We start from the raw sequence: 230,686 nt of genomic DNA on the forward strand, positions 1-230,686 counted from the left end.
ATCCACTTATAGGTGGTCAGTGCCGCCAGCCCCATCGGGCCGCGGGCATGCAGTTTCTGGGTGCTGACCGCGACTTCCGCGCCCAGTCCGAACTGACCGCCGTCAGTGAAACGGGTGCTGGCGTTAACATAAACTGCTGATGAATCAATATTTGAGACGAAATAATCAGCCTGAGACATGGATTGTGTCAGAATCGATTCCGAGTGCTGAGTGCCGTAATGACGGATATGCTCAATCGCCCCGTCAATGTCCTTCACAATCACCACATTCAGATCAAGTGACAGCCATTCATCTGACAGCTGTGCTTCTGTTACTGCTTCCGTCTTCGCCGGGCCGTTTTTCAGCAGCGCCAGCGCGGCAGGATCCGCATGCAGGGTAACATTATCCGCCGCCATGTGATCACTCAGCAGCGGCAGGAATTCTGCAGCCACTTTTTCATGCACCAGCAGCGTTTCCACCGCATTACAGACACTCGGACGCTGCACTTTGGCATTGCGGATGACCGGCAGCGCTTTATGCAGATCCGCCGTCTCATCGATAAAAATATGACACACGCCGATACCGCCGGTGATCACCGGGATCGTGGACTGCTCACGACACAGACGATGCAGACCGGCACCGCCGCGCGGAATAAGAATATCCACATAGCGATCCATCTTCAGCAATTCATTGACCAGCGCACGATCCGGGGTATCAATCGCCTGGATCGCCGCCTGCGGCAGGCCACACTCACTGAGCGCCTGCTGAATAACACTGACCATCGCCACATTGGTATTGTGTGTCTCTTTGCCGCCGCGCAGGATCACCGCATTACCGGTTTTCAGGCACAGCGAGGCAACATCCACCGTCACATTCGGGCGTGCTTCATAAATCACACCGACCACACCGAGCGGCACACGGCGGCGCTCAAGGCGCAAACCACTTTCCAGCACACCGCCGTCGATCACTTCCCCGACAGGATCCGCCAGCTGACAGACCTTACGCACGTCCGCAGCAATACTTTCCAGGCGTGCCTGCGTCAGCAGCAGGCGATCAAGCATCGCCTCTGAGGTACCCTGCTCACGGGCTTTGGCAATATCAAGTTCATTGGCAGCAAGGATCGGCGCACTGTTCTGTTCCAGCAGATCGGCGATGCGGGTCAGAGCCTGATTTTTCTGTTTTCCGGAAAGCTGAGCCAGTGCCCAGGAGGCGGCTTTGGCCGCTTTACCCATTTGTTCTAACATATGCTGATATCCTTAACTGACAATCATATCGTCGCGGTGAACAGCCACTGCGCCGTATTCATAACCTAAAATCGTGCTGATTTCCTGTGACTGCCGTCCGGCAATCAGGCGCAGTGCATCGCTGTTATACCGGCAGACACCGTGTGCCAGATCCCGCCCGTTCAGCGCGCGGATGCGGACAACCTCACCACGGGAGAAATTGCCGTTCACAGTACGGATCCCGCTCGGCAACAGGGAACTGCCCTTATCTTTCAGCGCTTTCTCCGCACCGTCATCCACAATGATCTCGCCGGCAGGCGGTGCCCCGAAGATCCACTGCTTACGCGCTTCCATCGGCGCTTTTTTCCCGAAGAACCGGGTGCCGACCGGAATATCATCAATCACATCACAAATCACCCCGGCGCGATCGCCGGCAGCAATAATGACATCAATTCCCGCGCGTCCTGCGACCGTCGCGGCCTGGAGCTTGGTGGCCATTCCACCGGTGCCCAGCCCGGAGACACTGTCGCCTGCAACACTGCGCAGTTCATCGCTGATGTCATGCACTTCAGAAATCAGGGTGGCGTCCGGGTTGCTGCGCGGATCGGCAGTATACAGCCCTTCAATATCGGTCAGCAGCAGGAGCTTATCCGCCCCGCCGAGGATCGCTGCCAGCGCGGAGAGGTTATCGTTATCTCCGACTTTAATTTCTGCTGTGGCAACCGCATCATTTTCATTGATGACCGGCACAATGCCGTTATCCAGCAGTGCGGTCAGCGTGTCACGGGCATTCAGGAAACGCTCGCGATCTTCCATATCCGCGCGGGTCAGCAGCATCTGGCCGATATGGATACCGTAAATCGAGAACAGGCGCTCCCATAACTGGATCAGGCGGCTCTGACCAACGGCCGCCAGCAGCTGTTTGGACGCAATGGTGGCGGGGAGTTCCGGGTAACCGAGGTGTTCACGACCGGCGGCAATCGCCCCGGAAGTCACAATAATAATACGGTGCCCTTTTGCATACTGCTGCGCACACTGCCGGACCAGTTCAACAATCCTGGCCTGATTTAAATGTCGTGATCCGCCGGTCAGCACACTTGTGCCCAGTTTGACAACCAGCGTTTGGCTGCTATTCATTGCGTTCTACCATTCATTTTGCGGGATAAGAAAAGATGACCTGTTTTAACAGGTGATGCGCGCCATGCCAACAGGCACAACGCAAAACCGGACATTAATCCGGCTGCTTTCCGGGGGGCGGTGATACCGGTGACGGGGTCAGGGACAGATCCAGTTCCTGAAGAACGGCCTGTAAGCGGGGATAAAAATCAGTCAGGGTTTTGCTGACCGCATCACGGATCTCTTTGTCAGACAGGGATTTTTCCTGCCAGAGCCCTTTTTTATCAAATACCCCGGTATGGTATTCTGAGACAAACCCGGTTTCCTGCGGGATCAGTGTCAGCCACCAGCCAAAAAACTCACGTTTTTCCGGCGCGACCCCCGCATTCACACACACCGCCAGGCAGTCAAAAAAATAGTGCCCCTCCTGACACTGCGGCTCACGGATATACGGACCCAATGCAGTGAAACATCGCAGCAACCTGCCGCGTGTGTAATCTGAAACCAGTGCCATCATTAAGCCTCCTTTCAGCGAAGGCTTAGTTGTAGCAAACAGACAGGAATTATCAATGATTATTATGCTGTTCAGGATAAAATTCTGGTGAGCCAGCGGGTGGCCTCATCCAGCGATTTGTGGAAAGTGTCAAAAACCGGCGTATGGCCGAATTCCACCAGCTTACCGTCAGCGCTGGAGCGGACAATCAGCTCCGATTCACTTTTCGGGCTGAACACATCCTCTTTCCAGCACATGCTCAGCACCGGCAGTGAACAGCGGCGGCCGAGCAGTCCCTGATTTTTCAGAGATAAGCAACCGAGCCGGGTGCGGACAGTATCAAGGTCAGTACAGCGCGCCGCCGCACGGCTGGCCAGCACATCCATATACATGCCGGGAATTTTATCCTGCCGCTCCGGGCTGACAAACAGATCATGCACCACCGGCCCGAACAGCACGGCCCCCCGCAGCTGATGTGCGGACAGGTATGCCATACGCATCGCCACATTGGCACCGAAACGCAGCCCCATCACCGCCACACGGGTGTGGTCAATCCACGGCACATTGCGCAACTGATCCAGCACCTGCTGGTGCATCAGGCTGCTTTCCTGGCCTAAAGTCTGTTTTGAGGAATAACCGATTGACGGCATATCCAGCGTCAGCAGTGCAATGCCCTGCGGTGCCAGATAGTCACGGAAGTAGCGGCAGTAATCACTTTGCAGATTATCCAGACTGCCGCACATCATCACCACCGGAAACGCACTGCCTTTCCCCGGCGGGAGGTGCAGGAAAGCGCAGATGTTTCCGCCGCTCTCCATTTTGAATTCAATTTTTTTCAGTTCATATGCGGCAAACCGGGCGGAGTTTTCATACGCCTGATTTGCCAGAACGGTAGCCTGATCCGCCAGCTCATCCCCTTTTAAATGGGGATATCCCGCAATACTGTACAGATTTGCGGCAAGCAGCCAGGCTTCACAGGCTTTTTCGCCGGATTCAAATTCCAGCGCTTTGCGCTGCCACAACATCGCCTGCTGAGACCATTCATAAGCCCAGTTACCGCGGCGGTAGCCGATCACCGTATCCAGCAGTGCATCATCACTGCGGGGGGCATCAGATGCCGCTATCCGGCTGAGAACTTCTTCGGTTTCCAGCGGCGGGATCCCCCGCCAGGCCCACATTAAGCGGTTAATCATGCGATACCAGCCCGGATGTGTACATCCGCTCAGGACGCTGCCCCTGACTTCCTTCATCCCGGAACGGGTAAAGTTCACCAGTGCGGATGTCTCAGGGTGCTTGATTTTCGGCTTAAACAGTTTCTCTGACAGGTTCTGTTGTGTCATGGCATTCGCTTACTGATCGCAGATTGGTTTAACAAAACTGACGGTCATATCCCACGGCTGTTCGATCCAGGTATCCTGCGGGATATCAACCACATAATCGTCAACCAGCGGACGTCCGGCCGGTTTGGCAAAAATAGTGACGAAATGCGCTTTCGGATACATATCGCGGATCATCTGAGCAGTACCGCCGGTGTCCACCAGATCATCAACAATGATAAATCCTTCGCCGTCACCTTCGGCTTTTTTCAGGACTTTCATATCGCGCTGATGGTCATGATCATAGCTGGAAATGCAGACAGTATCCACATGACGGATACCCAGTTCACGAGCGAGTAAGGCACCCGGCACCAGACCACCGCGGCTTACGGCGATGATGCCTTTCCATTGTTCGGTTGGCATTAAACGCTGTGCCAGTTTACGGGCATGCATTTGCAACATATCCCACGTTACGACGTATTTTTCGCTCATATCAGATTGATCCCGGCTTGATGATTTACAGAAAAGAGTCTTTTTTGCGGAAAAAAGGTTGCGCGAGATTATAGTGACTTGAGCCGCCAAAGACCAGAGTATCTGACAAATTCATCATAATTCCCTGTTATGACACACGCACTTTGCGTAAGAATTTGCTATTCTCCGGACATCGGATATTCGCGACCGCTCATTTTAAACAGCGTTACCGGCCGCCTTCGGGTATCCTCCCCCTAATAATGAAAAATGCAGTAACAGGAGATCGAACGTGTCTGAACTATCACAATTATTTCCGCAGCCGCTGTGGGATATTTTTGCCAAAATCTGCTCTATTCCTCATCCGTCCTACCACGAAGAGCAACTGGCTGCACATATTATTGAATGGGCAAAAGAAAAGGAATTCCACGTTGAACGCGACAGCGTCGGTAATATCCTGATCCGCAAACCGGCCAGCAAAGGCCTGGAAAACCGCAAAGCGGTCGTTCTGCAGGCGCACCTGGATATGGTACCGCAGAAAAATAATGATACAGCACACGATTTCGAAAAAGATCCGATTCAGCCGTACATCGACGGCGACTGGGTAACCGCGAAAGGCACCACATTAGGTGCGGATAACGGCATCGGTATGGCCTCCGCGCTGGCAGTACTGGCTGACGATTCAGTCAAACACGGGCCGCTGGAAGTTCTGCTGACCATGACAGAAGAAGCCGGGATGGACGGCGCATTCGGTCTTCAGCCGGGCTGGTTACAGGCTGATATCCTGATCAACACCGACTCGGAAGAAGAAGGTGAAATTTACATGGGTTGTGCAGGCGGTATTGACGTCACCACAACACTTGCGCTGAGCCGTGAAGCCGTTCCGGCCGGTTACAGCACCTTCACCCTGACCCTCAAAGGTCTCAAAGGCGGCCACTCCGGCGGCGATATTCATCTGGGCCTCGGCAATGCCAACAAATTACTGGCCCGTTTCCTGGCCGGTCACGCCACAGAACTCGGCGCGCGTCTGGTTGATTTTCAGGGCGGCACACTGCGCAACGCGATTCCGCGCGAAGGCCACATCACTCTGGCAGTACCGGCAGATAAAGCCGCACAGCTGAAATCGCTGGCACAGACCTTTGAAGCGCTGCTCAGAGAAGAGCTTGCGCAGAAAGAGAAAAACCTGGTTGTCACCCTGGAAGCTGCAACCGCTGCTCAGGGCGCTCTGACCGCTGATGTGCAGTCCCGCTTTATCAATATGCTCAATGTGATGCCGAACGGCGTGATCCGCATGAGTGACGTGGTTCCGGGCGTGGTCGAAACCTCACTGAACGTGGGTGTGGTGAAAATGAGTGACGACCGTGTGCAGATTATCTGTCTGGTACGTTCCCTGATTGAATCCGGCAAATCTTCTGTGGTCAGCATGCTGACCTCGCTGGCGGCACTGTCCGGTGCGGATATTGTTGCCGAAGGCGGCTATCCGGGCTGGCAGCCGGATGCAGACTCTCCGGTCATGCATCTGGTCAGCGAAACCTATCAGCAGCTGTTTGACAAAACCCCGAACATCATGGTGATCCACGCCGGTCTTGAGTGCGGTTTATTCAAAAAACCGTATCCGGACATGGACATGGTCTCCATCGGGCCGACCATCACCGGAGCGCACTCCCCTGATGAACAAGTACATATCAAGAGTGTCGGGCAGTACTGGCAGTTACTGACCGCTATCTTAAAAGCGATCCCTGAAAAAGCGTAATCGCCTTATTCAGCTCAGCGGCGGGATAATTATCCCGCCGTTTTTATATGTGATTCAGAACCCGAGCAGCAACTGCCGCTCAAGCTGCGGATCCCGCAGTGTTACATGCAGCCCCACCAGCCGTACGCCGCGCCCTTCCCGGCGGCTCTCCCAGGCCAGTTCCGCCGTTTTCAGCAAATCCGCTTTATCCAGCACCTGATGGACATGTTCCTGTGTGGTCTGCTGAAAGTCCGCAAACTTCAGTTTAATGCCCTGACGGGCGATCCGCAGATCCGGTGACACCTTTGTCAGACGACGCTCCAGCTCCGGAAACAGCTCATCAATAATCGTCTGACACTCATCCCACGAGGCAATATCTTCCGCCAGTGTCCGCTCGACACCGACAGATTTCCGTTCCCTGTCCGGACAAACCGGCCGCTCATCGCTACCGTGACTGCGCTGCCAGATGATCTGCCCGAACTTTCCGAACTGTTTCAGCAGCGATATCTGATCATAATTCTGCACATCCCGGCAGGTCTCCAGACCGAGATCAGCCAGTCGCTTTGCTGTCACCTTTCCCACACCGGGAATTTTACGCAGTGGCAGTGACAACACAAAATCCGTCACCTGCTCCGGCGTGATAATGTACTGCCCGTCGGGTTTATTCAGATCAGACGCAATTTTGGCAAGGAATTTCACCGGTGCCACACCGGCAGATGCGGTCAGCCCCAGCTCGGTAAAAATGGTTTTGCGGATCTCTTCCGCCATCAGTGTGGCTGAACCCCGGCACTGCGGGCTGTCCGTCACATCAAGATAAGCTTCATCCAGTGACAGCGGCTCAATCAGTGAAGTATAACGGGCGAAAATCGCATGCAGGTGGCGGGAGGTGGTTTTATACAGCTCCATCCGCCCAGGGATCACTTTCAGATGCGGACACAGCAGCAGTGCTTTTGCCGTTGACATCGCGCTGTGCACCCCGAAGCGCCGCGCCGGATAATTGGCGGTCGCAATCACACCGCGCCGGTCGGAACTGCCGCCGATAGCCAGCGGGATATCGCGCAGACGGGGATCGTCACGCATTTCAATCGCCGCATAAAAGCAATCCATATCAATATGAATTATTTTACGCATCCGCCTCTCCTGCTCACCAACAATACTGTTTAAATATACAGTTAAAATCAATGCAATTCAAATCGGTTAATTTGCTTATTATTCACCAAATCAATCAGTGGGCTGAAATTTGCAGGTTTGTACTTTTTTTCTGTGATTACATCCGGTTGTCATGTTACTCCGCTACAACAGCGTGACATCACACCTGGTCTCATTCTTTCTGACGGACGGATTATGAAAAAAATACTATCAGCCCTTTTCCTGAGTGGCATTGTTATGACAACCCATGCAGCACCGCAGATTATTGCCCATCGCGCCGCCACGGCGGACGCCCCTGAAAATACCCTTTATGCCATCGATAAGGCGCTGAGTAACAAAGCCGATGCCATCTGGATCACCCTTCAGCTCTCAAAGGACAACCAGGTAGTGTTATACCGCCCGTCTGATCTGAAATCCCTGACCGACAAAACCGGTCCGGTTTCCGGTTACAGCGCCGCAGAACTGGCACAAACCGATGCAGCCCGGGATTATAATCAGAAAAATAAAACCCATATCAAGGCTTCTGTTCCGGCACTGGATGCCGTCCTGAGCCGTTACCCGGATACTTTTTTCTACCTCGATATCAAATCTCCGGACGCCTCACCGGCGGTTTTTGCACAACAGCTGGATTCAGTACTGACCCGTCATAACGCCAAAAACCGTGTCCGCGTCTATTCAACCGGTCAGGATTATCTGGCTGCCCTGCCGCCGTCAATCCCCGTTTTTGAAAGCCGTGATACCACCCGTAATGCACTGGCCGGCAGCCTGATCACACACACCTGTGACCTGGCAGATAATCCGCAGCCGCGCTGGTATGGCTTTGAACTGCACCGTAACGTGGATGTGGTTGAAACCTTCACATTGGGTGAAGCACGCTCTCCGGTTGTGCTGACCTGGGATAAAACCGCAATGGATTGTTTTCGTAAAAATAATCAAAACCATGTTGTTCTGTTCGGTATAAAAACACCCGCCGATTTACAACTGGCGACAGAATTGGGTGCAGATGGCGTGATGGTCGATTCGCTGCTCAATATGAAAATAAAATAATTAATCAAGGTATTATTACTTGGTAATTTTACCCGCCTGAAAAATAAGAGTGAGATTTAACAGATGATGAATATCACTCTTATTTAATACATTCTGTCTCTTCCTGCCATTTACTCTGTAATCCTTACATAATATTTTATAATCTCAGCAAACCTAATTAATTATAGTAATTTATTTATCAGGCCACTTTTGTTATAACTATAAGAAACATCCGGGAGGCTATGCGGTGATAAGTAACCTGTTCTTCGATTTAAATTCACCCCCAAAATCCCTCTTTGTTTTTACGGGATTATTTTTTCTGTTATTCAGTGTTTATTCTTATGCAGACTGCGATTTGTATTCAGATGAAACACGCAGCAGTAACTTTATTATTCTGGGTGCCGGTATGATCAACGGCCCGGTAAAATCCGTCATCACAACAGCACATTCCCCGGACAACAAAAACAGCAATATTATGATTAACGGGCAATATGACCTGACGCCGTGTGGTGAACTGAGTTACTTTTCGCTGGAAGTTACCGAGCACTACCCGGGGTTGCAAAACCGGATGTATTCCGAAGGAAAGAAGACGGAACAGGGATATACCTTATTATTCACGTCACAACTGCATGGCAGCGGAAAAGCACCCGTCACGCTGATTCATGCCCGAAGCCGCCTTTTCTATAATAATCAGAAGCAAATCGTCCGTGCCGAATCTGAAAGTAACAGTGGCGGCAATACCCAAAAATCGCATATGGAAACCGATTTTTTTTATGAAAACGGTTTAATCTCACATGCGGTATCCACAGGGGATTCCGCGGACACCGGTGGTGAAATCCGCTACGACTGGCGTCAGGATCGGCAGATAAATGCGATTATGTCCCAAAGTAACGGGCTTCCTCAGCTGAACTATGAATTTGCGTATAATGATGATGGTCAGGTTATCCGGCAGACACAGACACAACATACGCCGCTGGGCCGGGTAAAAGCTATTTATATCTGCCAGCAGACAGATACTTACGGGAATTGTGAAAAAGCACTCTGGCAGAGTATCTCTGAAGGGAATCAGGCCAATAATATTATTGTGATAAATACCACTATTGTGACATCAGACTATCGTTATTACTGATTCCGTATTGTTGTCCTGCCATTAATAAACAAAGGCGCTTTAAGGCGCCTTTGTTATATCTTCCGAATCTATACAATCCGGTTTTTATTCAGTTTCTCTTCGCGGGCAGCTTCACGTGCCATTCGTTTTTTCCGGGCATCACACGGTTCAGGACAGTCACAGACTTTCTCGACACCAATGCTGCTCAGCCCGCCGCAGCTTCCCTGAATGCTCTTGCGCTTAATAATATACCCGAGAGACATTCCCAGAAACGCGACCAGAAACAGGATAAAGGTTGCGATAAATACTTTTATCATCATATCAGCCACCTCCTTTTATTTTTGCTGCAAATAGGGCTTAAATGCCTCACTGTAGCGTTCTTCAAATCCCTTCTCTGTTTTGACAATCATAAAAACAGGGATATTTTGCGCATTCGCCACTTCAAGCCCGCGCTCCGGCCCGAGCACATTCAGTCCGGTAGAAAAGCCATCCGCACTCATGCAATTATCAGCAATCACCGTAATCGATACCAGATTATGGTTAATCGGACGTGCTGTTTTCGGATCAATGGTATGTGAATAACGGACATTATTCTCTTCAAAATAATTCCGGTAATCCCCGGATGTCGCCACAGAGGCATTCCCCGGCTCAATGATTTCCTGTGCAGACTGGCTCAACCCCTGTGACGACGGTTTTTCAATCGCAATACGCCACGGTTTGCCTTTGCCGTTAATGCCCTGTGTCCGGACTTCGCCGCCCACATCCACCATATAATTACGGATATTCTGTGATTCCAGGTATTCTGCCACCGCATCCACCCCGTAGCCTTTGGCAATCGAGGACAGATCCACATACAGTTCCGGCACTGTCTTAATCAGATTATTACCTTCAACCTTCAGTTTATCAATTCCGGTCCACTGACGGCGGGTTTCGATATCCTGCTCTGTCGGCACATGGGTCACGCGCCCTTCCGGACCAAATCCCCATAAATTGACCAGCGGGCCGACGGTGACATCCAGTGCGCCGTCTGTCAGCTGATTAATACGGATAGCCTCACGAACCACTTTTGCAGTCGCGGCAGAGACCGGAAACGGCGTATTCACCTCACGGCTCTGATTAAAACGGCTGAGTTCAGAATCCGGCCGGTAGGTGGACATCTGGTCATTGACCTCTTCCAGCACCACATCAATGCCTTTCTGCAGTGATTCCGCCGACGGGCCTTTCGGGTCAGCGACATATTTTATCGCGTAATAGGTGCCCATCGTTTTGCCGTTCAGGGTTACCTGCTGTGTTTCCGGAGTGTTATCACCGCACGCGCTCAGTAACAATGCCATCAGTGCCAGCGGCAGGAAAGCCCGTTTTATTTTTACCATATACAATCCAGTCTGATTTCAGATCATCTGCGCCCACAGGTGTGGGCGCAGTTTCGTTATGACAGGGGCGGAAATCAGCCGCCGAAGTCATCCAGCATAATGTTCTCGTCTTCCACACCCAGATCTTTGAGCATCTTGATCACGGCGGCGTTCATCATCGGCGGCCCGCACATGTAGAACTCACAATCTTCCGGTGCCGGGTGATTTTTCAGGTAATGCTCATAGAGAACATTATGAATAAACCCGGTGTATCCGTCCCAGTTATCTTCCGGCAGGGCATCAGACAACGCCACGTTCCAAGTGAAGTTTTCATTCTCAGCCTGAAGCTGGTCAAAATCTTCCTCATAGAACATTTCACGTTTTGAACGCGCACCATACCAGAAAGACATCTTACGTTTGGAGTGCAGACGCTTGAGCTGATCGAAGATATGCGAACGCATCGGCGCCATCCCCGCACCACCACCAATAAAGATCATTTCCGCGTCGGTATCTTTCGCGAAGAACTCCCCGAACGGCCCGGAAATTGTCACTTTATCACCCGGTTTCAGTGACCAGATGTAAGAGGACATAATCCCCGGAGGCGCATCCGGCACACGCGGAGGCGGTGTGGCGATACGCACGTTCAGCATGATAATGCCGTGCTCTTCCGGATAGTTCGCCATAGAGTAAGCACGCACTGTCGGCTCTTTCACATCAGACACATAGCGGAACAGGTTGAACTTGTCCCAGTCCTCGCGGTATTCCTGCGGCACATCAAACTCATCATAGCGGACCACATGCGGCGGACATTCAATCTGAATATAACCACCGGCACGGAACGGCACACTTTCGCCATCAGGAATTTTCAGTTTCAGCTCTTTAATGAAAGTCGCTTTGTTATCATTGGAGATAACTTCGCACTCCCATTTTTTCACCCCGAAGATCTCTTCCGGCAGCTCAATTTTCAGATCCTGCTTCACATTCACCTGGCACGCCAGACGGCAGCCTTCACGGGCTTCGCGTTTATTAATGTGAGACATTTCTGTCGGTAGAATATCACCGCCGCCTTCTTTGATCTTCACGCGGCACTGGCCGCAGGTTCCGCCGCCGCCGCAGGCCGAGGAGACAAAAATCCCCTGACCGGACAGCACATTCAGTAACTTGTCACCGGCCGGTGCGTCGAAGCTTTTCTCCGCATCGCCGTTGATTTCAATCTTAACGTCCCCTGTGTTCACCAGTTTTGATTTTGCAAACAAAATCAACGCGGTCAGCGCCAGAACAATCAGGGTAAACATTGCCACGCCTAAAATAACGATATCCATAATTGCGTTTCACCCTTATAACTGTACGCCGGAGAAGGACATAAAGCCCAGAGCCATCAGTCCGGTGGTCACGAATGTGATCCCCAGCCCTTTCAGGCCGGCCGGTACGTCAGAGTATTTCATCTTCTCGCGGATAGCGGCCATCAGCACGATCGCCAGCAGCCAGCCGATACCGGAAGCGAACCCGTAAACCACAGACTCCGTAAAGTTGTAGTCGCGCTGCGCCATAAAGGACACACCACCGAAAATCGCACAGTTTACGGTGATTAACGGCAGGAAGATCCCCAGCGCGTTATACAGTGCCGGGAAGTAGCGATCCAGAATCATCTCCAGAATCTGTACCAGCGCCGCAATGACCCCGATAAAGGTAATGAAATTCAGGAAGCTTAAATCCACACCTTCCATCAGTGCGCCGTCGCGCAGCAGCAGGTTGTACACCAGGTTGTTTGCCGGAACCGAAATCCCCAGCACCACGGTAACCGCCACGCCGAGACCAAACGCCGTTTTGACGTTTTTCGACACCGCCAGGAACGTACACATCCCGAGGAAGAAGGCCAGTGCCATGTTTTCAATAAACACAGCCCGCACAAAGAGACTGATATAATGTTCCATATCTTAATCCTCCTCGACTTGTGACGGTTTCAGGGTACGGATCCCCCAGATAAGCATCCCGATGATAAAGAATGCACTTGGTGCCAGCAGGAACAGTCCGTTCGGCAGATACCAGCCGCCGTTCTGTACCGTTTCCAGTACCGTCACGCCAAAGAGTTTGCCGGAGCCGATCAGTTCACGGAAGAAGCCCACCAGCAGCAGGATCACACCGTAACCCAGGCCGTTACCGATACCGTCCATAAAGCTTTCAAGCGGCGGCGCTTTCATGGCATACGCTTCCGCACGACCCATCACAATACAGTTGGTAATGATCAGACCGACGAACACGGAAAGCTGTTTGGAGATACCGTAGGCATAGGCCCGCAGGATCTGGTCAACAAGAATAACCAGCGAGGCGATAATTGCCATCTGAACGATAATCCGCACACTACCCGGGATAAAATTACGGATCATCGAGATAAACATGCTGGAGAATGCCGTCACCAGGGTTACCGCGATGGTCATAACCAGTGCAGTTTCCAGTTTGGTGGTCACCGCCAGCGCCGAACACACCCCCAGTACCTGGAGGGCAATCGGGTTGTTATCTAATAACGGTCCGAGAAGAACGCGTTTAATTTCTTTACTATCAGCCATGATTCAACGCTCCTTCGCGTACTGTTTTCAGGAACGGGCCAAAACCGTTGTCGCCCAGCCAGAAATCAAACATATGCTGGATGCCGTTTGAGGTCAGTGTCGCACCGGATAAACCATCAATGCCGTACGGGCTGTCAGTGGCGCCGCTGCGGACGATTTTGATAGCCGGCATACCTTCTTCATTAAACAGCTTTTTACCAATCCACTGTTTACGCCATTGCGGGTTATCCACCTCACCGCCCAGCCCCGGCGTTTCACCGTGCTGGTAGTAAGTGATCCCCTCGGAGGTGATACCGTCGACATCAATCGCGATAAAGGCATACATCACCGACCACAGACCGGAGCCGTAAACCGGCAGAACAATCTTGCTGGTTTCACCCTGCTCATTCTGTACCAGATAGATTTCCGCGCTGTTGGCACGGCGGCGGATTTTCGCCAGATCTTCTTCCGGTGACAGGGCAATACTGCTCTCATCACTGCGCAGTTCATCGTTGAGATCGTACTTGCCGGTGCTGTCGCTCATCTGACCGGTTTTTAAATCCACCATTTTTGCTCTGATGAATTTTTTATAGACAGCATCGATTTCGTCTGCCGGCATGGATGGCGTCAGTAACCCGGCCACATCCAGAATGTTACGCTGCTTATCCAGCATAATCTGGTTCTGCTGCGTGGACTTCAGCCCCACAGCAGAACCGGCCACGACTATTGAACACACAAGGCAAAGGACGAAGACAACGATAAACGTTCTTGCGACACTGTCCTTGTTTTTCGTTTTTTCATTAGCCACGTGCTTTTCTCCGTTTAATGTTTGCCTGAACCACCAGATAATCAAATAACGGGGCGAATAAGTTGGCGAACAGGATAGCCAGCATCATCCCTTCCGGATATGCCGGGTTTGCCACACGGATCAGGACACACATCACCCCGATCAGGATCCCGTAAGCCCATTTCCCTTTGTCGGTAAATGAGGCTGAAACCGGGTCCGTCGCCATGAAAATCATACCGAAGGCAAAACCGCCCAGGACCAGATGCCAGTACCACGGCATAGCAAACAGCGGGTTGGTGTCCGAACCAATCATATTAAAGACGGCGGACATTGCGATCATCCCGACCATCACACCGGCCACAATACGCAAAGACGCAATACGGGCAAACAGAATGACTGCACCACCGATCAGAATCATCAGCGTGGAGACTTCACCAATCGAGCCCGGCACGTTACCGATAAAGGCATCCATCCAGGAGATCGGCTGATTGGTCATGGTATTAACGAGCTGATGCTCGCCACCGACCGCCCACTGTGACAGCGGGGTTGCGCCGGAGAAGCCGTCAGCGGCAGTCCAGACGGTATCACCGGAAATCTGAGCCGGATAAGCAAAGAACAGGAAAGCACGGCCGGCCAGTGCCGGGTTCAGGAAGTTGCGTCCTGTACCACCGAAAATTTCCTTTGCGACCACCACACCGAAGGTGACAGCCAGCGCGGCCTGCCATAACGGCAGCGTCGGCGGAACAATCAGTGCCAGCAGAATGGAGGTGATAAAGAAACCTTCGTTGATTTCATGCCCGCGGATCATCGCAAACAGAACTTCCCAGAAGCCGCCGACGATAAAAATCACCCCGTAGATCGGCAGGAAATAGACGGCACCGAACAGCATTTTGCTGACCCAGCCCGCATCCTGAGTGAAGGACACCCCGATAAGCTCCGCCAGACGATAATGCCAGTCACCGGCAATCACCTGCTGAAGCTCCGCACCGCTGTACATATCCAGCAGTACCGGCATTGCCTGGTTACCGACGTTATACATCCCCCAGAACATGGCCGGGAAAACGGATAACCAGACCAGGATCATCAGACGTTTAAGGTCGATGGAGTCACGGACATGTGAACGCCCGCGGGTAACTGTCCCCGGGGTATAGAAGATGGTGGCGGCTGCTTCATACAGTGCATACCACCTCTGTAATTTGCCGCCCGGTTCAAAATGCGGCTCAATTTTTTCGAGAAATTTTTTCAGACCCATGATTATCCTTCCTGCTCAATCCTGGTCAGTACGTCACGCAGCACCGGGCCGTACTCATATTTACTCTGACAGACATAGGTACACAGCCCCAGATCTTCCTCATCCAGCTCCAGCGCACCCAGTGCCTGGGCACTGTCAGTATCACCCGCCAGCAGATCGCGCAGGAAATGTGTCGCCATAATGTCGAGCGGCATCACACGTTCATAACTGCCGATTGGCACCATAGAACGTTCGCCACCATTCATTGATGTGGTGAATGAGAACAGTTTTTTCTTAAAGAAATGACCCAGTGTGGTGCGGGTAACCGTGTATTTGTCTGTGCCCGGCATAATCCAGCCGAACAGCTCTTTCTCCCGGCCTTCTTCCAGAACAGAGACCTGATTGGTAAAACGGCCCAGATAGTGATGAGCATCATCACTGGCCACGCCCCACAGGACCGAACCGGAAATAATGCGGTTTTCACCGGCTTTCAGCTGCCCTTCGGTCAGTTCATACAGATCTGCGCCGAGGCGGGTTTTCAGCAGACGCGGATTTTCCACCTGCGGGCCACCGAGCGCCACAATACGGTCGGTATATAAAAAGCCGGTCGTGAACAGTTTACCGATGGCGATGACATCCTGGTAATTCAGAGACCAGACGGTTTTCGTTGCGCTGACCGGTTCCAGGAAGTGGATGTGCGTACCGGCAAGGCCTGCCGGATGCGGCCCGGTAAACTGCGTGTAACTAACACGATTGTTATCGGTAACTTTTGCGAAGTCATCTGTACCGTGACAAACATGAACCTTCCCTTCCGTCAGGCAGCTCAGTACCTGTAAGCCGTCATCAAATGACGCCTGTTCCTGACGGATAATCACCAGCGGATCAGCCGCCAGCGGATTGGTGTCCATAGCAGTGACAAAAATAGCAGCCGGCACAGAGCCTAATTTTGGGGTATGACTGAACGGACGTGTCCGCAGCGCGGTCCATAATCCGGAGGCCACCAGGTTTTTCTCTGCCTGTTCACGGGTCAGTGACGGCAGCTCCCGGCGGTCATAACTGTCAAATGTTAATTGCTCGTCTCCCTGTATCTCAATCACCACAGATTGTAATACACGACGCTCACCACGATTGATGGCTTTTACCACTCCGCAGGCGGGGCTGGTAAAAATCACACCGGGGTTCTTTTTGTCTTCAAAAAGAGCCTGTCCTTTCTTCACTGATTCACCTTCCTGAACCAGCATCGACGGACGCATCCCGATGTATTCCTCACCCAGCAATGCTGCGTGGCGGACTGAAGGGCCATCTTCTGTGACTTGAGCAGGTGCTCCTGCGATCGGCAGGTCGAGTCCTTTTTTAATTTTAATCATAAAATTTGCACAAGTTTTTGTTAAACCCACGTCATCACTGCCGCAGCAGCGTATGACAACTCAACAATAAAAACACTCCGGGCCGTTATTGTCGCCCCGGGCTGTTTTCTCTGATGTATGTCACGATTTTGCGTAAATCAGATCCGCATTATTTTACCACTTCACAACAATTCTGTCCGGCGAAACGAGTGACCTGGTTCAAGCAAATGGGATTATTGTGATCAGAAAAAGCCTAATAACTCGCCTTTACCGAGTAGTTAAGTCATCTTTACCGATTGCTGTTTATTTTTTAACCACAACAATATTTGTAACAACCGATTTTATTCTCACAGGAAACCATTCACAAATTATCTGCATCATGGCAATCTGTTGTTACTTTTTTCACCAACCTATTGCCACCCTGAATATTAAGAATGCGACATATCATTTTTATGATGATCGGCCTGCTGTTTTTTGCGGGACAATCATCAGCAAACACGGAAAAATCCGCGTCATTATGGCTCACAGCGCCGGTGAGTGATGTCCGGAACAGCCAGGTATTCATACAGATATTTAAAGAAGAAAAAGAGCTGGAGCTTTATAAGCGGGAAAATAACGGACGTTTTAAACTGGTAAAACGCTACCCGGTTTGTCAGTTTTCCGGCGGCCTCGGACCAAAGCAACTGACCGGTGATTTAAAAAGCCCGGAAGGATTTTACCGCATCAGTCTGTCACAGCTTAACCCGAACAGTCGGTTTTACCGAGCTATCAACCTTGGTTTTCCCAATGAATTCGACCGTGCGCACGGCTATACCGGGGATTATCTGATGGTTCACGGTGACTGCAAATCCGTCGGCTGCTACGCCATGACAGATGCTTATATTGATGAGATTTACCGCTATGTGGAAAGCGCCCTGCTGAGCGGACAGACAGATCTGAATATCGCGATTTACCCTTTCCGGATGACGCCTGAGAACCTGAACCGCCACCGGAACTCCGCACATCTGGCGTTCTGGCAGCAGTTGCAGCCTGCTTATCAGTATTTCGCTGAAAATCAGATACCGGCAGTCGTTGCGGTTGTTAACGGCCGTTATGTAACCGCTGCACATTCAGCTTTACCGGCACCGGCAGCGGATACCGGTTTGCTGACTCAGAACACGGACTCATCCCGTTCGCCGTAATAAAAGAGAACGGCTTCGCCGGGCCCGATTTTCTGCCACTGTTCATTGCCGGTCAGCGGTTGCGTGGCAATCACAGACACCACATCATCCGGCCGGGTATGCTGTGAGAAATCAATCTCCACATCACTGTCCACCAACCGCGCCTTACCAAAAGGTGCGCGGCGGGTGATCCAGTGCAGATTCGTTGAACAGTACGCCAGCACATAGCTGCCGTCTGACAGCAGCATATTAAAGACACCAAACTGCCGCAGCACATCCGCCAGCCGTTTAATTTCACGGAATACTGTCTGCAGATCCTGCGGCGGCTGTGGGTATTTTTCTTTCAGCTGATTCAGCAGCCAGCAGAATGCATGCTCGCTGTCAGTCTGGCCGACCGGGGTAAAAAAACCGGTCGGCAGATGCTCATAGCCGCTGAGCTGCCCGTTATGGGCATATGTCCAGTTCCGCCCCCACAGTTCGCGGGTAAAAGGGTGGGTATTTTCCAGTGATACCACCCCTCTGTTTGCCTGGCGGATATGGGCGATCACCGCTTCGGATTTGACAGGATAGTCACGGACAAAACGGGCAACGGGGGAGTTGCAGCAGGCACGGGCGTCTTTGAATGTCCGGCAGCCCATTCCTTCATAAAACGTAATTCCCCACCCGTCTTTATGCGGCCCGGTTTTGCCGCCGCGCGGGATCAGGCCACTGAGACTGAAATGAATATCAGTCGGGACATTCGCACTCATCCCCAGCAATTCACACATCGCCTTTCTCCCTTACCCGTTTTTGTGATGACTGAGGACTATTGTTACCCGCAATCTGATAGTTTCACAATCGCGAAAATATCATTCTTTTAGATGATTTAGTTATATGTAAGGTGATTTATGCTTATGGTGAATAAGACAGGCATTACGCCATAAAAAAGCACTCAACCGGCGGCAGAGTGCTTTTTCAGGATCCGGCTTATATCCGGTTATTTGGCCATTTCTTTTTCGATCAGCATGATCAGAATATGAATAACCTTAATATGGATTTCCTGAATGCGATCCGCATAACCAAAGTGCGGAACACGGATTTCAATATCCGCGCTGCCTGCCATCTTACCGCCGTCTTTGCCGGTCAGCGTGATCACTTTCATGCCTTTGGCGCGGGCTGCTTCAATGGCTTTAATAATGTTGCCTGAATTACCGGATGTGGAGATACCGAGTAACACATCCCCTTCACGGCCGACAGATTCCACAAAACGGGAGAAAACATATTCATAGCCAAAATCATTGCTGACGCAGGATAAGTGGCTGACATCTGAAATGGCAATCGCCGGATAGCCCGGACGGTTTTCACGGTAGCGCCCGGTCAGTTCTTCCGCAAAATGCATCGCATCGCAGTGTGAACCGCCGTTGCCGCATGACATCACTTTGCCGCCCGCTTTAAAAGAATCAGCCAGCATGACAGCAGCCCGGCGGATAGCATCGATATTATTCTCATCTTTCAAAAAGTTATCGAGGGTTGCCGCTGCTTCGGTCAGTTCACCGCGGATAAGTTCCTGGTACATAGAGATAGGCTCCTGAAAATGAATCGGATTTGTCTGTCCTGAGTGTAACGGATCTGCCGGGGTGAAAGAAGTCACAATCCGTGGTATCTGCAAATAAGACACATTGAGATTGCTGACAAAGAAGGATAAAACGTGGTTTTTCCTGGTTTATTTTTACAACCTCTGTCGGTCGTCGCCAACCCCTGCGGGTTTGTCAATGGCCGGATTTTATTTTGCTAATTTTGTGAGCTGAGTTGTAAATAAAATGTGAAATCATTGAAGTTATTCCGCCGTTGCGCTAAATCTGAACACAACAGGTCAGACCTCTGATGACATCATATTGTGCTGACACGAATATCCGCCTACGGAGGTTCATCATGTTACTAATCAGCATTATTCTGTTTATCGCCGTCACCGGGTTGCTCTCATTTCACCGGGTCAGCCTGAAGTACAGTGTAATGACACTGGTACTGTTCAGTATCGTCATGAATATCTTCCGTTTATGGCCGTTTACTGTCACCGTTTTACTGGTGCTGGTTACCCTGCCGTTTGTTATCACCCCCGTCCGTCAGGCATTGTTCAGCAGCCGTCTGATGCAGCTGTTCCGCAAAGTAATGCCGCCGATGTCACAGACAGAAAAAGAAGCAATCGATGCGGGTACCACCTGGTGGGAAGGTGATTTATTCCGCGGGCAGCCGGACTGGCAGAAACTGCACAGCTATCCTGCCCCGCAACTGACAGCAGAAGAACAGGCTTTCCTCGACGGCCCGGCAGAAGAAGCCTGCCGGATGGCCAATGATTTTGAAATTACCCACGAACTGGCGGATCTGCCGCCTGAATTATGGCAATTCCTGCGCGAGCATAAATTCTTCGCCATGATCATCCGCAAAGAATACGGCGGCCTGGCGTTCTCCGCCTATGCCCAGGCGCGGGTCCTGCAAAAACTCGCCGGGGTTTCCGGTATTCTGGCCATTACTGTCGGCGTGCCCAATTCGCTGGGGCCGGGCGAGCTGTTACAGCACTATGGTACTGATGAACAGAAAAAGCGCTGGCTGCCGGGACTGGCCTCCGGGGAAGAGATCCCCTGCTTTGCCCTGACCAGCCCGGAAGCCGGTTCAGATGCCGGTGCCATTCCGGATACCGGGATTATCTGCACCGGCGAATGGCAGGGTGAACAGGTTCTCGGCATGCGCCTGAACTGGAATAAACGCTATATCACCCTGGCACCGGTCGCCACCGTGCTGGGTCTCGCCTTTAAACTGTATGATCCGGATAAACTGCTCGGTGAAAAAACCTCGCTCGGGATCACCTGCGCACTCATCCCGGTAAATACCCCGGGGGTTGAAACCGGCACCCGTCATTTCCCGCTCAACGTCCCGTTCCAGAACGGCCCGACACGCGGTAAAGATGTCTTTGTGCCGCTGGATTATATTATCGGCGGCCCGGCAATGGCCGGACAGGGCTGGCGCATGCTGGTGGAGTGTCTGTCGGTCGGGCGTGGTATCACTCTGCCGTCCAATGCCACCGGCGGGCTGAAAAGTGCGGCCATGGCAATTGGCGCTTATTCCTACATCCGTCGTCAGTTCCGGATGCCGATCGGCAAAATGGAAGGGATTGAGGAGCCGCTGGCGCGGATTGCCGGAAATGCCTATCTGATGGATGCCGCCGCCACGCTGATCACCACCGGTATTATGCTGGGAGAAAAACCGGCGGTTCTGTCCGCGATTGTGAAATACCACTGTACCCACCGGGGACAGCGCGCCATTATTGATGCCATGGATATTGCGGGGGGTAAAGGTATCTGCCTCGGGCCGTCCAACTTCCTGGCCCGCAACTATCAGGGGGCGCCTATCGCGATTACTGTCGAAGGTGCCAATATTCTGACCCGCAGTATGATTATCTTCGGTCAGGGCGCTATCCGCTGTCACCCGTATGTACTGACTGAAATGGCCGCAGCGGCGGATAATCAGCTGAATGACTTCGATAACGCACTGTTTTCTCATGTCGGCCATATGTTAACCGCCGCCACCCGCAGTTTCTGGCTCGGATTATCTCGCGGGCATTTCAGCCCGTCACCGTTCCGGGATGCCACCCGCCGCTATTATCAGCATCTCAACCGGCTGAGCGCCAACCTGGCACTGTTATCTGATATCGCCATGGCGACACTCGGCGGCAGTTTAAAACGCCGTGAGCGGATTTCCGCCAGACTCGGCGATATACTCAGCCAGCTTTACCTGGCATCCGCCACCTTAAAACGCTTTGATGAAGATGGCCGTCCGCAGGCAGATTTACCGCTGGTGCACTGGGCAGTACAGGATTGCCTGTATGAAGCCGAAAAAGCCATGGATGAACTGCTGACCAACTTCCCTGACCGCAGAGTCGCCGCCCTGCTGCGCCTGACTGTCTTCCCGACGGGCCGCCATCACCGTCCGCCGTCAGACAAACTGGACAGCAAACTCGCCCGTCTGCTGCAGGAACCGTCAGAGACCCGCGACAGAATCGGACGCGGGCAATATCTGACACCTGAGCCCAACAACCCGCACGGGCTGCTCAATGCCGCCCTCAGTGATATTCTCGCCGCTGAGCCGCTGGTGGATCGCCTGAGCCGCATGGCTGAAAAACACATTGATTTCACCCGGCTGGATAAACTGGCAGATATTGCCCTGGAAGACGGAAAAGTCACACCGGAAGAGGCTGATATTCTGCGTAAAGCGGAAGCCAGCCGTCTGCGCTCGATTAATGTGGATGAGTTTGCACCGGAGATTATCGGCTTAAAATCACACGCTAATTCTCACCGTTACCGCAAAGGTGAAAATCCCGGCGCATAAATAACACGGCGGAGCAGTTCTCTGCTCCGCCATTACTGTGCTCTGTATTACCGTCCTGTGCTGCTGTTGCCGGTCATATTGGCATCCAGGCTGAGGATCTCCCGCATTTGTGCGTCTGTCAGATCGGTATCAAAGAACTGCTTAAAGAACTGACGGATATCCTGCTGTATTGCCGCATCATCTGCCGGTTTACGCTTAACCCGCGCTTCAATCCATTTCATCATCAGCGGCGTTTCTATCCCCGGTGCATCCCAGCGGTAAATACCGATAGGCGCTTTATAGACACGTTTATTCTTCACGGCTGAAATCGTTTCTGTCCCCTGCCAGCCGACCGTATTCCGGTACACATCTTCCGGCACGAATGAATCAAACTGGCTCAGAATAATAATTTCCGGATCCAGGTTAATCACCTGCTCTGCCGACACCGTGATCCAGTTTGGTTTAACCGGCATATCATCTGTCAGGTTAATACCCCCGGCCCGGTTGATCATCAGGCTGTTTACCGAGGTCTTTCCGGCCACCGTCAGGTTTTTATCTCTGACATACAAAATGCCCGGCTTTCCGTACGGCATCTCGCGAATGGTCACCGGGGTTGAGTCTCTTGTCACCGTGTTCACTGACTCAATCTGATGATCAAAAAAAGCCAGTAAATCTGCGGCCCGCTTTTCTTTGCCCAGAATATCGCCCAGCAGCCTGATCCCGTTTTTCACATCATCCAAATCACCGTATCTGATTGCCACTGCCGGGATGCCGAGTTTATCCAGTTTCTCTTTTTCTTCTTTCTGGTAATCCCAGATAATCACCAGATCCGGATTTAACCTGACCAGCTCTTCGCCGTTAATCGTGAAATCTTTATTCACAAAGGTGCTGTTTACCTTCTCAATACCGGGAGCCAGTGTTTTTAAAATACTGTTGCGGTAAGCCTCTTTTGCTGACGGATGCATCCCCGCAATTTTTGCATCTGAACCATCCACCACATAAATCATCGACATCCACGGAATAGGCACAACCGCAATCCGCTGTACCTTATCCGGAATAGTGACCCGGTTCCCGGCGAGATCGGTGATTTCTTTTGCCCCGGCACAATTGAAAAACAGCAGTAATACACCGGCACTGAAAATACGTTTTAAGGCTGATATTGCCATGTTATCTTCCTGTCATTGTATTTACTGTTATCAGCGAAATGCCCGGATATACGGACGGGGAATTAATTTACGATCATATTTCAGTAAATATTCCAGATACCAGTTAGGATTGCGTAATAACCCGCGGCCGACAGCAATTAAATCCGCATACTGATGTTCTAATATATCATCGGCCAGTTGGTGATCACGAATACCCCCGACAACAATAACCGGTTTTTCACAGCCTTTTTTTACCCCTTTGGTATCTTCCAGCTGATAAGCAACACCTTTGTTTGTTCCGTGCATCTGACTGCCGCCATTAGATATATGTACAATATCGATAAGCGGATTAATATTACGCAGAATTTTTTGTGTAAATGAAATACTGTCTTCTTCGCAGTAACGGGTGCCGATACGTAAAATAATCGCTTTATCTTCCGGCCAGGATTTTCGGATTGCGGTCAGTAATTCAGTCAGGAAAATAACCGGATCGGCATATTTATCGCTGCGCTGATTTGTCCGCCGGTCAATAAACTGAGAAATTAAAAACTCATGGGATGCCATAATTTCCAGGGCATCAAAACCAGCTTTATCTGCCCGTGCCGCCGCGCGCGTATAACAGTCAAATAATGCCGTAATATCTTCTGTTGTTAATGCATTAATATCCTGAATAATATTGCCGGATTCCAGCCGTGACTTGCTGCCTGCATGATTAAGCTGAATTGCCACTTTACTGCCTTCATTTTGCAGCATTGCCACAATCTGCGCCAGCATCGCAACATGCCCGTCCTCATATAAACCCAGGGCACCACTGCCCAGGCGGCCGTCAGCGGTAACCGCGCACTCTTCCATAATAATCAGCCCGACCTGGCCGACAGCAAAAGACATATAATGCGCCAGATGAAAGTAATCCGCGTAGCCGTCAGTGGCACGTTTTATTCTGACCGGCGGATAAACTAATTTATTTTTAAGTGTTAATTTCTCTGATACAAATGGCTGCATTAAATTCATAATACACACGTCCCCGGAAAAAGCTGACCGGCACTGTTATATAAAAACTGTACCGGTGATAAATAATAAAGTAACTGAAGAGATAATAGAGGTAACAGTGCGGGGACTCTATGACAGGCCATCTGTTTTATAACGTCTGTCACACTCTGCCGGGATACCGCCTCCGGATGCAGTTATTGCGTTAATAATCATCATTATATTGTTATCTTTATGTGATAAAAAATAACAATAATATACTCCTGGGGAGTATAAAAATAAAATCCCCGGGATGTTATTTCCGGGGATTTTAAATATCAGATAAAAACGATAACGGATAATATATTATTCCGTAATTTCCAGCGCCATCAGTTCATCAATGGTCTGACGACGGCGGATCAGTTTTGCCTTTCCGTCAGTAAATAAGATTTCCGGTAATAACGGACGGCTGTTGTAATTCGATGACATCGACGCACCGTATGCCCCGGTATCGTGAAAGACCAGAAAATCATTCACACCGGCTTCCGGTAATGCACGCGGCACCACCATTCCGCCTTCCAGCTGGGTAAACACATCCCCGGATTCACATAACGGCCCGGCCACAATCGTTTCCCGCACTGTGCTGTTTTGCAGCTCTCCCGCTGCCGGTAACACAGAAATATGGTGATAACTGCCGTACATGGCCGGACGCATCAGGTCATTAAAACCACTGTCCACCAGCACATAGTGACGGCTCCCCATACCTTTGACCGCCCGCACCTGTGCCAGCAGAATACCGGATTCCGCCACCAGATAACGACCCGGTTCAATTTCCAGGGTGATCTCACGGCCGAGATGGCGGGCAATACGTGCCCGGGCGGCATCCCAGAGTGAAAAATAATTATCGATATCAATAATTTCATCCCCTTCACGGTAAGGGGTCGATAATCCGCCGCCGGCAGAAATCGCGCTGATATCCAGATTATTAGTGATCACCAGTTCGGCCATGGCATCACAGACCGTAGCCAGGTGCTCATAATCCACACCGGAACCGATATGCATATGGATGCCGGTTAATGTCAGCTGATAATGGCTGATCTCCGCCAGTGCTTCACCGAGATCCGCAAACCAGATCCCGTGTTTGCTGTTCTCGCCACCGGTATTGGTTTTCTGGCTGTGGCCGTGACCAAACCCCGGATTAATGCGCAGCCACACCGGATGTCCCGGACGACGGGCACCAATCTGGCGCAGCATATCCACCGAGCCGGTATTCACCGCAATGCCGAGTTCCAGCACACGATCCAGCGTTTCTTCTGTGATCATATCGGCGGTAAAAACTATCTCATCCGGACGGTAACCGGCTTTCAGTGCCCGTTCAATTTCCCCGGCAGATACAGAATCCACTTTTACACCATGCTCATGCATCAGGCGCAGAATATGAATATTGGAATTGGCTTTCTGCGCAAAACGGATCACATCAAAGTGGTTCAGCCGTGCAATACGGCTGACAATCACCTCACTGTCATACAGCCACAGCGGGGTACCGTACTGCTGAGCCAGGCTGCGCAGGGCATCCGGGGTAAACGGGGCGCGGAGTGTTTTGGTTGCGATGGTCATGATGTTGTGCTCTTTTTGATCGTGATCTCATTTTTTTTCCATCGTGACAAAAATTCTGCGCGATTTAAAATATCTGATTTGCTAAGATCTATTCATTACTGATATGGACTTGATGAATAATGGAACACTACTCCTGGCGTCACATTGATATTTTCCACGCGGTTATGACAACAAAAAGTCTGACGGATGCCGCGCAACTGCTGCATACCTCACAGCCGACGGTCAGCCGGGAGCTTGCCCGTTTCGAAAAAATCCTCGGGTTCCGTGTTTTCGACCGCATCAAAGGCCGCCTGCACCCGACAGAACAGGGGCTGCGGTTATTTGAGGAAGTGGAGCGATCGTATTACGGGCTTGAGCGCATCAGCCGGGCAGCGGAGAGCATCCGCCAGTTTCAGCATGCCCAGCTGGCAATCACCTGTCTGCCCGCCTTTGCTCAGTCATTACTGCCCGCGGTCTGCCGCACATTTCATGCGCAGTATCCGGATGTGAATTTTGAAATCGCCCCGCAGGAATCACCGCTTCTTGAAGAGTGGCTCTCCGCCCAGCGTTATGACCTCGGGATCACCGAACATCAGCTGACACCACCCGGCACCCTGCAGGAAACCCTGCTCACGCTCAGTGAAGTCTGTGTGCTGCCGGAGTCGCATCCGCTGTGCAGCAAATCAGTACTGACCCCTGCTGATTTTGCGCAGCAGAATTTTATCAGTCTGTCCGTTGCGGACAGTTACCGGCAGAAAATCGATACATTGTTCAGTGAAAAGCAGATCCCGCGCCGGATGATCATGGAAACACACAGTGCGGCCTCGGTATGTGCCATGGTCAGGGAGGGGCTGGGGGTGTCTGTCGTTAACCCGCTGACTGCCATGGATTGCAGCGGAATTTGTGTCCGCCCGTTCAGTGAGGATATTCCGTTCACCGTGAGCCTGATCCGCCCGCTGCACAGGCCGCATTCTGTACTGACAGATATTTTTATCACCCATCTCCGCCAGCATATGCAGGCCGTTCTGCGGCAGTTAAAGCGGGTTACCGGTTAGTTTTTTCATCCAGCAGATACGGCAGCCAGTCCGGCGAATGCGCAAACCACTCCGCCAGAAAATCCAGCAGCAGGCGCAGCGGCCGCGCCATATGCTCGCGGCTGGTATAAATGCCATAAATGCCGAGCGCAGGCAGCCGGTATTCAGGAAACAGACGTACCAGTCGCCCGGTTTTCAGATGTTCATACACCGAACAGTAAGGCTGCAATGCAATACCTTCCCCGTTCAGCGTTGCTTCCAGCAGAAAAGTGGATTCATTGGCACTGAGCGCCCCGCTTACCGGGACAGAAATCACCTGTTCATCCCGTTCAAACAGCCACAGACTGCGGCCGTAAAAATTATAGGTCAGACAGGTCAGTTCACTGAGTGCTTCGGGTGACGGCGGGTACCCGTGTTTTTCCAGATAGGCCGGTGATGCACAGACCACAGAATCACAACGGGAAAGCGGCTTCGCGATCAGGTTTGGTTCGAGATTGTTGGTGATGCGGATCCCCAGATCAATGCGCTCCTCCACCAGGCTGATCGCCTTGTTTGTGACCTGCACATCGACAGCAACAGCCGGATAGCGGGCCCGGAACTGCACAAGCGCCTTTGACAGTGCCACCATCGCCAGTGACTGGGCACAGGTGACACGCACCAGGCCGCTGACCGCCTCATCTTCCGTCACCACCGGACGGGCAATCGCCGTTGCCAGTGACAGCAATTCCCGGCTTTGCGTCAGCACCGCTTCACCGGCGGAGGTCAGCGTCAGACTGCGGGTTGTCCGGTTCAGCAACCGCACACCGGCCCAGTTTTCCATTTCGGCCAGATAGCGCGTGACCATCGCGCGGGACATTCCCAGCATATCCGCAGCTTTGCTCATGCTGCGCTGTTCGGTAATGGCAATAAAAACCTGAGCGGCAGTGATCCTGTCCATTTTATTTGTCCGGTTTATGCAACAATGAAGACCGGATTATGGGGTTTTTCCGGCGGATTATGCAACTTATTATAGCGTCATCTTAACGATTCACCTGCAAAAAGGATAACACCATGACTTCTGCAATCCGTACCTCACTGGTATTCAGCGCCCTGATGGGGGCTTCTTTTGTTACTGCCGCCGCACCGCTGTCGCTGGAAGTGTATAACCCCGGCGAAAAAAGTATCTTCCCGGTTTCCTCGGAAATCATCAGCGGCAAAAATGAGGTGGTTCTGATTGATGCCCAGTTTCAGAAAGATGATGCTCAGGTACTGGCGGATAAAATTCGTGCGACCGGCAAAACGCTGACCACCATTTATATCAGCCATTCTGATCCGGATTTCTATTTCGGTCTGGATGAACTGAAAAAAGCCTTCCCGCAGGCTAAGATTGTCGCCACTCCGCAGACCGTCGCACTGATTAAAGAGAGCAAAGACGGCAAACTGGCTTACTGGGGACCGGTTCTGAAAGAGAATGCCCCGCAGAGTATCATTGTGCCGGAACCGTTAGAAGGCAACCGCATTATGCTGGAAGGGGAAAGTATTCTGATTGAGGGACTGAACAGCCCGGCGCCGGAGCGCAGTTATGTATGGGTGCCGTCACTGTCCGCAGTGATGGGCGGCGTGCTGGTTTCAGAGAATATCCATGTCTGGCTGGCGGATACGCAAACCCCGGAATCCCGTCAGTACTGGCAGCAGTCGCTGAAAAGTATGCAGGACAAACATCCGGCCACCGTGGTGCCCGGCCATTATGTCGGTAACAGCCATTTTTCACCGGCTGCCATTACCTTTACCGCAGATTATCTGACCCGTGCGGAAACCGCTCTGAAAGAGAGTAAGGACTCACAGCAGATGATCAGCACACTGAAAGCCGCTTACCCGGCCCTGGCGGATGAGTCAAGCCTCGAACTGAGTGCCAAAGTGCTCAAAGGCGAAATGCGCTGGCCGCAGTAATCTGATTTAAGGAAAACAGAATGTCAGTAAAAACGCTGCACTATATTTATGATCCGCTCTGCGGCTGGTGTTATGGTATCGCGCCGTTTATTCAGGCAGCACATAAGCAGGGCGTGACGATCGCCCTGCACGGCGGCGGAATGATCACCGGTTCACAGCGCCGCCCGGCAGATGACAGCATGCGGGAGATGATCCGCAACCACAATCAGCGCATCACTCAGCTGACCGGACAACCGTTTACCGATGCCTTTTACACCCTGCTGAAAAATCAGGAGTGGGTGATGGATTCCGTGCCGCCGATTGCCGCTATTCTCAGTGCACAGGCGCAGTCCGGTAAAGGCATTGACATGCTGGAAGCCTGCCAGAAAGCCTATTATCAGGACGGGCTGCCGCTTAACCGCGATACTTTGCGCAGACTGGCGGATAAACTTGGTATCAGTGATATTCAGTCTGATAATACTGAGCAGCATATTCATGAGAGCCGTCAGTTATTTGTGCATAACCCGACCGGCGGCTTCCCGACCCTGCTGCTGGAAGAGGACGGCGCATTTCAGCACATCCCGAACCAGGCTGTACTCGGTGCGGAATCACACTGGGAAAGGCTGATCCCGTTACTGAAAACGACTGCCTGATATCATTCCCATCACCATAATCATCCCCGCAATTAAATGCGGCCCGAAGGCAATAATGCGCGGGCCGCATCGCGGGTGATGATGACAGCGGTGACGTAAATATTGCAGCCCGGACACCACCAGCGCGGACACACAGGCCAGCATCAGCAACAGCGCGAGCTGTTCCGCCCCCACCCAGGCACCGGAGGCAGAAAACAGTTTGATATCCCCGCCGCCCAGGCCGCTTTTTTTCCGGCACCAGGCATAGCCTTCCGCCACACTCCAGAGCAGAAAAAAACCGCCGATCACCCCGTACAACGCGGAAGAGATCGTCACCAGCCGGACCTCATTCTGAAACAGCAATCCGGCCCACAGCACCGGAAACACCAGTTTATCCGGCAGATAAAATACCGAGTTATCAATATGAAACAGCATCACCAAGCACAAAAACAGCAGTGTCAGAAACAGGACATACACACCCTGCCCGTCTGACCAGAACACTATCAGCACGCCGGATAACAGGCAGTGCAGATACAGCCACCCGCCCGGTAACCGCTGCGGATACTGATAGTAATGGCGCAGAATATATTCCGTCCCGGCTTTCAGCGGCGGCGGCAAAAATACTCCCCAGATAATCATAATCAGCCAGTCCATGTTTCCCCCGCGCCTTTCTCTGTTGCGATATCCGCAGCCTGCCTGACCGTCCCGGGAAAGACACGTTTTTTTCCCTGATTACAGCCGAATTACATTTTTTTCGATCCATCACGCAATATTGACAGTTACCCCGGCATGTAATGATCCCGGCTGATGCTTGCAGTGAGGATCCCCCCTCTATTATCATGGGGCAATGTGTATCAACCGGCAGCGTGCCGGCAGAACGTAAAGGATATTTTCATGCGGATCCCGCGCATTTATCACCCCGCCACTTTAACCCCCGGCATGGTGACAGAACTGACAGATGACGGCACCAACCATGTTGCCCGTGTGCTCCGGATGAAAACCGGCTATTCCCTGATCCTGTTTAACGGCACCAACCGGATTTTTAATGCCGAAATTACGGATATCAGCAAAAAAAGTGTGTCCGTCCGTGTAACAGATGAGCAGGACGACAACCGCGAATCCCCGCTGTTCATCCATCTCGGACAAGTGATGTCACGCGGCGAAAAAATGGAATTCACCATTCAGAAATCCGTTGAACTGGGTGTTCAGATTATTACCCCCCTGATCTCTGAACGCTGTGGTGTTAAACTGGACGGTGAACGGCTGGACAAAAAACAGCAGCAGTGGCAGAAAATTGCCATCGCCGCCTGCGAGCAGTGCGGCCGCAACGTGATTCCGGAGATCCGCCCGGTGCAGAGTCTGGAAGCATGGTGTGCGGAAAATGATGATGCCCTGAAGATAAATTTACATCCGCGTGCATCACAAAGTATCAATACACTGCCCGCAGAAACCGCTAAAGTGCGATTGCTGATTGGCCCGGAAGGCGGGCTGTCGGCAGAGGAAATCGCGATGACCGCCGGTCATCAGTTTACCGACATATTATTAGGGCCGCGTGTATTACGCACAGAAACCACCGCGCTCACTGCAATCACCGCATTGCAGGTGCGTTTCGGCGATCTGGGTTAAGGAGAAAAAATGATCAAGCTCGGTATTGTGATGGATCCTATCGATTCCATCAAAATCAAAAAAGACACCAGTTTCGCGATGCTGCTCGAAGCACAGCGCCGTGGTTATGAAATCCATTATATGGAGATGAATGACCTTTATCTGCATCAGGGCGTTGCCCGTGCCCGTACCCGCACTCTGACGGTGAAAGAAGACCCGGCAGGCTGGTATCAGTTCGGCAGTGAGCAGGATATCGCGCTGGGTACACTGAATGTCATTCTGATGCGCAAAGATCCGCCGTTTGATACTGAATTCATTTACGCCACCTATATCCTGGAGCGTGCGGAAAGTGCCGGTTCCCTGATCGTCAACAAACCGCAGAGCCTGCGCGACTGTAACGAAAAACTGTTCACCGCCTGGTTTGCCGATCTGACCCCGGACACCCTGGTCACCCGCAGTGCACAGCGTCTGCGTGAGTTCCACAAAAAACACGGTGATGTGATTTTCAAACCGCTCGACGGCATGGGTGGTGCGTCTATTTTCCGTCTGAAACAGGATGACCCTAACGTCGGTGTGATTATCGAAACCCTGACAAATCACGGTCATACTTTCTGCATGGCGCAAAACTTCCTGCCTGCCATCAAAGACGGTGACAAACGTATCCTGGTGGTGGACGGCGAGCCGGTTCCTTACTGCCTGGCGCGCATTCCGGCCAAAGGCGAAACGCGCGGTAACCTCGCTGCCGGTGGTCACGGTGAAGTGCGTCCGCTGAGTGAGAGCGATTGGGCCATTGCCCGCAGCGTGGCACCGGTCCTCAAAGAAAAAGGTCTGATTTTTGTCGGCCTCGATGTAATCGGCGACCGCCTGACTGAAATCAACGTAACCAGCCCGACCTGTGCCCGCGAAATTGAAGCCGCACAACCGGATGTTTCTGTCACCGGCATGCTGATGGATGCCATTGAAAAACGTCTCGGCCGGTAACAGCCGGCGCTGTGTCTGTACATTCACACCCGCAGGCTGTTTTTTCCGGTCTGCGGGCAGACTGAAAAGAAGGTTATGAACTTACAACATCATATTCTCATTGCTATGCCCTCGCTGGATGATCCGTATTTTGCGCGTTCAGTTGTGTATCTGTGTGAACACAATGAAAACGGGGCGATGGGACTGGTGATCAACAAACCGATCGAACAGCTGTCTGTCGGTAAAATTCTGCAGAAGCTGAAAATCTCCCCGGACATCCGTGATGAAAATCAGTCGCTGGAAAAACCGGTTCTGGTCGGCGGTCCCGTTTCCGAAGAGAACGGCTTTGTTCTGCACTCCGGTGATAAAAAGTACGCTGCCAGTACCCGCCTGACCGATGACCTGTTTCTGACCACCTCAAAAGACGTGCTGGAAACGCTGGGAACCGCAGAGCAACCGGAGCACTACCTGATGACGCTCGGTTACTCAAGCTGGACGGCCGGTCAGCTGGAGCGGGAAATCATGGAAAACAGCTGGCTGGTGGCGGATGCCAGCGAGCGCCTGCTGTTCCGTACCCCGATGCCCGACCGCTGGCGCGAAGCTGCCGCCGGTATCGGCGTGAATATTTACACCATCGCACAACAGGCCGGACACGCATAATGAGCAGCAATACTGTGATTGCCTTTGATTTCGGCACCAAAAGCATTGGTGTGGCTGTCGGTCAGACCATCACCGGCACCGCCCGCCCGCTGGCGGCACTGAAAGCCCGTGAGGGAATTCCTGACTGGGAGCTGATCGCCGCTGTGTTCCGTGAATGGCAGCCGGATTATGTGGTTGTCGGCCTGCCGCTCAATATGGACGGCACGCCGCAGCTGGTCACTAATCAGGCGAAAAAATTCGCCAACCGCCTGCACGGGCGTTTCGGGATCCGCGCTGAACTCCATGACGAACGCCTCAGCACAGTGGAAGCCCGCGCCAATCTGTTTGCAGACGGTGGCTACCGCGCCCTCGGCAAAGACAAAGTGGATTCCGCCTCTGCCGTGATTATCCTTGAAAGCTGGTTCGAACAGCTTTACGGCTGATTATCCCGCACCCGGCGCGCGGTACTGTTTACCATACTGGTACCGCGCCCGCCTCCCCGGCTATCTCTCCTCTGCCGCGCCGCCATTGCAGGCACTGCTCCTCCGTCATCATCCCGGACTGTGAGCCTGACTGCTGGTGAGAGGCAATCTGATACGCTTTATTATCACGGATAAGGCTCGCCACCGCCGGGGTATTGATCAGCACATCAAACAGTGCACAGCGTCCGCCCCCCTGTTTAGCCACCAGATGCTGGCTCAGCACGGCCACCAGACTGCCTGCCATCTGGCTGCACACACGGTTTTTCTCCGCACCGCTGAACACATCCGTCAACCGCTCAATCGCCGCAATCGCGCCTCTGGTGTGGAGCGTACTCAGCACCAGATGCCCGGTTTCCGCCGCCGTCAGGGCAAGCCGGATAGCCGCCTCATCCCGCAATTCCCCCAGCATAATCACATCCGGATCCTGTCTCAGCGCGGCTGTCAGCCCCTGCTGATAATCCTCACAATCACGGCCAATTTCCCGCTGGCGGATCAGCGACTGCCTGCTGCGGTGACGGAACTCCACCGGGTCCTCGAGGGTAATCACATGCCGCCGGAAATGCTGATTGATATAACTGAGCAGCGCCGCCAGCGTGCTTGATTTTCCGCTGCCGGTCGCCCCGGTGACCAGAATCAGGCCGCTTTGCGTTTTTGACAGCAGCCCGGCAAACACCGGCGGTGCCAGGATATCCTCCAGAGAAGGAACTGCGGGGCTTATCAGCCGCAGTGCGGCGTTCAGCAATCCCCCCGCCATAAAAATATTCACCCGCAAAGGTTGATCGCGGATAAACAACGCAAGATCCGCCTGCCCTTTTGTCATCAATCTGTGGTAATTTGCCTGGTCGAGGATCGTCTTTACCCAGCCGCGCAGTGCGTCATCGGTTACCGCCGCACAGTGTGTCTGCGAAAAAAGCTCTCCATCCACCCGTAACACCGGCACCTGACCAACACAAAGGTGCAGATCGGATGCATTATGCTTTACACTAAGGGCGATTAAATTATCCATATTCATTAGGTTATCTCCCGGATCATCATGAAACCAATAAAAGACAATCTGACAGAAATCAGAGAACGTATAACCGCTGCGGCGCAAAAATGCGGCCGCGATCCACACACAGTGACCTTACTTGCCGTCAGTAAAACCAAACCTGTGAGCGCGCTCGAAGAAGCGATAGCTGCCGGACAAACCCGCTTTGGTGAAAACTACGTCCAGGAAGGCGTTGAAAAAATTCAGTATTTCTCTGCGAATCAAAATCTGGAATGGCACTTTATCGGCCCGCTGCAGTCTAATAAAAGCCGTCTGGTTGCGGAGCATTTTGACTGGTGTCATACCATCGACCGGCTGAAAATCGCCCAGCGCCTGAGTGACCAGCGTCCGGCAGATAAAGCACCGCTGAATGTACTTATCCAGATCAATATCAGTGATGAGAACAGTAAATCCGGTATCACCCTTGCGGAATTACCGGCGCTGGCGGAGCAGGTTGCCGTACTGCCGAATGTCTGTCTGCGCGGACTGATGGCAATACCTGCACCGGAAACGGATCCTGAGCGCCAGTCTGCGGTTTTCCGTCAGATGGAAACGGCTTTCCGTGAACTGCAGGGGAAATACCCGCAGGCGGATACGTTATCGATGGGCATGACCGACGATATGGATGCTGCAATTACCTGCGGTTCGACCATGGTACGCATCGGCACTGCAATTTTCGGTGCGCGTAACTATTCTGTATCCTGATCATTCGGTATCATGACCTTCCGGTACCTTAGTGCGTTATCACAAACCGGTTAATTTGTTTTCTGTTAAGGATTTCACCGATGCAAACACTGAATTTTGTTGTCACCACGCTCCTGCATGCCTATGCCACGATTTTACTGCTGCGTGTCTGGATGCAATGGGCGCGCGCGGACTTTTATAATCCGTTTGCCCAGTTTGTCGTGAAAGCCACACAGCCGGTTGTCCGTCCGCTGCGCCGTATTATTCCGGCTATCGGCCCGATTGATACGGCTTCTGTGCTGGTGGCCTATGTTGCCGTACTGCTGAAACTGCTCTTTCCGTGGTTTCTGGCCGGTTTTCAGGGACAACTCGGCGGGCTGATGCTGTTAGTCGCTTTCTTTAATCTTCTTTATCTTGCAGGTATGACGGTATTCTGGGTGATCCTCGCCCGCGCGCTGCTGAGCTGGTTCAGCCAGGGCCGCAACCCGGTGGATTATGTACTGATGCAGCTGACCGAGCCGCTGATGTCGCCGTTCCGCCGTATCATTCCGCCGATGGGCGGTATTGATTTCTCTGCAATGATTGTCATTTTTATTCTGTATGCACTGGGCTATCTCTATAACGATATTGTTCAGTGGATATTTATGTAATCAGGCGCTGATATGACCCGCAAAATTGTTTTAGCTACCGGCAATGCCGGAAAAGTCCGCGAAATGGCCTCACTGCTGGCGGATGCCGGTATGGATGTGGTGGCACAGACGGAACTGGGAGTCGGCTCCGTTGAGGAAACCGGCCTGACCTTTGTTGAAAATGCCATTATCAAAGCGCGTCACGCAGCAAAAGTAACCGGTTTACCGGCTATTGCGGATGACTCCGGGATTTCCGTCGATTACCTCGGCGGTGCGCCGGGGATCTACTCCGCCCGCTATGCCGGAACTGACGGCAACGACGGCGCCAATATCGTAAAACTGCTGGCCGCCCTTGACGGCGTACCTGTGGCGCAGCGTCAGGCGCACTTCAACTGTGTACTGGTGTATATGCGTCACGAAAATGACCCGACACCGATCATCTGCCACGGCCGCTGGGCCGGTGTGATTGCAGAGCAGGCGCAGGGCGAAGGCGGTTTCGGTTATGATCCTGTCTTCTGGCTGCCTGAACTGAATAAAACTGCCGCGCAGCTGCGTCCGGAAGAGAAACAGGCTATGTCTCACCGCGGCAAAGCGCTGGCACTACTGTCGGAAGCCCTGCGTAATGGGTAAGCTTCCCCCGCTCAGTCTGTATATTCATATCCCGTGGTGTGTTCAGAAGTGCCCTTACTGTGATTTCAACTCTCACGCGCTGAAAGGTGAAGTGCCGCATGATGATTATGTGGCACATCTGCTGGCGGATCTGGATGCCGATCTGCCGCTGGTTGCCGGTCGCGAAATCAGCACTATCTTTATCGGCGGCGGCACCCCCAGCCTGCTGAGTGCGGAAGCGATGCAGACACTGATGGACGGCGTACGTGCCCGTATTCCTGTCGCAGCAGATGCGGAAGTGACCATGGAAGCCAATCCGGGCACTGTGGAAGCCGATCGTTTCAGCGGCTACCAGAAAGCCGGTATCAACCGCATTTCCATTGGAGTGCAGAGCTTCGGTGATGACAAACTGATCCGCCTCGGGCGTATTCACGATGCCGGAGAAGCCAAACGGGCTGCCCGGCTCGCGGCGACACTCGGACTGCGCAGTTTTAACCTCGACCTGATGCACGGGCTGCCGGAGCAGCATCTCGGCGAAGCGCTCAGTGACCTGCGCCAGGCGATTGAACTCGCCCCGCCGCATCTTTCCTGGTATCAGCTGACGATTGAACCGAACACCAGTTTCGGCTCCCGCCCGCCGGTGCTGCCGGATGACGACCTGCTGTGGGATATTTTCTCACAGGGCCATCAGTTACTGACACAGGCCGGTTATGTGCAGTATGAAACCTCCGCGTATGCAAAACCGGGATTTCAGTGTCAGCATAACCTCAACTACTGGCGTTTCGGGGATTACCTCGGGATCGGCTGTGGTGCGCACGGCAAAATTTCGTTTGCTGACGGACGCATTCTGCGGACAGTCAAAACCAAACATCCGCGCGGTTATATGGAAGGGCGCTATCTTGATCAGCAAAATGAGGTGGCAACGGAAGACCGGCCGTTTGAGTTCTTTATGAACCGGTTCCGCCTGCTGGAAGCGATGCCGCGCCGGGATTTCACCGATTATACCGGACTGCCGGAATCCGTGGTTCGTCCGCAGATTGAAGCGGCACTGAATGCCGGTGAGATTTCTGAAACCGCAACCCACTGGCAGATAACCGAACACGGCAAGTTATTCCTCAATACGTTGCTGGAACGGTTTTTATAAAACAAAAACCCGGCCGCTTTCACGTCCGGATGAGATTGCTGACAAAGCAGGATAAAACGTGGTTTTTCCTGCTTTGTGTTATCAGCCGAAAATCAATAAATTGATTTTCCTGGTTTATTTTTACAACCCCTGGCGGTCGTCGCCAACCCCTGCGGGTTTGTCAACGGCCTGACCCGGCCGTTTTCACGTCCGGGTTTTTATTATTTATCTGAATCAGCGGATTACAGCGCGCTTTCCACGGCCTGCACCTGACGGTTCAGACTGTCCAGCCCGCCGCCGGAGAGATACCAGAGATCCGGCTGTAACACGATAATCTTGTCATTTTTAAAGGCATTGGTCTTTTTCACACCATCGGTTTCAAAAGCCGCTTTATCCCACTGCCCTGCACCAATCGCCGCGCTGCGGTCAATCACCAGAATCACATCCGGATTCAGCTCTGCCACCATTTCCGGAGTCACCAGCGGGCGTTTATCTTTCTCTGCTTTCGGGTCAACCGGAATATCAACAGCAGCCGCTTTCACCACCTGATAGACAACCGGCTGTTTATTCGGGAATAATTTACCGTCATTATGCAGCATCACCAGCACTTTCTTACCGGATTTGGCGGCTTTTTCCTGAGCCTGAGCAACGGTTTTATTCAGTGCGGCCAGTTCTTCTGCGGTTTTCTTCTCAATATCATAAAGCTGACCGATCAGAGTAATATTCGCCTCTGCCGCAGCCAGATAATCATCACCGCCGGTACCGAGGTTCACTGTCGGCGCGATTTTGTTCAGTTCATCAAATGATTTGCCCTGACGGCCGGTGATCACAATCAGATCCGGCTTCAGTTCTGCAATTTTTGCCAGGTCCGGCGTTTTCATTCCGCCTGCATCAGCGACTTTGCTGTCCACCTGACCTTTCAGATATGACGGCAGATTGCCCAGCGGCAGCGCGACAACATTGTCAGCCAGTCCCAGCTTATTCATGGTGTCGTACACACCAAAGTCAAACAGCACCACGCGGGATGGCTTTTGTGCCACTTTCGCAGAGCCCGACTGATGTTCGATGGTCAGCAGCGGGCTTTTATCCGCCACGGCGGCAATATGATTCGGGGTATATTTCGGCGCGGAGTCAGCCAGCGCAGAAGCGGAGGCAAAGCCTAAAAACGGAATTAACACTAACGGAATGATCTTTTTCATGTTCCTGCCTGATTAAATGCGTTTAACGTCGCAGTTCATTCTAGGCAGAAGCCGAAACATGTCAATCAAATAAGAATCATTATCATAACAATTACCATTTATTTGAACCTGATCGGTTAAAAAAGCAGTTACCGGCACAGAATGTACCGGTAACCTTATATTACTTAAGGGAATTTATCAGCTGAATACGCTGTTGTTCCAGGGTAGTGACTTTGCCGCACACCTGTTTGCTGAACTGTTTAAAATCATCTTCCTGTTCACGCACGGCCTGCTGTAAGGATTTCTGTAACCCGTCCAGCCCGCTCAGTGCCGCACCGGCGGCGCTTTTGTCACCGGTCAGCCCGGCAAGCAGCTGTTTGCGGCCGATTTCATTGATAGCATCCTGAAGCATACCGCCGAGGCGCTGCTGGATCTGCGCCCGTCCGTCCTGCTCCACCTGCTTAATCGCCTGATGATGGAAGGCATAACCATCCGGACGGGTTTCAATGATCCGATCAACCTGTTTATTCAGATCCGCTTCCAGGGTTGTCAGATGGCCGCGCAGTTTGCTGTCCTGCCCCATCTCTTTGATCAGCACTTTATCCACAGCCTGACGGGATTTACCGATCCGGTTTACCGCCTGCTGTTTTATCCACGGCACATCCTGACGCACACCTGACTGGTAGCGTTTTGCATCCGCACTCTGTGCGGCGCTGAGTGTCAGGGATTTGCCGTCGCGGGTGATCTGCCCGTCAGGGGTGATCTTCATTTCCCCGCTTTTCCCGATCACCTGCACATAGGCCGGTGTGATAACCAAATCATCCTGCGGGGTGACACTGCACTGATACCCTTCCGCCGATGCCAGTGACGCGGCACCCAGACTCAGAACGGCAATCCATTTACGTAACATAAACACTCCTGATTCTCAGACAGCGGACGCTGAACCCGGCGGGTTCAGAAAATAGAGCGCCCGATTTTTGCGGATAACATTTCTAAGGCAGCGCAACCGGCCAAAGAGTTCCCTGAATCATCCAGTTCCGGAGACCAGACCACCACAGAAAACTCACCCGGCACCACACAGACGATCCCGCCGCCGACCCCGGATTTACCGGGCATGCCTATCCGGTAAGCAAATTCCCCGGAACCGTCATACATCCCGCAGGTCAGCATCAGGGCATTTATCTGCCGTGACTGCAACGGCGTGATCACAGGCTCCTGACCGCCCAGCGGCACACCGCCGTTGGCCAGATAAGCAAAACAGGTTGCCAGTTCAGCACAGTTCATTGAGAGTGCGCAATAGTGAAAATAGTTCTCCAGCACAGTCAGTACATTATTCTCAAAATTGCCGAAGGATTTCATCAGGAAAGCAATAGCCGCATTGCGGCTGCCGTGCTCCAGTTCAGAACGTGCCACCTGCAAATCATAAGTGATATCCTGACTGCCGGTCAGTTTGCGGACAAACTCCAGCATCCGCTGACGCGGCGCACTGAGGCGGGACTGCAGCATATCCGCGATAATAATCGCCCCGGCATTTATAAAGGGATTGCGCGGAATACCCTTTTCCATCTCCAGCAGCACCAGTGAGTTAAACGGCAGACCGGACGGCTCTTTGCCGACCCGCGACCAGATCTCCGATTCCTTATAACGCGTCATCGCAAGTGTCAGACTCAGCACTTTGGAAATGGACTGCACCGAAAAGCGCTGATACGCATCACCGGCGGCAAAAATCTCCCCGTCCACGGTACACACCGCGATCCCCAGCCAGTCAGGTGAGACTTCCGCCAGCGCCGGAATATAATCCGCCACTTTACCGGAGCCAATCAGCGGCCGGACACGGTGTAAGATATCGTCCAGCAGTTCATTACTAAAGTGTGTGGTCAAGGTTGTTACTCCAAAACACGGCACGCCACAACTCCGGAGGCCGGAGAGAGATAAGGGCACCTTTTCAGGTGCCCTTATTAATAATTAGCGTGGTAAGAAATTTATCTCAGTCCCACCAGATATCGAACAGTTCAGACATCTGAATGTTCTGCATCCCTTTGGCTTTCAGCCAGTCACCCACCAGCTTACGGTGCTCATCGGTACATTCACCGATTTTCTGTAAACAGACCATGGCTTCCCAGCTCAGGTAACCGCTGGCATCCAGCGCCAGGCCGTTCGGCTCGATCACTTCCTCAACCAGCTGGTCAACGGTGCGGTCGATAGTGTCGACATCAGTGCCTTCCGGGAAGTCCCATTTGAAGGAAAAACCGAGTTCGCGGAACTCATCGATACGCATTTTTTTCCGTAAACGACGACTACGTTGTGTTGCCATTATTTCATCCTCTCAAACATCAGATCCCAGACGCCATGGCCTAAGCGATGGCCGCGTTTTTCAAACTTCGTGACCGGCCGGGTTTCCGGGCGCGGTACATAATCCTGTGTTGCTGACAGATTGCGGTAACCCGGTGCCTGAGTCATGACCTCAAGCATGTGCTCCGCATACGGCTGCCAGTCTGTCGCCATATGGAAGATACCGCCCTGCGTCAGTTTTGTCCGCACTTTTTCCGCAAACGGCAGCTGAACAATGCGCCGTTTATTGTGACGGGCCTTATGCCACGGATCAGGGAAGAACAGCTGCACCATATGCAGGCTGTTATCCGGGATCATTTTATCCAGCACTTCGATGGCATCATGGCACATCACCCGCAGGTTCGTCACCCCGGCTTCCTGCGCATCCGCCAGACAGGCACCGACACCCGGAGCATGCACTTCAATCCCCAGATAGTTTTTATCCGGATTCTGTTTCGCCATCTCCACCAGAGAGGCGCCCATGCCGAAACCGATCTCCAGTGTGACCGGTGCATCACGCCCGAACAGTGCGGTAAAATCCAGCAGTTCCGGGGTAAAATCCACCCCTGCTGACGGCCACAGGTCTGTCAGGGCATCTTCCTGACGTTTGGTCAGCCGTCCCTGACGGCGCACAAAACTGCGGACACGGCGCAGGGCTCTGCCGTCTTCATTAAATTCCGGCGAAATTACATTGTTGATCATAAGGTTTGCTGTCAGTATCCCGGCAAAAATAAATCATAATGTGTCCGGCACAACGGGCTGCGCTGCGCTGACACACGCAAAGTGCGGCAAGTTTAGCAAGAGACAACCGACTTCGCACCGGTTAATCATCCTCTTTCGCACAATTTCAGGCAAAAGTTGGTTTACAGTCGCAAAACAGTGTGCTGGAATTCCCGTCAATTAAAACTATTCAATTATTATTTTATTCTCATGGAAGCACAGCAATTTTCGCAATCGGTTCTGACGTGGTATCACCGCTACGGCAGAAAAAACCTGCCCTGGCAGCAGGAGAAAACGCCTTACCATGTCTGGCTCTCTGAAGTGATGTTACAGCAGACCCAGGTGGCAACGGTTATTCCTTATTTTAACCGTTTTATTGAACGGTTTCCGGCGGTCACAGACCTGGCTGCCGCCCCACTTGATGAAGTGCTGCATTTATGGACCGGGCTCGGCTATTACGCCCGTGCCCGCAATCTGCATAAAGCCGCGCAGACTATCGCTTCTGAATTCGGCGGACAGTTCCCGGTCACGTTTGAGGATGTGGTTGCCCTGCCCGGTGTCGGGCGCTCAACCGCAGGCGCGATTCTGTCCCTCTCTCAGAATCAGCATTTCCCGATTCTGGACGGCAATGTCAAACGGGTGCTGGCGCGCTGTTACGCCGTCAGCGGCTGGCCCGGTAAAAAAGAGGTGGAAAACCGTCTCTGGGCGATCGCCGAAGATGTGACCCCGGCTGACGGTGTGCAGTATTTTAATCAGGCGATGATGGATCTGGGCGCGATGGTCTGCACACGCAGCAAACCCAAGTGCGAGCTGTGCCCGCTGCAGTCCGGCTGCATTGGGTATGCAGAGCACAACCCGGCGGCGTATCCCGGCAAAAAACCGAAACAATCAATTCCGGAAAAAACAGCTTACTTTCTTATCATTCAGCATGATAATGAGATCTGGCTGGAAAAGCGCCCGGCAAAAGGGATTTGGGGCGGATTATACAGTTTTCCGCAGTTTGCAACGGAAGACGCCATGCACGACTGGCTGGCACAGCGCCGTATCAGCCACTCACCGTTGCAGCAGCTGATTGCCTTCCGCCACACATTCAGCCATTTTCACCTGGATATTGTGCCCGTTGCCGCAAACGTCACCGATCGCACAGCAGTCCATGACGACAGCGACGGGATTTGGTATAACAGCCAAAATCCGCCGGCGATCGGCCTGGCCGCCCCGGTGGAAACCTTGCTTAAGCAGATCGGGTAAAGAACCCCATTTTTGAGGATGTTACATGAGCAGAACAATTTTTTGCACTTTTCTTCAGCGTGAGGCTGACGGCCAGGATTTTCAGCTCTATCCGGGCGAATTAGGTAAACGTATTTTTAATGAGATTTCCAAAGAAGCCTGGCAGCAGTGGATGTCCAAACAGACCATGCTGATCAACGAGAAAAAACTCAGCACCATGAACCCGGATGATCGCAAACTGCTGGAACAGGAGATGGTCAAATTCCTGTTTGAAGGCCACGATATCCACATTGAAGGCTATACACCGCCTGAAAAATAACCCTGTCATCAGAGCCCTTTCCCGGCTCTGATGTTGTATCTGAACCCGGATCACACCGTATTTATACCCATGAAAAAACTTGCTGCACTGATCATTATTGCGCCGCTGCTGGCTTCCTGTACCGGTTCACAGGAACAGACGGATTACCGTCCTGAATATGTTAAGGATACCAACGGATTTGATATTCTGATGGGTCAGTTTGCCCATAACATTGAAAATATCTGGGGTATAAAAGAAGTTCTGATCGCCGGTCCGAAAGATTATGTCAAATACACCGATCAGTACTACACCCGTTCCCATATCAACTTTGATGCCGGTACCGTCACTATTGAGACGCTGGCGGGGGTTGAGCCGGAAGCGCATCTGCGTCAGGCGATTATCAATACCCTGCTGATGGGAGAGGATCCGGGCTCGGTTGACCTCTATTCTGATGCCAACGATGTCACCATCAGTAAAGAGCCGTTCCTGTTCGGCCAGGTGCTGGATCATACCGGACAGCCGATCCGCTGGGAGTGGCGCGCCACCAAATTCGCGGATTATCTGGTGACCAACCGTTTACAGCGCCGCCAGTCCGGCTCACAGATGATCACCTATATCACCCTGAAACTGGTGCCGAACCATCTGGATCAGCGTGCTCACAAATACCTGCCGCTGGTTCGTCAGGCATCCGCCAAATACGGGGTGGAAGAGTCTCTGATCCTTGCGATTATGCAGACGGAATCCAGCTTTAACCCGTATGCGGTCAGCCGCTCTGATGCGCTGGGACTGATGCAGATTATGCCGAACACCGCCGGACGTGATGTGTTTAAATCACAGGGCCGCTCCGGTGTACCGGGCCGCAGCTATCTGTTTGACCCGGCAAGCAACATCGATACCGGTACCGCATATCTGGCGATTCTGCAGAATACCTATCTCGGTGAGATCAGCAACCCGACATCACGGCGCTATGCGGTGATCACTGCCTACAACGGCGGTGCGGGCAGTGTGCTGCGTGTCTTCCACAGTGATAAGAAACAGGCCGCCCGCATTATCAGCGGTATGGAGCCGGGTAAAGTGTATGAAACCCTGACGACAAAACACCCGTCCGGAGAATCCCGCAATTACCTGCGCAAAGTAAACGACCTGCAAAAAGGTTACCGCCGTTAAACTTTCCGGCGGGCAGCATCCGCAGTTGTCCGCCGGTAATTTTACGTGTTATGCCGTAAAAACAGACGTTATTGATTAAAACTTCAGTAAATTGCAGAAAAAACCGGCACTTGATTAAATTTGAAGGAAATAAGATTGACGCCCCGAACGGAATCGGGTTTAATACGCCTCGTTGCCCGGATAGCTCAGTCGGTAGAGCAGGGGATTGAAAATCCCCGTGTCCTTGGTTCGATTCCGAGTCCGGGCACCACTAATTCATGTCAACGGATCTCTACGGAGGTCCGTTTTCGTTTATAAAGCCCGCCAGATATCTACTTCTCCGTAGTTCTTCATTCAACCCAACTCAACCAAATTCTACCCGCATCAAGTCACTTGCGCGGGTACAAATGAGGGTATAGCCTGATTCGACAGGAATTTGTACCCTCTCGTCTTCCGGAGACCCCTTTTATGGCACTTACTGACGCTAAGATTCGGGCTGCAAAACCGCAAGAAAAACCCTATAAACTTGCTGATTCCGGCAACATATTTTTACTTGTTCATCCCAACGGCTCACGTTACTGGCGACTCCGTTACCGCTTTCAGGGAAAAGAAAAAACATCGGCTCTGGGAATTTATCCTGAATTATCCCTTTCTGACGCACGTGATAAAAGAGACAGCGCACGTAAGCAGATTGCTGAGGGTATCGACCCTTGTGAACAGAAACGGATAAAGAAAGTGTAAGTATCCCGGAAAACGAACCATTAACTTTAACAGATATGTCGATTTCAGCTTTTCATTCACACTAGGCTGTCAGGTTGGATTGTATTCTATCGACGAAACCTGTCAGCTTAAGTCTGAGCTGATACAGTCATGCTACGATCTAATGTGTCTGGCAGATGTACATAAAATGATAGGTGCAGCAGTATTCTGCGCTATTTAATGAGTCCTATCCGGAATACGGAAAGAAACCCGGAGCGGTATATTCAACTATGTCGGAATGTTTTATAACAGTAAGCGTTAGCATAGCTTGCGTGTTCTTATATCACCAACGCAATATAAACATCAATATTATCAATTAGTAACCAGTATTTTTATCGCTCACATTAATTCAAAATTAAATTAAGACTGACCTTCAGGTAAGGAAAAAACATAGAGTTTAAAAAGATAACTTGATCATCTTCACATTTTATAAAACCTCAATTTGAAGTTTTACTCCATTTTATGTTTTATGTTGGAATTATATTTTAAATTGAAATCTCACTTATAACCACCACAAGAGTGAATGCATATGAAAATAATAAATAAAATACCTTATCTCTTTTTCACCATAATACTGTCTTCACCAATATTCTCATCGACCAGCTTTGCTGATAAACTCCCTGACCTTCCTGTGGCATTAAAAAATGGAACCGGAGTAATTAGCCAAAACATTATTTACATAGGTTTAGGTAGTACAGGAAACTCATGGTATAAACTTGATCTTAATGAAAATAAAAAATGGGAAAAAATAGCTGATTTCCCGGGTACGCCAAGAGACCAGGCTATAGCAATTAATTTAAATAATGATATTTATATATTTGGCGGAGCGGGAAAAGAAAATATTGAGAGTGAAACAATAAGCTCATTAACAGATGTTTATCGTTATTCACCAAGTGAAGACAAATGGAGAAAAATAAACACCAGCTCACCTTATGGCTTGGTTGGTCATGCAGGAGTTAGTATCAGCACCAATAAAGCCATCATTCTCGGAGGAGTAAACAAGCAAATATTTGATAAATATTTCATTGATTTAAATAATACTAAAAACAATTCACCCATGAAAAATAAAGTTATTAATGATTACTTTAACAAACCTATAGAAAGCTATTTTTTTAATAGAGTAATACTAACTTATAATGCAGATAATAATCAATGGAATTCATTAGGTACTATTCCTTTTAATGGAACTGCGGGTTCTTCATTAGTAAAAGATAACAATACAATAACCTTGATTAATGGCGAATTAAAACCCGGGTTACGTACCAGTGAAATACAAACGGCTCTATTAGAAAATAATCAACTACAGTGGAATACTACTGTACAGAAACTTCCTCCACCATCACCTGAGCAGCAGCAAGATGGCTTAGCTGGTGCATTTGCAGGTTATAGCGCTCATACTTTACTTGTTGCTGGTGGTACTAACTTTCCGGGCTCTCAGGCTAAGTATTCACAGAAACATTATTTTGCACATCAGGATTTAGATAAAAAATGGCACAAAGAAATTTATGGGTTGATTGATGATCAATGGAAAGTAATTGGTGAACTGCCGATCCCTCTTGGTTATGGAATCACTATTGAGCATGATAATTCACTATATTTAATCGGTGGTGAAACTACAAAAGGTGAGGCAGTTAATTCTGTAATCACTTTAACAATAAAAGATAAAGATCTAATTATTAACTAAACCAATCCCATATATAAATTATAATAATCAACCAAGAACTCTATATTAAATTTATGGCATCCTATCCACTCAGGTAAAAATTATGCTTAATAATAAAATATTGCTGGCATGTTGTACTTTTTTTATATCACTTCAATTAAATGCGACTACACTAGACTTTTGTCATGAATATTCAGATTCATCGAGAATAAATAAAGACCGCATTGCGTTTATTCATTCATTTTCAAATGGCATAGGTTTTTATATTGATGCCAGTATAAAATCAGGTGGTGTTGATGGTGAAAAAGATAAAGTATTTAGTGATGTTGTTAATAATGCCATCGAAATGGGGCTGAGTTACAATCATAAGATAAATAATAATATAACGTTACAACCAGGCTTAATATTCGAAACAGTTACGGACACATCAATTTACAAACCTTATTTAAAGGCACAATATAATTTTGATAATGGTTTATATATTGCTGGTCGTTATCGTTTTGATTATGCCAGAAAAACAAAACAAGGTGTTGACGACGAGAAAACAAATCGCTTTGATACTTTTATTGGTTATAAATATAGTAAATACAAAGTTGAATATGACTATACACAAATGTATAGCGATGCTATAAAATATGATAATAAGAAACGTAATTATGAACATAATGTCTTTTTTTCTTACCAATTGAATGACACATTTACTCCTTATATTGAAGTTGGAAATGTTGCAGTGAGACCGACCAGTGACGCCCGTCAAACCCGGTATCGCTTAGGATTACAATTCCACTTTTAAGTCCTCTATAACATAATACCAAACCTTGTAGTGAATAATCACCCCATTATTCACTACATTATTTTATATGTTTATCAACCAATTAAATGCAACACTCTATTATTTGATCTCCTTCACAAATTACACCTTTCTCAATTGAGAAATTACACTCCATAAAATAGTATCAAATGGAGTTACATTTCAAAAAAGAATGGTGAATTCAAAATGGCATTAATTGAAAAAATGACTAAGGATATTCAACAAAAAGGAGGGCTGATCGTTTCTTGTCAGCCTGTCGATAATAGCCCTATGGATAAGCCAGAAATTGTGGCAGCAATGGCCCGGGCTGCTGTAAATGCAGGTGCCGTAGCAGTACGAATTGAGGGGATAGATAATTTAAAAGCAACCCGCCCCCTTATTGATGTACCAATTATCGGTATTGTCAAACGTGATTTACCGGATAGTCCGGTCAGGATCACGCCTTGGTTAAGTGATGCAGAAGCATTAGCGACAGAAGGTGCCGATATTATCGCTTTTGATGGTACGGATCGTGTACGTCCAGTTCCAATTAATGAGTTACTGGCTTGCATACACCACCTTAATAAATTAGCGATGGCAGATTGCTCCACATTTAATGAGGGAATGCATTGCCGGAAATTAGGAGCAGAATTTATTGGTTCAACAATGTCGGGCTACACAGGTGGCGAAATACCGAAATTACCTGATTTACAATTAGTCACTGCATTGGCTGAAAATGGGTGTCGTGTAATAGCCGAAGGCCGTTATAACACCCCAATAATTGCAGCAAGAGCCATACAAGCCGGAGCCTGGGCTGTCACTGTTGGTTCCGCATTAACCCGACTTGAACATGTTTGTGGTTGGTTTACTCATGCGCTCAAGTTACAGCAGGAGTTAGTTAAATGAATATATTAGCAATTGATATTGGAGGAACAAAGATTTCGGCTGCATTAATCAGCCGGGATAATCAACTTACACAGCATACTCAAATTACAACCCCTGCAAGTGCATCACCAACTCAGCTCTATGAAGCGCTGGCCGCGATAACAACACCACTAAAAGCACATGCAGATGGTGTCGCCGTAGCCTCTACAGGGATCATCTGTGATGGTGTATTAACGGCATTAAACCCCGATAATCTGGGGGGATTAAAAAATTTCCCGTTGAAAAAAATACTCTCTGCATTAACGGATCTGCCTTGCTGGTTACTCAATGATGCTCAGGCTGCTGCATGGGCTGAATATGATTACCGCCATGAAAATATCTCTGATATGGCATTTGTTACAGTATCGACAGGTGTTGGTGGCGGCTTGATTCAGCAAGGACAATTACAGGCAGGAAAACGAGGTATTGCAGGCCATCTTGGCCATACCATTGCTGATCCTCATGGCCCTCTTTGCGGCTGTGGTCGTTATGGATGTGTCGAAGCTATCGCTTCCGGCCGTGCCATTGCTTCACAAGCTGTAAATGAACTTGCAGGGAAAGATGCGAAAGCTATTTTTGCTGCCTATCACCAGGGAAGCCTTCAGGCGAAGACAATAATTGAAAACTCAGCAAATACTATAGCTAATTTAGTTGCTGATATTAAAGCAACAATAGATGCCGACTGTGTTGTTCTTGGTGGAAGTATCGGGTTAGCAAACGGATATATTGAGCTCGTTCAAACAGCTATCAGACAACAACCGGAGGCATTACAGGTGCCTATTTTAGCAGCTCACTATCATCATGATGCCGGACTTTGGGGTGCGGCTCTCTGGGCCAGAGTAAACTAAAAAACTGTCGTACTTCTTACCTTTTACCTTACATATGGCAGGACTAAAAAAATGCAACTACATGATTTTGGTTTCGTTAATTATGCAGTGCTGTTTGGTTATTTAGCAGCAATGCTACTCGTTGGTGTTTATTTCTCTAAACGCCAGAAAACAGCAGATGATTATTTTCGTGCCGGGGGACGGGTTCCCGGTTGGGCTGCCGGCGTTTCTGTCTTTGCAACTACATTAAGCTCAATTACCTTTATGTCTATTCCGGCGAAAGCTTATACCTCTGATTGGACTTTTATTATTGGCCAATATTTAGCGATCGCCATTTTGCCATTAGTATTTTATTTCTACATCCCTTTCTTTAGAAAATTAAAAATCACCTCTGCTTATGAATATTTAGAAGCCCGTTTTGATATACGAAGTCGTTTATTCGCCAGCCTGTCATTTATGTTATTTCATATTGGTCGAATTGCAATTATCACTTATTTGACCGTACTCGCATTACGTCCTTTCATAGGGATAGATCCGATTATATTAGTTGTACTGATTAGCCTGTTATGTATTATTTATACATGGATGGGAGGGATTGAAGGTGTTATTTGGACTGATGTCATTCAGGGATTATTACTTTCAGGTGGTGCTGTTTTAATCTTTATCATGATCTGTTTTAAAGTTGATGGAGGAATTAGTGAGATTTTTACCACAACAGCACAAGCTGATAAATTTTTCCCAGAAGCACAGTTACGCTGGAACTGGACTGACAGTACTATTCCTGTATTAATGATTGGTTTTTTATTTGCCAATATTCAACAATTTACTGCAAGCCAAGATGTTGTCCAGCGCTACATTGTGACTGATTCTATCGAACAGACTAAACGTACTTTAATCACAAATGCTAAATTAGTTGCTGTTATTCCTGTTTTCTTTTTTGCCATTGGTTCAGCCCTGTTTGTGTATTACAAACAAAATCCAGGTTTGTTACCTGAAGGTTTTAATACCGGAGGTATCTTACCCTTATTTATTGTTACAGAAATGCCAGTGGGTATTTCCGGGCTAATCATTGCAGCTATCTTTGCCGCTGCTCAATCGAGCATTTCCAGTAGCTTAAACAGTATTTCAAGTTGCTTTAATTCTGATATCTATATTCGCTTAAGTAAAGTTGAACGACGTTCAGAACAAAAAATGAAAGTCGCCAGATTAGTTATAATTATTGCTGGAGTATTCAGTAGCTTAGCAACAATTTGGTTGGTTTTATCTGACGAATCTGAAATATGGGATGCTTTTAACAGCTTAATCGGTTTAATGGGTGGTCCTATGACCGGACTATTTATGTTAGGTATTTTTGTTAAACGTGCTAATGCAGGTAGTGCGGTCGCAGGCATTATAGTAAGTATCATTGCTGTATTAGCAGCCCGTTATGGCAGTGACCTTAACTTTTTCTTCTATGGTGTAATTGGTGCTATGTCAGTAGTTATTGTTGGTACAATTACTGCGCCATTTTTCTCCGCAGCAAAACAAATTTCATTGGATGATAGTGAAATATCCGGGAACTAACAGGAGGTATCTATGTTATTTGGTCATATATCTGACGTGGCAATAATGCCTGAAATGAATTTGGTATTACGTAATATAATTGAAAAGGCACTCGCACTCGATCCATTATCTTTAGAACCCGGAAGCTATCCTATTGATGATAATGATGTATTTATGAACGTAATGTCATTTGAAACACAATCCCGGGAACAAAAATGTGCAGAATTACATCATCGCTACATTGATATACAAATATTACTATCCGGTGAAGAAGTTATAGATTATGGCGTTCGTCATTCAGCTAAAAATGCCACTGTTTATCATAAAGATGATGACTATCAACTCACTGATACTATTGAAAATAGTCAAACATTATCTTTAACCCCCTCTATGTTTGCTGTTTTTATGCCTTACGAGCCCCATAGACCCGGAATAGCTTCAGAACAAGGAAATAGTATCCTAAAAAAAGCCGTGATTAAGGTAAACCCTGCCCTGCTGGAAAATTAATTTTTGCCGATTAAGTTAAACGCTTTATTCTAAAATATCAGAAATTTTCACTTTGATATCAATGGAATAAAGCGTTTTTCCATTATCACATAATTATCAGAGCAAGGCTTTTTTTTAACCCGCCAGAATTGGTACTCTTGTTAGCAGAATTCCACTCCCTTTGAACTTCAGCAAACAAGGATAATTTTCATGACAAAACAGTCAGTTACCAGACTGAAGCCAGGTAAAATACTCGACACACTGGGGGCAGTGAAAAATAGCCTGACGCGAGTATCACAGCGTATTGCTGAATATATCCTGTTTCATCCTGTTGAAGTCACTCAGCTTTCCATCGCACAACTTTCCCGGGCGACTAAAGCTGGCGAAGCAACTGTAGTACGTTTTTGCCGCACTCTGGGCTATAAGGGCTTTCAGGACTTTAAAATGGATTTAGCCATTGAAATGGCGACATCGGATAGTGAAGAATCACCAATCCTTGATGCTGAAGTTAACCATCAGGATGATATCCATACTATAGGTTTAAAATTACAAGCAACCATCAATAATGTGTTATCAGAAACATTAAATTTACTTGATATGACGCAAGTTAAAGGCGCTGTAAATGCGTTGCTATCATCGAATTATGTTTTTATCTGCGGCGTGGGTTCCTCGGGGATCACAGCAGAGGATCTAAAAAATAAACTGATGCGTATTGGATATCGGGTGGATGCTGTTACCAATAACCATTTTATGTATATGCAGGCTTCCTTATTGAAACCGGGTGATATCGCGATCGGTATCAGCCATTCCGGAAATTCACCGGAAACAGTTCATGCACTGAAACTTGCAAAAGAAGCAGGGGCTACCACAATTGTGCTAACGCATAATTTAGGTTCACACATTATGGAATATGCCAATTATTATCTGATTAATGGTAATCGCCAGGGGAAATTACAAGGTGATTCTATTGGTACAAAAACAGCACAACTGTTTGTTTTAGATTTACTATATACCCTACTTGTCCAGGCTCAGCCTGAAATGGTCAAAGAGCAAAAACTGCGTACACTAAATGCATTGAAAAGTACCAATTCAGCATGAGTTTATAATTAGTGTTATGTGGTCTTGAATAAAACCAGCTAAAGATCACACTTTCATTTTTCTCTTTCTTTAACGCTAATTTCATTATTGCGTTCTGAACGATTGAGTCTTAATATAGAGTCAAACTCCATTAAATAATCAATAAAGAAACATGGCTCCAAAAGGAATAATAATGAAAAAACTCTCTGGGTTAATCGCTGCACCTCATACACCTTTTGCTGCCGATGGCAGTGTTAATTATCCTGTCATTGATAAAATTGCAGAACATCTTATTGCAACTGGTGTTACAGGTGCTTACGTATTAGGAACAACAGGAGAAGGTATCCATTGTTCTGTCGAAGAACGCAAAAAAGTCGCTGAATACTGGGCTGCTGCCAGTCAGGGACAATTAGATATAATTGTTCATACAGGTGCTCTCAGTATTGCAGACACTATAGAGCTATCCCGTCATGCTGAAACATTAGATATTCAAGCTACATCAGTGATTGGCCCTTGTTTCTTTAAACCGGGCAATGTAGATGACTTAGTTGAATATTGTCGTTTAGCAGCGATGAACTCGCCTTCTAAAGGCTTTTATTACTACCACTCTACTATGTCGGGACTAAACATTGACATGGAAAAATTTTTACAAGCGGCAGGAAAAACAATTCCGAATTTATCCGGAATGAAATTTAATTCTCCTGATATGTACGAATTTCAACGTTGCTTACGTGTTGATGGCGGTAAATACGACATTCCATTTGGTGTAGATGAATTTATACCGGCAGGGTTAGCGTGTGGGGCGTTAAGCGCTGTAGGAAGCACCTATAACTATGCTGCTCCTTTATATCTTGAAATAATTGATAAATTTAACAATGGTGATTACAAGGGGATCACTGCGTGTATGGATAAAGTAATTGCAATTATTCGTGTGCTGGTAGAATACGGTGGTGTTGCTGCAGGTAAAGTTGCAATGCAATTACATGGCATTGATGTTGGTGACCCCCGCCGTCCACTACGCCCATTAACTGCAGCACAAAAAACGGATGCACTGGCAAAATTTAAAGCAGCTGGTTTCCTATAATTAACCTTACTCTTGTTCAGTATTAACAATACAAGCTTACTTTTTTACATCTCCCCCATTTTATGATGACAGTGGCTTTCGAAGTGAAAGCCACCTTTTATTTCTTAAAATATTCTCCGGTCAGTCATCCGATTAAGCTGAATAACATCATGTATAAAACAAAAAAGAATATATTGTCACCTGTATAAGAAATTTGCTTTTATTACAGATAATTATATTTTACTACACTTTATTTTTTATTTTTAGCAGTGAATAATGCAACCGTACCCTGAATATTAACTGAAACATCTTCAAACAAAGACGAAAGCATAGTTTCAAGTGAATCCGCAGAGTCATAAACGTTGCTAAAAATCCCTTTTTTGTTATAGACTGACATTAGCTTACTTCCAAAACGGTTATGCTTAACCCCCTCTCCAAGAATAGTCGCGCCATATAAAATCCCATCATCTTTAAGTGTTTCAGTGATATTTATTATCGCTTGTTTCTTATCACTCATTTTCCCCGGCAAACAATGTAATAAATAAAATATGGATACTGAATCAAATCCCCCCCTCAACTCATCAGTAAATCTATTGAAGATATCATGACATAAACAAGAATTTAATTTTTCATCAGAAATATATTTTTTAGCACATTCCAAACTATGAACATTAAGATCGGAAAGCGTTATTTTATTAATTTTATCTGCGGATTTCTTTAAATAAAAACCAGTTCCAACACCAATATCCATATGGTTGTTACCAAGATGAAATTTAAAGTGAGGAATTAAAAATTTATCAGTATTACAATGCCATGCATAGTTATTAGATATCTTTAGCACCCACCAGTCATATAGAGACAAAGAGAGAGGTGTATATACTTTAGAACCATCGTTTGTGTTCAATGACATAAAATCCCCAGAATGGAAAACATATATATTATTTTTTTATTATTTGTTTTAATAGTCGAAAATAATGAGTAATAAATCAGGTTATCATATGTTATAAGTGCATGATAATATACCTGATATTATTCAGAATTATTTATATCACATACCATCCCTGGTATGCTTCATCCGTAATAATCATAAATCACATGTTTTTCTAAAAATTTCTCAGAAACCATTTATACAGATACTGAATAAAAACCACGAGGTCACGAAATACAAAATAACCAAACGCAATTATAACGATTAAAATTAACACCATTCACACAAGTAAATTAACAAGTTATATTTTCATTATCTTTTTATTTCTTTCGAAGTATTTTCATTGAGCTAATACTGTGTGGAAAATCATCTGCATTTCCCTTTCCTGAAGAGCGGGTATAATAGTCACCCTGAAAGTTTTTTTCTTTGAAAAACCGCACTGTCCATCCATCCGGAATATCAAACGACATGATCTTGTTATCAAAATTATATGTACTAAAATCATCAATACTTTCATTGACCAGCAAATGCTGACCTGTTTGATCAAATCCATTAAATAATACAATAGCAGAGAGCCCCTGGTGACGACTATCTCCATTACTCAGTATCACCGTTGCTGTAGTACACATGGCATCTTTTGGCGTACAAAAAATACTATTACTACCCTCTTTATTTTGACAAGACTGACTGGCGTTGAATTGTGCTTGTGTTTTTTTCACATCAACACCGGCATACATCTTGTTAAATGGGGTTAATACACATACATATACACTTTCTTTAAACTCCCGATTATCAGGGTAAGAGTACACAGGGGAATTCACCGTCACGTGAATATTATCAGCTATAGCAACCAAAGGTAGTCCTATCAATAAAAACAAACCTATAACTCGTTTTTTCATATTAAATTCCAAATCTATTTTTACCACTGCGGATCAAAAGGGTCTGTATCCGGGCTATACGGAATCAGATGTCTTCCCCATATGCTTTGCAGCTTTCAATTGAAAATCTTCCCTAAAAGACTATCCTGTAAAGATAAATAGCACATATGCCCCGTTGCGGCAAACCAGAACAACACAGGGAAAAGAACGGTCAGATGGTACAAAAAATAAAATCGTAGTATCAACTTCCCGTGCACTATTTATCTCATTTTTTATTTTAAGTATTTCTGATTTTGGTTTTCTCATCATTCTGAATTAATCTGCCATTTTTCAGGTAGTTAATTTTGTCAGCCATCAATTGTGCTTCATCTTCGCTGTGAGTCACTAACAGTGCTGTTTGCCCGGCTTCCCGTAAAATATCTCTCACTTCCAGCCCTAAACGTTTACGGCTATCCGGATCTAAGCTCGACAAAGGCTCATCTAACAACAATACTGCCGGCTGTGTCGCCAATGCACGTGCTAAAGCAATACGTTGCTGTTGCCCACCAGACATTTCATGTGGATAACGCCCGGCAAGTTCTTTTAATTCTACTAAATCCAGCAGTGTTTGAACTCGTGTTTGCTGATATCCTTTCGGTTGTTTTCTCAGACCGAAAGCAATATTTTGCGCTGCGGTTAAATGGGGGAACAGCGCGTAATCCTGAAATACCATTCCCACATTGCGTTGTTCCGGCGGAAGATGAAGGCCCTCTCCTGCAACACAGCGGCCACCAACATGGATGGTTCCCTGCTCTGTACGTTCAAACCCTGCAATAGCACGTAGTGCAGTGCTTTTTCCGCAGCCGGAAGTACCGAGAAGACAGCCGATCTCCCCTGCATTAATGTGCAAAGAAAAGCCTTTCAGAACATGATTACGTTGATGTTTACTCCCGTAAGAGACATGCACATTATCAAGAACTAACGTTGTGTCTGACACCTGATGACGACTCCCTTCTGATTATCGTTGTTTTGGCCCGGATGAAGATAATTGACTACGTGCTAATAGTATTACCGGGAGCGTTCCGGCCAATACAATCAGTAATGCTGCAACAGCCCCCTCCTCATAGGTACCTCTCGCCGCTTCTGCATACAAAGATGTTGCTAATGTTTCAAAGTTAACCGGACGAAGTAATAAAGTAGCCGGTAACTCTTTCATCACATCAGCAAAAACCAGCAAAGCACCTGTCACTAATGCCGGACGCAATAACGGTAAATGTACGCGGAAAAAGGTTCCCGACTCACTTTCACCAAGTAATCTTGAGGCCTGTTCCATGCCCGGCGGAATACGGGTTAACCCGGCATCAATCGCCCCGACTGAAATCGCCATAAAGCGGATAGAACAACAGATAACTAATAAAACCCCCGAAGAGAGCAGCGGTAAACCGCGATAATTGAACAATTCGGCCAGTATATTATCCAACGACATACCCGGTGTTAATAACCCGATGGCCAATACCGTTCCCGGCACCGCATAGCCCAATGAGGCAACTTTCATCAATGTACGTCTGGCCTCCGGAGCCCCCCCCCGAAATCGCACTTGATCTCGCATACCACGCCACAATCAGGCTGACAAAAGTCACCACAAGGGTAACTCCTGCCGCTAATAATAATGAGTTTTGTAATGATTGCAGGAGGCTGGCAGAAATTTCCATACTATCACTAAAACGCCTGATACTTTCCCAACCCAGAAATAGTGCAGGGGCAACAAAGCCCAGTAAAACAGGCAGAGAAGTCAATAAAGTCGCCAGGCATGCGTGAATTCCCGTTAATCGTGCCGGTAAAATCCCCCGCATTTGCCGGCCGGAATTATAACGCTGATTCTTGCGCCCATAATATTCCAGGGCCAGCAACAGAATAATTACCGTCAACATGGAGCACGCAATTTGCGCTGCTGCCGCCAAATCAGAACGCGTCACCCACGTGGTATACACTGTGACTGTCAGAGTATTCACGCCAAGGAATTCGGATGCGCCAATATCATTCAGTGTTTCCAGTAATGCTAAGCTTGTTCCTACCACCAGTGCGGGACGTGCCATTGGCAGCGCCACCCGGAAAAATGAGCCGGTTGAACTTAAACCAAGTGTGCGGGCTGCTTCCAGTAAATGCGCCGGCTGGCTCATAAACATCGCCCGCATGGTGAGATAAACATACGGATATAACACCAGACCCAATAACAAAATCGCGCCGGTCATGGAGCGAAGATCCGGAAGCCTGAACTCACGGGGGTTGCTATAGCCCAACAGGCTGCGAATGACTTCCTGAACCGGCCCGATGGGATGCAGTAAATCAAGCCAGGCAAATGCCACTATGTAGGTTGGCATGGCGAGGGGAAGCAGCAATGCCCAACTAAATAGCCGCTTTCCCGGGAAATCGAATGCAGTGACTAACCAGGCGCAACCCGCACCAATAAGCATGACCAGTACGCCGACACCAAGTAATAAAATCAGGGTATTGAGTATCGCATCAGGCAACACATACTTCAGTAAATGTTCCCAATGACTGACACCTGAGCTTACCGCGAGCCATAACAGGAATAACAAAGGGGTCATTACACCAAGCGTAATGACCACCACAGTAAGACTTAAAGGCGAAAAACCGAAACGCGGCGCTCCTGCGGCGCCACGTAAATCAGATAAGCCTGTTTTATTGATCGAATCCAACTTTATCTACCAACTGGCTGGCTTGTTTACGGTGTTTAACGATTTCAGCCAGTGGAATGTTATCAACATTGATTTCACCAATCGCACTGTTGATCGTCGCATCCAAAGGAACCCCTTTACGGATTGGATATTCGTAGTTAGCTTGCGCATACAGCTGCTGAGCAGGAACTGAAACTAAATACTCCATCAATTTCACAGCTTGTTCTTTATGTGGCGCATTGCGGGCAACTGCAGCACCAGTGATATTGACGTGCGTTCCGCCACTGGTAAAGGTTGGCTGAACGACTTTAATGGCATCCCCCCACTGACGGGCATCAGTGCCTTCTTTCGCATTTTTCATATGACCAACATAGTAGGAGTTCGCTAAGCCAACATCACAGATACCACCGAGGATGTCACGGGCAACATCACGATCGCCACCAGCAGCTTTACGGGCTAAGTTATTTTTCACGCCACGTAACCACGCTTCTGTTTTCGCTTCACCATCATGAGCAATCATTGCGGCTACTAATGCTGTGTTATAGGGGTGTTGTCCCGCACGAATACAGATTTTGCCTTTCCATTGCGGGTCTGCCAGGTTTTCATACGTGATGCTGTTTAATGGTATGGATTTTTCTGCATACAACACACGTGCACGCATTGACAAACCAAACCATTGGTTGTCTTTATCACGTAAAGAAGCCGGAATAACTTCTGTTAATACTTCGGATTGAACAGGTTGAGTTACACCTGCTTCAACTAAATCGATGAGGTTACCTGCATCAACTGTCATTAATAAGTCAGCCGGAGAGTTTTTACCTTCGGCTTTTACTCGTTCTAACATACCATCTTTGATATAGACAGTATTTACATCAATGGCAGTTTCTTTCGTAAAGGCATCGAGAAGAGGCTGAATTAAGCCCGGTTCACGTGTGGTATATAAAGTGAGGGAATCTTTTGCCATCGCTGGTAATGCACAGGTAACCATAAGCGATGATGCCAACGTAATCAAACGAGTCTTATTACATAAAAAAAACATTTTTTTTCAACATGTTGCGATCTTCTCCATAGTGAAGTGATGCTTAATATAATCTATTGAATATCTTGCAGGCTGTAAAAAAGTATATATGATAATAAGTCTCGTTTGCAAATTAGTTTCATTAAAAAATAGTAAAGTTAAGTTATAACTAAAATGAATGCATTCTAAGGTAATCGAAGATCTCTGTTCGGGCCAAACTCCGGCCTTATAAATACGCTTTCTGATGCGCTCTTTTTTCAGTAAAACGATTAGATCAAAGCGTTATCGCGGCAGTTGCCACTCCGGCTGATACTCTGTACCAGGTTGTTGGCCCGGCAGAAGCGCAGCCAGTGCCAGTTTGCGTGAGAGGGTAGGTTCCATAGCCCCCCTCACCCAGGCTGAATTATCTGCTGTGGTGGGGTGTCAGCTCAGAACATAACGGTCAATGTATAAAAAGGGGCATATTGTGGGTCCTGACAAAAAGATATCCTCAACACTACTCCGCCGCAACGAATATTATAGAAATAACGTAGCACTTGTAATGTGCACCATAAAACACCTTACTTCATTCAATATCCGAACCGGAATATTTTTCATTGCCTCTGAAAGTAATTTATTAAAATAGATACAGCCTGATAAACCATCCCGTATTTTTCACCTGTCACTGTTATTCCCTTACTATTCTCAAATTGTTACACATTACCGCCTTATTACAACACAGGTGAGTAGAGACATACGCGTCTGAGTGGTATTTTTCTTATTAACGAGCTGTATATCCGAATTAATTCCGGTAGACGGTATTTACCGGCTGTTTCATTATTTTATCACCTGTTAAAAAATAATATTCCGTTTTATTTCCGGACGATTTTCTTACAGCTCACAGCACCACATTCAATCTGATAAATAATTTTAATTCGCTTTTTAAAGCAAGGATTTGGATATGACATTTAATAATTCAGTGCTGATTGCACTGTTTTCCGCTTCTTTCAGCGCTTATGCCACGGAACCACCACCACCTTATCAGTCAGAAGTTGAAGTTCCTGATATTAATACCATTCTCAGCAGTGCCACTGATGGCTGGCCGACCGCAAAAGATAAGTGGGATAATAAATATCAGTCAATTATCACCGGTAACCAATATATTAATGGTCAGACATTAACCAGAACCTGGTTCCCGGAACAATTTCTTTATGTTGAGAATAATTCTTACAGCCTGAATAACACCATTGATTCCTTCCAGACCACATTCCGGAGCGGTAGTGTCGCTATCGGAAATATAGTCAAAGGCGGAATTACCAATCCGTCCGATCCTTCCAAAGTCTATCGCGGATTTATGTCGATGATGGAAGACTCCGTAGCGTATAACACTATTGTTGAAGATAACGGCAGCCTCAGCCTGGGGAATGACGCCAAAGCGTATAACACCACAGTGAATACCGGCGGCAGAATGGTTGTCGGTACACGGGGCTATGCACAGGCAATTTTGATCGACGGCGGTTATCTGGAGCAATCCGTTACCAGCACCTCAAATACCAAAGATGTGATTGTCGTGAATGGCGGACAGCATATTATCTACGGCGGTACGGCAACCAACAGCCATATCGGCAGCGGCAGCTATCAGATGAGCAGCGGCAACACGATAGATACCGTGCTGTATGACGGTGCAGTTCAGCAGATTTATGCCGGGAAAGATGGTGTGACTGACCGCAATACCATCGTTAACCACGGTGCATTACAGTTTGTGACCCACGGTAATACAGAAGATACCCGTGTTTACGGTACCCAGATTATTACCGGTGTTGACGGGGAATGGGAAAACGGCGAGTGGACATCCGACGATTCTTTCCGGATTGATGATCAGACAGCCAAAAATGCCACCATTTATGCCGGCGGTGTGCAGCGTATTCAGACTGGCGAAGCCATTGATACCCAGGTTTACGGACAGCAGATTGTCAGCGGCAAAAAAGGCGGCTGGAGCGGCGGACAATGGGTTGAGCAGGATGCCTGGATTGGCAAAGATCAGGTTGCCACCGGCTCAGTGATCCACCAGGGCGGTGAACAGATTGTTGAATACTATGCCGATGCGGTTGGTACGCTGGTTAACGGCGGTACACAGCTGGTCAAGGAGTTTGGTCATATTCAGGATACTACCGTTGAGAACGGAGGTTCATCCTTTATCGCTTACGGTGCCTACTCCACCGGTGACCTGAATGTTAATGACGGTTCAGTAACGATGGAAGGCGGTAGTCTTCACAGCTGGACCGGAGCTCTGGACGGCAAAGGCGCTTATGTTACCCGTCTTAATCTGGCCGGTGACAATGCGTTTATGTATCTGAAGCATAATGACACCACCAGCGAATCCGAAGCAACGATTGAAACACTGGCTAACAACGGTACCGTGGTATTCGGCAGCAGCGACGGCACTGACGCCGGTAAATACAGCCGGTTACAGATTTCAGATCTGACCGGTTCCGGCACCTTTGTGATGAACACCAATATTAACGGTGGTACCGGTGATTTCCTGAATATCAGCAACAGTATCAGCGGTGAGTTTAATGTCAGAGTAATGGATTCCGGTCAGGAGCTGAAAAGCCGCGGCGGTGTGAATCCTCATCATCTGATCTTTGCCAACGGCAGTGACAGCAACAGCTTTGTACTGGTGAACGGCAGTGTTGACCTGGGTGCTTATAAATATTACCTGGTACAGGGTGATGAGCAGGACAGCGATAACTGGTATTTATCACCGAAAGCAACCGATCCGGCACCAAATCCGGATCCGGAGCCGGGCCCTGATCCGAAGCCTGAAATCTCCGAAAGCGGGAAAAACGCTATCGCGATGGCCAACGTGACGCCAACTATCTGGAACAGCGAATTATCCACACTGAGAACCCGGCTGGGCGATCTTCGTGATAACCAGACGGCACAGGATGGTGTGTGGGGCAAATATATCGGCAGCCGTAACCGCATCTCAACCGGCAATGTCGGTTACACCCAGGATATGAACGGGCTGATGCTGGGCGGCGACCACGCGATTGCGCTGGAAAACGGCCGCCTTCTGGTCGGGGGAATGTTCTCCTATACCCATTCAGAACTGGATGCCCGCACCAGTGACGGCAAGGTGGACAGCTTAGGTCTTGGTGTCTACACCACCTGGATGCATAACAGCGGTTACTATGTGGATGGCGTGCTGAAAGCCAACCATTTCAGAACCAAAAACAGCGCACAGTTTAATGACGGCAAAACCACCGCCAAAGATAACACCAACGGCATCGGTTTCTCTGTGGAAGGCGGTAAACACATCACCGCAGGCAGTTACTTTATCGAGCCTTATGTACTGGGATCTTACTTCCGCGGCGAAAAAACAGCCTACCGTTTTAGCAGTGACATGAAAGTGAAAGCGGATGCTGCAGAATCTGTTAAAGGTGAAATCGGTACCACCTTCGGTAAGACGTTTGTCACTGAAAGCGGTGGTCTGATTAAACCTTATGCTCGCCTGGCGGTCAGCCACGAGTTCAAAAAGAACAATGATGTGGTGATTAATGACACTGAATCATTCAGCAATGATATGTCCGGAACCGTCGGTAAATACGGCGTGGGTCTGACAGCGCAGATGAATAATCAGTGGTCCGCCTATGCAGAGTTCAACTATGCCAAAGGCAGCCATGTGGAAACCCCTTACAGCGGCAACCTGGGTATCCGTTACAGTTTCTGATAATTCATACAGTACAGAATGACAAAACCGGCCCTTAAGGCCGGTTTTTTTATGCTGTTACCTTATACCACCGCTTTTTCTGCAGCTTTTTCAGTCCGGTGGTCATAACGGAAAGTGAACTGGAAAATAATCGCCAGCACCACAGTATAAGAAGCGAATATCAGCCAGATTGACTGCCAGTCTTTCACGCCGTCCACCGTGAACATATCCACAACCTTACCGCTGACAATCGCACCGGCATAGGCTCCCACACCGTTAACCATCATCATGAACAGTCCCTGCGCACTGGCGCGGATTTTGGAACTGACGGTTTTTTCAATGAAAATCGAGCCGGAGACATTGAAGAAATCAAATGCACAGCCATAAACAATCATCGACAGCACGAGGAAGAAGAAACCGATTGATACCGGCTCACCAAAGGCAAACAAACCAAAACGCAGTGTCCAGGCAATCATACTGATCAGCATCACGGTTTTGATGCCGTAGCGTTTAAGGAAATACGGGATCGCGAGGATAAACACCACTTCAGCCATCTGTGAGACAGAAAGCAGCACAGACGGATACTGCACCACCAGCGTGTCTTTATATTCCGCGATACGGCCGAAATCATGCAGAAACGGGTTACCGAATGTATTGGTGATTTGCAGCACTGCGCCGAGCAGCATGGCAAACAGGAAAAACACCGCCATGACCGGCTGTTTAAACAGCACAAAGGCATCCAGGCCGTAACGCTGTGCCCAGGTGGTCGTACCGGTCTGTTTTACCACCGGAATTGCCGGCAGTGTCAGTGAATACAGTGCGAGCAGCAATGATGCGCCGGCGGCAATATAAAGCTGCATATTGCTCAGCTCGAATTTCATCAGACTGACCGCCCACATCGCCGCGATAAAACCGACAGTACCGAACACCCGGACAGACGGGAAATGCGTAACCGGATCGAGGTTATATTTTTGCAGGCTTGCGTAACTGACGGAGTTTGACAGGGCAATGGTCGGCATAAAGGCCATCGCATTCAGCAGCATCACCCAGAATAGTACATTCACATCGGTGACAGTTGCGGCATAAAAGAGTGCACCGGCGCAGATCAGGTGACACAGGCCGTAAAGCCGGTTCGCCGGAATGAATTTATCGGCAATAATCCCGACCAGGCCCGGCATAATCACCGCCGCCAGCCCTTTGGTGCTGTAGATCCAGCCCACATCAGCCCCGGTAAATTTGAGGGTTGCCATCATATACGAGCCGAGGGTGATTAACCACGCGCCCCAGATGAAATACTGGAGGAACAGCATCGCTTTCAGTCTGACTTTTATATCCATGGGTATCTCCGCTGAGATAAAGAAAAAAAAGGCCGCCGACGTCCCATGATGTCAGGGCGGCCTCTGAACGACGGTTTTCTTAATGTTATACTGAGAAAAAGAAAACCACACTTAGCTGATGATTATCTGATTAAAAACGGGAAATAATACCGGTAACCAGCTTCAGGAAAGTGCTTTTCACCCGCTCAGCGGTTTCAATCACTTCGTCGTGGCTCAGCGGCTGGTCGAGAATACCGCACGCCATATTCGTCAGGCAGGAAATCCCCAGGGTTTCAATCCCGGCGTGGCGCGCCACCAGTGCTTCCGGAACGGTGGACATCCCCACCGCATCCGCGCCCAGTGTGCGGATCATCCGGATTTCCGCCGGTGTTTCATAAACCGGACCGGTCCACCAGGCGTAGACACCTTCGCGCATGGTCACACCCTGCTCTGCGGCTACCGCTTTGGCGATACCGCGCAGATTTTTGCTGTACACTTCACTGACATCCAGAAAGCGCACACCGAGATCCGGATTATTCGGCCCGATCAGCGGATTATTTGCCGTCAGATTGAGGTGGTCCGTGATCAGCATCAGGTCGCCCGGGGCAAAACCGGTATTTACTGCACCACAGGCATTGGTGATGATCAGCTTTTCGATACCCAGCGCTTTCATCAGACGCACCGGGAAGGTAACCTGATCCAGCGACACGCCTTCGTAATAGTGGAAACGGCCTTTCATCGCCACCACGGTTTTGCCGCCCAGCGTGCCGATAACCAGCTCATTGGCATGGCCGACAGCGGAAGAGCTGGCGAAATGCGGAATATCGTTGTACGGAATGCGGACAGCATTCTCCAGGGTATCGGCAAACGGTCCCAGGCCGGAGCCTAAAATGATACCGATAGTCGGTTTAACAGTGATCTGCGCTTCGACGAACGCTTTGCTTTCTGCGATATCAGCGGTGAGATGCATTATTTATCTCCTGAATTTATCCGGGATGTAACAATTGATGAAATGTATGCCGCGATTGTAGATCAGATGTAAACACGGAAACAGGATCTTCTTCTCAATATGAGAAAAAGGATCCGGATACAATGATGAATAACAGACAGTGCCCCGTGATAAAAGGAGATTCGGGCTTATGACGTTATCCGGCATACTCAGTGAATTCCGGTCATCCAAAAACTCCAAAACCCGGAAACTGAAAACCCTCTGGCAGCTGATTCTGAATGACGGGCCTATCCGAGCGGAAACGCTGTCAGAAAAAGCCAACATGAATGGCGCCACCTGTGCGCGGCTGCTGGATGAGCTGAGCAGGCTGGGCCTTATCAGCGCGGCAGAACTGGGGCAATCCACCGGCGGGCGCAAACCGATTCTCTACAGTGTCAATCCGGACAGAGGGCGGCTCGCCGGGATTGAAATCAGCAATATCTATTCCACGATTGTGCTGCAAAACCTGAAGCTGGATGTGCTGGCGACCTGCAAAATCAAAGCTGCCGGACAGGAAACGCCGCAGGTGCTGCTGGAGCGTCTGCTCACCCGGCTGTTATCACTGCTGGAGGAACATCACCTCAGTACGGATGATCTGCTCGGTATCGGCATTGCGGCGGATTACACCCTGCCTCCCGGCAGTGACCGCCGCGCCATGAATGATTATCTGATCCCGTTACTGCGTGAGATGGCGGAAAGCCGTACCGGATGTCAGGTGACTATCGGCAGCGGGGTGAATTTTGCCGCACTGGCAGAATACCGGCTGCGCCACAAAGAGAGCCGCCGCCTGTTTTTCACCACCTGTGACGCGGAGATCCGCAGCAGTACCATTCTCAGCGAGCCTGTCCGCTTTATGCCGCCGGGCTCGGAAAATGCGTTCGGGCATATGACGCTCGATCTCCACGGCCGCACCTGTGAATGCGGCTCGTTTGGTTGTCTTAATCAGTACAGTTCGCTGGAAGCTATCCGCAAAACCGTGATTCAGCATCTGCGGCGCGGCAAACCCTCCGTCATCACCTCGCTGGTCAGTGATGAGCAGGAAATTGATTACCATGTGATTTTTAAAGCCCTTGAGCTGGCTGATCCAATCTGTACCGATGCACTCGAAGAGGCTGCTTATTATTACGGTCTGGCAATCGCCAATACCATTCTCTCCTTCCAGCCGGATGTGGTGGTCTGCGGCGGGACGCTGACCCCGAAACACACTTTCTTCGCCACTGTGCAGAAAACCGTGGCGCAAAAACTGGCCGGATTCCCGCAGATTAACACCCGGATAGTGCCTGCGTTTGATTCCTATGAAGTGGTTTCTCAGGGAGCCGGCGCGATGGTGCTGGAGAGCCTGCTCAGTGATACGCCCTGATAATCCTCTGCCGGGGTTTTCCTGAACAGGTATCCGCATAATAACCTGCGCAGTGTCGCCCTCACTGCGCTATCTTTCCCTGAATCCGCCGTCAGCGTTATATACAGGATTGCCAAGCCGCCGGATGTCCGTATACTGCCGGTATTTTCATCAGAAAATAATAAAAACACCTGTTGTCTTTTAAAGGAAAAACTATGTTTAAAAAAATCGCCCTCGCCCTGATGCTGCTGGCCGGCAGTATGATGCTGACCGCCTGCGGCAGTGATTCCCCGCAGGATGTTGTTAAACAGTTCTACAGTGCTGTTGAGAAAAAAGATGCGGATAAAGCTTATGATCTGCTCGCCATCCCGGAAAAAGATAAACAGAAAAATGAGATGGAAATCAAAGGCAAAGTACAGATGATTGTCGGTGATATGGCGCGCCGCATTGAAGGCAACGGCGGCGTGGAAAGCACAGAAGTGAAATCCGTCGATATTGATGAAAGCAAAAAACGCGCAACCGTCATCCTGACAGTCAATTTCAAAGACGGCAAACAGAAAGATGAGCGTTTCATGCTGACAAAAGATGAAGGCGACTGGAAAATCATCCTGCGCTGATGAGACATACACTCTGCGCCGGGTTTCTGCTCCCGGCGCTGCTGACAGCCGCACTGCCGCTGCAGGCAGCAGTACCGCCGCCCGGCATTCAGAGCGGTGACCTGGTTTTCCGTGACGGCGGCGAAGCCATCAGTGATATTGTCAGAAGTATCGATAACAGCGGTTTCAGCCATGTCGGTATTGTTGATATCACACCGGAAGGGACTTATGTTATCCACGCCACCCCGCAGGAGCACCCGGACGGTATCAGCGGCGTGAACCGCGATCCCCTTGATTTCTTTATTGAACACGCCAAAGACGGACAGGTTGCCTGGTATGCCGTACAGGCAGACAGCGAAAATCACCGCCGCGCCCGAGATAATGCCCTTGCGCAGCTCGGCACGCCTTTCAGCATCAACCCGCAGGACGGGCTGTACTGCACACAACTGGCAGCAGATACCTGGCAGTCGGCCGGGGTCACGATCATCACCGGCAAAACCCGTCTGAGTTTACCGCTGGCGGAAGAACCGTTAATCTTACCGGAAAATATTACCCGCTCGCCGCAACTGCGCCGTATTCCGTAATACCGGCCTCTTCGCGGCGGCAACTGCAATACAGGGAACAACATGGAGTTAATTTTTCTGGGCACCGGTGCCGGTGTTCCGTCAAACAACCGCAACGTCAGCAGCCTGGTGCTGGATCTCAAATCATTACAGCGCGGCCTGTGGATGTTTGACTGCGGCGAAGGCACTCAGCATCAGATCCTGAAAAGTCCGGTCAAAATCCCGAAACTGGAAAAAATCTTTATCACCCACCTGCACGGCGACCATATTTTCGGCCTGCCCGGCCTGTTATGCAGCCGCTCCATGGGCGGATGTGAGGACCCACTTACTCTCTTTGGCCCGCAGGGGCTGGCGCAGTTTGTTGAAACTGCACTGACACTCAGCGGCTCGTATCTGACCTTCCCGCTGGAGATCATTGAGATAGATGAGGAAGGGGTGATTTACGATGACGGACAACTGAAAGTCAGCGCTTACTCACTCGAGCATCCGGTGATCAGCTACGGTTACCGGATTGAAGAACATGACAAACCCGGCGCACTGGATGCACAGCGTCTGAAAGCCGAAGGCGTGACCGGCGGCCCGTGGATGCAGACCCTGAAACAGGGCGGCGAAGTGACACTGGATGATGGCCGGGTGATTTGCGGGGCGGATTATCTCGGCGAACCGCAGCGCGGACGTCATCTGGTGATTTTCGGAGATACCGCGCCGTGTGAAAATGCGCTGAAACTGGCACAGAATGCAGATGTGATTGTGCTGGAAGCCACACTTGACGGCACTATGACAGAAAAAGCCAACAGCCGCGGACACTCCTCCACCGTGCAGACCGCCACTCTGGCGCGTGATGCCGGGGTTGGTACGCTGATCGCCACCCATTTCAGCGGGCGCTACAGCGAAGAAGATTGTGAGCGTTTACTTCGCGGGTGTCAGGCGATTTTCCCGGCCACAGTGTTTGCCTTTGACCACATGGTGTACCCGCTTTAACCTGTCTGTCTCCGGCGTGATTATCACTGTTACACAGATTTTGATATAGTGAATGCTGTTTATTATTTCATTCACTGCCGGAGGTTTTACCATGCTGCCCGCCCACGAGTACGCTAATGATCTGATTTTATTTGCGCTGATTGTGGATTGCGGCTCATTCAGTAAAGCGGCGGAAATGGCCGGTGTCACCGGCTCTGTGCTCAGCAAGCGGGTAGGACGGCTGGAAAAAGCCCTCGGTGCCCGTCTTCTCTACCGCACCAGCCGCAGCCTGTCTGTCACGGAAAACGGCCGCGTACTGTATCAGCATGCCAAATCCCTTACCGGCCAGGTTCACAGCGCATTACAGGCAGTCAGTGCCAACAGTGATGAGCTGACCGGCCTTATCCGTATGTCAGTACCCACTATCTCCGGAGAGCTGGTTCTCAGCGACAGCGTTGCGGAATTCTGTGAAAAATACCCGAATGTGAAAGTGGAAATGCATCTGGAGAACCGGTTTGTTGACCTGGTGAATGAACGGATTGACCTAGCTATCCGCACCGGGATGATGAGTGACTCCAGCCTGATAGCCCGTCCGCTGATTGATTCTCACTGGGTGATCCTCGCCTCCCCCCGCTATCTGGAAAAATACCCCGCGCCGCAGAATCCGGAAGATTTACTGACACACAACTGCCTCACCTACACCTATCAGCAAAGCGGTACCTCAAACTGGCTGATGCGCCGCCCGGATACCGGTGAAATCTATGAATTGCAGGTAAGCGGTAATATCGCTTTCAATAATGCCCGCGCCATCCGCAAAGCACTGCTCAGCGGCCACGGTATCGCCATGGTGCCGCGCTGTATGGTGCATGAGGATCTGGAGGCCGGGTTGCTGACGGAAGTTCTGCCGGGTTACAGCGGCAAAAAACTCGGCGTGTATGCCGTATATCCGTACACCCGCCATCTGCCGGTCAAAATCCGCCTGCTGATCGATCATATTCAGGCGTCATATCAGGCAATCAGTCCTTATTTCGGCTGACAGATTCAGGATTGTTATCTATCTGTGATATTGATTAGTCGATTTTTGGAATTTCTCTATTGACCATTGTGGCCTAATTAATGTGACCCTGTCCTTTTATCATACAAATTAACCCATTAATTTACTGATAAATAACATTTTTTTATTTCCCTTTTTTCACCTGATTTTCTGTGTTTTTCGTCATTTCCCGTCCGCATTCAATTGTTAAAAAAATGCAGCATAGATAATTCTTTTTGGTTGTGATTAAAATAATTACGTAATGAAAATTTAACGAATCCTGCATGCAACATTAATTTTTAAAACAATAATAATGTCAGAGGGCTTTATGGCTATTTTTTTCAGTCTTGCACCGATCGTGATGTTAATCTGGATGATGACAAAACGCCGCAGTATCCCTTCTTACGTCGCATTACCCTTCACGGCCGCCGTGGTGTTCTGTATCCAGCTGTTCTGGTTTAAAACGGATCTCACACTACTGAGTGCCAATATTGTCACCGCCTTTATTTCTGTGCTGACACCGATCACCATCATTGCCGGGGCAATTATGCTCAATAAGCTGATGCAGGTGAGCGGCGCGGAAAACGTGGTGCGCAGCTGGCTGGAAAATATCAGCCCCAATCCGGTGGCACAGCTGATGATTATCGGCTGGGCATTCGCCTTTACCATTGAGGGCGCAAGCGGGTTCGGAACGCCTGCCGCTATCGCCGCACCGATCCTGGTCGGTCTCGGTTTCCCGGCCATGCGGGTTGCCCTGCTGACGCTGGTGATGAACTCCGTGCCGGTTTCGTTCGGCGCCGTCGGTACACCGACCTGGTTTGGTTTTGCCAACCTCGGGCTGAGTGAGGAGAGTGTTTATCAGATAAGCCACTACTCCGCGCTGATCCACTTTGTGGCTGCATTTGTGATCCCGATGCTGGCACTGCGTTTTATTGTCAGCTGGCAGGAGATCCGCCGTAATATCGTGTTTATTCTGATCAGCGTGCTCGCCTGTACCGTGCCGTATCTGCTGCTGGCTCAGGTCAACTATGAGTTCCCGGCGCTGCTCGGCGGGGCGATCGGCCTCGGGATTTCTGTCGTGACCGCCCGTGCCGGTATCGGCCTGACCCGTACTGAACAAAAAACAGAGAAAAAAGTGATCCCGTTCGGGCAGGTTATCAAAGCGATGACCCCGACCCTGCTGCTGATCGGCATTCTGATTGTCACCCGTATCCACCAGCTCGGCCTGAAAGGACTGCTCAACAGCACTAACGTGATTTGGGAAGGTACCCTGGGTTTCCTCGGCCATATCACACTGAGTGATGCACTGATTGTCCGCCTGAGCAACGTATTCGGCACCCCGGCGGCGGCAGATTATAAAACGCTGTATGTCCCGGCGCTGATCCCGTTCTTCCTCGTGGTGTTTATCGGTATTTTCCTGTTCCGCCTGAAACGGACTCAGGTAAAAACCATGTTTGTGCAGACCGCACAGCAGACCAACAAGCCGTTTATTGCCCTGTTCGGTGCACTGATTATGGTAAACCTGATGATGCAGGGCGGCGAAAATGCGCCGGTTTACATTATCGGCCGCTCACTGGCGGGAGCCACCGGTGAGAGCTGGATCTATTTCGCCTCTTATCTCGGCGCACTCGGCTCGTTCTTCTCCGGCTCCAATACCGTGTCCAACCTGACCTTCGGCGGGATCCAGCAATCCATTGCCCAGACCACCGGCCTGAATGTCAATTTAACCCTCGCGCTCCAGTCTGTCGGCGGTGCCATGGGGAACATGGTGTGTCTGAATAATATTATCGCTGTCTGCACCATCCTCGGCATTACCAACGCCGAAGGATCCATTATCAAAAAGACAGTGGTTCCGATGTTTATCTACGGCGTGATTGCCGCCGTGATGGCACTGATACTGACCCTGTAACCGGGCACAGTGCTGAGTTTGTTACATACATATACAGGTACTTAAGATGATTATTTCCGCTTCAACAGACTACCGGGCGGCTGCCGAATCCAGACTGCCACCCTTCCTGTTTCACTATATTGACGGCGGGGCGTATGCCGAGCATACCCTGAAGCGCAATACGGCGGATCTGGCGGATATCGCCCTGCGTCAGCGGGTGCTGCGCGATATGTCGTCTCTCAGTCTGGAAACTGAACTGTTCGGGGAAAAACTGGCGATGCCGGTTGCCCTGGCGCCGGTCGGGCTGACCGGGATGTACGCACGGCGCGGTGAAGTGCAGGCGGCGAAAGCGGCAGCCAATAAAGGCGTTCCGTTTACCCTGTCCACGGTATCCGTGTGTCCGATTGAGGAAGTCGCCCCGGCGATTGAGCGCCCGATGTGGTTCCAGCTCTATGTACTGCGCGATCGCGGTTTTATGAAAAATGCCCTCGAGCGCGCCAAAGCCGCCGGTGTCAAAACCCTGGTCTTTACCGTCGATATGCCGGTGCCGGGAGCGCGTTACCGTGATGCCCATTCCGGGATGAGCGGCCCGAATGCCGCCATGCGCCGTGTGTTACAGGCGATGGTTCACCCGCGCTGGGCGCTGGATGTCGGCGTGCTGGGCAAACCGCATGATCTGGGTAATATCTCGGTCTATCGCGGCGCGCCGACCAAACTGGAAGATTATATCGGCTGGCTGGGGGCAAACTTCGATCCGTCCATTTCCTGGAAAGACCTGGAATGGATCCGCGAGTTCTGGGAAGGTCCGATGATTATCAAAGGGATCCTGGATCCGGAAGATGCGAAAGATGCAGTGCGTTTCGGTGCGGATGGCATTGTGGTCTCCAATCACGGCGGCCGCCAGCTCGACGGTGTGCTCTCCACAGCTCGCGCTCTGCCTGCTATTGCCGATGCGGTGAAATCGGATATCACTATTCTGAGTGATTCCGGGATCCGCAACGGCCTTGATGTGGTGCGGATGCTGGCACTGGGAGCAGATTCTGTCCTGCTCGGCCGTGCTTTTGTCTATGCCCTCGCGGCGCAGGGACAGGCGGGTGTCGAAAATCTGCTGGATCTGATTGATAAAGAGATGCGCGTGGCAATGACGCTGACCGGCGCAAAAACCATCCGCGATATCACCCGCGACTCGCTGGTTAACCTGCCCGGCTGATCCATTTTTTATCTTTATTCTGAAGCCACTCCCCGGAGTGGCTTTTTTGTTTTATGTGGTTTTTCTGTGTTATTGGTACGATTAATTATGATCAAACTCACACAAAACAACATAAAGCAAAATAATTAGCTAATAATTAAACAGCATTAAATAAGACAAAATAACAACAACGCCAGTCAATAACACTGTAAAAATCATATCTACACACTATTTTACCCGAACCGAATCAATTCAGTGATTATTTCATAAACAATACGCCCTATTTTGATGTGTTGATTTACGTTGTTATACCAAGCAATATCAACAAAAAACAACAATAAGTCGTTACTTACCCTGAACCCCCTGAGGTCCGATTATGAAAAAAATTGTCATACTGGGCAGTAGTGGCGGGAACCTGTACAACCTCGGTGGTGCAGATCCTGAAAAACTTCTGAGCGAAATCTACACACAATGTCAGTCCGCCGGTATTTCTGTTGCTGCGGTGCAGTTTATTGCAGCACAGGCGTCGATGGATGTTGCCAAACCCTCTACCGCCGCCGCGGTCTACACCCTGACAGAAGCAGATGCCGTGCCTGCGGTGACGTTCTCCGGCACCCTCGCAGAAGTTAATGACGCCGTGCGCGGCAGTGATGAACAGATTGCCCGGCTGATAGAACAGGGCGATATCGACGGCATCATTATTATGAGCGGTGATCCCCACAACGCCAACCGCCTGGCTCTTCAGGCTGCGGCGGAAAAGAAAGTGCCGATCGCCGGTACCGGCGGCACCTCGATGGCCCATATCGCCGCCGCCGGTGCCAATGTGATTGCCACCTCGGGTACCACCGGCACCACCAGCAGAACCCGGGCTATCTCGTTTATCTCCTCCCTGTGCAAACACTGGGGTATTAAATTCCGTCCGGTACTGGGCAGTGCAGGCAGCACCGGCGGGCCGTCCGATAAGAGTCTGCTTAAGCGGATGAATATCCGCGGCATTATGATCCCGGCTCTGCCCGGCTTTATTGCCATGGCGATTGTACTGGCGCTGAGCCACATCCCGGGGCTGGAAAGCCTGGATGCGATCTTCCAGCTGCTGCTCAAAGGGCTGCCGGTAATTGTGGCGGTAATTGCTGCCAAACAGGTTTCCGAACTGGATGAGGTTTCGATTGTTTCCGGGGTTGTCGCCGGGGTGCTCTCGGTCGAGGGTGGTCTGATCGGCGGGATTGCAGGCGGGATCATGGCAGGTATTTTTGTCCGTTACCTGTTTGCCCTGTGCATCAGCTGGAAGTTCCCGATGACCACCGTCAACATCGTGGCGGGCGGGATTTCCGGTCTGGCCGCCGGTCTTATCATGTTCTATTTCCTCAGTCCGCTGGCGCTGCTGGCCGGTAACCACATCAAACTGGCGCTGGAAAGCACCCTCGCCTTCAGCCCGGTTCTGGCAGGCCTGCTGGCCGGTCTGGTTATCTGGCCTGCGATCCTCGGTGGTGTGTATCACGCGGTGATCCTGCCGCTGGTACTGCTCGAGATGGAAAAAACCGGTGTCAGCTTCCTCGGCGCGGTGGATATGGTCGGGCTGGTGATGGTTGCCGCCGGTATTAACCTGGCAAACGTCATTGCCCCGCGTGAACGCAGTGAGGCGGCGGTCGCCGCCCCGGGACTGCTTATCAATCTGGGATTCGGCACCTTTGTGGAATCGGCGTATCCCTTCATGTTTGCCAACAAAATCGTGTTCGGCGGTGCCATTCTCTCCGCCGGGATCGGCGGCATGATGCTCGGCATGTTTAATGTCAAAGGGGTGGCGTATGTCCCGGCGTTTGCCTCTCCGTTCTTATCCAGTAACGCACTTTACATGGCGCTGACCATGACCGTGATTCTGGTTTTAACCTGCGCCATAACTGTCATCGCCAACCGTTTCAGTGCCGTGACAACCGTGAAAGCCGCAGGCTGATGCAAAGACGACACAGCAAAGAATAAGTGTGAAAAATATCACACGCCAACACCAGGGCTTTATAAAAACGGCACCTCCGGGTGCCGTCATACAAAAACACAAAAAAAGTAATAAGAGGTTGATATGTTTATAGGTGATATGAATAAAAAAACGTGAACAGGCCATGGCGAAAGTCAGAAATGCTATTGCGCTGCACAACGGGCAGACTCTGCTCAGCACAGGTATCACCGGTGATGACGCGCGACTGGCGAAAGCAGTGTGTGATGCCGGGGTCAAAATGCTGGAGCCGAACCATCCGGCGCTGGCGCTGGCACGCGGACACAGGGGCGTGAATAACATGCACGCTGCCGAACAGATCCGCCATGAGATCTCCACCGCGCAGATGGCGGAAGCCGTCAACGGTATCCGCAATGTGATCCCGGATGATGTCTTTATTACGGTCGGGATCGCCGGCGGATTCACCGAAACCATCCCGGTGCCGGTGACAGAAGAGGATATTTTACAGATCGCCCGTGCCGGAGCTGACGGCCTGCACACCCATAAATCCACTTTTGAGGATCTGGCAGATATTGTCAGTCTTGCGCACCGCTTCGGCCTGACCGTGGATGCCTACATCGGCCACCCGGACGATCTGCATACCTTTGGTATCCCGGCGGAAACCCCGGAAGAAGTCGCGGAAGTGGCGAAGAAAATGGAAGCCATCGGCGTGGATATGATCGGCCTGATGACCGGTATGAGCTACGAGGGCGTGGCTGCCGGTGAAATTCCGGAACAGATTAAAGCCCGGCTGAAAGCGCTGGTCGGCGCAGTCAGTGTCCCGACGCTGGCGGAAGGCGGTATTAACGTCGCCAATGCCAAAGCGTTTAAAGAAACCGGGGTGAATATTTTAGTGGTCGGCACCGCAATTGATAACGTGGTGTGTCAGGCGGCTGCACAGGTTACTCAATCCTTTATTCATCACAACTGACTGAATTTCCAATGCGGGGGCACCGCTCCCGCTGAGGCTCTTTATGACCACACTGGCTATCGATCTCGACGGCACGCTTTTACATCCGGATAACCGTATTTCAGAGGGCAACCGCCGGGCACTGCTGGCGCTGCCGCCGGAAACGGATATTGTGATCTGCTCTGCCCGCCCGCTGCGGGCAATTTTGTCTCTGACGGACAGCGCCGGGCTGCTTCCGGTGATCCGCGCTATCGGCGCCTGTAACGGTGCGGTGATTTATGACTGCCGTACACAATCCGTTCTGAGCCGGGCAACCCTGTCTCCGGTAATGTTATCCGCACTGCAAAACCTGCTCACCACCGGCTGGCATGCTTTCGGTGAGGATGCTCTGCTCTGTCCGCCGGGGGAAATATCAGAATACACCATTCATGAAGCTGAATTATTCGGCCTGCCAATACAAACGCTCGCGGCAGACGATATTTTCAGCCGGACAGATATCATTAAAATCACCCTGTGCGGAGAAGCAGAAGCCCTGCGGCAACGGGCTGAAATCCTTCGTCCGCTGTTACCGGCAAAGGTCAGCGCATTCTTTACCGACCAGCACTATTTTGAACTGGTTCCGGCATCCGTGAGCAAAGGCAGTACCCTGCAAATACTGGCGGAGCGCGGTATTCTGCGGCCGGGAACCATCATGGCCATCGGGGATCAGGAAAACGATCTCTCTTTATTTGCCGCATCGGATCTGCGCGTGGCAATGGGCAATGCCGTACCGGCACTGAAGCAGGCCGCCGGGTATATTACGGCTGACTGCCGGGAGGATGGCGTTGCTGCCGCACTTCATCATTACAGAGCGGCATTCCGCAACGACACATAATGCGCTAATATTGTTCATGTTTACGAGTGTGATGAGAACGGTCATGAATCCGATAAAAAGAAAGGAATACATCCTCGATCTGCTGAATCAGCAGGGGGAAGTCAGTGTGCAGGATCTTGCTGATACACTGAATGTCACCTCTGAGACGATCCGCCGTGATCTCTCCATTCTGGAGAAAGAAGGCGAGATCATCAAAATTCACGGCGGGGCGATGAAGAAAAAGAGTGTCAGCGAAGGCAGCTTTGAACAGCGGCTGGAACTGAACCGCGAGGAAAAAATGACCCTCGCGCGCTATGCTGCCGGGCTGATTTCCGAGCACGACACACTGTATATCGATTCCTGTTCGACAACGCTGCTGTTTTCCGCGCAGTTACCGGCAATTGCATTTACCGTTTTCACCAATTCTGCCCTTATTGCGGATAAAATTGCCTCACAAAACCCGCTGGCAAAAGTGTATGTGCTGGGTGGTGAATACAACCATGAATTCCGGGCCAATCTCGGTGCGAAAACCCTGCATGAAATTGATCATATTTATGCGGACTTCGCCTTTGTCGGCGCAGGCGGTGTGCGTGATGAAGGTATTCTGGTCAAAAGCGTTGAAGAAGGCATGATTGCGCGGAAAATGCTGGAAAAAAGTAAGCAGAAAATTATTCTGGCCGACTCCAGCAAATTCGGCCAGCAGGGGATTTTAAAGATCGCGGAGATTGCCGTTATCGATAAAATTATCTGTGACGATAAATGGCAGAAAGCACACGAATTCCGTGAAAAATATCCGGAAAAAGTCGTTATCGTGCCATAAGGGAAAAAACCTTACAGCTGTGACGGCTCGCTGTGATGGCCGGTCATCCGCCCGTCCTTCATCACCACATTGAGGCTGCCGTTATAAAATTCCGCCAGGAAAACGCTCTCAGGGTCGTCAATTCCCTGCTGTTTCAGGCGCTCTGCCAGCCACGCCTCATCATGACCAATCTGCTCCAGCTCATGTTTGCGCGGCACGCCGTCTTTCATCACAATAACTGACGGCATCTGTGACTGGTCACAAATCACCGTCAGCTGGCCGTCCGGCTCTATCTGCGCATAATACACATCGCGGTATGAATAGATCCCCTGTGCATGCATGCGGGAGGTGATATTCAGAATATCGATCTTATTGCGCTTCTCATGAATGCTATCCATGATAAATACCCCGTTTTTAATAATGGGGATCGGGTTACCGATAGTCACCGCGCGCAGTACACTGATATGTTTGCTGACCCAATTGATTATGCTGATAAAACTCACCCCCATCAGCAGAATAATAATATATTGCGTCAGCGGAATAGTATCACTGTAAATAACACCGCCGATAATGCCGCCCAGTACAAAGTTTCCAATAAAATCAACCGGTGTCATTTGTGATAATTGGGTTTTCCCGGAGATATTCATGTGCGTTAACACAATAACAAAGCCGATGATAAATTTAACGATAACCAGCAGATAATATGTCATGGTATTTCCTTACACTGACAAACAACGCTAACCAACTGAAATAAAACATGTTACTATGTTGCGCTTATAAGACTGCATTCTGTATTGATATTACCGGATATTTTTATGCAGCGGGATATTATTTTATGCCGTTACTGATAAATCCCCCTCAGCACTATACAACCGGCGCTTCATTTTCTATGCTGAAAGGGATAACCCTGACAGAAAATTATATCTGTCAGCAGACTGCCTGATTTTATTATATAATCAATAATCGCGGACACGATGTTATCCGGTTATTTTACTCAGTATTGCTGAAGAGGAGTTAATCATGAAAAAAGCATTATTAAGTTCACTCATCCTTGCGGGGGTATTTGCACTGGCCACCGGGTGTGACGACAGCAGCAAAACGGATCCCGCCGCACAGAAAGCACAGGAAGGTGCCGCGCAGATTAAGGAAGCCGCAGAGCAGAAAGCGGATGAAATAAAGCAGGATGCCAAAGAGGCAGCGGATAAAACAGAGCAGAAAGCCGCTGAACTGAAACAGAATGCAACTGAAGCCGCCGGTGATGCCAAAGAAAAAGCCGGCGCGGTGATGGCTGACGCCAAAGAGAAAGCTGCCGAAATCCGTGACAGTGCCGATGCCAAAGCGGATGAACTGAAAAAAGAGGCTGATGCCCTGCTGGCTGATGCCAAAGATAAAGGTGAAGATGCCAAAAAAGCCGCGGAAGAAAAAGCCGCAGAGCTGAAACAGAAAGCGGATGAAGCCAAAGCCGCCGCTGATAAAAAAATTGATGAGCTGAAACAGGATGTCAGCGGAAAACCCGCAGATGCTCAGTAAACCTGAACAGGTAATATCCCGTATCAATCCGTAAAACAGCCGTCAGCCGGAAACAATGACTGTTTCCGGCTTTTTTATTGTGTTATTTCAGGCAATTTGTCAATTACCGCAAATAAAATTCACAGATAAAAATATCTCTTTTTCCCTCAAAAATACCCCATGACTTGCCGCAGAGTGACATTTTTGGCACTATAATCCTCTTTTTTTCACCAACCGGGGGAATAAAATCTAATATCACCGCTTTTTTTTCCGCAGGTTTAGCCTGTATTTATCTCCGTTTTTTCTGATCTCCCGCTGATACTATTTTGCCGGGGTTTCTATTTACCGCTGCGCAGCCGCGTACCGTTTTCAGAAGGAAAATCTGACGCTTTGATGCAGTTCTCCCCTTTTTACTGCCGGCGTTATCTGCAACTGATAAAAGGAATAATTCATGAGTCATCAGGACACTGAACAATCCGCAAAAAAAATGAAGATTAACCCGCCGGTTTTTTATATTTCGGCCCTGGTTATTCTTCTGATTGTCGGCTTTGCCGCCCTGTTTCCCCAGACGGCGGACATACACCTCAAAGCCCTTCAGACCAGCCTGTTTAAAAATGCCAGCTGGTTCTATATCCTCGCCGTCGCCCTGATTTTACTGAGCGTCACCTTTATGGGGTTGTCCCGTTTCGGTGATATTAAACTCGGCCCTGATCACGCCCGTCCGGCATACAGTTATATTTCCTGGTTCGCCATGCTGTTCTCCGCAGGGATGGGGATCGGGCTGATGTTCTTCGGCGTCGCCGAGCCGGTGATGCATTATCTTTCCCCGCCTGTCGGCACACCGGAAACGGTTGAAGCGGCAAAAGAGGCCATGCGCCTGACCTTCTTCCACTGGGGGTTACACGCCTGGGCTATTTACGCGGTTGTGGCGCTGATCCTTGCGTTTTTCAGCTACCGCCACGGCCTGCCGCTGACACTGCGTTCCGCACTCTACCCGATTATCGGTGACCGTATTTACGGCGCAGCCGGTCACGCGGTGGATATTTTCGCTGTGGTCGGTACGGTATTCGGGGTCGCGACCTCCCTCGGCTTCGGCGTGTTACAGGTGAATGCCGGGCTGAATCATCTGTTCGGCCTGCCGCAGACAGAAACTGTTCAGGTGGTGCTGATTGTGGTGATCACCTCACTGGCCACGCTGTCGGTTGTGTCCGGTCTGGATAAAGGCATCCGTTTTCTGTCAGAGCTGAACCTCGGCCTGGCGGTTCTGCTGCTGATTATGGTCGGTGTATTAGGCCCGACCGTGCTGCTGCTGAAATCCTTTGTTGAGAACACCGGCGGCTATCTTTCTGAAATCGTCAGTAATACCTTTAATCTCTTTGCCTATGAGCCGAAGTCAGACGACTGGCTGGGCGGCTGGACCCTGCTTTACTGGGGCTGGTGGCTGTCGTGGTCGCCGTTTGTCGGGATGTTTATCGCGCGGATTTCACGCGGGCGCACCATCCGTGAATTTGTTTTCGGCGTGTTGTTTGTCCCGGCGGGCTTTACCCTGCTGTGGATGACCTTCTTCGGTAATACCGCCATTGATCTGATCAAAAATCAGGGTGCAACCGCCCTCGCCGCGGTGGTGAAAGAGGATGTGTCACTGGCACTGTTCCAGTTCCTCGAGTATTTCCCGTTCTCCACGGTGCTCTCTTTCTTTGCCATGCTGATGGTGATTGTCTTCTTCGTCACTTCCGCTGACTCCGGCGCGATGGTGGTGGATACCCTGGCCTCCGGCGGGGATACCCACACGCCGGTCTGGCAGCGGATCTTCTGGGCCGGACTGATGGGCGTGGTGGCGATCACTCTGCTGCTGGCCGGGGGATTATCCGCCCTGCAGACCGTAACTATCGCCAGCGCCCTGCCGTTTGCGGTTGTGCTGCTGTTCTCGATTTACGGACTGATCAAAGCCCTGCGGATTGATGTGCATAAACGCGACAGTCAGCAACTGGCGACCATTGCACCGACCGCCAGCCGCAACCCGATCCCGTGGCAGCGCCGTCTGCGTAATATCGGCTATTTCCCGAAACGTTCGCTGGTCAAACGCTTTATTGATGAAGTGGTGTCAGAGGCGATGGACATGGTGTCTCAGGAGCTGGAAAAACAGAGCACACCGAGCCATATCGACCGCAGCCGCGACGACCGGATCACCTTTGAGGTCGATCTGGGGGATGATATGAACTTTATCTATGAAACCCGGCTGCGCTATTACAATCAGCCGTCCTTTGCCCTTTCCGGTATGACCGACGAGGAAAAAGATGAGGAACACCGCTATTACCGCGCGGAAATCCATCTGAAAGAGGGCGGACAGGATTATGACATTATGGGCTGGAACAAGGAGCAGATTATTCATGACATCCTTGACCAGTACGAAAAACATATTCACTTCCTGCATCTGCTCGGCAAGAAGTAAGCCTGTCACTGTAAAAATGCCGCTCATCTGAGCGGCCTTTTTTTATTCTTCTTCGTTGTCGCGCTGCGGCAGTGCAACCAGCTCATCCAGCAGTGCATAGAGCTGGCGTACCTTCTCCGGTGTGAACTGTAATTCCAGCGCCTGATAGCCGGTCTCCACTTCCGCCTGCACACGGTGATACAGTGCCATGCCTTCGTCAGTCAGGGAGAGGTAGAGTTTGCGCTGATCACTGAGGGGCTTGAGGCGGTGGATAATGCCCGCTTTTTCCATCCGCGTCAGAATACCGGTCAGGCTGGGACGCAGAATACAGCTTTTCTGTGCCAGAAGATGAAAATCGAGCGACGGGGTCTTAGCCAGTATGCGAATGATCCGCCACTGCTGCTCCGTCAGTTGGTGTGCTTTCAGGGTCGGGCGAAAGTAGCCGAGGACCACTTCACGGGCCTGCAAAAGGGCGATAAGTAATGATTCATGCATAATGGGTAATTTCTCCGCGATGTACTCACATCATAAACATCGACGTTATCAAAAAAAGGCGCAATTTTATCGGGAAAATGCGCAATCAGACATCCTCTGTTAGAATAAAAAGCATATCAGTCACGAAGACCCAAAGGACTCTCCTTTTATTAACGCCATATTAACAATAAATCAATGGTCTTCTGCTGATATCTCAGTGCCCTCATCACTTTTTTGAGAAAACGCAACGGAGCTCTCTATGTTCACCTCATCGTTAACCAATCCTTCCTTTTCCCTGCTGCGCACCGGCGGCTATATCAATGGTCAGTGGACCGATGCACAGGATAAGGCCACGTTTGATGTGACCAACCCGGCCACCGGCGGACTGATCACCCGCGTCAGCGACCTCGGCGCACACGAAACCCGGCTTGCCATTGCCGCCGCTGAAAATGCCCTGCCGGGCTGGCGCGCCCTGACCGCCAAAGCCCGTGCGCAGATCCTGCGCCGCTGGTTTTTTCTTGTCATGGAGAATCAGGAGGAACTGGCACAACTCCTGAGCCTGGAGCAGGGCAAACCGCTGGCAGAATCACGCGGGGAAATAGCCTACGGTGCCAGCTTTATTGAATGGTTTGCCGAAGAAGGCAAGCGCGTGTACGGCGAAACCATTCCGGCCACACAGAGCGGACAGCGGATCGCCACCATACGCCAGCCGATCGGGGTGGTCGGTGCTATTACACCGTGGAACTTCCCGAATGCAATGATCACCCGCAAAGCCGCTCCGGCACTGGCGGCAGGCTGTACCATGGTGCTGAAACCGGCAGCGGAAACCCCGCTTTCCGCTCTGGCGCTGGCAGCACTCGCGGAACAGGCCGGTATTCCGGCCGGAGTGCTCAATGTTGTCACCGGGCTTGATGCGGCGGCTATCGGCGGCGAACTGACCACCAGCCCGGTCGTGCGCAAAATCTCCTTTACCGGCTCCACCCGTGTCGGCAAGCTGTTGATGGCGCAGAGTGCGGAGACGGTTAAAAAGCTCTCTCTCGAACTGGGCGGTAACGCGCCGTTTATTGTGTTTGATGATGCCGATCTCGATGCGGCGGTTGCCGGTGCCATGGCCGCCAAATTCCGTAACAGCGGGCAAACCTGTGTCTGCGCCAACCGTCTCTATGTGCAGGAAGGCGTGTATGATGCCTTTGCCGCGAAACTGGCGAAGGCTGTCAGTGCCCTGCATGTTGCGCCGTACACCGACGAAAAAGCACAACAGGGGCCGCTGATTAATGAGGCCGCTATCCGCAAAGTCAGTGAGCATATCGCCGATGCGGTCAGCAAAGGTGCGACTGTTGTCAGCGGCGGGAAACCGGCAGCACAGGGCGGATTATTTTTTGAGCCGACAGTCCTGACCGGTGTGACTTCAGACATGCTGGTGACCCGTGAGGAGACGTTTGGCCCGCTGGCACCGCTGGTGCGTTTCCGCGATGAGGAAGAAGCCATCCGCGCGGCAAATAACAGTGAGTTCGGTCTTGCCGCTTATTTCTATTCCCGCGATATCGGCCGGGTCTACCGCGTGGCTGAAGCCCTGGAAGCCGGAATGGTCGGTATTAATGAAGGGATTATTTCCACGGAAGTGGCACCGTTCGGCGGTATCAAGCAATCCGGCCTCGGCCGTGAAGGCTCCCGCCACGGTATTGATGACTATCTGGAAATCAAATACCTCTGCTTCGGCGGGATCCGTTAATCCCCGCTGACCACCGCCTGCGGCTGTCCTTCCGGCAGCCGCATTTTCTGACTCTCCCTTGTATTTTTCCCCGGCTATCATTAGACTGCGTATCATTCGCAAATAAGCAACAATTGCGTCACATTTTTTATCCCACCGGGAGTTGGTATGTCTTTGGATAATTCACAGCGTCTGTTGTTCCGCGACGCAATGGCGACACTCTCCGCTGCCGTCAATATCGTCACCACCGACGGCGACGCCGGGCGCGGCGGGCTGACCGCCACTGCGGTCTGCTCTGTCACGGATACGCCGCCGACCCTGCTGGTATGCATCAACCGCAGCAGTGCGCTCAGTGAGGTGTTCAGAGCCAACGGACGTTTGTGTGTCAATGTGCTCACCCATGAACATCAGGCACTGGCGTGTGATTTTGCCGGGATGACCGGCCTGAGTATGGACGCGCGTTTTGCCGGTGATCACTGGCAGCCGGGAGCGCTGGGACAACCTTGTCTGCACGGCTCGCTGGCCTGTCTGGAAGGCGTGGTGACGCAGGTGCAGGAAATCGGCACACACAATATCTTTATGGCAGAAATCCGCAATATTGATGTCCGCGACGAAGGTCACGGCCTGATTTACTTCCGCCGCGATTTCCGCACTGTCGAAACCGCTGATATCCCCGCTGCTGCTGTTGCCTGACCCTCTTTCATTATTGTCATAATATTCGTTAACACATCATGTGTTAACGAATCATTATTCATCAGAAAAATACCTGTTACAGTTTGTCATATTTGATTCCGCCGCCCTCCTGACAACAGAATAAATAACCGCCAATCTGCTCAATTCACCATCAACAAAACCATTGCAGACTAATTATTGATGTCAATCTAATGAATTTTATTTCAATTATGATATTAATTATTGCAGTAAGTGTGATCTGTCTTTGAGATGCTCAGGCGGCAATATATTAGTCTGAGCCCTTTGGCAAATACCCTGACAAATACGCAAACACTCAACCTTACGCAAGAGTTTATCTTTTAGCTTTGCCTCCGCGATGCCGGGAAGGCTTTTGCGTGATGAATAATTATTAATAAGAGGCATTAAACCATGAGTAAACCCGCGCAGGTTGGTTTGTTTAACCAACCCAAGCCATTCTTCATGATTTTTATCGTGGAGCTGTGGGAACGCTTCGGCTATTACGGTGTGCAAGGCATCCTGGCCGTCTACTTTGTTCAGAAACTGGGATTCAGTCAGGAACAGGCATTCATCACCTTCGGGGCATTCGCCGCGCTGGTATACGGTCTGATCTCCATCGGTGGTTACGTCGGTGACCACGTCCTCGGGACCAAACGGACCATCATCTTAGGGGCCATCGTGATGGCTGTCGGTTATTTTATGACCGGCCTGTCTATCATGCACCCGGATCTGATTTTCTACGCACTGGGTACCATTGCTGTCGGTAACGGCTTATTCAAAGCCAACCCGGCCAGTCTGCTGGCAAAATGCTATCCGCCGAAAGACCCGCGTCTGGACGGGGCATTCACCCTGTTCTATATGTCGATCAACATCGGCTCTCTGATTTCCCTGTCACTGGCACCGGTTATCGCGGACAAATACAGCTATACCGTTACTTATAACATCTGTGGTATCGGCCTGCTGATCGCCCTGGCGGTCTTCCTGTTCTGTCAGAAAATGGTGCGTAATATCGGTTCCGAGCCGGATCACAAACCAATAAAATTCGGCAGCCTGCTGGTCGTCATCGCCGGTAGTGTGGCAACTGTTTTCCTGTGTGCATGGTTACTGCACAACGTCATTATTGCCAACTATGTGTTACTCGGCGTCACCGCTGTGGTTATCTTCTTCTTCTTCCGCGAAGCTTTCAAACTGAAAGGTGTTGAGCGGAACAAGATGTATGTGGCGTTTGTTCTGATGCTGGAAGCGGTTATCTTCTATGTGCTGTATGCCCAGATGCCGACTTCACTGAACTTCTTCGCTATCTATAACGTACATCACACCATTATGGGTATTGATGTGCATCCGGTCAGCTTCCAGGCACTGAACCCGTTCTGGATCATCGTACTGAGCCCGGTTCTGGCTTACTTCTACAGCAAGATGGGCGCACGCGGCAAAGACTTCTCCATGCCGGGTAAATTCACCATCGGTATGTTCTGCTGCTCCGCCGGTTTCCTGACAGCCGCTGCTTCCGGTATGTGGTTTGCCGATGCGTCCGGTCTGACATCTCCGTGGTTTATCGTTCTGGTTTACTTCTTCCAGGCAGTTGGTGAGCTGATGATCAGTGCGCTGGGTCTGGCGATGGTGGCTGCGTTCGTTCCGCAGTACCTGATGGGCTTTATTCTCGGGATGTGGTTCCTGACCCAGGCAATGGCAACACTGCTGGGCGGCTACGTGGCGACCTTTACCGCACCACCGGAAGGCGTGACTGATCCGCTTCAGACTCTCGGTATCTACACCGATGTGTTTGGTAAAATCGGTATCGCAACGGCAGTTGCCGGCCTGATTATGTGGGCTATCGTACCGAAACTGAACAAAATCATGAAAGAAGAAAAAACAGCCTGATTGTGTTAACCGGTGCGGCGGCACCGGTTTTCCGTCTCGTTTGCGTAATGACACGCTGTTCTGCATAACCCGGGCTATCCGGGTTTTTTATTATCTCCCCGTCCTGCTTTTCTGCCCGGTTTCACATTTTCCCGCACGCCATTTCTCAAATATTGCTATCCCTGCTATACGTTAATTAACTATTAATTAACAAATAGTCAATCAATCCCTCATACAAAACCCTGCACGATCAACGGAGATAATAATGATAACCCCATGGCGAACACCTGTTCTTCTGCTCTCTCTGCTGCTTTCCCCGCAATTGTATGCCGCTTCCGAACCCGCCGCTGAAGCCCGCAACGGGATGGTGGTCTCTTCCCAGCATCTGGCGTCACAGGCCGGGGCTGATATTCTGAAAGCCGGCGGTAACGCGGTGGATGCTGCAGTGGCTGTCGGCTACGCTCAGGCGGTGGTGAATCCCTGCTGCGGTAATATCGGCGGCGGCGGCTTTATGACCCTGCATCTGGCAGACGGAAAAAATATTTTCATCAATTTCCGCGAAACAGCCCCGGCGTCCGCTTCTGCGGATATGTATCTCGATAAAGACGGCAATCTGATCAAAGATGCCAGCCTGTACGGCTATCTCGCCGCCGGGGTGCCGGGTACGGTAAAAGGGCTTGATTATGCCCTGGAAAAATACGGTACCATGAAACGGGAGCAGGTGATGGCTCCGGCGATCAAACTGGCCCGTGACGGTTTTATCCTGACCCGCGCAGATACCGATGTGCTGGACACCACCACCGCCCGCTTTAAGCAGGATCCGGAAGCAGCGCGGATTTTCCTTAAACCTGACGGCTCCGCATTCCAGCCCGGCGACCGGCTGATTCAGACCGATCTGGCCAATACCCTGGAGCGCATCGCCAAAGAAGGCCCTCCCGCCTTTTATGAAGGGGAAACCCCGCAAATCGTGGAAAAAGCCTCTCAGGCAGGCGGCGGTAAGCTGACAGCCAAAGATTTTGCGGATTACACTATTTCTGAGGTTGCGCCGGTCACCTGTACCTATCGCGGCTATGAATTTATATCTGCCCCGCCGCCGAGCTCCGGTGGTGTGACTATCTGCCAGACCCTGAATATTCTGGAAGGTTATGATCTGAAAGCAATGGGCTTTAACTCGGCGGATTATATCCATACTCTGACAGAGGCGATGCGCCATTCTTATATGGATCGCAACACCTTCCTCGGTGACCCGGCGTTTGTGAAAAACCCGACCGAAAAACTGACCAGCAAAGCCTATGCAGAAGAGCTGCGCAAAGAAATCATTCCGGGTAAAGCCACACCTTCCGCTCAGGTGCAGCCGGGTACAGGCCCGCATGAAAAACCGGAAACCACACACTATTCCGTGGTGGATAACAAAGGCAATGCGGTTTCCACCACCTATACCATCAACGGCCGTTTCGGTGCGGTGGTGATCCCGCCGGGCACCGGTTTCTTCCTCAATGATGAAATGGATGATTTCACCACCAAAATCGGCGAGAAGAATATGTATGGCCTGGTTCAGGGCGAGCGCAACGCGATTGCCCCGGGCAAACGTCCGCTTTCTTCCATGAGCCCGACCATTGTCACCAAAGACGGTAAGATTTTCCTGGTGCTCGGTTCGCCGGGCGGCTCACGGATCATCTCTATCACCTTACAAACCGCACTGAATATTATCGATCACGGTATGGCACCGCAGGAGGCCGTGAATGCACCGCGTATCCACCATCAGTGGCTGCCGGATGAGGTGTATTACGAGCAGCGCGGTGTGTCAAAAGACTCACTGAATCTGCTGGATAAAATGGGTTATAAGATGGTTGAGCAGACACCGTGGGGTGCCGCCGAGCTGATTATGGTGGGGTTACCGGGTGCCGCCGGAGTCAGTGCGGACTCTTCCGGCAATGATGCCGCCGTGTCCGGTAAGGTGCGGGAAGGCTATTTATACGGTGCCAACGATGTGCGCCGTCCGGCCGGGGAGGCAGCAGGAGTCGAGTAATCTCCCGGCCGGATTTGTAACGCAGTATGCCCTGTCCGTCACGGACAGGGCATTTTTTACGGCAACCAGCTGATATCAATAATTAAATATTAACACCGTGCTGAGACGCTAATGCAGACAGACCACCGGCGAAGCCCTGGCCGACTGCTTTGAATTTCCACTCTGTACCGTGACGGTACAACTCACCGAAGACCATCGCGGTTTCTGTTGATGCATCTTCAGACAGGTCGAAACGGGCAATTTCACTGCCGTTATCATTGTTACAGATACGGATGAAGCTGTTGCTGACCATACCGAAGTTCTGTTTACGTGCTTCCGCATCATAAATCGTGACGGAGAAGACCAGTTTTTTCACATCTGCCGGAAGGGTGTTCAGGCTGATTTTAACCTGCTCATCATCACCGTCGCCTTCACCGGTGCGGTTGTCGCCCTGGTGCTCCACCGCGCCGCACGGGCTGGTTTTGTTATTAAAGAAGATGAAATGGCTGTCGGATAATACTTTTCCGTCGTCACCCACCATAAATACAGATGCGTCGAGGTCAAAATCCTGACCATCAGTCACACGCGCATCCCAGCCCAGACCAACCATCGCCACGCTCATTGACGGGGCTTCTTTGGTCAGGGAGACGTTACCACCTTTTGTAAGAGAAACTGCCATTTTCGGACTCCTGCTGCGGATTATAAAGAGGGCTGGTTATCAGCCCGCTGAAAAAAAATACTCAGGACGCGTTGATACCGTACTGTGCACAGACTGATGACAGACCACCGGCATAACCCTGGCCGACGGCACGGAATTTCCACTCGGCTCCGTGACGATAGAGTTCACCGAACAGCATCGCGGTTTCAGTGGAGGCATCCTCAGTCAGGTCATAACGGGCGATTTCGGTATTGGTATCATCATTGACCAGGCGGATAAATGCGCCGGATACCTGGCCGAAACTCTGACGGCGGGTCTGCGCGTCATGGATAGTGACCACGAAGACGATTTTGTCGATCTCCGCCGGAATCATATCCAGTTTGATGATCAGAGATTCATCATCACCATCGCCCTGGCCGGTGCGGTTGTCGCCGGTATGGGTGACTGAACCGTCAGATGAACGCAGGTTGTTATAGAAAATAAAGTCTGCATCGCCACGCACTTTACCGGCGGCGGTCAGCAGAAAGGCAGAGGCATCAAGGTCGAAATCCTGACCATCTGTGGAACGAACATCCCAGCCTAAGCCAATCAGGACGTTTTTCATTGAAGGGGCTGTTTTGCTCAGCGACACGTTACCACCTTTAGAAAGAGAAACGCTCATTTCACTTACTCCTTAGTTAAATCAGTGACGGGTGGCGGATAATTACTTATCCGCACTTTCCGTTTTTTCCGGGAAAACAAAGCTGGCGATAATACCCAGTGCCAGGACCCCGAGCACCACGAACAGGCTGCTGGTGGCCGAAATATGTAATCCGTGACCCCAGAGGCTGTCTGTCGCATTCAGACCCAGTTTCACCGCGATAAAGAACAGTAACGCAATAACCGCTTTTTCCAGGTGAACCAGATACTGCTTCAGTGCTTCCAGGACAAAGTACAGGGTACGCAGGCCGAGGATCGCGAACATCATGGCGCTGTAAACAATCAGTGGCTCACGGCTCACCGCGATAATCGCCGGTACGGAGTCAAACGCAAACATCACATCGGACAGTTCCACCACGGCCACACACAGCATCAGCGGTGTGGCATACAGAGCGGCTTTTTTACCGCGTCCGATAGTGACGTCCTTGTTCTCCGGTTTTGCCAGCTCGGCATCCACTTCTTTCTGGGTCAGCAGGAAGGCGTGTCCGCTCAGTTTCGGCCAGATCGGGAACAGTTTTTTCACCATCCGGTAAGCAATGTGCTGCGAGTAATCTTCAATCTCTTCCTTCTCTTCGCGGTTACGCAGCATCATGACAGCGGTCCAGGCGACGATCAGGGCGAAAATCACTTCCACATACGGCCCCAGGCTCAGCAGACCGGTACCTATCGCCACGAAAATCCCGCGGAAAACGATAGCCCCGATAATGCCCCAGTACAGCACCCGGTGGCGGAAACGATCCGGAACCGAGAACCAGGAGAAAATCGCCATCATCACAAACAGGTTGTCGACCGACAGCACTTTCTCAAGCGCATAGCCGGTGACGAACAGGCTCGCAACTTCCGAACCGTGGTGGATATAGAGAAACCCGGCAAAACCCATTGCCACAGCCACCCAGAAAACAGACCAGATTGCCGCATTTTTCAGTGAAACCGGCTTATCGCCCCGGTGCATAAACAAATCAATAAAAATCGCACCGATTGCGAGGATGACGAAAACGGTGACTGTTTCCATCGGAAAACCGATATGTGTTGATTCCATAATTAACCCTTAGGTATAAAAATCAGAGACCGAACTCTGCCGGGTCAAACCCCAGAGCAGCGGCGATCTCTTTTACTGCTTTCTGCTCATCCTGATCGAAGTTACCGTCACTCTTCGCGACTGCAATCCCGACACGCACCGCTAACTGCGCTGCTTCCGGCTGATCCTTCAGCGCCAGGATATATTTCATGGTTTCACCTTTGCCGATTTCCATGTCGAAATCGAAACTGGTGACCAATTTGTTGAAAAATGTAATGACTTCTTCGGTTTCAAATACTTTCAGTTCTTCAGAGGATTTCAGAAAACCGATCATTTTCTGTTTTTCTTCCGCACTGACCCCGTCACTGGAAACCGCAATGCGGGCACAGACAGCGATTGTACCTTCCATAAACTTACGGTTTCTGAAACGGCTGACCTGTTTTGTCAGCTCTTCGCGGCCTGAATTAAACGCACTTTTGACCCGGTTAAGTATACTCATTGCTGTATCCTCACTTAAATTATTTCGAGCCGGCTTTCCAGCGGAAACCCCACCCGAATGCTTCATCCATATCGCTTTGATTTTTAAAGAAACGGTTAAGACGTTCGACTTTTATCGCCCCGTTTTCATTGACCAGGCGGGCAATCGCGCACATGGTGCGGCGGTCGTCCCCTTCTGTCAGCCGGGTTTCCACCGGCGGCTGTTCCGGTACAAAGACCGTCACCACGCCATCTGTTTTGTCCCAGCTCGGTACGCCCTGATAAATAAAGGCGTAGATGAGAATTTGGCGGATGTGTTTCCACTCGCCGCCGTTGATATGCAGCCACTCACCTTCTGAAACCGCGCCGGTACGATCATCGCCCTGCAGCTGAATAAAGGGTTCACGCCGGTAATCACCAAATGCATTACCCAGCGCCTGAATCACCGATTTCTGACCATTCTGTAACTCAACGAATGCGCCCAGATCCAGGTCAATCCCCTTGTTGCCGCCACCGAACACATTGCTGAGGAAGCCCCCGGAGTTGCTGCTCTGAGTGTCCCGGTGCCAGTTCAGATTAATGCGGATTTCACCGAAGTTATCCCGCTTGCTCAGACTGATTGACGGCTTTTCTTTGCTCAGCGATATCTTGCTTAAACTGATTTTACTTTCTGCCGGTTTTGGTGCAGGCGCTGCTGCCGGTGCGGACTCTGCCGCCACATCCACCCCGAAGTGCTCCGCCAGCGGTTTCAGTCCGCCGTTGAAGCCCTGGGCAACAAAGCGGAATTTCCACTCATTATTACGGCGGTACAGTTCACCGAGGATCAGTGCCGCTTCCTGACGACCGGCGGTGTCCACAATGCCGCTGAGCAGTTTTTCATGATCCGCCTCAACCTGAACTTCCAGGCTGCGCAGACCGGCAACAGTCTGCCCGCCGTCACAGGTGACCACAAACGCAACTTTCTGCACATCCTGACGCAGACGGCTGACATCCGCCGTAAAGACGGTATTGTTGCCGTTCTGCTGCCAGCTGATGGTGTTGTCATCATTCTGCGGCTGGCCGTAGAAGACCATGTCCGGATCGCCCTGCACTTTGCCGTCAGCATACAGACGGAACGCAGAGGCATCCGCCGCCGCACCGGACAGCACCGTAATCCGCAGTGTTTTCAGCGGTACGGGCGCATTCGCCCCGGGCGTCATGTTCATCAGCGCACCACCGTACTGACTATGTCGGAAGACATGTCGTCAATCGTGCGGCCGCGGCATGCAGCACCGTGGGCGGTAAAGTTCCACTCACCGCCGCTGCGGCACAGAGAGGCGATCACGATACCGGTGTGTGAGCCCTGTTCATTCAGCTGATAACGCACCAGCTCTTTACCGCTCTGATCCAGCACACGGCAGAAAGCATTTTCCACATCGTTAAATGTCTGACCACGGAAGCTGTTCACCGTAAAGGCCAGATATTCGGTATTCTGCGGCAGACGGTTCAGATCCACACGGATCACTTCATCATCGCCGTCACCCTCACCGGTCAGGTTATCCCCTTCGTGGATCACGGATTTACAGTCTGATTTCAGTTTGCGGAACCAGATGGTGTCGAGAATACGGCCGTTTTTATCCAGCAGAATGCAGCTGGCATCCAGATCAATGGAGTCGTTACCGCCGCCGAACAGCGAACCGAGAAAACCTTTCTTTTTCTGAACAGGATCCCAGCCGAGACCGAAATGCAGCTGATTTAATGCGGCAGATGCCTTGCTGAGAGATACCGTCTGATTCTTCGTCAATGAAACCATATTTTCATTCCTTAAACGGGAGATAAAACCCGGCAACAGGTGCTGGTGATAATGAATTTTAAAAAATCATATCATGACGGAGTTCTTTGGCAAGATATATTTAAAATTAAATTAATAATGCAGATTAAACATATAGTTAATATAGAAATAATGACATTCACAGTTATAACCAATGTCAGGTTTCGTCAGCGGATTGTCAATTTAAACATAATCATAATATGATTGACATGTAAATTAATCCTAAATAAACTCGATCTCAATCTATCGGATAAAACAGAACAGGAATAAACAATAATGGCGCATGCGATCTGGCTGACGGAAGGGCTCTCTTCCCAGCGTGATTTGATCCGGAATATCAGGCTGTTCGCGCAGACATTACAGGTTGATCTCACGATTTATGCCTCTCACCGGCAGCCCCGCCATGAGATCCTGTCAGAGGCGGATTTTTCCCTGACTGAACCGGCTGATGAAAATGAGCGGCTGGCGTTTATCCTGTCTGTTACGGAGAAATACGGTATTCAGGTAATCCACGCCGGGCGGAATATCCCGTGGTTTGAAACGCACAGAAACACTATCACGGCTTCCGGCCCCCGGCTGATAACCGGTGTCGCCTCTCTGTCTGATTACGCCGTGGCGGATGATAAAGTCCGCTTTGCTGCTGAGATGGCATCACACGGCCTGCCGGTTGTGCCTTCTGTGCAGATTACCTCTGCGGCGCAATTGCGTGATGCACTCGCTCATTCCCCGTTTCCGGGGCTGCCGCTGTGTATTAAACCGGTTCAGGGTATTTACGGTTCCGGTTTCTGGCAGTTTGATGACAACGCACAGCCGATGGCCATGTTCACAAACCCTGAACGGCGGATCACCACACCGCAGCAGTATTTGTCCGCCCTTGAAAGCGCTGACAAATGCCCCGCGCAGGTACTGATGCCTTATTTGCCCGGCCCGGAGTATTCCGTGGATATTCTGGCGGATAACGGTGAGGTGCTGGCTGCTGTTGCACGGCGCAAAGAAGGCTCCCTGCAATACCTTGAACATGACGGTGCTGCATTTGAGCTGGCCTGCGCCTGTGCGCGGGTGATGAAAGCCGACGGACTGGTGAATGTGCAGACCCGCCATGACCATCACGGGCAGCCGCTGCTGCTGGAAATCAATATGCGGCCGTCCGGTGGTATCGGTTATACCGCGCTGAGCAGGGTGAATCTGCCGGGCCTGTTTGCCCTGTACAGTACCGGGCTGCTCAGTGCGGATGAGGTCAGAGAATATAACCGCACTGCATTCCGTCCGGCAATTGTCCGCCCGCTGACCGAAGCCGTCAGCTACCCGTCTTCCCTGAACAATGCAATACACTGAGGTCACTATGCCCGGTTTTTCCCGTCCCGGTCACCACCGGTTCACCCTGACCACCGGCACGCTGGAAGTCCGCAGCGACGCCAGCCCGGAAACCCTGAACGCCCTGTTCGGGATTGCGGAGCGGCGTAACCCGAAACGGGCATTTCTGTTTGTCAGCAAAGTGCTGGGCCGTCATATCCCGGTCGAGCCGGAAATCATGCGCGGTGTTTACCGCCGCCTCAGTGAGCAGTTTCCGCAGGATCTGCCGCAGCCGCTGCTGGTTATCGGTATGGCGGAAACCGCTGTCGGTCTGGGAGCCGGCGTATACAGCGAAATCCGCCGTCAGTACCCGGAATCCCTGTATCTCTCTTCCACCCGCCATCCGGCGGACGGTGAACTGCTGTGTGAATTTAAAGAAAATCACAGCCACGCCACGGATCATCTGCTCTATTTCCCGGCCGATCCGCAGCTGAAAACCCGGCTGCAACAGGCAAAAACCCTGGTGCTGGCAGATGATGAAGCGACCACCGGCAATACGTTTACCAATTTGCTGACTGCATTGCATGAAAGCGGTCAGCTGCCTGATTTACAACAGGTTGTGACTGTCACACTGACGGACTGGCGTGAGGATCCGGCCACTGTTCAGCACGGGCTGCCGTTGCGGCATGTCTCTCTGATCAGCGGCAGCTGGCGCTGGGAAGCTGATCCGGATGCGGCCCTGCCGGAGATGCCGGATGTGAATGTCAGCGCTGCGGGAGCCGTGCCAATCCGCCGTCCGCTGACGCGGGTACGGCTCGGCCTGCATGATCCGCACACCGGTTTTGGCAGTACGGTGACGACCGCACCCGGTGAGCGGCTCCTGGTGCTCGGCTCCGGGGAGTTTGTCTGGCAGCCGTTCCTGCTGGCCGAACGGCTGGCAGAGGCCGGAGCGGATGTAAAATTCAGCGCCCTGACCCGCTCCCCGATAGCCCCGGGCGGTGCCATTGAATCCGTTATTTCCTTCACGGATAACTACGGGCTGGGGATCCCCAATTATCTCTACAATGTGGCACATCAGTCATTTGACCGCATTCTGCTGTGCACAGAAACGGATCCGGCGGCGTTTGATCCGCAGTTATTACAGGCGCTGGCCCGCTGTGCGCCGCTGACGGAGGTGATTTATGACGACTAAACCGGTGATCCTGAGCGACCTGGATGACACCCTGTTCCAGACAAAACGCAAAATGACACAGGAGCAGGCACTTACGCCGTTTCGCGCCGGTGCGGTTGACCGCACATTACAACCGCGCAGTTTTATGACGGAAGAACAGGCCATGCTGACAGACTGGCTGCTGGCGCATGCCGATCTCATTCCGGTTACGGCACGCGGTACGGAGGAACTCCGCCGCGTCACTATCCCGTTCCGCTCTTATGCGATAACCACGCACGGCGCGGTGATCCTGCGACCGGACGGTTCGCCGGAACCCGGCTGGCAGTCTGAAATGCTGACTGCCCTCGGCCCTTACTGTGAACGGCTGTTGTCACTTCAGCAGTTTTGTACTGAGCGGATGACAGAGCGCGGTATTGATGCATGGGCGCGCATTAATTATGAATACGATGATGTGCCGGTCTATCTGGTGATGAAACACACTGACAGTACCCGCACAGCGGAACTCTATGCCGTTGCCGCAGAGATTGAACAACAGTTTCCGGCAGACGGATTTTACATCCACCGCAACGGCAACAATATCGCCTGGCTGCCGGATCCGGTAGAAAAAGGCCATGCTGTTACGTACCTGCTGACGTTATTACGGGCAGAGCGCGGCACCTTTCCGGTTATCGGCCTCGGCGACAGCCTGAGTGATTACCGCTTTATGAAACACTGTACCTGGTTCGGGATGCCGTCCCGCAGTCAGTTTGCGGAGGCAGTCGCCGCCCGGATTTTCAGTGAGGTATCCGATGTATAATTTCCTGCCGTTCTCAGGCAGTTATCTGCCGGATGATGTGCAGTTTCTGCTTCGGCCGGTCACCATTGATATGACCCCGGTGGAACTGAAAGAGCAGCTTATTCAGTCCGGACAGAAACACTATTCCGATATGCTCAGCCAGGAGCCCGCTCCCACAGACTGGCATCTTGATCTGTTTAACCGCGCACTGAAAAAAGGTGCACCGCGTCTGGCGCGGGATGTGAGCGCCCTCGCCCGTACACTGGGTGACTATTTTGCAGATCAGCCGGTTGTGCTGGTCAGCCTGGTCCGCGCCGGTGTGCCGTTAGGGGTGATGCTGCATCAGGCGCTGCGTGATGCGGGAAAAATCTCACACCATTACGGCATCAGTATTATCCGCGATCGCGGTATTGATACGGCGGCGCTGGAGTGGATCGAACACCATCACGGCACCGCCGGTATTGTGTTTGTTGACGGCTGGACAGGTAAAGGCGCCATCACCGGTGAACTGATCCGCTCCCTGAAAGACAGACCCGGCTACCCGGCCGATCCGCGCCTGGTGGTGCTGGCCGATCCTGCCGGATGCGCCTGGCTTTCCGCTGCTGATGATGACTGGCTGATCCCCTCCGGGATTATGGGGGCGCCGGTTTCCGGGCTGATCTCCCGCTCTGTCTGGTCAGATACCGGTCCGCACGGCTGTGTGCATTGTGAGCATTTACAACCTTATGAGTGCAGCCGGACACTCACCGATACTGTTGCCGCGCTGCGCCGTCAGGAAACCGCGGCTCCGGCTGCGGCCTTCCCGGAGCCGGACACCAAAACAGCACTGCGGAAAAAAAGCCGTGCGGTGATCACTGCACTGGCTGAACGCTGTGGTGTCAACGATCTGAACAGAATCAAACCCGGTATTGCCGAAGCCACCCGTGCTGTCCTGCGCCGGGTGCCGGATCACGTCTTTGTGCGCGACTGCACAGAGCCGGATGTGGAATTGCTGCTTTATCTCGCCCGTCAGAAAGGGATCACTATCACGGAAGCCGGCGATGCCCTCGGGCAGTACCGCGCCGTCACTATTATCAGGAAGGTATCACCATGACCCGACGTCTCTCCCCGTGGAATTTAGGGGCTTCACTCTATATGCCCGCCACCCGCACCGATATCACGGATGCGATTATCAGTAATAAAATCAGCGGACTGCGTTCACTGATTATTTGTCTGGAAGATGCGGTCAGTGAGGCGGATATCCCGCAGGCACTGGAGAATTTACAGGGCATCCTGGCCGCGCTGACAGCGGAAAAACAGCGTGCCGGAAACCAGAACTGGCCGCTGGTGTTTATCCGTCCGCGTCACCCGGAAATGGGATTGTGGCTGCGCGAGCACTGCGATCTCAGTGCCGTTGACGGGCTGGTGCTGCCTAAGTTCACACAGAAAACGCTGCCGGTCTGGTGGCTGGTGGTGAAAAACACCCCGCTGTGTATGATGCCGACCCTGGAAACAGAAGAAGTCTGTGATGTGGTGCAGATGCGGGAACTGGCGCAGGTACTTAAATCCCATCCCTGCCATGACAAAATCATCGCACTGCGTATCGGCGGCAATGATCTGATGAATGTGATTTCCCTGCGCCGCCCGCGTCATCTCACCCTGTATGACGGCCCGATGGGTTATGTGATTAAAATGCTGGTCTCTGTTTTCGCCCCGCACGATTTCGCCATGACCGCACCGGTCTGCGAGCATATTGATGATCACGATGTCATGACACGGGAACTGGCGCTGGATATCGCTCACGGACTGGTGGGTAAAACTGCTATCCACCCGAATCAGGTGGCAGTGATTGAGCAGGCGCTGCGGGTCTCCGCTGATGAGCACGCGGATGCACTGCGGATCCTCAACTCCACACAGGCGGTATTCAAGTCACTGGGAGCTATGTGCGAACCGGCGACACACCGGCGCTGGGCATCTGCCATTCTGGCCCGTGCACGGGTGTACGGGATCGCACAGCGGAAAACAGACGGACAGCCGTTTAAAACACAAAACGGGTGAAACTGAGGACAGAAATATCATCAGACTGAATATCCTGCACTATTATATCTGAATGCCTTGATATATCCTGATCAGCTGATTAAATAGAACTGTTATGCGGAACAGCCGTTTCCGGCATAACTGCGGCTTTGTCTCTTTGTTTTTATACAGGTGTCCCCAGACTATGCAATTAAGCACACGACAGGTTCGTTTATTCACCCTGGCAACCCTGCTCGGTACCGGAAAACCGGTTCCGTCAGATGAAATCCTGGCGACACTCCGCTGCTCAGAGGCAACTCTGACCCGTACTTTCAAAGAGTTACGTGATACCTGGTCAGCGGAAATCCGCTACCGCAAAGCCTCACATACCTATGAAATGACTGACTCCGGCACACTGGATCGCAAAACACTGAAAAAGATGAACGAAGAGCTGGAAAACCATAACGGTCAGAAATCGGTGTATTACAGCGGGAAAGTGTCACTGGATAAAGAGAAGAAGAAGGCGGTTTCGCTGTCACTGACCGGCACAACCGTCCGGAAAATAGCGCATTTATCTATGCTCTCCGGCAAAACCCGCAGTGACGCGGTAGAGATGCTGGTCAATCTTCATATCGATGAGTTAATTGAATCGATAATCCGGCGGAATGAAAGCCAGCAGAAAAAATAATCCGTAAAAAAAATCGCCCGGCAATACCGGGCGATTTTATTATTCACGCAACAAATTACAGAACGTTAACGCAGTTCAGTTCTTTGAATGCTTTTTCCAGACGTTCGATCATTGTCTGCTGACCGGCACGTAACCATGCACGCGGGTCATAGTATTTTTTGTTCGGCTTGTCTTCGCCTTCCGGGTTGCCCAGCTGGCCCTGCAGATAACCTTCATTTTTCTGGTAGTAGTGCAGGATACCTTCCCAGGTCGCCCACTGAGTATCGGTATCGATATTCATTTTCACCACACCGTAACCCACTGCTTCTTTGATTTCTTCCGCAGTAGAGCCGGAACCGCCGTGGAAAACGAAATCCAGGCTGTTGTGCGGCAGGTTATATTTCTCAGAGACGTAGTCCTGAGAGTTACGCAGAATTTTTGGTGTTAACTGCACGTTACCCGGCTTGTATACACCGTGTACGTTACCGAATGACGCCGCGATAGTGAAACGCGGGCTGATGGCATTCAGTTTTTCATAGGCATACGCCACATCTTCCGGCTGGGTGTACAGCGCGGAGTTATCGAGGTGGGAGTTATCCACGCCGTCTTCCTCACCGCCGGTGCAGCCCAGTTCGATTTCCAGGGTCATACCGATTTTCGCCATACGGGTCAGGTACTTGCTGCAAATCTCAATGTTTTCTTCCAGTGACTCTTCTGACAGATCGATCATGTGAGAAGAGAACAGTGGTTTACCGGTTGCGGCAAAATGTTTTTCACCGGCATCCAGCAGGCCGTCTAACCACGGCAGTAATTTCTTCGCACAGTGGTCAGTATGCAGAATGACCGGCACGCCGTAATATTCTGCCATCTGATGCACATGATGCGCACCGGAAATAGCACCCAGAACAGCGGACTGCTGGCCTTCGCCTTTGAAACCTTTACCGGCGATAAATGCGGCACCGCCGTTTGAGAACTGAACAATAACAGGCGCACGGACTTTGGCCGCTGCTTCCAATACGGCGTTGATCGAGTCTGTCCCGACGCAGTTTACCGCTGGCAGTGCAAAATTATTCTCTTTGGCTACCGCAAAGATTTTCTGAACATCATCGCCAGTGACGACACCGGGTTTTACAAAATCAAAAACTTTAGACATGTCAAATTTCCTGTATTGGTCTTTCGGAAGTTGTCACGGGCAGCTCGCACCGCCCGTTGTTGTCATCTGATTATGACTGTTACTGTTTTGCACGTTCTTCGAGCATGACAACGGCTGGCAGTTTTTTGCCTTCGACGAATTCCAGGAATGCGCCGCCGCCGGTAGAGATGTAAGAGATTTTGTCAGCAATGCCGAATAAATCGATAGCAGCCAGGGTATCACCGCCGCCTGCGATAGAGAATGCGTCGCTGTCAGCAATGGCGTTAGCCACGATTTCAGTCCCTTTACGGAAGTTCGGGAACTCAAATACGCCGACCGGGCCATTCCACAGAATGGTTTTGGCATTTTTCAGGATTTCAGCCAGGTGCAGTGCGGATTCATCACCGATATCCAGTACCTGCTCGTCATCTTTGATGTCATTGGCTGATTTCAGCACCGCTTCTGCGGTTTCTGAGAACTCAGTCGCCACACGGACATCAACCGGTACCGGGATATCACAGCTGCTGAGTAATTTTTTCGCTTCCGGAATCAGGTCATCTTCATACAGTGAACGGCCGACATTGTGCCCTTCCGCTGCGATAAAGGTGTTGGCGATACCACCGCCGACGATGATCTGATCCGCGATTTTGGACAGAGAATCCAGTACGGTCAGTTTGGTGGAGACTTTAGAACCGCCGACAATCGCCACCATCGGGCGCGCCGGATTATCCAGCGCTTTGCCGAGTGCATCCAGTTCCGCCCATAACAGCGGACCCGCACAGGCAACAGGGGCAAATTTTGCCACGCCGTGAGTCGATGCCTGGGCGCGGTGTGCAGTCCCGAATGCATCCATCACGAAAATATCACACAGTGATGCATACTGTTTTGACAGGGTTTCGTCGTCTTTTTTCTCGCCTTTGTTAAAGCGGACGTTTTCCAGCACCACCAGCTCACCGGCGTTCAGTTCCAGACCATTGAGGTAATCTTTTTCCAGGCGCACCGGGCAGCTCAGTTTATCTGCCAGATAATCAACAACCGGTTTCAGTGAAAACTCTTCGTTGTATTCCCCTTCAACCGGACGGCCGAGGTGAGAGGTCACCATGACTTTGGCACCCTGTTTCAGTGCGGCTTCGATTGTCGGGAGCGAGGCACGGATACGTGCATCAGAGGTAACTTTGCCATCTTTGACAGGAACGTTCAGGTCAGCACGGATAAAAATACGTTTACCCGCCAGATCCAGATCGGTCATCTTAATTACGGACATGGTGAATCCTCTTGTTGATTCTCTTATCAGTTAAATTGTGTTCAATTTTCTGCCGGGGCACGCCGTCCCTCAGTGAAAACCAGCCTCAGCCATTGCCAGAGTGGTATCCAGCATACGGTTCGCAAAGCCCCATTCGTTATCGCACCAGACCAGCATTTTTATCAGATGCTGTCCGCTGACGCGGGTCTGGGTGCCGTCAACGATAGCACTGTGCGGATCATGGTTAAAATCCGCCGAGACTAACGGTAACTCTGTGTAGTCCACTATACCACGAAATGCCCCCGTCGCTGCGTTTTGCAGAAGGCGGTTTACATCCTGCGTGGTGACATTACTTTTTACGGTGACGCTCAAATCAATCGCCGTCACATTAATTGTAGGCACCCGGACTGAAATCGCCTCAAAATGATCTTCAAATTTCGGGAAAATCCGCCGGATCCCCGCAGCCAGTTTGGTATCCACCGGAATGATGGAGTGCCCGGCCGCCCGCGTGCGCCGCAAATCACTGTGATATGCATCAATCACCGGCTGGTCATTCATCGCCGCGTGAATGGTGGTCACTGTACCGGACTCGATGCCGAATCCCTCATCCAGTAATTTTATCACCGGAATGATGCAGTTGGTGGTACAGGACGCATTCGATACAATTTTATCCTGCGCCGTCAGTGTGTCATGGTTAACGCCGTAGACAATGGTGGCATCCAGGTCGTTACCGCCGGGATGGGAAAACAGCACTTTTTTCGCGCCGCCGGCGATATGTGCCAGCCCGTCATCACGGGAGCCGTACACGCCGCTGCAGTCCAGCACCACATCCACACCGAGTTCCGCCCAGGGCAGCTGGTGAATATCCGCTTCATGCAGGATGCGGATAGTGTCATCACCGACTTTCAGCACATTTTTTTCTTTCAGTTGTACCGGTTTAAAAAAGCGTCCGTGGCTTGTGTCATATTGAAGTAAGTGTGCAATACCTTCGGAATCCGCCAGCTCATTAATAGCAACAACGGTAATCTGCGTGTTACGCCCGGTTTCATACAACGCCCGCAGCACACTCCGCCCGATTCGCCCAAACCCGTTGATTGCAATTTTTATTGTCATAGTATCCTCAGAAATAGCCAAATTATCAGCGGACTAAGAATAACGGACTCACGGGTTTTTGTACGGGGTATTTATCATAGAAACCGCAATCTTTTTTATCCTCTGCGGTACATTCAGCACACCCCCAAAACTGAAACGGTTCAGCTCAATAAAGACAGGTTATGCTAAATGAAAAAAAGATCGCAAGACAGTCAGAGAAGCAGATATAAAAAAAGCGCATTCGGTCAAAAAAACCGGAATGCGCTTTCAGAATCTGTATCAGCAGATTATTTCAGCAGAGCTTTTGCCTGAGAAACCACGTTTTCAACAGTGAAACCAAATTCACTGAACAGCTGACCGGCTGGTGCAGATTCACCGAATGAATGCATGCCGACGATGGCACCCTGCATACCGGTGTATTTGAACCAGTAATCCGCAATACCCGCTTCAACAGCAACACGCGCGGTCACGGCTGACGGCAGAACAGATTCACGGTAAGCAGCATCCTGTTTGTCGAATGCATCGGTGGACGGCATGGAAACCACACGCGCTTTACGGCCTTCGGCTGTCAGCTGCTCGTATGCTTTCACGGCCAGTTCCACTTCAGAACCGGTGGCAATCAGGATCACTTCCGGCTGACCTGCGCAATCTTTCAGGATATACGCCCCTTTTTCGATATCTGCCAGCTGCTGCGCGGTACGCGGCTGCTGTGCCAGATTCTGACGGGAGAAGATCAGGGATGTCGGGCCGTTTTTACGCTCAATCGCGTATTTCCAGGCTACCGCAGATTCCACCTGGTCACACGGACGCCATGTGCTCATGTTTGGTGTCACGCGCAGGCTGGCGATTTGCTCAACCGGCTGGTGAGTCGGGCCGTCTTCACCCAGACCGATAGAGTCGTGAGTGTAAACGAAGATGCTGCGGATCTTCATCAGTGCCGCCATACGCACCGCGTTACGGGCATATTCAACGAACATCAGGAAGGTCGCGCCGTAAGGAATGAAACCGCCGTGCAGGGCGATACCGTTCATGATGGCAGACATGCCGAACTCGCGCACGCCGTAGTGAATGTAGTTACCCGCTTTGTCTTCATTGATTGGCGCTGAGCCGGACCACATGGTCAGGTTACTCGGTGCCAGGTCAGCGGAACCGCCCATAAATTCAGGCAGTACTTTACCGAACGCTTCCAGTGCATTTTGTGATGCTTTACGGCTGGCAATGCTGGCCGGGTTGTCCTGGAGGTTCTGAATGAAGGCATTTGCATCCGCTTCCCACTGCGCAGGCAGCTCACCGTTTACACGGCGGCGGTATTCACGGGCCAGTTCAGGGAAGGCTTTTTCGTAGTGAGCGAATTTCACATCCCACTCAGACTCAGCAGCGGCACCGGTTTTCTTCGCATCCCACTCAGTATAGATTTCCTGCGGGATTTCGAACGGCGCATACGGCCAGTTCAGTGCTTCGCGGGTAGCGGCGATTTCCGCATCACCTAACGGAGAACCGTGTGCATCCGCAGTACCGGCTTTCTTCGGTGAACCGAAACCGATAACGGTTTTGCACATCAGCAGGGATGGTTTGTCAGTAACCGCTTTGGCTTCTTCAACGGCTGCTTTGATCTGGTCAGGGTTGTGACCGTCAATGCCGCGCACGACGTGCCAGCCGTAAGCTTCAAAGCGTTTGGCGGTATCGTCAGTGAACCAGCCCTGAACATTACCGTCGATAGAAATGCCGTTGTCATCATAGAAGGCAACCAGTTTACCCAGTTTCAGGGTACCGGCCAGAGAACAGGCCTCGTGGGAGATCCCTTCCATCATACAGCCGTCGCCCATAAAGACGTAGGTGTGATGATCAACAATATCGTGCCCCGGACGGTTGAACTGCGCCGCCAGTGTCTGTTCCGCAACAGCAAAACCGACTGCGTTTGCGATACCCTGGCCTAACGGGCCGGTGGTGGTTTCCACACCCGGTGTGTAGCCGTATTCAGGGTGACCCGGGGTTTTGGAATGCAGCTGACGGAAGGCTTTTAAGTCATCCACCGATACATCATAGCCGGTGAGGTGCAGCAGGCTGTAAATCAGCATTGAGCCGTGGCCGTTTGACAGCACAAAGCGGTCACGATCACTCCAGTGCGGATTGGCCGGGTTGTGCTTCAGATAGTCGCGCCACAGTACTTCCGCGATATCAGCCATGCCCATTGGTGCGCCGGGGTGTCCGGAATTTGCCTTTTGCACCGCGTCCATGCTCAGGAAACGAATCGCATTAGCAAGAGTTTTACGAGAGGTCATTGTCTACTCCAGGTTCGGATAAAAAGCAGATACAGGCTATTTTCGCAGTGCCGCGCACGGATGGCAATCCTTATCACCGGTCAGAGGCAAAGGGTCGGGGCTGAAAAGGCAACAATGAGACGTCAGGCGAGGCGTGTCTGAGGACAGAAACAATACTTCGCACAGGCGGCATTTTCGCTGACTAAATCGTTTTAGCACCAGGTATTGCGCAACAGCGGAAGTGACCTATTAAACCCGATTACCACAATGAATAGCAAGCGGAAATACCGCATTCTGTGCGCTTATCCGGCGGATGGCGGGAGTTTCCTGCCGGCAGCAGAAAAATTCCGCTTACCGGCAGACGAAGATATTACGGTTTCGCTTTTTTACCGACGACACTGTCAAAATTGAATAAAAGATTCAGCACGATAGCCAGAACAAAGGTCACTATCACGCCCTGGGAAAGAATAATCCGCAGCATTTCCGGCAGCTGAGAAAGGGCTTCCCCCTGACCGTTAAACATCAGCCCGACACTGACTGAAATCCCGACCACCATCATATTGCCCATTTTGGTCATATCGACAGATTTTGTCAGTGTGTCTATCCCCGCCACCGTAATAAAGGCAAAAATCACCAGGGTCGCACCACCGAAAACCGAAGCGGGGATCATGGTCGCAATTGCGGAGAATTTGGGAATAATGCTGAGGATAATCAGGATCACGCCGCTGCACGCGGTTACATAACGGCTGCGCACACCGGAAATAATAATCACCCCCGCATTGTTAATAAAAGAGGTCAGCGGCGTACAGTTAAACAGCCCGGAAATGGTCACCGCCACCCCTTCCCCGCGCATCGGAGAGTTCAGGGCATTACCTTCCATAGAGCGGTTACACAGGCGGCCGACAGTGGAGAAAGTACCGACAGAATCCAGAGTGGCCATAAAGGTACCGAGGAACATCAGAATAATGGCGGTCAGATCAAACTGAATGCCGTAATGGGCGGGACGAACAAACGAAAACCACCCGGCACTGCTCACAGGGCCGAAATTGACCATATCCATCACCACCGCGACCAAAGTGGCCACGATCAGGCCGATCAGAATCGACATTTCCCGCAACGCGCCTTTACCGAAGCGGTTTAACAGCACAATTACCGCGATAGTCAGCACACCGAGAAAAATACCGGCCGGGTCGCCGTAGGAGGCATCCCCCGGATAGCCGACAATGCCGGAAAACGAAACCGGCAGCAGGGAAACACCGAGCATTATAAGATAACAGCCGATGACTATCGGTTTGAATAAGAAAGCGATTTTTCCGTACAGCGGCGCGAGGAAGAACAGCAGCACCCCGGAGACCAGGGTTCCGCCGAAGACATAAGGCAGCGATTCAAGCCCCCCGCCGAACCGCGAGGCGATAATAAAAACCGGCGGCATCGCCACAAACGAGGTGCCGAGGATCAGCGGCAGACTGACGCCGACGTATTTGGTGATACTCAGTGACTGGATAAGTGTCCCCACGCCGGAGACAAAAATCGCGGCGGCAATCAGCAGTGTGGTATCTTCCTGCGACAGTTTCAGAACCTGGGAAATCACTATCGGCACAGCAATAGTGCCGGTAAACATGGCAAAAATATGCTGAACAGCATACGGAAACAGTTTCCGCATCGGCATCATTTCATTGACTTCATCACTCCCGGTGTTTGTTTTCATAAATACAACCTCTGGATTGGTTTTATTGTTTTTACCGGCACAGCGGCGACGGCCGCGCAACCGGTTACGGAAAACAAACAGCAAGATATGTGCCAGCACCTGAACATTATTTATTCACATAAAGTATGAGTGTGGTCACAACGCATTATCAAAATGATAAGAGAGGTAATACCGGGGGATGATAATGATACAGAGCGATTGTGCAGCGTAAAAACAGAAAAGCCCTGACATTACTGTCAGGGCTTCTGTAATCTGGCGGAACGGACGGGACTCGAACCCGCGACCCCCTGCGTGACAGGCAGGTATTCTAACCAACTGAACTACCGCTCCGTGTGTTCCTTTTCGGGAACGGTGCGGATAATACGATGCCGGTTCCCGTTCGTCAATACCTGATTTGTGTAAATCCATGCAATTGCACAGTTTTTCACCTGAATATACTGTTTTATACGGGGCACCGCACACGACACACGATTTCCCGCAACGCGCTCATCCGGTTTCAGGGCGCGGTTTGTTTTTCCAGATCAAGCAGATAAATCATGGCCTCATCCCGGCTCTCCCCGCACATTTCCCGCGAGGGCTGTAACCCGGCACAGACTGATGGACGCAGCGGTGAGCCGAAAATCAGGCACAAATTCTGCTCAGATAACTGCACGCAGCGCGTGTTGGCGGGTTTACCGTCCGGCATTCCCGGGATCGGGGATGAGATGGACGGCGCGGTGCAGCAGGCTCCGCAGTCACTGCGGCAGGCAGTCAGCTCCGCCAGATGCACGGGTTCGCCCCTTTTTTCTCCGCCAGATCCAGACGCGCCTCGTGCGCGGCAATTTCCTCATCCGTGGCATATACCACCCGCAGACCGCTCTGCGGGCGGGTAACGCGCTGAATAGTCTGAACGTTCTCTTCGCCGCTGCTCTCATTATCCGCTGAAAAAGCCAGTGATGTCTGGCCGCCGGTCATTGCCAGATAAACATCCGACAGAATCTCGGCATCGAGTAACGCGCCGTGCAGCAGACGTTTTGAGTTATCTATCTGATAGCGGTCACATAAGGCATCGAGGTTATTACGCTTGCCGGGGAACAGCTGTCTGGCGAGCGTTAAGCTGTCAGTGATGGTACAGAATTCCGCGGTCGGCGGGATCCCCCGGTTCAGCTTGCGGAATTCATAATCCATAAAGCCGATATCGAAGGGCGCGTTATGAATAACCAGTTCTGCGCCACGGATAAATTCAATAAATTCATCCGCAATGTCAGCAAAAACCGGTTTGTCCATCAGGAATTCATCACTGATCCCGTGCACACCAAAGGCTTCCGGGTCCACCAGCCGGTCAGGCCGGATATAGAGATGGAAGTTACGGCCGGTCAGGCGCCGGTTGATCACTTCAACCGCACCGATCTCAATAATATTGTGCCCCTCGTAGTGGGCACCCAGTTTGTTCATACCGGTGGTTTCGGTATCGAGAACAATTTGTCGTGTAATATCAGTGCTCATAATGGCGTTTTGTGTCAGACTCAGGTAATTGCCAATCAATCAGAGGAAGAGTCTACCAGAGATGAGTGACAAGGTAGAAATTTTCACCGACGGCTCCTGCCTCGGAAATCCGGGCCCCGGCGGCTACGGCGCGCTGCTGCGTTATAAAGGCCATGAGAAAGCACTCAGTGAGGGCTTTTTTCTTACCACCAATAACCGGATGGAGCTGCTGGCCGCTATTGTGGCGCTGGAAACCCTGAAACGTCCGTGTAATATCGTGCTGACCACCGACAGCCAATATGTCCGTCAGGGCATCACGCAGTGGATCCATAACTGGAAGCGGCGCGGCTGGCGCAAAGCGGATAAATCTCCGGTGGTGAATGTCGATTTGTGGCAGCGCCTGGATTCCGCCATCACCCGCCATCAGATTGACTGGCAGTGGGTGAAAGGCCACGCAGGGCACCCGGAAAACGAGCGCTGTGATGAACTCGCCCGTGCAGCGGCAGAATCTCCGTCACAGGACGATACCGGTTATCAGCCGGCAGCGGAATAATCCTCAGCGCCGTTTCAGACAGCGCGGCGGCGTCTGCTGGCGTGTCGCGCCCACCACATTGTTCAGTTTCGGCCGCAGCAGGCGCAGCTTCTGCGGTGTGAACGTCAGCGGCACCGTGCGTTTACGGGCCACAATCACCCCCAGACAGCCGAAAATCCGCGCATGCCGGTTGCCGAAACTTGCCGGATCACACCAGGGGATCGGCGTGGTCAGCCGGTGATACATAATTTCGTAATTGAGCAGGCTGAGCCAGTCGAGCATACGGAACTGTGAAAACATCCGGCTGCACTGCGGCTCCCGGTTCAGACGCCACGGGATCAGTTTACGCGCCCCCAGCAGGCTCAGCGGGTTAAATCCGCTGATAATCAGCCAGCCGTCCTCAATCAGGACACGGTCAGCCTCCCGCAGCAACCGGTGCGGATCACTGCTGTAGCCCAGATTATGTGCCAGCACACAGACATCCGCGGATTTGTCCAGAAACGGCAATTGCGCCGCCTCCCCGAATACCTGTAAGGTGTTACCCTGCGGTGCCACATTCACCTGATGCGGGATCATGCAGCTGCTGCTGTCAATTTCACAGCTCAGCGCGCCGATCTTAATCAGATGAAAACCAAACATTTTCGGCCACCAGGGCGCCAGCTGTGCTTCCAGCGATTGCCGGAAGCGGCGTCCGCAGGGAATATCGCACCACGAGTCCGGCATCGTCAGAGTTTTTGTCGCTCGTGCAGAAAACATGGCTTTATCCTTGGTTCACACTCAGAAAGGTGAGGTATCTATGGAGCTTATCAGAATTTCCGCGTTATCAGATAACTACATTTGGCTATTACGGGATAATGCGCACACCTGTGTCATCGTTGATCCCGGCGTCAGTGAGCCGGTACTGAATACACTGCGGGAGCGGGGACTGACCCCTTCAGCCATCCTGCTGACACACCACCATGCGGATCACACCGGCGGCACGGCGGAGATTGTGTCACATTATCCCGGCCTGCCGGTTTACGGTCCCGCCGAAACCCTGCCGAAAGGCGCAAATCACTGCGTGCAGGATAATGACACGATTACCTGCGGCGGGCTGACATTTCAGGTCATGGCAGTGCCGGGGCATACACTCGGTCATGTGGCTTATTATTGCGAACCTTATCTGTTTTGCGGCGATACGCTCTTCTCCGGTGGCTGCGGCCGTATTTTTGAGGGCACACCGGCACAGATGTTCCGTTCGGTCAGCCGCCTTGCAGCGCTGCCGGATGAGACGCTGGTCTGCTGTGCGCATGAATATACACAGTCTAACCTCGCCTTTGCGCACGCTGTCTGGCCGGAAAACAACGATATTCAGGCATATCAGCAATATATTTCTGAATTACGTCAGAATCATGAAGCTACACTGCCCGTCACACTGAAAACAGAAAGGAAAATTAATGTTTTTCTTAACTGTGATAATATTGATCTGCAACATAATTTATCAGTAAGTAAACATACGGCGACGGCTGAGGAAACTTTTACGTCTTTACGCGCAAAAAAAGATCAATTTTAGCCGTAATCGTTGTCAGGGCGGAATAACACCAGTATGATTGCAAAACCTACAGACTGAAGAATAATAATGCTGATTCCGCCAACATGAAAATCAAAGCTACACTCCTTGCCGCCGCAATTTTGCTGGCGGGGTGTCAGACTGCGCCGCAGAAAACTGCACAGGACCCTCATTATCCTTCCGGTAACGGTTTTTTACTGACTGCCCGGCAGATGAACGCAGCAAAGGCATCCTCCGTCAGTCCCGAAGATGATATCTGGGGTTATATCCGCGATGAAATGAAAATGAACATCCCGGACAATGACCGCATACGCGCCGAAGAACTTTCTTACCTCGCCAAAAAGAGCTATCTCCACGATGTGACACTGCGCGCAGAACCTTACATGTACTGGATCATCGGTAAAATCGATGAACGTAACATGCCGATGGAACTGGTTCTGCTGCCCATAGTGGAGAGTGCTTTTAATCCGCATGCCACCTCACCGGCCCAGGCTGCCGGGTTATGGCAGATTATCCCGAGTACCGGCAAAGCAAGCGGGCTGAACCAGAACCAGTGGGTTGATGACCGCCGTGATGTGGCTGCCTCCACCACTGCCGCGCTGGATTTACTGGAGCGCCTGAATAATATGTTCGGCGGAGACTGGGCACTGACCCTGGCCGCGTATAACAGCGGCGAAGGCCGCGTGCTGCGCGCGATGGAAGCCAATGCTGCCGCCGGAAAACCAACAGATTACTGGTCATTATCCCTGCCAAAAGAGACCATGGATTATGTGCCGCGTATTTTTGCCCTGAGCAATGTTATCCGCAACAGTGACCGTAACGGTGTGAATTTACCGGTACCGGATGCAGAGCGCGCCCTGGCACGGGTGAATATCGGTCAGCAGATTTCCCTGGATGTCGCGGCACAACTGCTGGATATGCCGGTTTCCAGACTGAAAGATTACAACCCGAGCCTGAAACGCGGTGTAACCTCACCGGCCGGTCCTCACTATCTGATGCTGCCGAAAACCAAAGTCGACCAGCTGATGAGCGCATTATCTGATGACGCGGTACTTAATGATATCCGCACAGCGGTCGCGAGAAACAATCAGCGTACTGAACAGCTGAGTTCACCGGCAGGCCGTGCGCAGGCCGCGAAGTACAAAGTGAAAAGTGGCGATTCATTCTACGCCATTGCCAACCGCCATAAGATGACCGTCGCTGAACTGAAAAAGCTGAACGGACTGAAAAGCGCTGCGGTTCTGAAACCGGGACAAACGTTGCAGGTGAAAGGCAGCCCGGTGGTGAAACCATCTAAAGCCGCCACCAAAAATGCTATGCGTCTGGCGAAGTATAAAGTGCGTCAGGGTGATTCTTACTACAGTATTGCGCAGCGCCATGGTGTGACACTGAAAGAGCTGATGTCCTGGAACAGTAAAGTCAAAATGAAGGACTTGCATCCGGGTATTGAGCTAACGGTTTATGTTGCCAATAAACGCGGCTGATAATCACTGAATCACCACGCTTTATCTGAAGCCCTGCATGACGCAGGGCTTTTTCATATCCGGTGATACCTGAATGTCTTTCCGGCTGCTCTTCTTCTTTCCCGCACTTCTGCGATATCAGTACATCCGCACCGATATTCTTTGTTGCCGGTATAAAAAAACCCGCTGATAAATCAGCAGGTTTTCTGTGTTGAACTTTGCTTTCGTGTTTATTATCAGCTGTGCTGTTATACCCAGAACAACCAGGCAAAGGCTGAGATAACAATGATACAGGCGATATTCAGCACACCACCGACCCGCACCATCTCAGACTGTTTGATAAACCCGGTCCCGAACACTATCGCATTCGGCGGCGTCGCCACCGGCAGCATAAAGGCACAGGATGCACCGATACCGATAATCATGGTCAGTGCCATCACCGGCATTCCCAGACCATCTGCCACACCGGCAAAGATAGGTACCAGCAGTGCAGCACTCGCGGTGTTACTGGTGAACTCCGTCAGCACAATAATAAAGGTGGTGACAGCGATAATAATCACCAGCCAGCTGCTGTTACCAAAGGAGGTTTTCATCCAGTCCGCCATCACTTCACTGGCACCGGAATCTTTCAGGATCATACTCAGTGTCAGACCGCCGCCGAACAAGAACAGAACGCCCCACTCGGTGTTGTTCTGAATCTGTGACCAGCTGGCCACCCCGGTAATACCAATCAGCGCAGCGGCACTCAGGGCGATAATAGTATCGAAATCTTTGATTTTACCCAGCAGATCACTCAGCGGTGCACTGCCGATCCAGCAGATAACGGTCAGACCGAAAATCGCCAGTGTCAGCAGACGTTTTGGTGTCCACTGAACCTGCTCCACTTCAATTTCAAAGCGGGCACCGAGCTTCGGACGTAACATCAGGTACATAATACCGAACATAATCGGCATCAGGATCAGCACCATCGGAATGCCGTATTTCATCCAGGTGAAGAAGTCCATTCCCAGCTGGTTTGCGGCAATAATGTTCGGCGGGCTGCCGACCATCGTTCCCAGGCCGCCGATACTGGCGCTGTAGGCCACGCCCAGCAGCATAAATACGAACGTGTTACGGTCGTGACGGATATCGAGGTTCCCCAGAATACCCAGCACCAGCGGTAACATCATCGCGGCGGTAGCGGTGTTACTGATCCACATGGACAGCGCGCCGGTCACACTGAACAGCAGAATCACTGCCGCCCATAAACGACCGCGGGCAATCAGCAGCAGGCGGTTAGCAATCAGGCGATCCAGCCCCTGAATATGCAGCGCCGTCGCCAGTGCAAAACCGCCGAAGAACAGGAAAATGGTCGGACTGGCAAAAGACTGTAATGCCTTACCTGCGCCCAGTAATCCGAGAAATACAGCCAGAATCGGGATCAGTAACGCGGTCAGCGTGACATGAATCGCCTCAGTCAGCCATAAAACAGCGACGAACACCATCAGCGCCAGCCCGGCATTCTCTTTGTCGCTGTAGGGCAGATATTTCAGCAGCAGTATCAGCAGCACAATGTCCAGAGCCAGTATGATGAGTCCCTTTGTATTAAAAGAACCCAGCCCGGTGGATTGGGTGAGCGTTTCTGAAGCGTCCATGATAATTCCCTCAGTAGGATGAAAAAGTATTCACGAAACCGATTGCTGTCATAGTTTAATAACCGGCATTTTTGCGTGAATGCTAAAAATGTTAAACAATTTATCTTCATGTGAAATATAAAAAGTATTAATAACAAAATACATCACAAATCGTCCGTTTTGCGATCTGAGGCAACAGAATAAGTAAAAAAACTTGTCATAGCATGGTAAACAACCAGTTTTAGTCATTGAGGGAACGGATAAAAAGCGGGGAAATATTCGTAAGATAAGATAACGCGGACATAAAAAAAGGTGTGTCCGCCGGACACACCTTTTTTAACATTTACAGTAACAATTACTGACCTTTGATCTCTTTGCGGCCGTGGAACGGAGCACGTTCGCCCAGCGCTTCTTCGATACGGATCAGCTGGTTGTACTTGGCAACACGATCAGAACGGCTCATAGAACCGGTTTTGATCTGGCCTGCTGCGGTACCGACAGCCAGGTCGGCAATTGTGGCATCTTCGGTTTCACCGGAACGGTGAGAGATAACGGCAGTGTAACCGGCGTCTTTTGCCATTTTGATAGCAGCCAGTGTTTCGGTCAGTGAACCGATCTGGTTGAATTTAATCAGAATGGAGTTAACGATACCTTTTTCGATACCTTCTTTCAGGATCTTGGTATTGGTCACGAACAGGTCATCACCGACCAGCTGGATTTTATCGCCCATGACTTTAGTCTGATACGCGAAACCATCCCAGTCAGATTCATCCAGACCATCTTCGATAGAGACGATCGGATACTCTTTGGTCAGCTCTTCCAGGTAGTGAGTGAATTCCTGAGAGGTAAAGGTACGGCCTTCGCCTTTCAGTTCATACATACCGGTTTCTTTGTTGTAGAACTCAGATGCTGCACAGTCCATCGCCAGGGTAACGTCTTTGCCTAACTCGTAGCCTGCTGCTTTAACGGCTTCTTTGATGTCAGCCAGCGCTTCTGCGTTAGAACCCAGGTTTGGTGCATAACCACCTTCATCACCCACAGCGGTGTTCATGCCTTTAGCTTTCAGCACTTTTGCCAGGTGATGGAAGATTTCAGAACCCATGCGGACAGCTTCTTTCAGAGAAGGCGCGCCGACAGGCTGGATCATGAATTCCTGGATGTCCACGTTGTTATCAGCGTGCTCACCACCGTTCAGGATGTTCATCATCGGCAGCGGCATAGAGTATTTGCCCGGAGTGCCGTTCAGTTCTGCGATGTGTGCGTACAGAGGTAAACCTTTTGATGCGGCAGCAGCTTTGGCGTTTGCCAGAGACACAGCCAGAATCGCGTTTGCACCGAAGTTGGATTTGTTTTCAGTGCCATCCAGGTCGATCATGATCTGGTCAACTTTTGCCTGATCTTTGGCATCCTGACCCAGCAGCGCCTGTGCGATCGGACCATTTACCGCGCCGACTGCCTTCAGAACACCTTTACCCAGGAAACGTGATTTATCACCGTCACGCAGTTCCAGCGCTTCACGGGAACCGGTAGATGCGCCTGACGGAGCAGCCGCCATACCCACAAAACCGCCTTCCAGGTGTACTTCAGCTTCTACAGTAGGGTTACCGCGGGAGTCGATGATTTCACGGCCGATCACTTTAACGATTTTGGACATTAGGTTTTCCTCAGTACAAGTTAAATTTTCAGATAAGTAACCGGCACTTACAGCCGGTCACTCACCTCACATCTTATTTTAGCAGACCTTTCTGGTTATCAGAGGCTGCCTTGACAAAACCTGCAAACAGCGGATGACCATCACGCGGGGTAGAGGTGAACTCCGGATGGAACTGACAGGCCACAAACCACGGATGGTTCGGGTTCTCGATGATTTCCACCAGTTTGTTGTCCACTGAGCGGCCCGCAACCAGCAGACCCGCATCTTCAAGACGCTTCAGTAACATGTTGTTCACTTCATAACGATGACGGTGACGTTCAGTAATCGCATCTTTGCCGTACAACCGGCGAACCAGGGAATTGTTCGTCAGGTGGCATAACTGACCGCCGACACGCATTGTACCGCCGAGATCACTCTCTTCGCTGCGGACTTCAATATTGCCGTCTTCGTCGCGCCATTCGGTGATAAGCGCAACGACCGGGTACTTACAATCAGCATCAAATTCCGTGGAGTTCGCGTCATCCATACCGGCCAGGTTACGGGCAAAGTCAATCAGTGCCACCTGCATTCCCAGGCAAATTCCCAGATACGGAATGTTGTTCTCGCGGGCATAGCGGGCAGTCATAATCTTACCTTCCACACCACGGGAACCAAAACCGCCCGGCACCAGAATCGCATCCAGACCCTGTAACAGTTCTGTACCGCGGGTTTCCACATCCTGAGAATCAATCAGTTTGATGTTCACAGTGACGCGGTTTTTCAGGCCGCCGTGTTTCAGTGCTTCGATAACGGATTTATAGGCATCCGGCAGTTCAACATATTTGCCGACCATCCCGATGGTGACTTCACCTGACGGATTGGCTTCCTCATAAATCACCTGCTCCCATTCGGAGAGATCTGCCTCAGGAGCATTAATGCTGAATCGTTTACAGATATAATCATCTAATCCCTGGGATTTCAAGAGGCCGGGGATTTTATAAATGGAATCTACGTCTTTCAGACTGATCACTGCTTTTTCAGGAACGTTACAGAAAAGCGCGATTTTGGCGCGTTCGTTAGCAGGAATCACTCTATCTGAACGGCAAATCAGCACATCCGGCTGAATACCGATGGATAATAATTCTTTCACTGAGTGCTGAGTCGGCTTGGTTTTTACTTCACCGGCAGCCGCCAGATACGGAACCAAAGTCAAATGCAGATATAAGGTGTGTTCACGGCCGACTTCCGCCGCCATCTGACGGATAGCTTCCAGGAACGGCAGTGATTCGATATCACCGACAGTCCCGCCGACTTCCACCAGCACCACGTCATGACCTTCACCGCCACGGATGATACGATCTTTGATTTCGTTGGTGATGTGCGGGATAACCTGAATGGTGGCACCGAGATAGTCGCCGCGGCGCTCTTTGCGCAGAACTTCAGAGTAAACACGTCCGGTGGTGAAGTTATTGCGGCGGGTCATTTTGGTGCGGATGAAGCGCTCGTAGTGACCTAAGTCGAGATCAGTTTCAGCGCCGTCGTTGGTGACGAAAACTTCCCCGTGTTGGGTCGGGCTCATGGTTCCCGGATCGACGTTGATGTACGGATCCAGTTTCATCATGGTGACATTGAGTCCACGGGCTTCGAGTATAGCCGCTAAAGAGGCTGCGGCAATGCCTTTACCCAGAGAGGATACGACCCCGCCGGTCACAAAAATATAATTAGTTTTCATGCTGAACCTGAAAGTTTAGGTGTAATAGATGATGGATATAACAGGACGGGAAAATAGTATACCCTAACCTTATTTTGGCGACAAATAATCTCGTCACCTCTTTTCGGTTATCCGTCGCTCCCGGGGCGGTAAAAACCGCCTTTTTACACTAACTAATCAACGTCTTACATTTTATAAAAAACTTTTCATTCTCCGGTAAAATCATTAGCTGAAAGCATTAAGCTTACCCCTCACGGGATTTAACATCCTGCCAACTTTTCTCCATTTCATCAAGTGTTGCTGATTCCATGGTCAGTCCGCGGGCGGCAATATCGCTCTCCACCTGACGAAAACGGTTCTCAAACTTACGGCAGGCTTTTTGTAACACCATTTCCGGTTTATGTCCCAGATGACGGGAAAAATTCACCACTGCGAACAGCAAATCACCCAGCTCTTCAGCCACGCGCTCATCATTCACCTGCGGCTGATTCACTTCCTCCATCACCTCATCCAGTTCCTCATACACCTTGCCGAGCACCGGCGGAAGTGTGTCCCAGTCAAATCCGGCAGACGCACAGCGTTTCTGGATTTTATAGGCCCGCATCAGGGCAGGCAGTGTTGCCGGGATATCATCCAGCAGGGAATACTGTGATTTTTCAGCGCGTTCGGCACTTTTTCGCTGCTCCCAGCCGGAAATGGCCGCTTCCGCGCCGATCCCCTGCTCACGGGCAAAAATATGCGGGTGGCGGCGGGTCAGTTTGTCACTGACGGCGGCGGCGATATCCTCAAAATCAAAACGCCCTTCTTCTTTCGTCATCTGCGCGTAAAACACCACCTGGAATAATAAGTCACCTAACTCACCTTTCAGATCGTCAAAATCCGCCCGCTCAATAGCGTCCAGAACCTCATAGGTCTCTTCCAGGGTGTAAGGGGCGATAGTGGCATAGGTTTGCGCTTTGTCCCACGGACAGCCGTTTTCCGGGTCGCGTAACTGCGACATGATCGCCAGCAGGCGCTCAACTGATACAGACATGTGATTAATTCCTGAATATGATTTCCGGGAGTGATAAAAAAAGCAGACCGGAGTCTGCTTTTCAGTGTAACCGATTTCCGGCCGTTTTACTGAGTGTGACGTTTTGCCTCAATCACATCCGGCAGCTGGTTCAGTTTTGCCAGCACACGGCTGAGGGTCTGGATATTGTAGATTTCCATATCCATATCGATGGTGGCAATCTGCTGTTTTACATCACTGTGGCTGCGCACCCCGAGAACATTCACTTTCTCGTTGGCCAGAATGGTGGTGATATCGCGCAGCAGGCCGCTGCGGTCATTTGCCACCACCCGCACCACCAGGGAATAGCCGCTGGAGTAACTCGCACTCCAGACCGCTTCCACCAGACGTTCCGGTGCCTGCTCCTGCAATTCCGCCAGCTGTTCGCAATCCGCGCGGTGGATAGAAATTCCCCGGCCTTTGGTGATAAAGCCGACGATATCATCCCCGGGAATCGGCTGGCAGCAGCGGGCGATGTGATGCATCAGGTTACCGACGCCCTCAACCACAATACGGCCGCTGCTCTGGTGAGCCGGTGCCGGTTTGGCCGGCGGGGCTTTTTCCAGGGTTTTCAGCGCTTCACGATCGGCTTCTTCCGCAGTCGGCTTGTTCAGTTTGCTTTGCAGGTAGTTCGACAGCTGGTTAATGCGGATATCACCCACACCAATACCGGCCAGAACTTCATCCAGCGAGTGAACGTTATAACGGGCGATCAGCAGTTTTTCCGCCTCTTTCAGGCTGATATCCTGCGCGGCCAGTTCGTTGTCCAGCATCTGCCGGCCGGCGATAATATTTTTATCGCGATCCTGCTTGCGGAACCAGTTATGGATCTTGGCGCGGCCCCGGCTGGTGGTGACATACCCCAGGTTCGGGTTCAGCCAGTCACGGCTCGGGTTCGGCTGTTTCTGGGTGATCACTTCAATCTGATCGCCCATCTGCAACTGATAACTGAACGGCACAATACGGCCGCCGATTTTCGCGCCGATGCAGCGGTGCCCCACATCGCTGTGGATATGGTAGGCGAAATCGAGCGGCGTGGAGCCTGCCGGTAAATCCACCACATCCCCTTTCGGGGTAAAAACGTAAACGCGGTCATCAAATACCTGACTGCGCACTTCATCCAGCATTTCGCCGGAATCGGCCATCTCTTCCTGCCACGCGATCAGTTTACGCAGCCAGGCGATACGGTTCTCGTAACTGCCGGTTTTGCCGCCGCCTGCGGTACCTTCTTTGTATTTCCAGTGCGCGGCAACGCCGAGTTCCGCATCCTCATGCATCTGCCGGGTGCGGATCTGAATCTCCAGGGTTTTACCCGCCGGCCCCAGTACCACGGTATGAATCGACTGATAGCCGTTCGGTTTCGGGTTCGCCACATAGTCATCGAACTCATCCGGCAGATGACGGAAATGGGTATGAACAATCCCCAGCGCGGCGTAGCAGTCCTGAAGACGCTCCACCACAATCCGCACGGCACGGACATCAAACAGCTCATCAAAGGAGAGCGATTTTTTCTGCATCTTGCGCCAGATACTGTAGATATGCTTCGGCCGTCCGTAGATCTCGGCCTGAATGCCCTCTTCTTTCATGTCGTTGCGCAGGGTCGTGACAAAGTTATCAATATACTCTTCGCGGTCAAGACGGCGCTCATGCAGCAGGCTGGCAATGCGTTTGTAATCATCCGGGTGCAGATAACGGAAGCAGTAATCCTCCAGCTCCCATTTAAGCTGCCCGATCCCGAGGCGGTTCGCCAGCGGGGCATAAATATTGAAACACTCTTTGGCGGCCAGAACGCGCTCATCCTCACCGGCATCTTTCACTTCGCGCAGATGGGCTATCCGCTCTGCCAGTTTGATAACCACGCAGCGGAAATCTTCCACCATGGAGAGCAGCATACGGCGGATGTTATCCACCTGCACCGAACTGGTTTCGTCGTTATGTGTGGCTTTCAGCTGACGAATAGCATCCATATCCATCACACCTTTGACCAGCAGCCAGATAGCGGAACCAAAGGCTTCGCTTATCTCTTCCTCTCCGAGGATCTCCGCTTCGGCCAGCGGAAAAAGCAACGCTGCGCGCAGACTGTCAAGATCCATACTGAGGGTGGATAAAATCTCCACCATCTCAATACCGCGCCCGAGCAACAGCGCCGCATCCTGATGTCCATCAACCTTCTGATGACAGTAATGCCAGACCTCTTCCAGTTTTTCACCCGTCACCGGGTTATGCAGCCCGAGGCTGTTAATCCAGTGTGCCGGGTCAAACTCACCGGCCGGTGTTAAATGCGCACTTCTTACCGCGACCATACATTCTCCCTACTGACTGACCGGTGGTGTCTTTGTGAAAAGCACCATCGACTCCAAATGGCCGGTTTGCGGAAACATATCCAGCATACGGACAGCATTCCGGTGATACCCGGCACCATGCAGAACCTGACTATCCCTTGCAAGTGTTGTGGGATTACAGGAAACATAAACGATGCGCTCAGGGGAAAGCGCAACAATATGCGGCATAATCTCAGCCGCCCCGGCACGCGCCGGATCCAGTAATACTTTGTTAAACCCGGAAGCCGCCCACGGCTCCCCGGTAATATCCTGCGACAAATCCGCGTGATAAAATGCGGCATTCGCCAGATTATTGAGACGGGCATTCTCCCGTGCCGTGCGGACCAGCGCATCCACGCCTTCCACCCCGACAACCTCACCGGCGCGTTCCGCCACCGGCAGCGTAAAATTACCCATCCCGCAGAAGAGATCTAACACGCGATCGTGTTTTGTCAGCTCCAACCAGTTCAGCGCCTGTGCCACCATCAGCTCATTCAGGGCACCGTTCACCTGGATAAAATCCTGCGGACTGAACTGTAATTTTAACCCGGCTACCGCGTAATGCGGAGGATACGGCGCACAAACTGCCACAGGCGGTGCACCGGCACTGCCCTGCAGATAAAGCGCGGTATTGTGTTCAGCACAAAACGCCGTCAGTGCGGACAAATCCGCATCACTGAGCGGTGCCAGATGACGCAGTACCAGCAGCGGTCCGCTTTCGGTATCTGCCAGTTCCGCGTGACCGAGTTCCGGTGCGGCGGCCAGAGACGACAGACAGCGCTGTAAGGGTACCAGTAATGCCTCCAGACGCGGAACCAGCACCGGACACTGTGTGACAGCAACCGTTGATTTGCTCTGCGCCTGACGGAATCCCATGGTCAGCTGTTTTGTTTTCGGGGAATACACCAGCGCCAGCCGCGCCCGGCGGCGGTAGCCGTACTCTTCCCCGCTCAGAACAGGGATCTCCCCGCACGCCTCACCTGTTTCGCGGGTCAGCAGATACGCGAGATACGCCGCTTTGGTTTCCCGCTGCATGGCAACCGGAATATGCTGCTGCTGGCAGCCGCCGCACTGTCCGTAATGACGGCAGGCTGGTTTGCGGCGCGCCGGGTTATCAGACAGGCGTTTCACCACACTGCCTTTGGCATAGTGGCGCTTTTCTTCCGTCAGCCTGACCTGTGCGGACTCACCCGGCATCAGATCCGGGATAAAAACAGTTTTTCCCTGAAGGCGGGCAATGCCCTGCCCGAGGGCATCGAGAGAGTCAGCGGTGACTGTGACAGTCCGGGACTGCCGCGGGGTCTGACGGGGCTGAGAATAAAATTGCGCCATAATGATAAAAAAACGTTGTCTGTGAGGCCGGTGATTTTCCCATAAAGCAGCGTATTGACCAACGGATTCTTCGGATACACTGCAAATAACACGTCATGGACCGGTAAAAAATGCATGGCGCTGATTATACCATACTGCCGGATAGTGCCTCAGCACTATTTGTTAAAAGGATAAATGATATTTATCGTTACACATCAGTGCTGCCGGTTTCATTATTTATAATGCCTGATACCGCACCACCCGCTGAATAATACGCAATATCAGCCACTGATAAATAATAAATTTACATGAACTTACCGGTGCTGATTTTTTTGGCACAAAAAAAACCGTTATTTAAAAAATAACGGTTTATTGTTACCGGCAATAAAAATGTATCCTGATATGACAGAGTTATGCATCCTGCTCCGGCCACAATCCGCCGAAATGCATTAACTCCCCGCTGACCAGGAAACGGGTGATCATTTCATCCGCCGGGGTCATTCTGTTTGCCAGACGTTCACTGAGTAACTGCAGCCGCGCCGCTTCATTCAGCAGGCCATGCTGCTCCAGCGCGCGCCGGGCGGCGATAAGCAGTGTCTCAACCACCGTGGAAACAGTCAGGTCGGCAAACGGCTCGCGGGCAATCGCATTAAAGCGGGCGTCCGGCTGCACGCTGTAATTAAAGGAAATGGTGTCATCCAGCACCAGCCCGAGGATCCACGCACAGAATGCGCCCATCAGCGCCGGGTCCGGAACCGCATCGAACGCTTTGAATTCAATCCGACCGTGCTCACCCTCGTTACGTGCCGGATAAATAAAGTCATGCGGATACACCGCCGAGTTGGTCAGGAACCCTTTACAGGTCGGACGGTGACAACTGCGCAGTGCGGTACGGCGGGATAAACCGCCCCATAACTGCCCGTTTTCCAGCGGACCGTTCAGCGAAAGCGCCACCAGGTACGGTGCAAAGAACGTCAGTTTTTCAACCGCGTGCACAACACGGGCGTCACTCATTTCCGGCACGGAAATATTGATATCCGGCCCGCAGGTCTGCATTACCAGATCCGCGTGGCGGAAAGCAGCGTGCTCCTCACGGAACGCTTTTTCCCATGCATTCAGCGGCGGATTAAACTGATAGCGCGGCGAAACCGGATGATAAGCACTGATTGCCAGCCCCAGCCCGCACGCTTTCAGACGTTCACTCAGCTGCGCTTCAATAATCTGCAGGGAATCCAGTGCCGCTGTCACCGACTTTGCCGGTGGCGTGCGGATTTCTATCCCTTTGATAACCTGGGCAATGAGTTTGCCTTCCGGTGAAAACCGCTCATCGCCCTCAACATACCAGTAACCGGCTTTAATCCCCGCATCACCCTTATGCAGCGAGGCATCATCCATCCCCGGGCGGTTATTCAGTGCAGGCGCCAGCTCTGACAGGGTAATATTGTCAAAGGATTTAATACCGGCGGCACTTTTATTCCGGTACTGTGTCAGCCAATATTCAAATTCAATCCCGACCCGATACTCTTTTTGCATACGTGATGTAATCCCGGTTAATACTTTTGGTGCGACGGTATAGCCCCTGAAACGAATTCAGGCTGCGACAATATGATGAACAGATCCGCCGCCGAATACAGTGAATCTATTTCAGCAACACCTGCGGATTAATCGTAGCAACAATTCCGGTAATATTGAACCGGAATTGTCATGTCATTTGTGCGAAAGTGCTGTCATTAATCAGCAGCTTACTGACAAACGGAGAAACGCCGGAATTCTTCATAAGCGTAATGGTCGGTCATACCGCTGATATAATCCTGAATCAGCCTGGCGCGGTAATAAAATTCCAGGATGGTCTGCTCTTCCTGCGGTTTATCTGCCAGTGCGGCAACAGCTTCCCCGTAAGCCGCCCGCTGCTTGCGTGACAGCTTATGTAACAGCCGCGTTTCGATAAAATAGTGTTTGTGAAAGTTTTCACGGACCAGATCGGCGAAATCCGCCTGCGGCATCATTAACAGCGGCCGGTAAAAATCCAGCAGGCCGTTGATGATCCGGAATCCCTGTAATTCCAGCTCTTCCACTTCGTGATGGGTAAACACATATTTAAACGCGACCCGTTTCAGGGTTTTCAGCAGACGGTGCTCTTCACTTTTATCTTCCAGCAGCGCCTGATTGTAAGTACCCGCAAACACGGCGGGCAGATTATCGATAAAGCGCTGCGCGGTATACGGCACCAGTTTATTGGTGATATAGACCCGCAGATACATAAAAAACTGATCCTGCGGGCTGCGGTGCTGACTGCGGGTAAGCGACTGATACGCCTGCTCAACGGTATCGCGGAACAGCGCGGAATCCGCAGAGCCTTCCAGCGCCTGCCACTCCTGGCGCAGATAGGTCACCAGGGTATCCGGGGTCAGAATACCTTTCTCCACCGCATCATCCAGGTCAGCAATGCAATACGAGATATCATCCGCCGCTTCCATAATATAACTAAGCGGAAAACGGCAGAACTCACCGAGCTGTAATTCATCACGCAGCCGCTGAATCAGGGTATTTTCAGACCAGTAATAGCCCGGTTTTTTGGTGAGATAATCGAACTCCTCCGGCACCGGCTCTAACTGCCAGGCAGGACGGGTATATTTCAGCACACTGCCTATCTGGGCAAATGTCAGATTCAGTTTCAGCAGATGGTGTGCCATCCGCATTCCCTGGGCATTGCCCTCAAACAGGCACAAATCACGACGCAACTGACGGCGCAGATGATCCGATTGCGGTGAGCCGGTCAGGCGCAGTGCGGCAATCTGACAGTTATCCTCATCTCCGGTCTGCGGCTCGCCGAGCAGATTACTGAACCATTTCTGAATCGCCGCCTCCCCGAAATGCCCGAACGGCGGGTTGCCGATGTCATGCATCAGACACGCCATTTCAACCACACTTTCAAAGGCATCCGTACGCTCATCCAGGCCGTATTCTTCCAGTTTTTGTGATTGTTTCAGCTGACTGAGGATCGTTTTGGCGATATAGCGCCCGACCTGCTGCACTTCCAGGGAGTGTGTGAGACGGCTGCGGACAGCGGAATTCTGCTCCAGCGGAAACACCTGAGTTTTCTGTTGCAGACGACGGACAGCGGCAGAATTGATAATACGGCCGCGATCACTTTCAAATGCCTGATTCACCAGAAACTCTTGTGCAGATTCCTCCGCAGAAGCACCAAACTGGCGGTGAAAATTCAGCTTCTTTTTAAAATCAATAACCGGCACGTCGCCTCCGTCTTCTTATCCGCACGGGAAAAGACACCACCCGCCGGGATTCGGTGATAAACTGTTGCTAATCCGTTAATATGCAGTTCAATTTCTATTCAGGGAGTATGACATAATGAAAGTCGGTATCATAGGTGCGATGGAGCAGGAAGTAACCCTGCTGCGTGATCAGATTACCAACATGCAGACCCTCCGCCACGGCGGCTGCGAAATCTATACCGGTCAGATTAACGGTGTTGATGTTGCATTGCTCAAATCCGGTATCGGCAAAGTCGCCGCAGCGATCGGTACCACTCTGCTGCTGGAGCTGTGCAAACCGGACGTGGTGATTAATACCGGTTCTGCCGGTGGCCTCGCCCCGCATCTGAATGTCGGCGATATTGTTGTCTCCTCGGAAGTCCGTTATCACGATGCTGATGTTACTGCCTTCGGTTATGAACCGGGCCAGATGGCACAATGCCCGCCGGCCTTTATTGCTGATGCCGGTCTTATCGCACTGACTGAAAAATGCATTCAGACCCTCGGACTGAACGCCGTGCGCGGCCTGATTTGCAGCGGTGATGCCTTTATCAACGGCGCAGAGCCGCTGGCGCGTATCCGTACCACCTTCCCGTCAGTAATAGCCGTGGAAATGGAATGTGCGGCTGTCGGCCATGTGTGCCATCAGTATCAGGTACCGTTTGTGGTGGTCCGCGCTATCTCTGACGTGGCGGATAAAGCCTCGCACCTCAGCTTTGATGAGTTTCTGCCGCTGGCAGCAAAGCAATCATCTCTGATGGTGGCGGAAATCCTCGCCAATATTGATTCACTGAAATGATAAAATCGTCATTGCGCCTCGCCGGACTACTGCTTCTGCTGGCAGCCTGCGGGGCTCAGGCCGCGGCACAGCGGGTGATCGCACTCTCCCCGTCACTGGCGGAGATGGCGTATGCCGCCGGTCTGGGGGAGAACCTGGTCGGTGTCAGCGCCAATGCGGATTACCCGCCGGAAGCGAAAAACATCGGGCAGGTGTCCAGTTGGCAGGGACTGAACCTTGAGCGCATTATTGCCCTGAAACCGGATCTGATCATGGCCTGGCGCGGCGGCAACCCGCAGCGCCCGCTGAGCCAGCTGGAGCATCTCGGGATCAAAGTCGAGTATTTCGATCCGCGCAATCTTGATGAAATTGCGGATGATCTGGATCGCCTCGCGCCTTACAGCCCGCAACCGGCACTGGCGGAAAAAGCGGCTGCCGATATGCGCAGCGGGATTGACGCCCTGAAAACCCGCTACAGCGATAAACCGGAGAAACTGATTTTTCTCCAGTTTGGTCAGAACCCGATTTTCACCGCGTCCGGCACCACCCTGCAAAGTGAAGTGGTGACCCTGTGCCGGGGTAAAAACGTGTTTGCCGACAGCCCGGTGCCCTGGCCGCAGGTCAACCGTGAGCAGGTACTGACCCGCAGACCGGACATGATCCTTATCTCCGGGGATAACCGCGAAGTGGAGAATGTAAAGCGCTTCTGGTCTCCGCAGCTTGATGTGCCGGTGATTACGATTAATGCCGACTGGTTCCAGCGCGGCACGCCCCGGCTGTTAAAAGCTGCGGAAGAATTATGTGAGAAAATAAATAACACCTGATATGAATATATCATGTTAATAATATGCCGCTTATTATGTGGCATATTCTTTTTTTTATTTTTCTGTATTTAATTCAGCTTTATTTTTCCTGTTATTATTACTTATTTCCCCGCGACTATTATTATTCCGTAAACCCGAGAAGATTCCGATACCCGTCAGCGCCGGAGCAGGCGACAATGTTACAGACTGAATAAAGAAACGGACTGTAACGATGATTAAATACCTCAAAGGTGATTTACTGAGATCTGATGCTCAGGCGCTGGTAAATGCCGTTAATTGTCAGGGCGTTATGGGAAAAGGAATTGCCTATCAGTTCAGACTGGATTATCCGGTAAATGCGCGCGCCTATGAAGCTTTATGCAAAGAAAATAGGTGCCGGCCAGTTATCAGTGACTGATGAACACGGCCATAAAATTATTAATTTCCCGACCCGGAATAAATGGGATTCACCTTCCGGTTATGAATTTATCGAAAGTGGTCTGCGTGAACTGAAAGCTCTGATTAAAAAACAGGGGCTGAAATCCGTGGCAATTCCGGCACTCGGCTGCGGCAGCGGCGGACTGGAGTGGCGTCAGGTGGATAATCTGATCCAGACGCACCTCGGTGAATTAAGTGATACAGAAATAATGATCTATCCGCCGGTCAAATATATTGATGACAGCATCAGCCCGCATCATGTGCTGGTCTGGTGGATTGATAACTGTCTGCTGATCCCGTCACGCTACAATCTTTATATTGCCATTTATATTCTGCAACGCCTGAACGACATGAATCTGTTTAATTTCAGCGGCACCATCAGTACCCTCTATTCCGATGATGTCGATCGCTATGTTAATGATCTGCGCGACCGGATTGCTCATTACGGTATTGATTTTAATACCGTGATCGACGTGCAGATTAAACTGAACCGCGAACACCCGGAAAACCCGCTGCCGGTCTTTGATCACTATCTCAACCGGGTTATGGGATCGCTCAATCCGCTGACCTACAGTGACCAGTCGCTGCTGCCGGCGATGATGATTGACGGATTACTGCAGGGTAAGGCGATCAAAGAGATCACCACCATTCTGCGTGAGCGCTATCAGGCGCGGGATATTGATTTTGTGCTGTTCCGGGCGAAAAACGGCGGCCTGCTGAAAGACAATATCTTAGGGGATGTGATTCTGACCCGCTGATAAAAAATCCGGACGCTCTCACGTCCGGATTTTCTGTTTCATACTGCGTGTTATGCGCCGAGTGAGAAGAACACCACACGACCAACCGCTTCACCGGCAAATACACAGATGGCCGCCAGAGCCATCATCAGTGTACCGTTAGTGACCTGTTCGTTTTTCTGACACAGCAGACGACCGGCAAAGAACATCCCCAGCCCGATCAGCACCACGCGGATGATATTCAGGTTCAGCAGCCCTTCCGGCATGGTACGCGGTGTCATCCCGGCGTAAATCGGCTCACCGATATTACCGAGCAGTGACAATGCGCCCAGCAGCATCAGAAGCAGTCCGGCCACACCGGCAGCGAGGGAAATCTTCACCACACGCTGAATCAGCACATCCTCACGGGCAAAGCCCAGCGCTGTCACCAGCAGCAGACCTGCGATCATCCCGCCGGTCAGCAGCACTGTGCCGAAGAATCCGGCATAGGTAAACAGCCCGCCCCACAGGTTAAACAGGGTATTCGCATACAGTGCGGACATCGCATACATATATACCAGCCCCGCCGCCGCACTTAACAGCAGCAGGAAACCGTTCACCTTCTGTTTTAACAGCAGCAACGCGACACTGAAGAACAGCAGCGCCATATAAATGGCGGTCGCCCAGACTTCACGGCTCATCCACGAGGTCGAGACGTGCAGCATGGTGTAAAACATATGGAACGGATTCCCCATATGGAACAGGGAGCCGAGTAACCCGACACAGCCCAGCAGGAAAGAAGCAACCAGCGGAACACGCACCCATTTCATCCCGGTGCGGGCATCCGTGCAGCCGAACAGACGGAAATAACAAAGCAGCGTGATCACCAGGCAGCCGACCGAAGCCTGCATAAATAAGGTGAATATAACAAGAGGCAGTTCATGCATGATAATTCTCCTTATCCTTTGGTGCCGACAACCAGGTTCGGCCGGGTAATGGATGAGCTCGGCAGACCGCCGATATCGGCATTGGTGCCGTATTTTTTGCGCAGTTCGCTGATAAGGCCGAACTCAATGGCGCGCATCGGACAAGAATCCACACACATCGGATTACCGCCCTGCTCCCGCAGATCCAGACAGGTATCACACTTGGTCATCATACCGATCGCCGGATCAAACTGCGGTGCTTCATACGGACAGGCCCAGGTACAGTAACGGCAGCCCACACACTTATCATGATCCACCAGCACCACTCCGTCTTCTTCCCGCTTATGCATCGCGGTTGTCGGGCAATGACTGACGCACTGCGGATCGTCACAATGGTTACAGGCAATGGAGAGATGCCAGCGGCGCGGGCGCGGATATTCCCCGGCCTCGATATCATACACACGGCGGAAATTACGCCCGACTTCGAGATCGTTCTTATCCTTGCACGCCACAACACAGGTTTTGCACCCGATGCAGGCGGCGACATTTATATAAAATCCAACTTGGTTATCCATGTCTGTGCCCCTTATCCGATAATCCGCTGCGGCAGACGCGCATCGTCAGTTAATTGCTCACCGTGCCATTTTTCGATGTTACACAGCATCGTGTTCCACCCGGAGGTACCCAGTCCGGTCGGTACCTGAATGGTCAGGGTGTTATCCGCCCCGGCCATATCAATCCCGGTGGTTTCATCCACATTGGTCCAACTGCCGTGCGGCAGTGCAACCACACCCGGTTTCATCGTCTGGGTCACCAGCGCCGGACGCAGAATTTTACCCTGCGGGCTGGTCACCAGAACGGTTTCGCCCTGTTTAATATCCAGACGTTTCGCATCAGAGGTATTAATGTAGATCGGGCTCGGCCACTGTTCGCGCAGCCACGGCACGTTATCCAGGGTACTGTGTGAACGGCGCAGATAGTGCGGGTTATAAACCTGGAACGGATAATCCCCTTTCTCTTTTTTGCTGAAATCTTTAAAGCTGGCTTCATAGCCGCTCGCTGACGGGATGTATTCGGCGATCGGCGGTAATTCTGTCCAGCCGCACTCTTTCGCTTTCTCCACCAGGGTTTCGCAGTAGATTTCAAACTTACCGCTTGGCGTCGGACGCGGATTCGCCGCCGGATCGCGGATAAAGTCCTCATACGCGATATAGCCGTAATTATCATCCGGCGTGCGCTCCACCTGATACTTCCCTTTGGTCAGGAATTCATTCAGCGTGATGCGCCCTTCCTGCGGCGTACCGGTCACCTGCCACTCATCAATATCCGCCTGAGTGATGGTAAACAGCGGCGCTTTGGTGACACCATCCTCAGTAATGATGGTTGCACCGTTGAGTTTATTGAAGAACTGCTGTTTTTCGGAGATCGGGAAGATCTCATCCACATTGACACCCAGACGTTTACCCAGCTCTTTGGCGATCCACTGGTCGCTTTTCGCTTCATACAGCGGCTGAGTCACATTCACCGCAGCAATGATGACTTCACGGTTACTCGGGTTAAGAATGGTTCCCTCGCGCTCCCATTCGGTTGTCACCGGCAGGATCACATCGGAATATTTCGCGCAGGTATGCGGGACATACGCTGCGGTCGCGATAAATTCCACGCCGCTGCGGTAAGCCTCGATTCCCTGCATAATGTTGGCGCGGGTCTGTAAGGTGGCGTTAAACGGGTGGAAAATCATCTGAATATTGGCATCCACATCCCCCACGCCACGCTGACGGAATTTTTTCTCCAGCAGGGCACGGTTCAGTTCGTTGTGGTTGATTTTCAGAGTGACCGGGTTTTTCACTGCCGGTAAGCCATTCGCACCGGCCATCACCAGACGGGTACCATTGTTCCCGGCGGCATAGTGACAACACGCGCCGGTCATGCGGCCCGGACGGCCCATATGCCCGGTCATAAATCCGAGTGTTGAGAATGCCTGAACCCATCCCTCCCCGTTATGAATACGTGCCGGTGCCCAGCCGGTTAACAGCGCCACACGCTGTGTGCCGCCGATCTGACGCGCCAGCGAGCGGATCTCCGATGCAGAAATACCGCAGATGTCCGCCGCCCATTTCGGCGTGGTTGGCTTGCCGGTGTAGGTGCCGAGCAGATAATCCTTAAAGTTTTTCTTCGGATCCGCCCCTGCCGGCATATTGCTCTCATCAAAACCGACAGTGCAGCGTCGCAGGAATTCCCAGTCGATCAGCGGATTCTCCGGGCTGTCCATCTCCAGCAGTGCATGCATAATCCCCAGCGCCAGCGCGTGGTCTGTACCCGGGTTGATCGGATACCAGTCCGCATCCATCAGCTCTGCGGTGGCGGTATAACTCGGGTCAATACTGATAAAACGTGCCCCGGCTTTTTTCGCCTGATAATAGTTATAAGTCGGGCTGCCCGGGCTGGACCACGCCGGGTTTGCGCCCCACATCACAATCAGTTGTGAGTTGCGCATATCAAAACGGTCATTGGTGCCGAAGGTGTAGAACCCTTCCAGGAGGCCCAGATGGGCCGGGGTTTCAAACCATGCGCCCCAGGAGGTGGTGCCCCAGTCACCGGTAAAGCCCCCGGCGGCGGAGAACACACTCTGGAAATCCGTACCGTTACCGCCGGTAACCCAGAGGGATTCATTGCCGTATTGTCCGGTGATGCGTTTGGTTTCGGAGGCCACAATATCCAGTGCCTCATCCCAGCTGATACGCACCCACTGGTCACGTCCGCGCAGGGTTTTGTCCCCGCCGCCCGGCGCCCAGTTTTTGCGTTTCATCGGGTATTTCAGGCGGTCGGCCCCGAACACCTGTTTACGCTGGGAACGCCCGCGCAGACACCCGCGCTGCTGCGGGAAGTCAGGGGAATCCGCCACCACATCATCAGTTTTTTGTCTGACCACCACACCATCGGCCACCAATGCTTTGTTAACACAGCGCCCGCCGCAGTTATGCCAGCAGGCGACAGGTTTCCACTGCCCTTTGGCGGCAGGTGCCGCCGCCGGGGTGGTCTGTGCCGGTGCCGGGGTGGCCGCGTGAAGTTGTCTGCTTAACGGCAGTGCCGCCATGGCGGATGCCGCCGACGTCCATTTCAGAAATGAACGGCGGGTTACGCCGGTTTTCTGTCTGTCTGACATTGCTCTTACCTCATCATCAGGTTTTTAAATTATTATTGTAAGTTTATTAATTCATTGATTTTCTTATAATCACTCCGGACAAAGACTTCCAGAAGTGTGCTGAGCTGACGATAAAACGCGGTCTCCGCGTGATTATTCAGTTCACGGCAAAACGGCGTGATAAACGCCAGCAGATGTGCCTGCATAAAGTCAGAGGAAACGGCCAGCGGCGCAGTAATGCGCTCACACATCGCCTGTTCCCGGTCGAGCTCCTGTGACGCCTGTTCACTCAGTTTCCAGAGGAAATCAAGCTCATAGCCGATATGATCCGCCGCCTCATACTCCTTTTCCGGCAGATGAAAACCGTTCTGCTGATAAAAGGTTTTCACATTCAGGGTACTTTCCTGAAACAGCAGTTTGTCGCGGGAGACATAAACTGACTCCCACGGCGGTGCAGGCGGCGATTCCGGCCCGATAAACAGGCGTGTGAAATCCCAGTGCAGCGCCTCAAAATCGGCGGCACCGCGTTTAAGCATGCGGGTATTCAGATCATCCTGCATGGCATCGAGCGCACTCTGCATGGCGGGCAGTGCGTCATCTGCCGGAAACAGTGACAGCCCCTCATCACGCAGATAAACCAGCAGTTCCGCTGTCGGTTCGTCCGTCAGCAGACGGCGCAGGACGTCATAAGCAAACTGACGCGCATACAGATAATCCGGATCCCGGTTATCACTGTTCACACATACCTCCGTGGATATCGTCGGGCGAAAATTCAGCGGGTGTGGTGAATTCCACCCGCACTTCTTTAATCAGGGGATTGCCCTGTTCATCGGCTTCCGCAATGTGGGATGTCAGCAGAACAGGCAGTTCAGGGATGTCTGTCAGGCGCATAATCGATTCAGGACTGAATTGTAAAAAACCGTGCAGGAGATCCTCACGGAACGGGACACCCGCCTTACGCAATGCTGCCGCGACGGCAGCACAGTCCTCACCGAACACCTTGGCGCTTTTGAAAAAGTAATCACGGGAAGAAAACAGGTAATACGGCTCCGCGCTGATAAATGCATTACTCTGATACACCTGGCCGGTGTGTTTGTTCTCCAGCGAGCAGTAATGCACACCAACGGAAAGCTGATTTCCGAGGGCAAATTTCAGCACCCGCAGACAGGCCAGTTCACTGTCTGCCACCGCCAGACCGCCTGCGTACCAGTAGTTGTAATAGACTTCATAAGGGGGATTTTTCAGGGCAAAGCCCCGTTCCTGATAGGCAGGGCTGTTGGTCAGCGGGAAACAGAATTCCAGCAGATTGATGCCGTCCACGCCGATAGCATCCAGCTTCAGCAGCAGGTCATACATCTGCTCCTCGCTACCCGGGATCACCGGCATTTCCACCATCACATCCGGGAAAATCTCCCGTGCCAGCGCTATCCGGCTGAGAACCTTTTCAATTTTCTCCGGCGGATCATCAATTTTGATACTGAAACGCACCTCTTTCAGACCGGCTTTCGCCAGTGCCAGCGCAGTATTGCGATCCAGCGGATCACCGGCGGTGTACAGCCGGGTATGAACGCCGGGCAGTTTCGCCTGCACTGTTTCAAAAAAGCGGATACTCTCCTGACGAAACAACAACGGCTCGCCGCCGGTCAGGGCAATATGGGTGAGCGGATACCCTTCTGCGGCAATCGCATTCACCTCACCAATGGCATCCCGCATCTCATTCTGAAAACCGTCGTAATTTTCCTGATTCGGATTGAAGCAGAAATAGCAGTCACGGTGACATTTCAGGGATAAAAACGTGGTGTAACTGCCCTCGCCGGTGCGGCACTGCACACAGGCGGATGACAGCCAGCGGCTGTGGATGCTTTTACCGTTGTTGGCAAAAACCGCACCCAGTGCTTTCACCTCAAGGCGCAGCGCGTCCGTTTCGGCCTGACGCCGGTACGGCGATTCAAAAGACAATCCGTACTGTGCGATGGCCTGCTGTGTCTGTTTTTCAATATCGGCATAACGCCGGACATACCGCTGCAACGCCGCATTATGCTGTAAAACCGGGGTCTGTTCTGTCAGCGGGTAAATCATAGAAGATTCCTTAACGTACGCTGCCGGAAACTCTCCGGCGGGTATCACTGGCTGAGATAAAATAGTCCGGTATATTCCTGCATTTATTTCTCATATTTCAGGTGTGACCGATGTGAACAGGTAATATTTTTACATGTTCAGTGTAAATGAGTGAAATACCGGCATATTGAGCGGGATCAAGATGAAATCAACTTGCCGCTATATATATAAATATGCAGCGATAATATAATCAGACAATGATGAATATAATGGAGCTGACCGAATAAATAAAAATCATTACAAATCAAAGAAATAAACCAACCTCAGCACTATGTTAAAATGCCGTAAATGCGATTGATATTTAATAAATAATTAAATTAAAAACTATATGACAATAAAAAATCTGGATTAAAAATATTAAATAATATATTTTTGTTTCATTTTATTAACTCATCAGTTTATCTGACAAATAATATTAGTATTACACCGTTATATAATATAGTCCGCCGTATTTATATGCTCCTGTTTCAGCCGGAGATCCTGGTTTTTGCAGTGCAGCGGAATAAAATCATCCTGAATGACCGATTTTCTCTATCTGAGGCCGGATATACACAATTATCCTCTTTTATTGTATGTGATACAGGTTGCAGAAAATAACCCTTCTTTCTTTAATGATACTTATCGGCATAAAAACAAAACGGGCGCAAAAGCGCCCGTTTTTTGTCTGCGGATAAATCAGATACTGAAAGAAGAACCACAGCCACAGGTTGTTTTGGCATTCGGGTTGGTGACGATAAACCGCGAGCCTTCCAGCCCTTCGGTATAATCCACACAACCGCCGACCAGATATTGCAGGCTCATCGGATCAACCACCAGCGCCACGCCTTCTTTTTCGATGGTCATGTCGCCGTCATTGATGGCATCATCAAACGTGAAGCCATACTGGAAACCGCTGCAACCGCCGCCGGTGATATACACACGCAGACGCAGGTTCGGATTTTCTTCATCCGCAATTAAGATTTTTACTTTTTTAGCTGCCGCATCAGTAAATTGCAGGGGCATTGCTGAATCATCGCTCATTTATTACTCCAGACTGGCCGCGACCAGTAAACACACGCAGAAGCTGACCGCTTCCGGACACTACTGCTGATTATCCACCACCTCCGGCAATCGTTCAAGTTTCGCCACACAGAAAGCACAGTGTCCACACTATTAATAAGGATATAGTTATCATGAGGATAATGCGATAAGTTGGATTCACCGCCGCTCTCCTTTACAATAGCCGCAATTTCCCGCTCACCGACTGACAGGAGTCCTGCATGAGCCGTTCTGAAAATCTCTATACTGAAGCACAACATTTTATCCCGGGTGGTGTGAACTCACCGGTTCGTGCCTTTAACGGTGTCGGCGGTACGCCGCTGTTTATCGAGCGCGCCAACGGGGCCTATATTTATGATGTCGACGGCAAAGCCTATATCGACTATGTCGGCTCCTGGGGACCGATGGTGCTGGGGCATAATCACCCGGCCATCCGCACCGCCGTCATCAAAGCGGTGGAAAAAGGGCTGAGTTTCGGCGCACCGACTGCCGACGAAGTGGAAATGGCGAAATTTGTCACCGAACTGGTGCCGTCCATGGATATGGTGCGTATGGTGAACTCCGGTACCGAAGCCACCATGAGTGCCATTCGTCTGGCACGCGGCTATACCGCCCGCGATAAAATCATCAAATTTGAAGGCTGCTATCACGGACACGCAGACTGCCTGCTGGTCAAAGCCGGTTCCGGCGCACTGACCATCGGCCAGCCGAATTCACCGGGTGTGCCGGCAGATTTTGCCAGACACACACTGACCTGCACCTACAATGACCTGAGCTCTGTCCGTGAGGCGTTTGAAAAACATCCGCACGATATCGCCTGTATCATTGTCGAGCCGGTCGCCGGGAATATGAACTGTATACCGCCGTCAGCGGATTTCCTGCCGGGCCTGCGCGCTCTGTGTGATGAGTTCGGTGCGCTGCTGATTATCGATGAAGTGATGACCGGCTTCCGTGTCGCTCTCGGCGGTGCTCAGGCACATTATGATGTTGAGCCGGACCTGACCTGCCTGGGTAAAATTATCGGTGGCGGAATGCCGGTAGGTGCCTTCGGCGGCCGTAGTGAAATCATGGAAAAACTCGCTCCGACCGGCCCGGTTTATCAGGCAGGAACGCTGTCCGGTAACCCGATCGCGATGGCGGCGGGTCTTGCCTGCTTACATGAAATCGCCCAGCCGGGTGTGCATCAGCGCCTGACCGAACTGACGGATATGCTGGCAGACGGTCTGTGCGAAAAAGCCCGTGAAGCGGGTATTCCGTTTGTAGTTAACCATGTCGGCGGGATGTTCGGCCTGTTCTTTACCGATGCCCCGGCGGTCACCTGCTATCAGGATGTGATGAACTGCGACGTTGAGCGCTTTAAGAAATTCTTCCACCTGATGCTGCAACAGGGTATTTACCTGGCGCCATCCGCCTTTGAGGCCGGATTTATGTCTGTCGCGCACAGCGACGAAGATATCCGCAAAACCATTGATGCGGCCGCTTACGCTTTCTCTGAGCTGTAATGCCCGCATAACCAGTCACGCCCGGCATCGGTCCGGGCGTTTTTGTTTATGACGGCCTCAGAATTCCCGCTGCTCTGTCAGCCAGCCGTTAAAGTGCACCGAGCACTCATCTTTGTCAGCCAGTCCGGAGGCGATAAAGATATTCTTCTTATTATCTTTATTCACATACGTGATCCGCAAAACCAGGTTATACGGCGGATTAACAGAAAACAGTTTTTTATAGGATTCCGGTGAGCTTTTGGATTTATCTGTCAGGGAATCATAGGTTTCCTGCGCAAGCTGAGAAATCAGCAATTCCCCGGCCGGTGGATGCAGAAAGAAATACGTAATACAACAGATAAAAAAATACGCCTCCGGAGAAAGAGGCGTATAAGATACGGGCAATGTAATCAAACCTTATAACTGTGAATATTATGCTTTTATAAATGATTGCACGGTGGTCAGCGCCAGCCGGGTCAGCGCGGAATAAAACGGACTGTGTCCGTGTGTATCCAGACGCTGCGCATAACGCGGCAGCCAGTTCATCAGATGCTGACTGAGCAGTGTGTTAACCGCCGCGCTCCGCATTTCAGATGCCAGTACCGCCGCCTGGAATAAAATCAGCCCGATATGATCAGCCGGTTCCGGATACGGCGTCTTCAGTTTCAGCCGCTCCTGTTTTAAGAATGCGCTCAGTGCAAGGGTCGAATCCCCCTGCAGTAATCCCTCCGCATCCAGATACACTGAGCCCCAGGGCGGAGCCGGTAACGCTCCCGGCCCGGCAAACAGAGACTGCCATGCGGATTTCAGTACCTCTGTGCCCTCCGCAGCCGTGCGGCTCAGCTGTGAACACAGTGTATTGTCCACCTCACACGGCCACTGCTGTGCAAATCCCGGCAGGGTAAACAGGCGCATAGCGGCCCGGTTGCTGTCATCATCCGGCGGGAACAGATAGCAGATCCCCAGTACGTTAAACGCGGCCGCATAGTGAGCTGTTTTACTCATTACATCCCCCGTCAGATATGAATGTAATAGAACACATAACGCAGCATAAACTCTGCCGCGATGGTCAGCAGACAGCCGCTGATAAACCCGGCGCAGACCGGTAAACCGCTGCGTGCTTTTTTCTGTGCCCGCACCAGAGAGATACCGCAGAGTGCCACACCAATCACCGCCGCACCCCAGACACCAATCCGCAGCCCGGCAATACTGTCATACGCTTCAATGGGTGACAGCGGGAATGTGATTGATTTGTGTGTCAGCTGTGTACGGGTCAAGTAATGCGCATAAAACGGCTGATACAGCAGGCGCCCGATCAGACTTACCGCCATCACTCCCCACAGCAGCCACAGCTGTGATAATGATAATGTGTCTGCGGGCAGTGTAATCCCGGCCCGGTGTCCGGCTTTCCGGATCACCATCACCACCGGCACAAACAGGACGGCACCGAGTGTCAGTGTTGTGCCGTAAAACATCAGATAGGTGTTGATGTCATTCCAGGTCAGAATCGAGGTGTAACGGTAAATCGATGCCATACAAAAAATATCAGCCAGCCCGACAGCCATGGCGCCACCGTATAACAGAAAAGAGAATTTTCCTGTCTTCCACAGCCAGAGAAAACTGACACCGAGCGCACCGACAAACGCGGCCGTTACCACCACTTCACGGCTGAGCCAGGCACTGAACACATTATTAACGGCATTCGGCGCATTAAGCGGCACGCCGAGGTGGGTAATTGATGCGACCGAGCCAGCCCCCGCAATGGTGCAGATAATAAAAATCGTCAGCATCATAAAGCGTTTGAAACTGTCCGCCGGGAGGCAGCGGCTGAGATGCACGGCAAACACCCCGCTCATAACGCACAGCCCCGCCGCCGCATTCATCATGTAAGTGAAAATTAAAAGTGACCACTCATTCATTTTTCTTTTCTCTCACTGTTCATGTCATCAAAATTTGCGCCCTGATGCGGATTGATCACCAGATTCGGATGCGTGATTGACGGATCCGGCAAACCTGTCACGTAATCGAGTGAGCCGTATTTCGCCCGCAGTTCCTCAATTGGTCCGAACTGAATCGCCCCGAGGGGACAGGTGCTGACACATACCGGCTGCTCACCTTTCTGCTGAAGATCAATACAGAAATCGCATTTCGACATCTGTTTCGTTTCCGGATTCATCTGCGGTGCGCCGTACGGACACGACCACGCACAGGCACCGCAGCCGACACATTTATCGGTATTGACCATCACAATGCCGTCCCCTTCGCGCTTATGCATTGCGGTTGTCGGGCAGTTGCGCACGCAGATCGGATCTTTGCAGTGGTTACAGGAGATGGAGAGTGTGCAGGCGAACACGTTATTAATCAGCGCACCGTTTTTATTGCGGCTGTAGCCGCCGCCGGTCATTTCATACACGCGACGGAAACGGCGGCCGACATCAAGATTATTTTTGTCCTTGCACGCCACCTGACACGCCTTGCAGCCGGAGCAGCGGGCGGAATCAATATAGAAACCTAACTGTTTGTCACTGACTGCCGGATAAACAATGAATTTACTCATGCTTTTTCCACCTCAACTAATAGTGTCTGGTGCGCGTTGCCGTGGGCGAGCGCGGTACTGCGTGACGAGGTGAGCACGTTGGCACATCCACCCTGATCAATGCCGTTGCTGTCCGGCTGCCACCAGGCGCCGGCCTGTAATGCCACCACGCCCGGCATAATGCGCGGTGTGATTTTCACCGGGATCATGGTGATACCGCGATCGTTATGCACTTTCACTTTCTCACCGTCACTGACGCCGCGATCAGCCGCATCCGCCGGGTTGATCCACAACTCCTGGCGCTGCACTTCCTGTAACCACGGGTTGGCAAACTGCGTGGAGTTCGCGCGGTTGCGCCCTTTCCAGGTGATCAGCTGTAACGGATATTTCGCGGTCAGACTGTCTTCCGGTCCTTCTGTTGCCGGAACATAGTGAGACAGCGCCGGGATCTCCGGATTGTGCATGTCATACAGGCGTTTGGAGAAAATCTCGATTTTGCCGGACGGGGTCGGGAACGGGTTGTTTTCCGGATCCTGAATATTCTGCTCAAACGCGACATTCTGCGTATGCGGACGATGCGTTAATAAATGGCGGCGTTTGACCAGCAGCTCATCAAAGGTTGGAATGTTATCTTCCGGGCGCTTCTGTGCCGCGTCATTGACGAGAAACTCTATCCAGTCGCGATCTGTTTCATGGCCTTCGGTGAAAGCATCACGGACACCCAGTTTCTCTGCCACTTCGCACAGCCAGTCATAATCAGTACGGCGTTCAAACTCCGGCTCAATGGCTTTTTCAGACAGGATCAGATAATCGCCGTAACTCCAGGTGCCGCCGATATTCCAGCGTTCCAGAAAACTGGTTTCCGGCAGCAGCAGGTCAGCATATTTCGCACTCGGAGTGAGATAGAGGTCACTGCAGACGATAAATTCGACTTTCGATTCATCCTCCAGCACGCTTGCGGCATGAAGAATATCGGTGTTCTGGTTGGTCATGTAGTTACCCGCCATCGAGAAAATCATTTTGATTTCGGTGTCGAGTTTGTCTGCATTTTTCAGTCCGTTATCCGGCGTCACCAGGTTTTTGTCTTCGCACGCCTGCACCTGGTTGGTGATGTTGATTTTGGCTTTGACCGGGTTATCAAACAGCACCGGTCCGGCGATGGTTTTACGCAATTCCGGATTCAGCGCCATGCCGTAACCCGCTGCCCAGCCGCCACGCACACCGACATTACCGGTAATCGTTGCCAGCAGCGTGGCCCCGCGCGCACTGCGCTCACCGCAGATATGACGCTGCGGCCCCCAGCCCTGCATCAGCACCGCCGGTTTGGTTGTGGCATATTCACGCGCCAGCTGACGGATAGTGTCCGCCGGGACTTTGGTGATTTTCTCTGCCCATTCCGGGGTTTTGGCCATGCCGTCTTTGCGGCCGGTCAGATACGCCACCAGCGATTCATTATCCGCCACGCTTTCCGGCATCTGATCTTCACTGAAACCCAGGGTGTATTTATCAATAAATGCCTGATCGTGCAGATTTTCTGTCACGATGACATACATCATCGCATCCATCATCGCGTTGTCGGTGGTCGGCAGCAGCGGGATCCACTGATCCGCCAGCGAAGAGGCGGTATCGGAATAGCGCGGATCAACGACAATAAATTTGGTGCCGTTTTTTTTCATCTTCTGGAAATAGTGGTTACTGTGCCCGAAAATCGTTTCGTTCGGATTATGTCCCCACAGGATCACCAGCGGCGTATTTTCCAGGGTATCGAGTGTGCTGCCGCTGGCCGCCGTACCGTAGGTATAGGGCGTGGCCGCCATGGTGTTGCCGTTACTGACGGAATGATAGTTTTCCAGAAAGCCGCCGGTCAGGTTAAACAGGCGGCGCAGCATATTCGCGCCGGAAAAAATCCCGCCGGTCACGCCGGTACTCAGGCTGACAAAGCGCGACGCCGGGCCGTATTTGTCACTGATGCGCTGCCATTCGGCGGCAATCAGGCTGGTGGCTTCTTCCCAGCTGATGCGTTCAAAACGTCCCTCACCGCGCTTACCGACCCGCTTCATCGGATATTTCAGGCGATCAGGATGATAAATAAATTTCCGGTAGCCGCGTCCGCGCACACAGGCCCGCATGATCGGCATCTCTTCATTCAGTTCCGCATCCGGCCGGGTTGTGATGCGGATAGCTTTTCCGTCTTTGATATGAGCGCGGATATCACATTTCCCGCCGCAGTCAAAACTACTGCAGGTCGGTACAATGCGCACGCCGTCATCCGTCTGATGAACCGGAATATGTGCCGGATCGGCCGGCGCTGATGCAATACTTTCGGATGCCAGAAACGGCACTGCAGATAATACAGAACTGACCTGTATAAAGCGGCGGCGGCTTATTTCGCCGGGAGCGCCGGATTTTTCATTATCGTGGCCGGATTGATGACTCATAATGGATTTACCCCGGGTGAGAAACAAAGTGCGGTATTTAAAACATCAGGAAATAATAAATATTATTTAATTTTAAATGACCGGAAATAACTTCACGCCACCGGTAATCGCTTAATAACCGGAAATAATTAAAATCTGTATAAACAGAATGGCGGCAGCAAAATAGTAATGGATTAATATATTGCCGCCATGCGCAAATCAGACAACGACATTTGAATTCCGGCCTGTTTCCGGTTACTGTTAACTGAACGTTTTATGTTTGTTACCGTAATAATACAGATGTGGCATCCGCGTCTGTTATTGTCACAAAAGCCCTGTTTTGCGGTGGCGGGATCTGATATAACACCCGCCGGTTTTTACTTTCAGTCAGATACGGAGCACAGCACTCATGAGAAATATTCCGTTAAAAAGCGTGGATAATATCGCGCGGGATGTCATTGCGCTCGGCACCGATTATCTGCCCGATACCCTGCTGGAATACCACGCTCACCGCCGGGCACAGTTTTTATATCCGGCCACCGGGCTGATTGAAGTCAGTACCGCAGACGGCGAGTGGGTGATCCCGCCGTCCTGTGGTGTGTGGATCCCGGAACAGGTCGCTCATGAAACCCGGATGCTGAATGTCAGCACGCGCAGTCTGTATATCGAACCGGCAGCAAAGCCGCGTCACGCCGTCAGTTGTGAAGTTGTGAGTGTCTCCCCGCTGCTGCGCCAGCTGCTGCTGGAGGCGGTGGATAGCCCGGCGGAATATGATATTCAGGGGCGTGACGGTGTGCTTATGCAGCTGATCCTCTGCGAGCTGGCGCGTATGCCCCCGCTGCCGTTTTTCGCGCCGATCCCGCGTGATGAGAAGCTCGGTCGTCTGTGCCGTGAGTTTATGCGCAAACCGGTTATCACCTCACAACCGGGGGAATGGGCGGAACAGCTGCACAAAAGCGAGCGCTCTTTCAGCCGTTTTTTCCGCACCCAGACCGGGATGTCATTTTCAGAATGGCGGCAGCAGGCGTGTCTTCTGAACTCGCTGTCTCATATTCTGTCCGGAAAATCGATTACCGAAGTGGCGTATGAGCTGGGTTACAACAGTGCGGGGGCATTCTCAATTATGTTTAAAAAACAGATGGGGCAATCCCCTTCCCATTTTAAAAATGATGATTCGGATATCCGCCATTTTTAAATTGTTTTTTAACAAATATAATCTTATTATGTGCCGCCGGTGAAATTTGACTTATTTTTCTTTTTTCTCCGGACGCTTATTTTTTTAATTGATCTGAATCAATATTCTTAATTTTCTCTACCACTTTGTGATTATTTACAAAACACTAAAAACCCCAATTGATAATTATTAAACATCAAAGTTCACTTTCATTGATTTCAGGCAATATAAATTCAACCTTTGCTGATATTCTCCTCACGATTTTTTACAAATAAATAAAAAAGAGGATGCGATGAATTTCAGCCGCAGACAGTTCTTTAAGGTTTGTGCCGGCGGTCTCGCCGGAACAACTGCCGCCGCTTTAGGCTTTATGCCGTCAGTAGCAATGTCTAATGTCCGGGAATACAAATTACTCCGTTCAAAAGAGACCCGTAACACCTGTACCTATTGCTCCGTCGGATGCGGATTACTGATTTACAGCATGGGTGATGGTGCCATGAATGCCAAATCAGCGATTTTCCACGTCGAGGGCGACCCTGATCACCCGGTCAACCGCGGGGCGTTATGCCCGAAAGGTGCCGGTCTGCTTGATTATATTCACAGTGAAAGCCGTCTGCGTTATCCGCAGTACCGCGCGCCGGGCTCGGATAAATGGCAGCGCATCAGCTGGGATGACGCTTTTGAGCGTATCGCCCGTCTGATGAAAGCCGACCGTGATGCCAACTTCATTGAGAAAAACAGCGAAGGCACCACGGTAAACCGCTGGCTGACCACCGGGATGCTCTGCGCCTCTGCCGCCAGCAACGAAACCGGGATGTTAACCCAGAAATTTACCCGTTCCCTCGGGATGCTGGCAGTCGATAACCAGGCGCGTGTCTGACACGGACCAACGGTAGCAAGTCTTGCTCCGACATTTGGTCGCGGTGCCATGACCAACCACTGGGTTGATATCAAAAACGCCAACGTCGTTGTGGTGATGGGCGGGAATGCTGCGGAAGCACATCCTGTCGGTTTCCGCTGGGCGATGGAAGCGAAAAACAACAATGATGCCACACTGATCGTTATCGATCCGCGCTTTACGCGGACCGCTTCCGTGGCGGATCACTACATCCCTATCCGTTCCGGGACCGACATTACGTTCCTTTCCGGCGTGATCCTGTACCTGATGGAAAACGGAAAATTCCACGACGAGTACGTGCGCCATTACACCAATGCACCGTTACTGGTGCGTGAGGATTACACATTCAAAGACGGTTTATTCAGCGGCTACGATGCTGAAAAACGCCGTTACGACAAAACCACCTGGAATTACCAGTTCGGTGAAGATGGCTATGCGCTGCGTGACGACACCCTGCAGAACCCGCAGTGTGTGTGGAATAAGCTGAAAGAACACGTCAGCCGTTATACGCCGGAGATGGTGGAAAAAATCTGCGGCACGCCACAGGCGGATTTCCTCAAAGTCTGTGAGATTCTGGCCTCCACCAGCCCGGCCAACCGTGCGGCAACCTTCCTGTATGCCCTCGGCTGGACGCAGCATACCGTCGGCGCGCAGAACATCCGTACCATGGCAATGATCCAGCTGCTGCTCGGTAACATGGGTGTGGCAGGCGGCGGCGTGAACGCCCTGCGCGGTCACTCCAACATTCAGGGTCTGACAGACCTGGGCCTGCTCTCCACCAGTCTGCCGGGTTATCTGACCCTGCCGTCTGAGAAACAGACTGATATCGACAGCTATCTGAAAGCCAATACGCCGAAAGCCACGCTGCCGGGCCAGGTCAACTACTGGAGCAACTATCCGAAGTTCTTCGTCAGCCTGATGAAATCCTTCTACGGCGATGAAGCAACCAAAGAGAACCAGTGGGGCTATGACTGGCTGCCGAAATGGGATCAGGCTTATGACGTGCTGAAGTATTTCGACATGATGAACAAAGGCGAAATCAACGGTTATATCTGTCAGGGCTTTAACCCAGTCGCGTCCTTCCCGGACAAAAACAAAGTGGTCAGTTGCCTGAGCAAACTGAAATACCTGGTAACCGTTGATCCGCTGAGCACTGAAACCGCAAGTTTCTGGCAGAACCACGGTGATATGAATGATGTGGATCCGGCATCCATTCAGACCGAAGTGTTCCGTCTGCCGTCCACCTGTTTCGCGGAAGAAGACGGCTCGATTGCCAACTCCGGCCGCTGGTTACAGTGGCACTGGAAAGCAGCGGATGCCCCGGGGGAAGCCCGTACCGATGGTCAGATCCTTGCCGGTATTCTGTGGAAAATGCGCGAACTGTATCAGCAGGAAGGCGGTCAGGGTGTTGACCAGCTGATGAAAATGTCCTGGGATTACAAGCAGCCGTTCAATCCGGAATCCGATGAAGTCGCCAAAGAGAACAACGGCGTGGCCCTTGAAGATCTGTATGACGCCAACGGCAATTTACAGGCCAAAAAAGGCGAGCTGCTCAGCTCCTTTGCGCTGCTGCGTGATGACGGTTCAACTGCGTCCTCCTGCTGGATCTACACCGGCTGCTGGACGGAACAGGGCAACCAGATGGCGAAACGGGATAACAGTGACCCGTCCGGCATCGGTAACACCCTCGGCTGGGCATGGGCATGGCCGCTGAACCGCCGTGTTATTTATAACCGCGCCTCAGCCGATCCGCAGGGTAAACCGTGGGATAAAAACCGCGTGCTTATCGAGTGGAACGGCAAGAAGTGGGTCGGTAACGATATCCCTGACTTCAACGCCTCTGCGCCGGAAGCCGGTACCGGGCCGTTTATCATGCAGCCGGAAGGTTTAGGCCGTCTGTTTGCCATCGATAAAATGGCGGAAGGACCGTTCCCGGAACACTATGAGCCGTTTGAAACGCCGATTGGTACTAACCCGCTGCATCCGGAGGTGATATCCAACCCGGCCGCCCGTATCTTTGAGGACGACAAAAACCGTCTGGGCAGTCACACGGAATTCCCGTATGTGGGCACAACCTATCGCCTGACCGAGCATTTCCATACCTGGACCAAACATGCGCGGCTCAATGCTATCGCACAACCGGAACAGTTTGTGGAAATCAGTGAAACCCTGGGCGCAGCCAAAGGGATACGCAGCGGCGATAAAGTAAAAGTCAGCAGTAAACGCGGCTTTATCCGCGCGGTTGCGGTAGTGACACCGCGCCTTCAGACACTGATGGTGGACGGTAAACCGGTCGAAACGGTCGGGCTCCCGATCCACTGGGGTTTTGAAGGTGCTGCCCAAAAAGGCTTTATCACCAACACACTGACGCCGGGAGTCGGTGACGCCAACTCGCAAACGCCTGAATTCAAAGCGTTCTTAGTCAACATCGAGAAGGCGTAAGGAGGAATTATGTCCATGCAATCTCAAGACATTATCAAACGTTCTGCGACCAACAGCATAACGCCGCCTCCTCAGGCCCGTGACGACAAGTTTGAAGTCGCCAAGCTGATCGATGTGTCCACCTGTATCGGCTGTAAAGCCTGTCAGGTCGCCTGTTCCGAATGGAATGACATCCGTGATGAGGTCGGGTTCTGTACCGGGGTTTATGATAACCCGACTGATCTCAGCGCCAAATCCTGGACTGTCATGCGGTTCAGCGAGACCAAAGAGAACGGCAAACTGGAGTGGCTGATCCGCAAGGACGGCTGCATGCACTGTTCGGATCCGGGCTGCCTGAAAGCCTGTCCGTCTGCCGGTGCGATTATTCAGTATGCCAACGGTATCGTTGATTTCCAGTCAGAACACTGCATCGGCTGCGGCTACTGTATTGCGGGTTGCCCGTTCAATATTCCGCGTCTGAATCCGAAAGATAACCGGGTGTACAAATGCACACTCTGTGTTGACCGGGTCAGCGTGGGCCAGGAGCCTGCCTGTGTGAAAACCTGTCCGACCGGTGCTATCCATTTCGGCACCAAAAAAGACATGCTGGAAGTGGCGGACGAGCGCGTACAGAAGCTGAAAAAACGCGGCTTTGCCAATGCCGGAGTCTACAATCCGGACGGTGTCGGCGGCACACACGTGATGTATGTGCTGCAGCACGCGGATAATCCGGAGCTCTATCACGGGCTGCCGAAAGATCCGCAGATTGATACACCGATTGATCTCTGGAAAGGGGTACTGAAACCGCTGTCAGCTATCGGGTTCATCGCTACCTTTGCCGGACTGGTATTCCACTATGTGGGGATCGGCCCGAACAAAGAGACGGACGATGAGGAAGAGGAGGAAACTCACCATGAGTAAGAAAAGCAAAATGATCGTCCGCACGAAGTTTATTGATCGTGCCTGTCACTGGACAGTGGTGATCTGCTTTTTCCTGGTCTCCTTATCCGGTATTGCGCTGTTCTTCCCGACACTGCAATGGCTGACGGAAACTTTCGGGACGCCGGCAATGGGGCGTATTCTGCACCCGTTCTTTGGTGTGCTGATTTTCGTCGTGCTGATGTTTATGTTTTTCCGCTTCGTTAAGCACAACATCCCGGACAGAGAAGATCTGCCTTGGATTAAAAACATTATCGAAGTGCTGAAAGGCAATGAGCATCATGTGGCGCGTGTCGGTAAATACAACGCCGGACAGAAAATGATGTTCTGGAGCATTATGAGCATGATCTTCGTCCTGCTTGCCACCGGGATCATCATCTGGCGTCCGTACTTTGCACACTACTTCCCGATGTGGATGATCCGCTGGAGTCTGCTGATCCACGCAACGGCGGCTATCGTCCTGATCCACGCCATCCTGATCCATATGTATATGGCCTTCTGGGTGAAAGGATCCATCAAAGGCATGGTGGAAGGTAAAGTCAGCCGCCGCTGGGCGAAGAAACATCACCCGCGCTGGTATGAAGAAGTGGAAGCCGAAGAAGCTGCTGAGGAAACGAAGCAGAAGAAGTAATTTTCTCCGGCTTTTAACTGTGAACTGCGCCGCAAACGTTCAATGCAACGAATGCGGCGCAGTTTTTTTATGGTTTAATTTTTGTCCGGGATGGTGACGGGGTTTGCTGGTTGAGAATAATTATTGGTCTGGTGAAGTCTGTACCAGCGTTAAGGAGATGCTATGGGTATTGAATTTCACATAACGAGAGCTGAATTTTGGGCAGAAAATGAGGATGCGCAAATAACCGCTGATGAATGGCTTAACTACATTAATAACGATAATGAATTAAGAAGATGCATCATCAATGGTGATTACCACGCCTTGTGGTCAGGTCACCCGTTGTACGACGATTCATGGCTTGACTGGAGCGAAGGTAATATTTATACCAAATGGCCAGATACATACCTGTACAGAAAGATGTTGCAGATTGCAAAGCACCTTAATGCCTGGGTGATGGATGATGAAGGTACGATTTACAGTGACGAATCACAGTGGGAGTATGATCCGTCAACTTATGCTTAACGCCTGCTATGAGCGAGGAGCGGAAGTTGGTTTGCCGGAAGATACTTAAAAGTAAATGGTCCGGTTAAGCTGACTGTTTACAACTGAGCTGTATAGAATTTTTCAATCCGCATTGATTTCACTGAAAAAATTTTTATATTTCCCTTCACTACTTTTATCTAGGATAATAAGATTCTCAATAGATCGCGTGATCGATGTATAGATAATCTCAGGAGTATCCTTGTCATCCATAATATAAAACACGGTTTTAGACTCCAGACCTTTAAAACTATGTATTGTGGATAGTTTGATTAATCCACTATTCGGATAAAAATGATTTTTTTTTGTCCTTCTTACCCGCTCAATATCAGACTTAATACCAGTATGTTGCTTAATAAAATCTCGCAGTTCATCTTTTGTGAGCAATTTTAATTTATTGATATCGTAACACTCCTTTCTTTCCGGTAGGAGTTCAATTAGTTCTTCATATGTTTCAAACATACAGGTAGTATTTTCAAATTTATTCAACCTTTCATTCAATCGACGAACAAGAAAAATATTAGACGATAGAATAACAATATCATTTGGATTGAAATTATAATTTTTGATGTAACTTTGAATTTTTTCAAAGCATTTATTTTCCCAGTCGGATGGAAAGAAATGATATTTTATAATATCAAAATTCATTCCTGGCTGGATATTTTGTTGTTCAAATAAATCTATATCTGCATGTTTTTCGACCAGATACTTCAATTGATATTCTTTAAAAATTCGATTCAAAGACGAGTCACTGCTTGTACGATAGGAACGATTTAATTTCTTCCACTCACCAAATCCCTGTGCGATAACGGCAGCTCTTTTGCTATTTCTTTCATAAATATTTTGTGATTCGTCACCAAACAGAATCATTTCACCCTCGTGATTGAGGAAATTGTCACGAATAATTTTAACCCATTCATTTTCAAAGTCCTGAATTTCATCAATCAAAATTGTCCGATACTTATTAACAGAAAAACCACTGAATAAATCACGGTTAAATAATTTATCAAATCCGTATTTTTCAATTAATTCACTGACATCTTGCTCTGTCTCAATCAATTGAGACATGAAAAACTGATGATAATTTGTCACTGCGAAATGTTGATCATCTCGATAACCAAGAGCATCGCTGATTCGGTCTTTAATGAGGTTTTTTAGTGTAATATTGAAAGTCAGAATCAATACAATATCATCATGTCGATGAAATGCATTTACCGCTCGATTTGCAATGATAGTAGTTTTTCCACAGCCTGCTACACCTTTAATTTTTTCTTTTCCAGACACGCTTACCGCCAACTTACTTTGGCGCTTATCTAAGAAGATTTTTTTTCCCTGTTTTAAAATATGGTCGCTTGGCATCAAGCGTCTTTTAAAATCGTCATACACACGATCGTCAAACAGGACATGTGGCTTAAAGCTTTTAATTTTATTAACGAGTTCTTTTATTCGATCTGCGCTGTAAGCCATGGACTTATCTCTAGCTAACTTTCTTTTTAGCTGCGAGATTTTTTCTGCTTGTTGATTGTATTTTTCTATAGGAATTTCTTTATTCCTGTATTGCGCATCAATATACCTAGATCGCTCCATCAATTCACTCTGGGCGTGAGAATATAACAAATCTATATTGGCTTTTTTACCTTTGTGTAAGTAAACAAACGGCTGGACAATGTTAAAAAAAATTGCGATTTTTTAGATAAGACAGACCTAATACTGGTAAATGTAGATTATATAAATTTGACTTGTACCTGAAAGCTTGTGATTGAGGTGATGAAATCTTCGACACCCCTTTTTCAGAACTAACTTGCCATTTATTAAAAGCATCGACACTATAATTAACTAGGTTATAGTCCTTCACTTCAACAATAAAAATTGCCGTGTGTTTTTTAAGAATGATAAAATCAGGGCGATCCCCATCAATAAATGGATTAAAGAAAATTTCGTAGCTATCATCCAAGTTCTCCGTAAGGTGGTTTAACAAGTGAAGTTCACCAGGAGTGGGAGCAACCTTTAAACGGAGTATGTTTTCCAAAGTTGGATGAAGGATAGACACGCTAACACTCCCCTTATAGTGAATAGTGAATTGAATAACCATCTATAATTTACTACGTGCTCTATAAGAAACAAGTATGGCATAACAGATTTTTAAATTTACACAAATAACAATATTAGCTACTTCCGCTCCTGGCACAAAGCAGTCCATCAGATTAGATTCACGTCACAATTGTATCAAACCGAATTTGAACTAATACAACCGACAGAAGCAATTGCAGTGGTGCAGACTGGCTTTATTCTGATTCATCCGTTTCGTGAAGGATTAACTATTCACTATCAGACATTATCAGCATCTGTTGTGTTTTCTTACTGTTTTTCATCGTCCGACACTATGGGTCACTTTATGGTCGACCAGTATTATTTCTTTTCAAATTCAGGTGATTCCGTACGTTCATCCGACAGCTCATTAAGCCATACATCTTCTTCAGAATCGCCGTACAGCGTGATCCCCGAAATATCGACTTCCTTTTCCAGGCGGTGCAAATCATAGTTTGCCTGTAAGCGCAGCCAGAATGCCGGGTTACTGCCTAATGCTGCTGCTATCCGGATAGCCAGGGCAGGTGTCAGAGCTGTTTTCCCCGACAAGAACCGGGAAACCGTTGCCGGTGTTACCCCGATATTTGCGGCAAACTGACGGACTCCCACCCCCAGATCAGCCAGTATATTGGCTACGATTTTACCAGGATGTGAAACAATAGCTTGTTTCATCAGTGATAATTCCCAAATTTAAACGCGTCTGTTGCATAAAACAAAACCCGCCTTGCGGCGGGTTACGATTACTGTTCAAACATCTCTTTCAGCCAGCCGGGGGCTTCTTCTCCCTGCTGCTGAGCCGGGGCCTGCTGGCCGCACAGTGCCTGTGCGTCCGTTGTCCAGACCGGTAATGTCCGGGTGACACCCACGCCGTTGCAGACAAAATTGCCATCCGCATTGACCGACATCTCTGCGATATCTTCCGGCGGTGTGAGGTTCAGTGCCAGCGGCGGCTGATTGTCCAGATAACGGCCATAGAGCACCAGGGCACCGGAGCCGCCGTACAGGCCGGACGGGCTGTTATCATCCAGTCCCATCCAGGAGACGGTGACTTCTTTGCCGTCGATTCCGACAAACCAGCTGTCGCGCATCAGGTTGGTGGTCCCGGTCTTCCCGGCCAGATGGTATTTACCGAATTTAGATCCCAGACGACGGGCCGCGGTACCGCGTTCCACCACCTGCTGCATGCCGTACAGCGTCATATAGGCCGCCTGCGGGGCAACAGCGCGCTGTGCCTGCGGGAAGCTCTGATAAATCACCGTGCCGTCTTCCGCAATCACCGAGCGCAGTGCGGACAGTGTCGCGCGGTTACCGCCGCTGCCGATGGTCTGGAACAGCTGAGAGACCTGCAATGGTGTCAGGTTTACCGCACCGAGCAGCATCGCCGGGACTTTCTGGATATTTTTCGCCGGCGCACCGAGACGGACAAAGGTATCCGCCACCGCATCCAGACCAACCGCCATACCGAGGTTAACCGTCGGTACGTTGATAGAGCGCGCCAGCGCATCCACCAGCATCACACGGCCGCTGAAGGTTTTGCTGTCGTTACGTGGTGACCAGGTACCGCCGCCGCCCGGAACATTAATGGTCAGCGGCTGGTCGTCCAGCCAGGTGTTCAGACGATAAGTGTCCGGAATACCAAGCGCGGTGAGATAAGTCATCGGTTTTGCCAGCGAGCCGATAGAGCGTTCCGCTGCCATAGCGCGGTTAAACCCGGCAAACTGTGGCTGGGAGCCGCCGACCATCGCGCGGACTTCGCCGCTGATGCGGTCAACCACCACCATCGCCCCTTCCAGCTCCGGTTTTTTACGCTCTGCACGGATGGCTTTCACGCCTTCCTCAACGGCATTTTCAGCCGCATCCTGGGAAACCGGATCCAGTGTGGTGAAGATTTTCACGCCAGACAGATCATCCACTTTATCGCCGAGCTTCTCGCGCAGTTCCTGACGGACCAGCTGCATAAATGCAGGCTGCGGCGTGATCACACCACTTTTCTCTTTCACACCCAGCGGACGTGCGCTCAGGACATCATACATTTCCTGGTCGATCACCCCGCCCTGAGTTTGCAGAAGTTTCAGCACCACGTTACGGCGCTCAAGGGCATTTTGCGGGTTACGCCACGGGTTGTAGACCGATGCCCCTTTCACCATTCCCACCAGCAGTGCTATCTGGTCAAGACTGAGTTCATTCACCGGACGGCCGAAGTAATAGAGGCTCGCCAGCGGGAAGCCGCGGATTTGCTCATCCCCGCTCTGCCCCAGATACACTTCGTTGAGATACAGTTCCAGAATGCGGTCTTTATCGTAGCGGTAATCCATAATGAGCGCCATATAGGCTTCATTGGCTTTACGCACCAGTGTCCGTTCATTGGATAAGAACAGGTTTTTCACCAGCTGCTGTGTCAGGGTACTGCCGCCCTGAACCGCACGTCCCGCCGTCAGGTTTGCCAGAAGAGCACGCCCGATGGAGGTGATGCTGATACCGTCATGCTCATAGAAATTGCGGTCCTCGGTCACCAGCAGGGCTTTGACCAGCTCATCCGGGAAGCCGCTGCGGGCCAGGAACAGGCGCTGCTCACCATTTGCGGATTGCAGCATAGTGATCAGTTTCGGATCGAGGCGGAAGAAACCGAATTCACGGCCGTTATCCACGTTTTCAATTTTTTCCAGTCCGCTGCTGCCGAAAGTCAGCCGGGCGTTAATCTGCCCTTCTTTACTGTCCGGGAAATCAAACGGGCGGCGCAGCATCTGAATAGTATTACCGGTCACGGAAAATTCACCGGCTCGGGTGATTTTGGTAACTTTGCGGTACTGCATACCTTCAAGCAGTTTCACCATCTCATTCAGGCTGTAATCCATGCCCGGTTCGAGGTTTACGGTACGTCCGTAGACCGCAGCAGGCAGATCCCAGACTTTACCGTCTAGGCGGTCACTGATTTTTCCGGCCAGATAAACGCCGTAAATCCCCAGCAGGATAGCCATCACAATGCCGAGTTTGACCAGGAACCAGAACCAGCGCCAGCGCCGTTTGGGCGGCTTGTTTTTGCGCCCTTTTTTACTCATGCGCGGACTTTCCTCTTCATCGTCATAATCATCATCATCCGGCTCGTCATCACCGAATTCATCATCGTATTCAATATCATCGTCATAATCCTCATCCCGGCGGCGACGGCGGTCTGAGCGCCCTCTTTTTTTACCGGCAGAAGCCTTGCTGCCCCTGCGGCCGGTGGGTTCACGATCAAAATCAGACATGGTCTCTCCCGTCAGTCTGTCTGCCGCACAATCATGTGCCGGGCGGGACAGGCGGTTATTTCATCAGTTGCTATTGTCGCCGATTCCGGCAACAGACACAGTAAAAATCCGTTAAACAAAGACTATCTTTGCATTTACATAAACTTTTTTACACGCTTTGTCGGCTGTGCATTTGCCGGATCGTCCGGCCAGAAATGTTTGGGATAGCGCCCTTTCATCTCTTTCTGCACCTCCCGGTAGCTCCCGCCCCAGAAGGCTTTCAGGTCGGCGGTCACCTGTATCGGGCGGTGTGCGGGCGATAACAGGCTGACCGTCACCGGCAGCCGTCCCTGCGCCACCACCGGCGTTTCACGCACACCATACATCTCCTGAATGCGGACTGCCATCACCGGCGGTTTACCCGCCGCATATTCTACAGGGATCCGGGTGCCGGTGGGTACTTCAAAATGACGCGGGAATTGTGCATCAAGCCATTGCTGCTGCGACCAGTCCATCCGCTGACGCAGCGCGCCGTATAAATCCAGCTTTGCCAGCTGCTGCTGATTGCGCACACCGGTCAGATACGGCGACAGCCAGGATCCCAGCCCGGCAAGCAGTGTATCATTATCCGCCGCCGGCAGCGGCTGTTCCGGAAACAGATCATTTGCCAGCTGCTGGCGGATAAGTAACTGCTCACAGGCTTCATTGAATGGCAGAACAGAGAGACCCTGTTCGCGGATCCAACTGAGCAGCGCATCGCGGACAACCTCATCAGACGGTGCCGCCAGCGGTTTCCGCTCAATAATCAGCTGCCCGCAGGTGACCGCCTGCCACGCCTGCCAGCTGCCTTTGTTTTCATCACGGGTCAGGCGGTTTTCTGTTTTCAGCAGGTGCGGTGCTATTTCTGTCAGTTGTGATAACTCAAACGGCACCGCTTTCAGGATCCGTGCATTGGCCTGCTGATCATTTTGCAGGATCAGCGGGGCGATAAGTCCGGGCTCATTACCCAGCGGACTACTTTCATCCGTAACCGCGCCGGTGCCGTTTGCCAGCAGAAACGCACCGGAGCGCCCGCGATTACCGGCGATTCTGTCCGGAAAGCCCTGTAATAAGGTGCGGCACAGCCAGCCGCTGTCCGGATCATGAGACGGTTTTCTGACCGGCAGACCGGCGGCCTGCAACAGCTGGTGCGCCCGCTTATCCCACCGGGCGGACGGATGTGTCAGATCATGCAGCAGATTGCCGTTACCCTCACGGGAAGGCTCTTCCAGCGCGGCAATCAACCGGGCGGCATAGTATATCTGTGCCGGTTCTTTATTAAGGGTATAAAGCCACAACGCAGAGAGGCGCGGCTCTGTCCCGGAGGCGGCCATTGCCTCACCTTTGGCGGTCAGTCCGCCGTCAGGCAAAAGACAACCCATTTCTGTCAGTAGTTTTTTCGCCACCTGTACCGCCACGGCAGGCGGGGTATCAAGCCAGGCAAGCTGTGAGACCTCTCGGCAGCCCCACTGCGCCAGGTTCAGCACCAGCCCGGCGAGATCACTGTGACAGATTTCAGGCTCACTGTGAGCCGCAGCGCGTTCGGCTTCCGCCTGTCCGCACAAATGCAGACAGATCCCCGGCGCCAGACGTCCGGCGCGACCGGCACGCTGTGTCATCGATGAGCGGCTGATGCGGCTGCGCACCAGGCGGGTCAGTCCGCTGCGCGGATCAAACTGCGCGGTTTTCTCCAGACAGCTGTCCACCACCAGAGTCACGCCTTCAATCGTCAGGCTGGTTTCGGCAATATTGGTCGCCAGCACGATTTTGCGCATACCGGGTGGCGGCGGTTCAATCGCCTGCTGCTGTTCTTTCAGGGAAAGTGCGCCGTACAGCGGGCAGATAAGGGTATCCGCATCCGTTTTACCGGTCAGTTGTTCCTGTAACCGGCAGATTTCCGCCTGTCCCGGCAGAAACACCAGCACAGAGCCTTCCTCCTGCTGATACAGCTGTAACACCGCCCGGGTTACCTCACTGATAAAAGGCTGATGCGCACTGAGCGGCTGATACCGCCTCTCCACCGGGAAAGCGCGCCCCTCCGCCGTGATCACCTCCGCCTGCGGCAGCAGGGACAGTAGTTGTTCATTATCTAAGGTCGCGGACATCACCAGCAGACGCAAATCATCACGCAGTGAGGACTGGACATCCAGCAACAGCGCAAGGGCGAGATCGGCCTGTAAATTCCGTTCGTGGAATTCATCCAGAATAATGATGCTTACTTCGGATAATTCCGGATCCTGCTGTAACATTCTGACCAGAATTCCCTCTGTAACAACCTCAAACCGGGTAGCTGCACTGACCCGGGTTTCACCGCGCATCCGGTAACCCACGGTTTCCCCCGGACGCTCCCCGAGCTGCGATGCCAGCCGGTGCGCCACGCTGCGGGCCGCGATACGGCGGGGCTCCAGCATGATAATCCGTCCGGTGACAGAAGCGTCTTTCAGCATCAGCAACGGCAGAATAGTGGATTTCCCGCTGCCGGTCGGAGCCTGTAACAACACCTGCGGAGCACTTTTCAGTGCCGTACTGAGTGCCGGATAAATGTTACAAACGGGGGAATATGTCACAAAAACCTCATCATTATCTGCTTAACTTTCGACGCACAACATTGTAGCATTGCCGCCCCCTGAAAAGTGCAGTCACATTGACAGGAGTTACGATGGAATTTCATCCCCCGTTACAGGCGGGCACACTGGTGCAGCGTTACAAACGTTTTCTGGCGGATATTATCACGCAGGACGGGCGCACCATCACCATTCATTGTGCCAATACCGGCGCGATGACAGGCTGTGCCACGCCGGGTGATACCGTCTGGTATTCCGAATCCGCCAATGCAAAGCGCAAGTATCCGCACAGCTGGGAACTGACGCAGACACAGGCCGGACATCTGATTTGTGTGAATACGATGCAGGCGAACCGGGTGGTAGCTGAGGCGATTGCGCAGAACCGGATCCCGGAACTTGCCGGGTACCAGACGCTGGCACAGGAAGTAAGATACGGCAGTGAAAACAGCCGGGTTGATTTTTTACTGACGGATCCGCAGAAAAAGCCCTGCTATGTTGAGGTGAAATCCGTCACGCTGCTGGAAAACGGACACGGTTATTTTCCCGACACCGTAACTTTACGTGGACAAAAACACTTACGTGAGTTACAAGCAATTGCTGAAGCGGGAAATCGTGCTGTTCTGTTTTTTGCTGTACTGCATTCAGGGATTGAGGCCGTATCGGACGCAGCGCACATTGATAAAAAATATTCATCACTTTTGCAGCAGGCATCACAGTCCGGAACTGAAGTAATTTGTTACAGAATGCGGATGACACCGGATGGCATCACTGCCGGAGAAAAGATACCCTTTGTATTCATGGGGTGAATATCAATTTTTTTAATAATAAATAGGATGTTTTGTGAGTTGCGGGGTGAATAAACACGCTGTTCTTCACACCTTACAAAACTAATGAAAGCAAGGGTTGCATTATCCATAATCATCTGCTATCTATAGCGGCCTATTTTTCCCCTCTAAGGGATATTGTCAGACATGCGTGTGTAGGAGAAGCATTATGCAAGAAGGGCAAAAACGTAAAACCTCGTCCCTGAGCATTCTTGCCATTGCCGGCGTGGAGCCGTATCACGAGAAGGCAGGCGAAGAATACATGAACGAAGCCCAGTTGGCCCATTTCAAGCTGATACTTGAAGCATGGCGCAACCAACTCAGGGATGAAGTAAACCGCACTGTCACGCACATGCAGGATGAAGCAGCTAACTTCCCGGACCCGGTTGACCGTGCCGCTCAGGAAGAAGAATTCAGCCTGGAACTGCGCAACCGTGACCGCGAACGCAAACTGATCAAAAAGATCGAAAAAACCCTCAAAAAGGTTGAGGACGACGATTTTGGTTTTTGTGAGTCCTGCGGGGTTGAAATCGGTATCCGCCGTTTAGAGGCGCGTCCGACCGCAGATTTATGTATCGACTGTAAGACGCTGGCTGAAATCCGCGAAAAGCAGATGGCGGGCTGACAGATTCACCACAGACGGCGCTTTGACAGCGCCGTCCGTTTTTATGCCACTACAGATGACGGAATATTCTGCCGGCTCAGCGCCCGGTTATACCGGCCGCTTCGCACCCTCACCTTCCGGTGCGCTTCATTTCGGCTCTCTGGTGACCGCACTGGGGAGTTATCTTCAGGCCCGTCACCTCGGCGGACGCTGGCTTCTCCGTATTGATGATATCGACCCGCCCCGTGAAGTACCGGGTGCTGCGGATGCCATTCTGCGTATTCTTGACCATTACGGCCTGCACTGGGACGGCGATGTGCTGTATCAGTCGCGCCGCCATGATGCTTACCGTGACGTGATTGAACAGCTGAAAGCCACCGGGCTGTGCTATTACTGCACCTGCACACGGCATGATGTACATGACAGCGGCGGCCATTACCCCGGCACCTGCCGTCAGCGCGGCCTGCCGCCGGATAACGCCGCGCTGCGGCTTATCAGGACGCATCCGGTGTACCATTTTACCGATGGCCTGCGGGGCGATGTGTTTACGGATAACGCCACAGCAGAGGAAGATATCATTATCTTCCGCAAAGATAAGCTCTTTGCCTATAACCTGGTGGTGGTGCTCGATGATGATTATCAGGGTGTGACAGAGGTGGTCAGAGGCGCGGATTTACTGTATCCCACCTCACATCAGCTCTCATTATACCGCCAGCTCAGGCTGCCGGAGCCGCATTATCTGCATTTGCCGTTGATGCTGGGCCCGGCGGCGCGTAAACTCTCCAAGCAAAATCATGCCACCCCGGTGCCGCTCAGTGATCCGCGCCCGCTGTTATGGCAGGCGTTGCAGGTACTCCGGCAGCCGCTGCCGGAAACGGATCCGCTGTCGCTTTCCCTGACTGAACTGCTGGCATACAGTGTGCGGAACTGGGATATTGCTGCCGTACCGCGTGATGATGTGGTGACGGACAGGGAATAATTCCGCAATATCCGGGCTAAAGCATTCTCAAAAAACCAAGTGTACGATATTATTAGTCGCTTATTTTTTAGTTCATTTAATTGTTATACAGAGGTGTACCATTTTAAACCGAGTCGCAAAGTTCTGTCGCAGTCTGATTTCCCGCGAGAATAAGGCAGATTGCACAGAGGCTGCCAGTGAAAGGCCGGCCCCGAATGCTGACCATACGCCGCAGAATCCGTCACCCCGTGAGGCTTCCCCCGCGCGTCCTGCCGCTAAACGCAAAAAACCGGCAAAAAATATGGATAACAGCGGGACAGTCAGCGCAACGGTAATTCCCCGCAACAGTCATTCTATTTCCCGTCAGGACATCAGCGAGAATGCGCTGAAGGTTCTGTACCGCCTGAATAAATCAGGTTTTGACGCCTATCTGGTCGGCGGCGGTGTCCGTGATCTGCTGCTGGAGCGCAAACCCAAAGATTTCGATATCGCGACCAATGCCACGCCGGACGAAGTGAGAAAACTGTTCCGCAACTGCCGTCTGGTCGGCCGCCGTTTCCGTCTGGCTCACATTATGTTCGGCCCGGATATTATCGAAGTCGCGACCTTCCGTGGTCCGCATGACAATAACGAACCAGCTGATGACGGCAAAGCCCGCTCTCAGCAGGGCAAAAACGGCATGCTGCTGCGCGATAATATTTTCGGCACCATTGAAGAAGATGCCGTCCGCCGCGATTTCACCATTAACAGCCTTTATTACAGCGTGGCTGATTTTACCGTCCGTGATTATGTCGGCGGACTGGCAGATTTACAGCAGCGCATTATCCGTCTGATCGGCGATCCGGAAACCCGTTACCGGGAAGACCCGGTGCGTATGCTGCGCGCCATCCGTTTTGCCGCCAAACTGGATATGACCATCGAACCGGAGACCGCCGCGCCTATCCGCACGCTGAGCACACTGCTGCGTGATATCCCGCCTGCGCGTCTTTTCGAGGAAGTACTCAAGTTATTACAGGCCGGTGACGGACACCGTACGTTTGAATTATTACGTGAATACGATCTGCTGGATATGCTGTTCCCGCTGGTTGCCGGGCCGCTGAAAGAGAACCCGGACACCCCGCTGTCCCGTATCGTGGATCAGGTACTGAAAAATACTGACTACCGTATTCATAATGATCAGCGCGTCAATCCGGCCTTCCTGTTTGCCGTGATGCTGTGGTATCCGCTGTGCGAACATGCAGAAAAACTGGCTCAGGAGAGCGGGCTGGCCTATTACGAAGCCTTCGCGATTGCCATTAATGACATCCTGGATGAACAGTGCCGCGCGATTGCTATTCCGAAACGCCTGACCACCACTATGCGTGATATCTGGCAGTTACAGTTACGTCTGCCGCGCCGTCAGGGCAAACGCGCGATCCGTCTGATGGAAAATCAGAAATTCCGCGCCGCCTTTGACCTGCTCGAACTGCGTGCGAATGTGGAAGGCCGTCATGAGTTACAGGAACTGGCTCACTGGTGGGCAGATTTCCAGCAGGCGAATGCCCCGCAGCAGCGCTCTATGGTGACTGAACTGGGCAGTGATCCGGTCAAACGCCGTCCGCGCCCGCGCCGCCGCCATCCGCGTGCCCGTCAGGGTAACGGAAACAGTGAATCATGATTCCGGTCTATATTGCGATCGGCAGTAATCTTGCCGATCCGCTTGACCAGGTCAACCGGGCGATTGCCGCGCTGAGTGCTGTCCCGCAAAGCCGCCTGGTGCGCCACTCCGCTTTTTACCGCACCGCGCCGATGGGCCCCGCCGGACAGCCTGATTATCTTAATGCGGCTGTTTTGCTGGAAACTGACCTGACACCGCACCAGCTGCTCGATGCCACCCAGGCTATCGAACTGGCTCACGGCCGTGTCCGTAAGGATGAGCGCTGGGGTCCCCGCACATTAGACTTAGATATCATGCTGTTTGGTGATATGGTCATCAGTGATGCGCGGCTGACCGTGCCGCATTACGGCCTGAAAGTGCGTGAATTTATGCTGTACCCGCTCGCCGAAATCGCCCCCGGGCTGATTCTGCCGGACGGCGAGTCACTTGCGGCGGTTGTTGCCCGCACCCCGGAAAACGGGCTTGGCCTCTGGTCATCATCAGAGCCGGTACGCTGAACTTTCTGCTCAACAGACAGACAAGGAGACACTGATGCGGATTATTGAAACTGCGCTGATCCTGCGCAAAGAGATTGCCCGTCTGCGGACTGACGGCAAACGTGTTGCGTTTATCCCGACAATGGGAAACCTGCATGACGGCCACCTGGCACTGATAAAAGAAGCCCGTAACCAGGCGGATATTGTCGTGGTGTCTGTCTTTGTGAATCCGCTCCAGTTCCCCCGCGAAGATGATTTGCAGCGCTACCCGCGCACTCTCCAGGCAGACTGCGAAAAACTGAGCAAAGCGCAGGTGGATCTGGTGTATGCCCCGGCGGTCAGTGATGTCTATCCGCACGGGTTGGCTCACCAGACTCAGGTGGTTGTACCGCCGCTGCTCAGTCAGTGTGATGAGCCGCATCAGCGCACCCGTCTGCGCGGTATCGCCACCGTGATGTGCAAGCTGTTCAATCTGGTACAACCGGATATCGTTTTCTTCGGTACCAACGACCATCCGCGTTTCCTGACTATCCGCCGTCTGATCCGTGACCTGAATTATGATATCGCACTGGCCACCATTCCGACCGTCCGGGAAAAAACCGGGCTGGCACTCAGCTCCTGCAATACCCTGCTGAATAAAGAGGAAAAAGAGGCGGCACCGCATCTGTATCAGGTTATGCAGACCCTCGCGGATATGATCCGTGAACGCCCGAGTGCCATTGCCGAAAGTCTGGATAATGCCCGTGATGATTTAAGCCGTGCCGGATTCCGCGATATCAGCCTGGAAATCTGTGATGCCGATGACCTGGAAGCTGTGCGCGTCAACAGCGAGAAGGCCGTGATTCTGGCCTCCGCCTGGCTGGGAAATATCCGCCTGATCGACTGCCTGCATGTTAACATGCCGAACCCGGCGGTCAGTGAGACGGTCTCTCCGTCACTGTAAAATAGTCCTCAATCTGCCTGAAAAGCCCGGTTTCCGGCGCGCTGCTGTAATGACGCAGCCGGAACCAGGCCAGAAGCCCGTCATAGCGGGCTTTTATCAGCTCCTGCTCCGCCTGATAATACTGTTCCCGGGCATGTGCCACCTCCGGCTGACTGTTCTGCCCCGCCGCATACCCTTTTTCCGCCGCCGTTACCTGTAACCGCGCAGCCGCTGCGGCCTGCTCCAGCGCCGCCAGCTGTATGCCGCTGTGGCGGAACACCTGATACTGACGTGCCAGGTCACGCCGGAGTGTCTGTATCAGTGCATCCTGTTCATACTGCGCCTGCTGAATCTGAGCAGATACCTTACGCATCCCCGCCAGATCTTTTCCGCCGCTGAACAGCGGAACGGAAATGTGAATCCCGGCACTGAGATTACGGTAGCGCTGACCGACAGTATCATTGCTGTCCGATTGGGTATCCGACCAGGCGGTAAAGAGCTGTGCTGATGGCATAAATGCCCCGCGCTGTACCTCTGCCGCCGCTTTTGCCAGCGCGGTTTCCTGCTGTGCCGCTTTGATTTCCGGATGCACCGCCAGCATCTGCTGTTCCTGATCCGCATAGTCGCCGTCATTCAGGTACGGCAGCCGGAAATCCCCCGCTTTCAGTGCCGGAAGATCCTGCATCCGCAACTGCGCCAGGCCGGTAAGATCAGACAATATCAGCAACGCATTCAGACTTTCCGCTTCTGTTTCCGCGATCTGCGCCTGACGCTGCCGCAGACGGGCACGGGCGGATTCAACCTCTGTCACAGTGCCCTCCCCGAGCTGCAAAAGGCGCTGTGCAGCCCCCAGCTGAGCAGTATTCAGTGCCAGCCGGAGCCGGTCTGTTTTCTGTAGTTCCAGAGCACAGGCTAGGTTCAGATACGCAGAGACCAGCCGGTTGATAAGCTCTGCCTGTTGTATCTGCAAGCGGCTCTCTGCGGCAGTACCGCGTATCTGTGCTGCCCGGTACTGATGGTATGCTGTGTAATCAAACAGCGGCTGTGTCACCACCAGGTTGAGGGAATGGCTGCTGTAATGCCGCTGAGAGGTCACCGGTGCCCGCTGTGTCAGCCGGTTATACGACGTGTTCTGATAACTCAGCCCGACGGACGGCAGCAGGTGCGATTTCCCGGCGGCAACCTCCGCCTGTTCCGCCTCATAAGCCTTTCCCGCAGCACGGAATGGCAGATCATTGTTCAGCGCGGACTGACCGAGTTCAGATAATGTCACCGCCTGCACACCGGCGGACAACAGACACAGCAGTGCCGCAAAAAGGCGTTTTGCAGAATGCATACAGATCACTCCTCGGTCAGTGCGAAAAAGAGCCGGTCAGTCACAGGCTTAAACAGATAACTGAGCAGAGACCGTTCACCGGTACGGATAAAAATCTCAGCAGGCATACCGGGTTTGATCACCTGAGCCGCCGCCATTTCCGGCACCACGATCTGGATCTGATAGTAAGGTTCCCCGTTTGCCGGATTTATCAGACGATCGGCGGAGATCATTGTCAGTTCGCCGCGCAGTTTTGGGGTCAGGTTCTGATTGAAGGCGGTAAACAGCAGATCCGCAGACTGACCGGGGGCGACTTTATCTATCCACTGCGGTGATAATTTGCCTTCAATAATCAGCGTCTGCTGTTCCGGCACCACCGACATCAGTTTTTCCCCGGCTTGCACCACACCGCCTGCGGTAAACACGGACACATCCATAACAGTGCCGGTCACCGGCGCGGTGATAACATGCTGTTCCAGCCGATCGTTTTCGATAATCTGTTGTTTTTTCAGCTCACTGCGCTGAACTGACAGGCGCGATAACTCCTCGCGGATCCCGCTGTGAAAAGCTGCCCGCCGCTGTGTGATCTGCTCTGTCTGCGCGGCTTTTTCTTCCTCTGCACGGCTTATCTGTAACCGGGTGTCATCCGCCTGATTGCGCAGTGCCGCACTTTCCCGGCGAATTTCCTGATAGCGATGGCGCGGCAGATACCCCTCATCCGCCAGCGATTTAAGATTTGCCGCCTGTGCCGTCAGGCTGTCCGCCTGTTGCGCAGTGCTGCGGGCAATCTCCCGCAGAGTGATAAGCCGCTGCGTCAGGCCGTCGACCGTGACCCGGCGGGCCTGAATCTCACTCTCCAGTTCAAGCCGCCGGTCTGTAAGCAGTGCATTCTGCGCCTGTAACTGTGCCCGGCCATACACGGGCGGCGCATAAAAGACATCATCCGCCGCCGGGGTAAATGCCGCTTCACCACGCAGCTCTGCCTCCAGCCGCCGCTGTATCAGCAGTGTGCTGTCGAGCTGCTCTGCCAGCGATACTGCCTGAGCCTGAGACTGCACCGGACGCAGCCGTACCAGCACCTGATCTTTTTCCGCCCGCTGGCCGTTTTGCACATAAATCTCAGAAATCACGCCATCCGCCGGAGACTGCACCTGCTTGATATTACCGGCAATCACAACCGTTCCTGATGCGGCAACGCCCTGATCAAGCGGTGCAAATCCCGCCCACAACAAAAAACCGGCAAGGCCCAGGACAACCCCATATTTCCCCGCGCGCTGATACCCGCCGGTATCGGTTTTTACCCCCGGCGCCGCAGACAACCATTTAGTGATCATTATTTTTACCCGCCTGATTATTAAGTGTTTCAATGACCTTCTCCGCCGGGCCAAAAAGCTGCATCCGTCCGCCTGTAAGCAGCAACAGCTTGTCCGTCACGGACAGCAGCGGTTTATGGTGAGTAATAAGCACAATGGTTTTTCCCTGTTTTTTCAGCGTATCCATGGCAGCTAACAGCGCACTGAGCCCGGCATCATCCAGCGCGGCATTGGGTTCATCCAGAATGATCAGTGCCGGTGAGCCGTACAGTGCCCGCGCCAGGGCGATCCGCTGCCGCTGACCGCCGGAAAGGCCGGTACCGTCTGCCCCGGTCAGGGTTTCATAGCCCTGCGGCAGTTGCAGGATCAATTCATGTACCTGTGCCAGTTGCGCCGCACGGATGATATTTTCCGGATCAGCATCAGGATCGAAACGGGCGATATTATCGGCGATTGTGCCGGGAAAAAGTGCAATTTCCTGGGGAAGATAACCGATATATTTGCCGGACACCGCTTTGTCCTGCTGACAGAGATCGGCCCTGTCCAGCCGGACAGCCCCGCGTGTTGCAGGCCATAACCCGGCGAGCAGTTTTGCCAGTGCCGATTTTCCGGCACCTGACGGACCGATGATCCCCAGCACCTCCCCCGGTACAAGGCTGAAATGCAAATTGTGCAGCTGCGGTGTGTCAGCGCCGGGATAACCCGCCTGCATCACGGAGACGGACAAATTACCCTGCGGAACCGGCAGTGCCAGCTTCTGCGGTGGTTGCGGGTGAGCCGCCAGCAACGCAGTAATCCGCTGATACGCCAGCCTGCTCTCTTTGGCACTTTTCCATACGCCTGTGACCTGTTCGACCGGTGACAGCGCGCGTCCCAGCAGAATCGACCCGGCAATCATCATGCCCGGCGAGATGGTATTATCCAGCGCCAGCCAGCCGCCCAGCCCCAGCATCAGGGATTGCAGGATCAGGCGGATGGTTTTGGTGATTGTCATGATTTTTGCTGAATAATCACTGGCCTGTGTCTGTTTCTTCAGGCTGTCGCAGTGCCGGTTCAGCCAGCGCTGACGCAAATACTGCTGCATTCCCATCGCCTCTGCGGGTTCAGTATGGGCAAAATGGCTGCCCTGCATGCCCTGTGCGGCGGCGGAAGAGCGGTTTGCAGCGGTCAGCGGCGGCCCGGAAAGCCGTTCATTGAGCAGCGCAAGCGCGATCAGCACGACGGCACCGCCACAGGCAAACAATCCCAGCCACGGATTAAACAGGGCGATCACCAGCAGATAAAGCGGGAACCAGGGCAGATCGAGAAAAGCAAAAATACCGTTGCCGGTGATAAAACGGCGCAGGATCATCAGATCGGTCTGTGCCTGTAACGGCAGATGCCCCGGCGTACGGTGCAGTTTTGCCTGAAACGCCGCGTCATAAACACGGGTATTCAGCGCCAGATCAAACTGGTTACTCATGCGGATCACCAGCATATTGCGCAAATAATCGAGGCCGCCGGTCAGTGCCAGTAATCCGGCCATTATCAGCGTCAGCATCAGCAGCGTCATTTCATTGCCGGAGGGCAGAACGCGGTCGTACACCTGCAGCATATACACAGACGGCACCAGCATCAGCAGATTAATCAGTCCGCTGAATAATGCCAGTGAGGTAAACAGGGACTTGCGGGCGGCAATAAATGCCGTAATGTCATTTCTGGTTTTCCCGGAAAGCATATACAGGGACTCCGCCCGGCATGTCTGCCGGGATTGATAATATTGTTCACCAGGTAAAAAAGAGAGGTAATTACTCTTTCAGAAGACAGGCGCCATTTTCATGCCAGATTTCCGCGCGGTAACGGCCGGGGGCTTCGGCGGAAAAGAAATAACGTGTGGTGCCGTCTGCAGTAAGAAACGCAATGCCGTCCGGCGCCGGACGCCAGGCCGTTATCTGCGGCTGTGCCGTGAAATGCAGCTGAAACCCGTCTGTTGTGCTGTCGGGAACCGCCGTGAGTCCGACCGGCAGCGTCTGCCCGTCCTCCGTAAACTGCCAGGGCCCCTGAAGCGCTTCTGCAGCGGGAATTTTCTGGCTGATTGCCGCGCTCTGCCCAGATAGCAACAACGAAAACAATAATGGCCGGGATATTTGCATAGTGAATTCCTGAATACTGCGGACGCCGCACCGGCCGCGCCCGCCTGCTGTGTTAAACGATAAAGTCAGTGTGAACGTTCACCTGGCCGGTGATATCCACTCTGAAATCATAGTTGTAAGGATCTCCGCTGATATTAATCAGCAACTCTGTCAGGTTCAGCCCTTCATTGTACCGGAGCTCGGCCGCACCGGCCGCACCGGTAAATTCATCGGTGAAATAAATGAATTTTTCCCCGGCGCTGTTCTGATTCAGTCCCTGTAAATCAATACTGTCCAGGCCGGTTGAAAAATCCCGGATATGATCCGGATGGTCATACAGGGAATCCGTCACCGCCGAGAACACGAAAATATCGTTCCCGGTACCGCCCCACAACTGATCCTGCCCGGCACCACCGTACAGCACATCATCCCCGGCATTGCCTTTCAGAATATTGTCCGCATCATTGCCGATGATCACATCATTTCCGCACCCGCCGAAGGCATTTTCAATCACCACACCGTGTGCAATTGACACATTTCCGCTCAGGCCGCCGACATCCGAGAAATCCCCTTCGCGCAGGGAAATTTTCTGATCCTGCTTATAACGGGAGAAATTCAGGGTGTCATTGCCACCGCCGTCCCAGACGGTGAAAATAAGCTTGTCTGTGATACTCTTTGCGGTGTAATAATCGTGCCCGGTATTGGAACCAAACCCATAAACAGTGTCATCAGTGCGGATGTTATAATTTGCACCGTACAGTTTCTGAATCGCCGTAATGTCATCCAGCAGCGGCGCGGAAGCGTAGTAGCCTTTGTGGTCTGCACCGGTGATTTTCTCACTCCAGTAACTCATCACGCTGTACTGACGGGTATCTTCGGCATAATCCGCATCTTTATAGGAAGGACGCCCCTGACCGGCGTTATAGTTGCCCGGATGATTTAACCCGAGGGTATGACCGATTTCATGGGTAAATGTCAGGCGGCCATAGTTTCCGGTCACCGGTGTCACATTCAGCGCCCCGGGTTCTGAGCTGTACCAGGACTGGCCGGAGACATCAAAACCCCGCGAATCAGTCACCACATCACCCGAATAATCTTTGGTGTGCGGCAGCCAGGCATAGGCCTGAGTGTATTTATCATTGATATAACCAAAGGTGATATTGGTATAGATTTCCCCCCGGCCGGCATCCACTTCCTTAAAGGTAATATTTGCCACATCAGCCCATGACTGCAGTGATAAACGGGCCTGATCTTTCTGATAGTCATTAAAACCCTTCAGGCCGGTGTTTCCTGCGCCGTTATAATACATTCCCTCCCATGTCGGGAATGAATAGGTTACTTCCGCGGGCTGCCCGAGCACACCCGCGCCATTCCAGCCGGTATTGGCTCTGACAATCTGACTGCCCGCATCAAAGGCATCATATGAAATTTTATTATTAATCCAGCGTCCGTTACCCCGTCCCGGGCTGCTTAACACATCATCGATAAACGACCATCCGTCTTCCCTGTCGTATGTAGCGATACCCATAAAAATATCTCCGAATGTAATAATGAAACAGAATGAAATTTATCCTTAAACATCAGTACACAGCCGGTTTTTACCAGCCCATACACGATAAACACATTAATTTAATTAATCTATGCAGCAGGAGATAAACGCATACTAATTCTGTGATTTAACTTTGGCAGTGGCGGGAACGGGAGAAGGTCTGTATTAATCGGAGATAAACCGAGGAAAAATAATTACATAGCGCAGGAAAATAATCAGGACAGATACAAAAAGCCCGGCAACCATGTGCCGGGCGGATGATCAGAAAGCAGGGTCAGGTTCTCAGACCGCGCCCTTTCTCAATCAGGCGCCAGGTGAGCAGATAAAACACCGCAATAAACAAGCTCAGTACCCCGAGGGTGGTGGTCAGAGAGACATCACTGATACCGAGGAAACCATAACGGAAGCCGCTGATCATATAGACAATCGGGTTCAGTTTGGACACCGCCTGCCAGAACGCCGGTAACAGCGTCAGGGAGTAAAACACCCCGCCCAGGTAGGTCAGCGGCGTCAGGACGAACGTCGGGATAATGCTGATATCATCAAAGCTTTTCGCAAACAGCGCATTAAGCAGCCCCGCCAGCGAGAACAGAATGGAAGTCATCAGCAGCGTGGCAATGATCATAAACCAGGAGTGGATCTGTAACGGCACAAAGAACAGAGATACTAATGTGACCAGGATCCCGACCAGCACACCGCGCGCCACACCACCGCCGACAAACCCGGCGATAATGACGTGGGTCGGCACCGGCGCCACCAGCAGTTCCTCAATACTTTTCTGGAATTTTGCCCCGAAAAAAGAAGAGGATACGTTGGCATAGGAGTTCGTAATCACTGACATCATAATCAGGCCGGGCACGATAAACTGCATGTAACCGACACCGCCCATTTCACCGATCCGGTTACCGATAAGATTACCGAAAATAATAAAATAGAGTGACATGGTGATCACCGGCGGGATCAGCGTCTGGATCCAAATCCGCATAAAACGGGTGATTTCTTTGCGCCAGATTGTTTTCAGCGCCACCCAGTACAGCGACATCATTTTGCAGCCTCCAAATCATGATTCACCAGATGCACAAATAATTCCTCCAGCCGGTTCGCTTTGTTGCGCATGCTTAACACATCAATGCCCTGCGCATTCAGCTGGGCAAAAACGCCGTTCAGCCCCTGTTCACGGCGGACATCCACCTCCAGCGTTGAGGTATCAGTCAGCCGGAACGTGTAGCCCTCAAGCTGCGGCAGCGGGTTTTTTGAGCCCAGATCGAGGATAAAGGTTTCCGATTCCAGCTTACCGAGCAGCGCTTTCATACTGGTGTTTTCCACCAGTTCGCCGTGCTGGATAATCCCGATATTGCGGCACAGCATTTCCGCTTCCTCGAGATAGTGCGTGGTGAGAATGATCGTGGTGCCCTGTGCATTCAGGGTCTTGAGGAACCCCCACATGGAGCGGCGCAGTTCGATATCCACCCCGGCGGTCGGTTCGTCGAGGATCAGCAGTTTCGGCTGATGCATCAGTGCGCGGGCAATCATCAGGCGGCGCTTCATCCCGCCGGACAGACGCATCGCGCGCTCATCACGTTTCTCCCACAAATCCAGCTGCGTTAAGTAGGTTTTCGCCCGCTCCTGCGCCAGTTTGTGCGGCACCCCGTAATAGCCCGCCTGCTGTAAGACAATCTGCAGTACGGTCTCAAACGGGTTGAAGTTAAACTCCTGCGGTACCAGGCCGAGCTGACGTTTGGCCAGAACCAGATCGGTATCGATGTCATAACCGAACACGGAGACTTTGCCGCCGGTTTTATTCACCAGTGAACTGATGATCCCGATGGTGGTGGATTTTCCCGCGCCGTTCGGACCCAGCAGGGCGTAGAAATCGCCGGCACTGACTTTCAGGTCAATTCCCCGTAAAGCCTGCACGCCTCCCGCATACTGCTTGGTTAATTGTGATATTTCCAGTGCATAGGTCATAACAGAAAAATACCTTTTTAATTTAGAAATTTGGGTGCAATATAAACCGAAATAATACCTGCGAACCGGAATCGGTTCTTGACAATTTGTCTTCTTTGCTGAAATTATTTAATAACAATTTATTAAAATTTAAATTTTTTATACAAAAGATTCTAGCTAAAGGATCTGCAACAGGCTATCCGTCATGATGAAAAAAATCGAAGAACTGTTTGCCAATAACAAACAGTGGTCCGAATCTGTAAACGAAAAAGATCCGGAATTTTTCAAAGAGTTAGCACAGGCTCAAAAGCCGCGTTTTCTCTGGATCGGCTGCTCCGACAGCCGTGTTCCCGCCGAAAAACTGATCGAAGCAGCACCGGGCGATCTGTTTGTTCACCGTAATGTGGCAAACCTTGTCATCCATACCGACCTGAACTGCCTGTCCGTCATCCAGTATGCCGTGGATGTGCTCCAGGTTGAACATATTATCGTCTGCGGTCACTACAACTGCGGCGGTATTCAGGCCGCAATTGAGGGCACCGAGCTGGGGCTTATCAACAACTGGTTACTGCATATCCGTGATATCTGGTATCAGCACAGCTCCCTGCTGGGCGAACTCGCACCACAGGACCGCATCAACCGTCTGTGTGAACTGAACGTGGTGGAACAGGTGTATAACCTGGGGCACTCCACCATTATGCAGGCAGCGTGGAAACGCGGCCAGCGTGTGATGATCCACGGCTGGATCTACGGGATTAACAACGGCCTGCTGCATGATCTGGATATCAGCTCTGACAGCCGCGAAAAAATGGAACTGGCTTACCGCCAGGCCGTGGCCAAACTTTCAAATATGCCGTCGTCCTGATCACCGTAAAAGCAAACGGCACCTTCGGGTGCCGTTTTTATATTCACAACCGGACACATTACTCTTCCAGCAGTGTCACATGGCCGATATACGGCAGGTGGCGGTAGCTCTGGGCGTAGTCGATGCCGTAGCCGACCACAAATTTGTCTTCGATTGCGTAACCGACCCAGTCAACCGGCACATCCACCTCACGGCGGGACGGTTTATCCAGCAGGGTGCAGATAGCCACGGAGTTCGGGCCGCGCAGAGACAGAATGTCGCGCACACGGTGCAGTGTATTTCCGGAATCAATGATATCTTCCACGATCAGCACGTCTTTGCCGCGGATATCTTCGTCCAGGTCTTTGACAATTTTCACATCACGGGTGGACGAGGTGCCGCTGCCGTAACTGGATACCGTCATAAAATCGACTTCATGCGGAACATCAATTTTACGGCACAGATCGGCCATAAAAATAAAAGATCCTTTCAGTAACCCGACTAAGACCAGCTCTTTGTTGCTGTGACGATAGTGTGCGGAAATTTCGCTGCCGAGATCGGCAACGCGCTGCTGAATCTCAGCTTCGGAGATCATTGTATCTAAGGTGTGTTTCTTCATGATTTTTTTGTCGTCAACGGTACGCTGTTTCAGTGGTTCGGCATTAAACCCGGTTTAATACCGGTCAGAAAGCGCGTTAGTTTAGCATACCACGGACAGATAAACAGTATCCGCGCCATGACTGACGCGGATTGTCGCCGGTTAATTTTATATTCAGGCCGTGACAGTAAAGCCGGTCATCATACCGGTATCTTCATGTTCCAGCAGGTGACAGTGCGCCATAAACGGATGCGCATTGGTGGCCGGATGGTCGAATTTCACCAGCACTTCGCTGACATTGCCTTCGATCCGCACCATATCTTTCCAGCCCTGCCGGTGGGCCGCAGGTGTGCGTCCGCCCTCGCTGAGAATACGGAAACGGGTACCGTGAATATGGAACGGGTGCAGCATCATGTCGCCGACACCGGAGATAATCCAGCGCTCCGCCTGCCCCTGTTTCACATCAAAGGCACTTTCGGTCATGGAGAACGGGATGCCGTTGATGCTGTTGGCATTCATCAGATCAACCTCACCGGAGCCGCAGTGGCCGCCGCGCATACCGCGCCCCATACCATTATTATTCATTCCGCCCATGTGTCCGCCGCTCATATGGCCGCCCATGCCGCCGTGCATGCCCATCCCGGCCATCGCCTGCGGGCCGTATTTGTCGGTCAGCATCATCATGCCCTGCATGTCGAGGCGCATATCCATCATCAGACGGAACTCACGCACCGGCAGATGGGAGGTGTCGATCAGGGCAGGCATGGCGGCCAGCACATCCGGCAGCTTACCACGCGCGGCATCGAGAGTCGGGCGGATGGACAGCACCGGCAGCGGGCCGTCAAACGGTGCCAGGGTCATCCCCATCTGACGAACCGGCAAGGTGACAATATCAAAGAATTTTCCGTCCGATGTATCCACCAGCACTTCAAACCGTTCCCCCGGCAGCATCGGCAGCTCCTGCACTTTTACCGGTTCGGCCAGCAGGCCGCCGTCACTGCCGACCACATACAGCGGACGCCCGTCACCGGCTGCCATCTGCAGACTGCGGGCGTTACAGCCGTTGAGCAGCCGCAGACGCAACCAGCCGCGCGGGGCCATATGCTGCGGGTAAACCGCACCGTTGGTGAGCATAGTGTCACCAAACCAGCCGACCGCCGCTGACATCACATCCAGCTGATAATCAATTTCGCCGTCTGCAGTCAGACGCTTATCCTGCAATACCACCGGGATATCATCAATGCCCCACTCACCCGGCAAGCCGGTTGAAGCGGTATTGTCATCCTCAATCAGCACCAGCCCGGCCAGTCCCATCGCGACCTGATGGCCGGTTTTGCCGTGGGTGTGCGGGTGGAACCAGCAGGTGGCTTCCGGCTGATCCGGCGTGAAACTGACCGTGCGGGTGCCGCCCGGGGCGATAATGGCCTGCGGCCCGCCATCCTGCTCTCCGCTGATCTCCAGACCGTGCCAGTGAACCGTGGTCGCTTCCGGCAGTTTATTGACGATATCCACCGTCACCGGTTTACCGCGCCGCAGTTTCAGTGCCGGGCCCAGTAAATCACCGTTATATCCCCAGGTTTGGGTGGTTTTGCCGGGAATAAACGCCATTTTCCCCTGCTGAATATTCAGGGTGATTTTTTGGGCATTATCCGCTGTTAACAGGGGCGGAATACCGAGAGCCGGGCGTTCCTGTGCCGCAAAAGCAAACCGGCTCCATGCCGGCAGCATCGTGGCAGCACCTAGGAATGCGCTATATTTCAAAAAATCGCGTCGTTGCATGATATGCTTCCTTTATCATCAGTGGTGATATGCTATGACAAAATGATTGGGTTCTGTTATAGCGCAGGCTAAACCCTGCCCTAAGGGCAAAGTCAATGTATTCCCTTCTCCGGAATAAGGGCTTTACACCACTTTAGTCAGCGGATGACATTCGCGACAAAACTATTAAAATCTTCACATAAACTGACAGGCGCCACCGGTAAACTACTTACTATGAAAATATTCATTCACGCTTTATTCAGCTGTGCCCTGCTGCTTTCCCTGCCCGCGAAAGCGCTGACGCCGTCACAGGCTGAAGACCTCGCCGGACTGACTGCGGTTTTTATTTATCTGAAAAATGATTGCGGCTACGGGGATTTACCGAATGCCCGTATCGAAAAAGCGATCTTACTGTTTGCCAAAAGTAACCGCTGGGATATGAGCAATTATGATACCCGGCAGATGGCGGAAATGAATAAAGATAACTATTTCGACATCAAACATATAAAGCTGCCGGAAAACTACAAATGCACCGCACTGGCCCGTGATTCACTGCCGTTGCTTGCCTATGTGAAATAATTTACCTGCAACCGAATCGGTTAAGCGGTAAAAAAACAGCCGGGGAGCGGATTTCTGTATGAATATCCTCGATTATCACCCGCTATATTGATATAACCTCTGTCAATAATTGATCCCTTTCTGCTGATAATACGCTGTCCGGACATGATAAAAATAGCGCTCATCGATGACCATGTAGTTGTGCGATCCGGTTTCGCCCAGCTCCTGACACTGGAGCCGGATATTACCATCGCCGGACAATATGCCAGTGCGGCGGAAGCCTGGCCCGCACTGACCCGTCCGGATATTGATGTGGTGATCATGGATATTTCCATGCCGGATGAAAACGGATTACAGCTGCTCGCCCGCCTGCGGGAGCGCAAAACCGCCTTCCGAACCATCATTCTCAGTATTTATGATACCCCGGCCTTTGTGCAGAGTGCGCTGGACGCCGGTGCCAGTGCGTATCTCACCAAACGCTGCGGCCCGGAAGAGCTGGTTCAGGCGGTGCGTTCCGTGCATCAGGGTGGCTGCTATCTGTGTGCGGATGCCATGCGCGCGCTGCGTCAGTCACCACCGGAAAACCGGGCGCTGGAAGAGCTGACCCCGCGTGAACGTGAGGTGTTTGATCTGCTGGTGGCCGGGATGAGTGTGAGGGCGATTGCGGATAAACTCGAACTCAGCCATAAAACTGTGCATGTCCACCGCGCCAATGTGCTGGGCAAACTGCAGTGCGACAGCACGATCGATCTGGTTCATTTTGCCCTGGCGCACCACCTTATCGCGGGACAATAGGCCATGAGGCGCGGCGCTCGTCTGCTGTTACAGTCGGTATTTCTGCTGTTTACCTATTCCCTGACCTGGATTGGTCTGTGGATCATCGGTTTTTACCTCAGTCAGAACAGTGTGCTGTCAGCGTTTTTTCTGCCGGAAGGATTGCGGCTGGCGCTGATGATCCTGCTGTGGCGGCGCTTCTGGCCGACCCTGCTGCTGGCGGAGCTGCTGCTGAATATCTGGCTGGCACAGGAACAATTGCTGTCACAGCCGGTGATCCTGCTGTCGCCGCTGCTGAGTCTTATCACCGCCTTTATTATCCAGACCACCTGGTGGCGCTACACCCTTTACTGGCAGCGCCTGTTACTGCTGATCGCCGGTGTCGGTATCAACAGCCTGCTGCATACCCTGGTGTTCAGCCTGCTGACGCCGCTGAGTGTGACCCAGATTTTCCTCACCACGCTGACCGGCGGTATTCTGCTGACACCGTTTGTCTATCTGATCTATGAATATCTCCATGAACAGCATTTCCGCCTGATCCTGGATTACGGCACGCCGGATCCGCAGCTGCGCACGTCGCTGCTGATGTGGTGTTTTCTGTTCTGCCTGGCCGGGCTCAGCGCCCAGCTCTTTTTTACCCCGGAAATTGAACGCCTGCTGGTGCTGCTGGTATTTATCCCCAATGTCTTTATGGCCTACCGCTACGGCTGGCAGGGCGGCGTACTCTCTGCCCTGCTCGGCAGTCTGATTATCACCTTTGCCCGCCAGTTTAACGGCGCATTTGCCGATTTACAGGAATTGCAGATGTTTATGAGCACCCAGGCGCTGATTGGTATCGGCCTCGGGATTGCCATCAGCCGTCAGCAGCAACTGTCACGTAATTTACAGCGCTACCGCGAACGGCTGGAGCAGGAGTTACAGGCGCGGCGGGATCTGATGCAGCAGTTGGTGCATACGGAAGAGGATGTCAAAAAAGCGATTGCCCGCGAGCTGCATGATGAAATCGGCCAGAACATCACGGCAATTCAGATCCAGTCGATGCTGGTCAGAAAAACCGCGCCGGATCCGCAAAGCAGCCGTGCGGCAGCACAAATCAATGAACTGGCACAGAAAATTCATCAGTCCACCCGCCAGCTTTTACGGGAACTGCGTCCGCCGGTGCTGAGTGAAATGTCTCTTGAAAATGCACTGCGCCATCTGATTACGGAATTTGCGTTCGGGGAAAACGGCATTCAGTGCGAGTTTCATTATGAACTGAAACAGCCGCCGGAAAATGAAACTGTGCTGTTCACGCTTTACCGGCTTGTACAGGAATTGTTAAATAATATCAGTAAGCATGCCGGAGCCACCCACATCCTCATCATACTGAGACAGCAACGTGACACGATACAGCTCCATGTCTCTGATAACGGTATCGGTATCCCGGAGAGCAAACGCCGCGGCGGCTTTGGTCTGCGCGGTATTGAGGAACGGGTCAGGGCACTCGGCGGCGACTGGACACTGACCACCACCGGCGGGACCCGGATTATTGTTAACCTGCCCACATTTTCTGATGAAAATCACGAAAACTAAGACTTATTCCTAGTCATCTACTACCTTCTCTCATCCTTTTTATTGACAGATTGATTACATTTGCAGCCTGAACGGGACATAACGTAATGGCCGGAAAACAGACCAAAACCATGGATAAAACCTATCGATTCTGGCGCAATAAACTGATGTTATCGATGATAATCGGTTACGCCACGTTTTATCTGACCCGCAAGAGCTTTAACTTTGTGATGCCGGTGATGCAGACAGAACTGCATCTCGATAAAAGCGATATCGGCCTGATAGCGACCGCATTTTACCTGAGTTACGGCATCTCAAAATTTGTATCGGGGATTTTCCACGATATCACCGGTTACCGCTGGTTTATGGGCGCCGGGCTGTTTATGACCGGCGTGCTGAATATTGTCTTTGCCTGGTGCCTGTCATTTCCTGCCCTGCTGATTGTCTGGACACTGAACGGGTTTTTCCAGGGCTGGGGCTGGCCGCCGTGCGCGCGCATCCTGACACACTGGTATTCGCGCAATGAACGCGGCTTCTGGTGGGGATTGTGGAATATCTCCATCAGCCTCGGCGGCATTACCCTGCCGCTGCTGACCGCCTGGCTGGCAACCCGTTACAGCTGGCAGACCGCCCTGATAGTGCCGGGCATTATCGGGATGGTGACCGGCCTGTGGCTGTGCAGCCGGTTACACGGCACGCCACAGGAGGAAGGATTACCGACTGTCGGACAATGGCGGCATGACCCGTCAGAACTGCGTCAGGAGCAGTTATCCCCGCCGCTGCCGATGCGGGTGATCCTGAAAGAGACAATTTTATGTAACCGGATGATCTGGTTACTCGGTTTCTCCTACATTCTCGTTTATCTCATCCGGATGGCGATCAATGACTGGGGAAACCTGTGGTTATCCGAAACACACGGCAGCAATCTGCTCAGTGCCAATGCCACATTGTCACTGTTTGAACTGGGCGGTTTGCTGGGTGCGGTCTGTGCGGGCTGGGGGTCGGATATTTTATTCCGTGGTCAGCGCGCCCCGATGATTCTGCTGTTTTCCCTCGGCCTGTTTATTGCTGTCAGCGCCCTGTGGTTAATACCGATTCATCACTACGGACTGCTGGCGGCGTGTTTCTTCAGTACCGGCTTTTTTGTATTCGGGCCGCAAATGTTAATCGGACTGGCGGCGACAGAATATTGCCATAAAAAAGCCGCCGGTACGGTAACGGGTTACCTTGGTCTTTACGCCTACTTAGGGGCGGCAATGGCCGGGTGGCCGCTCGCGCAGGTCATGGCACATTACGGCTGGCAGGGCATGTTTACCCTGCTGACCAGTGCCGCGGCACTGACGGGATTACTGCTGATGCCGCTGCTGATAGCTAATGTCAGCAAGCGGGAACATCTGGCAGGCTCTGTTTCACTCTCCGATGACAGAACCCTATAATAAGGAATGAACTGATAATGAAACTCAAGACCCTCTCTGCTCTCGCTGCCGCCGGTTTATCACTGGCTGCTGTTACCACATCCGCTAATGCCGCCGGTCGTCTGGTGGTTTACTGCAGCGCGACCAACGCCATGTGTGAAGCTGAAACACAGGCTTTCGCCAAAAAATACGATGTGAAAACCACATTTGTCCGTAACGGTTCCGGCAGCACCCTGGCCAAGATCGAAGCGGAAAAACGTAACCCGCAGGCTGACGTCTGGTACGGCGGTACATTAGATCCGCATTCACAGGCGGGTGAGATGGATCTGCTGGAGGCGTACAAATCCCCGAATTTAGATCAGATCATGCCGCAGTTCCGTGATCCGGCCAAACGCAAAGGCAACTACTCTTCTGCGGTTTATGTCGGCATCTTAGGTTTCGGTGTGAACAAAGATCGTCTGAAAGAGAAAGGCCTGCCAATCCCGACCTGCTGGAAAGATCTGACCAAGCCGGAATACAAAGGTGAAATCCAGATTGCTGACCCGCAGAGCTCCGGTACGGCTTACACTGCGCTGGCGACATTTGACCAGCTGTGGGGCACCGATCAGGCATTCGATTACCTGAAAAAACTCAACAGCAATATCTCCCAGTACACCAAATCCGGTATTGCCCCTGCGCGTAACGCCGCCCGTGGTGAATCCGCTATCGGTATCGGCTTCCTGCACGACTATTCCCTGGAAGTGGAAAACGGTGCACCGCTGGAGTTAATTTCCCCGTGTGAAGGAACCGGTTATGAAATCGGTGGTATCAGTATCCTGAAAAATGCCCGTAACATGGACAACGCCAAACTGTTCGTGGATTTCGTGCTGTCCAAAGAAGCCCAGGAAATCAGCTGGAAAGAGGGTAAATCTTACCAGATCCTGACCAATACCACGGCTGAATCCTCACCAATGTCACTGAAACTCTCTGATCTGAAACTGATCAACTACGATATGGATAAATACGGTGATGCTGAAACCCGTAAGAATCTGATCAACAAGTGGGTCACCGAAGTCAAAATGAGTAAGTAATGTTGTCTGCCGCGCGGTGTTCTGCCGCGCGGTCTTGTTTTTATTATAATAATTATATTGTCTTGTCTCATTCTCCTGAATGAAGACGGGCAAGGGAGATTCTTTAATGTCTGAAACCCTGACTCTGCCTTCAAAACAGGGACGGGATTCCATCTTCTTATGGCTGCTGATCGCGTGGCTGGGCTTTGCCCTGCTGCCGTCCTGGAGCCTGGATTATGGTTTAACCGACTCCACATCAGATGAAATTCTTGCCGCTTACGGCTGGCACGGGCTGAATGTCAGCTGGCTCTGGTATCTGCTGCCGTCAGTACTGTTTTTCCGCTCACTGACACCGGCTTCCCGCGACCAGCGCGGACGTCACTATACCGATATTGCGATCGCCGTTCTGACGGCAGTGGTGGCGGTTGTCAGCGCCGTATGGGAAGGGAAAGGTCTCGGCTATTCCGCCATTGTGCTGTTTATCTCGCTCGGCATGATTATGACCCTCGCCCTCAAACGCCTGGAGTGGCTGGGCGGCGACCAGTTTGTTATCGGCTCACTGATTGCGGTGGTCGGGCTGATTGCGCTGTTTATTGTATTCCCGAGTATCGCGATTTTTATCCCGATGTTCACCGACAATAACGGGGATTTCGCGCCGTTCGCATTTGTATCGATTCTCACACAGTCCCATATTGTGCAGGTCATCTGGAACTCCGTGATACTCTCACTGGCAGTCGGTGCGGGCTGTACCTTCTTCGGTCTGATTCTGGCGATTTATACCAGCCGTATCGCAAAACGTTCGGCAATTATCGGCCGTGTGTTCTCCATCCTGCCGATTGTCACCCCGCCGTTTATTGTCGGCCTGGGTGTCACCCTGATGATGGGACGTTCCGGTTATGTGACCGAATTCCTCGCCACGTATGCGGGGCTGGAAAACACCAACTGGCTGTACGGCTTTACCGGGATCTGGCTGGCCCAGGTGCTCGCCTTTACGCCGATGTCCTTTATGATCCTCGACGGTGCCATCAAAACCATTCACCCGTCGCTGGAAGAAGCGTCTTACACCCTGCGCGCCAACCGTTTCCAGACGTTCTTCAACGTCTTTATGCCGCTGCTGAAACCGGCGCTGGCTAACGCCTTCCTGATTGTGATTGTACAGTCACTGGCAGACTTCAGTAACCCGCTGGTCCTCGGCGGTAACTTTGACGTGCTTGCCACCCAGATTTACTTCTATATCACCGGCTCCCAGCTCGATTATCAGGCGGCCAGTACCCTCGGCGCCTCCCTGCTGGTCTTCTCGCTGCTGGTCTTCTGTGTGCAGTATATGTGGATCGGCAAACGTTCTTATGTCACGGTGTCCGGTAAATCTTACCGCGGTGATGTACAGCCGCTGCCTGCCGCGCTGGTTGCGTTTGTCACCACCTTCCTCACCATCTGGGTTGTCTTCAACCTGGTACTGTACGGCAGCATCTTCTACGGCAGCTTTACCGTGAACTGGGGCGTGGATTACACCTTAACCCTGGATAACTTTATCAAGCTGTTCGGTCAGGGCATGAATGACGGCGCATGGCCTTCACTGCTCGATACCCTGCTCTACGCCGGGATTGCCGCACCAATCACCGCCGTGCTCGGCCTGCTGATCGCCTACATTGTGGTGCGCCAGGAATTCCGCGGCAAAAAGACCATCGAATTTACCACGATGCTCTGCTTCGCGGTGCCGGGAACCGTGGCGGGTGTGTCTTACATCCTCGCCTTTAACGATTCTCCGTTCTATTTAACCGGGACGGCGGCAATCGTGATTATCTCCATGACGATGCGAAATGTGCCGGTCGGGATCCGCGCCGGTATCGCCGGTCTGGGGCAAATCGACAAATCCCTGGACGAGGCGTCACTCAGCCTGCGTGCCGGTTCGATGCGGACAATCTTCCACATCCTGCTGCCGCTGCTGCGTCCGGCAATTCTGTCGGCACTGATTTACAGCTTTGTCCGCGCCATCACCACGGTCAGTGCCATTGTGTTCCTCGTGACACCAGACACCCGTGTGGCAACCGCCTATATTCTGAACCGCGTGGAAGACGGCGAGTACGGCGTGGCCATTGCCTATGGCTCAATCCTGATCGTCGTGATGCTGGCGATTATTTTCCTGTTCGACTTTTTGATTGGCGAAGCCCGTGTTTCACGTTCCAAAGCCAAAAATGCACAGTAATCATGGAGTAACCGACATGACACAACAAAGTTTTGTTGAATTAAAAAATGTGACTAAACGCTTTGGCACCAACACGGTCATCGACGATTTAAGTCTTTCTATTCCGGCGGGCAGCATGGTCACCCTGCTCGGCCCGTCCGGCTGCGGAAAAACCACCGTGCTGCGTCTGGTGGCGGGGCTGGAAAAACCGACCGAAGGTAAGATGTTCATTGACGGCGAAGATGTCACAGACCGTTCCATCCAGCAGCGTGATATCTGTATGGTGTTCCAGTCTTACGCGCTGTTCCCGCATATGTCCCTCGGCGATAACGTCGGTTACGGGCTGAAAATGCTGGGCCGCCCGAAAGCGGAAGTGAAAGAGCGGGTGGAGGAAGCACTGGAGCTGGTGGATCTGGCCGGATTCGCGGATCGCTTTGTCGATCAGATCTCCGGTGGTCAGCAGCAGCGTGTTGCACTGGCCCGTGCCCTGATCCTCAAACCGAAAGTGCTGTTATTTGATGAGCCACTGAGTAACCTCGATGCCAACCTGCGCCGCAGCATGCGGGAAAAAATCCGTGAATTGCAGCAGCAGTTTAATATCACCTCTCTGTATGTGACCCACGACCAGAGCGAGGCCTTTGCGGTCTCGGATATGGTACTGGTGATGAACAAAGGGAAAATTATGCAGCTGGGATCGCCGCAGGAGCTGTATCGTCAGCCTGCCTCGAAGTTTATGGCGAGCTTTATGGGTGATGCCAATATCTTCCCGGCGACACTGACCGGTGATGCCGTTGAGATTTTCAGCTACCGTCTGCCGCGTCCGCCGCAGTTCGTCACGGACAAAAGCAGCGTTACTGTCGGTGTCCGTCCGGAGGCCATTACCCTGAGTTTGCTGGGTGATGAGAGCCAGCGCTGCACCGTGTCTCATGTGGCCTATATGGGGCCGCAGTATGAAGTGACCGTCGACTGGCACGGCCAGTCCATGCTGCTGCAGATTAATGCCACACAATTGCAGCCGTCTGTCGGCGACAGTCTGTTCCTGCAAATCCACCCTTACGGTATGTTTATTCTGCCGGAAGAGCAGTAATTTTCCCCTGAAATACAAAACCGCTTCCTCACGGAAGCGGTTTTTTGTGTTGCTCACACTGCCCGGTCAATTATTTTTTATAGCTGTAACCGGCTGAGAAATTCTCACGCGCCTGCTCCTGAGCGGCATCGAAGAAGGTTGCCACCTCTTCTGCTGTCTGTTTCGGCAGCTTTTTCGCCGCTTTCTGAATACGGCGCAGTGCTTCTGTCGCATCAGAACGGATTTTGTCGGTATTCTGCTGTGTCAGCTTACCAAAGCGTTTTTTCACATCGCCGTTGATAATCACCGTATCCACACCGGATGATGTGGTCTGCAGAACCACTGAGCCCGCCGGATAACTGGACGGTACGAAGGCTTCTTTCTGGGAAACGATAATAATATCCGCTTTTTTACCTTTGGTAATCGAGCCGATCTCTTTCTCCATCCCCATCGCTTCCGCACTGCCGTGTGTTGCCCAGGTCAGCGCATCGCGCACACTCAGGTCAATTTTGGTGGTGGTTTTGCCGGTGCGGTTTGCTTCTGCTTCGCTGTCCATACAACGCTGGAACTGAAGACCCAGACGCATCTGCGAGAACAGGTCACCGGAGCCGACACAGACAATATCGCTGCTCAGGCCGGGTTTAAAACCGTGGTCAAGACTGGCGCGGAACGGCGGACGCCCCATCCCCATCTGCATTTCAGTTTCCGGCGCGATAGAGACTTTACCGCCGGTCTCTTTCAGGATTTTCCACTCGCTGTTATCCAGCGAAGTACAGTGAATGTGGAGATGGCCGGGCTTCAGCAGATTATTGTGTTTCAGCTCATGTAACCCTTTCAGCAGAATGGATTTTTCTGCCGCACCGGTATGAGATGCCACAAAGATACCCAGGTCATTGGCCAGCTCAATCTCTTTCGCGGTATGCGCAAACGGAATGGTACCGAAATCACTCAGCAGCACACCCATCTGGTTCAGGGTTTTATTACCGGAACCATAATATTGCTGATGAATATTTTTCATCACATCCAGGCGCTGCTGATGGCTGCGGAACCGGTTACTGCCTTTATAATCATAGGCCTGCATACCATAAGCATAGATACTGCGGATCCCGGAGGCACGCAGGGATTCAATCGCCGCCGGCGCATGATCCGGTGAGTTAACACAGTCACAGCAGTCAAGAATGGTGGTTACCCCGGCATTCAGTGCCTCAACCGATCCCACCAGTGCCGCCATGCGGATATCTTCCGGCTCCATGACTGAACCGATGCCGTAGAAAGTAGAGCCGAGGAAACCGGCCAGTGACATATCCGCGGAGATCCCGCGCAGCAGTGACATCCAGGTATGACGGTGGCTGTCGATAATCCCCGGCAGGATAATACCGCCGTCCGCATCAATCAGCTCCGCATCAACCCCGGCAAATTTGGACACCGGGCCGACATCGACGATTTTATCGCCGTCAACCAGCACCGCACCGTCTTCAATATCACCATACTGCTCATCCATAGTGATAAGATAGCCGTTATAAATCAGCTTCTTACGCTTATCTGTTTTGATATAACTTTTATTTTTATCATCTGCCCCTGTCAGCACGGCATTGCCGCCTGCTAATGCAGAATGGCTGCCGAGCGCACCGGCCGCCAGCCCCATTGTGCCGAGACCGGCATTTTTCAGGAAAGATCGTCTTGAAGGATCCTGCGCTTTTTCTGTCATTTGATTATTACTCCTCACACGGTTAACAGACACCATAAGTGTACTAATTAGTACGGTTTTTAAAGTCTAACAAGACTCATTTGTATTAACCAGTACATATTGTGTGATTTCCTGAATTGACAGATACCGGGCACAGTTTTTGTTGTGATCTTTTTTTATACTGGCAAACTTATTTTTTGCATGAATATCAGGGAAGAAACCATAATGCGCCTGTCTCATTCATTTCTCAGGGGAACCGTTGTACTGCTGCTGTGCGGGATGTTAAGCGGCTGCGGGGTGTTTTATGGTGCCATGTGCGGCGGTATGGCTATATTTACGCCGTCAGAATCGGTGACCAAAATCCCGGCACCGGATGCGGTGACCGGTCAGCCGTATGAGCAAACGATTGAAATCACCCGGCACGCAGGAATGATCCCGTTTTATGTCAGTGAGAAACCGGACTGGATGACGGTCACACTGATGTCAAAAAATGAGGCCGGGGAATGGATACCGCTTATCACCGGTGAGGAGTGGCAGACACGGGTGATGAAAGCCGATCAGCGCCCGCTGATCGCTGCCCGTTTGCAGGGAACACCGGCGGAGCGCGGGAAAGTCAGGGTAAATATCAAAGGAATGTCTTACCGCAACATGTGCGGAAACTCAGACCCGGTCTATTCTGTGCGGCTGACAGTGAAAAAAGCGGAGTAATTACTTACTCCTCCGTTCCTGAATATACAGCACCACTGACGGCACGCTCTGAATAATCAGCATGCGGAGAATATGGTTAAGCATGACAAAACCCGCATCTATCCCCATCGCAATTGCGGCGAATGTCATGGCTTCCATGCTGCCGGGCGCCCAGGAGAGCAGCAGCATCGGGAAGGAAAAACCGGTCAGGTGAGACGCCCCGAATGCAATCAGTGCAGTCAGCACAATATTGATCAGCACCACCTGAGCGGACGTCACCATATTGCGCAGCAGTGATCTCAGCGGAAACAGAACAAAATAGCTCCCGATATACATGCCGATCAGCGTCATACTGATATCATTCAGCAGCAGCGGGAAAACAATGTAAGTACTCACCATGCTCTGCACCGCAATCGCCGTGCCCAGTGATGTCAGCATAAACGGTGCCGGGACATTGATTTTTTCCAGCGCTTTGCCGGACAGATACCCGCACACCACAATCACCAGCAGCCACAGCACGGACACCAGACTCTGCGGCGGAATATCCGCAGGCGGCGGGACAGGATGATCACTGCCGACCACCACACCCGCCAGCATAATCAGAATAATCAGGCGGATAGTATGAGAAATCACTACCTTCTGCGGCGGTGTACCGGTGTGATCCATCAGCGCCAGAATTGCCGCCATTGCCCCCGGCACCGCTCCCAGCAGAGATTCCTGAACTGACCACCCCACCCGTTTGCGGAACCAGAGAAAACTGACGGTAAACTGCACCGCCAGACACGACACCATGATGAGCATAATCAGCAGAAGATGATCAAACTGACTGAGATCGACACGGGTAAACATCAGCCCGACGGATGTTCCGAGCACCATCTGAACAAAGGTTAATGTTCCCTTAGGAATAGTGAGCGAAACATTGAAACGGTGCGCAATAATAATCAGAATGATGGGGCCGAACATCAGCGCCATCGGCACGTTCAGGTATGCCAGCAATAATCCGGCCGCAAAACAGGCCGAAATCCCTGCTGCAGTTTTGATAATATTCATATTGTTATAATGTCAGCCGGTTGCCGGAACAGAAAATCAGTCTATCACCGGAATCAATTAATTACAGGGGATATAATTATGCGCGTAACTTTCTCACCGTCAGAGGCGGAAATCAGTGTGGTGCACGGAAGATAAGAGAACAGCCGTGATTACGGCTGCTCATCCTGTTGTGCCCGGCTGTCCGCCATGGCCTGATTCAGAATCGCTTTTGCCATCCACTGGGTAATATCGATGACTTCACCGTCATTCATCTTCCAGATATCTTTCATCACCAGGAACACTTCCGAACCGTACACCAGCGAGAATGCACGGATCACTTTATCCAGTGTTTCCTGATCGACATGCGCCTTCAGCGGCTCGGTGACATTAGCCAGAATCGCCTTGCGGTGCCCTCTGACCAGTTTTTTCTCATCATTAGTCTGGGATTTGGCCGAAGCCGAGCGATCCTGCGCCCACTGCTGCAACGACACATACAATGCCGCACGCAGTGCACCTTCGTGGCGGAACATCTGCGGATAAGCGAAAGCCAGCAATTGCTCCATCCGGTCGCGGGTTTCCGGGCTGTCGGAGCGCCAGGTCAGAATCGGGCCGAGGCTCGCATCCACGGTGGCGGCGATTAAATCACTTTGTGCCGGAAAATAGCGGTAAGCCGTTGCCCGTGACACACCGGCTTCCGCTGCCAGTTCAGAGACTGACGGCATCGCGCCCTGTTCAAACAGTGCCAGCGCGGTATTAACCAGCAGATTAAATGTCCGCTTCCGTGTGCCGGAGTAAGGTGCCCCATCATCAGTACAGGCCATAACTGATTTTCCTTTAACAATTTTCTGTGAATTTTGCGCGGCTATCTTACACAACATCCCCGCCGGCAACACCCTTATGGTGTTTTTTTTTATCAAAAAACTGATTTAAAGATAGACAAATTGAGATGCATGTCTCAAAATCAGCCAAACAAAATGATACTACAGTCTCATTCTGGTTATGATGCGTTATCAGACATCCGATATCCCTTTGAGGTTAACCATGAACAGCAATAAAGGCGCTGTCTATATCGCCACAACGCTCGATACCAAAAGTGATGAGATTTTTTATGTCAGTGAGCTGATCCAGCGCACCGGCCTGGCTGTAAAGACTGTGGATTTAACCACAAAACCCGGTCAGCTGACCCGGGAAGCGGATGTCTGCGCCCGCGACGTCGCCGCCTGTCACCCTGACGGCGAAAGCGCGGTTTTCTGCGGCGACCGCGGCCGTGCTATCGCGGCAATGGCTGTCGCCTTTGAACGTTTCCTTGCAAAACAAAATGATATTGCAGCACTTCTCGGTTTGGGCGGATCCGGTGGAACGGCACTGATTACACCAGCAATGCAATCCCTGCCTGTCGGCATCCCTAAACTCATGGTTTCCACCATGGCCTCCGGTGATATTTCCGGCTATATCGGCGCAAGCGATATTGCCATGCTCTACTCTGTCACTGATGTCTCCGGCCTGAACCGAATTTCACGTAAAGTTCTCCGTAATGCGGCTAATCAGATTGCCGGGGCGGTTTATTTCTGTCAGGAAGAGCAGGTTACTGATAAACCCGCCATTGCCCTGACTATGTTCGGCGTCACCACACCGTGTATCCAGCAAATCAGCAAAGAACTGGAAGCGGATTACGATTGTCTGGTCTTTCATGCGACCGGCAGCGGCGGTAAAGCGATGGAAAAACTGGCGGATGACCATCTGTTCGACAGTATCCTTGACCTGACCACCACGGAAGTGTGTGACTATCTTTTCGGCGGCGTTCTGGCCTGTGATGAAGACCGTTTCGGCGCCATTGCCCGTTCGCAGACGCCGTATATCGGCTCCTGCGGCGCACTGGATATGGTCAATTTCGGCCGCCCGTCCACCGTACCGGAAAAATACGCCGATCGTCAGTTCTATCACCACAACGCCCAGGTCACCCTGATGCGTACCACCCCGGAAGAAAATGCACAGATGGGGCGCTGGATTGCGGAAAAACTCAACCAGTGTCACGGCGATGTCATTTTTATCATTCCGGAAGGCGGTTTCTCCGCCCTGGATGCTGAAGGTATGCCTTTCTGGTCGCCGGATGCAGACCGCGCCTTTATTGAGGCGTTCGAAACTCATTATAAACAAACAGAAAAACGTATTTTACGCAAATGCCCGTATCACATTAATGACCCGGAATTTACCCGTTTTGTCATTGATCAACACCAGCAATTACGGGCGAAATAAGGAGACACAAGATGCCACTTTCCCGTGACGCATTACTGAAAAAATTCAATGACATGATTTCACGCGGCGAGCCGATTATCGGCGGCGGTGCCGGTACCGGTCTGTCAGCAAAATGTGAGGAAGCCGGCGGTATCGATCTCATCGTTATCTATAACTCCGGCCGTTACCGCATGGCAGGACGCGGCTCACTGGCCGGTCTGCTGGCTTACGGTAATGCCAACGAAATCGTCATGGATATGGCAAAAGAAGTGCTGCCGGTCGTGAAACATACGCCGGTTCTGGCGGGTGTCAACGGCACGGATCCGTTCTGTCAGTTTGATAAATTCCTGGACGATATCAAAGCCACCGGGTTTTCCGGCGTGCAGAACTTCCCGACAGTCGGCCTGATCGACGGTAAATTCCGCGCCAATCTGGAAGAAACCGGCATGGGTTATGCGCTGGAAGTGGAGATGATCCGCAAGGCACATGAAAAAGATCTGCTGACCACACCGTATGTCTTCAGTCGTGAAGATGCCATTGCCATGACCGAAGCCGGTGCGGATATTCTTGTGCCGCATATGGGTCTGACCACCGGCGGTAATATCGGGGCGGAAACCGCCACCACGCTGGATGACTGTGTTGAGATGATCAATGACTGGGCGAAAGCGGCCAAAGCTGTCCGTCCGGATATTATTGTATTGTGTCACGGCGGCCCTATCGCGACCCCGGAAGATGCACAATACATTTTAGATCGCTGCCCGGACTGCCACGGTTTTTACGGTGCCAGTTCCATGGAGCGTTTACCGACAGAAGTGGCATTAAAAGCCACCACAGAAGCGTTTAAAAATATAACAAGATAATTAAATTATTTATTTTTTAAGTCAACACCGGGTGCCTGCAATATATATTGCAGGCATTTTTTATATCAAAAATCCGCCCTCATGAGTCAGCGGACAGGATCATTAATCTCAACAATCCTGCCGCTTAAGTAATGGCTTACCGGTAAACCGGCAACAGGCTGAAACTCGACAAAATATGTACCACCGCGTTCAGTATCCCGAAGCCCAGGATCAGCCAGATCATAGGCTCACCACCCCAGACCCGGAACTGCGGGCTGCCGAAGCGTTTACGGGATGCGCGGGCCAGCAGAGCCGGGACAATCGCCGCCCAGACCGTCGCCGCCAGACCGGCAAAACCGATGGCGTAAATAAAGCCGTTCGGATAGATCAATCCGCCCAGCATCGGCGGGATAAAGGTGACACCGGCGGTTTTCAGGCGGCCAATTTTACTGTCATCAAATTTGAATAAATCCGCCAGATAATCAAACAGCCCCAGCGTCACCCCGAGGAACGAACTGGCCACCGCAAAGTTTGAGAACACAATCAGCAGCAGCTCCAGTCCCCGGCTGTGCAGCACGCCGCTCAGCGCCTGAACCAGCACATCAATATTGCCGCCCTTCTCCGCAATCGGAATAAAGTCCGGACGCGGAATATTCCCCATCGTGCCGAGCATCCAGATGATATAGAGCACCAGCGCCATCAGTGTGCCGATTGTCAGACAGCGGCGGATTTTGCCGGGTTCTTTGCCGTAATATTTCATCAGGCTCGGCACATTACCGTGGAACCCGAAAGAGGCCAGACAAAACGGCAGGGTAAACAATACATAAGGCAGATAAGAAGCGTCCGGCTGTGCCACGTTCAGTAATACCGCCGGTTTCACATTCCACAGCAGACCGCCGAATGTCATAAAGAATGTCAGGATTTTGGCACCGAGCACAATCGTCGTCATCCGGCTGACCGCTTTGGTACTCAGCCAGACAATAAAGGCGACCGCCAGGGCAAACAGAAATCCGCCCAGCCGTGCCGGAAGCGTGATCCCCGCCTGTGCAAAGGTGTGGCTCAGCACCGATCCGCTGGCGGAAATATAGGCATAAGTCAGAATATACAGGACGAACGCAATGGTCAGGCCGTTAATAATATTCCAGCCGTTTCCCAGCAGATCGCGGGTGATCGTGTCAAAACTGGAACCAATCCGGTAATTCAGGTTAGCTTCGAGGATCATTAATCCTGAGTGCAGCATACAAAACCAGGTGAATACCAGTGCTGCAATCGACCAGAAAAACCATGCACCGGACATTACCACCGGCAGGGAAAACATCCCCGCACCAATGATAGTTCCGCCGATAATCATTGCTCCGCCGAATACGGACGGCGAAACAGAGGACGCAGGAACAGTAGCCATAAGAGTACCTCTGGTGGCTTAGTATTATCATTATGTTTGAAATCAGGAGGATGCAGCGCATCCTCCTGTAAGACGACAGGGTTACATGACAGGTTTCAGGCGGGCGACAAAGTGACGCAGAACCGGTGGCTCATAGGTGAATGTCAGCCCTTTGATATCCGCCGCTTTCTCTTTCAGCCGGATAAAGGCATCCGCGATATAATCCATATGGTCATTGGTATAGACACGGCGCGGAATTGTCAGGCGCAGCAGCTCCATCGGTGACGGCTTCTGAATACCGGTTTCCGGGTCACGCCCCAGCAGCAGTGAGCCGATTTCCACCCCGCGGATGCCGGATTCCAGGAACAGCTCATTGTTCAAGGCATGCGCCGGGAACTGATCCCCCGGGATATGCGGCAGCATTTTCTTCGCATCGACAAAGACCGCATGGCCGCCGACCGGATACTGAATCGGGATCCCCGCTTCGCGCAGGCGCTCACCCAGATATTCCACCTGAGTGATACGGTAGCGGAGATAATCCTCATCCATCCCCTCTTCCAGCCCGATAGCCAGCGCCTCCATATCACGTCCGGCGAGACCACCGTAGGTGACAAAGCCTTCCATCGGCACACAGCGGGTGCGCACTTCGTTAAACAGATCTTCGTCATCACGGAAACAGCACAGACCGCCGATATTCACCAGTGAGTCCTTTTTCGCCGACATTGTCAGCATATCGCCGTATTTATACATTTCTTTGACGATCTCTTTCACCGACTTATCCGCATACCCTTTTTCGCGCTGTTTGATAAACCAGGCGTTTTCACAGAAGCGTGCGGAGTCAATCACCACCGGGATATCATGCTTTTTGGCAATGTCATACACGGCTTTCATATTTGCCAGTGATATCGGCTGACCGCCGGAGCTGTTACAGGTCACGGTGGTGACAATTGCGGCCACATTTTTTGCGCCGTGCTCTGCGATTGCCGCATTGAGCAGATCTAAATCAAAATCCCCTTTCCAGTCATAATAGGTTGTTGTATCAAAGGCTTTCGGTGTGACCACGTTGATCGCTTTCGCGCCGTTTAACTCCACATGGGCGGCAGTGGTATCAAAGTGGAAGTTAGAAATAAAGACCGGTTTATCCGCCCCGGCTTTACGGCGGCGGGCGATCAGTGACGGGAACAGGATTTGCTCGGCACCGCGCCCCTGGTGTGTCGGGATAGTGAACGGGTAGCCAATCAGTTTTTTCACCTGATCACAGAGATGATAATAGTTACGGGAACCGGCATACGCCTCATCCCCCATCATCAGCCCGGCCCACTGGCGGTCACTCATGGCACCGGTACCGGAATCGGTCAGCAGGTCAATAAAGACCACATCGCCCGGTAATAAAAACGGGTTATATCCGGCTTCTTTCAGGGCAACTTCCCGCTCATTACGGGTTGTCATACGGATATTTTCAACCATTTTAATACGGAACGGTTCTGGAATACGTTTCATTATTTTATTCTCCGGTTTCGGGCTGCCGGATATATTTATCCGCTGCATTTTTTTGAAAAGAAAATACAGGAATGCAGCCACGTTATATCAGCGTGTTTTTAATTAGTTTTCGTGGTAAATACGCAGACGGAGAATCACTCAGGGAAGAAATTGGAAATACGATGATCAATATTAAACCATGCCTGCACAAAGCAGACACCGGCAAGACGACTTGGGATGGATAAGAAATTCATACACAAAGCCCTCTGGGTGGATAAGTAATGCACAAAATTACATTGAATAATCCTTTTGTCTATGATGAACATCTCAAAATTGCCACATTAAACTATTAAATAATTACGATGATTTCATAAAAAAAATCAAAATACATTAAGCGCAGCTAATCAATTGCTTCGGTAATTAATTACGCGTTCTTTTTTTATCTTCGCACGGCATGGAGAAAAATAAGAATAACATCAGAAAGCGTCCGGCTTGTTTGCTTTTTATGTATTCACAGAAAAAATAAACAACAATAACATTACGTATATAACAGTTAATTTAATTATCGGTTTTGCAGACAATAAAAAAGGGATTTTCATCCCTTTTTTATTACTGTTTTGTGACTGAAATATCACTACACCAGTTTGCTGATCCAGCTGTTGATATCCCCGGCCAGGAAGTTTACCGGCGGGATTTCGATCACACTGTATGCACCCGGCTGCTGACGGCAGGCCGCCCGTGCCGAAGACACCATGAACTGGGAGGTCAGTGCCGGGTTATTGATGTGCATGCTGTATTCAAACAGCTGGTTATGGGTCTTACCGGACACGCCTTTGTGCGTCATGGAAACACCGTGTCCCACATCTTTCAGGGCGTCCACACTGTCCACCTGACGGACGTGCGTCTCATCAGAGGCAAAATAGCTGTCGGCTTTCAGCGCGGCGGTCACGGTATCAATATCATGCCCCGGCTCCAGCTCAACATAGACCATACGGCGGTGAACACCGGTGCCCAGCGGGATTGTCATGGAAAGTGCATCCTTCACACCGGGAATCGCTTTGGCGGCAACACTGTGCCCCATGCTCATCCCAGGCCCGAAGTTGGTGTACGTCAGCCCTTTCGGCGCCATTGCCTGCATCAGCGTGCGGATAATGGAATCCGACCCCGGATCCCAGCCTGCGGAGATGATCGCCGTACACTCACCGGTGCGGGCAATCGGGTCAAGGTGCTCTTTCAGCGCGACAATTTCACTGTGAACATCAAAACTGTCCACGGTATTAATCCCCAGCGCGAGGATCTCTGAAGCAACCGCACGGATGGCGCGGGTCGGCGAGCACAGCAGTGCCACATCCACCTTGCCCAGTTCACGGATATCCGCCACCACCGGATACACGGAATCTGTATCAGCTGCAGACGGGTTGCGGCGCACAATCCCTGCAATCTCAAAATCAGCGGCAGCTTCCAGCGCCTCAATCGCATACTGTCCGATATTGCCGTAACCAACGACGGCGGCTCGTATTTTTTTCACGGAATTCTCTCTGTCATCATTGATTAGTCTGATAAGGAAATCATACTTATTTATGAAAGGAAACATTGATTTCTTAATTAGTTATGAAAAAAATGTTTTATTTTTCACCTTTCGCTATTCTCAGTAATATTATCCTGGTAGAATCCGGCTCCCTGTATCCGTCCCGGAACAAAAATCACACTCTTTACAGAAGGTCGTCATGCATCAGTCTGATGTGACAGAGCGCGGGCTCTTTTCCTTAAGCTGGCCGATTTTTATCGACCTGTTATTACACTTTTCCACCTTCCTGATTAATACCTGGATGGTCAGCCATGTGTCGTCAAAATATCTGGCGGCAATGGCGGTCGGCAATCAGGCGTTTGACCTGTTTATCACTATTTTCAACTTTATCAGTGTCGGGTGCAGTGTGGTGATCGCCCAGTATATCGGAGCGGGCAGACGGGATAAGGCCAGTCAGGCTATTCATATTTCCATCGCGTTTAACCTGCTGCTGGGATTATTGTCCGCCGGGTTTACCATTATTTTCGGCTATAAAATTCTGGAACTGATGAATACGCCGGAACATCTGATGGAAGATGCCTTTAATTATCTGCATATTCTGGGGATCTGTTTAATTCCGGAAGCAGTAACCATCATCCTAGCGGCCTGTCTGCGGGTTTACGGCAGAGCCAAACCGGCGATGTATGTCACGCTGGTCGCCAACGTGGTGACTGTCGTCGGTAACTGCATTGTGCTGTACGGCCTGTTCGGTCTGCCGCAGTACGGGCTGGTCGGTGTCGCCTGGTCCACGGTGGCAGGGCGTCTGATTGCCGTGGCGCTGCTGTGCGGCCTGCTCTTTTACGGTCTGCGGATTAAATTTGTGCCGCGCATGCTGTTTCACTGGTCCAAAAATATGCTGAAGCAGATCCTGCATGTCGGTCTGCCGTCTGCCGGGGAAAACCTGGTCTGGATGCTGCATTATATGGTCGCTATCGCCTTTATCGGACTGATGGGCGAGACCGCACTGGCGGCGCAGACCATCTACTTCCAGTTATCACTGTTTATTATGTTGTTCGGAATAACCATCAGTATCGGGAATGAAATCCTGGTCGGGCATCTGGTCGGGGCAAAACGTTTTGAGGATGCCTATCAGCGCGGCATGAAAAGCCTGAAAACCGGCTTTTTCAGCACCATCCCGATTGTCTTTCTGTTCTGGCTGTTCCGCGACCACCTCGCTTACGGGCTGAGTGACGATCAGGCGGTGATAAAACTGCTGCTGCCGCTGTTCCTGCTGTCAGTCTTCCTCGAACCGGGCCGGACCCTGAATATTGTGATGGTGAACGCCCTGCGTGCCGCCGGCGACGCCCGTTTCCCGCTCTGTACCGCCCTGTTCTTTATGTGGTGTGTGGCGCTGCCGGTCGGCTATGTGCTGGGGATCAAACTTGAGATGGGGATACTGGGGATCTGGATTGGTTTTCTGTGTGATGAGTGGCTGCGCGGGCTCGTCAACACCTGGCGCTGGCGTTCGAAAAAATGGCAGTCAAAACGGCTGGATATTGAGGGCTGATCCTCCGGCAGAATTCCTGCTGCGGCCGCGCAGCGGGAATTACCTGATAAACCAGCTGATAACACCACAACCAGGCAAATAAGAGAAAAAATACAGAGTTATGCTCTGATAAACAGCCATTAACGCAGTTTTTCGTGACTGCTGTCACGGGGTCTCATCACACTTTTTTATTTATGCATAACATAATGCATACAAATCATATTCAATACTTTATTTAAATCAAATAGTTAGATAAGTATTTTTGTCTCTTTCCACCGCCGGACAATTTCTTGCTTTTTTCCCCCCTATCCGCCCTATTTTTTATTTCCGGGAGAAAGTTTTTCTCCGGATTCTGCAAATACCCCTGAATTGTGAAAGGATTTTTCTGCTTCCCTTTCGGTACACTGAGCCGCATAACGGATTCGCGTATTTAAGGCTGAAAAATGGCAACACATCACACCCCTGCTCAATGGAACAATTTTGTCGCGGCACTGCGTCAGTCAGTCAAACCGGCGACAGGCTGCACCGAGCCGATTTCTCTGGCACTGGCCGCCGCGAAAGCCGCCGCCTGCCTCAGCGGTGCACCGACTAAAATCCGCTGCTATGTTTCCCCGAACCTGATGAAAAACGGCCTTGGCGTGACTGTTCCGGGAACAGGTATGACCGGCCTGCCGGTCGCTGCGGCACTCGGCGCTATCGGCGGACAGCCGGATGCCGGCCTGAATGTCCTGTGCGGGGTGACTGCGGACGATATCGCCGCCGGGAAAGCATTTCTTGCCTCCGGTGCGGTGTCTGTGGAAATCAAAGAGCCGTGCAGCCAGGTACTTTACTCTGAAGCCACCGTATACAGCGGTGACGAGCAGGCCACCGTCACTATCTGCGGCGATCATACCCATGTGACGGAAATCAGCCACAACGGCACGATTATTTATCAGGATGATGCGGTCACACATCAGAGCGGCAGCGATAACCCGTTCGCGGATGCCTGCGCCCGTGATATTTATGATTTTGCCACTCAGGCACCGGTTTCGATGATCAATTTTATGCGTCAGGCCGCTGATCTGAATGATGCCCTGGCCCGCGAAGGTATGTCCAACCCGTACGGATTACAAATCGGCCGTTCGCTGGAAAAACAGCGTGAGCGCGGATTGCTGTCAAAAGACCTGCTGTCCGACATTATGATCCGCACCTCATCAGCCTCGGATGCCCGTATGGGCGGCGCACAGCTGCCTGCCATGAGCAACTCCGGCTCCGGTAACCAGGGGATCGCCGCTACCCAGCCGGTGGTGGTGGTCGCGGAATATTTACAGGCGGATGAAGAACAGCTTATCCGTGCCCTGACATTGTCCCACCTGATGGCGATTTATATTCACAGCCAGTTCCCGCCGCTTTCCGCCCTGTGTGCGGCCACGACCGCCTCAATGGGGGCGGCAGCCGGTATCGCATGGTTATTTGAAGGGAAATATGAGCCGGTGGCGATGGCTATCAGCAGCATGATCGGGGATATCACCGGTATTATCTGTGACGGTGCCTCCAACAGCTGCGCGATGAAAGTCTCCAGCGGTGTCAGTGCAGCCTATAAAGCGGTGCTGATGGCGATGAATCAGCAGTGTGTCGGCGGTAACGACGGCATCGTCTGTACCGATGTGGATAAATCCATTGCTAACCTCTGTGCGCTTGCCAGCCTGTCCATGCAGCACACCGACGTGCAGATTATTGAAATCATGGCAAACAAGGCAAAATCAGCCTGATTTTTCCGGGTTTGGCTTTTTAAGGAAGCCCCCTTTCCTTTACCGGCCGCACCGGCCGGTTTTTTCATGCTTTATTTTTACAACGACCTGAGCGGGTGAATACCCGCTGTTATCATGCCGTCAGCGTGGCAAACGCATTACGGATTTCCTGCTCCGGCAGTTGCATGCCGATAAAAATCAGCACACTCTGTTTTACATCATCCTCACGCCATTCGCGGTCAAAATCCGCACTGTAAAGACGCTGAACGCCCTGGAATAACAGGCGGCGCGGCTCATCTTTAATCCAGAGTAACCCTTTGTAACGCAGCATATTATCGGCATAGCTGAGCAGAAGGGTCTCCATCGCGCGGGAAATGGCACTGATTTCCACCGGTTTATCCATGGTGATCACCAGAGACTGAATGTCATTCTGCTGTTTCGGTGCAAAGCGGAACAGCGGCTTGCTGACCTCCACATTATCATCCAGCATAAAACCGCCGACATTAAACAGCAGATTCATGTCGATATCGCCGTTAATCACCTTATACACCGGCGCTTTGGCATTAATCCGCTGTAACCGGGCGAGCAGCGCCTCATTATCCGGCTCAACGTCCGTTTTGGTCAGCAGAATGCGATCCGCGTAACCAATCTGCGCCTGGGCGATAGTGAACTGATCCAGCTGCTGCTGTGCATGTACTGCATCCACCAGCGTGATAATGCCGTCCAGCACATAGCGCTCACACAATTTTTCATTGGAGAAGAAGGTCTGTGTAATCGGGCCGGGATCAGCCATACCGGTGCATTCAATCACCAGGCGGTCAAAATCGATTTTGCCGCTGTCCAGGTTTTCACACAGGTCGAGCAGCGCATCTTCCAGCTCACTTGAGCGGCTGCAGCAGATACACCCGTTGCTCAGGGTTTTTATCTGCGTGGCGCGGTCACCGATAATTTCATCATCGATCGGCACCTCGCCGAATTCATTTTCAATCACAGCAATTTTCTGCCCGTGCTCCTCGTGGAGAATATGGCGCAGCAGTGTGGTTTTACCGGCACCCAGGAAACCGGTCAGGATAGTCACGGAGATAGGTTGCATAATCGGGTCCTTCTTACAGACAGACAGCGGAACAAAGGCTGTCAGAGTAACAAATAACACGGATAATAAAAAAATATCCCCGTACAATGTGACTGACATCATACGGGGGATGAGACTTCAGCGTTACTGCATGCTGTTATCAGTGTGAGGAGGAGACTTTAATTCCCTCTTCCGGAACCGGGATATACGGTGTTTCGTTGTCAGTACGTTCCGGGTTTTTGCTCGCTTTCATCGCAGTACGGATGCCGTAGAAGATGATGCTGTACACAACAACCAGGAAGATAATACTCAGACCGGCGTTGGTGTAGTTGTTCACCACGATGTGCTGCATATTGGCGACCTGCTCAGGCGTTAACGCGACACCTTCAGCAATACGGCGTTTGTACTCATTCGCCAGCCAGAAGAAGCCTTCCAGTTGCGGGTTGTCACTGAACAGTTTCAGACCCAGCGCCCATGTGGTACAAATCAGCAGCCATACCGCAGGAATAGTGGTTACCCAGATATATTTGCTGCGCTTCATCTTAATCAGAACGACGGTGGACAGAACCAGGGCAACAGCCGCCAGCATCTGGTTGGAGATACCGAACAGCGGCCACAGGCTCTTAACGCCGCCCAGCGGATCGACCACGCCCTGATACAGCAGATAACCCCACAGACCCACGCAACCGGCAGTACCGATCACACCGGCAATAAAGGAGTCAGTTTTCTTCAGGAACGGAACGAAGTTACCCAGCAGATCCTGGAGCATAAAGCGGCCGGAACGGGTACCCGCATCCAGTGCAGTCAGAATAAACAGTGCTTCAAACAGGATCCCGAAGTGATACCAGAAGCCCATATCCGCCGCAGGAATGATTTTGTGGAACACATGCGCGATACCTACCGCCAGTGTCGGTGCACCACCCGCACGGTTCAGAACAGACGGCTCACCGATATCTTTGGCGGTCTGTAAAATCTCTTCCGGCGAAATCACAAAGCCCCAGGAACTGACCGTCGCGGCCGCCTGAGCGGTCACATCTTTCAGCTGTGCCATGATCATCGGTGCATCTGCGGTACCGAGGTTATGCAGATCCGGCATGGTGATACCCAGCGCCGCAGGCGGGGTGTTCATCGCAAAATAGAGACCCGGTTCGATAATGGAGGCTGCAACCAGCGCCATAATCGCCACAAAGGATTCCATCAGCATAGCGCCGTAACCGATATAACGGGCATCGGTTTCACAGGCCAGCAGTTTCGGTGTGGTACCGGAAGCAATCAGGGCGTGGAAGCCGGAAACCGCACCACAGGCAATAGTAATAAACAGGAACGGGAACAGAGCACCTTTCCAGACCGGACCGGTTCCGTCAACGAACTGTGTCATGGCCGGCATTTTCAGATCCGGGTTGAGGATAACGATACCCACAGCCAGACCGACGATAACACCGATTTTCAGGAAGGTTGCCAGATAGTCACGCGGAGCCAGAATCAGCCACACCGGCAGCAGAGCGGAAACAAACGCATAGCCGATCAGTGCATAAGTGATAGTGGTATCTTTAAAGGTCAGCGCAGGGCCCCAGTACGGGTCATGTGCAATCACACCACCGAACCAGATAGCCGCTACCAGCAGCACAATACCGATGACAGACACTTCACCGACACGTCCCGGCCGGAGATAGCGCATGTAGATCCCCATAAACAGGGCAATCGGCACAGTGGATACGACGGTGAACACCCCCCACGGACTTTCTGCCAGCGCTTTCACCACAATCAGTGCCAGCACGGCGAGGATGATGATCATAATCAGGAAGCAGCCGAAGAGCGCGATAGTGCCCGGCACGGTTCCCATCTCTTCTTTAACAATCTCACCCAGAGAGGCACCGTTACGGCGCGAGGAGATAAACAGCACCATAAAGTCCTGTACCGCCCCCGCCAGCACCACACCGGCCAGCAGCCAGAGTGTGCCCGGCAGATACCCCATCTGCGCGGCAAGTACCGGCCCGACTAACGGACCCGCACCGGCGATCGCGGCAAAGTGGTGACCGAACAGAACGTTACGGTTAGTCGGAACATAGTTCAGACCATCATTATTAATCACCGCCGGTGTTGACCGGGTCGGATCCAGTTTCATAACCTTTGTTGCGATATACAGGCTGTAGTAGCGGTACGCCACCAGATAGACTGATACCGATGCAACAATGATCCATAATGCACTGACATGCTCGCCGCGGCGTAATGCGACAACGCCGAGACAGAAAGCACCTATAATCCCCAGGATAAACCAGGGAATGTGCTTAAATAAGCGATTAGAGTTCATAACGCACCTTAAATGTGACTGTGATAATCAAAAGGATCCGTATCCGTACGGAAAAAGTGTTTCAGCCGAATAAAATAGAAACTTCCTGCAAGTGTGTTTTATGATAGAAAAATCAAGGCGGGAAACGGGGATTATCCCGTAAGCGGTTGTATAGCAGATTAAGCGGTCACTTTTTACAGCCGGGCGGTTTTATCCGCCTCCCGGGACGGTAAAATTTGTGATCGGGTTAACGTTATGTTTTTTAAATTTTTTCGTGCTTTTTGTTAATTTTTTATGAAAGCGTGCTTTTATCCGCTTTTCTCCGTGATTTATGACCTGAAACCGACAGAAGACAGTAACCGATATGACTAAAAAACCCGGCACACCTCCCGGCAATTTCCGTGCTTATACTGATAAGCAGACACAACGCAACATGCTGTTTCAGCGGGTTCTCCGCCTGCTGACCTTCAGTGTGGTTTTCCTCGCCGGGTTTATGATTTATCAGACCTGGCAGACACAACAGAATGATGTCTATGCTGACGGGCAGATAACCGGTTATCTGCGGACAGAAATGCGTGATACCCGCTCAGGGCAGCAACTGGTCGGCTGGCCGGTGGTGAAATTCGTGACAGCGGATAATAAAATCGTGACCTTTACCTCAACAGATCAGTTACTGTGTCAGTCACAGTGTGAAAACGGTCCGGTGGGTGTTTATTATCAGAAGGATAATCCGGGCAAAGCACAGATAGCGGACTTCGGTGCCCGCTATGGTGAAATGATTGTCTGGGGAGTGGTCGCCTTTATTCTGCTGGTGACCTATATTCTGCACAGCTGGCGCCTGCGGATTCTGGCCCGCCGCCGTTATGGCGCGGCATCATAAGCGGCTGTCCGGCGGTGGTGTCCGGCCGAATCCGGTGATAAGGCCGTAAGGTGAAATACGGAACCAGTGACCGCCGATCCACCAGGAGTGTTCGCCGTCGGTTTCCTCTTCACACCCCACGCCGACTTCGGCGGTACCGTTAGCGAAACCGTACGTGCAGTCATAAATAGCGGGGATCACCACCCGCCCGGTGACACTGTCCGCATAACCGATTTTATTGCCGGAGCGGATACGGTAACGCCCGTCTTCCGGTTCATCCGGCGCACTGTCGAAATAGTACGGCTGATACGGCTCCTGCAGATTACGGTCGACGAAATGGCTGCCGAAAGTGTCTTTATCCCGGTACAGACAGAGCTCAAAGGGATTATCCGGCCTGAAGCAGTTATCCGCCACTGACGGTTCATCCGCGCGGGCCCGTATCCATTCACGGGCTTTTTCTGCCTGCACATCCGTACCGGCAAATGCGGTCAGCGGCAGCAACATCACAAATACGATTCCCGGTATTCTGCATCTCATCGGTTATTCCTCTGCCTGACCACGGTCTGTGATACCTTCCTCTTTATATATACGGGAAGGCTATCACTGATATTACCCCGGTCAGCCGGTGACGACTACTGATGCCGCAGCCTGTTTTGCCGCGTCCACCGCTTCCTGAACAGAAGGTGCCAGCGCCAGGGCAACGCCCATGCGCCGGGAGCCGTCAATCTCCGGTTTGGCAAACAGACGCAGTTGCACAGTCCCGGTCAGAGCGTGCTCCAGCCCGCTGTAACGGACATCACCGCTGCGCAGTGACGGCAGGATCACGGCTGAGGCAGCCGGACGGTACTGCACTATCTCTCCGGCCGGTAATCCGAGAAACGCCCGCACGTGCAGGGCAAATTCAGAGATATTCTGTGAAATCAGGGTGACCAGCCCGGTATCGTGAGGACGCGGAGAAACTTCATTAAAAATAATATCCTCACCACGGACAAACAGCTCAACACCGAACAGGCCATAGCCGCCCAGCCCGTTAACGATAGTCTCCGCCACCTGTTGTGCCCGTGCCAGAACAGCATCCGGCATGGCCTGCGGCTGCCAGGATTCACGGTAATCCCCGCGCTCCTGACGGTGTCCGACCGGCGCACAGAAATGCACACCATCTGCCGCACGGACAGTCAGCAGCGTGATTTCATAATCAAAATCAATCATCCGCTCAACAATCACCCGCCCTTTTCCGGCACGTCCTGCTTCCTGAGAGGCCAGCCAGGCATCGTGCAATGTGTTCTCATCGCGGATAATGCTCTGCCCTTTACCCGATGAACTCATCACCGGCTTGATAATGCAGGGAAATCCAATCTCACCGGCGGCACGGATAAAAGACGCCTCGTCATCCGCAAAGCGGTATTCTGATGTCATCAGCCCCAGCTCTTCCGCAGCCAGGCGGCGGATCCCTTCGCGGTTCATGGTCAGTTTTACCGCATTGGCACAGGGCACGACATGAAAGCCCTCCTGCTCCAGCCGGTATAATGTGTCTGTCGCAATCGCTTCAATTTCCGGCACAATATGGTCAGGCTGCTCTTTCCGGATCACGGCTTCCAGCTCCGCACCGTCCAGCATATTGATCACATAACGGCGGTGCGCAATATGCATAGCCGGTGCATTGTCATAACGATCAACGGCAATCACTTCAATGCCGAGCCGCTGGCACTCAATCGCCACTTCTTTGCCTAATTCACCTGCGCCCAGCAGCATCACCTTTGTGGCACCCGGGCGTAATGCCGTACCTAATGTTGTCATCACTGTCACCTGTTCAGAAATACCGGAAAATTGCGCGCCATTATATACGCAATCGTTTGCTTTAGTCACGAAATAAGCAAATCACCGGCTGTCACAGCGCTCAGCGGGGTTTTATGCCCAGACCGGCTTTTGCTGTATTTTTCCGGTAATGGCGGATAAGAGACAGGATACAGAACAGCAATCCCAGCCAGATCAATGAGAAACTGACGCCTTTGACAGCATCAAAATGCTCATTAAAGAGGAATACCGCCAGCAGGAACTGAATGGTCGGCTCGAGATACTGTGCCAGCCCGATAGTGGTCAGTGTGGTGGAACGCACCGCAGCCGTGAAGAACAGCAGCGGCAGCAGCGTGACAGGCGCGGTCAGTATAAAACAGATTCGGGTAAAGGTATCTGCAGTGCTGAATGTGCCCGCTCCGCTGTTTTCAAGCCAGAAATACAACACAATAGCCACCGGCAGCAGCCAGAGACTCTCAATCAGCAGTGAGGTCGTCAGGTCATAACGGATAAATTTGCGGATAAAGCCGTACAGTGCAAACGCAGAGCCCATCATCAGCGCCAGTTTCGGCAGGCTGCCGTACTGATAAAGCTGATAACCCACCCCGGCACAGACAAAAATCAGCGCGGTTTTCTCTGCCGGTTTCAGGCGTTCATGCAGGAAGATGACACCCAGTAAAATAGAAAACAAGGGGGTGATGAAATATCCCATGCTGGCTTCCAGCACCAAATCATGGGTCATTGAATAGGTAAAGGTGCACCAGGATATTGCCATCACACTGGTACTGAGCAGACAAAGCAGCAGCGAGCGTTTATCAGCCCATACCGCTTTTACCCGGGTACGGTTTTTTAAAAAGAAACGGACAAATAATAACAGCGGAATTGACCAGAGGACGCGCTGGGATAATAACTCCAGCGGCTGCACCCCCGGCAGCAAGCGGTAAAAAAGCGGTGTGATCCCCCAGAGAAAATAAGAAAAAATTGCCAGCATCGCGCCGGATCGCAAAAACATGGTTCAGCCAATCCTGTTTATCATTATGTTATGACTATCATACCCCCCTGCATTAAAAATCCCATGCGCCTGCTCAATTTATTTCCCGTCGCCGGTCTCTCCCGTGCACATCATATTATGTTCACTGAAACCACGCTGTTTACTACGCAGATATAACTATAAAATATCAGTTTCGCTTGATCTTTACATTGATAACGTTAACATAGCAATTATCATTAACACATCATTTTTGGGTATAATTCCTAATATCTGATGTTAACGTTAACTTTGAGTAGTTATAGCTAGATAGATCCCCTGATTTTTTATACTCTGTAAATCACAGTCACTCGCAATACATTGATGATAAAAGATAAATAATCATTTAATGTTCATTACCGCGATAAACAGAGTAACACGTTGGACATTTCCCTCCGGAGATTGAAAAATCTTTCGTGCGGTAGCTTTGTCTCTGAAAAATATCGTCACCTTTTTTTAATTAACTATTTTAACGTTAATATTGAAAGATAAGTAATAATAAATACCACTACGAACCCAAAATCAAAGAAATAACATTAAAATACAACATTGAAAGTTTTGTGTTTAGCTAAAGCGAAATTAACGCTTAATGTTGCACTCAAAACGACAGATAAATCCGTAATTACAAAAATAACGCTGCGCTGATTTTTTATCCGGCTGCCTGCCTTTGGTTAATTAAAAAAATTAACCAAACGTGAACGGATAAAAATCAGAAAAAAAGAGAAAGGATTGTGTGACTGCCGGGGGATCAGAGTGACTTTCTGCTGAGCATCCGGCAAGGGATATAAGTCCGCCCTGACGAAACCCGTACTTCAATAAGATGCAGTGCCGCTGTTTCACCCAGCAGGCGATACGGAGAGCGGATAGTGGTCAGCGGGGGATAAAAAAGTTCTCCGGTACCGGTCATATTTTCACAGCCGAGAATACCGGCCTGCTCCGGAACAGAAATACCGCGGGTTAATAAAACCTGATACACAACAAAGGCTATCTGATCATTACCGCAGATAATACAGTCAAATAACGGTGAATTACCGTCAATGTATTGATCTATCAGTGTCACAACGTCCCGGTAATAAATATCAGATAATGTGATGTTGTGCTGATTCAGCTGACCGGCTGACAATCCCGCATTCAGCCACGCATTCTGAACCGCATCACGGCGCAGACCGGATGAAAGGCACTCCGCCGGCGGCCAGATACAAAGCGGACGACGATACCCCCGCTGAATAAGATATTCTGTTGCATCATACTGAGCGTGGTAATCATCCGGAATATAAGACGGTAACGCTGTATTTCCGGGATCATAGCAGTTTGTTAATACCAGGTTTCTGTCGCGGAGTAACTCAGGAATGTTTATCTCACGCAATTCTGCACTGGTAATAATAATACCGTCAGGACGGCGGGATAAAATCTGGCGGACAGCCGGAACCGGGTCATCTCCGGATGAAATATTAACAACAAAGTGGTCCCAGCCATATTTTCCTGCACACTGCTCAATAGCCAGCAGTATTTCAACAGAAAACGGGGCTGAGGCGGTATCAATTGCTAATACCCCCATGCACGACAGATTTGTATTTTTACCTCTGATTTTCCGGGCTGATAAATCCGGTACATAATTCAGAACATCAATAGCATGCTGAACCTGTCTCAACGTCTCAGGCTTCAGCAATTCCGGATTATTTATTGCCCTTGACACAGTCATCAGTGAGACTGATGCCAGCCGGGCAACATCTTTCAGTGATGCCATATTATTATCAGTAGAAAATAAGTGTTGGTTCTGTCGCGTGAAAAAGAAAAAATGTGAGCTGACATTTATAACATACTGTGTCTGTAACCCCAAGAGCAAATGTAAATGTTTATTTCATAAAAAACCCCTTACTCCATAAATTAAACAAACTTTAAACAATAGCAACATATTGTTTTATAAAAATAAAAATAAAAAACATCCACATTATTTTGCTTTTATTAAAAAACACACACCGATTCCGAAATGAAATTTACTTATCCATTTAAACATTTCCTCGACGTTATCTTATCTACAATACATAAAATTTGCGTAGATAAACCTAAGTAATTATGCCCTTATTTTTATCCGTTAATATCGGTTTGTTTTGTGTCCTATTTTAATTGAGGAGTAACTTATGGATGCCGTTATTCATTTAATTAACTGTGCTGATTTACCAGGCAACAATATCAATTTCATGCTTGATAATATGAATTGTGAAGTAAAATCTTATTCATCTGAGCAGGATTTTCTGAAATATTATGTTAATACGCCAAAAGAGCATGCCCGTGAATGTATTATTCTGGAAGTGGGAGAATCATCTGCTGAGGCATTCTATCTTATCGATGAACTCAAACGCCTGAAAAGCATTATTCCTGTGATTGTTATCACCGCTTATCCGTCTTTTGAGACCTGCCGTCGTGCATTTAAAGCGGGTATTCTGGAATTCTTCAAGAAACCGATTAATTCAGAGCTGTTAGTTAATGCGATTCATGACGCATTTAATCAATATGAAAATAGCCTCACTAAGTACCATAGATATCAACGCTTTAAAGATAAATTCAGCAAGTTATCTGCCCGTGAGAAAGAGGTCATGGATATGATTCTGGAAGGAAATAGCAGTAAAGAAGCTGCACAAAAATTATCATTGTCGCCGCGCACTGTTGAAGTACACCGTTCTAATATGTATACCAAGCTGCGTATTAAATCATTACCACAGCTGGTGCAGGAATATGATTTTTATAAAAACTATTCAGATTCAATCTGAGTATTTCCGGCTTTATAATACACTTTATATTCCTGTCTTGTAGTTAATAAATATACCGATGATTTTACCTGCTTTTACTTTCTTATTTAACTACTTCTGATGCTTCACTGTTAATACAGATTGTCTTTCTTATCATATTCCGGATTGCGCCAGTGTTACTGCTGGTGACAAATTGTAATACAATGATAATACACCAGAGTCTTACTCAGATATTAACGATACATACCGGCAGTCATATGTTCCGGAAAATCTGACATAATGAGACCTGACACTCCGCAATACAGATATAAAACTTCATTAATAGTATTTGATACCTATTACTCATTTTAATATCTTGTTACGAATGAGAAAATACACTTTACTCCTTTGTCGGGTGAGCCGGAGTTGTTTGCGCCCTGAAAATCCCCCTCTCTTTATACCACTCTTTCCCTGCGTGTTTTCATGCTGATACTGACAATCAGCAATAATGACATGCCCCGCTGTTATCCCCTGAAGTTCGCTGTATTCCTGTAATAATACGCCATAAAAAAGCATCCGTTACAGGATGCTTTCAGTATCAACATAATCACCGGATTATTCTATTTTCAGCACGTTCAGTTTGATCATAGACATTGAGTTCGGTGGTATCTGCCCTTCGATACCGGCAACACCATAACCGCCTTCCGGTTTGATATACACATCAACCGCACCGCCTGCGCCGGCAAGTGAAACGAATTTAGCCAGGTCACCCGGTAATTCATTGAACGGAATAACCGCCGGTGCATTTACCGGATATGACACGGTTACTTTACCGTCAGTTAGTTTCTCATGCATCGCAAATGTGACTGTTTTTCCTTTCAGCGCTTTATATTTCTGTCCCTGTTTGGTGATACGGTAATAAACGTCCGGCGTCATTTTGGAATAATTCTGGCGCTCCAGGCGGGCGATCAGCTCCTGGTTTTTCCGTTTATTCAGCTCACCAACCTGCTGGAAAGTATAAGCCGTCACGGCTTTATTTTTTTCTTCTGCTTTCGCAATTTGCGTATTCAGCGTGGTATTTTCAGTCCGCTGTGCACTGACAACCGCCTTTTGCTTATCCATTTCTTTCTGCAATGCGGTATATTTTGCCGTGAGATCAGCATTTTCTTTCAGCTTAGCCGCCGCTTTGGCAAGTTCTGCATCTTTATCTGCCAGCTGCTTTTTCTGGTTATCAAGCTGAGTATTCAGCTTAATTAATTCCGCATCAGATTTTGCCAGTGCTTCAATCTGCTGTGTTTTCTCTTTTAAGGCTTTATCCAGCTGATCAGCCCGCTGCTGTTCTGCGGCTAATTTTTTATTCAGCTCAGCATTATCCGCCTGAACAGTTCTGCTCTCTTTATCTGCACCGGATACTTTTGCCGACAGCAATTGCTTATCCGCCGTCAGCTGCGCAATTTTTTGTTCCAGTGTGGCTTTATCCACGGTCAGCGCAGCCACCTCTTTTTTCAGATTATCGCTCTGGCGGGTATTATCCGCCTCACGGCTCTGTAACTGAGCAGTCAGCTTAAGTTTATCAGCCTCACGCTGCTGTAATTCTTTTTCCAGTGTCTGCAACTGAGCCGCCATTTTTGCGTTATCGCTATTTTGGGCGTTCAGCTCTGTAATCTGTTTTTCCAGCGCGGTTTTATCGGCGGCCAGAGTGCTGAGTTCTTTTTTCAGCTTGTCACTCTGTGCTGCCGCGTCTTTATTCTGACCGGCCAGCTGTTCGGCAAGCTTCTGTTTTTCTGTTTCGGCGTTTTTCAGCTTCTGCTCAGTATCGCTCAGGTCGCGGGTGACTTTCGCCAGATCGGCGTTTTTGTCATTCAGCAGCGCCGCATTTTTCTCTGACTGTGCTTTATCTGCCGTCAGCTGTGTAATCTGTTTTTCCAGCGCAGTTTTATCCGCAGCCAGAGTGCTGAGTTCTTTTTTCAGCTTGTCACTCTGTGCTGCCGCGTCTTTATTCTGACCGGCCAGCTGTTCGGCAAGCTTCTGTTTTTCTGTTTCGGCGTTTTTCAGCTTCTGCTCAGTATCGCTCAGGTCGCGGGTGACTTTCGCCAGATCGGCGTTTTTGTCATTCAGCAGCGCCGCATTTTTCTCTGACTGCGCTTTCTCTGCCGTCAGCTGTGTAATCTGTTTTTCCAGCGCGGTTTTATCCGCTGCCAGGGCGGCGAGCTCTTTTTTCAGCTGTGCACTCTGTTTGTCACTGTCAGCATTACCGGCCGCAATCTGTGCCGCCAGTGCCTGTTTTTCTGTATCACTCTGTTTCAGTTGCTGTTCCAGCGTATTCAGTTGCTGAACCATTTTTGTCATATCTGCATTTTTACTGTTCAGTTGTGCGATACTTTTTTCAGCCTGTGCCTGCTCTTCGGTCAGCCGGGTGATTTGCCCGGTCAGCGCCGCTTTATCAGCGGCCAGTGCGGTCAGTTCTTTTTGCAGCTGCACATTCTGCTGCTGGTTATCGGTGGTTTTCTGCAGTAATTCAAGCGCGATACGCTGTTTTTCCGCTGTGCTTGCTTTCAGCTGTTTTTCCAGCTCTGCAACCTGCGCGGTGGTTTTCTGCATTTCTGCTGTTTTCGCATTCAGCAGTTCGGTATTTTTGGCTGAGGCGCTGCTTTTGTCTGCGGTCAGTGCAGTGATCTGTTTTTCCAGTGCTGCTTTTTCTGCCGTCAGTCCGTCGAGAGATTTTTTCAGCTCTGCGCTCTGTTTCGCACTTTTACTGCCCTGCTCCGCCAGTTGTGCGGTCAGTGCCAGTTTTTCGGTATCACTTTGTTTCAGCTTACTTTCTGTTGCCGTCAGCTGTTGCGTAAGTTTTGCGAGGTCGGCATTTTTACTGCCGAGCAGCGCGAGGTTCTCGTCAGCCCGGCTCTTCTCTGAATTCAGCTGTGCAACCTGTTTTTCAAGCGCCGATTTATCCGCTGTCAGCGCGGTGATCCTTTTTTCCAGATCGGCTGTCTGTTTACCGTTTTCGGTTTCCTGAGATTGCAATTTTGCTGTCAGGCGCTGTTTTTCCGCATCCTGAGCCTGCAATTGCTTTTCCAGCTCCGTCAGCTTCTGCGTGACTTTTGCCATATCGGCATTTTTATCCTGCAACAGCGCGAGATTTTTCTCTGCCTGAGCATTATCGGATTTCAGCCCGGCTACCTGTTTTTCCAGTGCCGCTTTTTCTGCCGCCAGCGCTGTCAGATCTTTTTTCAGCGCGTCACTCTGTTTGCTGTATTCACCGGTCAGTGCGAGGATTTTGTCATTCAGCTGCTGTTTTTCCGCATCCCGCTGAGCCAGCTGTTTTTCCAGCTCCGTCAGCTTCTGCGTGACTTTTGCCATACCGGCATTTTTATCCTGCAACAGGGCGAGATTTTTTTTCCGCCTGAGCATTATCGGATTTCAGCCCGGTAATCTGTTTTTCCAGTGCCGCTTTTTCTGCCGCCAGTGCTGTCAGGTCTTTTTTCAGCGCATCACTCTGTTTACTGTTTTCACCGGTCAGTGCGAGGATTTTGTCACTCAGTTGCTGTTTTTCCGCATCCCGCTGAGCCAGCTGTTTTTCCAGCTCCGTCAGCTTCTGCGTGACTTTTGCCATATCGGCATTTTTGCTTTCCAGCAGCGCGAGATTTTTATCTGCCAGCGCTTTTTCTTTATTCAGCGCCGCAATCTGTTTTTCCAGGGAGGCTTTTTCGGCTGTCAGGGCCGTGACCTGACCTTCCGCCTGACCAAAACGGGCCAGGTTTTCGCTTATCTGCTGATTGAGTGAATCAATCGTTTTGCGGTTCTGTTCCAGCTCGGCGGACAGTTTGGCGCTGTCGCCTTTTGCCGCAGCCTGTAACTCATTATTTGCCAGAGTCAGATTGCTGAGTTCTGTCTCTTTTTTCGCAATATCTGCGAGCGCCTGTTCATAATTATGCTGAACATTCCGGTACTTTTCGTTCAGTGACGCGAGTTCACGCTTCACGTCCTGTAATTTCAGGCGGGTGAGGCGCAGTTGTTTCTGCGGATCAGACGGCGTAAACCAGGTTTCCGGTTTCAGCACACGGGCAACCGTCAGCGGCAGATCAGAGAAATACGTCATTGAACGGAAAGGTTCACCCAAAATGGCAAACAAGGCTTCCGGTGTGAGAGTCAGTGAGGAGGTCATACGGGAAGGAACCGGCGAAAACACAAATCCCCGGTGATTTCCGCCCCATTTCTGGCTGTCACGGACCAGATAAGCCGGAGACCACTGCGGGTATCCGACCGGAACAGGATTGGTCACAACAACCGGTTCCCTGACCACAATATTTTCGCATTGTGCCGGTACGGAGATCCCCGGGGTTGTTGTGTCAGTTTTCTGTGCGGCAGCTGTTTGTGTCCGGCTTTCCTGTGCGGACGAAACAGTGCGTTTTCCTGTGCGGGCAGCTTTACGTGTGCCCTGACGCTGTGACTGAGTGGCCTTACCCGCCGTATTTACCGGCGGTGTAACCCGGGTTTCGGGAGACCTGCCAGGTTGCTGCACTGATACCGGAAAATTGCCTGATGCTTTTTCAGCCTGAATATAACGGTCAAAATCTTCAATAACCTGATTAAATTCAGATGCAGTTGCCGGTTGCACTGCCGCAAACAATGCGACAGTAATACACAACCTGATGTTCAGTCTCATAACCCGTTAACCTTCTCCAGGGTATTCTCAATAGACAGAACAGAATAATAACGAACCTGGGCACACATCACTTTGGTTTTCGCTTCAATCGACATCTTCAGTAATTTAAGCGTATCCGGGCTGGCGGTTCTTTCGAGCTGACGATACAGTCTGTTGATCTGGCTGATTTCGCTGAAACCGGCGACCATCTGACTGTAATCTTTCGGAGAAATAGTTTTGAGCGAGTCGAGTTCTTTAACACACATACTCAGCTCAGGCGAAATCTGTCCGGAGGGTTGCTGTAATTCAGGTCTTGGCAAAGGTGCAGTCGTTCTCACCGGCTCCTGCTCCGCCGGCTGAACCGGTTGTGCCGCAGGCTTCGGCGCAGAGGGTGTCGTTAATGAACAGCCGGACAGGGTTACAACGCCTCCCAACAGGAGTATCCCCGCCATTTTGTTCAGTGCTGTCTTGGATAACATAGTTTCACCTTAGAGAAATAATTTGGCCACTGCTGCGTTGTGCAAAAATAGGCACCAATTGTATAGCCAGAGCCGTGGAAAATAAACTCTGACGTGTCACAACTCAGGCTTATGTAACATACACTACGTCGCGGGCGAGTCTGAACTATTCGTTTTTTGTTATCCGAACACCTTACTGCAGCCGCACAATCTGAATTCTCACGCTTGTCATCGTCAACGATTTGGCTTCGTTATTATTCTGCTCTGCCGGTCTGTTTCTTACAGGCCGAGAACATAAATTAGTCAGTTTACCTTACAAAACGGTACCGGAATATTTGCCGGACAGTTTGTAACAAGTCTTAAAAATAAGTATCACCCGGTATCTGTCCATCATAAAAAGAATATAAGCACAGTTGTACCTGAGGCGGCATTATATCTTATTCACGAATAAAATCGATTAACCGCCGCAGACAACCATTCTGTAAATATGAAAATAAAACGACAGACACAGAACAAATACATAACCCGCTGTTATCCCGGATGATTCACGGCAGTATAAATGAATAATTCCGTTATGGATTCTCTTTTTTTCAATTATGCGACCGGGATTCCGTTCCTTTTTCCGGGTTGATTATTATCATTATTTTCTTAGTAATCTATTATCTTCTTATAATTTAAAAGCGACAGAATTTATCAGGCTTATTACGCATTATATGATTAGTAACGCTATCAAACTATAAATTATCATTCTGCTTCTGCGGTACTCCGGGATTATCAATACAGACACATTTTTCTCTCAATATGAGAGAAAGCGGGACAGGAAAATCCGCCGTTTCCTGCCGGACACCCTTATTTTTTTTACCTCAGTCACAAATCCCCCGATAAATTGCTGTTTTTCTCCCTGCTGGCGTATTTATTGCTTGTTTTTATGCATGCTTACTTTTTCCTGAAGCCGGAGAAATAATAATGTCTGAAGCAGTCGGAAAACGCGCGCTGGGTACGCCTTACCTGCGCGTTGATGCCCTGAGCAAAACATCAGGGCGGGCGCGCTACACGGATGATCTGCCGATGCCGGGTATGCACTACGCCAAATATGTCCGCAGTACCATTGCCCACGGGATGGTAACATCCGTTGATGCGTCACAGGCGCTCGCCATGCCGGGTGTGGTCGCGGTATTCACCTGTAACGATGTGCCGCAGATCCCGTTCGCCACCGCCGGTCACGCCTGGTCTCTGGAACCGGCCAAACGTGATGTGGCAGACCGCCTGCTGCTGAACCGCCATGTGCGCCACCACGGCGACGGTGTGGCGATTGTGGTTGCCCGTGACGAACTGACTGCCGAAAAAGCGGCGGCACTCGTCAGCGTCACTTATGACGAGCTGCCGGTTATCACCTCACCGGAGGCGGCACTGGCCGCAGATGCCCCGCAAATCCACAGCTGCGGTAACCTGCTGAAACGTACCGCTATCAATGCGGAAAGCGCCAGAGCGACGGTCAGTCAGTCGCCGTTCCGGTTCCGCGGCCATTTTGATACCCCGGTGGTTCAGCATTGCCATATGGAAGGCGTCACCTGCTACGCCTGGCAGGAGGCGGATAATAAGATTTCCGTGGTATCGAGTACCCAGATCCCGCACATTGTGCGCCGTGTGATAGGCCAGGCGCTGGATATGCCGTGGTCGCATATCCGGGTGATTAAGCCGTATATCGGCGGCGGTTTCGGTAATAAACAGGACGTGCTGGAAGAGCCGATGGCCGCCTGGCTGACCCTGAAACTCGGCGGTATTCCGGTGAAAGTGGAGCTGAGCCGCGAAGAGTGTTTCTTTGCCTCGCGCACCCGTCACGCCTTCCATATTGATGCGGAGATGGGACTGACCGCCGACGGCACACTGAACGGTTATCATCTTGATGTTCTGTCCAATACCGGCGGCTATGCCTCTCACGGACACTCCATTGCGGCTGCGGGCGGGAACAAAATCCCGTACCTGTATCCGCGCTGCGATTACGGCTATTCCGCCGCCACCGTCTATACCAACTACCCGTCAGCGGGCGCAATGCGCGGCTACGGAGCACCACAGGTCACGTTCGCCCTCGAATGCCTGATGGATGATGCCGCCGCACAGCTGAATATCGACCCGGTGGATATCCGTCTGCGTAATGCGGCGCGGTCCGGTGACTGTAACCCGGTCAATAAGAAAACGATTTACAGTGCGGGGCTGATTGAGTGCCTGAAACGCGGTAAAGAGCTGTTCGGCTGGGATGAACGCAAAGCAGAGGCGCTGGCAACACGCGGAGACATCCGCCGGGGCGTCGGTGTAGCCTGTTTCAGTTATTCATCCAATACCTATCCGGTCGGCGTGGAAATCGCCAGTGCCCGTCTGCTGATGAACCAGGACGGTAATATCAATGTGCAGGTCGGTGCGACGGAAATCGGCCAGGGCTCGGATACCGTGTTCTCGCAAATGGTGGCGGAAACCCTCGGCGTGCCGGTCAGTACCATTCAGATGATCTCCACCCAGGATACGGATATCACGCCGTTTGACCCGGGCGCATTCGCGTCACGGCAGAGTTATGTCACCGCACCGGCACTGAAAGAAGCGGCGTTGTCACTGCGGCAGAAAATCCTCGAACACGCCTCGCTGATGACACACCAGGCCGCGTTTAATATGACCATTCTCGACGGCAATGTGGTGCTTGAGGCGCAGCCGGACGTGGTTGTCACCACCGTCGCGGAAGTGGCAATGCACAGTTTTTATCATCAGGAGATCGGTGGTCAGCTTTCTGCTGAATCCTCTCATAAAACACAGACCAACCCGCCGGCCTTCGGCTGTACTTTTGTCGATGTCACCGTGGATATTCCGATGTGTCAGGTGACCATTAACCGGATCATCAATATGCACGATTCCGGCCGGATCCTGAACCCGCAGCTGGCGGAAGGCCAGGTCCACGGCGGAATGGGAATGGGGATCGGCTGGGCGCTGTTTGAAGAGATGCTGATCAACGAGAAATCCGGGGTTGTTCATAACCCGAACCTGCTCGACTACAAAATGCCGACCATGGTTGACCTGCCGGATCTGGAGTGCGGGTTTGTCGAAACCTACGAGCCGCAGTCCGCATACGGCCATAAGTCCCTGGGTGAGCCGCCGATTATTGCGCCGGCTGCCGCTATCCGTAACGCCGTGCGTATGGCGACGGGTATTTCTGTCAATACTATCCCGCTGACACCAAAACGGCTGTACCGGGAATTTGTTAATGCCGGGCTTATCAGGGGGTAACTGCCATGTATGATTTTGAAACTTATCACCGTGCAGAGAGTGTCGCACATGCCGTCTCACTGCTGACGACGGATCCGCAGGCCAGATTGCTGGCGGGCGGAACGGATGTGCTGATCCAGCTTCATCACCTCAATGAACGCTTCCGCCGTATTGTGGATATCCATGATTTGCCGGAACTGCGCGGGATCAGCTGTGATGATGCGGGACATATCCGTATCGGCTCCGCGACCACCTTCTCCGAACTGATTGACAGCCCGGTGATCAACAAGTGTCTGCCCGCGCTGAGCGAAGCGGCTGCCACCATTGCCGGACCGCAGATCCGCAACGTTGCCACTTACGGCGGCAATATCTGTAACGGCGCCACCAGCGGCGACTCTGCCTGTCCGTCCCTGGTTTATCAGGCAGAGCTGGAGATAGCCACCCCGGACGGCATCCGCCGCAGACCACTGCGCGGCTTCCATACCGGTCCGGGTAAAGTGGCCTTTGAACCGGGTGAACTGCTGATCGCGTTCCATTTCTCACCGGAGAATTACCGTGGTAAAGGCTCCGCCGCTTATAAATACGCCATGCGCGGCGCGATGGATATCGCCACCATTAACTGCGCGGCTCTGTGTGATATCAGAGAAGGACGTTTTGAGGAACTGCGCCTCGCCTTCGGGGTTGCCGCACCGACACCGGTCCGCTGTGAACACGCGGAAGCGGCTGCGATCGGAAAACCGGTCACCGCAGACACTCTGAAAGCTGTCAGTCAGGCGATTGAACAGGATGTGGCACCGCGCACGTCATGGCGGGCAGAGAAAGAGTTCCGTTTACACCTGATCCGCGTCCTGAGCGAGCGGGTGATCCGCGCGGCGGCTGAACGTCTGGGAGAAAAAATCGCATGAATATCAAAGAATGGAAAACCATCAGCTGCACACTCAACGGACAGGTACGGGAACTGACGGTGTCACCGGCGGCACGGCTGTCCGATGTCCTGCGTGAGCAGGGGCTTATCAGTGTCAAACACGGCTGCTCTGTCGGTGAGTGCGGTGCCTGCACAGTGCTTATCGACGGTATCGCGGTGGATACCTGCCTCTATCTGGCAGTCTGGGCGGACGGTAAGCAGATCCGCACCGCCGAAGGTGAGATGAAACACGGTAAGCCGTCCGCGGTACAACAGGCTTATGCGGACAGCGGCGCGGTACAGTGCGGGTTCTGCACCCCGGGCCTGATTATGATGACCACCGCCCTGCTGGAAAAACACAAAGGGCAGACCCTGACCATCCGTCAGATCCGCCACGGCCTGGCCGGTAACCTGTGCCGCTGCACCGGTTATCAGATGGTTGCCAATGCAGCGGATAAACTCCAGCGTAATCAGTAAACCGCAAAAAACAGACACCGTCTTCAGGACGGCGGTGTCTGTTGCTGCAAAAGTACCGGCAGGGCGTGTTCTTCGCCCCAGCTTTTCAGCATCAGTAAGATCGGTACCAGCGACTGCCCGGCGTCCGTCAGGCTGTATTCCACTTTCGGCGGCACCTCCGCATAGACCTTGCGGTGGACAAGTCCCGCCATCTCAAGCTCCCGTAACTGTTTTGTCAGCATACGCGGAGTAATAAATATCAGCAGCCGTTTCAGCTCGTTAAAGCGTTTGATGCCGCTTATCAGATGGTAAAGGATCATTCCCTTGCCCTTTCCGCCCATCATTTCCAGTGTTGCCTCAACCGGACAGGCTTCATAGGCATACGATTCATAACGCGTCTTTCTGACAGTATCCATTTTGTACCTATATACCAAAAATGTACGTACTTGTTAAAAACATATCATAGTTTATCATTGCGCCGGTTAATGTAAATTACCTTATAAGGACGTCATCATGACCATCACTCAGGCTGTAATGCAGCGTTATTCCACCAAATCCTTTGATCCGGCGAAAAAAATCAGTGATGAGGTGATGAACAGTATCAAAACATTGCTGCGCTACAGCCCGTCCAGCGTCAATATCCAGCCGTGGCATTTTATTATTGCGGCCAGTGAGGAAGGGAAAAACCGGATCGCCAAGTCCACCCGCCCGGGCTTTGAATTTAATACCGCAAAAATCACCGACGCCTCTCATGTTGTGCTGCTGTGCGCAAAAACAGATGTGGATGAAGCCTACATGAACAGCGTGCTGGAACAGGAAGACAAAGACGGCCGTTACGCCACACCGGAACACAAAGCGATGAATAACGGCGGCCGGACTTTCTTTGTTAATCTCCATAAAGAAACACTCGCTGATCTGCCGCACTGGGCGGCAAAACAGGTTTTCCTGAACATGGGGACATTACTGCTGGGTGCTTCCGCGCTGGGTGTGGATGCTGTTCCGATGGAAGGAATGGATTTTAATACCCTGGATACCGAATTTGGTTTATCCGCCAAAGGGCTGGCACCGGTAGCCGTTGTGTCGCTCGGTTACCGCAAAGAGGATGACTTTAACGCCGCGCTGCCGAAATCCCGCCTGCCGGAAGAGCAGATCATGACCGTTATCTGATACGAAAAAGCCGCGCGGACCGGTAACATCCGTGCGGCTTCGGCACACACACATTTTCTTCCGCTTTCTGCTACCCGGCGGATAACTCGTACTTCTTAATCTTCCGGTACAGAGTGGCAATACCGATCCCCAGCTCCTCTGCTGCCTGACGTTTGTTGTCATAGCGCTGCAGTGCTTCGCGGATCATCTGTTTTTCCATCTCTTCCAGCATGGTTTCCCCGTGCAGTGCCGGATCCTCATCCGCTGCTGCCGCAGGTACGCTTCTGACCGGAATGGTAATTTCGCTGCGGTGAATATCCCCGGTATTCTGAACCGGTGCGGCAGTGCCGCTTATCATCTGCGCCGCATGTCTGGCAAAGTTCGGCGGCAGCAGTGAGATATCAATCACCTCACCCGGCGGCACCACGTTCACCAGATATTCCACCAGGTTACTCAGCTCACGCAGGTTACCCGGCCACGGCCATGCATTAATGACCGCCATCACCTCATCCGAAATGCCCGGATACACCAGACCGAGGCGCCTGGTATGCACATTGAGGAAATGGTGCACCAGCAGCTCCACATCGCCGTGACGCTCACGCAACGGCGGCAGGGCAATCGGGATAACATTGAGGCGGTAATAGAGATCCTCGCGGAATTTACCTTCACTGACAAACTGTTCCAGATTCTGGTTGGTTGCGGACACAATCCGGATATCGACCGGAATAGTCCGGCTTGAGCCAATCGGCTGCACTTCGCGTGATTCTATCGCACGTAATAATTTCGCCTGAACAATCAGCGGCATATCGCCGATTTCATCCAGGAACAGCGTGCCTTTATCTGCCGCCTGAATCAGACCCTGTTTTCCGTTGGCGGACGCGCCGGTAAACGCGCCTTTCACATAACCGAATAATTCACTTTCCAGTAACTGCTCCGGTATCGCCGCACAGTTGATAGCGATAAACGGTTTTTCACTGCGGTTACTCAGCTTATGGATAGCCCGCGCCACCACTTCTTTACCGGTGCCGCTCTCGCCGGTGACAAGAATACTCGACGGGCTCGGTGCCACACGGGAAATCAGGTGTTTCAGCTGACGGATAGGTTCGGATTCCCCGACCAGGTGTTCAATCAGCAATCCGTTTTCATCACGGCGCACTTCATTCATATCAATCGCCGCATGAGACTGATGGAACGCCATCAGGAACATCTGACAGCCGTTAACCACATGAAGCTGCCCGATAATAATATTGCTCTCCCCTTCCCAGGAGACAATATGCTGTAAATGCCCGCGGTTCAGACTCTTGAAATAGGTCAGCGGACGGATGGCAATGGTTTTGCCGGAAATCTTTTCATGCGGGACATTGAGGATCTTCAGAGCATGCGGATTGGCAAATTTCAGATGATTTGCCTCATCCAGGATCAGAACGCCCTGATCCATAAACTCTATCAGGCTCAGTAATACCTTCTGCGCGGCATTACGTCCTTCCTGTTCATCCAGCAGCTTAGCCACAAAAATATTGGAAATATGCTGCACATAATCCGAGAAGTCATGGATGTTATCCCGGATCCGCTCCTGCTGTTCAGAGGTGACGGCCACCAGGCTGATAACCCCGATACAGCGATCCTGGAAGATGATCGGTGTACCGATAAACGCTTTCTCCTTACAGTTATCTTTATCCGCGCAATTGAGGCAGAGCGGATCAAAACAGGAGTGCGTGACTATCTTTTCTTTTTTGGTATCCAGCACATAGCGGAGCAGCTGGGAATTATTGGTCAGACGATGTCCGAGGTGCTGGTTAAACAGCCCTGTTCCGGCAATCCTTGTCAGTTTGTCATCAACGATTTCAACATCAAGCTGTAACACACTGGCGAGCATTTTGCTGAAGTGAACAATCGTCGGCTGTATCTGCATCAGCACAGATGGTGATTTTTCAGTGATCATGCTTACGACTTCCTATGCTCTTAAAACGACATATCGAAAAGAAAGTTCATAACGCGACAAATTAATGATTTTATTATAGTTATTTATCAACGGGCTGAATTATCACCCACCGATAGCACAAGATTGCCAGATCTTTATCACCGAAACTCTAACGTATGTACAAAAATCACACTTTTCTTCAGATTTGATAATGAAACTGGAATCTCCGTCACTCTATTTTATCAATATGATAAATCCGCCGGGGTGTTTATCATTCTGGCCCCGCTTCCGGCGGTTCCGCCCTCTCACCGGTCTGATACCGGCGACTTTTCACCCTTGCTGAAAATAACTTTTATTCGCATTTGTCACACATAACCCAGCCATCAGCCCCTGATAATTGTGATCACTCTCCCGAATCCGCCCTGCATTTCACCCCCGGAAGATCATTCCGGCTGATTTGGCATGCTTATTGTTAATAGTCACAGTACACATGCAGAAATGCCTTCTTCTCACTGCATATTCAATTGTCACCGGCCATTTCACATAGGATTTAAAGATGAAAAACGTTAATGAATTATTGAAAGATATCGCCAGACTGAAATCTAATCTTCATCAAAAGGATTTTTTGCTTACCTGGGAACAGAGTCAGGATGAACTGACGATGGTGCTTGATATTGCAGCTGCACTGAAAGGGCTGCGTGCCGATAACATCGCAACCAACGTATTCACAAATGGCCTTGGCATCTCTGTTTTCCGTGACAACTCCACCCGTACCCGTTTCTCTTATGCTTCTGCACTGAATATGCTCGGCCTGGCCCAGCAGGACCTCGACGAAGGTAAGTCTCAGATTGCTCACGGCGAAACCGTACGTGAAACGGCCAACATGATTTCATTCTGTGCGGATGCCATCGGTATCCGTGACGATATGTACCTCGGTGCCGGTAACGCCTATATGCGTGAAGTGGGTGCGGCTCTGGATGAAGGTTTTGAGGAAGGCGTTCTGCCGCAGCGTCCTGCGCTGGTTAACCTGCAGTGTGATATCGACCACCCGACACAGTCTATGGCTGACCTGGCCTGGTTACGTGAGCACTTCGGTTCACTGGAAAACCTGAAAGGCAAGAAAATCGCCATGACCTGGGCGTATTCACCAAGCTACGGTAAACCACTCTCTGTACCGCAGGGCATCATCGGTCTGATGACCCGCTACGGTATGGATGTGACGCTGGCGCATCCGGAAGGTTATGACCTGATCCCTGACGTTATTGATGTGGCGAAAAACAACGCCAAACAATCCGGCGGCAGCTTTAAGCAGGTTACATCGATGGAAGAAGCGTTCAAAGATGCGGATATCGTGTATCCGAAATCCTGGGCACCTTACAAAGTCATGGAACAGCGTACCGAACTGCTGCGTGCCAATGACCATGACGGCCTGAAAGCCCTTGAGCAGCGCTGCCTGGCACAGAACGCCAACCATAAAGACTGGCATTGTACTGAAGAGATGATGAAGCTGACCAAAGACGGCGAAGCGCTGTACATGCACTGTCTGCCTGCGGATATCACCGGTGTTTCCTGTAAGGAAGGGGAAGTGGAAGAAGCTGTATTCGAGAAATACCGTATCGCCACTTACAAAGAAGCCAGCTGGAAGCCGTATATCATCTCCGCCATGATTCTGGCCCGCAAATTCCCGCAGCCTGCCCTGGTTCTTGAGCAACTGCTGAAAAACGCACGTAAACGTATTTTATAAATCCGGATCCCGGCCGTCACCGGCCGGGTTCTTTTCCCGATGATATGAGGTGAGGCTCTATGTCTGTCTTCTCACTGAAGTTAGATATTTCAGATAACCGTTATTTCAACGGTAAACACTCCCCGCTTTTTTCCCGTGAAGAAGCACATAAGGCGCTGAAGTTTCATGAGAAAATTACGGGTTACCATCCGACACCACTGTATGACATGAAAGATCTCGCCGCGCTGTTCGGCGTGCGTAATATCCTGGTGAAAGATGAGTCACAGCGTTTTGATCTGAATGCATTCAAAATTCTGGGCGGCTCTTATGCTATCGCCCACCTGTTGTGCGAAAAGTACAACATGGATATTAACGATTTCTCTTTCGAGAAACTCAAAAGCACTCTGACTGAAAAAATGACGTTCGCCACCACCACTGACGGTAACCACGGCCGCGGTGTGGCCTGGGCGGCACGCGCACTCGGTCAGAAAGCGGTGGTGTACATGCCGAAAGGCTCCGCACAGGAACGTGTGAATCACATTACCGGCCTCGGGGCGGAGTGTATCGTCACAGATATGAACTACGACGATACCGTCCGTCTCACCATGGAAAATGCCAAAAAACACGGCTGGATCGTGGTTCAGGATACCGCCTGCGAAGGATACACCAAGATCCCGACCTGGATTATGCAGGGCTACACCACACTGGCTGCCGAAGCGGTTGCCCAGATGAAAGAGATGAAGATTCAGCGTCCGACCCACGTGCTGTTACAGGCCGGTGTGGGTGCGATGGCCGGCGGTGTGCTGGGCTATCTGGTCGATGAGTTCGGGGCAAAAAATCTGCATTCCATTATTGTCGAGCCGGATCTGGCTGACTGTCTCTACCGTTCCAGCCTGAAAGGCGAAATCGTCAATGTCGGCGGCGATATGGCCACCATCATGGCGGGTCTGGCCTGCGGCGAGCCGAACCCTATCGGCTGGGATCTGATGCGTAACTGCGCGACACAGTTTATCTCCTGTGAAGATGCGGTGGCTGCCCTCGGCATGCGTGTCCTCGGTAACCCGTACGGCAAAGACAGCCGCGTGATTTCCGGTGAATCCGGCGCGGTCGGTCTCGGTGTGCTGGCTGCGGTTAACTATCATCCGGAACGTGCGGAACTGATGGCAAGACTCGGCCTGAACAGTGATTCCGTCATCCTCGTGATCAACACCGAAGGTGACACAGATACCAAACATTACCGTGAAGTTGTCTGGGAAGGTAAAAACCCGGCGCAGAAATATTAACTAATTGGAGTATTGAAATATGGCTAAGCAAATCCCGTTTGATGAAATTGTCAAAAAAGCTGAACACTATAAAAAAGATATGACCCGTTTTCTGCGCGACATGGTGGCAATTCCCAGCGAAAGCTGCGACGAAAAACGCGTGATTCACCGTATCAAAGAAGAGATGGAAAAAGTCGGCTTTGATAAAGTGGATATCGACCCGATGGGTAACATTCTGGGTTATATCGGTCACGGTCCGCACCTGATTGCCATGGATGCGCACATCGATACCGTGGGTATCGGTAACATCAAAAACTGGGAATTCGACCCGTACGAAGGTATGGAAAACGACGAAATCATCGGCGGACGCGGTACCTCTGACCAGGAAGGCGGCATGGCCTCTATGGTCTATGCCGGTAAAATCATCAAAGATTTAGGTCTGGAAGATCAGTATACTCTGCTGGTGACAGGTACCGTACAGGAAGAAGACTGTGACGGTCTGTGCTGGCAGTACATCATCGAGCAGGACAAAATCAGACCGGAATTCGTGGTCAGTACCGAACCGACTGACTGCCAGATTTACCGCGGCCAGCGCGGCCGTATGGAAATCCGCATTGATGTTCCGGGGATCAGCTGCCACGGCTCCGCACCGGAGCGCGGTGACAACGCAATCTTCAAAATGGGTCCGATTCTGGGTGAACTGCAGGAGCTGTCAAAACGTCTGGCCACTGACGATTTCCTCGGCCAGGGCACACTGACTGTTTCTGAAATTTTCTACACCTCACCAAGCCGCTGTGCTGTTGCTGACAGCTGCGCAGTCTCTATCGACCGCCGCCTGACCTGGGGCGAAACCTGGGAAGGCGCACTGGAAGAAATCCGCGCATTACCGGCTGTCAAAGCAGCGAAAGGCGTGGTCTCTATGTACACCTATGAGCGTGCCTCCTGGACCGGTCTGGTCTATCCGACAGAGTGCTACTTCCCGACCTGGAAAGTGGAAGAAGATCACTTCACCGTGAAGACACTGGATCGCGCTTACCGCGGCCTGTTCAACAAAGAGCCGGTTGTTGATAAGTGGACTTTCTCCACCAACGGTGTTTCTATCATGGGTCGTCACGGCATTCCGGTTATCGGTTTTGGTCCGGGCAAAGAGCCTGAAGCTCACGCACCAAACGAAAAAACCTGGAAAGATCACCTGGTTACCTGTGCGGCAATGTATGCGGCCATTCCGTTAAGCTACATGGCTGAACTGAAAAAATAATCTTGTCTTACCGGCCCCGTACTGATGTGCGGGGCTTTTTCAGGAGTACCCCCTATGCGCACACTGATTATCAACGGCACCGTTGTCAATGCGGACGGACAATACCGGCAGGATGTTCTGATTGAAAACGGCCTGATCTCACAGGTTGCACCGGATATTGCACCGGAGACAGATGACCGCGTTATTGATGCACAGGGATGTTATGTTTTTCCGGGCGGTATTGATGTTCATACCCATTTTAATATTGATGTCGGCCTTGCCCGCAGCTGTGATGATTTTTACACCGGCACGCGTGCGGCAGCCTGCGGCGGTACCACCACCATTATCGATCATATGGGATTTGGTCCGGCGGGTTGTTCACTGCACCACCAGCTTGAGAATTATCACCGCTACGCCAAAGGACGCGCCGTTATCGATTACAGTTTTCACGGCGTGATCCAGCATATCAACGACGATATTTTAAATGAAATTCCGCTGATGGTGGCGGACGGGATCAGCAGCTTCAAACTCTATCTGACTTATCAGTACAAGCTCGATGATCCGGATATTTTACGTGCCCTGCAACAGCTTAACCACGCCGGGGCGCTGACCACCGTGCATCCGGAAAATGATGCGGTGATAGCACAGCGCAAAGCGGAGTTTGTGAAGAAAGGACAAACCTCACCGATTTTCCATGCCCTGAGCCGTCCGGCAGAATGTGAGGCGGAAGCAATCGGCAGGATGATTAATCTGGCGCATATCTGCGGCAATGCGCCGCTCTATATCGTCCACCTTTCCAACGGATTGGGTCTCGATTACCTGAAGATGGCGAAAGCCCGCCACCAGCCGGTCTGGATAGAAACCTGTCCGCAGTATCTGTTCCTTGATGAACGCTGTTATGAGCGCGATGACGGCCTGAAATTTATTCTCAGCCCGCCGCTGCGTAACCGCCGGGAAGCCGATGCCCTGTGGCTGGGTATTGATGACGGCGCGATTGATGTGGTCGCCACCGATCACTGCACCTTCCCGTATCAGCAGCGTCTGGCGCTGTCCGGCGGGAATTTCACCCGCTGTCCGAACGGCCTGCCGGGTGTTGAGAACCGTATGTTACTGCTGTTTTCTGCAGGCGTGATGCAGGGACGGATTTCACCGGAACACTTTGTTTCCCTGACCAGTGCAATGCCGGCAAAACTGTTTGGTATCTGGCCGGAGAAAGGCGTGATCCGCCCGGGCGCAGACGGTGATATCACCATTATCGACCCGGCGCAGGAAACCACTATCCGCCATGCGGATCTGCATGATAACGCGGACTACAGCCCGTACGAAGGCATGACGGTACAGGGCGCAGTCCGCTGCACACTGTCGCGCGGTGATATTGTTTACCGTGACGGCGAATTTACTGCTGAACCCGGCCGCGGCCGTTTCCTGAAACGCCGTCCGTTTAAGGCTCCGCACCGGTGTTATTAATTTTTTCCGATTATCGTTTCAACTAATTCATTACGGGTAAAAAAGGATGAAAAAAACAATCGTATTAGCACTGGGCGGCAACGCACTGGGAAATGATCTTCCGGGACAGATGGCTGCCGTCAAAACCACCTCTGTCGTGATTGCCGACCTGATTGCTCAGGGATACCGCGTTGTGGTCACACACGGTAACGGCCCGCAGGTGGGGATGATAACCGGCGCATTTGAGGCTGCCAGCAAAACCGAAGCCAAATCACCGGTTCTGCCGATGTCAGTCTGTGTGGCACTGAGCCAGGGATATATCGGTTACGATTTGCAGAACGCACTGCGTGAAGAGCTGCTGAACCGGGGTATCAATAAGCCGGTTGCCACTATCGTGACACAGGTGGAAGTGGATGCGGCGGATCCGTCATTTAAAAACCCGGCCAAACCTATCGGCGCGTTCTACAGCAAAGAAGAAGCGGAAGCCCTGAGCAGGAAAGGGTTTGAGATGCGCGAAGATGCGGGCCGTGGTTACCGCCGCGTGGTCTCATCACCGAAACCGGTTGATATTATTGAAAAAGAAACCGTCAAAGCCATGCTGGATGCTGATCAGCTGGTGATCACTGTCGGCGGCGGCGGTATTCCGGTGATCCGCGACGGCAACACCCTGCGCGGGGCCAATGCGGTTATCGACAAAGACTGGGCGAGCGCCAAACTGGCAGAGATGATCGATGCGGATATGCTGATTATCCTGACCGCCGTGGAAAAAATTGCCATCAACTTCGGCAAACCAAACGAGCAGTGGCTGGATAAACTGACATCTGCGGATGCACAGCGTTATATCGATGAGAAACATTTTGCACCGGGATCTATGTTACCGAAAGTGGAAGCCGCGCTCTCCTTCAGCCGCAGTAAAAAAGGCCGCAAGGCACTGATTACTCTGCTGAATAAAGCCAAAGACGGTATTGAGGGTAAAACCGGTACTATTATCGGCGATTAATCTTCCTTTTGTTAATATAACGGCCGGGTTTCCCGGCCGTTTTTCTGCTGCAATAATTATAAACCACTGATTGGTTTTTCTTTCGGATATTTCAGTGTGTAACTCAGCGGCAGTTCCATTACCTGCTGCGGCTTCAGCTCCACTTTCCATTCCACTTCACCGGTCTGTTTATTAACGGTCCCTTCTCCGGTTTTAACATCTTTCACCAGGATATTGGTATCCTGACTGACCGGGATCTGATCAAACACCGTTACCACCAGCGGCGCTTTGGCGAAAGATGACAGGGTAATCATATAACCTTCGCTCTGTTCAACCGCAGAGCCCAGAATACCCGGCTGTTTTGTCAGTTTACTGTCCACCTTACGGCTGACCTGAATATCTTTATTCATGCCGAACGGCAGTTCCAGCTCATTGGTGATCAGGCCGGAATCGATATAAGTCTGCCCGATATAACGGTTATCAAAATAGATATTCGCCTTACCGCTGAGCAGACTCAGCGCCGGTGCGTTTTCCACAACCGCCTGTAAATACACATGTTCGTCCATCTTAGGCCGTGTGATATAACGGTATTTTCCGTCCAGCGCCGTCTGTTTGATCGTCAGTGAGCGCGACTCCGCAACGGACGGCAGGGAGTACGGTTTATCAATGCGGTATGTCAGGCTGATACCGTTACTCTCTGCGGTAACAAACGACGAGATCCCGCCGGCAGGGGCTTGTTTCGCTGAGCGGTTGCGGCTGTACTCCTTCTTGTCCTCCGCCATCATAGCCACCGGGGCAGGCGCCATTTCACCCATCACCGCATACTCATTGATCAGTGACAGATACTGCGGATAAAGTTGCGGCGGGGCAATACTCTGTACCGGGTCGGCGGATGACAGCACCAGATCCACCTGATCCCAGTCAATACCGGTGTTCTGGATCACATCCGCTTTGTAGGTCAGCGTCACCGGCTTATCCATACCGGCGCTGCGGATATCATAGGACGGCGCCCAGGCCGCATCCGGCGTGATATAGTCGATATCCAGTTCCGCTGCCACCGCTTTTTTCGCGGACACATTCAGCACCAGCTGCGTGCGGCGCTCCTTAAACTGTGTGACTTTCTCTTCATACTGCGCTTTCAGCAGTGCCAGTGCTTCGGTTTTTTCTTTGATTTGCCGGGAATATTCCAGCTGCTCCGCATAGATTTTTGCCATCTGAGTGCGGATAAAATCCAGCTTCTGCACGGATTGCTCCTGTGTCAGCGGCGCACCGCCGGTGCCGAAGAAATCCTGATCACGCAGCAGACCCAGCTGCTCGTTATTCACTTCCGTCTGCATATTCAGTTGCTGAATCGCCAGATCCTGCTCCTCAATCTGCGCCTTCATAGCATTGATTTCGTCTGAATACACCGGCTTTTCAATTTCGCTGCGCAGATTGACGGACTGAATGATGACATCATCATTATTCAGCATAACGGATAAGCTGCCGGGATTAATATTTCCGGCCACATTAGTCAGGATCACATCACTGTCACCGGCAGGCAGATTCAGTGTTGCGCTGTTACTCAGCTCTGCCCCGCGCAGGAAAATCGTGGCTTTGTTAAGTTTTACATCCTGAACAATTACATTCGGTTTGCCCGCCGCCGCGGCTGTTACCGCCATACCGGCGATCAGCAGGGTACTTTTAACGCCAAAGGTTAATGTCATTACTTAACTCCCTGATTATTATCATCACGATTCCGGCACCGTATACCGGCAGGCCGCTGTGTACACCATAACTCACCATAGTAGAACAGCTGCGGTAACGAAGATAACGGAATAACCCTAAAAGCGCGGCTGCCCGCCGTTTGCCGGGCTTTTTATATGTTACTGTTTCTTTAAAACGGTATTTTATGATTAACATTTGTACGTTTATTGTTTAGTATACTAAACACATTTTCTTCTGACGGATAAAAAAGGTCGCAACCATGACGACACTCCGGACACACACGGCAGCGCCTGCCACTTCACGTAACAAGCTGTTATGGATAGCCGGGATGGGCTGGACATTTGACGCCATGGATGTCGGGCTGCTGGCATTTCTGCTGGCCGCCTTACAGGCAGACTGGGGGCTGAGTGCCGCACAGCTCGGCTGGATCGGCAGTCTTAATGCCGCCGGGATGGCAGTCGGTGCCTTTGTTTTCGGTCTGATGGCAGACCGGAAAGGCCGCAAACCGGTGTTTATTATCACCCTGCTGCTGTTCAGTCTGGGATCCGGACTGACCGCTGTCGCCGGTTCGCTCGCCGTGGTGCTGGTGCTGCGCTTTTTCATCGGTATGGGACTGGGCGGGGAGCTGCCGGTAGCCTCCACGCTGGTCAGTGAGAGCGTAGCCCCTCACGAGCGCGGCCGTGTGGTCGTGCTGCTGGAGAGCTTCTGGGCCGTGGGCTGGCTGATTGCGGCACTGATTGCCTATTATGTTATCCCTGATTACGGCTGGCGTACGGCGATGCTGCTCAGTGCCCTGCCTGCGCTGTATGCCCTCTGGCTGCGGGCAAAGCTGCCGGAGCCGGTATCCCGCTATACCGCACAGGAGCGCCCGAAACTCACCATTGCACAATCGATGGCACTGATCTGGTCGCCGCAGTACCGCCGTGCCACCCTGATGCTGTGGATCCTGTGGTTCTGTGTGGTGTTTTCCTATTACGGTATTTTTCTCTGGCTGCCGGGCGTGGCGATCCTCAAGGGATTCAGTCTGATAAAAAGCTTTCAGTATGTGCTGATCATGACACTCGCCCAGTTGCCCGGCTATTTCAGTGCCGCCTGGCTTATCGAGCGTTACGGCCGCAAATTCGTGCTGGTCACCTATCTCGCCGGAACAGCAATCAGTGCTTACGGGTTCAGTTGCGCGGAAACCGCCACGGCACTGGTCATTTCGGGCATGCTGCTCTCATTCTTTAATCTCGGCGCCTGGGGCGCGCTCTACGCCTACACGCCGGAGCAGTATCCGGACAGTGTCCGCGCCACCGGTGCCGGTACCGCCACCGCAATCGGTCGGATAGGCGGGATCCTCGGCCCTCTTCTGGCCGGTTACCTGATTCAGTATCAATTTGCTGTCAGCACGATTTTCCTGATCTTCAGTGCCGCGGTGGTTATCGCCATTCTCTCCGTCATTTTCCTTGGCGCGGAAACCCGTAACCGCGAGCTCAGTACCATTTAACATCTGTTCTGACGGCGGTTATTCCGCCGTCAGAGCCTGATGCAGCGCATAGTTATCGCTGTCATTCCTCCCCTTTACCGCAACAGGCGCGTATAATTCAGCCATTATGTCACTGCCGGATCGCCGGCGAAAACCGTAAAAAGAAAATGAATCAATACGATAAAATCAGTAAATTTCTGAGTTATGTCCTGCGGCACCAGCCGGACTCCATCGGGATCCGCCTCGACAATGAAGGCTGGACAGATATCACCGTGCTCCTGCGTCAGGCCGCTGCTCACGGCACACCGTTTGACCGTGAAACGCTGGAAAAGGTGGTGGAAACCAATGACAAAAAGCGGTTTACGATCTCATCCGACGGCATGTATATCCGTGCGGCACAGGGGCATTCTGCCGGACAGGTGGCGATCGATTACCCGCCGCAGACACCGCCGGATATTCTGTATCACGGTACCGCTATCCGGTTTATCAGTGATATCTGTGAACTGGGATTAATTGCCGGATCACGGCACTATGTGCACCTCAGCGCGGATGAAGATACCGCACTGACTGTCGGTGCCCGTCACGGCAAACCGGTGGTACTCACCATTGCCGCCGGGGAGATGCATAAAACCGGTTATCCGTTCTATCTGGCGGATAACGGCGTCTGGCTGACGCCGCATGTACCGATCAAATACCTGTCGCAGAAAAAACCCGGCTGACCGGGTTTATGCGTTAAGACGTGCTGCATGCCACGCGATATGATCCGCGATAAAACTCGCAATGAAGTAATAGCTGTGATCATAACCGGCATGCACACGGATGGTGTGCGGGATATTGTGTGTTTCGCAGGCGGATTTCAGTAACCCGGTTTTCAGCTGCTTACTGAAGAAGGTATCGGCAAGCCCCTGATCAACCAGCATATCCGTCACCCGGTGGCCGGATTCAATCAGTTTCACCGCATCATACTGTTCCCACGCCGCTTTATCCTCTCCCAGATAGGCAGAAAACGCTTTTTCGCCCCACGGCACCTGTGACGGTGACACAATCGGCGCAAATGCCGACACGCTGAGAAATGCATCCGGATTACGCAGCGCCAGCACCAGTGCGCCGTGCCCGCCCATCGAGTGCCCGCAGATACCGCGTTTTTCCGATGTGCCGAAATGTCCGCTTACCAGGGTGTGCAGCTCATTCAGAATATAATCATACATCTGATAATGCGCTTTCCACGGCTCCTGTGTGGCATTGACATAAAACCCGGCGCCCTGGCCAAGATCGTACTCTTTATCATCCGCCACCTGACTGCCGCGCGGACTGGTATCCGGCGCGACAATCACCAGACCGAGCTCCGCTGCATAACGCTGCGCCCCGGCTTTGGTGATAAAATTCTGCTCGTTGCAGGTCAGCCCGGAAAGCCAGTACAACACCGGACATTTCTCTGTTTTTGCCTGCGGCGGCAGAAACACGGAAAAGGTCATCGGCGTACCGGTCACCGCAGAATGGTGACGCCAGACTTCCTGGCTGCCGCCGAAACAGGCGTGATGTTCAATCCGTTCCATATTATCTCCCTGAATACGTTATCAGTAATGAATGACGGTGCGGATGGATTTACCGTCGTGCATCAGATCAAAAGCTTCATTGATTTTATCCAGTTCCATGGTGTGCGTGACAAACGGTGCCAGCTCGATTTTGCCGCTCATGGCATCTTCCACCATTCCCGGCAACTGAGTACGCCCTTTCACGCCGCCGAACGCCGTACCTTTCCAGACCCGGCCGGTCACCAGCTGGAACGGACGGGTTGAAATCTCTTTTCCGGCACCCGCCACCCCGATAATCACTGACTGTCCCCAGCCACGGTGCGCACTTTCCAGCGCCGACCGCATCACATTGACATTGCCGATACATTCAAAGGTATGATCCACACCCCATTTGGTCATTTCGACCAGCACCTGCTGAATAGGTTTGTCATAATCATTGGGATTAATGCAGTCTGTGGCGCCGAACTGTTTTGCCAGCTCAAACTTGGACGGATTGGTATCGATAGCAAAGATGCGGCCCGCTTTTGCCTGACGTGCGCCCTGCACCACAGCCAGCCCGATACCGCCGAGGCCGAATACCGCCACAGAATCCCCTTCCTGTACCTTCGCGGTATTGTGTACCGCGCCGATCCCGGTGGTCACGCCGCAGCCGAGCAGACAAACCTGCTCCGCATTGGCCTGCGGATTGATTTTCGCCAGTGATACTTCCGCCACAACGGTATATTCGCTGAATGTTGAGCAGCCCATATAGTGATAGAGCGGCTGACCGTTATACGAGAAACGGCTGGTGCCGTCCGGCATCACGCCTTTGCCCTGGGTTTCGCGGACGGCAACACAGAGGTTGGTTTTACCGGAGGTACAGAAATCACACTCACCGCACTCGGCGGTGTACAGCGGGATCACATGGTCGCCCGGTTTCACACTGGTCACGCCCTCACCGACCTCAACCACCACCCCGGCACCTTCATGGCCGAGCACCACCGGGAACAGACCTTCCGGATCATCACCGGAAAGCGTGTAGGCATCGGTATGGCATACCCCGGTGTGACTGATTTTCACCAGCACTTCACCTTTCTTCGGCGGTGCCACATCAATTTCAACAATTTCAAGGGGTAAACCCGGCCCGAAGGCGACTGCTGCGCGTGATTTCATAACGGTTCCTCTGTGTCTGAGGCTTATCATGGCAGGCGATAAGCACGAATGCCGTCCACCATACCGCACAACAGCGCTGCCTGTATAGCGCCGGTCAGCAGGTGGCCGCCACCACGGAAGCCGCGACCGCGCCGGTGGCACCGGACGAAAACCTGCCGCCGTTATTGCGGGAAGCGCTGCAGATTATGGACAGTGATGATGGTGAACAGGCCTTTCTGCACAGCCCGGAGAGTCTGATTCGGGGGTTTGAGGTGCAGCTTACATCAGCACCGGGGAGTTGCTGATAACGAAAAAAACGAAAACCATTATCGTCCGGCCCGGTAACGCAAATTCGCCAGATCATGACCGGACGGTTGCTGGTAAATATCCAGCCGGAAATATTTTGCCGACGCATTCACATATTCAAATATCTGCGACTGAGTTTCCTCATAATCAACCCAGGTGGTGGAGCGGGTAAAACAGTATATTTCAACCGGCAATCCCTCCGGTGTCGGCGACATGGTTCTGATCACCAGATACATATCCGCCCGCACATCACCGCGCATTTTGATCCAGTTAAGAAGATATTTGCGGAACAGCTGTAAATTAGTGACCCCTTTTGCAGCCATCCACTCTTTTACGTCATCATAACCGGTATTTTCCGCCAGTATTTCATCCAGTGACTGACGAAACGATTCCTGATTCCGCAGCTCCGCTAATAACGTTTCATCAGCAAACGATACTGAGGACTGATCAATATAAAAACTGCGTTTAATACGGCGGCCGCCGGAAGAGAACATCGGCTGCCAGTTAGTGTATTTTTCGGTCAGGAAATCTTTTGTCGGGATCCTTGAGATCGTATTATCCCAGTTGCGGACAGTAATGGTATGCAGCGCAATATCAATCACTTCACCGCTGATATTACTGCCGGGCAATTCTATCCAGTCATACAGTTTCAGCACCTTACCGTTGGAGACCAGAATATTGGCCACAAAGGATAATAAGGTGTGCTGAAAGACAAACATCAGAACAGCTGCAACGGCACCGAAACCGGAAATAATAATCAGCGGCGACTGCGAGGTCATTAACGCAATAATCAGGATAAAGGAAACAATCCACACCCCGATTTTGGCAATTTCAATATACCCCTTTATCGAGCTGTTACGGTACGATGAACGCCCGGTATGGCGCAGGATAAATATATCCAGCCCGTCATTAACCAGTGAAGCCAGATTAATAATCAGGAATGCGCTGCATACGGTATTAAACAGAATATTCATTTCTGCCGAAAAGGTCGGCAGCATTTTATTAATGTACAGCACCAGCGTGACAGCCACGACAGAGGCACTTTTCTTGGCAATACTGTGGATCATGCTGTCGTCAGTCAGGTTAGTAAATAACGACAACAAACGTTTTGCCACGCGCAGAAATATAAGCCGCCCGAGAAACCAGGTGACCAGCAGAATAACCACCAGAATCACCGCTGATAAAAC

198 protein-coding genes, 2 tRNA genes and 5 pseudogenes (2 of these 205 cut by a window edge) are annotated in these 230,686 nt (G+C 51.5%); 98 read left to right on the forward strand and 107 right to left on the reverse strand.

What is annotated here, in order from left to right; translation table 11 throughout:
• From proA to gpt, 5 genes are all read right to left on the reverse strand, one after another.
• A protein-coding gene (proA, locus tag JL661_RS13620) for a glutamate-5-semialdehyde dehydrogenase (protein ID WP_036414074.1) crosses the window boundary here: on the reverse strand, positions 1-1,223 show its 5' portion. 31 nt of this gene lie to the left of the window's left edge; only the first 1,223 of its 1,254 coding nucleotides appear in the window; its start codon is at positions 1,221-1,223; its stop codon lies beyond the left edge, outside the window.
• 12 nt (positions 1,224-1,235) lie between these two features.
• Positions 1,236-2,339 (reverse strand): glutamate 5-kinase, encoded by a 1,104-nt coding sequence (gene proB / locus JL661_RS13625; protein WP_004237863.1) that lies wholly within the window; start codon positions 2,337-2,339, stop codon positions 1,236-1,238.
• 94 nt (positions 2,340-2,433) lie between these two features.
• Entirely contained in the window at positions 2,434-2,835 is a 402-nt protein-coding gene (gene crl / locus JL661_RS13630; RefSeq protein ID WP_004237862.1) for a sigma factor-binding protein Crl, read from the reverse strand.
• A 68-nt stretch (positions 2,836-2,903) separates the two neighbouring features.
• Positions 2,904-4,151 carry an esterase FrsA gene (frsA, locus tag JL661_RS13635; RefSeq protein ID WP_004237861.1) on the reverse strand — a complete coding sequence of 416 codons (1,248 nt, stop codon included), beginning with the start codon at positions 4,149-4,151 and terminating at the stop codon, positions 2,904-2,906.
• 9 nt (positions 4,152-4,160) lie between these two features.
• Positions 4,161-4,619, reverse strand: coding sequence for a xanthine phosphoribosyltransferase (gene gpt, locus JL661_RS13640; RefSeq protein ID WP_015422528.1), 459 nt, complete (start codon positions 4,617-4,619; stop codon positions 4,161-4,163).
• 268 nt (positions 4,620-4,887) lie between these two features.
• On the opposite strand from gpt, the gene pepD reads away from it, so the two are divergent.
• On the forward strand, positions 4,888-6,348 hold the full coding sequence (gene pepD, locus JL661_RS13645; RefSeq protein WP_049242299.1) for a beta-Ala-His dipeptidase: 1,461 nt from the start codon (positions 4,888-4,890) through the stop codon (positions 6,346-6,348).
• A gap of 54 nt (positions 6,349-6,402) precedes the next feature.
• On the opposite strand, the gene dinB is transcribed toward pepD, so the two are convergent.
• Positions 6,403-7,458, reverse strand: coding sequence for a DNA polymerase IV (gene dinB, locus JL661_RS13650; protein WP_015422526.1), 1,056 nt, complete (start codon positions 7,456-7,458; stop codon positions 6,403-6,405).
• A gap of 255 nt (positions 7,459-7,713) precedes the next feature.
• Between dinB and JL661_RS13655 the strand changes: the two genes are divergently transcribed.
• Both JL661_RS13655 and JL661_RS13660 read left to right on the forward strand, forming a co-directional pair.
• Positions 7,714-8,523 carry a glycerophosphodiester phosphodiesterase family protein gene (locus tag JL661_RS13655; protein ID WP_062773134.1) on the forward strand — a complete coding sequence of 270 codons (810 nt, stop codon included), beginning with the start codon at positions 7,714-7,716 and terminating at the stop codon, positions 8,521-8,523.
• A 334-nt stretch (positions 8,524-8,857) separates the two neighbouring features.
• A complete protein-coding gene (locus JL661_RS13660) occupies positions 8,858-9,631 on the forward strand; it encodes a hypothetical protein (protein WP_225310068.1) in 774 nt (257 codons plus the stop codon).
• A 68-nt stretch (positions 9,632-9,699) separates the two neighbouring features.
• Here the strand turns inward: JL661_RS13660 and nqrM are convergent, their stop codons facing one another.
• From nqrM to JL661_RS13700, 8 genes are all read right to left on the reverse strand, one after another.
• Positions 9,700-9,927, reverse strand: coding sequence for a (Na+)-NQR maturation NqrM (nqrM, locus tag JL661_RS13665; protein ID WP_024472643.1), 228 nt, complete (start codon positions 9,925-9,927; stop codon positions 9,700-9,702).
• 18 nt (positions 9,928-9,945) lie between these two features.
• On the reverse strand, positions 9,946-10,983 hold the full coding sequence (locus JL661_RS13670) for an FAD:protein FMN transferase (RefSeq protein ID WP_004237854.1): 1,038 nt from the start codon (positions 10,981-10,983) through the stop codon (positions 9,946-9,948).
• 74 nt (positions 10,984-11,057) lie between these two features.
• Complete coding sequence (gene nqrF, locus JL661_RS13675) at positions 11,058-12,284, reverse strand: NADH:ubiquinone reductase (Na(+)-transporting) subunit F (RefSeq protein WP_004238760.1); 1,227 nt, start codon at positions 12,282-12,284, stop codon at positions 11,058-11,060.
• Positions 12,285-12,299: 15 nt separating this feature from the next.
• A complete protein-coding gene (gene nqrE / locus JL661_RS13680) occupies positions 12,300-12,896 on the reverse strand; it encodes an NADH:ubiquinone reductase (Na(+)-transporting) subunit E (protein WP_004237852.1) in 597 nt (198 codons plus the stop codon).
• A 3-nt stretch (positions 12,897-12,899) separates the two neighbouring features.
• Positions 12,900-13,529: an NADH:ubiquinone reductase (Na(+)-transporting) subunit D gene (locus tag JL661_RS13685; RefSeq protein ID WP_004237851.1), complete on the reverse strand. Its 630-nt coding sequence runs from the start codon at positions 13,527-13,529 to the stop codon at positions 12,900-12,902.
• Complete coding sequence (locus tag JL661_RS13690) at positions 13,522-14,316, reverse strand: Na(+)-translocating NADH-quinone reductase subunit C (protein WP_015422523.1); 795 nt, start codon at positions 14,314-14,316, stop codon at positions 13,522-13,524. The genes JL661_RS13685 and JL661_RS13690 overlap by 8 nt, the downstream gene beginning before the upstream one ends.
• Entirely contained in the window at positions 14,309-15,547 is a 1,239-nt protein-coding gene (locus JL661_RS13695; RefSeq protein WP_004237848.1) for an NADH:ubiquinone reductase (Na(+)-transporting) subunit B, read from the reverse strand. Before JL661_RS13695 ends, JL661_RS13690 begins: the two co-directional genes overlap by 8 nt.
• A gap of 2 nt (positions 15,548-15,549) precedes the next feature.
• Positions 15,550-16,893, reverse strand: coding sequence for a Na(+)-translocating NADH-quinone reductase subunit A (locus tag JL661_RS13700; protein WP_062773154.1), 1,344 nt, complete (start codon positions 16,891-16,893; stop codon positions 15,550-15,552).
• A gap of 413 nt (positions 16,894-17,306) precedes the next feature.
• Between JL661_RS13700 and JL661_RS13705 the strand changes: the two genes are divergently transcribed.
• Positions 17,307-18,053, forward strand: a complete 747-nt coding sequence (locus JL661_RS13705) for a L,D-transpeptidase family protein (protein WP_004238762.1) — start codon at positions 17,307-17,309, stop codon at positions 18,051-18,053.
• Here JL661_RS13705 and JL661_RS13710 read toward each other — a convergent pair.
• Both JL661_RS13710 and lpcA read right to left on the reverse strand, forming a co-directional pair.
• Positions 18,023-18,799 carry a class II glutamine amidotransferase gene (locus JL661_RS13710; RefSeq protein ID WP_062773131.1) on the reverse strand — a complete coding sequence of 259 codons (777 nt, stop codon included), beginning with the start codon at positions 18,797-18,799 and terminating at the stop codon, positions 18,023-18,025. The two genes, JL661_RS13705 and JL661_RS13710, sit on opposite strands and share 31 nt — an antisense overlap.
• A 209-nt stretch (positions 18,800-19,008) precedes the next feature.
• Positions 19,009-19,587, reverse strand: a complete 579-nt coding sequence (gene lpcA / locus JL661_RS13715; protein ID WP_004238763.1) for a D-sedoheptulose 7-phosphate isomerase — start codon at positions 19,585-19,587, stop codon at positions 19,009-19,011.
• A gap of 356 nt (positions 19,588-19,943) precedes the next feature.
• On the opposite strand from lpcA, the gene fadE reads away from it, so the two are divergent.
• Positions 19,944-22,394, forward strand: a complete 2,451-nt coding sequence (gene fadE, locus JL661_RS13720) for an acyl-CoA dehydrogenase FadE (RefSeq protein ID WP_062773128.1) — start codon at positions 19,944-19,946, stop codon at positions 22,392-22,394.
• A 47-nt stretch (positions 22,395-22,441) separates the two neighbouring features.
• Here fadE and JL661_RS13725 read toward each other — a convergent pair whose 3' ends face one another.
• The 3 genes from JL661_RS13725 to lysA form a co-directional block, all read right to left on the reverse strand.
• Positions 22,442-23,539 (reverse strand): ABC transporter substrate-binding protein, encoded by a 1,098-nt coding sequence (locus JL661_RS13725; protein WP_024472652.1) that lies wholly within the window; start codon positions 23,537-23,539, stop codon positions 22,442-22,444.
• 30 nt (positions 23,540-23,569) lie between these two features.
• Positions 23,570-24,529: an oxidoreductase gene (locus tag JL661_RS13730; protein WP_024472653.1), complete on the reverse strand. Its 960-nt coding sequence runs from the start codon at positions 24,527-24,529 to the stop codon at positions 23,570-23,572.
• 321 nt (positions 24,530-24,850) lie between these two features.
• Complete coding sequence (gene lysA, locus JL661_RS13735; RefSeq protein ID WP_062773125.1) at positions 24,851-26,101, reverse strand: diaminopimelate decarboxylase; 1,251 nt, start codon at positions 26,099-26,101, stop codon at positions 24,851-24,853.
• Positions 26,102-26,220: 119 nt separating this feature from the next.
• On the opposite strand from lysA, the gene JL661_RS13740 reads away from it, so the two are divergent.
• Positions 26,221-27,135, forward strand: coding sequence for a LysR family transcriptional regulator (locus JL661_RS13740; RefSeq protein WP_004237837.1), 915 nt, complete (start codon positions 26,221-26,223; stop codon positions 27,133-27,135).
• Here JL661_RS13740 and JL661_RS13745 read toward each other — a convergent pair.
• Positions 27,125-28,051: a LysR family transcriptional regulator gene (locus JL661_RS13745; RefSeq protein WP_004237835.1), complete on the reverse strand. Its 927-nt coding sequence runs from the start codon at positions 28,049-28,051 to the stop codon at positions 27,125-27,127. The genes JL661_RS13740 and JL661_RS13745 overlap by 11 nt on opposite strands.
• 113 nt (positions 28,052-28,164) lie before the next feature.
• Between JL661_RS13745 and JL661_RS13750 the strand changes: the two genes are divergently transcribed.
• Positions 28,165-29,043 carry an MBL fold metallo-hydrolase gene (locus tag JL661_RS13750; RefSeq protein WP_004237833.1) on the forward strand — a complete coding sequence of 293 codons (879 nt, stop codon included), beginning with the start codon at positions 28,165-28,167 and terminating at the stop codon, positions 29,041-29,043.
• Positions 29,044-29,063: 20 nt separating this feature from the next.
• Positions 29,064-29,675 carry a DsbA family protein gene (locus JL661_RS13755; RefSeq protein ID WP_004237832.1) on the forward strand — a complete coding sequence of 204 codons (612 nt, stop codon included), beginning with the start codon at positions 29,064-29,066 and terminating at the stop codon, positions 29,673-29,675.
• On the opposite strand, the gene JL661_RS13760 is transcribed toward JL661_RS13755, so the two are convergent.
• Positions 29,655-30,308: a prepilin peptidase gene (locus JL661_RS13760; RefSeq protein WP_004237831.1), complete on the reverse strand. Its 654-nt coding sequence runs from the start codon at positions 30,306-30,308 to the stop codon at positions 29,655-29,657. The genes JL661_RS13755 and JL661_RS13760 overlap by 21 nt on opposite strands.
• Before the next feature lie 240 nt (positions 30,309-30,548).
• Between JL661_RS13760 and rsmE the strand changes: the two genes are divergently transcribed.
• From rsmE to ruvX, 4 genes are all read left to right on the forward strand, one after another.
• On the forward strand, positions 30,549-31,280 hold the full coding sequence (rsmE, locus tag JL661_RS13765) for a 16S rRNA (uracil(1498)-N(3))-methyltransferase (RefSeq protein WP_036418813.1): 732 nt from the start codon (positions 30,549-30,551) through the stop codon (positions 31,278-31,280).
• Positions 31,281-31,289: 9 nt separating this feature from the next.
• The gene (gene gshB, locus JL661_RS13770) at positions 31,290-32,240 is read left to right on the forward strand and encodes a glutathione synthase (protein ID WP_036418815.1); all 951 of its coding nucleotides are present in this window, start codon (positions 31,290-31,292) and stop codon (positions 32,238-32,240) included.
• Between the two features lie 75 nt (positions 32,241-32,315).
• Positions 32,316-32,879 (forward strand): YqgE/AlgH family protein, encoded by a 564-nt coding sequence (locus JL661_RS13775; protein ID WP_032097911.1) that lies wholly within the window; start codon positions 32,316-32,318, stop codon positions 32,877-32,879.
• Positions 32,879-33,301 carry a Holliday junction resolvase RuvX gene (gene ruvX, locus JL661_RS13780; protein WP_004237826.1) on the forward strand — a complete coding sequence of 141 codons (423 nt, stop codon included), beginning with the start codon at positions 32,879-32,881 and terminating at the stop codon, positions 33,299-33,301. Before JL661_RS13775 ends, ruvX begins: the two co-directional genes overlap by 1 nt.
• A gap of 28 nt (positions 33,302-33,329) precedes the next feature.
• Here ruvX and JL661_RS13785 read toward each other — a convergent pair whose 3' ends face one another.
• Positions 33,330-34,352, reverse strand: a complete 1,023-nt coding sequence (locus JL661_RS13785; RefSeq protein WP_049246230.1) for a type IV pilus twitching motility protein PilT — start codon at positions 34,350-34,352, stop codon at positions 33,330-33,332.
• Between the two features lie 21 nt (positions 34,353-34,373).
• Between JL661_RS13785 and JL661_RS13790 the strand changes: the two genes are divergently transcribed.
• The 4 genes from JL661_RS13790 to hemW all read left to right on the forward strand — a co-directional run bounded on the left by JL661_RS13790 (position 34,374) and on the right by hemW (position 37,433).
• The gene (locus tag JL661_RS13790; RefSeq protein ID WP_004237824.1) at positions 34,374-35,072 is read left to right on the forward strand and encodes a YggS family pyridoxal phosphate-dependent enzyme; all 699 of its coding nucleotides are present in this window, start codon (positions 34,374-34,376) and stop codon (positions 35,070-35,072) included.
• Positions 35,073-35,152: 80 nt separating this feature from the next.
• Positions 35,153-35,701, forward strand: coding sequence for a YggT family protein (locus tag JL661_RS13795; protein ID WP_004237823.1), 549 nt, complete (start codon positions 35,153-35,155; stop codon positions 35,699-35,701).
• A gap of 12 nt (positions 35,702-35,713) precedes the next feature.
• Entirely contained in the window at positions 35,714-36,310 is a 597-nt protein-coding gene (gene rdgB / locus JL661_RS13800) for an RdgB/HAM1 family non-canonical purine NTP pyrophosphatase (protein ID WP_004237822.1), read from the forward strand.
• Entirely contained in the window at positions 36,303-37,433 is a 1,131-nt protein-coding gene (gene hemW / locus JL661_RS13805; protein WP_062773122.1) for a radical SAM family heme chaperone HemW, read from the forward strand. The genes rdgB and hemW overlap by 8 nt, the downstream gene beginning before the upstream one ends.
• 221 nt (positions 37,434-37,654) lie before the next feature.
• Here the strand turns inward: hemW and JL661_RS13810 are convergent, their stop codons facing one another.
• The 5 genes from JL661_RS13810 to trmB all read right to left on the reverse strand — a co-directional run bounded on the left by JL661_RS13810 (position 37,655) and on the right by trmB (position 41,623).
• Positions 37,655-38,611, reverse strand: a complete 957-nt coding sequence (locus JL661_RS13810) for a siderophore ABC transporter substrate-binding protein (protein ID WP_004237820.1) — start codon at positions 38,609-38,611, stop codon at positions 37,655-37,657.
• 160 nt (positions 38,612-38,771) lie between these two features.
• Positions 38,772-39,500 carry a DUF2884 family protein gene (locus JL661_RS13815; protein WP_004237819.1) on the reverse strand — a complete coding sequence of 243 codons (729 nt, stop codon included), beginning with the start codon at positions 39,498-39,500 and terminating at the stop codon, positions 38,772-38,774.
• Positions 39,501-39,544: 44 nt separating this feature from the next.
• On the reverse strand, positions 39,545-40,471 hold the full coding sequence (gene glsB, locus JL661_RS13820) for a glutaminase B (protein WP_036418827.1): 927 nt from the start codon (positions 40,469-40,471) through the stop codon (positions 39,545-39,547).
• Positions 40,472-40,577: 106 nt separating this feature from the next.
• On the reverse strand, positions 40,578-40,904 hold the full coding sequence (locus tag JL661_RS13825) for a YggL family protein (RefSeq protein WP_015422519.1): 327 nt from the start codon (positions 40,902-40,904) through the stop codon (positions 40,578-40,580).
• Complete coding sequence (gene trmB / locus JL661_RS13830; RefSeq protein WP_036418829.1) at positions 40,904-41,623, reverse strand: tRNA (guanosine(46)-N7)-methyltransferase TrmB; 720 nt, start codon at positions 41,621-41,623, stop codon at positions 40,904-40,906. The genes JL661_RS13825 and trmB overlap by 1 nt, the downstream gene beginning before the upstream one ends.
• 228 nt (positions 41,624-41,851) lie before the next feature.
• Here trmB and mutY point away from each other — a divergent pair, with 228 nt between their 5' ends.
• The 13 genes and pseudogenes from mutY (at position 41,852) to JL661_RS13895 (ending at position 53,464) form a co-directional block, all read left to right on the forward strand.
• Entirely contained in the window at positions 41,852-42,889 is a 1,038-nt protein-coding gene (gene mutY, locus JL661_RS13835; RefSeq protein WP_062773151.1) for an A/G-specific adenine glycosylase, read from the forward strand.
• Positions 42,890-42,914: 25 nt separating this feature from the next.
• A complete protein-coding gene (locus JL661_RS13840) occupies positions 42,915-43,187 on the forward strand; it encodes an oxidative damage protection protein (protein ID WP_004237812.1) in 273 nt (90 codons plus the stop codon).
• A 69-nt stretch (positions 43,188-43,256) separates the two neighbouring features.
• On the forward strand, positions 43,257-44,333 hold the full coding sequence (gene mltC, locus JL661_RS13845; RefSeq protein WP_036418831.1) for a membrane-bound lytic murein transglycosylase MltC: 1,077 nt from the start codon (positions 43,257-43,259) through the stop codon (positions 44,331-44,333).
• Between the two features lie 174 nt (positions 44,334-44,507).
• A tRNA-Phe gene (locus JL661_RS13850) sits at positions 44,508-44,583 on the forward strand.
• Between the two features lie 197 nt (positions 44,584-44,780).
• A pseudogene (locus JL661_RS13855) lies at positions 44,781-45,050 on the forward strand (Arm DNA-binding domain-containing protein); the annotation flags it as partial.
• Positions 45,051-45,600: 550 nt separating this feature from the next.
• A complete protein-coding gene (locus JL661_RS13860; protein ID WP_225310069.1) occupies positions 45,601-46,755 on the forward strand; it encodes an N-acetylneuraminate epimerase in 1,155 nt (384 codons plus the stop codon).
• Between the two features lie 82 nt (positions 46,756-46,837).
• A complete protein-coding gene (locus tag JL661_RS13865; protein ID WP_062773113.1) occupies positions 46,838-47,527 on the forward strand; it encodes an oligogalacturonate-specific porin KdgM family protein in 690 nt (229 codons plus the stop codon).
• A gap of 204 nt (positions 47,528-47,731) precedes the next feature.
• A complete protein-coding gene (locus JL661_RS13870; RefSeq protein ID WP_004237807.1) occupies positions 47,732-48,430 on the forward strand; it encodes an N-acetylmannosamine-6-phosphate 2-epimerase in 699 nt (232 codons plus the stop codon).
• Positions 48,427-49,296 (forward strand): N-acetylmannosamine kinase, encoded by an 870-nt coding sequence (gene nanK / locus JL661_RS13875; RefSeq protein WP_004237806.1) that lies wholly within the window; start codon positions 48,427-48,429, stop codon positions 49,294-49,296. The genes JL661_RS13870 and nanK overlap by 4 nt, the downstream gene beginning before the upstream one ends.
• A gap of 51 nt (positions 49,297-49,347) precedes the next feature.
• Positions 49,348-50,838 (forward strand): sodium:solute symporter family protein, encoded by a 1,491-nt coding sequence (locus JL661_RS13880; RefSeq protein ID WP_062773110.1) that lies wholly within the window; start codon positions 49,348-49,350, stop codon positions 50,836-50,838.
• Positions 50,839-50,850: 12 nt separating this feature from the next.
• Positions 50,851-51,324, forward strand: a complete 474-nt coding sequence (gene nanQ / locus JL661_RS13885; protein ID WP_004238806.1) for an N-acetylneuraminate anomerase — start codon at positions 50,851-50,853, stop codon at positions 51,322-51,324.
• Positions 51,325-51,513: 189 nt separating this feature from the next.
• Positions 51,514-52,401, forward strand: coding sequence for a MurR/RpiR family transcriptional regulator (locus JL661_RS13890; RefSeq protein ID WP_062773107.1), 888 nt, complete (start codon positions 51,514-51,516; stop codon positions 52,399-52,401).
• A 172-nt stretch (positions 52,402-52,573) separates the two neighbouring features.
• Complete coding sequence (locus tag JL661_RS13895; RefSeq protein ID WP_004238807.1) at positions 52,574-53,464, forward strand: dihydrodipicolinate synthase family protein; 891 nt, start codon at positions 52,574-52,576, stop codon at positions 53,462-53,464.
• Between the two features lie 229 nt (positions 53,465-53,693).
• On the opposite strand, the gene JL661_RS13900 is transcribed toward JL661_RS13895, so the two are convergent.
• From JL661_RS13900 to JL661_RS13925, 6 genes and pseudogenes are all read right to left on the reverse strand, one after another.
• On the reverse strand, positions 53,694-54,353 hold the full coding sequence (locus JL661_RS13900) for a class I SAM-dependent methyltransferase (RefSeq protein WP_049246456.1): 660 nt from the start codon (positions 54,351-54,353) through the stop codon (positions 53,694-53,696).
• 338 nt (positions 54,354-54,691) lie between these two features.
• Positions 54,692-55,270 (reverse strand): beta/gamma crystallin-related protein, encoded by a 579-nt coding sequence (locus JL661_RS13905; protein WP_123805119.1) that lies wholly within the window; start codon positions 55,268-55,270, stop codon positions 54,692-54,694.
• Positions 55,271-55,526: 256 nt separating this feature from the next.
• Complete coding sequence (locus JL661_RS13910) at positions 55,527-56,225, reverse strand: ABC transporter ATP-binding protein (protein WP_004238813.1); 699 nt, start codon at positions 56,223-56,225, stop codon at positions 55,527-55,529.
• Positions 56,226-56,246: 21 nt separating this feature from the next.
• A pseudogene (locus tag JL661_RS13915) lies at positions 56,247-57,948 on the reverse strand (ABC transporter permease).
• Positions 57,932-58,966: a Fe(3+) ABC transporter substrate-binding protein gene (locus JL661_RS13920; protein ID WP_032097909.1), complete on the reverse strand. Its 1,035-nt coding sequence runs from the start codon at positions 58,964-58,966 to the stop codon at positions 57,932-57,934. Before JL661_RS13920 ends, JL661_RS13915 begins: the two are co-directional and overlap by 17 nt.
• 160 nt (positions 58,967-59,126) lie before the next feature.
• Positions 59,127-59,295 (reverse strand): annotated as a pseudogene (locus JL661_RS13925) (IS3 family transposase); the annotation flags it as partial.
• Positions 59,296-59,885: 590 nt separating this feature from the next.
• Between JL661_RS13925 and JL661_RS13930 the strand changes: the two are divergent.
• Positions 59,886-62,657, forward strand: a complete 2,772-nt coding sequence (locus JL661_RS13930) for an autotransporter outer membrane beta-barrel domain-containing protein (protein ID WP_062773104.1) — start codon at positions 59,886-59,888, stop codon at positions 62,655-62,657.
• A gap of 62 nt (positions 62,658-62,719) precedes the next feature.
• On the opposite strand, the gene JL661_RS13935 is transcribed toward JL661_RS13930, so the two are convergent.
• Positions 62,720-63,973, reverse strand: a complete 1,254-nt coding sequence (locus JL661_RS13935; protein WP_004235905.1) for a nucleoside permease — start codon at positions 63,971-63,973, stop codon at positions 62,720-62,722.
• A 130-nt stretch (positions 63,974-64,103) separates the two neighbouring features.
• On the reverse strand, positions 64,104-64,922 hold the full coding sequence (locus JL661_RS13940; RefSeq protein ID WP_004235906.1) for a purine-nucleoside phosphorylase: 819 nt from the start codon (positions 64,920-64,922) through the stop codon (positions 64,104-64,106).
• A 169-nt stretch (positions 64,923-65,091) separates the two neighbouring features.
• Between JL661_RS13940 and JL661_RS13945 the strand changes: the two genes are divergently transcribed.
• From JL661_RS13945 to JL661_RS13995, 11 genes and pseudogenes are all read left to right on the forward strand, one after another.
• Positions 65,092-66,300 carry an ROK family protein gene (locus tag JL661_RS13945; protein WP_004238832.1) on the forward strand — a complete coding sequence of 403 codons (1,209 nt, stop codon included), beginning with the start codon at positions 65,092-65,094 and terminating at the stop codon, positions 66,298-66,300.
• Between the two features lie 194 nt (positions 66,301-66,494).
• Positions 66,495-66,896 carry a DUF4878 domain-containing protein gene (locus tag JL661_RS13950; protein WP_062773101.1) on the forward strand — a complete coding sequence of 134 codons (402 nt, stop codon included), beginning with the start codon at positions 66,495-66,497 and terminating at the stop codon, positions 66,894-66,896.
• Positions 66,896-67,459 carry a YiiX/YebB-like N1pC/P60 family cysteine hydrolase gene (locus JL661_RS13955; RefSeq protein WP_004235911.1) on the forward strand — a complete coding sequence of 188 codons (564 nt, stop codon included), beginning with the start codon at positions 66,896-66,898 and terminating at the stop codon, positions 67,457-67,459. Before JL661_RS13950 ends, JL661_RS13955 begins: the two co-directional genes overlap by 1 nt.
• Positions 67,460-67,501: 42 nt before the next feature.
• Complete coding sequence (rnz, locus tag JL661_RS13960) at positions 67,502-68,419, forward strand: ribonuclease Z (protein WP_062773099.1); 918 nt, start codon at positions 67,502-67,504, stop codon at positions 68,417-68,419.
• A 91-nt stretch (positions 68,420-68,510) separates the two neighbouring features.
• On the forward strand, positions 68,511-69,434 hold the full coding sequence (locus JL661_RS13965; RefSeq protein WP_062773149.1) for a LysR family transcriptional regulator: 924 nt from the start codon (positions 68,511-68,513) through the stop codon (positions 69,432-69,434).
• A 325-nt stretch (positions 69,435-69,759) separates the two neighbouring features.
• On the forward strand, positions 69,760-71,340 hold the full coding sequence (locus JL661_RS13970) for an L-lactate permease (protein ID WP_062773096.1): 1,581 nt from the start codon (positions 69,760-69,762) through the stop codon (positions 71,338-71,340).
• Positions 71,341-71,386: 46 nt separating this feature from the next.
• Positions 71,387-72,529: an FMN-dependent L-lactate dehydrogenase LldD gene (lldD, locus tag JL661_RS13975; RefSeq protein ID WP_004238839.1), complete on the forward strand. Its 1,143-nt coding sequence runs from the start codon at positions 71,387-71,389 to the stop codon at positions 72,527-72,529.
• Positions 72,530-72,884: 355 nt separating this feature from the next.
• Entirely contained in the window at positions 72,885-74,459 is a 1,575-nt protein-coding gene (locus tag JL661_RS13980; RefSeq protein WP_062773093.1) for a hypothetical protein, read from the forward strand.
• A gap of 123 nt (positions 74,460-74,582) precedes the next feature.
• Positions 74,583-75,426, forward strand: a pseudogene (locus JL661_RS13985) (histidine biosynthesis protein).
• Positions 75,427-75,469: 43 nt separating this feature from the next.
• Positions 75,470-76,279: a Cof-type HAD-IIB family hydrolase gene (locus tag JL661_RS13990; RefSeq protein ID WP_062773090.1), complete on the forward strand. Its 810-nt coding sequence runs from the start codon at positions 75,470-75,472 to the stop codon at positions 76,277-76,279.
• Positions 76,280-76,322: 43 nt separating this feature from the next.
• Entirely contained in the window at positions 76,323-77,078 is a 756-nt protein-coding gene (locus tag JL661_RS13995; protein ID WP_032097845.1) for a DeoR/GlpR family DNA-binding transcription regulator, read from the forward strand.
• Positions 77,079-77,089: 11 nt separating this feature from the next.
• On the opposite strand, the gene JL661_RS14000 is transcribed toward JL661_RS13995, so the two are convergent.
• The gene (locus JL661_RS14000; RefSeq protein WP_036425588.1) at positions 77,090-77,767 is read right to left on the reverse strand and encodes a DUF421 domain-containing protein; all 678 of its coding nucleotides are present in this window, start codon (positions 77,765-77,767) and stop codon (positions 77,090-77,092) included.
• Positions 77,768-78,077: 310 nt separating this feature from the next.
• Here JL661_RS14000 and JL661_RS14005 point away from each other — a divergent pair, with 310 nt between their 5' ends.
• Both JL661_RS14005 and JL661_RS14010 read left to right on the forward strand, forming a co-directional pair.
• Entirely contained in the window at positions 78,078-78,587 is a 510-nt protein-coding gene (locus JL661_RS14005; RefSeq protein ID WP_004235922.1) for a hypothetical protein, read from the forward strand.
• Positions 78,588-79,017: 430 nt separating this feature from the next.
• Positions 79,018-81,018 (forward strand): BCCT family transporter, encoded by a 2,001-nt coding sequence (locus JL661_RS14010; protein WP_004235923.1) that lies wholly within the window; start codon positions 79,018-79,020, stop codon positions 81,016-81,018.
• A gap of 42 nt (positions 81,019-81,060) precedes the next feature.
• Here the strand turns inward: JL661_RS14010 and hpaR are convergent, their stop codons facing one another.
• Positions 81,061-81,492 carry a homoprotocatechuate degradation operon regulator HpaR gene (gene hpaR / locus JL661_RS14015; protein WP_036418009.1) on the reverse strand — a complete coding sequence of 144 codons (432 nt, stop codon included), beginning with the start codon at positions 81,490-81,492 and terminating at the stop codon, positions 81,061-81,063.
• Between the two features lie 238 nt (positions 81,493-81,730).
• On the opposite strand from hpaR, the gene JL661_RS14020 reads away from it, so the two are divergent.
• From JL661_RS14020 to ggt, 4 genes are all read left to right on the forward strand, one after another.
• The gene (locus tag JL661_RS14020) at positions 81,731-83,203 is read left to right on the forward strand and encodes an NAD-dependent succinate-semialdehyde dehydrogenase (RefSeq protein WP_004238850.1); all 1,473 of its coding nucleotides are present in this window, start codon (positions 81,731-81,733) and stop codon (positions 83,201-83,203) included.
• A 147-nt stretch (positions 83,204-83,350) separates the two neighbouring features.
• Complete coding sequence (gene hpaC / locus JL661_RS14025) at positions 83,351-83,875, forward strand: 4-hydroxyphenylacetate 3-monooxygenase, reductase component (RefSeq protein WP_062773087.1); 525 nt, start codon at positions 83,351-83,353, stop codon at positions 83,873-83,875.
• A gap of 408 nt (positions 83,876-84,283) precedes the next feature.
• On the forward strand, positions 84,284-85,753 hold the full coding sequence (dtpB, locus tag JL661_RS14030) for a dipeptide/tripeptide permease DtpB (RefSeq protein WP_015422504.1): 1,470 nt from the start codon (positions 84,284-84,286) through the stop codon (positions 85,751-85,753).
• Positions 85,754-85,997: 244 nt separating this feature from the next.
• Positions 85,998-87,761: a gamma-glutamyltransferase gene (gene ggt, locus JL661_RS14035; RefSeq protein ID WP_062773084.1), complete on the forward strand. Its 1,764-nt coding sequence runs from the start codon at positions 85,998-86,000 to the stop codon at positions 87,759-87,761.
• A gap of 82 nt (positions 87,762-87,843) precedes the next feature.
• On the opposite strand, the gene JL661_RS14040 is transcribed toward ggt, so the two are convergent.
• The 6 genes from JL661_RS14040 to JL661_RS14065 form a co-directional block, all read right to left on the reverse strand.
• Complete coding sequence (locus JL661_RS14040; RefSeq protein ID WP_004235930.1) at positions 87,844-88,419, reverse strand: TerD family protein; 576 nt, start codon at positions 88,417-88,419, stop codon at positions 87,844-87,846.
• Between the two features lie 61 nt (positions 88,420-88,480).
• Positions 88,481-89,059, reverse strand: coding sequence for a TerD family protein (locus JL661_RS14045; RefSeq protein WP_004238854.1), 579 nt, complete (start codon positions 89,057-89,059; stop codon positions 88,481-88,483).
• Positions 89,060-89,101: 42 nt separating this feature from the next.
• Positions 89,102-90,136, reverse strand: a complete 1,035-nt coding sequence (locus JL661_RS14050) for a TerC/Alx family metal homeostasis membrane protein (RefSeq protein WP_004238855.1) — start codon at positions 90,134-90,136, stop codon at positions 89,102-89,104.
• A gap of 22 nt (positions 90,137-90,158) precedes the next feature.
• On the reverse strand, positions 90,159-90,614 hold the full coding sequence (locus JL661_RS14055; RefSeq protein WP_004235933.1) for a tellurite resistance TerB family protein: 456 nt from the start codon (positions 90,612-90,614) through the stop codon (positions 90,159-90,161).
• A gap of 19 nt (positions 90,615-90,633) precedes the next feature.
• Entirely contained in the window at positions 90,634-91,797 is a 1,164-nt protein-coding gene (locus tag JL661_RS14060; protein ID WP_004235934.1) for a TerD family protein, read from the reverse strand.
• Positions 91,797-92,384, reverse strand: a complete 588-nt coding sequence (locus JL661_RS14065) for a TerD family protein (RefSeq protein ID WP_015422503.1) — start codon at positions 92,382-92,384, stop codon at positions 91,797-91,799. The genes JL661_RS14060 and JL661_RS14065 overlap by 1 nt, the downstream gene beginning before the upstream one ends.
• Before the next feature lie 294 nt (positions 92,385-92,678).
• On the opposite strand from JL661_RS14065, the gene JL661_RS14070 reads away from it, so the two are divergent.
• The 6 genes from JL661_RS14070 to JL661_RS14095 all read left to right on the forward strand — a co-directional run bounded on the left by JL661_RS14070 (position 92,679) and on the right by JL661_RS14095 (position 98,324).
• On the forward strand, positions 92,679-93,737 hold the full coding sequence (locus JL661_RS14070) for an ATP-grasp domain-containing protein (protein ID WP_062773081.1): 1,059 nt from the start codon (positions 92,679-92,681) through the stop codon (positions 93,735-93,737).
• A gap of 7 nt (positions 93,738-93,744) precedes the next feature.
• Entirely contained in the window at positions 93,745-94,887 is a 1,143-nt protein-coding gene (locus JL661_RS14075; RefSeq protein ID WP_015422502.1) for a phosphoribosyltransferase domain-containing protein, read from the forward strand.
• On the forward strand, positions 94,877-95,662 hold the full coding sequence (locus tag JL661_RS14080) for an HAD family hydrolase (protein ID WP_004238860.1): 786 nt from the start codon (positions 94,877-94,879) through the stop codon (positions 95,660-95,662). Before JL661_RS14075 ends, JL661_RS14080 begins: the two co-directional genes overlap by 11 nt.
• Positions 95,655-96,734 carry a cysteine protease StiP family protein gene (locus JL661_RS14085; protein WP_036417989.1) on the forward strand — a complete coding sequence of 360 codons (1,080 nt, stop codon included), beginning with the start codon at positions 95,655-95,657 and terminating at the stop codon, positions 96,732-96,734. The genes JL661_RS14080 and JL661_RS14085 overlap by 8 nt, the downstream gene beginning before the upstream one ends.
• Entirely contained in the window at positions 96,731-97,678 is a 948-nt protein-coding gene (locus JL661_RS14090) for an HpcH/HpaI aldolase/citrate lyase family protein (protein WP_015422501.1), read from the forward strand. Before JL661_RS14085 ends, JL661_RS14090 begins: the two co-directional genes overlap by 4 nt.
• Before the next feature lie 163 nt (positions 97,679-97,841).
• A complete protein-coding gene (locus JL661_RS14095; RefSeq protein WP_036417986.1) occupies positions 97,842-98,324 on the forward strand; it encodes a hypothetical protein in 483 nt (160 codons plus the stop codon).
• Between the two features lie 55 nt (positions 98,325-98,379).
• Here JL661_RS14095 and fbaA read toward each other — a convergent pair whose 3' ends face one another.
• The 8 genes from fbaA to dnaQ all read right to left on the reverse strand — a co-directional run bounded on the left by fbaA (position 98,380) and on the right by dnaQ (position 107,224).
• Positions 98,380-99,456, reverse strand: coding sequence for a class II fructose-bisphosphate aldolase (gene fbaA, locus JL661_RS14100; RefSeq protein ID WP_036413969.1), 1,077 nt, complete (start codon positions 99,454-99,456; stop codon positions 98,380-98,382).
• A gap of 79 nt (positions 99,457-99,535) precedes the next feature.
• Positions 99,536-100,699 carry a phosphoglycerate kinase gene (pgk, locus tag JL661_RS14105; RefSeq protein WP_004238864.1) on the reverse strand — a complete coding sequence of 388 codons (1,164 nt, stop codon included), beginning with the start codon at positions 100,697-100,699 and terminating at the stop codon, positions 99,536-99,538.
• Between the two features lie 69 nt (positions 100,700-100,768).
• Positions 100,769-101,791, reverse strand: a complete 1,023-nt coding sequence (gene epd / locus JL661_RS14110; protein ID WP_004238866.1) for an erythrose-4-phosphate dehydrogenase — start codon at positions 101,789-101,791, stop codon at positions 100,769-100,771.
• A 266-nt stretch (positions 101,792-102,057) separates the two neighbouring features.
• Entirely contained in the window at positions 102,058-104,052 is a 1,995-nt protein-coding gene (tkt, locus tag JL661_RS14115) for a transketolase (protein ID WP_046024688.1), read from the reverse strand.
• A 349-nt stretch (positions 104,053-104,401) separates the two neighbouring features.
• Positions 104,402-105,739, reverse strand: a complete 1,338-nt coding sequence (locus JL661_RS14120; protein ID WP_032097833.1) for a uracil-xanthine permease family protein — start codon at positions 105,737-105,739, stop codon at positions 104,402-104,404.
• Between the two features lie 253 nt (positions 105,740-105,992).
• Positions 105,993-106,069: transfer RNA gene (locus tag JL661_RS14125), tRNA-Asp, on the reverse strand.
• Between the two features lie 166 nt (positions 106,070-106,235).
• The gene (locus JL661_RS14130) at positions 106,236-106,508 is read right to left on the reverse strand and encodes a YkgJ family cysteine cluster protein (protein WP_174525725.1); all 273 of its coding nucleotides are present in this window, start codon (positions 106,506-106,508) and stop codon (positions 106,236-106,238) included.
• Complete coding sequence (gene dnaQ, locus JL661_RS14135; RefSeq protein ID WP_024472710.1) at positions 106,490-107,224, reverse strand: DNA polymerase III subunit epsilon; 735 nt, start codon at positions 107,222-107,224, stop codon at positions 106,490-106,492. Before dnaQ ends, JL661_RS14130 begins: the two co-directional genes overlap by 19 nt.
• 61 nt (positions 107,225-107,285) lie before the next feature.
• On the opposite strand from dnaQ, the gene rnhA reads away from it, so the two are divergent.
• Positions 107,286-107,756 (forward strand): ribonuclease HI, encoded by a 471-nt coding sequence (rnhA, locus tag JL661_RS14140; RefSeq protein ID WP_004238873.1) that lies wholly within the window; start codon positions 107,286-107,288, stop codon positions 107,754-107,756.
• A gap of 3 nt (positions 107,757-107,759) precedes the next feature.
• Here the strand turns inward: rnhA and JL661_RS14145 are convergent, their stop codons facing one another.
• A complete protein-coding gene (locus JL661_RS14145; RefSeq protein WP_004238874.1) occupies positions 107,760-108,491 on the reverse strand; it encodes a methyltransferase domain-containing protein in 732 nt (243 codons plus the stop codon).
• Positions 108,492-108,531: 40 nt separating this feature from the next.
• Here JL661_RS14145 and gloB point away from each other — a divergent pair, with 40 nt between their 5' ends.
• Both gloB and mltD read left to right on the forward strand, forming a co-directional pair.
• Positions 108,532-109,287 (forward strand): hydroxyacylglutathione hydrolase, encoded by a 756-nt coding sequence (gloB, locus tag JL661_RS14150; RefSeq protein ID WP_036418042.1) that lies wholly within the window; start codon positions 108,532-108,534, stop codon positions 109,285-109,287.
• An 83-nt stretch (positions 109,288-109,370) separates the two neighbouring features.
• Complete coding sequence (gene mltD, locus JL661_RS14155; RefSeq protein ID WP_004238878.1) at positions 109,371-110,768, forward strand: murein transglycosylase D; 1,398 nt, start codon at positions 109,371-109,373, stop codon at positions 110,766-110,768.
• A 227-nt stretch (positions 110,769-110,995) separates the two neighbouring features.
• Here mltD and JL661_RS14160 read toward each other — a convergent pair whose 3' ends face one another.
• The 8 genes from JL661_RS14160 to dgt all read right to left on the reverse strand — a co-directional run bounded on the left by JL661_RS14160 (position 110,996) and on the right by dgt (position 123,641).
• Positions 110,996-112,381 (reverse strand): SLC13 family permease, encoded by a 1,386-nt coding sequence (locus JL661_RS14160; RefSeq protein ID WP_036413963.1) that lies wholly within the window; start codon positions 112,379-112,381, stop codon positions 110,996-110,998.
• 334 nt (positions 112,382-112,715) lie between these two features.
• A complete protein-coding gene (eno, locus tag JL661_RS14165; RefSeq protein WP_004235956.1) occupies positions 112,716-114,014 on the reverse strand; it encodes a phosphopyruvate hydratase in 1,299 nt (432 codons plus the stop codon).
• Positions 114,015-114,087: 73 nt separating this feature from the next.
• Positions 114,088-115,725, reverse strand: a complete 1,638-nt coding sequence (pyrG, locus tag JL661_RS14170) for a glutamine hydrolyzing CTP synthase (RefSeq protein WP_004235957.1) — start codon at positions 115,723-115,725, stop codon at positions 114,088-114,090.
• Between the two features lie 223 nt (positions 115,726-115,948).
• Positions 115,949-116,737 carry a nucleoside triphosphate pyrophosphohydrolase gene (gene mazG, locus JL661_RS14175; RefSeq protein ID WP_049243291.1) on the reverse strand — a complete coding sequence of 263 codons (789 nt, stop codon included), beginning with the start codon at positions 116,735-116,737 and terminating at the stop codon, positions 115,949-115,951.
• Positions 116,738-116,823: 86 nt separating this feature from the next.
• Complete coding sequence (gene relA, locus JL661_RS14180; RefSeq protein WP_004238882.1) at positions 116,824-119,058, reverse strand: GTP diphosphokinase; 2,235 nt, start codon at positions 119,056-119,058, stop codon at positions 116,824-116,826.
• A 9-nt stretch (positions 119,059-119,067) separates the two neighbouring features.
• On the reverse strand, positions 119,068-120,408 hold the full coding sequence (gene rlmD / locus JL661_RS14185; protein WP_032097905.1) for a 23S rRNA (uracil(1939)-C(5))-methyltransferase RlmD: 1,341 nt from the start codon (positions 120,406-120,408) through the stop codon (positions 119,068-119,070).
• A gap of 390 nt (positions 120,409-120,798) precedes the next feature.
• On the reverse strand, positions 120,799-121,920 hold the full coding sequence (locus tag JL661_RS14190; RefSeq protein WP_062773077.1) for a glutamate-cysteine ligase family protein: 1,122 nt from the start codon (positions 121,918-121,920) through the stop codon (positions 120,799-120,801).
• A gap of 209 nt (positions 121,921-122,129) precedes the next feature.
• Positions 122,130-123,641 (reverse strand): dGTPase, encoded by a 1,512-nt coding sequence (dgt, locus tag JL661_RS14195; protein WP_049243293.1) that lies wholly within the window; start codon positions 123,639-123,641, stop codon positions 122,130-122,132.
• Between the two features lie 115 nt (positions 123,642-123,756).
• Here dgt and mtnN point away from each other — a divergent pair, with 115 nt between their 5' ends.
• The 3 genes from mtnN to JL661_RS14210 all read left to right on the forward strand — a co-directional run bounded on the left by mtnN (position 123,757) and on the right by JL661_RS14210 (position 126,436).
• Positions 123,757-124,458, forward strand: a complete 702-nt coding sequence (gene mtnN, locus JL661_RS14200) for a 5'-methylthioadenosine/S-adenosylhomocysteine nucleosidase (RefSeq protein ID WP_004235964.1) — start codon at positions 123,757-123,759, stop codon at positions 124,456-124,458.
• On the forward strand, positions 124,455-125,261 hold the full coding sequence (btuF, locus tag JL661_RS14205; protein ID WP_062773075.1) for a vitamin B12 ABC transporter substrate-binding protein BtuF: 807 nt from the start codon (positions 124,455-124,457) through the stop codon (positions 125,259-125,261). Before mtnN ends, btuF begins: the two co-directional genes overlap by 4 nt.
• Positions 125,262-125,608: 347 nt before the next feature.
• Complete coding sequence (locus JL661_RS14210; RefSeq protein WP_327037581.1) at positions 125,609-126,436, forward strand: macro domain-containing protein; 828 nt, start codon at positions 125,609-125,611, stop codon at positions 126,434-126,436.
• A 50-nt stretch (positions 126,437-126,486) separates the two neighbouring features.
• On the opposite strand, the gene JL661_RS14215 is transcribed toward JL661_RS14210, so the two are convergent.
• The 6 genes from JL661_RS14215 to erpA all read right to left on the reverse strand — a co-directional run bounded on the left by JL661_RS14215 (position 126,487) and on the right by erpA (position 133,603).
• A complete protein-coding gene (locus JL661_RS14215) occupies positions 126,487-127,341 on the reverse strand; it encodes a dimethyl sulfoxide reductase anchor subunit family protein (protein WP_036417979.1) in 855 nt (284 codons plus the stop codon).
• Between the two features lie 11 nt (positions 127,342-127,352).
• A complete protein-coding gene (locus JL661_RS14220) occupies positions 127,353-127,895 on the reverse strand; it encodes a DMSO/selenate family reductase complex B subunit (protein WP_004235968.1) in 543 nt (180 codons plus the stop codon).
• Positions 127,896-127,906: 11 nt separating this feature from the next.
• Complete coding sequence (locus JL661_RS14225) at positions 127,907-130,486, reverse strand: molybdopterin-dependent oxidoreductase (RefSeq protein WP_062773073.1); 2,580 nt, start codon at positions 130,484-130,486, stop codon at positions 127,907-127,909.
• 32 nt (positions 130,487-130,518) lie between these two features.
• A complete protein-coding gene (locus tag JL661_RS14230; protein WP_015422495.1) occupies positions 130,519-131,205 on the reverse strand; it encodes a TorD/DmsD family molecular chaperone in 687 nt (228 codons plus the stop codon).
• Complete coding sequence (locus JL661_RS14235; RefSeq protein WP_004235971.1) at positions 131,195-132,544, reverse strand: radical SAM protein; 1,350 nt, start codon at positions 132,542-132,544, stop codon at positions 131,195-131,197. Before JL661_RS14235 ends, JL661_RS14230 begins: the two co-directional genes overlap by 11 nt.
• 714 nt (positions 132,545-133,258) lie before the next feature.
• Positions 133,259-133,603: an iron-sulfur cluster insertion protein ErpA gene (gene erpA, locus JL661_RS14240; protein ID WP_004235975.1), complete on the reverse strand. Its 345-nt coding sequence runs from the start codon at positions 133,601-133,603 to the stop codon at positions 133,259-133,261.
• 239 nt (positions 133,604-133,842) lie between these two features.
• On the opposite strand from erpA, the gene hemL reads away from it, so the two are divergent.
• Positions 133,843-135,123, forward strand: a complete 1,281-nt coding sequence (hemL, locus tag JL661_RS14245) for a glutamate-1-semialdehyde 2,1-aminomutase (RefSeq protein ID WP_004235976.1) — start codon at positions 133,843-133,845, stop codon at positions 135,121-135,123.
• A gap of 57 nt (positions 135,124-135,180) precedes the next feature.
• On the opposite strand, the gene JL661_RS14250 is transcribed toward hemL, so the two are convergent.
• From JL661_RS14250 to JL661_RS14270, 5 genes are all read right to left on the reverse strand, one after another.
• Positions 135,181-135,417, reverse strand: coding sequence for a hypothetical protein (locus JL661_RS14250; protein ID WP_004235978.1), 237 nt, complete (start codon positions 135,415-135,417; stop codon positions 135,181-135,183).
• A 117-nt stretch (positions 135,418-135,534) separates the two neighbouring features.
• Complete coding sequence (locus JL661_RS14255; protein WP_004235979.1) at positions 135,535-136,107, reverse strand: molecular chaperone TorD family protein; 573 nt, start codon at positions 136,105-136,107, stop codon at positions 135,535-135,537.
• Positions 136,108-136,118: 11 nt separating this feature from the next.
• Complete coding sequence (locus JL661_RS14260) at positions 136,119-137,021, reverse strand: dimethyl sulfoxide reductase anchor subunit family protein (RefSeq protein ID WP_004235980.1); 903 nt, start codon at positions 137,019-137,021, stop codon at positions 136,119-136,121.
• Positions 137,018-137,659, reverse strand: a complete 642-nt coding sequence (locus tag JL661_RS14265; RefSeq protein ID WP_004238909.1) for a DMSO/selenate family reductase complex B subunit — start codon at positions 137,657-137,659, stop codon at positions 137,018-137,020. Before JL661_RS14265 ends, JL661_RS14260 begins: the two co-directional genes overlap by 4 nt.
• Positions 137,656-140,076 (reverse strand): DMSO/selenate family reductase complex A subunit, encoded by a 2,421-nt coding sequence (locus JL661_RS14270; protein WP_036413944.1) that lies wholly within the window; start codon positions 140,074-140,076, stop codon positions 137,656-137,658. The genes JL661_RS14265 and JL661_RS14270 overlap by 4 nt, the downstream gene beginning before the upstream one ends.
• 388 nt (positions 140,077-140,464) lie before the next feature.
• Between JL661_RS14270 and JL661_RS14275 the strand changes: the two genes are divergently transcribed.
• From JL661_RS14275 to JL661_RS14295, 5 genes are all read left to right on the forward strand, one after another.
• Positions 140,465-141,250 (forward strand): AraC family transcriptional regulator, encoded by a 786-nt coding sequence (locus tag JL661_RS14275; protein WP_004235983.1) that lies wholly within the window; start codon positions 140,465-140,467, stop codon positions 141,248-141,250.
• A gap of 271 nt (positions 141,251-141,521) precedes the next feature.
• On the forward strand, positions 141,522-144,569 hold the full coding sequence (gene fdnG, locus JL661_RS14280) for a formate dehydrogenase-N subunit alpha (protein ID WP_139144829.1): 3,048 nt from the start codon (positions 141,522-141,524) through the stop codon (positions 144,567-144,569).
• A 9-nt stretch (positions 144,570-144,578) separates the two neighbouring features.
• Positions 144,579-145,469 (forward strand): formate dehydrogenase subunit beta, encoded by an 891-nt coding sequence (gene fdxH, locus JL661_RS14285; protein WP_004235986.1) that lies wholly within the window; start codon positions 144,579-144,581, stop codon positions 145,467-145,469.
• Complete coding sequence (gene fdnI / locus JL661_RS14290; protein ID WP_062773070.1) at positions 145,462-146,118, forward strand: formate dehydrogenase-N subunit gamma; 657 nt, start codon at positions 145,462-145,464, stop codon at positions 146,116-146,118. Before fdxH ends, fdnI begins: the two co-directional genes overlap by 8 nt.
• A 162-nt stretch (positions 146,119-146,280) precedes the next feature.
• Positions 146,281-146,622, forward strand: coding sequence for a hypothetical protein (locus tag JL661_RS14295; protein WP_062773067.1), 342 nt, complete (start codon positions 146,281-146,283; stop codon positions 146,620-146,622).
• A gap of 102 nt (positions 146,623-146,724) precedes the next feature.
• On the opposite strand, the gene JL661_RS14300 is transcribed toward JL661_RS14295, so the two are convergent.
• The 5 genes from JL661_RS14300 to hrpB form a co-directional block, all read right to left on the reverse strand.
• Positions 146,725-148,227 (reverse strand): UvrD-helicase domain-containing protein, encoded by a 1,503-nt coding sequence (locus tag JL661_RS14300; protein ID WP_247718668.1) that lies wholly within the window; start codon positions 148,225-148,227, stop codon positions 146,725-146,727.
• Positions 148,228-148,309: 82 nt separating this feature from the next.
• Complete coding sequence (locus JL661_RS18475; protein WP_247718669.1) at positions 148,310-148,690, reverse strand: nuclease-related domain-containing protein; 381 nt, start codon at positions 148,688-148,690, stop codon at positions 148,310-148,312.
• Positions 148,691-149,049: 359 nt separating this feature from the next.
• Positions 149,050-149,400 (reverse strand): HigA family addiction module antitoxin, encoded by a 351-nt coding sequence (locus JL661_RS14305; protein WP_062773061.1) that lies wholly within the window; start codon positions 149,398-149,400, stop codon positions 149,050-149,052.
• A gap of 68 nt (positions 149,401-149,468) precedes the next feature.
• Positions 149,469-151,976, reverse strand: a complete 2,508-nt coding sequence (gene mrcB / locus JL661_RS14310) for a bifunctional glycosyl transferase/transpeptidase (RefSeq protein ID WP_062773058.1) — start codon at positions 151,974-151,976, stop codon at positions 149,469-149,471.
• 134 nt (positions 151,977-152,110) lie between these two features.
• On the reverse strand, positions 152,111-154,561 hold the full coding sequence (hrpB, locus tag JL661_RS14315) for an ATP-dependent helicase HrpB (protein WP_062773055.1): 2,451 nt from the start codon (positions 154,559-154,561) through the stop codon (positions 152,111-152,113).
• A gap of 92 nt (positions 154,562-154,653) precedes the next feature.
• Here hrpB and sfsA point away from each other — a divergent pair, with 92 nt between their 5' ends.
• From sfsA to panC, 6 genes are all read left to right on the forward strand, one after another.
• Complete coding sequence (gene sfsA / locus JL661_RS14320; protein ID WP_036408622.1) at positions 154,654-155,364, forward strand: DNA/RNA nuclease SfsA; 711 nt, start codon at positions 154,654-154,656, stop codon at positions 155,362-155,364.
• Between the two features lie 187 nt (positions 155,365-155,551).
• Complete coding sequence (gene dksA / locus JL661_RS14325; protein WP_004238923.1) at positions 155,552-156,007, forward strand: RNA polymerase-binding protein DksA; 456 nt, start codon at positions 155,552-155,554, stop codon at positions 156,005-156,007.
• Between the two features lie 55 nt (positions 156,008-156,062).
• Positions 156,063-156,965, forward strand: coding sequence for a tRNA glutamyl-Q(34) synthetase GluQRS (gene gluQRS, locus JL661_RS14330; RefSeq protein WP_024472739.1), 903 nt, complete (start codon positions 156,063-156,065; stop codon positions 156,963-156,965).
• 280 nt (positions 156,966-157,245) lie between these two features.
• Positions 157,246-158,601, forward strand: coding sequence for a polynucleotide adenylyltransferase PcnB (gene pcnB / locus JL661_RS14335; RefSeq protein ID WP_024472740.1), 1,356 nt, complete (start codon positions 157,246-157,248; stop codon positions 158,599-158,601).
• Complete coding sequence (gene folK, locus JL661_RS14340) at positions 158,598-159,098, forward strand: 2-amino-4-hydroxy-6-hydroxymethyldihydropteridine diphosphokinase (protein ID WP_062773052.1); 501 nt, start codon at positions 158,598-158,600, stop codon at positions 159,096-159,098. The genes pcnB and folK overlap by 4 nt, the downstream gene beginning before the upstream one ends.
• A 34-nt stretch (positions 159,099-159,132) precedes the next feature.
• Positions 159,133-160,020 (forward strand): pantoate--beta-alanine ligase, encoded by an 888-nt coding sequence (gene panC, locus JL661_RS14345; RefSeq protein ID WP_024472742.1) that lies wholly within the window; start codon positions 159,133-159,135, stop codon positions 160,018-160,020.
• On the opposite strand, the gene JL661_RS14350 is transcribed toward panC, so the two are convergent.
• The 7 genes from JL661_RS14350 to JL661_RS14380 form a co-directional block, all read right to left on the reverse strand.
• Positions 159,992-161,335: a TolC family protein gene (locus tag JL661_RS14350; protein ID WP_062773049.1), complete on the reverse strand. Its 1,344-nt coding sequence runs from the start codon at positions 161,333-161,335 to the stop codon at positions 159,992-159,994. The genes panC and JL661_RS14350 overlap by 29 nt on opposite strands.
• Positions 161,336-161,340: 5 nt before the next feature.
• Positions 161,341-162,648: an HlyD family type I secretion periplasmic adaptor subunit gene (locus JL661_RS14355; protein WP_032097811.1), complete on the reverse strand. Its 1,308-nt coding sequence runs from the start codon at positions 162,646-162,648 to the stop codon at positions 161,341-161,343.
• Positions 162,638-164,344: a type I secretion system permease/ATPase gene (locus JL661_RS14360; protein ID WP_049246127.1), complete on the reverse strand. Its 1,707-nt coding sequence runs from the start codon at positions 164,342-164,344 to the stop codon at positions 162,638-162,640. Before JL661_RS14360 ends, JL661_RS14355 begins: the two co-directional genes overlap by 11 nt.
• A 70-nt stretch (positions 164,345-164,414) precedes the next feature.
• A complete protein-coding gene (locus tag JL661_RS14365) occupies positions 164,415-164,759 on the reverse strand; it encodes an AprI/Inh family metalloprotease inhibitor (protein WP_036408608.1) in 345 nt (114 codons plus the stop codon).
• Positions 164,760-164,811: 52 nt separating this feature from the next.
• Entirely contained in the window at positions 164,812-166,266 is a 1,455-nt protein-coding gene (locus JL661_RS14370) for a serralysin family metalloprotease (protein WP_062773046.1), read from the reverse strand.
• A 295-nt stretch (positions 166,267-166,561) separates the two neighbouring features.
• Entirely contained in the window at positions 166,562-167,332 is a 771-nt protein-coding gene (locus tag JL661_RS14375) for an ABC transporter permease (protein WP_004236001.1), read from the reverse strand.
• Positions 167,329-168,255, reverse strand: coding sequence for an ABC transporter ATP-binding protein (locus JL661_RS14380; protein ID WP_004238932.1), 927 nt, complete (start codon positions 168,253-168,255; stop codon positions 167,329-167,331). The genes JL661_RS14375 and JL661_RS14380 overlap by 4 nt, the downstream gene beginning before the upstream one ends.
• Before the next feature lie 184 nt (positions 168,256-168,439).
• Between JL661_RS14380 and can the strand changes: the two genes are divergently transcribed.
• Positions 168,440-169,099: a carbonate dehydratase gene (gene can, locus JL661_RS14385; RefSeq protein ID WP_004236004.1), complete on the forward strand. Its 660-nt coding sequence runs from the start codon at positions 168,440-168,442 to the stop codon at positions 169,097-169,099.
• Between the two features lie 58 nt (positions 169,100-169,157).
• On the opposite strand, the gene hpt is transcribed toward can, so the two are convergent.
• Together hpt and cueO are read right to left on the reverse strand one after the other, a co-directional pair.
• Entirely contained in the window at positions 169,158-169,697 is a 540-nt protein-coding gene (gene hpt, locus JL661_RS14390; protein WP_015422488.1) for a hypoxanthine phosphoribosyltransferase, read from the reverse strand.
• Positions 169,698-169,850: 153 nt separating this feature from the next.
• The gene (cueO, locus tag JL661_RS14395; protein ID WP_062773043.1) at positions 169,851-171,455 is read right to left on the reverse strand and encodes a multicopper oxidase CueO; all 1,605 of its coding nucleotides are present in this window, start codon (positions 171,453-171,455) and stop codon (positions 169,851-169,853) included.
• 213 nt (positions 171,456-171,668) lie between these two features.
• Here cueO and JL661_RS14400 point away from each other — a divergent pair, with 213 nt between their 5' ends.
• The 7 genes from JL661_RS14400 (at position 171,669) to fbpC (ending at position 180,053) form a co-directional block, all read left to right on the forward strand.
• Positions 171,669-172,013, forward strand: a complete 345-nt coding sequence (locus tag JL661_RS14400) for a YacC family pilotin-like protein (protein WP_024472749.1) — start codon at positions 171,669-171,671, stop codon at positions 172,011-172,013.
• Positions 172,014-172,157: 144 nt separating this feature from the next.
• On the forward strand, positions 172,158-172,787 hold the full coding sequence (locus tag JL661_RS14405) for a response regulator transcription factor (RefSeq protein ID WP_049242421.1): 630 nt from the start codon (positions 172,158-172,160) through the stop codon (positions 172,785-172,787).
• Between the two features lie 3 nt (positions 172,788-172,790).
• Positions 172,791-174,338, forward strand: coding sequence for an MASE1 domain-containing sensor histidine kinase (locus JL661_RS14410; RefSeq protein ID WP_004238936.1), 1,548 nt, complete (start codon positions 172,791-172,793; stop codon positions 174,336-174,338).
• Positions 174,339-174,424: 86 nt separating this feature from the next.
• Complete coding sequence (uhpC, locus tag JL661_RS14415) at positions 174,425-175,753, forward strand: MFS transporter family glucose-6-phosphate receptor UhpC (protein WP_004236011.1); 1,329 nt, start codon at positions 174,425-174,427, stop codon at positions 175,751-175,753.
• A 17-nt stretch (positions 175,754-175,770) separates the two neighbouring features.
• Complete coding sequence (locus tag JL661_RS14420; RefSeq protein ID WP_004236012.1) at positions 175,771-176,802, forward strand: ABC transporter substrate-binding protein; 1,032 nt, start codon at positions 175,771-175,773, stop codon at positions 176,800-176,802.
• Positions 176,803-176,908: 106 nt separating this feature from the next.
• Positions 176,909-178,987: an ABC transporter permease gene (locus JL661_RS14425; RefSeq protein WP_004236013.1), complete on the forward strand. Its 2,079-nt coding sequence runs from the start codon at positions 176,909-176,911 to the stop codon at positions 178,985-178,987.
• A 16-nt stretch (positions 178,988-179,003) separates the two neighbouring features.
• Positions 179,004-180,053 (forward strand): ferric ABC transporter ATP-binding protein, encoded by a 1,050-nt coding sequence (gene fbpC, locus JL661_RS14430; protein ID WP_036417965.1) that lies wholly within the window; start codon positions 179,004-179,006, stop codon positions 180,051-180,053.
• Positions 180,054-180,123: 70 nt separating this feature from the next.
• On the opposite strand, the gene JL661_RS14435 is transcribed toward fbpC, so the two are convergent.
• Positions 180,124-181,740 carry an amidohydrolase family protein gene (locus JL661_RS14435; protein ID WP_004238940.1) on the reverse strand — a complete coding sequence of 539 codons (1,617 nt, stop codon included), beginning with the start codon at positions 181,738-181,740 and terminating at the stop codon, positions 180,124-180,126.
• A 204-nt stretch (positions 181,741-181,944) separates the two neighbouring features.
• On the opposite strand from JL661_RS14435, the gene JL661_RS14440 reads away from it, so the two are divergent.
• Entirely contained in the window at positions 181,945-182,427 is a 483-nt protein-coding gene (locus tag JL661_RS14440; RefSeq protein ID WP_004236016.1) for a hypothetical protein, read from the forward strand.
• On the opposite strand, the gene JL661_RS14445 is transcribed toward JL661_RS14440, so the two are convergent.
• Both JL661_RS14445 and JL661_RS14450 read right to left on the reverse strand, forming a co-directional pair.
• Complete coding sequence (locus JL661_RS14445; protein WP_036417963.1) at positions 182,428-183,456, reverse strand: AbrB family transcriptional regulator; 1,029 nt, start codon at positions 183,454-183,456, stop codon at positions 182,428-182,430.
• A 149-nt stretch (positions 183,457-183,605) separates the two neighbouring features.
• Entirely contained in the window at positions 183,606-184,256 is a 651-nt protein-coding gene (locus JL661_RS14450; RefSeq protein WP_062773040.1) for a TetR/AcrR family transcriptional regulator, read from the reverse strand.
• Positions 184,257-184,476: 220 nt separating this feature from the next.
• Between JL661_RS14450 and JL661_RS14455 the strand changes: the two genes are divergently transcribed.
• Complete coding sequence (locus tag JL661_RS14455) at positions 184,477-185,691, forward strand: Tm-1-like ATP-binding domain-containing protein (RefSeq protein WP_046024708.1); 1,215 nt, start codon at positions 184,477-184,479, stop codon at positions 185,689-185,691.
• Positions 185,692-185,702: 11 nt separating this feature from the next.
• Complete coding sequence (locus tag JL661_RS14460) at positions 185,703-186,530, forward strand: phosphoenolpyruvate hydrolase family protein (protein WP_024472758.1); 828 nt, start codon at positions 185,703-185,705, stop codon at positions 186,528-186,530.
• Positions 186,531-186,666: 136 nt separating this feature from the next.
• On the opposite strand, the gene mtr is transcribed toward JL661_RS14460, so the two are convergent.
• The 4 genes from mtr to JL661_RS14480 form a co-directional block, all read right to left on the reverse strand.
• Positions 186,667-187,911, reverse strand: a complete 1,245-nt coding sequence (gene mtr / locus JL661_RS14465; RefSeq protein ID WP_024472759.1) for a tryptophan permease — start codon at positions 187,909-187,911, stop codon at positions 186,667-186,669.
• Positions 187,912-187,992: 81 nt separating this feature from the next.
• Entirely contained in the window at positions 187,993-189,390 is a 1,398-nt protein-coding gene (tnaA, locus tag JL661_RS14470) for a tryptophanase (RefSeq protein ID WP_015422483.1), read from the reverse strand.
• A gap of 134 nt (positions 189,391-189,524) precedes the next feature.
• Positions 189,525-189,695 (reverse strand): tryptophanase leader peptide, encoded by a 171-nt coding sequence (gene tnaC, locus JL661_RS18690; protein WP_071592710.1) that lies wholly within the window; start codon positions 189,693-189,695, stop codon positions 189,525-189,527.
• Between the two features lie 308 nt (positions 189,696-190,003).
• Positions 190,004-190,897: a diaminopimelate dehydrogenase gene (locus JL661_RS14480; RefSeq protein WP_062773037.1), complete on the reverse strand. Its 894-nt coding sequence runs from the start codon at positions 190,895-190,897 to the stop codon at positions 190,004-190,006.
• Positions 190,898-191,096: 199 nt separating this feature from the next.
• On the opposite strand from JL661_RS14480, the gene JL661_RS14485 reads away from it, so the two are divergent.
• Together JL661_RS14485 and JL661_RS14490 are read left to right on the forward strand one after the other, a co-directional pair.
• Positions 191,097-192,443: an MATE family efflux transporter gene (locus JL661_RS14485; protein WP_024472761.1), complete on the forward strand. Its 1,347-nt coding sequence runs from the start codon at positions 191,097-191,099 to the stop codon at positions 192,441-192,443.
• A 422-nt stretch (positions 192,444-192,865) separates the two neighbouring features.
• Positions 192,866-194,173, forward strand: coding sequence for an L-cysteine desulfidase family protein (locus tag JL661_RS14490; RefSeq protein ID WP_024472763.1), 1,308 nt, complete (start codon positions 192,866-192,868; stop codon positions 194,171-194,173).
• Between the two features lie 112 nt (positions 194,174-194,285).
• Here the strand turns inward: JL661_RS14490 and yjiA are convergent, their stop codons facing one another.
• Positions 194,286-195,245, reverse strand: a complete 960-nt coding sequence (gene yjiA, locus JL661_RS14495; protein ID WP_024472764.1) for a GTPase — start codon at positions 195,243-195,245, stop codon at positions 194,286-194,288.
• Between the two features lie 139 nt (positions 195,246-195,384).
• Positions 195,385-197,535, reverse strand: coding sequence for a carbon starvation CstA family protein (locus tag JL661_RS14500; RefSeq protein WP_004236032.1), 2,151 nt, complete (start codon positions 197,533-197,535; stop codon positions 195,385-195,387).
• Between the two features lie 343 nt (positions 197,536-197,878).
• On the opposite strand from JL661_RS14500, the gene JL661_RS14505 reads away from it, so the two are divergent.
• The gene (locus tag JL661_RS14505; RefSeq protein WP_024472765.1) at positions 197,879-198,394 is read left to right on the forward strand and encodes a DUF3592 domain-containing protein; all 516 of its coding nucleotides are present in this window, start codon (positions 197,879-197,881) and stop codon (positions 198,392-198,394) included.
• Here JL661_RS14505 and JL661_RS14510 read toward each other — a convergent pair.
• From JL661_RS14510 to JL661_RS14525, 4 genes are all read right to left on the reverse strand, one after another.
• The gene (locus JL661_RS14510; protein ID WP_225310070.1) at positions 198,389-198,910 is read right to left on the reverse strand and encodes a hypothetical protein; all 522 of its coding nucleotides are present in this window, start codon (positions 198,908-198,910) and stop codon (positions 198,389-198,391) included. The two genes, JL661_RS14505 and JL661_RS14510, sit on opposite strands and share 6 nt — an antisense overlap.
• A gap of 81 nt (positions 198,911-198,991) precedes the next feature.
• Complete coding sequence (purT, locus tag JL661_RS14515) at positions 198,992-200,170, reverse strand: formate-dependent phosphoribosylglycinamide formyltransferase (RefSeq protein ID WP_036408590.1); 1,179 nt, start codon at positions 200,168-200,170, stop codon at positions 198,992-198,994.
• A gap of 100 nt (positions 200,171-200,270) precedes the next feature.
• Entirely contained in the window at positions 200,271-201,179 is a 909-nt protein-coding gene (gene rarD, locus JL661_RS14520; protein ID WP_024472768.1) for an EamA family transporter RarD, read from the reverse strand.
• Between the two features lie 763 nt (positions 201,180-201,942).
• The gene (locus JL661_RS14525) at positions 201,943-202,941 is read right to left on the reverse strand and encodes a LacI family DNA-binding transcriptional regulator (RefSeq protein ID WP_062773036.1); all 999 of its coding nucleotides are present in this window, start codon (positions 202,939-202,941) and stop codon (positions 201,943-201,945) included.
• A 394-nt stretch (positions 202,942-203,335) separates the two neighbouring features.
• On the opposite strand from JL661_RS14525, the gene JL661_RS14530 reads away from it, so the two are divergent.
• Positions 203,336-203,965, forward strand: coding sequence for a response regulator transcription factor (locus JL661_RS14530; RefSeq protein WP_062773033.1), 630 nt, complete (start codon positions 203,336-203,338; stop codon positions 203,963-203,965).
• 573 nt (positions 203,966-204,538) lie between these two features.
• On the opposite strand, the gene JL661_RS14535 is transcribed toward JL661_RS14530, so the two are convergent.
• Genes JL661_RS14535 through JL661_RS14545 form a run of 3 tightly spaced genes read right to left on the reverse strand, consistent with a single transcriptional unit; the run spans position 204,539 to position 209,047 of the window.
• Positions 204,539-207,334: a hypothetical protein gene (locus JL661_RS14535; protein WP_218480982.1), complete on the reverse strand. Its 2,796-nt coding sequence runs from the start codon at positions 207,332-207,334 to the stop codon at positions 204,539-204,541.
• Complete coding sequence (locus tag JL661_RS14540) at positions 207,294-208,589, reverse strand: coiled-coil domain-containing protein (RefSeq protein WP_218480984.1); 1,296 nt, start codon at positions 208,587-208,589, stop codon at positions 207,294-207,296. The genes JL661_RS14535 and JL661_RS14540 overlap by 41 nt, the downstream gene beginning before the upstream one ends.
• Entirely contained in the window at positions 208,586-209,047 is a 462-nt protein-coding gene (locus tag JL661_RS14545; protein WP_004236040.1) for a hypothetical protein, read from the reverse strand. Before JL661_RS14545 ends, JL661_RS14540 begins: the two co-directional genes overlap by 4 nt.
• Positions 209,048-209,992: 945 nt before the next feature.
• On the opposite strand from JL661_RS14545, the gene xdhA reads away from it, so the two are divergent.
• From xdhA to xdhC, 3 genes are read left to right on the forward strand one after another with little or no spacing between them, the layout of a single operon-like run.
• The gene (gene xdhA / locus JL661_RS14550) at positions 209,993-212,299 is read left to right on the forward strand and encodes a xanthine dehydrogenase molybdenum-binding subunit XdhA (protein ID WP_062773448.1); all 2,307 of its coding nucleotides are present in this window, start codon (positions 209,993-209,995) and stop codon (positions 212,297-212,299) included.
• Between the two features lie 5 nt (positions 212,300-212,304).
• Positions 212,305-213,183 (forward strand): xanthine dehydrogenase FAD-binding subunit XdhB, encoded by an 879-nt coding sequence (gene xdhB / locus JL661_RS14555; protein ID WP_062773445.1) that lies wholly within the window; start codon positions 212,305-212,307, stop codon positions 213,181-213,183.
• Positions 213,180-213,659 (forward strand): xanthine dehydrogenase iron sulfur-binding subunit XdhC, encoded by a 480-nt coding sequence (gene xdhC / locus JL661_RS14560; protein WP_004236043.1) that lies wholly within the window; start codon positions 213,180-213,182, stop codon positions 213,657-213,659. The genes xdhB and xdhC overlap by 4 nt, the downstream gene beginning before the upstream one ends.
• Positions 213,660-213,682: 23 nt before the next feature.
• Here xdhC and JL661_RS14565 read toward each other — a convergent pair whose 3' ends face one another.
• Complete coding sequence (locus tag JL661_RS14565; protein WP_004238962.1) at positions 213,683-214,054, reverse strand: winged helix-turn-helix transcriptional regulator; 372 nt, start codon at positions 214,052-214,054, stop codon at positions 213,683-213,685.
• A 97-nt stretch (positions 214,055-214,151) separates the two neighbouring features.
• Here JL661_RS14565 and nfsB point away from each other — a divergent pair, with 97 nt between their 5' ends.
• Entirely contained in the window at positions 214,152-214,805 is a 654-nt protein-coding gene (gene nfsB, locus JL661_RS14570; protein ID WP_062773442.1) for an oxygen-insensitive NAD(P)H nitroreductase, read from the forward strand.
• A 70-nt stretch (positions 214,806-214,875) separates the two neighbouring features.
• Here the strand turns inward: nfsB and JL661_RS14575 are convergent, their stop codons facing one another.
• Positions 214,876-216,726 (reverse strand): sigma 54-interacting transcriptional regulator, encoded by a 1,851-nt coding sequence (locus tag JL661_RS14575; RefSeq protein WP_004236047.1) that lies wholly within the window; start codon positions 216,724-216,726, stop codon positions 214,876-214,878.
• Positions 216,727-217,261: 535 nt separating this feature from the next.
• Between JL661_RS14575 and ygeW the strand changes: the two genes are divergently transcribed.
• From ygeW to arcC, 5 genes are read left to right on the forward strand one after another with little or no spacing between them, the layout of a single operon-like run.
• On the forward strand, positions 217,262-218,449 hold the full coding sequence (gene ygeW / locus JL661_RS14580; protein ID WP_004236048.1) for a knotted carbamoyltransferase YgeW: 1,188 nt from the start codon (positions 217,262-217,264) through the stop codon (positions 218,447-218,449).
• A 59-nt stretch (positions 218,450-218,508) separates the two neighbouring features.
• Positions 218,509-219,711, forward strand: coding sequence for a diaminopropionate ammonia-lyase (gene dpaL, locus JL661_RS14585; protein WP_004236049.1), 1,203 nt, complete (start codon positions 218,509-218,511; stop codon positions 219,709-219,711).
• Positions 219,712-219,730: 19 nt separating this feature from the next.
• Positions 219,731-220,948, forward strand: coding sequence for a YgeY family selenium metabolism-linked hydrolase (locus tag JL661_RS14590; RefSeq protein WP_004238967.1), 1,218 nt, complete (start codon positions 219,731-219,733; stop codon positions 220,946-220,948).
• 54 nt (positions 220,949-221,002) lie between these two features.
• A complete protein-coding gene (hydA, locus tag JL661_RS14595; RefSeq protein ID WP_046024920.1) occupies positions 221,003-222,394 on the forward strand; it encodes a dihydropyrimidinase in 1,392 nt (463 codons plus the stop codon).
• A gap of 46 nt (positions 222,395-222,440) precedes the next feature.
• The gene (gene arcC / locus JL661_RS14600; RefSeq protein ID WP_004236052.1) at positions 222,441-223,373 is read left to right on the forward strand and encodes a carbamate kinase; all 933 of its coding nucleotides are present in this window, start codon (positions 222,441-222,443) and stop codon (positions 223,371-223,373) included.
• A 56-nt stretch (positions 223,374-223,429) separates the two neighbouring features.
• Here arcC and JL661_RS14605 read toward each other — a convergent pair whose 3' ends face one another.
• The gene (locus JL661_RS14605) at positions 223,430-225,058 is read right to left on the reverse strand and encodes a DUF4139 domain-containing protein (protein WP_036424282.1); all 1,629 of its coding nucleotides are present in this window, start codon (positions 225,056-225,058) and stop codon (positions 223,430-223,432) included.
• 260 nt (positions 225,059-225,318) lie between these two features.
• Between JL661_RS14605 and JL661_RS14610 the strand changes: the two genes are divergently transcribed.
• Positions 225,319-226,548: an MFS transporter gene (locus JL661_RS14610; RefSeq protein ID WP_004236054.1), complete on the forward strand. Its 1,230-nt coding sequence runs from the start codon at positions 225,319-225,321 to the stop codon at positions 226,546-226,548.
• Between the two features lie 146 nt (positions 226,549-226,694).
• Positions 226,695-227,246, forward strand: coding sequence for an RNA 2'-phosphotransferase (locus tag JL661_RS14615; RefSeq protein ID WP_004236055.1), 552 nt, complete (start codon positions 226,695-226,697; stop codon positions 227,244-227,246).
• Between the two features lie 6 nt (positions 227,247-227,252).
• Here JL661_RS14615 and fghA read toward each other — a convergent pair whose 3' ends face one another.
• On the reverse strand, positions 227,253-228,083 hold the full coding sequence (gene fghA, locus JL661_RS14620) for an S-formylglutathione hydrolase (protein ID WP_036417946.1): 831 nt from the start codon (positions 228,081-228,083) through the stop codon (positions 227,253-227,255).
• Between the two features lie 21 nt (positions 228,084-228,104).
• Entirely contained in the window at positions 228,105-229,214 is a 1,110-nt protein-coding gene (locus JL661_RS14625; protein WP_004236057.1) for an S-(hydroxymethyl)glutathione dehydrogenase/class III alcohol dehydrogenase, read from the reverse strand.
• A 131-nt stretch (positions 229,215-229,345) separates the two neighbouring features.
• Between JL661_RS14625 and JL661_RS14630 the strand changes: the two are divergent.
• Positions 229,346-229,498 (forward strand): annotated as a pseudogene (locus JL661_RS14630) (TetR family transcriptional regulator); the annotation flags it as partial.
• A 21-nt stretch (positions 229,499-229,519) separates the two neighbouring features.
• On the opposite strand, the gene JL661_RS14635 reads toward JL661_RS14630, so the two are convergent.
• On the reverse strand, positions 229,520-230,686 hold the 3' portion of the coding sequence (locus JL661_RS14635) for a mechanosensitive ion channel family protein (protein WP_015422476.1). 45 nt of this gene lie beyond the right edge of the window; the window shows 1,167 of its 1,212 coding nt (coding positions 46-1,212); its start codon lies beyond the right edge, outside the window — the gene reads right to left on this strand; the stop codon is at positions 229,520-229,522.

The sequence above is a fragment of the Morganella morganii genome (genome assembly GCF_019243775.1).
Taxonomy (GTDB): domain Bacteria; phylum Pseudomonadota; class Gammaproteobacteria; order Enterobacterales; family Enterobacteriaceae; genus Morganella; species Morganella morganii.

Coding starts and splice junctions, on each gene's coding strand:
- gshB (WP_036418815.1), top strand. CDS start 31,290: ATGATCAAGCTCGGTATTGTGATGGATCCTATCGATTCCATCAAAATC.
- JL661_RS13865 (WP_062773113.1), top strand. CDS start 46,838: ATGCTTAATAATAAAATATTGCTGGCATGTTGTACTTTTTTTATATCA.
- JL661_RS14450 (WP_062773040.1), bottom strand. CDS start 184,256: ATGGCCTGTACTGATGATGGGGCACCTTACTCCGGCACACGGAAGCGG.
- JL661_RS14160 (WP_036413963.1), bottom strand. CDS start 112,381: ATGGACGCTTCAGAAACGCTCACCCAATCCACCGGGCTGGGTTCTTTT.
- frsA (WP_004237861.1), bottom strand. CDS start 4,151: ATGACACAACAGAACCTGTCAGAGAAACTGTTTAAGCCGAAAATCAAG.
- JL661_RS13775 (WP_032097911.1), top strand. CDS start 32,316: ATGAACTTACAACATCATATTCTCATTGCTATGCCCTCGCTGGATGAT.
- ggt (WP_062773084.1), top strand. CDS start 85,998: ATGATAACCCCATGGCGAACACCTGTTCTTCTGCTCTCTCTGCTGCTT.
- JL661_RS14190 (WP_062773077.1), bottom strand. CDS start 121,920: ATGCAAAAAGAGTATCGGGTCGGGATTGAATTTGAATATTGGCTGACA.
- JL661_RS13810 (WP_004237820.1), bottom strand. CDS start 38,611: ATGAAAAAGATCATTCCGTTAGTGTTAATTCCGTTTTTAGGCTTTGCC.
- JL661_RS13760 (WP_004237831.1), bottom strand. CDS start 30,308: ATGGACTGGCTGATTATGATTATCTGGGGAGTATTTTTGCCGCCGCCG.
- panC (WP_024472742.1), top strand. CDS start 159,133: ATGCGGATTATTGAAACTGCGCTGATCCTGCGCAAAGAGATTGCCCGT.
- JL661_RS14425 (WP_004236013.1), top strand. CDS start 176,909: ATGTCTGAAACCCTGACTCTGCCTTCAAAACAGGGACGGGATTCCATC.
- dinB (WP_015422526.1), bottom strand. CDS start 7,458: ATGCGTAAAATAATTCATATTGATATGGATTGCTTTTATGCGGCGATT.
- erpA (WP_004235975.1), bottom strand. CDS start 133,603: ATGAGCGATGATTCAGCAATGCCCCTGCAATTTACTGATGCGGCAGCT.
- JL661_RS14215 (WP_036417979.1), bottom strand. CDS start 127,341: ATGCATGAACTGCCTCTTGTTATATTCACCTTATTTATGCAGGCTTCG.
- hemW (WP_062773122.1), top strand. CDS start 36,303: ATGGGTAAGCTTCCCCCGCTCAGTCTGTATATTCATATCCCGTGGTGT.
- folK (WP_062773052.1), top strand. CDS start 158,598: ATGATTCCGGTCTATATTGCGATCGGCAGTAATCTTGCCGATCCGCTT.
- JL661_RS13945 (WP_004238832.1), top strand. CDS start 65,092: ATGACGTTATCCGGCATACTCAGTGAATTCCGGTCATCCAAAAACTCC.
- JL661_RS14490 (WP_024472763.1), top strand. CDS start 192,866: ATGGCAACACATCACACCCCTGCTCAATGGAACAATTTTGTCGCGGCA.
- JL661_RS14510 (WP_225310070.1), bottom strand. CDS start 198,910: ATGAGATGCAGAATACCGGGAATCGTATTTGTGATGTTGCTGCCGCTG.
- xdhC (WP_004236043.1), top strand. CDS start 213,180: ATGAATATCAAAGAATGGAAAACCATCAGCTGCACACTCAACGGACAG.
- JL661_RS14410 (WP_004238936.1), top strand. CDS start 172,791: ATGAGGCGCGGCGCTCGTCTGCTGTTACAGTCGGTATTTCTGCTGTTT.
- hydA (WP_046024920.1), top strand. CDS start 221,003: ATGCGCACACTGATTATCAACGGCACCGTTGTCAATGCGGACGGACAA.
- eno (WP_004235956.1), bottom strand. CDS start 114,014: ATGTCCAAAATCGTTAAAGTGATCGGCCGTGAAATCATCGACTCCCGC.
- dpaL (WP_004236049.1), top strand. CDS start 218,509: ATGTCTGTCTTCTCACTGAAGTTAGATATTTCAGATAACCGTTATTTC.
- mltC (WP_036418831.1), top strand. CDS start 43,257: ATGAAAAAACTTGCTGCACTGATCATTATTGCGCCGCTGCTGGCTTCC.
- JL661_RS14255 (WP_004235979.1), bottom strand. CDS start 136,107: ATGAGTAAAACAGCTCACTATGCGGCCGCGTTTAACGTACTGGGGATC.
- JL661_RS13955 (WP_004235911.1), top strand. CDS start 66,896: ATGAGACATACACTCTGCGCCGGGTTTCTGCTCCCGGCGCTGCTGACA.
- mazG (WP_049243291.1), bottom strand. CDS start 116,737: ATGTCTGTATCAGTTGAGCGCCTGCTGGCGATCATGTCGCAGTTACGC.
- pyrG (WP_004235957.1), bottom strand. CDS start 115,725: ATGAAAACTAATTATATTTTTGTGACCGGCGGGGTCGTATCCTCTCTG.
- JL661_RS13740 (WP_004237837.1), top strand. CDS start 26,221: ATGGAACACTACTCCTGGCGTCACATTGATATTTTCCACGCGGTTATG.
- JL661_RS13900 (WP_049246456.1), bottom strand. CDS start 54,353: ATGTCATTGAACACAAACGATGGTTCTAAAGTATATACACCTCTCTCT.
- JL661_RS14360 (WP_049246127.1), bottom strand. CDS start 164,344: ATGCTTTCCGGGAAAACCAGAAATGACATTACGGCATTTATTGCCGCC.
- JL661_RS14605 (WP_036424282.1), bottom strand. CDS start 225,058: ATGACATTAACCTTTGGCGTTAAAAGTACCCTGCTGATCGCCGGTATG.
- lpcA (WP_004238763.1), bottom strand. CDS start 19,587: ATGTACCAGGAACTTATCCGCGGTGAACTGACCGAAGCAGCGGCAACC.
- JL661_RS14260 (WP_004235980.1), bottom strand. CDS start 137,021: ATGAATGAGTGGTCACTTTTAATTTTCACTTACATGATGAATGCGGCG.
- JL661_RS14625 (WP_004236057.1), bottom strand. CDS start 229,214: ATGAAATCACGCGCAGCAGTCGCCTTCGGGCCGGGTTTACCCCTTGAA.
- JL661_RS14235 (WP_004235971.1), bottom strand. CDS start 132,544: ATGATTTACCCGCTGACAGAACAGACCCCGGTTTTACAGCATAATGCG.
- JL661_RS14090 (WP_015422501.1), top strand. CDS start 96,731: ATGACCCGACGTCTCTCCCCGTGGAATTTAGGGGCTTCACTCTATATG.
- JL661_RS14210 (WP_327037581.1), top strand. CDS start 125,609: ATGAAGCTTTATGCAAAGAAAATAGGTGCCGGCCAGTTATCAGTGACT.
- rdgB (WP_004237822.1), top strand. CDS start 35,714: ATGACCCGCAAAATTGTTTTAGCTACCGGCAATGCCGGAAAAGTCCGC.
- JL661_RS13860 (WP_225310069.1), top strand. CDS start 45,601: ATGAAAATAATAAATAAAATACCTTATCTCTTTTTCACCATAATACTG.
- JL661_RS14535 (WP_218480982.1), bottom strand. CDS start 207,334: ATGCTCAGGCGGAAAAAAAATCTCGCCCTGTTGCAGGATAAAAATGCC.
- JL661_RS13745 (WP_004237835.1), bottom strand. CDS start 28,051: ATGGACAGGATCACTGCCGCTCAGGTTTTTATTGCCATTACCGAACAG.
- JL661_RS13930 (WP_062773104.1), top strand. CDS start 59,886: ATGACATTTAATAATTCAGTGCTGATTGCACTGTTTTCCGCTTCTTTC.
- JL661_RS14435 (WP_004238940.1), bottom strand. CDS start 181,740: ATGACAGAAAAAGCGCAGGATCCTTCAAGACGATCTTTCCTGAAAAAT.
- JL661_RS14020 (WP_004238850.1), top strand. CDS start 81,731: ATGTTCACCTCATCGTTAACCAATCCTTCCTTTTCCCTGCTGCGCACC.
- JL661_RS14590 (WP_004238967.1), top strand. CDS start 219,731: ATGGCTAAGCAAATCCCGTTTGATGAAATTGTCAAAAAAGCTGAACAC.
- fghA (WP_036417946.1), bottom strand. CDS start 228,083: ATGGAACGGATTGAACATCACGCCTGTTTCGGCGGCAGCCAGGAAGTC.
- JL661_RS14225 (WP_062773073.1), bottom strand. CDS start 130,486: ATGTCAGACAGACAGAAAACCGGCGTAACCCGCCGTTCATTTCTGAAA.
- trmB (WP_036418829.1), bottom strand. CDS start 41,623: ATGATCAACAATGTAATTTCGCCGGAATTTAATGAAGACGGCAGAGCC.
- JL661_RS14010 (WP_004235923.1), top strand. CDS start 79,018: ATGAGTCATCAGGACACTGAACAATCCGCAAAAAAAATGAAGATTAAC.
- JL661_RS14540 (WP_218480984.1), bottom strand. CDS start 208,589: ATGAGACTGAACATCAGGTTGTGTATTACTGTCGCATTGTTTGCGGCA.
- JL661_RS13725 (WP_024472652.1), bottom strand. CDS start 23,539: ATGGCAATATCAGCCTTAAAACGTATTTTCAGTGCCGGTGTATTACTG.
- fdnI (WP_062773070.1), top strand. CDS start 145,462: ATGAGTAAGAAAAGCAAAATGATCGTCCGCACGAAGTTTATTGATCGT.
- nanK (WP_004237806.1), top strand. CDS start 48,427: ATGAATATATTAGCAATTGATATTGGAGGAACAAAGATTTCGGCTGCA.
- JL661_RS13840 (WP_004237812.1), top strand. CDS start 42,915: ATGAGCAGAACAATTTTTTGCACTTTTCTTCAGCGTGAGGCTGACGGC.
- hemL (WP_004235976.1), top strand. CDS start 133,843: ATGAGCCGTTCTGAAAATCTCTATACTGAAGCACAACATTTTATCCCG.
- JL661_RS14460 (WP_024472758.1), top strand. CDS start 185,703: ATGCCACTTTCCCGTGACGCATTACTGAAAAAATTCAATGACATGATT.
- JL661_RS14545 (WP_004236040.1), bottom strand. CDS start 209,047: ATGTTATCCAAGACAGCACTGAACAAAATGGCGGGGATACTCCTGTTG.
- JL661_RS13995 (WP_032097845.1), top strand. CDS start 76,323: ATGAATCCGATAAAAAGAAAGGAATACATCCTCGATCTGCTGAATCAG.
- dksA (WP_004238923.1), top strand. CDS start 155,552: ATGCAAGAAGGGCAAAAACGTAAAACCTCGTCCCTGAGCATTCTTGCC.
- JL661_RS14455 (WP_046024708.1), top strand. CDS start 184,477: ATGAACAGCAATAAAGGCGCTGTCTATATCGCCACAACGCTCGATACC.
- JL661_RS13825 (WP_015422519.1), bottom strand. CDS start 40,904: ATGGCAACACAACGTAGTCGTCGTTTACGGAAAAAAATGCGTATCGAT.
- JL661_RS13790 (WP_004237824.1), top strand. CDS start 34,374: ATGAAACCAATAAAAGACAATCTGACAGAAATCAGAGAACGTATAACC.
- JL661_RS14300 (WP_247718668.1), bottom strand. CDS start 148,227: ATGGAGCGATCTAGGTATATTGATGCGCAATACAGGAATAAAGAAATT.
- JL661_RS14440 (WP_004236016.1), top strand. CDS start 181,945: ATGCGCCTGTCTCATTCATTTCTCAGGGGAACCGTTGTACTGCTGCTG.
- JL661_RS14485 (WP_024472761.1), top strand. CDS start 191,097: ATGCATCAGTCTGATGTGACAGAGCGCGGGCTCTTTTCCTTAAGCTGG.
- proB (WP_004237863.1), bottom strand. CDS start 2,339: ATGAATAGCAGCCAAACGCTGGTTGTCAAACTGGGCACAAGTGTGCTG.
- purT (WP_036408590.1), bottom strand. CDS start 200,170: ATGACAACATTAGGTACGGCATTACGCCCGGGTGCCACAAAGGTGATG.
- JL661_RS14060 (WP_004235934.1), bottom strand. CDS start 91,797: ATGAACATGACGCCCGGGGCGAATGCGCCCGTACCGCTGAAAACACTG.
- xdhA (WP_062773448.1), top strand. CDS start 209,993: ATGTCTGAAGCAGTCGGAAAACGCGCGCTGGGTACGCCTTACCTGCGC.
- JL661_RS13795 (WP_004237823.1), top strand. CDS start 35,153: ATGCAAACACTGAATTTTGTTGTCACCACGCTCCTGCATGCCTATGCC.
- JL661_RS13895 (WP_004238807.1), top strand. CDS start 52,574: ATGAAAAAACTCTCTGGGTTAATCGCTGCACCTCATACACCTTTTGCT.
- gluQRS (WP_024472739.1), top strand. CDS start 156,063: ATGACGGAATATTCTGCCGGCTCAGCGCCCGGTTATACCGGCCGCTTC.
- JL661_RS13670 (WP_004237854.1), bottom strand. CDS start 10,983: ATGGTAAAAATAAAACGGGCTTTCCTGCCGCTGGCACTGATGGCATTG.
- JL661_RS13655 (WP_062773134.1), top strand. CDS start 7,714: ATGACAACCCATGCAGCACCGCAGATTATTGCCCATCGCGCCGCCACG.
- JL661_RS14075 (WP_015422502.1), top strand. CDS start 93,745: ATGCCCGGTTTTTCCCGTCCCGGTCACCACCGGTTCACCCTGACCACC.
- mrcB (WP_062773058.1), bottom strand. CDS start 151,976: ATGTCTGATTTTGATCGTGAACCCACCGGCCGCAGGGGCAGCAAGGCT.
- JL661_RS14355 (WP_032097811.1), bottom strand. CDS start 162,648: ATGATCACTAAATGGTTGTCTGCGGCGCCGGGGGTAAAAACCGATACC.
- JL661_RS14275 (WP_004235983.1), top strand. CDS start 140,465: ATGAGAAATATTCCGTTAAAAAGCGTGGATAATATCGCGCGGGATGTC.
- hpaR (WP_036418009.1), bottom strand. CDS start 81,492: ATGCATGAATCATTACTTATCGCCCTTTTGCAGGCCCGTGAAGTGGTC.
- JL661_RS14370 (WP_062773046.1), bottom strand. CDS start 166,266: ATGGGTATCGCTACATACGACAGGGAAGACGGATGGTCGTTTATCGAT.
- JL661_RS14525 (WP_062773036.1), bottom strand. CDS start 202,941: ATGGCATCACTGAAAGATGTTGCCCGGCTGGCATCAGTCTCACTGATG.
- JL661_RS13920 (WP_032097909.1), bottom strand. CDS start 58,966: ATGTTTTTTTTATGTAATAAGACTCGTTTGATTACGTTGGCATCATCG.
- JL661_RS14505 (WP_024472765.1), top strand. CDS start 197,879: ATGACTAAAAAACCCGGCACACCTCCCGGCAATTTCCGTGCTTATACT.
- JL661_RS13815 (WP_004237819.1), bottom strand. CDS start 39,500: ATGTTACGTAAATGGATTGCCGTTCTGAGTCTGGGTGCCGCGTCACTG.
- tkt (WP_046024688.1), bottom strand. CDS start 104,052: ATGACCTCTCGTAAAACTCTTGCTAATGCGATTCGTTTCCTGAGCATG.
- JL661_RS14305 (WP_062773061.1), bottom strand. CDS start 149,400: ATGAAACAAGCTATTGTTTCACATCCTGGTAAAATCGTAGCCAATATA.
- gloB (WP_036418042.1), top strand. CDS start 108,532: ATGGAGCTTATCAGAATTTCCGCGTTATCAGATAACTACATTTGGCTA.
- JL661_RS14295 (WP_062773067.1), top strand. CDS start 146,281: ATGGGTATTGAATTTCACATAACGAGAGCTGAATTTTGGGCAGAAAAT.
- JL661_RS14350 (WP_062773049.1), bottom strand. CDS start 161,335: ATGCATTCTGCAAAACGCCTTTTTGCGGCACTGCTGTGTCTGTTGTCC.
- epd (WP_004238866.1), bottom strand. CDS start 101,791: ATGACAATAAAAATTGCAATCAACGGGTTTGGGCGAATCGGGCGGAGT.
- arcC (WP_004236052.1), top strand. CDS start 222,441: ATGAAAAAAACAATCGTATTAGCACTGGGCGGCAACGCACTGGGAAAT.
- JL661_RS14040 (WP_004235930.1), bottom strand. CDS start 88,419: ATGGCAGTTTCTCTTACAAAAGGTGGTAACGTCTCCCTGACCAAAGAA.
- JL661_RS14080 (WP_004238860.1), top strand. CDS start 94,877: ATGACGACTAAACCGGTGATCCTGAGCGACCTGGATGACACCCTGTTC.
- relA (WP_004238882.1), bottom strand. CDS start 119,058: ATGGTCGCGGTAAGAAGTGCGCATTTAACACCGGCCGGTGAGTTTGAC.
- JL661_RS13980 (WP_062773093.1), top strand. CDS start 72,885: ATGAAAAAAATTGTCATACTGGGCAGTAGTGGCGGGAACCTGTACAAC.
- mutY (WP_062773151.1), top strand. CDS start 41,852: ATGGAAGCACAGCAATTTTCGCAATCGGTTCTGACGTGGTATCACCGC.
- JL661_RS14050 (WP_004238855.1), bottom strand. CDS start 90,136: ATGGAATCAACACATATCGGTTTTCCGATGGAAACAGTCACCGTTTTC.
- JL661_RS14575 (WP_004236047.1), bottom strand. CDS start 216,726: ATGATCACTGAAAAATCACCATCTGTGCTGATGCAGATACAGCCGACG.
- nfsB (WP_062773442.1), top strand. CDS start 214,152: ATGACCATCACTCAGGCTGTAATGCAGCGTTATTCCACCAAATCCTTT.
- fbaA (WP_036413969.1), bottom strand. CDS start 99,456: ATGTCTAAAGTTTTTGATTTTGTAAAACCCGGTGTCGTCACTGGCGAT.
- ygeW (WP_004236048.1), top strand. CDS start 217,262: ATGAAAAACGTTAATGAATTATTGAAAGATATCGCCAGACTGAAATCT.
- crl (WP_004237862.1), bottom strand. CDS start 2,835: ATGATGGCACTGGTTTCAGATTACACACGCGGCAGGTTGCTGCGATGT.
- uhpC (WP_004236011.1), top strand. CDS start 174,425: ATGGCCGGAAAACAGACCAAAACCATGGATAAAACCTATCGATTCTGG.
- JL661_RS14055 (WP_004235933.1), bottom strand. CDS start 90,614: ATGAGTATACTTAACCGGGTCAAAAGTGCGTTTAATTCAGGCCGCGAA.
- JL661_RS13685 (WP_004237851.1), bottom strand. CDS start 13,529: ATGGCTGATAGTAAAGAAATTAAACGCGTTCTTCTCGGACCGTTATTA.
- JL661_RS14005 (WP_004235922.1), top strand. CDS start 78,078: ATGAAAAAAGCATTATTAAGTTCACTCATCCTTGCGGGGGTATTTGCA.
- tnaA (WP_015422483.1), bottom strand. CDS start 189,390: ATGAAACGTATTCCAGAACCGTTCCGTATTAAAATGGTTGAAAATATC.
- tnaC (WP_071592710.1), bottom strand. CDS start 189,695: ATGTTCATCATAGACAAAAGGATTATTCAATGTAATTTTGTGCATTAC.
- nqrE (WP_004237852.1), bottom strand. CDS start 12,896: ATGGAACATTATATCAGTCTCTTTGTGCGGGCTGTGTTTATTGAAAAC.
- JL661_RS13965 (WP_062773149.1), top strand. CDS start 68,511: ATGCTGCCCGCCCACGAGTACGCTAATGATCTGATTTTATTTGCGCTG.
- JL661_RS14380 (WP_004238932.1), bottom strand. CDS start 168,255: ATGACCTATGCACTGGAAATATCACAATTAACCAAGCAGTATGCGGGA.
- JL661_RS14070 (WP_062773081.1), top strand. CDS start 92,679: ATGGCGCATGCGATCTGGCTGACGGAAGGGCTCTCTTCCCAGCGTGAT.
- hpaC (WP_062773087.1), top strand. CDS start 83,351: ATGTCTTTGGATAATTCACAGCGTCTGTTGTTCCGCGACGCAATGGCG.
- JL661_RS14375 (WP_004236001.1), bottom strand. CDS start 167,332: ATGATGTCGCTGTACTGGGTGGCGCTGAAAACAATCTGGCGCAAAGAA.
- gpt (WP_015422528.1), bottom strand. CDS start 4,619: ATGAGCGAAAAATACGTCGTAACGTGGGATATGTTGCAAATGCATGCC.
- JL661_RS14565 (WP_004238962.1), bottom strand. CDS start 214,054: ATGGATACTGTCAGAAAGACGCGTTATGAATCGTATGCCTATGAAGCC.
- JL661_RS13730 (WP_024472653.1), bottom strand. CDS start 24,529: ATGAATTTAATGCAGCCATTTGTATCAGAGAAATTAACACTTAAAAAT.
- rnz (WP_062773099.1), top strand. CDS start 67,502: ATGGAGTTAATTTTTCTGGGCACCGGTGCCGGTGTTCCGTCAAACAAC.
- nqrF (WP_004238760.1), bottom strand. CDS start 12,284: ATGGATATCGTTATTTTAGGCGTGGCAATGTTTACCCTGATTGTTCTG.
- rnhA (WP_004238873.1), top strand. CDS start 107,286: ATGAGTGACAAGGTAGAAATTTTCACCGACGGCTCCTGCCTCGGAAAT.
- JL661_RS14270 (WP_036413944.1), bottom strand. CDS start 140,076: ATGAGTCATCAATCCGGCCACGATAATGAAAAATCCGGCGCTCCCGGC.
- JL661_RS13785 (WP_049246230.1), bottom strand. CDS start 34,352: ATGAATATGGATAATTTAATCGCCCTTAGTGTAAAGCATAATGCATCC.
- rarD (WP_024472768.1), bottom strand. CDS start 201,179: ATGTTTTTGCGATCCGGCGCGATGCTGGCAATTTTTTCTTATTTTCTC.
- JL661_RS13710 (WP_062773131.1), bottom strand. CDS start 18,799: ATGTGTGAATTGCTGGGGATGAGTGCGAATGTCCCGACTGATATTCAT.
- nanQ (WP_004238806.1), top strand. CDS start 50,851: ATGTTATTTGGTCATATATCTGACGTGGCAATAATGCCTGAAATGAAT.
- JL661_RS14095 (WP_036417986.1), top strand. CDS start 97,842: ATGCAATTAAGCACACGACAGGTTCGTTTATTCACCCTGGCAACCCTG.
- JL661_RS14365 (WP_036408608.1), bottom strand. CDS start 164,759: ATGCAAATATCCCGGCCATTATTGTTTTCGTTGTTGCTATCTGGGCAG.
- mltD (WP_004238878.1), top strand. CDS start 109,371: ATGAAAATCAAAGCTACACTCCTTGCCGCCGCAATTTTGCTGGCGGGG.
- fdxH (WP_004235986.1), top strand. CDS start 144,579: ATGTCCATGCAATCTCAAGACATTATCAAACGTTCTGCGACCAACAGC.
- sfsA (WP_036408622.1), top strand. CDS start 154,654: ATGGAATTTCATCCCCCGTTACAGGCGGGCACACTGGTGCAGCGTTAC.
- JL661_RS13970 (WP_062773096.1), top strand. CDS start 69,760: ATGGCTATTTTTTTCAGTCTTGCACCGATCGTGATGTTAATCTGGATG.
- JL661_RS14145 (WP_004238874.1), bottom strand. CDS start 108,491: ATGTTTTCTGCACGAGCGACAAAAACTCTGACGATGCCGGACTCGTGG.
- JL661_RS13755 (WP_004237832.1), top strand. CDS start 29,064: ATGTCAGTAAAAACGCTGCACTATATTTATGATCCGCTCTGCGGCTGG.
- JL661_RS14445 (WP_036417963.1), bottom strand. CDS start 183,456: ATGAATATTATCAAAACTGCAGCAGGGATTTCGGCCTGTTTTGCGGCC.
- JL661_RS13950 (WP_062773101.1), top strand. CDS start 66,495: ATGTTTAAAAAAATCGCCCTCGCCCTGATGCTGCTGGCCGGCAGTATG.
- cueO (WP_062773043.1), bottom strand. CDS start 171,455: ATGCAACGACGCGATTTTTTGAAATATAGCGCATTCCTAGGTGCTGCC.
- JL661_RS13935 (WP_004235905.1), bottom strand. CDS start 63,973: ATGGATATAAAAGTCAGACTGAAAGCGATGCTGTTCCTCCAGTATTTC.
- JL661_RS13700 (WP_062773154.1), bottom strand. CDS start 16,893: ATGATTAAAATTAAAAAAGGACTCGACCTGCCGATCGCAGGAGCACCT.
- nqrM (WP_024472643.1), bottom strand. CDS start 9,927: ATGATAAAAGTATTTATCGCAACCTTTATCCTGTTTCTGGTCGCGTTT.
- JL661_RS14220 (WP_004235968.1), bottom strand. CDS start 127,895: ATGGATAACCAAGTTGGATTTTATATAAATGTCGCCGCCTGCATCGGG.
- yjiA (WP_024472764.1), bottom strand. CDS start 195,245: ATGCAACCTATCTCCGTGACTATCCTGACCGGTTTCCTGGGTGCCGGT.
- JL661_RS13905 (WP_123805119.1), bottom strand. CDS start 55,270: ATGAAAAAACGAGTTATAGGTTTGTTTTTATTGATAGGACTACCTTTG.
- dtpB (WP_015422504.1), top strand. CDS start 84,284: ATGAGTAAACCCGCGCAGGTTGGTTTGTTTAACCAACCCAAGCCATTC.
- JL661_RS13890 (WP_062773107.1), top strand. CDS start 51,514: ATGACAAAACAGTCAGTTACCAGACTGAAGCCAGGTAAAATACTCGAC.
- JL661_RS14400 (WP_024472749.1), top strand. CDS start 171,669: ATGAAAATATTCATTCACGCTTTATTCAGCTGTGCCCTGCTGCTTTCC.
- hpt (WP_015422488.1), bottom strand. CDS start 169,697: ATGAAGAAACACACCTTAGATACAATGATCTCCGAAGCTGAGATTCAG.
- rlmD (WP_032097905.1), bottom strand. CDS start 120,408: ATGGCGCAATTTTATTCTCAGCCCCGTCAGACCCCGCGGCAGTCCCGG.
- JL661_RS14615 (WP_004236055.1), top strand. CDS start 226,695: ATGAATCAATACGATAAAATCAGTAAATTTCTGAGTTATGTCCTGCGG.
- JL661_RS14265 (WP_004238909.1), bottom strand. CDS start 137,659: ATGAGTAAATTCATTGTTTATCCGGCAGTCAGTGACAAACAGTTAGGT.
- JL661_RS13870 (WP_004237807.1), top strand. CDS start 47,732: ATGGCATTAATTGAAAAAATGACTAAGGATATTCAACAAAAAGGAGGG.
- JL661_RS13695 (WP_004237848.1), bottom strand. CDS start 15,547: ATGGGTCTGAAAAAATTTCTCGAAAAAATTGAGCCGCATTTTGAACCG.
- lysA (WP_062773125.1), bottom strand. CDS start 26,101: ATGACCATCGCAACCAAAACACTCCGCGCCCCGTTTACCCCGGATGCC.
- ruvX (WP_004237826.1), top strand. CDS start 32,879: ATGAGCAGCAATACTGTGATTGCCTTTGATTTCGGCACCAAAAGCATT.
- fadE (WP_062773128.1), top strand. CDS start 19,944: ATGTTACTAATCAGCATTATTCTGTTTATCGCCGTCACCGGGTTGCTC.
- lldD (WP_004238839.1), top strand. CDS start 71,387: ATGATTATTTCCGCTTCAACAGACTACCGGGCGGCTGCCGAATCCAGA.
- mtnN (WP_004235964.1), top strand. CDS start 123,757: ATGAAAGTCGGTATCATAGGTGCGATGGAGCAGGAAGTAACCCTGCTG.
- JL661_RS14500 (WP_004236032.1), bottom strand. CDS start 197,535: ATGAACTCTAATCGCTTATTTAAGCACATTCCCTGGTTTATCCTGGGG.
- xdhB (WP_062773445.1), top strand. CDS start 212,305: ATGTATGATTTTGAAACTTATCACCGTGCAGAGAGTGTCGCACATGCC.
- JL661_RS13880 (WP_062773110.1), top strand. CDS start 49,348: ATGCAACTACATGATTTTGGTTTCGTTAATTATGCAGTGCTGTTTGGT.
- fbpC (WP_036417965.1), top strand. CDS start 179,004: ATGACACAACAAAGTTTTGTTGAATTAAAAAATGTGACTAAACGCTTT.
- JL661_RS13705 (WP_004238762.1), top strand. CDS start 17,307: ATGCGACATATCATTTTTATGATGATCGGCCTGCTGTTTTTTGCGGGA.
- btuF (WP_062773075.1), top strand. CDS start 124,455: ATGATAAAATCGTCATTGCGCCTCGCCGGACTACTGCTTCTGCTGGCA.
- JL661_RS14420 (WP_004236012.1), top strand. CDS start 175,771: ATGAAACTCAAGACCCTCTCTGCTCTCGCTGCCGCCGGTTTATCACTG.
- JL661_RS14120 (WP_032097833.1), bottom strand. CDS start 105,739: ATGAAAACAAACACCGGGAGTGATGAAGTCAATGAAATGATGCCGATG.
- pgk (WP_004238864.1), bottom strand. CDS start 100,699: ATGTCCGTAATTAAGATGACCGATCTGGATCTGGCGGGTAAACGTATT.
- JL661_RS14530 (WP_062773033.1), top strand. CDS start 203,336: ATGGATGCCGTTATTCATTTAATTAACTGTGCTGATTTACCAGGCAAC.
- JL661_RS14085 (WP_036417989.1), top strand. CDS start 95,655: ATGTATAATTTCCTGCCGTTCTCAGGCAGTTATCTGCCGGATGATGTG.
- rsmE (WP_036418813.1), top strand. CDS start 30,549: ATGCGGATCCCGCGCATTTATCACCCCGCCACTTTAACCCCCGGCATG.
- JL661_RS14000 (WP_036425588.1), bottom strand. CDS start 77,767: ATGACATATTATCTGCTGGTTATCGTTAAATTTATCATCGGCTTTGTT.
- JL661_RS14045 (WP_004238854.1), bottom strand. CDS start 89,059: ATGAGCGTTTCTCTTTCTAAAGGTGGTAACGTGTCGCTGAGCAAAACA.
- JL661_RS14405 (WP_049242421.1), top strand. CDS start 172,158: ATGATAAAAATAGCGCTCATCGATGACCATGTAGTTGTGCGATCCGGT.
- can (WP_004236004.1), top strand. CDS start 168,440: ATGATGAAAAAAATCGAAGAACTGTTTGCCAATAACAAACAGTGGTCC.
- JL661_RS13990 (WP_062773090.1), top strand. CDS start 75,470: ATGACCACACTGGCTATCGATCTCGACGGCACGCTTTTACATCCGGAT.
- JL661_RS14065 (WP_015422503.1), bottom strand. CDS start 92,384: ATGGTTTCATTGACGAAGAATCAGACGGTATCTCTCAGCAAGGCATCT.
- JL661_RS13750 (WP_004237833.1), top strand. CDS start 28,165: ATGACTTCTGCAATCCGTACCTCACTGGTATTCAGCGCCCTGATGGGG.
- mtr (WP_024472759.1), bottom strand. CDS start 187,911: ATGGCTACTGTTCCTGCGTCCTCTGTTTCGCCGTCCGTATTCGGCGGA.
- dnaQ (WP_024472710.1), bottom strand. CDS start 107,224: ATGAGCACTGATATTACACGACAAATTGTTCTCGATACCGAAACCACC.
- JL661_RS14610 (WP_004236054.1), top strand. CDS start 225,319: ATGACGACACTCCGGACACACACGGCAGCGCCTGCCACTTCACGTAAC.
- JL661_RS13940 (WP_004235906.1), bottom strand. CDS start 64,922: ATGCATCTCACCGCTGATATCGCAGAAAGCAAAGCGTTCGTCGAAGCG.
- pcnB (WP_024472740.1), top strand. CDS start 157,246: ATGGATAACAGCGGGACAGTCAGCGCAACGGTAATTCCCCGCAACAGT.